The following is a 230686-nucleotide window of genomic DNA, read 5'->3' as shown; positions in this document are numbered from 1 at the left end:
TTGATTTAAACTTAGAAGATGATGTTAGCATTAACACCTTTATTGACAATTTAAATCAATACGATCTCGAAATGAGTGACATGCACTTAACAACAGCTCACCCACAAGGTGGCAATAGAATGTGTGGAAATAATTCTAATCAAAAAATAAGTAGAGTTGTAGATTCACAATTCAAACTTGAAGGGCTAGATAATGTATTTGTAAGTGATGCATCTATTTTTCCAACAGGTTTAACTGTTAACCCACAATGGACTATTTTAGCTATGAGTTCCTTGGCATCAAAAAATATTTAACTATCAACTATCATATAATAACATATTAAATACTCAAAAAATTATGGGGAAAATTTGGACTTACGAATCGCTTGGAGCAGCAAGTAGCAATGAGTTAGAGCAATTATTAAGAACTTGCCAACCACCAGATATGGAACAACTAAATGGTTTTGTTTACAATGGTTGGAACCATGAATGGATTGGCAAACTATCTGGAGAAAAATTCCAGAAAGGATTTTGTAAAAAAGATGGAAAGGTAATGGGCTTTAACCAAATGTGTGAGCAAGATGGTAAAAAATATATGGGTGATTGGGTTACAAGAAAAAAAAAGGATGGAACTCCAATTCAGTTAGCTTTTTTCAGATCTTCAACAATTAAAGCTGAACCAAAAGAAAAATTATATGAACCTTATCAACAAGCTGGGCATTTTAATTATGATGTACCTATGAATACAGGTTACAACTGGTTTTTTAAGTTTATTAGAGATATAGTTGTTACACCAAATCCTGGAGATAATTCACTAATATTATGTAAAGCTTATATTCAATTACTCATACCAGGTTTAAATGTTTTTTACTGTTATTTTATTCTAGGAAACAAAAAACAAATCGATCATTTTCCTTGGTAATCTATCCCTCAACTTTTGAATATATTACTTAATTAAATATCTGACTTATGGATACTAGAAATTCAACTCAAATTGACCGCAGATATATTGTTTTATCTGATCTTCACGCCACAACTGGCTTGAATAAATCTACTGGTCGTTGGTCAACTAATGAAGATTTTTTTTGGGATGAAATTTTTGAAGAATTTTTAATTCATTTTAATGATGGAAATACAACTTTAATTATTAATGGAGATTTTTTTGATTTCATGCAAGTAATTGTTTCGGAGTTTACTGAAAATGATTACATTAAATATCCAGGTCTTTCACCACTTGATTTAAATCCTAAATATGGATTGAAATGTACTGAACCTGCAATGACTTTGGCAATAGATTTAATTGCTGAAGGGCACGAAGTCCTTTTCAGAGCTTTAGCTGAATTTGCTTTAAACAATAAAGTTGTTATTACAAAGGGGAATCATGATGTACAGCTTTACTGGGTTAAAGTACAAATTAGGATTAAAGAGATTCTTAAAACTTATCAACCAAATCTTAATTTTGATAACATTGAATTTAGACCATGGTGTTATTATGTAAAAGATCTATTTTACATTGAGCATGGAAATCAATATGAAGATACAACTTCCTTTAGTAATTTTCTTTATCCAATGTTACCAGAAATTTCTGGTGAGAATAAACAATTAGAACTAGATCTTTCGAGTTTTTTGGTTAGGTATTTAACCAATGCAATTGAACCAATAAACCCTTTAGCAGATAATATTAGACCGATATCAATGTTTTGGAGTGAGTTGTTTAAAAAATATCCAACACTAATTATTGGAATATTTATTTATGCTTTGAAGTATGTTGTCAAAATATTTTCAATAGCAAAAAAACAGAAAAAAAATTCTGAAAGTAAAGCTTCAAAATCAATTATTGAAGAAAATAAAAGATTGATAATTCAAGAAGCTGAATTTTTTTCAATAGCCAATAAAGCAGAATTTAACAAATTATCAAAAGCATTTATAAAATTTGAGAATAACAAATTCCCTGTAACCCTAGAGCAAGGACCTTTTAAATTCATTTTCAACTTAATCAAACCTTCAATATTACCTACTTTATACCTAATTACTTTTTCTTTGTATTCATTTTTTTGCGTACCAAAAATTGTATCGATTCTCAAACAATGGTTCATTAATAACTTTAATAAGGATTCAATTTATAGAATTACTAGTTATTTATATGATAAGAATATATTCAATGTAGGTTTAACAATCCTTGGAGCTGTTTTAATGATTTTAATTATCAGAAATCTTTCAAAGAGTAAATCATCATCTGTTTTTGATGTTAGTAGAAACTTCAGAAGTATAGCAATTGATATTGCGAATACTTTAAACGTACCAATTGTAATTTTTGGTCATACACATTACTCAGATATTCACAAAACAAATAATGGAAGAACTTATTTCAATACTGGTACTTGGATGGGGATATTTGAAGAAACAGAACTTTTGTATAGAGATTCAAAACAATTCACTTTTGTTAAAATTGAAAATGGAAAATCTAAACTCTTAAGATGGAATTCAGATAATAAATCTATTGAAAAAGTAATTATTATGGATACTGAATCAGTTAACTTAGGGAGTGAAAACAGAATATTTAATTTTATATTAAAGCTTTTAAAAATAACTTAGATTATTTTATATCTTTTGCCATTTTTGTAATTACTTTAATTTAACTCATTAGAAAGAAATTTGTTTAATTTGTTCTATAGTTAATTTTTGGTGAAATCAAATAATGAATTATTGTATTAGTTATTCATAACAACCTTACTTGATTATATATTACTAATCTTTAAAAAAGTGATTACCCTAAATAATATTTTCATTTTATAAATTACAATGAATCCATTAAAAATCCTACAAACAACATTTGGGTTTGACTCTTTTAGGCACAATCAGAAAGAAATCATTAAAAATGTAATTGATGGTAATGATTCTTTTGTATTAATGCCAACTGGTGGTGGCAAATCATTATGTTATCAAATACCAGCATTAATTTTTAAAGGGCTAACAGTGGTTGTTTCACCTTTAATTGCTTTAATGAAGGATCAAGTTGATGCCCTGAAAATTAATGGTGTTCCTGCTAATTTTCTTAACTCGACACAATCCCAAAATGAACAAAATACTATAATTGAACAACTTAGGAATAATAAGTTAAAGTTAATTTATTTAGCCCCTGAAAGATTGATTGGTGAAGGAAATGGCTTTTTATCAATTTTAAAAACTTTAGATATCTCACTATTTGCAATAGATGAGGCTCATTGTATTTCTTCATGGGGTCATGATTTTCGTCCTGAATACTTACAACTTTCAACACTTAAAGTAAATTTTCCCAACGTACCAATTATTGCTCTAACTGCAACAGCAGATAAAATCACTCAAAAAGATATTCTTGATAAATTAAATTTAGATAATCCCAAAACTTTTCTTTCTAGTTTTAACAGACCTAATATCTTTTATAAAGTGGAAAAGAAGCAAAATACTTTTGCTAAAATAGTTGAGTATATAAGCAAACATAAAAATGATTCAGGTATTATATATACTCTTAGTAGAAAGAATGCTGATGAAATTTGTCAGAAACTTGAAGAATTGGGATTTCTCTGTAAGCCTTATCATGCTGGGCTTTCTAAAGATGACAGAGAGACAAATCAGAATCTTTTTTTAAGAGATGAAATTAAAATAATTGTTGCTACAATAGCATTTGGTATGGGGATTGATAAATCGAATGTTAGATTTGTGCTTCATTATAATTTACCAAAGAACATTGAAGGTTACTATCAAGAAACAGGCAGAGCAGGACGTGATGGACTTCCAAGCGAAGCTCTTCTTTTCTATAGTCGAGGTGATGTAATTACATTAAAGAAATTTATCTTTATTGAAGACAATGAAAATCAGAGTAGAATTATGCTTGACAAGTTAAATAAAATGACAAATTATGCTGAAACTAACAACTGTAGAAGAAAATTCCTTTTAAATTATTTTGATGAGTTACACTCTGGGAACTGCTGTAATTGTGATGTTTGTATAACAACTTATGATAAGTTTGATGCAACTGTTATAGCTCAAAAAGCATTATCTGCTGTTTCAAGATTGGGTGAAAGAATGGGGCTTAATTATTTAATAGAATTTTTAAGAGGTAGTAATTCTGATAAAATTAAAGAGTATCATATGTCTATAAAAACATTTGGTATTGGAGCAGATATTAACAAAGAAGATTGGTATTACTATATCAAGGAGATTATACAATTGGGATATCTTGAACAAACTCAAGACCAATATCCAATTATTAAGTTAACCAAAAAAAGTGCTGAAGTTTTATTTGGCAAAGAGCAAGTTTTTCTTGTTAAAATCATTCCAAATGACAAACCTCAAAAAATTGTTAAACAAAAAATTATTTCATATGATGAAGAATTGTTTCAAAAACTGAGATCTATTAGAAGATTAATTGCCGATGATGAAAAAGTTCCATCATTTATAATTTTTAGTGATTCAACTTTAGTTGAGTTATCATATTATTATCCTAGGGCTATTTTAGATTTAAAAAATATCTCAGGTTTTGGTGAAGTTAAGATTAGAAAATATGGTCAAATTTTTCTTGAAGCAATTCAGCAATATTGCTTGGAACATAACTTAGATTCAAGAATGAATTTAAAAGTTCAGAATATAATTTCACCAAAAAATATTGAAACCCAAAATTCATCATTAGATAAAATTCCTACCCATGAGTTAACATATAATTTGTTCAAACAAGGGTTTTCAATTAATGAGATTGCAATAAAAAGAGGGTTTACAATTCAAACAATTGAAACTCATTTATTTAAGTATATATCTAAAGGTGTTATCGATATTAAATTTTTTGTATCAGAACCAAAGGTAAGAGTTATTGAAGATGAATTAATATCTCAGGGATTAACTTCTATAAAACTTGTTAAAGAAAAGTTAGGTGAAAATTTTACATATAATGAAATTAAAGCAGTAATTGCATTTTTGGAATTTAAATTCAATTCTTAAATTATTTTTATTAATTACTTCATTTATTTTTTATAGTTCCGAAATCCCTAAATTTGTTACTTAAATTTCTGTAAAAATTTATTAAATATATCATATGGTAAACGAGCTAAAAATTAATCTTGAAGGATTTGAATATCAAGATCTATTTAAACCTGAAAAATTAAAATTGTTAACTGAGTTATTTTATTCTAAACTTAATTCAAATGACCCTGAACTTTATCATAAATTTGTCCATTATTCCCAAACTAAAGGTGAAGGAATGTCCTCTGAAAAAATTTCTGAGATTTTAATACAATCTGCTGCTCAACTCTCTTTGTTCATTACAGAAATGTTCCAAATTCAAGATTTGCATGGAAATCAAAAAAGTATTGTTGAAAGTGAGAACATCATATTTGCATTTAAAAGAGATTTTGTGCAACGAAGAGCTCTTAAAAAGTATAAATCATTAGATAATTTAAACATTGCTGAACTTCAAATAGATTTTATTAAATTACAATGTGGTTTATTTAAAGAGTATTTCAACTTATTTGATAAAGAGCTTGCTACTGCTAAAGTTGCAATGAACTTATTAAAAGATGTTTTAATTTTAGATGATGAAAAAAAGAATTTATTAGAACTTTTAGAAAAATGGGTTGCTGTAAATCATTATGCTCCAGACTCTGAAACTAAAAACTGGGTCTCCCTCAAAAACCCACATAGTATTGACTATGATAACTTAGTTAAAGTCAATATTCCAATTGGATTAACCTACACTGCTTTTACTGGGGATGAGTCAAACTTAAGACTTAGAGATGGATTTGCTTTGACAGATGAAAGATATAATGTACGTGAAGTTATGAATGAAGTTGAATATTGTATTTTTTGTCATAATAGAGATAAAGACTCATGTAGTAAGGGTTTACTCGAAAAAGATGGATTTTCAAAACGCAATCCTCTGGGAATTAAATTAGATGGTTGCCCCTTAGATGAAAAAATATCTGAAGCTCATTATTTAAAACATTGCGGAGATGGTTTAGCAGGTCTTTGTATAATCATGATTGATAATCCTATGTGCCCTGGTACAGGTCACCGTATTTGCAACGATTGTATGAAGTCTTGTATATACCAAAAACAAGAGCCTGTAAATATACCTCAGATAGAAACTTCAATGTTAACAGAAGTTTTAAATTTTACATTTGGATTTGAAATTTATTCCTTGTTAACTAGGTGGAATCCTATCAACATTAAAAGACCATATACATTACCATATAACGGAAAAAAAATTATTAGTTGTTGGATTGGGTCCTGCTGGTTATACTTTATCTCATTATTTAATAAATGAAGGTTTTGGAGTAGTTGGAATTGATGGTTTAAAAATTGAACCGCTTCCCAATAATGTATTATCTGAACCCATCAAAAATTATAAAGATATTTATGAAGGACTAGATGATCGTATTCTTCTTGGTTTTGGTGGTGTTTCTGAATATGGTATAACTGTACGATGGGATAAAAACTTCCTAAAGGTTATTTATATTGCTTTAATGCGTAGAGATTTATTCTCAATCTATGGTGGAATTAGATTTGGTGGAACAATCACAATTGATGATGCTTGGAATTTAGGATTTGATCATATTGCAATTGCTACTGGAGCTGGAAAACCTACAATTGTTCCTATGAAAAATGGTTTAATTAGAGGTATTCGTCAAGCTTCTGATTTTTTAATGGCTTTACAATTAACAGGGGCATACAAACCAAACGCTTTGGCAAATTTACAACTTAGACTTCCTGCAATTGTTATTGGCGGCGGATTAACAGGAATTGATACTACCACTGAGGCTATGGCATACTACCCTATTCAAGTTGAAAGAATACTTAACCGTAGTGAAGAGTTGATTAAAGATCTTGGTGAAGAAGCTTATTTTTCAAAATTTAATGATGAAGAAAAAGAAATTTTAAATGAGTTTATATCTCATGGTAAACAAATAAGAAACGAACGTTTGATCGCAAAAAATGAGAATAGAAAACCTGATTTTATCAAATTAATTCGTAGTTGGGGGGGGGTTTCTTTAGCTTACCGAAAAGGAATGAAAGATTCGCCTGCATATAGATTAAACCATGAAGAGATTATAAAAGCCTTAGAAGAAGGAATTTATTTCATTGAAAATATGTCACCTATTGAGGCAATTCATGACCAGTATGGAGCGGTAAAAGAATTGGTTTTTGAAAAACAGTTTTTAAATAGTGAAGGTAAATGGAGAAATAGTGGCGAACAAATTACTCTATCAGCTCGAAGCGTTATGATAGCTGCAGGTACTTCTCCAAATACTATTATTGAACGAGAAACTCCTGGTTCATTTAAATTTGAAGAATGGAGTCAATATTTTTCACCACATACTATTGTTATAAATCAATAATTTTTAACTTAATGTGCTGAAACAATACAATTTTATTTTTATTAATTTTTAATTTAAATTAAATTATTTGTTATTACATTCAACATGAATTGAAATTGAATTTGATTCAGTTGGGCAAGGTGAAATAATTTTTAAACTTCTTTTACTTACTTCATCTTTATAAAATGTTTCAGACTCAGTTATTGTATGGTTCCCTGAACTTTGGGCAATAAATGATTGTACTGCTCCAATTGGGGTATCACCATTATAAAATTGATATTGAAAAATGCATCTTTCATTAGTTGCAACATTTGCTTTATAATTAATAGTGAAAGGGCAATCTCCAAAATGGCTTACTTGATTTGCTGTTAGATAAACATTCGAAACACAACAAGCTCCTGTTGGTGTCGAGTAAGTATCAGTTTCAGGTGGTGTGTATTTGTAAGTTTCTCCTTTCGTTAAATTTGGACAGGGTATAATAAAATTTATTTTTGATGACCTATAAGTACAAGGAGCTATTACTTCTAATGTTCTATTGTTTCCAGTTGAGGGTTCTGAAAAGGTTTCAACTTCCATAACTGGATAGTTTCCAACAGAAGTAGCATTCAAATATTGAGTTGGTCCAGCAATTTCTCCATTCTTTAAGAATCTATATTGCAGATAACATGGACCTGAAACAACTATTTCACCTTTAAAAGTTATTGTTACTGGACATGGAATTTCATTTAAATTACCTGGTTCGTAACTTAGATTAATATTTACTATAGGGCATGTAACATCAACTTCTGGTTGTTCAGTTTTGATAGTTTTATTAATCGTAACTCTCTTTGAAGGAATTTTTTGAGCCTTAGCAATGCTAATAAATAAAATTGCTATTAATAAATAAGTAAAAGTTTTATTCATTCTAATTTTATAAATATTTTATTTTGTGGATATATCTAATATAAAGAACTTTGTATCATTAATCAAGTAAAAGTTAAAATACAATTTATTTTATTATGAAAATAGTTTGCCGAAGTAATTTTTTTACATTCCCGTTAATTGAAGAACTTAAAAAGTTACAAATTGATATATTAATTTCTGATAATCCTAATGAATTATTATTAAATGGCGAAGCAGATATTGCAATTGCATCACCATTAGATTTTTTAAATTCTAGAGAAACATTAAGTACTTTAATTATTAGTAGTGTTGGAGTAATTTCTAAAGGTTTTTCAAGTATTTCAAAATTAATTTTCAAATCTGGATTAAAAGAAATTTCTACCTTTTCATTTAAAGAATCAAATTTTTATGAAAGATTAATTTCTGAAATAATATTATCTGAAAAATTTGATTTTCATCCTGAATTTTTATTAATTGATTCAATCACAACTATTGATGATTATTTAAATAATTCAGATTGTACTTTAGTAATAGCAGACAGTAATTTTATTGATAATAATAGTTATTTAGATTTGAGCGACGAATGGGAAGATTTAACGGAGTCTTCTTTAGTTCATATTTTATGTTATACTATAAATGATGATAAGATGATTTTAAAATATGATTTTTTAAAATCACTTGTTTTAAAATTTAATTTACCTGAAAACTCTAAGATTAATTTTCAGTTAGATGAAGACTCACTAAAAGGCTTAGACATTTTTTTTAATTATACATTCTTAAAAGGTTTAATTGGAGACTTACCACAAACTACAGCTTTATTTTACTCAGAATAAGATTTTTACGTAAAATATTTAATTATTATTAATTTTATTTTATATTTTTATGCCTTTTTTTAACTTGTTACTTAATTTTTTTACCTTACCTTTGCTTAAATCAGTTAACTGATTAACTTTTAATTATATCCGGCACACTTCTTTTTTAGCTTTTTCTACATCTAATAAAATTACTTATTTGAGGAATTGTTGTGTGAATCGGTATTCATTCACAAAATACAATTTAATAACGTAATTTTTATGCCATTTCATTTACTTGGTTTGGCGGATTCTCTTGTTCAAGGAATTCTTGCAACAGGATATACCGCTCCAACTCAAATTCAATCTTTAGCTATTCCAGTTGCTGTTTCAGGACGAGACGTTATTGGATGTGCTCAAACAGGTACTGGTAAAACTGCTGCTTTTGTTTTACCAATATTAAACAAACTTGCTAACAATCCTGATGCCAAAAGACGTTTTCCAAGAGCTTTAATCATTACTCCAACTAGAGAATTAGCACTACAAATTGAAAATTCTGTTCAAGGTTATGGGAGATTTATGAAAATGAGAAGCTTAACTATTTATGGTGGTGTAGGTTATGAAAATCAAATGTCAGCCCTTAAAAGAGGTGTAGATGTTGTTATAGCTACTCCTGGCAGGCTATGTGATCATATGAATAGAAAAACTATTAACCTATCACATATTGAAGTTTTAGTTTTAGATGAAGCAGATAGAATGTTTGATATGGGTTTTATTAATGATGTTAAAAAGATCATAGCTGAAACTACAAATGAAAGACAAACACTTTTATTTTCAGCTACTATGTCTAAAGAAGTTAGAGGTTTGGCAGCTGGGATTTTAAAAAATCCAAAACTTATAGAAGTTGGTATAACCAAAAGTCCTGCCGAATCTATTACTCAATATTTTTATGCAGTTCATCAAAAATCTAAATTAGATTTATTAACTCACATCATTAACTCTGAGGATTTAGATTGTGTTTTAGTATTTTCAAGAACAAAACATGGTGCGGACAGGATTACTAAGTATTTAGAAAGAAATGATATTTCTTCTGCAGCTATTCATTCTGAAAGAACACAAAGGCAACGTGAAAATGCTTTAGATGGTTTCAGAAGAGGTAAATTTAAAGTTTTAGTTGCTACAGATATTGCAGCTCGTGGAATTGATGTTGATGGAATTTCACACGTTATTAATTTTGATGTTCCAACTCATGCCGAAGATTATGTTCATAGAATTGGAAGAACTGGTAGAGCTAATGCAACAGGAGAAGCAATTACTTTTGTTGATCGTGAGGAAAACATGCATCTACAGAGGATTGAGAGGTATATTTCCAAAAAAGTTAAACCTATAAAATATGCTGGGTTTCTTGAAAAACCTCATGAAAGTGCATTTAGCGAATCTAGATTTCAAGAAAATAAGTTGACAGGTAATAGAAATGATTATCCTAGCAGATCAAGTAATTCAAGAGGATCTGATTCAAGAGGTACTAATTCTAGAGGAAATGATTCTAGAAGAAGTTTTGATAGTTCTAGGAGTTCTGATTCTAGAAGAAGTACTGGAAGTCCTAAGAATTATGAATCAAGAATGAGTTCTAAAACTCCTTTTAGTCCAGATTCTATAAAAAGTTTTGATTCAAATAATTCATCCACTTTTACTAAAAGAACAACTAGACCAAGAAGTGTAAATGATAATTATAGTTCTTCAACTTCAACGGTTAGAAAAGATAGTAATTCGGCAGATGTTTATTCCTCTGCTCAGAGATTGAATACAAGTTCTGAAGAATCTTTTCCAAAAAAAGCTTTAACTAGGAAATCTTTTGGTGATTCTTCTTCTGATGACTCAAGAGAATTTAAAAAAAGAAGAACTAAAATAGATTCTACAAATGAAAGTAAAAAAAACAACACTTTCCAATGGACTAAAAAAAGTTTTGGTAGCAAAAAGAAATTTTAATAATTTGATAACGTCAGTAAACTGGATATTATTTATACTATCCAGTTTTTTTATTTTAAAAATACTCTTATAAACTATATCATGCAAAATTGTGAAGTTGTTCCAATTAAATTATGGGGTGAGCCTGAAAAGCCTATTCCTATATTATGTTTACAATTTTCATGCCTTACTCAAGATGAAGCTCAGTCAAGATTATCTAGACAAATTCCCAGATATATCTCTAGAAAACTTTCTTTATCAAATAAATTTAATTCAAGTTTTTTCTCTTTCAAGGGTGAAATAAATTCTGTTGAATGCTTTCTAAATACTTCAACAAGCCCAACTATTGATATAATAGATGAAATAGCAAACAATCATTCAACTCCTTATGTATTATATGGAAAATTTGGAATTGAAGATAAATTTAAGATTGAAATTTATTTATATGATGCTAAAATTTGTAAGATTGTTTATAAGAATGCTATAGATGTTTACCCTACATACCTTTTTGATTCATTGGATGAGTTATGTTCTAAAATAGTTAGTATTGCTGGTTTTATTTTAGAAAAAGAGGATAGGATGTCACTATTTAGTAGAGATACTTTAAACTGGGATGCATTTTTGTATTACATATTAGCAGAGGATGATAGATATGCTTATACTATAGGAATTAAAATTCCTAGTTTTGAAAATACTATTTCTTTATATTTTGAGTCATTGAAAATTGATTGTGAATTTGAGTTATCAGAAAAAGCTTGCATTGCATTTATTACAGATTTATATATTAAAGAAAAAATATCTTATCAAAGAACTTTAGAGTATTTCAATGAATGTCTTAGTTTAAATGAAAATTCTGTAAATATCAATTATGCATTAATGATATTCCATGAAAATCATAATAACAATCAGTTAAGCTCTTTTTTTGCAAATAAATTATTGACTATGAATATTTCTAATATTGAAATGTTAATTGATATTAACAAGATTCTTACTCTTAAAAACTAAAATTTCTTACAATTTATTCAACTATTTATTAGATTAGTTAACTTTCTTTTTAAATCATTTATTGCTAATGCTCTATGACTTAAGTAGTTTTTTTCTTGTATAGTCATTTCTGCATAAGTTTTTTCATTAATTTCTAACTCAAATATTTTGTCATAACCAAATCCATTCTCACCCTTTTCTTCATATGTAATTTTTCCTCTAACTTCTCCTTCACTAAAAATAGTATTAAACTCATCTACAAAACAAATAACAGTTTTAAAACTTGCATTCCTATTTTTTATACTTGTTAAATCATTAAGCAATTTAATTCTATTATTTTTTGAATTACAATCTTTACCTGCATACCGTGCTGATAATACTCCTGGTTTTTTATTTAATTCTAAAACTTCTAAACCAGTATCGTCAGCTATTACTGGTAAATTTGTAATATTATTAATAGTTTTAGCTTTAATATAGGCATTTTCTTCAAGTGTTTCTCCATCTTCAATAATGTCAATTGTAATATTAATATCATTCAAGGTAATAATACGAACACCTAATATTTCATTTAAAATAGACTTTAATTCTTCTATTTTATTTGAATTATTAGATGCCAATAAAATTGTTTTATAATTTAAGTTCAAGTCCATCATATGCTAAATATATGTTTTCTGGAAGTTCGTTTTCAGTGATTTGATGAGAAACATCATGCGATATGTGAGTTAGAAATGTTTTATTTGCATTTAATTTTTTCGCAATCTCAATAGATTCATTAATTGAAAAATGAGTTGGGTGTTTAGAATATCTTAAACCATCTAAAATCAATATATCTAAATTTTGTAGTTTTTGAATTGAATCTTCAGAAATAACATTACAATCTGTACAATATGCAAAATTTTGAATCCTATATCCGTTGACTCTCATATTTCCATGTAATAATGGAATTGGCGTTATTGTAATATCCTTAATACTAAACTCTTCTATATCAATTATTGTACAATTTACTTTTGGTGAGCTACTCAAGTTCGGCTCATTTGAAAAAGCATATTTAAATACATCTTTTAAATTATCTAATGTTTCTTGCATTAAATAAATAGGTACTGATTTATTTTTTGCAAAATTAAAAGCTCTTAAATCATCAAATCCAGCTATATGATCGAAATGATGGTGAGTATAAATAACTGCATCAATATCTAAAATCTCATTTTTTAAACACTGTTCCCTTAAATCATTTGAAGTATCAATAAGTAGCTTTAAATTATCAATATTTACTAAAATTGAGGTTCTTAGCCTTTTATCTTTAAAATTATTTGATTTACAAACATTACAATTACAACCTACTAGTGGAACTCCTGTTGAAGTACCGCTTCCTAATATTTTTATTAGAATATTTTTAGATTTCATATTATCTAAATCTTAATAAAAATTGTTTTTCATCCTTTTTTCTTAAATTTTTAACAATTTCAAGACCAGTTTCAAAATCTGTTGTATTAAAACCAAGTCTATATTGAGATTTAAAATTGATTAGACCAGAATTTAATGGTCTTTTTGCTTTTCTACCTAACTCTTGTTCTTTAATAGGTATCAAATTTGTAGAAAGTTCAAATTTTTTTATTATTAACAATGCTAATTCATATCTTGAAAATACTTTATTCCCAGTTATATTTACAATACCATTATAATTATACTCAATAATTTTCATAATTCCAATGGCGATATCATCAATAAATGTAGGAGTACCAAATTCATCATCAACTATTTTCAACTGTTTATTCAATTTTGATGATTCTAAAACCCAACAAACAAAGTCTTTTTTTCCAGATTTACTAAATCCATATAGCCACATAGTTCTGATTATAGCAAAATCAATTCCTGATTTTATACATATGTTTTCTGCAGCTAATTTTGACTTTCCATAATAATTTATTGGATTTGGTTGAGATTCTTCTAAATATGGTCCATTTTTTCCATTAAATATATAATCAGAAGATATTTGAATTAATTTTGCATCTAATTTTCTACAAATTTCTACTATTATTTCTACTATATCTACGTTATTTTTCCAGGTAATATTTTTTTCATCTTCACAGACATCAACATTAGTTTTTGCTGCACAATTAATAAAAATAGTTGGTTTTTCTTTAAAATTAGAAATTTTTAATTTCCAATCTTTTCTACTTAAAGTGTCAAATTCTTCTAAAACTCCATTATCAAATATACCTTTTGAATTAACCTCAACTATTGTCCAATTGGTTTCCCTTTTTAATATTTCTACAACCTTTTGACCTAATAACCCTTCTGATCCTATAATTAATACTTTCATAATTGTTTCACGTGGAACTTATTCTATTTTGTGTATAGCATCAATATTGATAAATCTGATCGACTTACGCCACTTATTCTTGAAGCTTGTCCAAAAGTTACAGGATTAATTTTAGTTAACTTTTCTCTACCTTCGGAAGAAAGTGACTTAATTTTTGAATAATCTAAGTAATTTGGTAAAAAAGTTGACTCCATTGTTTTAAATTTTTCGATTTCTGCATTATGTTTTAATATATAGCCTTCATATTTAGCATTTATATTTATCTGCTCAGCAACTTCTTCATTTATTAATAAGGATTTCAACAATTCTGGTGAATCATTACTATTTAAAAAATAATCAGTTGTTACTTCAGGTCTTTTTAAGTAATTCCAACCTTTGATCCTTTCACTTTCATTAATTATAGTCCAATTAAAACTTTTTAAAATACTTTCAGCTGTTTGAATATTTTGTATTTTTTCTCTTACTTTAGAAATTCTTTTTAAATCAATCAAACCCAATTCATATCCAATTTCTGATAATCTAATATCTGCATTGTCTCTTCTTAAAATTAATCTATACTCAGCTCTTGATGTGAACATTCTATAAGGTTCATCTGTACTCAAAACGCTTAAATCATCCATCAATACACCTATGTAACCTTGAGATCTATCTAAAATTATACCTTTATTCCCTTTTATCTTGGAAACACAGTTAATACCTGCCATTAAACCTTGAGCAGCTGCTTCTTCATAACCAGAAGTTCCATTAACTTGCCCTGCAAAATAAAGTCCAGAAACATATTTACTTTCAAGTGTTCGATGCAATTGATATGGGGGTATATAATCATACTCAACAGCATATCCCCATCTTAGTACTTCACATTTTTCCAAACCTGAAATGCTTTTCAAAGCTTTTATTTGAATATCCTGTGGTAAAGAAGTAGAAAACCCATTCACATAAATTGAATCAGTATTTAACCCTTCTGGTTCTAAAAAAATATGATGACTATCTTTATCAGCAAATCTAAATATTTTATCTTCTATTGATGGACAATATCTTGGACCCGTTCCCTTAATTCTTCCAGAAAACATTGGTGATCTATCAAAACCTGTTTTTAAGATTTCATGAGTTTCACTATTAGTATTGGTAACATAGCATGATATCTTGTTTTCGACTGAAATTGTAGTTTTTGAGAAAGGAATTGGATTTGAATCACCGGAATCAACTCTACAATTTGCAAAATCGATCGATTTCTTGTCAATTCTTGGAGGAGTACCTGTTTTAAGTCTTCCCAATTCAAATCCTATATTTTTAAGTGACCCACTAATATTATTAGCAGAATTTTCACCAACTCTCCCCCCCATAATTTGAGATTCGCCTGTATGCATTACTCCACATAAAAATGTACCACTACATAAAATCACACCAGAGGTTCTTAATTTAATTTTGATTCCTTTTAAATCAGAAAATACAACACCAATTATTTTTCCATTTTCAACGCAAACATCATCAACTATCCCTTCAAGTATATCCAATTTATCAATTTCAGTAAGCCTTTTTTGAGCATAAAATGGATAAAGATCCTTATCATTTTGAGATCTTGGAGACCACATAGCTGGTCCTTTTGAAGTACCTAACATTTTAAACTGAATACCAGACTTATCTGCTAATTTAGCCATTTCTCCTCCTAAAGCATCTATTTCACATACCAACTGTCCCTTTGCCATTCCACCAATTGCAGGATTACAAGATAATCTACCAATTGTATCAAATTTCATAGTAATCAATGCTGTTTCACAACCCAACCTAGCTGAAACAGAAGATGCTTCAATTCCAGCATGACCACCACCAATTACTATTACATCATATTTATTTTTAATCATCATTATGCAATTAATTGTTCCACGTGGAACTTTTTTACTTCCCTATACAGAAAGAAGAAAATATATTATTGAGAATATCTTCATTAGATGTCTCGCCAGTTAGTTCGGAAATCAACATAAGAATGTATCTTAGGTCAGCAGAAAGTAATTCAGAATTTTTTAAATCAACTGATAATCCAACTAAATGATTTTCAATACCCTTAATTATTAAAAATTGTCTTTGATTTAGTAATGCAATTTGTTCAGTGTTATTAATAGAATAATTATTGAATAAATAATTAAGCAAGCCAATAATAGATTCAGTTTTATAAATTGAACAATAAATACAATCAAATACTATATTTTGTTTTTGATTTTCTAATAATAAATCGCTTTTTGTAAAAACAATTTTAAACTTTATGACAGGATATTGAATAGTTAAAGTTGTAAAATTTAATATTTCACTCTTTAAATTTAGTTTATCGGAAGAATCAATTAAATAAATAACATGATCTGACATTGAAATCAACTCTTGAGCCAATCTAACCCCTTCTGATTCAATATGATCGGTGGTCTGACGAATACCAGCTGTATCTATAAATCTCATTGAAAGTCCACTATAAATAATCTTTTCTTCAATGTAATCTCTTGTTGTACCTGCTTGAGTACTAACCAATGATCTTGAATAACCCAGAAATGAATTGAATAAACTAGATTTACCGGCATTAGGTCTTCCCATCAATAAAATTCTAGGTCCTTGACTAATCCAATTTGAGGAATTATATGACAATAAAAGAGAAGTACAAAACAATTTTAAATCGGATAATAATTTGTCTAAAACATCAGAATTAGAAAATGAGTAACCATCTTCAACAAAGTCCAATTCAAGCTCTATATAAGAGAGTATTTGAATAATTTGTTCTCTAAAACTAATTAATTTAGTATTTAATTCACCATTATACTGTTTTTGAGAAATAATAAGAGCTTGTTGCGACTCAGATTGAATCAAAAAAGCAAGAGCTTCAACTTGAGTAAGGTCAATTTTGCCATTCAAAAAAGACTGTTTAGTAAATTCACCTGGTTTAGCAAGTCTAGCTCCATAATCAACAGCAATCTGAATTATCAAATCAACTAAAAAAGGGTTGCCATGCAGATGTAATTCAACAACATTTTCTCCTGTAAAAGAATAAGGCGCTTGAAAACGTACAACTAAACAATTATCTATTTGTTCGTTGTTGACTAATACAAAGCAATTATACAACTTTCTACTTGTAATAACGGCAATAGATTTTTTGTTACGTAATTTTATAAACTTATCGGTAATAAGATAAGAATCTTTACCACTAAGTCTAACAATAGAAACACCACCTATCCCTTTTGGTGTAGCTAAAGCAATTATAGTATCAACATTTTTGATTAAATTATATTTATTGGAAATTGAAAATAAATAAAAATATAATTAATTATAATTAAATTTTAGTAAGAGAAACTTAAAGGTAAATTTTATAAACAAAATAAATTGATAATTAATTCTAAAATATTAAAAGTCTTAATATTAATTATATTATATAATATTAAAATATCTCAAGAATAAAATATGACTTCAGTTAAGATATATTAGTATATTGTAAAAGTTCTATCGCAAAATTAAATTAAATAAATTAACAATCATTATAAATATAATTTGAAGTTAGTGTTGCAATATAAAATTGTAATACTAGTTTTATTTATTACAACATTACAGAGTATATATTGTCAAGGGATATATAAAAAAGTTAATTTTTGTATTTCAAAAAAAGATTCAGTATTGAAACTACCAAACGATTGTATTTTATTAAATAGTATAAAACTTACAAAAGAAAATGAATATGAATTATCAAATCCATTAGATTTTGATATTAATTATAAAAATGGGATTATCATTTTCTCAAAATTCTTTAGAGACATAAGAGTATTAGATGATAAAAGAAATGATGACTCATTTTGTCTGACAATAAATTACAATTATGTAAATTTTAATATTGAAAACAGCTACCAAATAATAAAACCAGTTGCTAAAACAATAACAAGGAATAATGATACGAATGGAGCTTTTAATGAAATAAAACTCTCAAATTCTAATAATTATTTTGGTAAAGATTTTAAGAGAAGTGGATCTATAATTAGAGGATTAACTATAGGAACAAATCGAGATCTTACTTTACAAAGTGGCTTAAAAATTCAGTTTAGTGGTAATATCTCTGATAATGTTGATGTATTAGGAGTTCTTAGTGATGAGCAAACTCCAATTCAGCCAGAAGGTACATCACAAACTATAAAAGAGATAGATAATATTTTTATAGAATTTAAATCACCAATAGTAAATGCGGTAATTGGGAAGTTTTCAACTGAACTAAACAATCAAGGTAAGTTAGATAAAAGACTCCAAGGAGTAAAAACATCGTTTAATTATTTGAGCGGTAGTAAATCAACAATAGTTGCAGGAATATCACCTGGTGAAAGGAATTTTCAAATTATTCAAGGAAGAGAAAGTGATCAAGGACCATATAAGTTATTTAATGCTAAAGGTGAAAACAAATTAGTTGTAATAGCAGGATCTGAAAAAATATTTTTAGATGGATTATTGTTAACTAGAGGCGTAAATAATGATTATATAATAGATTATTCCAATGGAGAAGTCTTCTTTCAACCAAAAAAATTAATTACATCAAATAATAGAATAGAGGTAGATTTTGAATATATTAATCAAAATTATTCAAAATCATATTTAGAAATAAATAATACAAACTTACTATTTGACTCGACTTTAAAATTTAATATCAACTATAAACGTGAAGCTGAAGATCAAGACTCACCAATTGATTTAGTTTTAAGTGAAGAAGACAAAAATCTTATTTCAAATTCAATTGGTAATAATTTAGGGGTTAAAAAGTCAGGCGAAAAATATATTGGAAGAAGCGATACTTTAAAAGGAAACTATTATAAAAAAGATACTTTAATAAACAATGAAAGAAAAATTATTTATGTATTTGATATATTAAACAACCAATCAATTTACGATGTAACATTTACAGACTTAGGTTATTGGAATGGTAGTTATAAAAATATTTCATTTGGAAATTTTGAATATGTTGGTTTTGGATTAGGGAATTATGAACCAATAGTTTATTTACCAATTCCAAAATTACTCCAAACTGGAAATATTGGAGTTGAGCTAAACATAAAAAAAGATTTTAATTTATCAGTTAATCTGTTGAGTTCATATTTAAATGAAAATAGATTTAACAATTCTGATTCAAATAAATATAATGGTATTGGGTATAATCTAAATTATAAACAAAGAATAAATAGAATTTTTTCAAGTGAAAGTGAATTATATCTAAATGGGAATTATAGTTTTCAAAATGATAAATACATAAACAACAATAATTTAATTGATGTAAATTCAATTCAAAAATGGGGAGGAGAAATTAATAAAAGAATTAAAATTGGAAATTTAGAAATTGGTGAAACAGAGGTATTATTGAAATTATTTAATGGATTAGATATTAAAAATATCTTAGGATTCTTAAAATTAGGAGAAACTTTTAACTCTTTTAGGCAATATTATGAGCTTAACTATGATAACAAAATGATAAATTTTAATACTAAATACAAATTTGAGAATATAGTATTTGATTCTAATTTTGTAGATACAAAAGGAGTAATGAACAAACACCAAATTTCTTTTTACAAAAACTTTTCAAATTTTAATTTTGGAGCAGAAATAACTAATGAAAACAAAATTATTACAAATTTAAAATCTGATGTTAATAAATTAGGTGGTTATAATATAATTTCAGTAGAACCATTTGTAAAGCTAAACAATAAAAACATAATTTTAGATTTAAGATTAAATGTGAAAAGTGAAGATTCTACTAGGTTGCAAAATAATAAATATGAATTAACAAATGATTCAAAAAACTTAACTTTAGTATTATCAAGTGATTATAATACAACCAATGATTTAAGAACGAAAACACAAATCGGATATAGATATAAAAAATATGATGAATCACTAAAATATATAATAGAAAGAAAAAATATTCAATCAATATTAATAAAATCAGAATCTTTCATTAATTTGTATAATAACATTACAATAAACGGATATTATGAAGCAAATACTGAACAAACTGGAAGGTTAGAAAGGCAGTTTATAAGAGTACCCTTCGGTCAAGGGAGTTATATATGGAATGATTTTAATGAGAATAAAATTCAAGAGGAATCAGAATTTATACCAACAAACAATAATGATGGAGAGTATTTAAGAATTGATTTTAGAACTGAAAAATTATATCCAATTATAGATTTAAAAGCTCAGCTAAGAATTAAAGAAGCATTTAAGAACAACGGTAAAAATGAAACATTTTTTGAAAAAATAATATCTAAATTCTCAGGTGAAACAATAATAAAACTTGAAGAAAAATCTACTGATGAAATAGTTTCAAATATATATTTACTAAAATTGTCAAAATTTCAAAATGATTCAAATACAATTTTAGGTAATTCTTACATTCAGCAAGACCTTAACATTTTGGAGAATGATGATATTTTTTCAAGTAGAATTAGATATTCTATTAGAAAAAATGTAGTTAAATTGATATATAATACTGAAAATAGTTTTAATAAGGAATGGAACTTTAAATTTAATTTTACTGCTACAACAGATATAAAAATTCAAACAATGTTAAGTTTGTATAATTCATATCTAAAATATCAAGATACTACAAATTTTAACAATAATTTAATTAGCAAATCTTTTGAAATTTCAGGATTTAAAATAGAGAATGATTTTACCTATTCTGCAATTAAAAATTTAGAATTAGGATGGAAAATTAAAAGTTCAATTGTGAATGATTTAATTACTGAAAAAAATAGAAAAGTAAATTTAATTGCAAATAATTTGAGGGGAATTTATTCATTAAGTACAAATGGAAGAATTAGATGTGAATTAGAGATTACAAGTTTAGAAAGCAATGTAAATTCAAGTGAATTATTACCATACCAATTAACTGATGGATATTACCAAGGACTAAGTTGGTTAGCTTTGATCAATTTTGATTATAGAATTGGTTCGAATCTACAATTAAATATTAATTATTCAGGTAGATCTATACCACCTACAAATAAAGTTATACATACAGGTCAGGCAGAAATAAGAGCTTTCTTTTAATGAAAATAATAGTTTTATTATCAATTTTATTAATAAATATTTGCTTTGCAATAGGGCAAGTAAATAAACAAGTTGGGTTAATAACTAACTTACCAGGAAATTCTGAAGGTTATGTATTATTTTCTCCAATGAACTTTACATCAACTTATATAATAGATAAATGCGGAAAGTTAGTTAAAGAATGGAAAAGTAAATACAAAACTGTGAATTCTACTCACTTAGATAATCAAGGAAATTTATGGAGAACAGCTCAAATGCTTTCAAAATATTTTAACGCTGGTGGAAAAGGAGGAATAATAGAAAAATTTGATTGGAATAATAAATTGTTATGGACTTTTTTATATAGTGATAGCAACAAATGTTTACATCATGATTTTGTTGTTTTGAAAAATGGAAATATATTGGCATTAACTTGGGAAAAAATAACATTAAAAGAATCAGAAATTAGTGGAAAGAAAAGTAAATTTATAAATGATTCACTTTGGAGTGAAAAAATAATTGAAGTTCAACCAATTGGTGTAGATTCGTTTAAGATAGTTTGGGAATGGAGAGTTTGGGATCATTTGATTCAAGATGGTGATAGTTTAAAAAATAATTATGGGGAAATTAAAGACCATCCAGAAAAAGTAAATATAAATTATTCAAGTACAACGAATGAGGTTAATAAATCAGATTGGATACATTTAAACTCAATTGATTATAATGATAAATTAGACCAAATAATTGTAAGTTCATTAGAGTTTTGTGAAATATGGATTATAGATCATTCAACAAGTACTTTAGAAGCTAAATCTAATAATAAAGGAAAATACAACAAAGGTGGGGATTTACTTTATCGATGGGGAAATTCAAGAACGTATAACAGAGGTAGCAATGAAAACCAAAAATTGTTTGGTCAGCATGATGCTAGATGGATTACTGAAGATGAGAATAATAATGGTAAAATTTCAATTTTCAATAATGGTAATAGAAGAACAGGGGGTGTAAATTATAGTACTGCAGAAATTATTTCGACACCAAATATAAATGGAGAATATACTTTAACAAACAACAATTACAAACCAGATTCTGCTGATTGGATTTACATGGACATTGATCCAATTAAGTTATATTCTTCTAATTTATCAGGTGTTAACGTGCTTTACAATGGAAATGTATTAATTACTGTTGGAAATTCTGGAACTATATTTGAAATAAATCAATTTGGTAAAACACTATGGAAGTATCAAAACCCTGTTGGAAGTATTGGTCCAGTTATGCAAGGGAATCCTGTACCAGGACCGTTATTATTTAAATCAAATTTTTATGCAAAAAATTATGATGGATTTGTTGGAAAACAATTAATAAGCAAAGATCCAATTGAAGTAAACCCAATTACCTATGAATGTGAAACTAGTTTAGTTGAATTTGATTTAGTAAAAAATTTGAATGAGGAAATATTATATCCAAATCCAATAAATAGTAATAATAAATTTATAACTATACTTAATAAAAACACTAGTTATGATAAAGCAATTTTGTATGATGTTACTGGTAAAATAATGATGAATTTTTCTGTAATAGGTAATTCAATTGATTTAAAGAATTTGAGTTTAACACCAGGTAAATATTTTGTAGAATTAAAAGGCTTAAAGAAAAATAAATTACTTGAATTAATCTGCAACTAATCATAATAAGTGAATAAATAAAGGTTGCAATTTCTAATAATTGAACCACTAATTTTAATTTCCAAAACAAATATATTTTCAAAAATTATGTTCAATGTATTATTTGTTAGAAAAATTCAAGGTTAGCCTTACCCATAATAAATTACAAAAAAAAACCGTCAAAACAATTGACGGTTTTTTTTAAATCTTAGAACTATTTTAATTAATCAATTTTTGGATGACTAGCTTTTTTAACTATAACACCAATTCCTTGAAGCATTAATTGTTGTTTTCCATTAGTTGAGTTACTCAATACTGATAGTTGGGCACTTTTAGCTCCAGAACTTGTTGGTAAGAATGAAATCTCTAATGGTATGCTCATTCCTGGATCAAGTATTAATCTGGCTACTTTGCCTAATGTAAATGAAGAAGCATCAATTCCGCTAACTGAAATACCAGAGATATTTAACAAAGTTGTACCAGTATTAGAAACTAAAATTGTTATTCTTTTAACTGTATTTACAGATGGACTACCGAAAACTAAAGGATCACTAACAGATACAATTTTTAAAGTTCTAGTTGCAGCTTCACCTTTAAGAGGATAATTAATTATTGATCCATCAATGGTAGTAATTTCTAGAATTGCACTTCTAAAACCCGGTAAGCTATTTTTTTCAGGAACAAAACCAATTAAAATCCCAATTTTGTCTGATGGTAATAAGTTAACTGGATACTTTGGTTTTGAAATTAAGTAAAATTCATTTGAATTTACTCCTGTTAACTTCATTGAAGCAATGCTAATTTTATTTAAAGAATTATTTATAAACTCTATATTTTGTTGAACAACTACACTTTCAATATCATTAATTATTGCAATTCCAAAATCATATTCTTTTTGATTATAGATACCTGGAAGTCCTTTTCCACTAATCTGAACTCTTGTAACTCCCTTTTCATCATATCCAGGATTAAAAGGTCTAACATCATTTGAACGGATAAACATAATTGCAGATCTAGTACCAACTTGTTTTGGTGTAAACCTAATTAAAAGAGAATCTTTTTTTCCATATTTTATAGAATTTGTACTTGGCATTTTAAGAATTACAAATTCCTTAACATCATCTACGTCTCCATTGTTTAATTCAATTTTACTAATGTTCAAGTCACAAACCGTTGACCCGGTATTATAAATATAAACCCATTGATCTGTATTTTCGTTTAATCTAGTATCATCAAATAAAATTTTATCAAACTTATCACCTTTTAAATTTTTAGATAAAATTGCACCAGTTCCAGATCCAAATAAATCGATTGAAAGTACACCTCTAGTTGTACCACAAGGTGAAGTTCCTAAAGACCCATTTTTTGTTGCTATATAGGGTGCAACACTTGATGGATTGAAATAACCATTAGTACAGAAAATTAATTTCCCATATCTTTTTCCATAGCCCTGCGGATTGAATGATAAATACAATGTAGTAGTATCACCTAACTTAGGCATAGAAAATGGATTTGCAGGAATGTTACTATTAAAAGGGAGCTTAGGATAAGTACGAGTAATCATATAATCCTTAGAAACCATTAAGCCTCCAGTGGATGGATCAATTTTAGTTAGAAAACTAGGAGAACCTTGATTGATAGAGGTGTCGTTTTCAAATAAATTAATTCCATTAATTTGAAAAGGTATTGAGCTGGTATTAGTAACTTTAATTGGAATAACATTTAAAGCATCCCCACATAATATATTACTTTTAAACAACTCAATAGTTTTCTTATCCAAATCATAATCAATTCCATTTATTTTAGCTATAAAAGTTCCACCTGGAGCTGATCCTTTCATTTCAAGCACATATTCATAACATTCACAACCAATTCTTATTCTAAATAAAGCTCTTTGCAAACCATCATAAATTGGAGTAAAAAGAAACTTCAATGTAAGATTACTATAAGCATTGATATTGCTTCCGCCTGTAGGAACAGTTGGCAATCCATTCAACAAAGAGGTGTTACTAATGCTAAACTGATTTGTTGGGTCAATTCCAGTTATTGATGTTGCTGTTGGACAAGACCCACCTAATTCCCAAGTATTAGTTGCAAAATTGAACCAACTTATAGAATAAAGTTTTAATGGAGCACCCCCTTGGTTACTAAATACCATATTAGGAATAAGTACATTTGTGCCTACCAAAACAGCAGGCATTGGTGGGTTTGGAGTTGGTAATATATTTGATGGTATATTCAGTAAAGCAACTGCTTCAGGAGCTAAATTATAATACCTATCATAACAACCTGAAGGATTTGCTCCTGGATAATCAATTGCAGAAACATGAATTTGAGCGGTTCTTACACCACCACATTTAGGTCTGAATTGAATTATCGGTTGTACACAAGTTGTACCACCCTCATATCCACCTACTTCTATAATCATAGAAGTATTAGATTGATTTCCTCCGCCACCTACTCCATTATTTGTATCAGCTAAAGTTGTTGGTAAAGCATGAATACCACTTTCTCCATTTGGTAAGGAAGGATTTGGGTCATATGGAGAACTGTAATTCCAACTTCCTCCATCCCAATAATAAACTGCATTTGCATTATTTGGATAAATAGCAAATTCAGATGAGTTTGTTCCACCAATGATATCAATTTGATAATATTTTATTCCGCATGCAGGATCAGTTACACACAAATCCATAGGAGTAAAATTTGAAGCTGTTCCAGCATTTGTTTTTGGGAGTGGGTAACCATTATCATCTTTAGACAATAGAGGTGGTGTAGCAGGTGAAGCGTTTGACCCCCCCATGTTTGTAAAACCACCTTGTCCAACACCAGTTCTTCCTTTTAAAGAAAGACATGGAGTAAATTGATAGATAGCATTTGCTCTTCCATATCCCCAATCATAACCATAATACAGTTGAGCTGAATAATATTGATTATAAGTTGTTGGCCAATCATAATTTCCATAATAATAATTACTGATTGTTTTTGCTGAGCCATCACCAGCAGTAGAAATTAAGCTTGTATAACCATATGAATTTTCAACACTTTTACCATAAACAAATTCAATTTTATTAGTACCTTCATAAAGTCTAACTTCAAAATTTTGAAGCTGACCACCGTACCATCCATATAAATAATCATAATAATATTGAGTATTCCACTGTACAATAAATACTCTATTTGGTGCTGAACCTAAAGTATTATAAACAACTGATCCACCTATTTCTTCTGGATTAATACAGTCATATTGAGTCCAGATATTCAATTGATCTGCTAATTGACCACTACCATCCCAGTTACATTTTTCAAAATCACCCATGTAAGCAGTATAATAACCATCCCCATATTCATAAGGACTAGTATTATTGCCAAAGGAGAGAACTCCATTTGCATTAACAGAAACTTCTGTGAATTCTCTGCAATCATAATTAAAATTGAATCCTATTGAAAACATTTTAGAAGCTCCGCATACTTTATGTCCAGTTCCAGCATAGTTGGAACAAGGATCCCAATTATAAAATGGTACAGAACCCCATCCATCTGTATTGGATAATTCCCCATAATCTTGGGTAAAAACATAATCAGTAACTAAGTTTGCATTTGATTTGTTTAGTAAAAATATTATTCCTATAATTATAGAGAATAATAATTTCTGTGTGGTTTTCATAAAAAGTAAAGTTTGTGGAATATAAAAATGATATTGTAAGACACTAAAAGTTGTGTAAAGTTACTGATTTACTTAATGCAAAATGAAATATTAACAAAATTTTATTGTCCAGAAATAACATTTACATCAAATATCAAGCTTGCATTTGGTGGAATTACTCCCCCCATTCCAGATTCACCATAAGCTAAATTAGGTGGTACTAATAGTCTGCGTTTTCCACCGATATTCATATTTGTGGTTAAACCTTCATCCCAACCTGCAATAACACTTCCCTTTCCAATAACTACATCAAACGGTGTAAAAGCCATGCCATGTCTATCAAAATTTTGAGATTTAGCAACTGATTCAATTGAAGTATCAAACACTTTTCCATCAGTAAAAAAACCAGCATAATCAATTTTTAAATTCATACCAACAACAACTTTTTTTCCTTTTCCTTTCTCAATATCAATATATCTTAATCCGCTTGCTGTTGTTACAGTATCTCCTTTAACAACAGTCGCTTTATCTTGATTCTTCAAGCTTGAATCATTTGAAGAACCATCTGCAATTGCTTGTGTTGCTGGTTGAGCTTCTGCTTGAGTATTTAAATTTTGTGTTGAATCTGATGCATTTAATTCAGTTTGAGAAGTTTCTTTTTTACAAGCAGTTAAACTTAATATTGCAACGCATATAAGCACTATTATATTAATCTTCATTATTGTTTATATTTAAAATTTTGAATTTAATTTGAATTTCTAAAAATATTATATTATTTAATAAAAAAAACCTTTCAAGGAACTATTCACTTGAAAGGTTTAAAATAAATCAATTTGATTATGCTTTATTTGGAATAATCAATTTCTGTCCAACTTGTATTTTATCTGGATCGCTTAAGTGCTCACTATTAGCATGGAATATTGCCATATATTGAGAAGCATCATCATAAACATCTTTAGCAATTTTTGACAATGAGTCACCAGATTTAACAGTTACGTAACCATAAACATCTGTATTTTCAAAATTGATATTTGCTTCTACTTCATTTTCCCAGTTTTCATGCTTTTTAATAGCATCCCATAAATGATCACGATCAAGTGCATATGCACAAGTACCAGTAACTTTTAATTTACCGTCCACTTCCTGAACGTCACCATTTTTAACTCCTAAAGCTTGACCAAGTTCAAGCACACTTGAATACTTTTCTTGTAACATTGTTTTTAATTTTTTTTAATTAAGGAAATTGTTTTCTAATCAATTAATTATTTATAAAAATAATTAATTCAAAGTTATGTAAAATTAAGAATTAATATATTAATTGCTTAGGTTATATTATTAACAATATTACTATTTATTGCATTAGTTAATACTTAAAAATACACAATGGATTAATAGCTCAATGACTAATTAAACTTTGATTTAGTTTAATAGTATATAAAAAAAATAAATCTACAAATTAGAATTAATTTTTAATAAAGTAACTACTTTGTCCTACCATCAATTATTTTATCATACTCAGAATCAAAAGGCTCCCAAAGTTCAATTTTATTACCTTCAACATCCAATACATGAACAAATTTTCCATAATCGAATGATTCAATTTTATCTAAAATTGTAACTCCAGAAGAAGATAATTTTGCTACTAATTCAATTAAATTATCAACTCTATAATTTATCATAAAATCTTTGGTTGAAGGATCGAAATATTTAGAATTTTCAGAAAAAGTGCTCCATTGAGTAAAACCTTTTTTGTCAGGATTAGAACTCTGTATCCATTCAAAAGTAGTTCCATACTTATCTGTATCTAAACCTAAAAAAGTTTTATACCAATCTTTCACCTTTTCAGGATTCTTACATTTAAAAAATATACCTCCAATTCCAGTTACTTTTTTTGATATAGAATCAAAAGCAACTTGTTTTGTATCGAATTTAGATAAACTTGCGAATACAATATCCCAAGCATTATCAAAATAATTAAAAACTGGGTTAAAACTATCATCTAAAGGCCAACCTAAATGAGTTAAAATCAATTCTGATTGGTTCGATGAAATAGCTTTAAATTCTATACAAACCCAAGTTTTGTAATCTAAACTTCTAATTGCCTCAAATTCTGGTGGAGCATTCCAAGAAAAAGATAAATATTTTTCAGGTAAATATGACAATATCTTACAACCTTCAGATCCTTTTTTACCAATAGGATTATTTAAAATAAAATAAATTTCAAATTCCCCATTAGGATATAAGGATATTTTATTATCAGATCCTAAAAATGTTTTTAATCCTTCGTGTGTTGTCCAACGCCACCAAAGTTTTACTAATGACTGGTTAAAAACCTTAGTTTTTACTATTTTTTTATTTGAAAGCTCCATATTTGTTTGGCAATACACTTTTATATTATTAAAAATAATATAGTTAAAATAATAATTTCATTTTAAGGAATGAAAAAAGACACCTAAAGATTTTATTGGGTGCCTTTTACAAGTGAAAATGTAAATTATAAAAAATTATTTATTACTAACATTCATTGCTGCTTCAGATTGTTGTTTTATACTATTTGCTTGATAAATTAAGACTTCACCTACAAAAGGATGAGGAACACTTAGCATTGTATAAGATAATCTCAACATAGATTTTTTCTGTTTTTTGCCAATTTGCTCTAATTTTAGTGTATAAAATGATGGAAACATACCAGAAATTGATTGATCAGCAATATCAATATCACTAACAATCATTTCTGAATTTTCCATATTTGTAATTACTTCACCTAATCTATCCAAAATTCCTCCATTTATATTTCTGTGAACAATAAATCTTGTTCCTTCTTGAGAATCCAAAGAATTAACTTCAGAAACACCAATTACAGCCGGCTGATGTGAGTAAAATTTATCTATCGTTCCAGCAGCAATCCTCCAAATTAATTCAATTGGAGCATCAATTTCAATATTAACGCTTATCTGCTTTTCTGGTCTTTCTAAAAAACTTAATAATACTGAATGAGTTTCTGCTAAGTAATCACTTGTTATTTCAACTTGACCATTATAAATAGTGTTAATTTTAGAAACTATCTCAGGGTATTTAAATTTATATATCATTTTATAATTTATAATAATTCAAAAATAAGTAATCAATTTATAATATATATTCTATTTCTTAACGACACATTAAATTAAATTTTGTTTCAAAAGTATTACATTTTTTATAACATTTAATTTTTAGATATTTAATTTATAAATATGAATATAAAAATTTAATACAAATTTTAAAAGAAATCCCATATTAAACTAGTTATACACACACTTATTAACAAACCATTTGTAATTGGTGGAAATCGACTGAATTTACAGTTAATTAACTAAAATTCTTTATTCTAAATTCAGATAAAAAATTACTTTGTGGATATATAATCAATTATCCACATACTTACAAACAATTAAATTAAGAGTAAATACTTTAATTTTTTAATAAAAATTATCAATTTAAATAAATTAAATAAAGTTCTCCACAAATCCACAGAGCATTATAATTACTATAAAAAAATATTGTTTAGATTATAAAAAAGAAATATATAAATAATGACATACAGGTATGTGACATTATTTCTAATTTTAACAAATTTATTTATATGGCATAGATTTTGTTAATCAAATTAAAATTAACAAATCTAATTATGAATAATTTCGAAAAACAAGATTGGGTAAATGAATTTGATAAATTCACTCAAAAATTAAAAAATAAATTCGATAATTTCGACATCAATATTATAAAAGATGGAGAAAGTATATTTAACACTAATCAAACTAATAAAAATGAAAATGTAAATATAAATTCATTTCCAAATACTACAGTTTTTTCAGATGCAAATAGTTTTATAATTAATGCTGATGTACCTGGAATGAATAAAGAAAATATAAAATTATCTTTGCAAGGAGAAAACTCAATTGAGATATCTGGAAATAGGATAAATAATTTTGCTAACGTTATGGAAATTAAATCCAATGAAATTAAATTTGGTGAATTTAAAAAATTAGTAACGTTACCAATTTTTAATGAAGAAATAGATTTATCAAACATTTCAGCAAAATATGAAAGTGGAGTTTTAGAAATATTAATTCCTAAAAAAATAAAAAAAGTAAGTACAATCAATATTAATTAAAAAAATATATATTATAAAAAATGAGTAAAATTATTGGAATTGATTTAGGAACAACAAATTCTTGTGTTGCCGTTATGGAAGGTACAAGTCCAGTTGTTATTCCTAATAGTGAAGGTGAAAGAACAACTCCATCAGTTGTTGGTTTTACAAAAAATGGTGACCGTTTAATTGGTCAGGCAGCAAAGCGTCAAGCAGTTCAAAATCCTATAAATACAATCTTTTCAATTAAAAGATTTATGGGAAGAACTGTAAGTGAAGTCAAAGAAGAAGAGAAAATGATACCTTACAAAATTGTTTCTGGATCAGGAAATTCTGTAAGAGTTGAAATTGATGGTAGAGATTATTCTCCACCAGAAATTTCTGCAATGGTTTTACAAAAAATGAAACAGACTGCTGAAGATTATTTAGGACAAAAAGTTACTGAAGCAGTAATTACTGTTCCAGCTTATTTTAATGATGCTCAACGTCAAGCAACAAAAGACGCAGGTGAAATAGCAGGATTAACTGTAAAGAGAATTATTAACGAACCAACTGCTGCTGCTTTGGCTTATGGGATGGATAAAGGAACTGAAAATAAAAAAATTATAGTATATGATTTAGGTGGTGGTACTTTTGATGTATCTATCTTAGATCTTGGAGATGGTGTATTTGAAGTAAAATCAACAAACGGCGACACGCATTTAGGTGGTGATAATTTTGATAAAGTTCTGTTAGACTATTTAGCAGATGAATTTAAAAAAACTGATAGTGTTGATTTAAGATCTGACCCAATGGCTTTACAAAGGCTAAGAGATGCTGCTGAAACTGCTAAGAAAGAGCTTTCTCAAATGATGCAAACAAATGTAAACTTACCATTTATTACAATGGCTGATGGTAACCCAAAGCATTTAAGTATAAATATTACGAGAACAGCATTTGAAAGTATGTGTGAAGGATTGTTTAAAAAAACTTTAGAACCTTGTCGCCAAGCATTAAATGATGCAGGAATGACACCTGCTCAAATAGATGATGTAATATTAGTTGGTGGATCTACAAGAATTCCTAAGATTCAACAATTAGTAAGAGAATTTTTTGGAAAAGAACCTAATAAAGGTGTAAATCCAGATGAAGTTGTTGCAATAGGTGCAGCTATACAAGGAGGAGTATTAATGGGTGATGTTAGGGATGTTTTATTGTTAGATGTTACCCCATTGTCATTGGGAATTGAAACTTTAGGTGGTGTAATGACCCCAATGATTCCTTCAAATACAACAATACCTACAAAGAAATCAGAAGTATTTTCAACTGCAGCCGATAGTCAGCCATCAGTAGAAATTCATATTCTTCAGGGAGAAAGGCCAATGGCAAATGATAATAAATCTTTGGGTCGTTTTCATCTAGAAGGTATTCCACAAGCACCAAGAGGTACTCCACAAATTGAAGTAACTTTCGATATAGATGCGAATGGAATATTGAATGTTTCAGCAAAAGACAAAGCAACTAACAAAGAACAATCTATAAGAATAACATCTTCAAGTGGTTTAGCTAAAGATGAAATTGAGAAAATGAAGAGGGATGCTCAGGATAATGCAGCTGCTGATAGAAAGCGTAAAGAAGAAGTTGAAATTAGAAATCAAGCTGATCAAGCTATATTTTCTACAAAGAAACAGTTAATAGAATTAGAAGCAAGTTTACCAGCTGAAGGTAAGGCATTAATTGAAGCATCTGTTGAAAAACTTGAAGAAGCTGTAAGAAATGGTGGCATTGATGCAATTACTCAGGCTAAAGATGAGTTAGACCGTAATTGGAATGAAGTTTCACAACAGATGTATGCAAAAGGAAATGAAAATCAAAGCTCAAATACCAAAAGTGGAGAATCTAAAACTGAAGATGCAGATTACACTATTGTTGATGAAGAAAGTAAATAAATTTTTAATTATTTAAATCTAAACGCCATAAAATTTAAATTATGGCGTTTTTTTTATTTAGTAAAACATTGATTTTTGATTAAAAACAAGTATTATATTTAAATTTAAATATTTTTCAAAATTATTTTTTAAATCTTGTAACTTTTCTGAAACTTTAGTGTTTAGCCGTTTTGCCTAAGGTATAATCAAATTTTTTATTCTTAGATTTTTAAATCGCTTTTCTTTTAGTGTTTTTAATATTTAACTTTTTTAATTTCAATCAAATGAAAAAAATCTTTTCTTTATTAGTTGTTTTAATTGCATTGCTCTCAATGAGTAATGTCGCTTTAAAGGCACAACTATACAACAATTATTCTAAAATTCCTGGTAAAGGAACTCCATTGGATGTGAGTGGAGGTACTGAAATTTTCCCTTCAGGAACTGGTTATTATGATCGCCAAGGAACTTGGCCAACTGTTCCTATACCTTTTAATTTTAGTTTAGATTGTAGAACTTATACAAGAGTTGGTGTTGCTCAAGGTGGTTACATGGAGTTATTAAATAGTGCAACATATTATAATTATGCTTATGGTTATTATGCTGCTTACAATTATAATGGTGGTGCAACAATAACTTCCATAACTGATTATATGTTTGTTCAAGACGGTGGTGTTGTCTATAAAACTATTGGTTCAGCTCCAAATAGAATATTTATAGTAGAATGGAATATTATGCCATACGATCAGTCTCCAAATGGAAATAGATTAGGAGGTACAGCATCTAAAACACAAATTAGACTATATGAAACTTCAAATAAAATAGAAATTTTTGCAAATACTGGTGGTTATCAATCACCTTATAATGGATATAATGATTATTTTGCAAATGTGATTAATCCTTCTGGAATATCTCCAAATACAATTGGATGTACAACTCCACTACCGAATTTTACTTTTACAACTAATTATGTATCATGGCCAGCAGGATCAGCTGGTAGTTATCCACCAGATGGAACTTTGATTACCTATGCACCACCATTACCTGTTGTTATTGGTAATATACCAACAGCACCAAGTACAACACCTACAACTGTAGATGAATTAATGTCAAGTACACCTGCAGCTGGAACAGTATTATATAATACAACATTATATTCAGGAACTACGGGTGCAACACCTTCTCCAATTACTTTAGGAAACGGTGGTTTAAGTGCAAGAACTTATACATTTAGTATTACTCGAGATGCATCAATAGCAAATGGTGAATATCAATTCGTACCAGGATGTTTCACAACTTCAGGAACCGTTTTAGGAGTTTCAGTATCAAGTGTGTATAATCCAACTTTTGGTACATTTGAAACTAACAACACTTTAACTGCAACTGTATATCCAGGTGGATCTATAACTCCATGTATAAGTTTTACACCTACTTGTGGTGGAACACGCAAAGCAATTTTTAATGCAAGTGATGGATGTTCACAAGGTTCATATTTATTGAGAGCAGTAGGTGCTGATAGAGTTACTATTTCAGATCCAGGTATTGATTTAGGAAGAGCTGTAGGACCTTTAGGTTGTGGAGCAGCTTTAATGGATGGAAGAGTAAACCCAGGTTATCAAGTTAATTTTGGATCATTTGGAACTTTTGCTCCTGTTAGATTCTTTAATTCAGCTTCATCTCCTTTAGTAATTAATTCAGCTGAAATTATGGGAGCAGGAAGAAGCCAATATCAATTCAGCACTTCAGGAACTGCTTCTGGTCCTTGGGTAACAACTCCAGCTGCAAGTGTAACAATTCCAGCGGGAGGAACATTTGTTTGGTATATTAAATTTACACCAGACAAACATGGTTGCCGTCCAGCTTCATTACAATTGAAATATGATTGTATTACATGTGAATTCAATTTATATGGTGTGGGAGCAGGAAAAGCTGCAACATTTAGTGTTGACGGTGTTGATATCAATGATGGCAGATTTGCAGGTTATGCAACAACTCCAGAACAGTGTTCACAAGAGATGGTTACAATACCAATTAATTTATCAAATTATGGAACTCAAAACGTTAATATAACAGACTTAAAAGTATATGCATTAGAAACAGGAATATCTCAAGGTAGTCCTCAATATGCATTATCTTCTCCTTTAAAAAGTGTTTCTGATTATTTCGTAACAACTAACACTCCAATAAGCCCAACAACTTCACCATTGAATTTGTTAGTACCAGGACCAACAGGAGTTTATGCAGCATTACCAAATATCCAAGCGTGTAAGAGTGACAAGATTTTATATTTAACTTTCTCTCCAACATTAGCAGGAAAGCGTTATGCAAGAATATTCTTACAAACAGACGCAACTAACTTTAGTGGTAAAGATGCAAATGGAGTGGTTGTTCCAGGAATGTTAAATTTAGATTTATATGGCAAAGGTACTGGAGCATTTATGTCAGATATAGCAGGCAAACGCCCAGGCGATGTAATGTATCCTGATACTAAAGTTGGAATGGAGAGCAAAAAAACAATTACATTCTACAATTCAGGAAAGAAATGTGATTTACAAATAACAAAAATTTGGATGACATCAGGTGATGTAGATGATGTTAAAGAATTTAATATGTTAACAGACATAAGCAAACCATTTACAGTAAAAGCAGGAGGAAGCATCACATTAGATGTATCATTCATGCCACAATCAATTGGAACAAGATATGCGATAGTAAATTTCAGAACTAACGATGCAACAGATGTAAACACAGCATTAGATGAGAAAGGAGTTGTAAGAGTAAGATTGATTGGAAAAGGATTAGGAACATTGATCCAAGCAGATGATACAGATTTTGGAACATTAGTAGAGAATGATGAGCAAGAAAAATCAAGAAAGATAGAGGTAAATTATCATAACCCAGAATTGAAACCATCAACAATAGTAGATGTAACAATAACAGGAGCAAATGCAAGTGATTTTGGATTCACAAAAGTAAGTTTACCAAAACAGATTTTACCAGGAGATGATATGAAAGTATTGGTAGAGTTTGCACCAAAGAGTGGAGTAGGAATGAAAGTTGCAGAGTTAAACATAATCATGAGTAATGGCAACACATATGTATATCCATTAAATGGAGAAGTAGGTACAAGAGTAATAAGTGTTAAAGGAGAAAGTAATCCATTAGCATTTGGCAACTTAGGGGTAAAACAAGTATCACGCAGAACAGTAATGTTAATGAACACAGGAAGTGTAGCATTAACATTAACATCAATGAAAGTAAGTGGAGCAGATGCGTCATCATTCACATTAGGAAAAGTAGCAAGATTAGTATTAGATCCTGGAATGAGTATCCCATTAGAAATAAGTATGATGGGAACAACAACAGGAGCAAAGAGTGCTAAATTTGAAGTAATGAGCGATGGAACAAACGGCACACAAGAAATAATGTTACAAGGTTTAGTATCAAATACAATTAAGAGTGATAATAGCGGTAAAGTTATTAAGTAAATTGTATTAAACAATTGTAATTAAAATTTACCTCCTATTTGTAAATGACAAATAGGAGGTTTTTTTAACTTAACTTATTTTATTAACTATAAATTACTTATATTTATTAAACTATTTAATGCAGATTATTAAAAAAAATTTAAAATAAAATATGAATAAATTTTCAAAATTACTGGGCTTATTTGTAGTATTGACAGTTGTGTTGTTATCTCAATTAAAAGCCCAAAATGTTTTTACTGACTACACTAAAGCCAAAGGTGGAACAATTATTCCATTAGGTGGTGGAGCTCAAACAATTTTTGGAGCTAATGTAGATGATGTTACATCTGGAGCTTTCCCAATAGGATTTAACTTTAGTTTTGCATGTAATACCTATTCCAATGTTTGGGTTTCTTCAAACGGAATAGTCTATTTTACTGGTGCTGGAAGTCAAAATTGTTGTAGTGGGAATGTGCCGTTTACAGGATTATATCCATGCCTATGTCCGTTTTGGGATGATCTTTATACGGGAAGTAATGGATATAATAAAATTGAAACTCAAGGTACAGCTCCGAATAGAGTATGTATAATTGAATGGTTTACTGGTCCTTGCTGTAGTGGAACAGCAACAGATAGAATACAAGCTCAATTGTTTGAAGGTACAAATAATATTGTATATGCTTATGAAGGAAGTTTTACTGTTTATGGCGGTAATGCAGGTATTGGGGTAATTGGAAATACAGGTTTTAATCAATACATTGCATGTAATCCAGGAGATGTATTTAGCACATCTGCATCTAATACTTGGGGACTTGGTCCTTCACCTTCAAATTATTTATTCACTCCTCCATCACCAATAATATCTGGAAATGTACCATCAGCATTATCACCAACTTTGTTAAGTGATGGATCTGATGAGTTTTTAGGAAATGTGCCAGCATTAGGTTCACCATTGTTGACAAATACAACATTTTCTACAACATCAGGTGCTACACCTGGTCCGTTTACTGTAAGAAATGCTGGATCTTCAACATTGACTTATACTTTTTCAATTGTAAGAGATGCAACAATAGCATCAGGGGAATACCAATTTAATGCTGGTTGTAATTCTTCTACTGGAACAACAGCTTTATCAGGTGTTTTTAATACATCTCATCCAACTTTCGGTACTTTTGAACCAAGTAGTCAGCTGAGAGTAACGGTAAACCCTGGAGCTACATATACTCCATGTATAATATTTAATCCAACATGTGGTGGAACAAGAAATGCAACAATATCAGTAAGTGATGGCTGTGCATTAAGGAATTATAAATTAAGAGCAGTAGCAGCTGATAGAATAAATATATCTGATCCAGGATTAGATCCTGGTAAGGTTGCTTTGCCAATATCATGTGGTGTTTCATTAATGGATGGAAGGATTTTTCCTACTTACCAAGTACCAATGGGAACAACAGGAACATTCAGACCTTTGAACTTTACTAATACTAATCTATCAGCTGCAACAAATGTAACTGTACAGATAGTAGGAGCTGGTGGATCTTTGTATGGTGTTTCAACTTCAGGGTTACCAGGAGGACCATTTTCAATAGGAGCATTTAATGTAGTAGTTCCAGCAGCAGGAACTTGGACGCCATATATCAATTTCACCCCAGCAAATATTGGTTGTAATGCTGATGCAAAATTAAGATTGACCTATGATTGTAAAACTTGTGAATTTGATTTACGAGGATTTGGAGCAGGAAAAGCAGTAGATGTAATAGTTGAAAACAAATTAGCAAATACTTTAAACTACTCAGTTTTTAATACTTCTCCAACATTATGTAGTACAGAATTAATTTACTTACCAATTACAATAATAAATAAAGGGAACTTACCAGTAAGTGTATCAACTGTAAAAATATATCAATTAGATGTAAGAAGTGGTCAAGGAGTTCCGCCATATCAAATATTGAATCCATTAACATCAATGAGTGATTATGGTTTATTTACAAATGTACCAATAATTGGTCAACCGATTAGTTCAAATTTAAATCTATCAATACCTACAGGTCAACCTGGAGGAGTTTACAATACAAATGCAACAACATTACAATGTACAACAACTCAAACAGTATATTTAGCTTTTCAACCTCAAACATTTGGACAGAGATTTGGAAGACTATTCATTCAAACAGATGCAACTAATTTCAGTAATCCAAACGAGTTTGGAGTAATGACACTTGGAATGTTTATTTTGGATTTGAATGGAAAAGGAGCTGGAGCATTGTTATCAGATAAAACAGGAAGTAGAATACCAGATGTAATATTTCCAGACACAAGATTAGGAAATGAGAGTAAAAAATGGTTAAAGATATATAATAGTGGAGATAAATGTGATTTAATTGTTGATAGAATTGAGATGCCAGTAGGTGATGTTGATGATGTAAAAGAATTTACATTATTAACAACTTTTCCTAAGAACAAAATCATAAGGGCATTACAAAATGACTCAATTCAAATATTGTTCACACCAAAGACATCTGGTTATAGGTATGTTGATATATTTTTCAGATCAAATGATGCCAGACCAGTAAACCAAGCAACTGATGAAAAAGGTGTTATAAAGGTAAGAGCAAGTGGCAAAGGTATAGGAGCATCGGTTATATTACAGACAACTGACTTTGGAGAATTGATTGATGGAGATGAATCTTTGAAAAACAAAGAGAGGTTAATTAAGTACTATAATAATGAATTGTCAGTTAGAAGTGTTACAGATATAAATATAAGTGGCACAAATGCAGTTGATTTTGAGTTATTAGACAAGCCACTGTTACCAAAACAAGTTTTACCAGGTGATAATTTAGGAGTAAAAGTACTTTTCAAACCAAGTTCGGGTCCAGGAATGAAAACTGCACAATTAAATATGTTATTAAGCACTGGAGATTCAATAATAATCCCATTATCAGGTGAGGTAGGAACAAGAACAATAAGTTTAGTTGCCGAAAGTAATCCTCTATCATTTGGAGCAGTAGGAGTAAATCAAGTCAGTAGAAGAACAGTAATGATTACAAATACTGGTAATAAATTATTAACAGTAAGTTCAGTAAGTATTGAAGGAGTTGATAAAACATCATATACATTGGGAACTATGTCAAGAATGAGATTAGATGGTGGGATGTCAATACCATTAGAAATTAGCTTCAAACCTGGAACAACTGGTGCAAAGAGTGGAAAATTAGTTGTTTTAAGCAATGGGACAAATGTAATACAGGAAATAGCATTACAAGGCTTATCAGCAACTACAATTAAGAGAGGTTCTTCAAAGATTAAATAATAGAAAATTATTTATAATTTTAGTAAAACAAAAGCGGATTATCTGTTAAAAGGTAATCCGCTTTATTATATATTTAAATAAAAAAAAATAAAACTATTGAGATGATTTGTCTCTAATTTCACTATGCATAATTTCACCCCCTTCAATTGCTGTAACAATTACTAAAAAAAATGAAACTAATGAAATCACCAAAACTATAAATGATGTAATAACTTTTAGTGGTTTATCCTTTCTGGAAAAATAAAAAGCAAACAAGGAGATAATACCTAAGGCTTCAATTGCAAAAAGAGCTAATTCAGCTTTTTCTTCATGTTGTTCAATAGCATCATGAGAAACGGTTGGAAAATCATAAACAACTTTTTCAGCAGGCTCACCTGTTTTAAAAGTAATAATTGTTAATAATGCTGTTATTACAAAAACCAAAAATGAAGTATTTTTAAAGAGTTCATTTCTTTTTACAAAACCGATTAATAATAAGAAAATTCCAAAAAGAACACCAAAAATAGGAATGTGGTTTAAAAGTAAATGCCAATGTGCTCCATTCATAATAAAATATTTTTAATTTTTTAATTTTTATTGATTTAACTAAAATCTAAGTTTTTTATGTGAATAAAAAGGCTTACTTTCAATTTCAATCATTTCAGAAGCAAAATTATTGAATAATTTTGAATAAATAGAATCACGTTCAATATTATACCAAAAATAGGGGCAGTTCCATATGCTAACAACATAAAGACCAAACATATAATGAGCAACTTCTTTTTTAATTAGGTTGGAATTTGTGAGTAAAGCAACCTCTTCTAGTAAACCTAATAAATCTCTTTTATCTTGAGTGGGAGTTGATGCTAAATTTGGGTCATTAGCAATAGCCATAGAACAAATTTCTTTAAAGATATGGTTTTCCTTTAAACGTCTTCTAATCAAAACAAATTGATCTACTCTTTTTTGTCTTCCCTGCCTAGTGTATTCAATTATACCATTTATAAAAGTTAATAATGCAATTACACCACTAATAAAAATTGCTATGTCTTTTAAGGAACTAATATTTAAATCATGAATCATAAATTTTATTAATATATAACTACCACGCTGATATTATTAAATAGTTACAATCAAAATATTTTAATGATAGAAGTTAGGTCAAGAGTTAACATGAAGTTTGATTCTAATTATAGTACCATTAGAATCTGATTCGAGAATTGATATTTTACCATTATGGTAATTTTCAATAATTCTTTTTGCTAATGACAAACCTAAACCCCAACCTCGTTTTTTGGTTGTAAAGCCAGGTCTAAAAATTTCACTACGGAGGCTAGAATCAATACCATGTCCATTATCACTAACATCAATAAATACAAAGTTGCCATGTAAACTTATACTTATGTTAATTAATCCTTCATTTTTTTCAATTGCATCAGCTGAGTTTCTAATTAAATTCTCAAGTACCCATTCCATTAAATCCCTGTTTATATTAGAAAATAATTTAGTTGGGTAAGGAGTAATTGTAAGTAACACTACTTTCCCTAAATGAGGTAATCTTTTTTCAAAATATTTAATTACACCTGAAACCAATTCATTTACTTCAATAGACTTTAACTCAGCATTAGAACCAATTTTTGAAAATCTTTGAGCAATAATATTAAGTCTTTCAACATCTCGTTGCATTTCATCTGTTGCTTCTAAAACTTGATTCAAATTATTTGGCTCATAACGAATTAATTCTAACCAACCAAGTAAAGAACTCAAAGGAGTTCCTAGTTGATGAGCTGTTTCTTTTGCCATACCAACCCAAACATTAGATTCTTCATTTCGCCTAACGTAACTAAACCCTATATACCCAATTAAAATAAACATAGAGACTATTATAATTTGAAAATAAGGGAGCCTCTCTAATTGGTAAATTGTTATAGAATCATCGTAAAATATGTAATTAATAATAGTAGAATCTCCGGCATGTATATCATAAATAATTAAAGGATTATATTTCAACTTCATATCCCTAATTGAAAAATTTAAAAACTTCTTTTGTAAATCTGGGCTTGTGGTTGTGTCAAGATCTAAATTTTTAATAATCTCTTTAAATGAAACAGTACCATTACCCAAAATTCTAGGTTGTGGAATTTGGTGGTTATCTGTAATAATAATTGGGAAATTAATGGCTGTTGATAAATCATGAGCTAAGGCAGCAAGCTCAGGGGAAGGTTCTTCAGCTGAATAAACTAATTGTAAAACCTTTGTATAAACTCCTAATGCTCTACGCTCTGAATCCTTTAAATTCTCGACAATTCTTTGAGTATAAAAAAGAGTACCCGCAACTATAATAAAAGCTAATACAACTAGTAATAACTTCAAATTAGCTGAAGAAGTGATTGATATTTTTCTATTATATTTTTTAATATTTAGAATAACAAATAATTATAGGAATAAAGAATTATAAAAAAACTCAATTAATAATTAATAATAGATTTAAGTAATAGATATTTCCAATTATAAATACAAAATTAAGAATTTTAATTATGCATTCTAACAATTATTAATTTCATATTCTACAACTTACCTACATTTTAAGCCAATTAAAGTTAATTAATACAATCATAAATTATCTTAAATATTTATTAATAATACTTCTCAAAAAAGTTGAAATTCTTCAAATTTATCAATAAAATCTAATTACACCTTGTTACAATTTTTACTAAAAAATTGCATAGAAATTTATATAAGTTCGTAAGATTATAATTAATGCCAAGAAATATTAGTTATCATTAAATCAATTTAAAATTAGTCGAATTTAATTGAATAGGAATTTGTAAATCTATAAAATTGAAGTAAAATTATCTAAATTATGGTTCTCAATAAAAAAAATAACATAAAAAAAAGTAGATTGAAATTGTTAATTACAACAATTAACTCAATTATGTTATTGATTCCAATTATTGTCAATTTAAAGTTTCAGAATATTAAAGAAAATATAAAAATAAGTAGCAAAAATCTACTTAAGATTGAAATAATTGAATCTAAATTCATTACAAAAAATGATGTCAAATCTTATTCAATTAAAGCACCAACTTGAATTTTTAATAAGAATTCAAATATCAAAAGATGCTAAAAAAGATAATTAGATCAATTTACAAAAGTATATAAGAAACAATAATATAATAAATCAACAAAAACTCATTTTAAAACAAAAATGAAATTAAGAAATTTACAAATTAGAGAAACAACCTTGGGGTTTGGGAAAACCTTTTGGTCATTCTTTGCAATTTGCACAATGTTTCTACTGAGTTACGGAAGTGCAGAATCTCAAATTGCATTAACAATAACTTCAAGTATGGATTTGAATGGCTATCCGGTGAATAATTTCCCGATATGTCAACAATTCGTTATGAACTTGAATTATGGTGTTGTAAGTCCAACTCTTTCTGCACTAAATGCAACAATTACTTTACCACTAAATGGTATTGAATATGTTGGGTATGTTGGTAATAGTGATATAACTAACGTATCAGTAAGTGGTGGAACCTTAACAGTGACATTTATACCAGTATTACCCGCAGGTAGTACCGGTAATGTTGCGCTTACATTGCGGTATCCATGCGGTACTACTTGTAATGGAACAATTGCTAGCTTGATGGCAACCTTTGCGGCTACCAATGCTACTAGTACTTCTACATCAGCAACGAATTTTAGTTCTAGTTCTGTTGACCCAGGTTACAATTTAAGTATTAATCAAGTTTTGTTTAATGCAGGTAGTGGAGATGCAACTTACTATTTAAGAGTTTCACCAACCACTCAACCTACAAATGCTAGATCATTAACAAATCAGAATATTTCACTTTCTTTTAATAGTGGGGCAACAGCTGTAAATTGTGGAAATCAAGGATATGGTGATAGAATTGGTGGCTTTAATACTGTTTGTACAAGTTTAGGTAATACTATTACTATTAACAGTTTACCAACAAATCCAAACTGTGGATATTATGATGTGTTTTGGGTAACAATCAGGTTTCCACCAGGTAGTTTTGCTGTTGGTGCTGCTACTAATATCACAGCACAATTAACAGGGAATCTTGGCGATATGGCTTGTAGTGATCCTGTAACTTTGAATGCAAGCTTAAATGACACAATTCCAGCACCATATACTTATCCTCAAGGAGCTGGATGTAGTGCAAGTATATCTATTAACCCAGATAACAACCCATGGGGCGCTGTATTTAAAGGTAAAAGTGGTAATATCCAAACATTAATTCAGAACGCAAACCCAGGAAATACAGATTTTTACAATTCTGAATATGAGTTCCAACTTGATACCAATGCAATGGATGCATATAGAGTAAATCTTTATGGTAATGCCGATTCTTTAAGGGCAAGAGTTTATTATAAGACTAAGAACAACCCTACTTATTCATTACTTACAACTATGAGTAATCAAGTAAATAATTATACCAATTTACCTTTATTAGGAGTGGGAGATTATTTTACTTGTATAAAATTTGTAACTGATACTTTACCTCCTGGATCTTATATCTACTATAATACAAGTTTTCATCAATTATCTCCATTAAGAGATGGAAATACAGTAAATGCAAAACCATTAAAAAGTTTTGTATGGGATAATAGTTGTGGTGCATTTACATGTATGAATGTTAAAGTAATAACAAAGGTTGAGTATCCAGCGGGAACAATCTTTAAAAGAGATACTTGCAATACTTCAAAAGTGATTGTTGAACCTTATGCAGGCATTTTTGGCTTAAGTAAATACGCAAATTTGTCAGGTCCGTATCTTCCAGATCAAATTATACCTTATCATGTACAATTTGCTGCTTATACTGAAGGTGATTCAATAGATAATTTTATCATGAGGGATACACTTCCTAATGAGTTCCAATATATACCTGGAAGTATGACAATTAATACTGGTGGTAATCCTAATCCAGTGTTTACTGTTGTTGGTCAAGTATTACAATGGAGTTGGGCTGCTAATAGTTTCCCAGATAATAAAATTTCTACCACTGCCACTTTCTATATTGATTACCAGGTAAGAGTTAAAGCTGGAACTCCTGCTGGCACTTACACAAATTGTGTATTTGCAATAGGAGATAATATTATAAGTGGTGGTTATAGCCAAAACGATACCTCTGGCACAGGAAGAGTGTGTGCAGATTTACCAGTAAGTACAGCAGCACAAATGAAAACCATTAAATGGGTTAAAGGTGCTTGTGATACTACATATTCAAGGTATCCAAATACAGCAAAAACTACACAAGGTGGAGACGCTGATTTTAGATTAGTATTAGCGAATACAGGAAACGTTATTTTAAAGGATATAGTGTTAATTGACATTCTTCCTTGGGTTGGAGATAAAGTTGTTGCAGCTGATTTTGCTAGATTATCAGAATGGAGACCAAATTTTGCAGGTGCAGTAAGGGTATTAAATAATGCTGCTGCAGATTCAAGCAACCTAACGAACACAACAATTTCAACACCATCTGGGGTTACTGTTTATTATTCAACAGAAACTAACCCATGCCGTTCAGAATTTAATCCACCATACAATCCAAGTGGATGTACAGGACCAGTATGGAGCACAACACTACCAAGCGATATTACAACTGTACAAGCAATAAAACTAACTCTTAACAGAGATTTTAATCCGCTTGATACATTAATATTTGGATGGGATATGGTTGCACCAGTAGGCGTTGCTGTAGGTAAATTTGCTTGGAATTCGTTTGCATTCCAACCAATTCGTAAAGATATTAACTTACCACTTCCAACAGCAGAACCGAATAAAGTAGGTATTGAAGTTAAAGCTTCATTACTTGCAGAATTAGGAAATTATGTTTGGAAAGATAATAATGATGGAATTCAAAATGAGACTGCTGATAGTGGTGTTAATGGTTTAAGAGTAAGACTTTGTAACTTAGGACCTAATAATCAAATAGGAGGAGGAGATGATTCATTGTTAGCAACTACATTTACAGGTAATGATGCTTTAAATAATCCTGGATATTATTTATTTCCTAATCTTCCAGCTGGTGATTATTATGTAAAATTTGATAAGTTGCCTGGTTATACAACAACAATTAAAAATGCAGGTGCTGCAACTGCTAGTACCGATAATGACGTTGATACATCTTGTCAAACTGGTAAAATTACATTAACTTCAGGACAGAAAGATTATACTTGGGATATGGGATTAATTCAAATTCCAACTTGTATAACTCCTTCTTATGGTGTTATTGATCCAAGGGCTGCAACTTGTTCTCTTGGCGTTGCACAAAAAGACGCTAGTTTCAATTTAACTTCATTAGTAAATAGTACTAAAGCGGGTATTTCAAAAGGTTCAACTTATACTGGACCAGCTTTTGCAGATCCGTTAAGTGATAGTTTGATTGCTATTAGCAGTGGTGCAGGTACACTTCAAAATCTACCAAATCCTTCTACAAATGCCGGTCAACAATATACAATTCGTATTTTCAATGGTGCAAATGATTGTTTCAAAGATACTGTTGTTACATTGCCTTATGTAAATTGTTGTGTTATATCAGTAATTTCTTCAGTTACAATAAACAGAGCAACATGTAATGGAGGAGTAGCAAACAGCGATGGCAATATAGTAGTAGTAGCAACAGGAACAGCATACAATTGCAATACTGGAGCAACATATACTGGAACATTCGCAGGAAGCACAGCAATAACAGGCGGAACATTCACAAAAGGTTCATTGCCAAATCCAACAACAAGTGGTGGACAACAATATACAATACGTATATATAATGGGCTTGATTCAACATGTTTCAAGGATACCACAGTAACATTACCACAAGTTGTATGTTGTGCATTGCCAGTATATAGTGGAATCGCAATAAACCCTGCAACATGTACAAACGGAGTAGCAAATTCAGATGGAAACTTAGTAGTAACAGTATTAGGAACTAAATATGGATGTAACACAGGCTCAGTATTTACTGGAGATTTTGCAGGAAGCACAGTAATAACAGGCGGAACATTTACAAAAGGATCACTACCAAATCCAACAACAGGAGCAGGTCAACAATATACATTCAGAGTGTATAATGGAGATAGCACATGTTACCAGGATACAACAGTAACATTGCCTCAAGTAGCATGTTGTGTTTTACCAGTATTTACTTCAATAACAATCAATCCAGCAACATGTACCAGAGGAATTGATAATGGAGATGCAAGTATAGTAGTTGTGGTAAACGGAACAAAGTATTCTTGTAATACTGGAGCAACATATACTGGTACATTTGCAGGAAGCACAGCAATAACAGGTGGAACATTCACAAAAGGTTCATTGCCAAATCCAACAACAAGTGCAGGGCTACAATATACAATACGTATATATAATGGATTAGATTCAACATGTTACAAGGATACAACAGTAACATTGCCACAAGTAAATTGCTGTGTATTGCCAACAGTTGGTCAAGTAAGTATTATACAAGTAACTTGCGATCCATTAGGAGCACCAAATAGTGATGGAATGATAGATTTAAGCGGAATCACAAATGGAGATAAAGCTGATATCAAACAAGGAATAAGCTATTTAGGAGGTCCAGTTTATGGAGCAGGAACAAACAAAACAGTAACAGGCGGAGCAGTTAGTTTCACAGGTTTATCTAATCCTGGCACTCCTGCTGGTCAATCTTATACAGTAAGAATTTGGTCATATAATGATACATGTTATAAAGACACAACAGTATTGTTACCAACAAAAACTTGTATAATACCAAAGGCAGCATTAGGAAATTTTGTTTGGAAAGATTACGATAGAAACGGAAGACAAGATGCATTAGAACCAGGAATACCAGGAGTAACAGTAACATTATGCGATAGTGCAAATAATGTACTTGGAACAGAAGTAACAGATGGATCTGGTCAGTATTTGTTTGATAGTCTAGAACCAAACAAAACATATATTGTAAAGTTCCCAACAGTATTACCAGATGGATGCAGACTAACAAGTCCAAATCAAGTTGGAGTTGCAGACAGTTTAGATAGTGATGCAGATGGAACAACAGGATCTACAACACCAGTATTTTTAGGACCAAAAGAGACAAACTTAACTTTAGATGCTGGTTATATTGTATCTTGCCCAACAAGTGCATTAATAGCAAATATCAACGGTCCAATATGTATAAATTCAGAAGTAACACTAAACGGGACAGTAACATTTGAGAATGGAGCATTACCATTTCAATATCAATTCTGTAGAGTAAATACAAATGGAAGTTATACACCAGTAGGAGCAATTGGAACAGTAACAAGTGGAACATCACCAATTAATGTGTCAGTTACATTCACAGCAACAGCACTTGATAATGGAAAAACATTCATATTGAAGGTTACAAAAGCACACTGTGAAGATTTAATTAGTGATAATACTGATCCAATTATAGTTGAAAGTTGTATACCTAATTTTATATTAGATCCATTAGAAGTAACATCAGCCTGCCCTGGAGATTATGTTACATTGAACGGACATGTTGAAGGTTCTGATAATTCATTACCATTCACATATCAATTCTTCTGTGAAAAAGGAGGAGTGTTAACACCATTAGGTGTACCAATGACAGTAACAACTGGTACATCTCCATGGGCAATTTCACAAACAATTCTGATTACATCAGCTTATCATAATAAGAATTTTGTAGCGAAGATAACAAATATCTATACTGGACAAGCGGGAGTTTTCTCAAATTATGTTGGACCATTGAATGTTCGTAACAGCTGTTGTCCAACCCCAGAGATGAAGCCAGTAGTTGGAGGATGTCCAGGAGACTTCATACATTTGAATGCTGAAATTACAAGTGGAGTTTTCCCAATCACATATCAGTTCTTCTGTGAACAAGGTGGAGTTTATACACCAATATCACTACCAAAAACTGCATTGAGTGGAACATTCCCAATAGTAATTGCAGATTCAATAATAGCAACAACTGCATATAATGGAAAGAACTTCACAATAAAAGCATGGAGTCCTTTGGCATGTCCAACAGGAGTATACGCAGTAGGTGAAGGACCAATATCAATTCGTAATAAATGTTGTCCAAGAGAAGAGGTAATAGATCCATTACCACAGTGTGTAAATGATACATTTAGAATTAGTGGCACAGTATTTACACCAGAGTTTCCATTTACATATCAATTCTTATGTTATGATGGAACAACTTATACACCAGTTGGATTAGCTAAAACAGTGTTAAGTGGTACATCACCAGTAAGTATAACAAGTGATGTAATTCAAGCAACAAATGCAATAAATGCAAAACAATATACTGTAAGAGTAACAACAGCAACTTGTCCTTATCCAGGCACATTGGCAGTAACAAGTGAGCCATTAGTAGTAACAAGTCCATGTTGTCCAAAACCAGCATTAACAATAGATCCAACAAATGTATGTTGGGGTGACAAAGTAATGTTGAATGGAACAATCAGCAGTAAAGAGTTCCCAGTTACATATCAATACTTCTGTGAAGTAGGTGGTGTTTATACAGCAGTAACTCCAGCAAGAACATTGTTATCTGGTATAACTAATACACCAATATCAGTAGTAGATTCATTTATAGCAACAACATCACATAATGGAAAGAACTTCACATTGCAAGCAAGAACATCACAATGTCCAAATGGAGTTTATGCGGTAAATGCAGGACCATTAACAGTAAGAAATAATTGTTGTCCAAATCCAAGCATAACATTAGAACCAAACAACGTGTGTTATGGAGATACAATACATTTGGCATCAACAATATTTACGCCTGAGTTTCCATTACATTATCAATTCTACTGTGAAACAGGAGGAACTTATACACCAGTAAGCCCAGCAATGACGGTATTAAGTGGTACATCCCCAGCAACAGTAAATTGGGATGTAGTAGCAACAACAGCATTTAACGGAAAGAACTTCACAGTTAAAGCATGGACAAATGGAATATGTCCAGCTGGAGTATTTGCAATAAATGCAGGACCATTAACAGTAAGAAACAATTGTTGTCCAAAAATCAATATAGATTCAATCACACCACAACCGGTATGTATAGGAGAAACATTTGAAGTAAATGCAACAATACAAACAGCATTGTATCCAGTAAGTTATCAAATATATTGTGAGCAAGGGGGCAACTATACAGCACTAGAACCACCAGTAACAATAGTTAGTGGCACAGGAACAGAGACAATAGATGAGAGTATAATTGCAACAACAAACTTAAGTGGAAAGAATATCGTAATAAAAGTATGGAACAGCACATGTCCAAATGGAGTATATTCATTAAACTACGGACCATTTAGAACAAAGTTCTGTAGATTTGATTTGGCGTTACGCAAGAAGATAGACTTCACAGCAACACCATCACCATTTGTACCAGGAAGTGATGTAACATTCCAAATAGAGGTATTTAATCAAGGAGATATAGCTGCATATAATGTAGAAGTAACAGATTATATACCATCAAACTTCACATTAAATGATGGAAGTTGGACATCAGTAGGAGGAGGAAAGGTAACGAAGACATTAGCGGGACCAATAATGCCAAATACAAGTCAAATGTTAAGTATAACATTGAAGATAGATCCGAACTTCAGAGGAGATTTACTAGTAAATACTTCGGAGGTAAGCAAAGCGGATAATGATGATAATCCAGCAACACCAAATGCGTATGTAGATATCGATTCAGATCCAGACAACGACATCAATAATGATGGAGTAGCAAAGAACGATATGATAGATGAGGATGGAAAGAACAATCCAAATGATGATGAGGATGATCATGATATTGAACCTGTAAGAGTAGATAGATTTGACTTGGCATTAACCAAGAAGATTCAACAACCATCACCAAGTTCATATAGTCCTGGGGATACAGTAAATTATGTAATAGAAGTAACAAACCAAGGAACAATACCTGCAAACTATATAGAGGTAACAGATTATATTCCAAGTGGACTTATTTTAATAGATAATCAATGGACAATCCCAGTAGGCAACACAACAACAAGACCGTTTTTTGCAACATTGCCACCAGGATCATCATATCAGATGAATATCAGATTTAGAATAGATCCAAATTATACAGGAGGAGATATAACAAATGTATCGGAGATAGATTCAACAAACACACCATACGGACCGTTTGTAGATATCGATTCATGGACAGATAACAATCCAAATAATGATGGAACAGCAAAGAATGATGTAACAAATGAGGATAGAAAACTTGATGGAACAAAGGATGAAGATGATTCAGATCCAGAAACAATCAAGGTGGTATTAGATGCACAATTAGGAGATAAGGTATGGTATGACAACAACCTAAATGGCATTCAAGATCCAAGCGAACCAGGAGTAAAAGATGTAATAGTATGTTTATATAATGGATCAACATTATTAAAACAAGATACAACAGATGCAAATGGAAATTACTTATTCGAGAAACTATCACCAGGCACATATTCAGTTAAGTTCAAAGATCTACCAAGTGGATATATATTCACAGACAAAGATCAAGGAACAAATGATAGTACAGATAGTGATGCAGATATAACAGGATCAACAGTAAGTACAGTACTAACAGCAGGTGAAAAGGATAGCACATGGGATGCGGGCATCTGGAAGCCAGCATGTATAGGAAACAGAATATGGGTTGATTTAAATAAAGATGGCATACAGGATAATGGAGAGCCAGGAGCATTTGATGTAGGAGTAACATTATACAAATCAGATGGAAGCTTGGTATCAACACAGAATTCAGTAGCAGGAGGAATGTATAAGTTTGGAGGCTTACGTCCAGGAGATTACTATGTAGTATTTAACAAACCAGCTTTCTTTGATGGATTTACAATAAAAGATCAAGGAAGCAATGAAGATAAAGATAGTGACGTAGATCCATTAGGAAAAACAGTAGTCACAAATTTAGTATCAGGTGAGTATGATTCAACATGGGATGCAGGATTGATAGTAGAAGATGTTAAACCAGCATGTATAGGAGATAGAGTATGGGTAGATCAAAACAATAATGGAATCCAAGAATATGGAGAAGCAAGTGCATCAGGAGTAGAAGTAATATTGAAGCAAGCAGACGGTACACCAGTAGATACAATGTACACAGATGCATTTGGATATTATAGTTTCTGTGACTTAATGCCAGGCGACTATTATGTATGTTTCAGATTACCAGATAACTTTGAATGGGCACCAAGCAATCAAGGAACAAATGATAGCTTAGATAATGATGTAAATCCAAATACAGGCTGTACAGAAGTAACAACATTAACATCGGGAGAAAATGATCCAACATGGGACGCAGGATTACATCCGAAACAAGTAGTACTACTAGCATCAATAGGAGATAGAATATGGGTAGATACAGATAAAGATGGAATCCAAGATTCAGGAGAACCAGGAGCAAGTGGAGTATGTGTAAAATTGTACAAATCAGACGGGTCATGGGTAGGAACAATGAATACAGATGGCACTGGACATTATGAATTCACAGGATTAATACCAGGAGATTATTATGTAGAATTCTGTTTACCAAATGAATTTACATTTACAATTAAAGACCAAGGAACAAATGACAGCTTGGATAGTGATGTAGATCCAATAACACGCAGAACGATAGTAACAACATTGGTAGGAGGAGAAAACGATCCAACATGGGATGCAGGATTGGTAACAAAAGAGATCTTAGCAAGTGTAGGAGATAGAGTATGGGTAGATACAAATAAGAATGGCATACAAGATCCAGGAGAACCAGGAGCAAGTGGAGTATGTGTAAGACTATACAAATCGAATGGAGATTTTGTAGCTCTAACATATACAGATGGAACAGGATATTACTTGTTCGATGGACTTCAAGCAGGAGATTATTATGTAACATTCTGTTTACCAGATAACTTTACATTTACAATTCAAGATCAAGGAGGGAATGAAGCAACCGATAGTGATCCAAATATCACAACAGGAACAACAGCAACATTTACATTGAATGCAGGAGATGCAAAACGCGATGTAGATGCAGGATTAGTATCAACACCAGAAGTGGCGTCAATAGGGGACAGAGTGTGGGTAGACTTAAATAAAGATGGAGTACAAGATGTAGGAGAACCAGGAGCATTTGATGTAAAAGTAGTGTTACATAATGCAGATGGTTCAATAGTATCAGTAACACATACAGTAGCAAATGGATTCTATCAATTTACAGGATTAACACCAGGAGATTACTATGTAACAGTATGCAAACCAGATGAGTTTGAATACACAGTAAGAGATCAAGGAGGAAACGATGCAAAAGATAGTGATGTGGATCCATTAACAGGAAATATGATAGTAACAACACTAGTTGCAGGAGAAAACGACATGACATGGGATGGAGGCTTGATAGTAAAAGATCAACCACTAAAAGCAGTAATAGGAGATAGATTGTGGTTAGATAAAAACAAAAACGGAGTACAAGATCCAGGCGAACCAGGAGTACCAAATGTGAAAGTATGTTTGTATAAAGCAGATGGAACAATAGTAAGATGCGATACAACAGACTCAAATGGAAATTACTTGTTCACAGAAGTAGATCCAGGATGTTATTACGTTAAGTTTGGCTTACCAACAGGATATGACTTCACATCCAAGGATCAAGGAAGTAATGATGCAATAGATAGTGATGTAGATTTAATGACAGGAATGACAAGTACATTCTGTGTAGTAGGAGGAGAAACAAAACTAGATGTAGATGCAGGGGTAGTATGCCATGCACCAACAGTAGTGCCAAGTATTACATCACGTGGAGATGCAAACGAACTTGAGATAACGCTAACAGGAATAGTAACAGGAATAGATCCAACGTTTAATTATCAATTCTGTGTAGTAGTAAATGGAGTATCAACCCCATTACAAGGAGTACAGATGATAACAAACGGAACACAACCATTTATCTTAACATACACATTCATAGGTACAAGTGCAGACTTATCTAAGAAATATGTATTGAAGGTAGGAAAAGAGGATTGTCCAATAGAGGTAGTATTACCAGTAGAGTTAGCAGAATTTACAGGAGAGTTGATAGACAATGGAATTGCAAAACTAGATTGGAGAACAGCATCAGAAACAAATAATGCAGGGTTTGACTTAGAACGCAGCATAGTAAGAAACGGAGTAGAAGGACCGTTTGAATTTGTAACATATGCAAAGAGTCAATCACAAGGAGGCACATCAGCAAGTGGATATAAATATAATCACAGCGATGATGTAAATTGGTTAATAGGAGATGCAGAGAAGTTAGTATATCGCTTGAAGATAAAAGATATAGACGGAAGATTTGAGTATGCAAAACAACGAGTAACAATCGAGTTGAAGGAAGAGGTAACAGCAGGCTTAAGATTAAATTTAAGCAATGCAACACCAAACCCAGCAAACACAAAAGCAAAGTTCACATATACAGTACCAGTAGCAACAAAAGTTACAATAAACATATATGATGGAACAGGAAAGATAGTAAAAGTAATTGAAGAAGGTCAAGTAAGTGAAGGAAGCCACGAAGTGGTAATGAACTTACAAGATTTATCAAGTGGAGTTTATCGTTACAGTTTAAACGCAATGGGAAAAAGCGTAACTAAATCAGTAACGGTTGTAAAATAAAGGATCGCAGAACATTATTATAAAAGCAGGCGTGGGGCTATCTCCATGCCTGCTTTGTTTTTATATTAATAAAATTTATTGTTGTAAAAATTTAATTAAACAAATATTTTAAATATGATGCAACTTTTTAAACTCAAATTGCAATGAGATAAGATTATATTTAAAACATAATTAATTACATAAACAATTTTAAAAAATAAAACTACAAACAAAAACTAAAAATGAAAACATTATTAAATTTAATTTTATTCATCGTAATTACATTTACATTATTTGGAAACTTACATTCTCAATCTGGTGAAATTGTTAATATAAGCCTAAATACAGTATCACCATCAGAGTTTTCAGGATCTTGTCCACATGTAATTTCAATTTAATGGTGAAATAAAAGTAGAAGGAAAAATTTCAAAGAAAACACCAGTTACAATTAAATACACCTTTTAAGAAGCGATGGGGCAATTGCTCCAACAAACACATTAACTTTCTATTCATCATGAAGCCAAAGTATTTCAACTACTTGGACTTTAGGGGCTGAAGGTGAACATTGGCAACAAGTAAAAGCTTGGTTATCAAATGAGAAATTTTCAGAAAAAGCAGTAATAAGATTAAAATGTGCAAGTAAAGTTCCTCAAATTAATAACAATGAGATAAATGGGGGTGCAACTGATAAAAATTGTGTAGATTCATCTATTGAGAAAATAACTGCTACTAGAAGCATTGATCCAACAAGAAAGGGAAAAATTGATATTACTATGTATGTTAAGAACTTATCAGCCACATAATGTATACCAACCACCAAAATGGTACTAGGGATAATGTTCAGTTAAAATGGTGGATAGGAGTTAATCCAAATTCAGTTATAGCAAGACTAGGATTTGCTATTCTTGCTGGTCAGGAAATAATTGCATTAACTTATTATAGTATGTGGGATAATATTCCTGGAAATGGAGTTGAAGGTAAAATAGTTTATTTTGAAACTAATAATAGAACAAATTTTGATTGTAATGCAAATAACAACAAAAAATTTATAACTCCAGATTCTGTAAGATAACAAACATTAAAAGCTAATTTATAATTAATGATGACTTTCTATTTTTGATTGACATCATTTCTTATTTCTATCAAAGTATAAATCAAAATATATCCACACAATTCTTGAATATCTGAATGAAATTGGAACAAATGGTATTAAAAGTATAGTTGCAAATGGCACAAGCTTATATTCTCTTATATCTGGAAAAAAAAGTGTTAATATAAAAATTAATAAGACTAATATTATTCCAGCCCATATATAACTAAAATGCATTGCTCCTAAAAAGTAACCTGTTTCTCTTTCAAATTTAAAACCACAATTAGGGCAATTATCATTCATAGTTACTGTACCTTTAAATATTTTTGCTTCGAAACATATTGGGCACTTCCCTTTTAACATCTGAAGAATAGATAATTTATAAGGATTTTCAATTAACTTTTTCATAAAAAATAAAATAAAATTGATTGAAATTGTAAAAAAGTTAAATTCAAATTGTAATTAACTAATATGCAAAAATATCGTAGTTTTGAAATTATTCAAATAAAAAAAAATGTTTAAAAAATATTTAATTGCCAGTGTTATATTCTCATTATTATCGGGGTGCTTAACTTCTGAAAAGGTATTGCTTTATGGTAGCGGAATTAGGAAAAAAAGTAAAAATTATACTATTGGAGAAACTTTAAATGCCAAAGTTGGTAGCCCATTGTTTTCAGGTAAAACCTTAGTTAATAAAATTTCTTATGAATCCAATTTGGATTATCAACCTCCAAACGCAGGTGCTTCAAATTTTCAATCAAAAATTACAAAAGGTATGAAATTTGAAGTTTGGGGTAGATTACAAAGAGATACATCCAAATTAATTATTTATAATGGAAATTTTTCAAATGGAATAATTATAGACCGGGAAGGTTACGTTCATAAAGGATGGATAAGTTTAAGCCAAACATTACCAGGTGCTGTTTTTGCAGAGGATGAATTTACAAAAGAGCAGTTGTTTAAGTTTGTTGAAAGTGTGCCAAATAAGGAGGCTTTTAAAGCAGAAATGATTTTTAACTCACTTGATGGAAATAAATTAAACGTAAGTTATAATGAATATACTAACCCATCTGGAAAACCATCAAAAACAACAGATTTAAATTTTGAAGTTTCTCCAAATAAAATTATAGATTATAAAGATATTAAAATTCAAGTTTTATCAGTTTCGGGAAATGAAATTCAATATAAAATAATCTCTGATGATGGATTAAATTGGGTTAAATAATTGATTTAAATACTATTAAATTATCATAAATTTAAATGAAGTTCGAAAATAAAAGACAATCACCAGAAGCATTATCTGAAATTTCAAAAGAGATTCGTCGTGATATTATTAAATCTTTAGTAATAGCAAAATCTGGTCATTCTGGGGGTCCCCTAGGTTCATCGGATATTTTTGCAACTCTTTATATGGGTGGGGTAATGAATTACGATCCATTAAATCCTGAATTGGAAGGTCGTGATAGATTTGTATTGAGTGCAGGGCATATGTGTCCTGTTTTGTATGCAACTTTGGCAAATGCTGGTTTTTTTCCTAAAAGTGAGCTTTTAACACTAAGGAAATTTGGAAGCAGACTTCAAGGTCATCCTGGAAGAGATATGCATTTACCAGGTATAGAAACAAGTAGCGGATCATTAGGTCAAGGGTTATCTATTGCTGTAGGTATGGCAATGAGTGATAAATTAATTAATAAAAATAATGCCAATGTATTTTCATTAACCGGTGATGGTGAATTACAAGAAGGTTCAATATGGGAAGCTGTAATGTGTGCGGCTCATTATAAGTTAGATAATTTTTGTATGATTGTTGATAATAATGATTGCCAAATTGATGGTAGAATAAAAGAAGTTATGGATGTTTACCCAATAGTTGATAAATTTAAAAGTTTCAATTTTCATGTTATAGAAGTTGATGGACATAATCCTGCACAGTTATTAGCAGCATTTGATGAATTTAAAACAATAACTGGTAAACCAACATGCATAATTGCTAAAACTTTCATGGGTAATGGAGTTTCTTTTATGCAAGATAAGTTTGAATGGCATGGAAAACCACCAACACAAGAACAAGCAGAACAAGCTTTATCAGAATTGATTTAATTAAGTTTAATAAATAAATTTAAATATTTTTAAAGTCAGTTAATTTTTTTAAAAGAATTATTTAGTTTTTAAATGAAAGTTGTATTACAAGTACTATCAATAGTTATAGTTGTTTTTAGTTTGAGTGCTTTTAGCATACTAGAACTAAGTTGGTCTAATGTCGAGAATGCATTACCAAAAGCCATTACTGAAAAAAAATTGGTTGTAATTGATGTCTATACCGATTGGTGTGGGTGGTGCAAAAGAATGGATAGGGATACTTATTCAAATGAAGAAGTTGTGAAATATTTAAATAAAAATTTCATAGCTTCAAAAATGAATCCAGAAAAAGAAGGATCACTTGAATTTAACGAAAAAAAATATACTTACTCAGAATTTAACAAAGCACTTGGAATTACTGGGTATCCTGCAACAGCATTCGTTGATAGAGAAGGGAAATTACTGACTGTTGTTTCAGGTTATTATTCCCCAAAGGATTTTTTAAAAGTAATAAAATATTTTGGTGAGGATATTTATAAATCTACTAAATGGGATGATTATACTAATAAAAAAGACTAAAATCAATACTGTTTAATCTAAATTACCTATAATAATATAAAATTTTGAATTATTCGAATTTTTTTAAAGTATCATTTTTTTATTGCGCCATTGCTAGCATTGCAATGGCGCAATCGTCTATAAACTATTCTGTTTCTTTTGATTTAAAAAGAGAAACAATAAATGTAGAAGCAATTTTAAACGGAGTAAATAATGAAAATATAAAATTTTACTTTCCTGTTTGGGCTCCTGGAGCGTATGACATTGTAAATTATGGAGCTAAAGTTGAAAACTTTAAAGTTCAAGGATTGAATTTACAAAATACTATTTTATCAACAAAATTAGATTCAAATACATTCACTTTTTCATCTTCAAAAAATAAAACTTTAAAATTAAGTTATATTGTTGATGATTTTGAGTATGATTCTAGATCAGCTTGGTTTGCTTTATCTGATGTAGAAAATAAGTTTGCTTTTGCAAATGGAACTGCTATGTTTGGTTATGTTGAAGGAAAAAAAAATATACCTTTTACAGTTAATTATACCCTCCCCCCTAATTGGGATATAGTTTATGGTTTAGATCCACAAATCGGAACCAAAAATGGATTTATAGCAAAAGATTATGATGAATTAGTGGATGCACCAATTATGTGTGGGAAATTTCAGAGAATAGATTTTAATGTGAAAAATATTCCACATACAATTGCCATAATTTCACCTAAGAGTTTAAAGCCAACTACTTTGAAGAAAATTCAAATCATGACTGAGAAAGTTGTGAATGCCGAAACAGATTTTTTCAATGATATTCCATATAAAAGATATGTTTTTCAGGTTTATTTAGAAGAATTTGGAAGAGGTGATTTTGGATATGGTGCTTTAGAGCATTCAAATAGCTCAGCTTATAGAATGCCATATACCGACGAGGATAAATTAGAAACTGATTTAATTGGGGTATTTGCTCATGAATTTTTCCATTTGTGGTCTCCAAAAAGAATCCATGTTACTGAATTAGGACCTTTTGATTATCAAAAAGGACCAAAAACAAAATCACTTTGGTTTCATGAAGGTATTACTGAATATTATGCAAGACTTCTTCCAGTTAGGTATGGTATTACAACAAAAAAGAATTTTTTAGATGATATGGAACGAGATTTGCTTCCACTGATAAAAGAGAAACAAAAAAGAACAATAACTGAACTAAGCCTTAAAATTACCGAAGCTAATATGTATCAATTGATGGGTCTATATACAAAAGGTCCAGCACTTGGGTTTTTGTTAGATGTAACTATTCGTTCACAAACAAATAACAAAAAATCGTTAGATGATGCTTTGAGATTCTTAAATGAAGAGTATGGTAAGAAAGGTATTACATTTAAAGATCAAGATATTATACCTATAATTGAAAAAAGTACTGGAACTAAATTAGATGATTTTTATTCAAGTTATATTGATGGGTTGGAAATTCCACAAGCCAAGCAATTATTACCAGCAATTGGTTTAAAATTGGGGGGGGGTAAGATTGTTAAAGAAGAAATTGGGGTTGGGTTTGATTTCATTAAAGATGGGGGGGGTTATGTTATTAAATCTTTAGTTCCAAACTCAACATTTGAAGTAATTGGTTTTAAAGTTGGAGATACAATTAAAAGTTGGACAAAAGTTAGTAATGAATCAGGCAAAAATTATGCTTCTGTAAAAAAAATGAATGGTGAGATTGTTAAAGGTGAGATTCTAAAAATTGAAAATGATACTATCAACTTAATCGTTGATGAATTAGCACCAAAAGATATTATTGAAGCCAGAAAAAAAATGTTAGGGTTCTAGTAACAATCTATATTTTTAATACAAAATTAATAAATATTTATAAATCAAACTAAACAATTATAATTTCAGTATTTGCTTAGATTTGGATAATTAAATATCCAAATTTAAATTGAAATAAATTGTTAAATAAAGTTCTAATACTCAAAGTCTGTTTTTATTTCAACCTCACATTAAAAAAAATAGGTAAATAGTTATTTATTTCCTATTATTTATCTATTAATTATAACTCATATTTAATCAGAGTCTATATATTTGTAATTGTAAAAACACAAGGTGCCTTTTTAATTAAAGGAGAATAGGGAACAACGTTTAATTCGTTGGCGGTTGCGCCGCCGTAACGGGATACAAAATTTTGTTTATAATGTTTTAAACATTAAATTTAAAACCACTGCAAATAATTTGCGGGAAGGTTAACAAAATGGAGAATGACCCCGAAGCCGGAAGACCTGCCTTAAGTGTAACTTCATCAGATTCGTTTTTAAAACGTCAATCGGTGCGCCAACACTGAAAGATGAGGAAATGTTATGTTAGTATTTTTAGGCTTCTTTTCTTAAAAATTCTAAAAAATCATTTTTCATCAAATTTTTTAACGTCTTCTTTATTTGGCAAAGAAGCAATTTAAATTTGTTACGAAATGAAACCTCCAAACAAAAATCTAAAATTTAAATTCAATAAAATTCAAATTGATTTTAAATTATTATTCACTCTACTCGTTACTTTATTATTGAGTTTTAGTTCAACTCTAATTGCTCAAGATTCTAGAAAAATTGAACTTCCAGGATCAGCTTCCCCATCTTTTATTTTCTTTAATGAGTCAAAAAATGAACTAAACATACTTACTGCTGGCTACGATAAAAATTTCGATGGTAAAATTGAAAAAGACTCAGGTGAAGTTTATCCAGAATGGTTTATTATTGATCCAGATAAAGAGATTATTAAATCCAATTACAGATTTAATTTTTTATTTGATTCTTACCCTTTAAGAGTTGGAGTAAATTATACAGACCAGTTACTTTATGCTAATATTGGTGGTGAAATTCGAGTGTTTGAATTAAGTAATCCACAAATTTCTGAAGTAATAACAAAAGGAAATTTTTCTTCAGTTTACTATAATAATTTAAACAAAACAATTTATGCATCTAAAAGAGCTTCAGATTTTATAAGTCCAGGAAAATTGATGTTATTTAATCCACTTACTTATGAATTGAAGTCTGAATTAATTACAGGAATAAATCCTGGAATGATTTCATCAATAATGCTAAATAATAAAATTATAAGTTTGGTTGTAAATGAAGGATCTTTTGGATTAAAAAATTCCTCATTAAGTATATTAACAGATTCAGATAAAAATTCTGTTGATTCAATAGGTGATGGAGCTAACCATATAGCTATAGATACAATTAAAAATCTAGCTTATGTGACACTCAATGGAAGCCAATCAATATCAGTTATTAGTTTATTTAAAGGGATAGTTTTAAAAAGCATTCAAGTTGGCACATTAGGTTTTGATGGACCTAGAGAAACGTTATTACTCCCAAATGACGAATTGATTGTGAGTACTTATTCTGGTGATATAAGATATATTAAAAGTAATGGTACTCAAAGAATTTATAAAACTAACGGAAAGGCAGAAAGTATAATTAATGTAAAAAATAAAATTTTTGTTTCTAATGCTTTTAAAACTGGAGAATATACTCCAGAATCTAGTATTACGGTCTTTGATTTTAAAACTTTAATGTCTTCAATTGAACATAAAAGTTCTGATATCAAAAAAGATGAAATTTCTCAAAATTACCCAAATCCAGTTGTTTCAAGTACTAGAATAGATTTAAATATATCAAATAGAAAATTAGTAAAACTTTCATTATTTAATATTAAAGGTGAATTAATTGAAGAATTTTTAAACAAAGAATTAGAAAATGGTATTCATTCGATATTGTTAGATTTATCATCATTATCTGAAGGAACTTATTATTATAAAATGACTTGCGGAGTTAGTGAAGAAGTGGTAAAAAAATTAACTATCATTAGATGATGAATATTTTTATAATATCTATTAAAAAAATAGCCATCATTGTTATGATTCCATGCACATTTTTGTTGAAATTTTTATATATTTATATTTGGATTTTAACCTCAATATTGTTTGTGTTTGTTATCAACATTGTTTTGGTTAAAGCTCAGATTGGAGCAGATGAAGTAAAATCATTTTCTCCAGGGATAAATGCAATTTATGGAATTGAATATTTTCCATTTAATGTGTTAGGTTATCCAGATACAAGTGCCAGAGCTGAAATCCCAACAATAAATCCGAAAGAAATTTTAAGTTTAGGGATTGATGGTGAAATTGTATTAAAATTTAATAGAGTTGAGATTATTGATAAGCCAGGAATTGACTTTATTGTTTATGAAAATGCTTTTAATTACTATTTAGGAAAAAAATTGTTAACTTATATTGAGCCAGCGGAAGTCTCTGTAAGTAAAGATGGTGTCAACTTTGTTGCCTTTGAATATAACAAGGAAAGTTTGATTGGTTGTGCTGGAATAACACCAACTTTTGGTGAGAATTTTTTTAAAAATATTTTAAGTTCAGGTGGAAATGGATTTGATTTAAGCAAAATTTCTTTGGATTCAATTAGATATATCAAAATAAAAGATGTTTCAAGTATAATAAAGGACCCTACTCATCCGTTATTTGATGCTACTGCAAACGGGTTTGATTTAGATGCAATTGTTGCTTTAAATTATACATCAGAATTTACAAATGCTTTAGAATCAGTAAAATCAGAACCAGTCAAACTTGAACTTTCTTTAAATGATAAAAAATTGTCCGAAATGTGGTTCGAATTTTAAATGTACGGCAGATGAAAGTTGTTTCTGTTGGGTTTATGAATTGAATGAAATTCAACTCAAAGCACTTCAGAAAATTTATTCAGATTGTTTGTGTGAACATTGCTTGATAAAAATAAGTGACAAATCTTGCCTCTTAATTAAAGATGAAGATTATTATATTGATAATGGAAATTATGTATTTACCGATACTTATTTATTAAGAAGAGGTAGTTGTTGTTCCTCAGGTTGTAGACATTGCCCATATATTGGTGTTAATTCAGAATCAGAATGAATTTAATAAGAAAAGTAAATATTCTAATTTTCAAAGGTCAAGCAGTTCTGCCTGACCTTTTTTATATAATTACAATATTTATTTTTTATTCTAATTTATTACAATCTCAGGTTAATACAAAAAAAGATACATCAAGTTATAAAATAATAGATTCAATTGATAATTATAAGTTAAATGGATCTATAAAGGATTCATTAAGTAATGACTCAATTAAAATTGTGAAATCAAAGGAAGTAACTATAATTGGTAATGGATTTAATTCAAACAATATAATTAATTCGCAATCAAATTATGTTATAACAAAATCAAACATAAATAATACAAATTCAAACACTTTAGGAGATGTATTGAAATTATCCTCAGGCGTTTCAATAAGAGATTATGGTGGTGCTGGTTCACTTCAGACTTTATCAATAAGAGGTTCATTATCACAACAGAACGTAATTCTTTTAGATGGGATAAAATATACATCTTCAAGTAACGATGCCTTTGATTTATCAAACTTACCAATATTTTCAATCGAAAGGATTGAAATTTATAAGGGTGCATCGGCAAGTAAATATGGTTCAAATTCAATTGGGGGAGTAGTGAACATATTAACATTATCGAAACTAGAAAAATCAATTAGTATTTTAAATAAAATTGAAGCAGGTTCTTTTGGAGAAAAATCATTATCTACAAATATATCTATAAAATTAAATAAAAAAAATAACATTCAAACGATTGGAGGTTATAGATACTCAAAAGGTGATTACCCGTTTACGTTTAATGAATTTGGGAAAACAATAGAATTTAAAAGAGAAAACTCACAATATGAAAATATTTTTGGAAGTATTATATGGAATAATATAAATGAATCCTGGAATTTTAAATCTTCAATTTATGGTTTCATTAAAAATAAAGGAGTACCAGGAGCAGTTGTACAGGGAAATAGGGAGCAGTCAGAAGCAAAATTAAATGAGCATGATATATTCTTTACATTTAGTGCAACCAATAAAAACTTATTTGGAACAAACACCAATTTATACTCAAGTTTAAAAATAAATAAATTAGATTACAAAGATCCAGAATTAAAAATAAATTTGAATGGTATAACAACTTATAGAAATGAATTAAGTATAGGAGCTAAATCTTTAATTGTAATTGATGAGGAAAAGGTTATTGAGTGGACATTTGAAAATAACTATTCTTCAATACAAGGTGTGAATTATCTAAATGATTTTGAAGGGAGAATTAAAAGAAATAATTTGGGTTTGTCAATATCAAGTGATATTAATTTTCACAAAATTAATACATATTTGGACTTTGGGATGAGATATGATTTATTCTCCGATTTCCCACCAACAATTAATCCTTCAGTCGGATTATTGATTACACCATTTAATTTTGGAATTAAATTTAAAGTAAGATTAGCTACAGCTTTCAGAGCCCCAAGTTTTAGTGAGCAATATTATTTGAATTATGGAAATAGAAACTTGTTACCAGAAAAATCTTTGAGTATTGATGTAGGAACAAGTATTGAATATGATAGTACATTCTACTCAGAGATTAATTTATTCAATATAAATACAAATAACCAAATTGTTTCTATACCAAAAAGTGCAATTGCTTGGAGTGCACAAAATATAACAAAAGTATTAAATCAAGGATTTGAATTTACTTCTCACTTAAGTTTGTTTGATAGTAAATTACTTGCTCAAGTTTCTTATACATTAATGAGAAGTTTGGACAAAACTGATGGAGCAATAACTTATAATAATCAAATTATATATTCTCCAAATGAGATATTTTCAGGAACTTTAACAACCAAAATAAATGATTTAACAATTTCATTTATATCAAATTATCAAAGTCACAGTTATTTTCTACCGATAAATTTACCAGAATATTCTTTAGATAGATTCTTTTTATTTGGTTCTAATGTGAGGTATAATTTAAAATTATTTGGAATTAACTGTGATATTAAATTAGAATGTTCAAATATTTTTGATAGTCAATATTTTGTAGTTAAGAATTATCCAATGCCAAGTAGAAGTTTCAAAGTTAGTTTGGATAATTATTGGTAAGCATTTTTGTATAAAAAAAATTCTTCAACGAAATGTCATTGAAGAATTTTTATATAATCTGAAAAAATTAAATTAATAAAGGAATTAAATTTATTTTTTGGTTTCTGGAGACTTAGTTTCAGTAGCTTTTGTATTAACTTGTTTAGTATTTTTACCGTCACTGGTTGTTGGAGCAGTTTCTTTTGCAGCAGCTGGAGCAGTTGAATTGGCAGAAGGTAGTTTTGGTTTTGGTGGTGCAGAAACAGAACCAGCAGGTACAGTAGCACCTGTTGTGATTGGGTTTGCAGCGCCAGCAGCACCTTTATGTGGAATAAAGAAAATATTTGACAATAAACATAATGAACCTAATAAAATAGCTCCATAAGTAGTTCCTTTAGATAAAAAATCTAAAGTTCTACGAGAACCGAAAGTTGATCCTAAAGAAGAATTCAATGAACCAAAAGCACCACCAACAGATCCACTTTTACTTGGTTGAAGAAGTACCATAATTATTAATGCAACCGCAATGATTACACATAGAATTGATATAACAGCTAACATATGATTTTATAAAATTTAAATAGCGAAATTTTGCGAACTGCAAAAATAAAAAACATAGTTGAGACAACAAGAATAAATTATTTTATAATATGAAATATCTGATTTAGAAGATTGCAATTCATATTATATAATTTCAAGTTCTATTACTAAAATCAAGAATAGTTTGTGTATTTTTGGTAGCACTTAATTTGTAAAATTGATAATTAGATTATGAATACTTTCAACTCAATATACTCTCATGGATTTGTAAGAACAGCAGTTTGTGTACCTAAAGTAAATGTAGCGGACATTACATTTAACACCGCACAAATACTTGCTTTAGCCAAAGAAGCAAATAATTTGAAAGTTGCATTAGCATTGTTCCCGGAATTAGGTGTAACTGCTTACACTCTTGATGATTTATTCTTACAATCAGTTATATTAGAATCAGCAAAAAACGCTATTTCTGTAATAGTTTCTGAGAGCAAAAATATCAATACAATTCTAGTTATTGGATCACCTTTAAAATTTGATGATAAGATATTTAATTGTGCTCTAGTTATTTATAAGGGAAAAATTATGGGGATTGTACCAAAAAGTTATATTCCTAATTACAGAGAATTCTATGAAAAAAGATATTTTGCAAGTGCATACGATGCTACATTTACGGAAGTTAATTTTCTTGGAAACAATATCCCTTTTGGAAATAAATTAGTGTTTGAAGTGGATACTTTCAATATTTATAAAAAGAATTTATTTTCATTTTCAGTAGAAATATGCGAAGATTTATGGGTTCCAGTTTCTCCAAGTAGCTTTGCAGCTTTAGCAGGAGCAACTGTTATTTGTAATTTATCTGCAAGCGATATAACAATTGGAAAAGCAGATTATAGAAGAAGTCTTAGCTTAAATCAGTCTGGGAAGTGCATTGCAGCTTATATGTATGCTGCAACTGGGATTGGAGAATCAACAACTGATATGGCTTGGGATGGACAAGCAATGATTTGTGAAAACAACACTTTATTGGTTGAAGGTGAAAGGTTTTCATTCGAATCACAAATAATTACAACTGATGTTCATATAGAAAAATTAGTTCAGGAAAGAATAAGGCTTAGTAGTTTTACTGATTCAATTAGGGTTCATCAAAATGAAGTTTCAAAATTTAGAAAAATAAATTTTCAATTTGAAATTCCAAGTGGAGAAGTTCCAATGATAAGAAAAATTGAACGCTTCCCTTTCGTTCTAGAAAACCATTTGAAAAGAGATGCTAATTGTTATGAAGCATATAATATTCAAATTCATGGTCTAATTAAAAGATTATTGTCATCAAAAATAAACCACATAGTTATTGGAATTTCAGGTGGATTAGATTCGACTCAGGCTTTAATAGTTGCTGTAAAAGCTATGGATATACTTGGATTACCAAGGAAAAATATTCTTGCATATACAATGCCTGGTTTTGCAACATTAGAAAAAACAAAAGATAATTCCTGGAAATTAATGAATGCTCTAGGAGTTAGTTCAGAAGAGATTGATATTAAACCTTCATGTTTGTTAATGTTAAAAGACATTTCTCATCCATTTTCAGATGGTAAACCAGTATATGATATTACATTTGAAAATGTTCAAGCTGGAGAAAGAACTTCTCATTTATTTAGATTAGCAAATAAAAATAATGCGTTAGTTTTAGGTACTGGTGATTTATCTGAAATTGCTCTTGGGTGGTGCACTTACGGAGTTGGGGATCAGATGTCTCATTATAATGTTAATTCATCTGTACCAAAAACATTAATTAAATATCTTATAAGGTGGTCAATTTTATCCAATCAATTTGATAAACAAACAGATGAAGTTTTAACATCGATATTAGAAAGTGAAATAACTCCTGAATTAATTCCTTCTTCAAAGGGAGTTGTTCAAAGCACCGAATTAGTTGTTGGTCCGTATGAGTTACAAGATTTCAATATATATTATATAACTAGATATGGAATTTTACCAAGTAATGTTGCATATATGTGTTGGGTGGCATGGAATAATAAAGTTAATGGTAATTGGGATGATGGAATTTTTGAAGTATTAAGAAAAGAATATGATTTAGTAACAATCAAAAAATGGCTTAAAGTTTTTTTATCAAAATTTTTTGGTTCAACACAATTCAAAAGAAGTGCAATGCCAAATGGTCCGAAAGTAGGTTCTGGTGGTTCACTTTCTCCACGAGGAGATTGGAGAGCACCTAGTGATTCAGTAGCAAATGTATGGTTAGATGAACTAGATAAAAATGTACCAGATACTATATAGAGTATTTTGATAATCTATAAAACAATCTGATTTTCCTGTAACTATTAGATTCATTTGTAGATTCTAGTTAATGATTTTAGAATCTAAATTTACCGACTATGATTTTTACAATAATACTTATCATCTCAATATCTCTTTACATAATTGAGTATGTTATTTTATATTATGGATCATATCTTTCTAGAATTATTCCTAGAGTTACCAATAAAATTTCCAATCCAAAAGTTTCTATTATAGTTGCTTCAAGAAATGAAGAGCTAAACATTGAATCTTGTATTAAATCTTTAATATTACAAACATACCCTAATAATAAGATTGAAATTATTTTAGTAAATGATGAATCTGAAGATCTAACATTACAAATAATGGAAAAGTATGAAAAACAGTATGAGAATATTCATATTATATCAACTTATCTAGAAGATTCAGATGTTAGAGGAAAAGCGAGAGCACTTGCTCAAGGTATTGATTCAGCAACTGGCGAAATTATATTACTTACAGATGCAGATTGTACTGCACATAAAGAATGGGTGAGTAGTATTATAAGTTATTTTAATGATGGAGTTGATATTGTGGGGGGATTTACAGTTATCAAAGGAAGCAATATATTTTCATGTGTTCAGCAATTGGATTGGATACATCTTCAAACAATGTCATCCTCAGGAATGGCTTTGGGTTATCCATTGGGTATAATTGGAAACAATTTTTCATTTAAAAAAGAATGTTATGATGCTGTTGGGGGTTACAGAGGGATACCATTTACAGTAACTGAAGATTTTGCTCTATTTGAGGAAATGAGAAAGAAAAACTATAATGGAATTTATCCATGCTTAACAGAAGCAAGTATTACTACATTGCCATGCAATAGTTTAATGTCTGTAATGAGACAAAAGCAAAGATGGAGTAGAGGAGGAAGCAAAATGGACTCACATGGTTATATTGTTCTATTTATTGCATTTATGATGATGATATCATTTACAATATCACCCTTTTTAAGTGTTTCGGATTGGGTAATGGTTTGGTCAGTTAAGTTTATTTGTGATTTAGCTGTTATGATTCCAACTTTAGGAAGATTAAAGTTATTACATCAATTAAGATACTTTTTATTATTTGAATTTTATTTTTTATTTCAAGCATTGGTTGTTCCATTTCTATTAACTCAAAAAGGTGTTATATGGAAAGGAAGAGTATATGAATCTTAATAATTCAAACCAAAAATAATAACTATATAACTTGAATATCATAAAATATATTTTATGATAAAAAAAAGCTTGTCCATAAATTAATCTGAACAAGCCTTCGTAAATTTATAATTGAGTTTTAAGATACAACCCAAGTCTCACCAAAATTGAGAAGTTTTTCAAGATCTCCATTACCAAGTTTATTTTTTGCAGCAGTTAATTGATCTTGAGCAACTACTTCATAAGTTAGTCGTTCTTTTGCAAGAAACACTCCTATTGGAGTTGGAAATCCTTCCATATCCCCCATTCTAGCAACAATACAAGCTAATTCAAAACTTGTTTCATCATATATTAGAAGATCATTCACAGAATGTGTCCCGTCAGTTAGAGATACAACATGTGGAATAAAGCCGTCTAATTTTATACCTTTATTACTATCTTTTCCGAAAATAAGTGGTTTACCATGCTCAATATTGACAACGTTATCACTTTTAACATCTTTCTCAGTATATTGAAAGAAAGCACCATCATTAAAGATATTACAGTTTTGGTAAATTTCTACAAATGAAGTTCCTTTATGATCATAAGCACGTTTATAAATTGCTTGTTGATGTTTTGGATCACGATCAATTGTACGGGCAACAAAGGTACCTTCAGTTCCAAGGGCAAACAAAAGTGGGTTTAAAGGATGATCAACAGAACCAAAAGGTGTTGATTTAGTTTTCTTTCCTTCTTCTGAAGTTGGGGAATATTGCCCTTTAGTTAAACCATAAATTCTATTATTGAAAAGTAATAACACACAATCAATATTTCTACGAATAAGATGAAGAGTATGATTACCACCAATAGATAAACCATCACCATCGCCAGTAACTATCCAAACTGAAAGTTCTGGTCTGGTAACTTTTAACCCAGAAGCAACAGCAGCAGCACGACCATGAATGCTATGAAAACCATAACTACTCATATAATAAGGAAATCTGCTGCTGCAACCGATACCAGATACAAAAGCATAATCCTCTTTCTTTCGTTGAATACCAGGTAAAGTTCTTTGAACCATAGCAAGAATAGCATAATCACCACAACCTGGGCACCAACGTACATCTGCACCACTTTCAAAATCTTTTGCAGTATATACTGGAATCTCAATATTTAATGAGTTAGTTCCATTTTGATTTTCCATCTATTTATTTTATTATTTGATTAATTTTAAGTTTTAAAACTAAATTGAAAAGTAAGAGATAATTAATTTTTATTTCCAAGTAAAGAAACTATTCTATCTTCAATTTCTTTAGCAGTAAATGGTAAACCTTGAACTTTGTTCCATCCTTTAGCATCTATCAAAAATTCTGCTCTAATAATTTTAAGTAATTGACCTAAGTTCATTTCTGGGATTACAATTTGTTTGAATTTCTTTAAAACCTCTAAAGTATTTTTAGGCATTGGATTTAGATATTTCAAGTGAGCTTGAGAAACATTAAAACCTTGTTCACGTTTGCGTTCAACAGCAGTTCTAATTGAACCATAAGTTGATCCCCATCCTAAAATTAACAAATCTCCACCATCTTTATCACCAATAATTTCCAAATCTGGAATATCATTTGCAATTCCAGCAACTTTTTGATCACGAAGTTTTATCATAAACTCATGATTTTCAGGAGTATAGTTAATATCACCAGATATATTTGCTTTTTCTAAACCACCAATTCTATGTTCCATACCAGCAGAGCCTGGCACAGCCCAAGGACGTTTCAAGTTTTCATCACGATCGTATGGTTTATAAGTTTCAGAATTAGTATGAAATGACACTTTCATGTCTAGTAAATCTTCAGTTTTTGGAATCATCCAAGGTTCAGAACCATTTGCGATGTAACCATCTGTTAACAGAAATACTGGAGTCATATACTTAGTTGCAATTCTAACAGCCTCCATAGCCATATAAAAACAATCCCCAGGTGTAGAAGCTGCAATAACTGGAACTGGACATTCCCCATTTCTTCCATACATTGCTTGTAATAAATCTGCTTGCTCAGTTTTTGTTGGCAACCCAGTTGAAGGACCTCCCCTCTGCACATTAATTATAACCAATGGAAGTTCAGTCATAACTGCAAGACCAATTGCTTCAGATTTTAGAGCAATACCAGGACCAGATGTTGTTGTAAAAGCTAAACTTCCCCCAAATGCTGCTCCTAAAGCACTACATATTCCAGCAATTTCATCTTCAGCTTGAAAAGTAATAAATCCGAAATTTTTGTGCCTAGATAAGTTATGTAAAATATCTGAAGCTGGAGTAATTGGATAGCTTCCTAAAAACCCTTGAAGTCCAGTTTTTACAGAAGCTGCAATCATGCCTAATGCAGTAGCTTCATTTCCCATTATATTCCTATATTTACCAGGTGTTAATTTTGCAGGTTTAACTGAATATCTAACGTTAAACGCTTCATAAGTCTCACCCATATTATAACCAGCAATCATAGCCCTTTTATTTGGCTCAATAAATTGAGGTTTGCTCTTAAACTTTTCTTCAAGATGCTTTAATGTTGGATCCATTGATCTGTCATACATCCAGTAAAGCAAACCTAAAGTATAGAAATTAACACAACGAGCACCCTCTTTTGTAGATAAACCAAGACCTTCAACAGAAGCTATTGTATTTTTTGATAATGGAAGAGAATATACTTCATAACCAGACAATGATCCATCTTCTAAAGGATTTTCTTGGTATCCAGCTAAAGCGATATTTTTAACATCGAAAGCATCACGATTAGCTATTATAATTCCACCTTTTTTTAAGTTGCAAAGATTAGTGATTAATCCTGCAGGATTCATAGCAACAAGTACATCTGCTTCGTCACCAGGAGTATGAATATCAAAAGAGGAAAAACTCATTTGGAAAGCCGAGACACCATAGGTTGTTCCAGCAGGAGCTCTAATTTCTGCTGGGTAATCTGGTAATGTTGCTAAATCGTTTCCAAGTAAAGCTGCAGTACTTGTAAATTGATCCCCTGTTAATTGCATTCCGTCTCCAGAGTTTCCTGCAAAGCGAATAACTACCTGACTTAATTCTTCAATCTGTTTTGACATTATTTTGTTTTATAGATATAATAAATAATATAAATTTTCTTTTGAAATAATAAATTATAGATTGCAATTCAACACTTCTTTTTAACATCTTTTTTCTGTTCTTAGATGGAAGTGAGTAGATTTTATTTTAAAAAAATAATTATTTGGTTGATAACAATTTTACATTTATAAAATAAATTTCAAATTGCGGGGCAAAATTAAGGTTTTATGCCGACGTGAAGTAAAAATGAATTTTTTTTTATATATTTCTATTAATTTAATATAAATTAACAATATTATTGAGTTAAAATTTATAAGGATTGATAGCAATATTTTAGTAAAATTGAATAAAGATAAATAATAACTAAAAAATGAATTGTAAATTTGTTTTTAATATTATTCCATTAAAAAATGTTGTAAATTAAAAATATAATTTAAATTTTACGAATATAAAATCATTAAACTTTTGCATTAAACCAAAATTTTTCTTTCAAATCAGTTATTTTTCTTAAATACAATTTATTCCAATAAAAATATAATAACTACTTAAAATGGAAACTGCAAATCAATTTATTGAAATTTATTATGGAAATTTTATTCAAAAAGAATGGGATCAATTCTCTGATAAAATACATAACGACTTTTTGTATTTTACAGATCATTGCAAAGTTCAAAATAAACATGAGTTCATTGAATACTTATCTAATGAAAACTGGTTAGGTACTTCTTTTATGATTTCAGATTTCAGTATAATTCCATCAAAAGATAAGAACTTATTAATATGTACTTATAGAATTGACTTCTATGGCTTGGTTTCTTTGTTGGAATTTAATTTAAAAGCTTTAGAAACTACAGTTTTATTGAAAGAGAATGATGATTTTAGTATTATTCATTGTCATTCTTCAAATATTAAAATTGATTAATTAAGATTATTATAACATAACTAAATGAAGGATAAATTCTATTTCTTTAAAGTAGAAAAATTTGAATAATGAATTTTTTTAAGTTAAGATTTTAAATTAATCATCAAAAGGACTTGGTTCATCTTCCTCTACTGAATCAGAATCTTCATCATCATCACTTCTTTGTTTAAAAAAATTTAAAGTTTGTCTTATTATTCCAAAAGTTAAATACACTAACATAACTGGAAAAAGAAGCAAACCCTTAGATGCTAAACATATAGCAATAGCAATTATTATACTTGCAAATTTAATAGGATGACTTCTAATATTATGCGGAGATAAGGATGGGAAAGTATCATACTTTATGGTACTAACCATTAGTAAAGAAATCCCAATTGTTAGAGTTGTTAGAATTGCAGGTTTATATGACTCAGCAATTATTTGATTATCTCTTAAATGATAGAAAACTAAATATGATATTAAAATTAAGGCTGCCGAAGGAACAGGCATACCTCTAAAATAATCTTTATTAAATCCAACAAGTTGAACGTTAAACCTAGCTAATCTTAAAGCTCCACAGATAGCTGGTAATCCTGCAATAACAATCCCTACTGTACCTAAGTTTTTAAAATAAGCTGTATATAAAATAAAAGAAGGAGCTGCACAAAAAGTTACAACATCAGCCAATGAATCAAGCTCAACACCAAACTCAGAAGCAGAATTTGTCAGTCTTGCCATTGCTCCATCAAGGGCATCAAATATGCCTCCAAGCACAATCATCCAAGCGGCTAATGTGAATTCCCCTTTTGAAGCATTCACAATAGCAACAAATCCACAAAACAAGTTCATCATTGTAAACAAACTTGGTATTATACTTCTTGTTACTCTAATCAAATAAGACTAATTGAGTTAAATTTTAAATAAAAAATAATATAAACAAAAAGTTCGTAGCTAAACTCCATTGCATAAAATGGTTTCTCCACCAATAACTAAATCATTCACTTTTACATTAATAACAGTTCCAACTGGAACAACAATATCCATTCTTGAACCAAACTTTATCATTCCAAACTTATCTCCAACTTTTGCAAAATCACCAACATTAACTGGGCAAACAATTCTTCTAGCAACTGCACCTGCAATTTGTTTGAAGAAAACTTTAATTTTATTATTACTAATTCCAAGATGAGTTCTTTCATTTACATCGCTTGCTTTATCGTCAAAAGCTACAATAAATTTTCCTTCTACATATTTAAAATAATCTACTTTTCCAGAGATCGGGAATCTGTTAACATGTACATTAAGAGGAGAAAGAAAAATGCATATTTGAATAGCCTTTCCATTATGATATTCTTTATCATCAATCTCTTGAATAATTACAACTTTACCATCAGCTGGAGAAATTACAATATTCTCATCATCAATAGCAACTTGAGGAACCGTTCTTTCTGGATCGCGAAAAAAATATAATGTAAAAGCTGCAAACAAAACTCCAAGAGTTATTAAAAGTAATTTTAATATAGTATAATTAAACCAAAGCCCTGAAAGAATCAATGCTGTAGAAATAAGCAATGAAATAATAATAACATCGTAACCGTATTTTGTTAGTTTCATTTAGTTTAGAAAAAATATTCAGTAAACAAAAATATACTTAAAATTATAAGTTAATTTTATCTTATAATTATTTAGAAAAATAATTCATTTGCAATTTAAGCAATCTCATTTGAAAAAAATAATTAAAGGTCTTTATGTAATAACTGACACGAAGATTCAGAATAGGTATACACATGCAGAACTAGCTAAGTTAGCAATTTCTGGTGGGGCAAATGTAATTCAATATAGATCTAAAAATTGCGAAATTAATACAATGATAAAAGAAGCAATTGAAGTTAAAATTGTATGTGATCTAATGAAAACCCCATTAATTATTAATGATAGTATAGATGTATGCTTAGCTGTTAAAGCAGATGGTGTGCATCTTGGAGCAAGTGATATAGAAGTTAAAAAGGCTAGAGAAATTTTAGGAGAGAATAGTATTATTGGGGAAACAATAAGAAACTCAGAACAAGCAAAGCAAGCTATTTTAGATGGAGCTGATTATTTGGGTTTAGGTCCAGTTAATTTTACAAAAACAAAAGATGTAAATTCTGATTTAGTTAGTATAGAGACAATTAATTCAGTAGTTCAAATAGCTACAATTCCAATTATATTAATATCTGGAATAAACATTGAAAATGCAAGTAGGTTCTTGTCAACTGGGGTAGATGGAATTGCAGTTGTTAGTGCTATCTGTACTAGCAACAATGTTTATGAAACAACAAAGAAATTTTCAGAACTTTTTAGAATTTAATGTAATTATATTTTCACTCATTTATTAAAATTAAATTGATAGTATTAACAAATATAAAAAAATCATTTGGTGAAAAGCAAGTTCTTCAAGGTGTCACTTTCAATATACAACTTGGAGAAACCCTAGCAATTATAGGTAAATCAGGCTCGGGTAAAAGTGTTTTGTTTAAATTGATTGTAGGTCTTTTAACACCAGACGAAGGCAGTATTTCAATTGAAGATAAAAGGATTGATGAAATGACTTCAGATGAGTTGTATGCAGTTAGAAGATCGATAGGTTACGTATTCCAGAATGCTGCATTATTAGACTCAATGAATGTATATGAAAATTTAATTCTTGGTCAGTATGAACATGGATTAAGAGATGAAGTAAAACTAAAAAATGAAGTAATAGAAAATTTATGTAATGTTGGATTATTACCAGATATAAATTCACTAAGTGATGTTGAATTTCAAAAACAGTATAGTTTAATTGCTACAAAAAAACCATCTGAATTATCTGGTGGAATGCGTAAAAGAGTTGGAGTTGCAAGAGCATTGATGGGTAGCCCTAAATTTATCTTTTATGATGAACCTACAACCGGATTAGATCCTCAAACTTCAGAACAAATAGATAATTTAATCAACGAACTTTCACACAGATTATCAGCAACATCAATTTTAATAACTCATGATATCTTCTCAGTTTATAAAGTTGCTGAAAGAGTGATAATGCTAAATGATGGACACATCCAATTTAATGGATCAGTAGCAGAATTAACAACTTCAACTGATCCAATTGTAAAAGATTTTATTGAAAGATATAATTAATATTTTTATTGAATCGTAGGTTAGAAGTTTTTTACAATTACTTTAAAACTGTTAATTTTTTTGAGATAAACTGAGCACCGCATTTAATCTGACATTCATAATTGCCATTTGGCAATGAATTCAAGTTTAACTTAAATGAATTTTCACCAATTAACTCATAAGAATTTTTTAAAACTTGAATTTCTTTGCCATTAATATCTGTTATTAAAATGGTTACATTATCATTTTTAATCAATGTATATTTTAGTAAAGTTTGATTTAATGCTGGGTTCGGTGAAATATCAAAATTACTAATGCTTCTCTCTTCCAACACAGAACTCGTCATTGAATTCAAGTAAATTACTGAATCAGAATTTTTAAACAAGCAGGTATTTGATGAAATAATTATAGAATCAAAATACATTTTTTTCTCTTTAGCCTTAAAAGTTATAGGTAGAATAAATTGTGATCCATTTTCTAAAATAATTGGTTTGTCTATTGAAGGAGAACTGAATCCATTTGCTAAGTGAAAAACATCATTTTCTTTAATTCCAAAAGGACCTCGAATTTTATATATAATTAATTCACTATTATCGTTTGATACATTCTCAAAAATCCCACCTTGGGTATAACCAACTCCAATATATTGAGCAATCCCAAAATATAAATCATGAGCTGAAATAATTGGGCATGAAGAATTTGCTAATAAATTGAATGAATATGTTTTATTGCTATTATCTGCTTCAAGTAACTCAGCTCTGATTACATATAATGATTTCTCATTATTAGCAGGTATTGAAGAATGATTTTCATCAACTGTAGGAGTTTGAGCAAACAAGATATTTAAGTTTAGATTACTTATGGTAAATAAGATCAATAACAGTAAAAATGATTTCATAATTATAAATTAGTATAAAATAGATTCAAATTAAAGAATTGTAATAACTTGGTAAGATACTATTAAAATTGTTTTTATAAGATTTACAAATCGATGACACAAATGAATTAATTAAGTTACTAATTAGAAGATATAATTTCTGATTGTTAAATTTAATTTCAAAAAAAATATTTTAACATTTTGATTACAATTTTAAAAGATTTACATTCTTTGAAACACAAAAAAATTTATTAAATTAGTTTGTGGTAATCAATTTTATGTTTGAATTTATTTCAATTATTTTTTAGTTTAATCCTTTAAAAACTATAAGTTTAAAATGATTTTAAAAAAAAGTTTAAGATTTTGTTTAAGGATAAGTGTTTTAATAATATTTGTATTTACAACAGATTTAAATGTATTTGCAAAGAATATTGAAAATGAATTTTTTATTAGATGTAATACATTTTTTCAACACAACGTTGTTTCTGGTTTAGTTGATTATTCATCAATCAAGGAAAATCCAACAGAACTTTATACAATATCAAAAATTATTGCAGAAACTAATCTATCAGAAATGAGCGATATTGAAACAAAAGCTTTTTATATTAATGCTTATAATATTCTAGTTATAAACACAATAATTAATTACTATCCTATAAAATCAGTAAATGAAATTCCAGGATTTTTTGAAAAAGAAAAGCACATTATTGCTAAAGAATTATTATCTCTAAATGAAATTGAAAAATTAAAATTACATGATAAATATAAAGATCCATTATTACATTTCGTATTAGTTTGCGGAGCAAAAGGATGCCCTATTTTACTTGATAAATGTTACATTCCAGAACTATTGGAGAATCAATTAAAATCTAAAACAAAGTTAGAGTTAAACAATTATAATTTTATATATGAAGACTTAATTGATAGAAAGAATTATCTATCTGAAATTTTTAATTGGTACAAAGAAGATTTCAAAGATATTGTTAATTTCATTAATCAATTCAGAAACGCAAAACTTTTAGAAAATTTATCAATTGAATATTATAAATATGATTGGAGTTTAAATGATTTAATTGGGAGCAATAATAAAATTAATTTAAGTACAAATAGTGTGGTTAAAGTCAATGAGAATAATAATAAAATCTATAAAACATCTTCAATGTTAAGCAATGGTGAATTAGAAATAAAATTGTTTAACAATTTGTATTCTCAAGTTGTAAATAATTATCGAAGCAATTATCATACATCTTTTGTGCAATTATATTATGGAATAAATGAAAATTTTAATATAGGATTAGATGCTAAGTTTAGAACTGTTAACAATGGCATTGAATCTAAAGTAGGTTTGTTAAATGTGTTTGATAATAATAGAGCTTTTTCACGAATGGGCTTGACAGCAATAGGACCGAAAGTAAAATTCATCCCTTTTAAAATAAATAACTTGTCAACTTCTTTACAAATGGCATTATTATTTCCAATAGGGGATAGTTTACAAGGTGGTAACAAATTAGCATATCTTGATAATAAAGGAGCTTCATTTTATTTAAATACTTACTTCGATAAAAATTTTAATAATAATTTTTCATTATTTTTTGGAATATCTTCACTGTTAGATAATATTACAAATGAGCTTAATGAAATGATTTGGCAAATTCCTTTGACTGCAATTTTAAGTTATAATAAACTTAAAAATATTTCAATCTATTGGCTTGGTGAATTAGCATTGCAGCCTATTAATTTCACCAAATCATATTATGCACAAACAGGGGCAGGAATTAAATATGCATTTAATTCTGAAACAGAAATTGAATTTTTATATACAATATTTGGCAATGATTATATAGTAGAAGAAGATGGATTTGCACAAACTTTAAATTTAGGATTTAGATTAACTCTAAATTAATTTGCTAATTAAATATCGTAAAATTGAAAATTAAATTCGTATATTTTTCTCATCAAACCCTGCAAGTACCAAGGGTTGCCAGGCAATGCATTGTTGCACTTTGTAATGCAATCTGCTTGTTTGGAATAGATACAGATCTAGTATCTTTTAGAACTTTTATTCATAAAGATGAGCAAGTATTCCCTTCATTTAACAAATTATATGGTGTAGATTCGGAATTAAAAAATAAATCATTTAAAATAATTGGTCATGATAATGGTGGTGAAATAAATGATATTCAAAGATTGATAGTATATTTCTTTTACCTAATAAAGTATTTCTTTTTATTAGAATATCGTAAATATGAGTTTACAATATTTAGTTCTAGAAATAATTCGATATTAAAATTATTAAATTTGTTTAAATTATTCTTTAATAAAAAGATGATAGTTATTGCTGATGTTCATGGTATTCCAAATAACATTTCAGTCAATAGAAAAGTAGATGGAAATATGTGTATATCGAATTCATTAGCAAATGAAATTAAAAAACGTTTTTCAATTGAAACGAGTAAAATTACTTTTGCTCATGGTGGAGTTGATGTTAAAAAGTACAAAACCCTACACACTAGTAAATATAATATTCGTAAGGAGTTAGGTTTACCAACAAATAAGAAGATTATTTGTTATGCTGGAAAAGTATATTATCGATATGATGAGGTTGGATATTTAGTTGAAGCAAGCAAATATCTAGATTCTAATTCGATAATTTTAATTATTGGTGGAAGAGCTGACCAAGTGGAAAAATGGATTAATGAATGCAAAAAACATAAAATTGAAAAAGTAATATTTAAATCATTTGTACCGCCATTGGATATTGTAAAATATCTTAAATGTGCAGATCTTTTGGTAATGTATTATTCGCCAAGTGAATTGAATGAATATAGATCGCCAGCAAAACTATTTGATTATTTAATTTCTGGTACACCGTTAATTGCAGCTAAGTTTAAATCAACAGAAGAAATAATTATTGATAATGAAAATGGGTTTCTAGTTGAACCTTATAAGCCTGAACTTCTTGGTCACAAACTAACAGAATTACTTAATAGTAAAATTGATTTTAATAATGTATCAAGTAAAGCAATTGAAACTGCTAAAAGTTATACTTGGGAACGGAGGGCTTCAGCATTTATTAGCTATGCAAATGCATTATATTCTAATAAAGTAAACAATTAAAATTCTTGTTTGAAACAAGAAATTAATCAATATTAATACTTAACTCCTTCATTCGTTCTAGTCTTGATAATTCATCTTTCTGAAGCCAAACGTCAGTACTTAACAAATTATATGCATTACCAAACCTGATTGAGGCTTCTTTCTTAAGTCCTAATGTTAATAAACATTCTGCAATCTCTTCGTGAATGTAACCGTCTTCACTTAAACTATTATCTGTTCTTTCTTTTTCAATTGTCAATTGTAAATCTAAACTTTCATGCACTCTTCCCAAATAGCGTAACATTTTTGCTTGACACCATTTTGCAATTATAGTTGGCTCTATTTTACCTAATTCATTATAAAACAATTCAGTTTTGATAAATAGTTTTAATGCCTCATCATAATTTTCTAAATTAAAGTAGCTCCACCCAGTATTGTTAAGTAATGCTCCTAACCAATTTTTTGAATTTAGATCCTTACTGTTTTCAATATGACTAATTGCAATATTAGACCATTTAATCTGATCTTTTATATCACCTATTAAAGCCAACATATGTAAGGCATCGATTGTATAATAATCTTGTGAATTTGCATTAGCAACATTGTAGGCTTTTAAAAAATAATCTACCCCTTTTTCAGGAAAACCAGAAGATCTAAAAACCCTTCCTCTTTCTAAATTATACCTAATCTGTGGAATAACCATATTTTGTGTTAACATTGATTCTGCTAAATCTAATGTTTTATGTGCTGCATCAAAATTAGTTTGCAATCCTTCAGATCTTGAAATCTGTGTAAGAATTTCTATGTATAATTCATTTTCTGAAATAGGAGTTAAATTCAATAAATCTCTGAATTTTTTTTCAGATTCTTTTGGTTCATTATAATTCCATAAAGAATTTAAATCCATATTTTTTTTGAAAAATAAATTTTTGAATTAATATTATTTGTTAAAATTAGCAAAAAAAACTCGATTGTCTTATAAGACAATCGAGTTTTATAAAATCAAATTATTTACTTTTACTTTTGTGTAACACGTACATCAACTCTGCGATTTTGTGCACGACCTTCAGGAGTATCATTTGAAGAAACAGGATGTTCAGGTCCATAACCTTCACTCATTAAATTGTCTTTTAAAGATCCAAGCTTAACAAGTTGAGATAAAACCATTTTTGCTCTTTGGCTTGAAACTTTCATATTAGTTGCAACACTTCCAGAATTGTCAGTATAACCTCCAATTTTAATTTTAGCAGATGGAAAAGATTTCAAAATTGCAGCTATATTTTCCACTTGTTTTTGAGATTCTTTTATTAAAACTGATTTTCCAGTTTCAAAATAAACTCTATCTAAAGACATCCATCCTTTAGTTTTATCTAAAGTATCAACCATCATAGATTGATCTGAAAGAAATTTATACAACTTACTCTCAAAACTATTTTCACCAACTTCAATTGTTCCACCTCCATTTGGTAAATTAATAGTTGTCATGTTTCCAACATCATATACAAAGTTGCCAGATACAGAATCAATTTTTCCACCTGAGTTTGAAACAACTGCAGTTGGAGTATTTGTTGATGAATCTGTAGCATTTGATTTTATATCAGAATTTGTTGTAGCACCATTATTTATTGCATTTGCTGCTGAATCTACCAAATTTGAAACTGTAGTTGAGTCAGTGGTAGAAACAACACCAGTTTCTTTATTACAACCTTTCCATAAAGTCCAAATTAAAAGTGCTCCAATTAATATTAAAATTAAAGGGAGTAATTTTTTTAATGCTGATCCACCACTCTGTGCAACATCACGAGTCATATCAACAGCTCCAGAAACAACTTTTTTGCTCATATCAATTGTACCACCTGCAACATCCTTTGCCATATCTGCAGTACCAGATACTACTTTTTTACCCATATCTAATGTACCTCCTGCAACATCTTTTACAACATCAGTTGTTCCAGTAACAATATTTTTAGCAGCATCTGTTGTACCAGAAACAACATTTTTCCCAATGTCTAATGTACCAGAAACAACACTTTTAGCTGCATCAGCAGTATCACCAAATGCTCCTTTGATTCCACTTGTGATTGAATCTAAGCTAACCAGACCTAAAATGCCAGTTAACCAAGATGGTAATAATCCCTTTAAAAACCCTCCTTGATCACCAAGCAAAGATGTTAAACTTGATGCATTTAAACCATTTGATGAAACTTCTTTTCCTAAAACACCCATTAAAATTGGAGATAACAATCCCAATAATTTTGATGATGATTCAGATGAAATTCCACTTGTAGAAGCAATTTGATTTGTAACATCAGATGATTTGTCACCAAAAATTCCAGTTAATAAACTTGCTCCTTTTGATAAAAGATTATCTGTTGATTCACCTTTATTTAACAATCCAGATAAGTTAGATAATGCCTCTCCATCATACCCACCAGATTTGATCATATCAATGATTGAATTTGCACCTTCAGGAGTTGAAGATTTATTTATCAATCCTCCTAGCATTGTTGGTACTGCATTTTTAACCGCTCCATCCGTGCTTTGTTGGTTTGCTCCAATTAACCCACTAATCTTTCTCATTATATCTCCGCTGTTCAATAAAGACATAATTGTTTGAAGTAGATTCATAATTTGTACTTGTTTAAAAAAATTAAAATTGAGATTTAGAAAAGAAATTTGTTTTTTTATATTTAAATTCCGTTTTAGGTCGATATTTAATACATAAAGTTTAATTAAAATTAAATTTATTTTAATTAAACTATATTCTAAAATTGAAATTAAATTTAGATTTGTGAATAATTAAAACAATGAATGAAGTTAATTCAAACTGTTTCTGAAATGCAAGCCTTTGCGTATGCAATGAAAACTGGTTATAAATCTATTGGGTTTGTTCCAACAATGGGATATTTGCATAATGGTCATTTGGCATTAATTGAAAAGTGCAAAGAGAAAGCCGATATTACAGTAGCTTCAATTTTTGTTAACCCAACTCAATTTGCTCCAAATGAAGATTTAGAACGGTATCCAAGAGATTTGGAAGGTGATAAAGAAAAACTTATTTCTGCGGGATGCGATGTTTTATTCTTACCTAATAGGAGTGAAATATATCAATCAAATTGCTCTACAATTGTAAAAGTTGAAGGTATTACAACAAGGTATGAAGGTACTTTCAGACCAGATCATTTTTCTGGAGTTACAACAATTGTAACTAAATTGTTTAATATGGTTCAACCGCAAGTGGTTGTTTTTGGACAAAAGGATGCCCAACAAGTAGCTGTTATTAAAAGAATGATAATAGATTTAAATTATGAAATAAAGTTAATTGTTCACGAAACTATTAGAGAATATGATGGTTTGGCATTGAGCTCTAGAAATATATTTTTAAATAATGAAGATAGAACTCAAGCACTAACAATTTATAAAGGTTTGCAATCTGCAAAGGATCAAATACAAAATAAATTTGGAATTGAAGCAGCAACCAAATCATTTAGAGAAATTTTATCTAATCAATTTATAGTTGATTATGCTGATATTGTTAACCCAGATACTTTTGAGTTGGCTACCGAAAATGATACAAAGTTAATGGCTCTTTTTGCAGGGAAGATTGGAACTACAAGGTTGATTGATAATTTAATTATTAGTTAATTTTAAATGTATAGAATTATTTTCTATATAATAATTTGAGAATTTAATTCAATATTATGGTGAAATTCAATATTTTTTTAAAGTTAAATTCAAGTATATTTTATGAAACAAATTATAATAATTGCAATTTTATTTTCTAACCTCATTTTAAGTTTAGAAGCACAACTTAGTTCTGCTTCTTTAAATAAATTGTCGGCAAGGCAAATAGGTCCTGCTGTTATGAGTGGTAGAATTACTGCAATTGATGGTGTAAATAGTGACCCAAGAACATTGTATGTTGGGTCAGCTGGTGGTGGTGTTTGGAAATCAACAAATGCTGGTGTATCATTCAGTTCAGTTTTTGATAAACATCCTCAAAGTATTGGAGCAATTGCAATCAACCAAATCAATCCAGAAATAGTTTGGGTTGGCACTGGTGAATGTAATATGAGAAATAGTGTTTCTATTGGAAAAGGGATTTATCAATCTATTGATGGTGGTGATAATTGGGTTTGTAAAGGTTTAGAAAAAACAGAACATATTGCTAAAATTATAATTAATCAGAAAAATCCAAATTCAATTTTAGTTGCAGCTGTTGGTCCGCTTTGGTCAGATTCTAAAGAACGTGGATTGTATCAAACAAATGACGGTGGTAAAACTTGGAATAATTTATTATCAAATTATATCTCCGAAAATACTGGCTGTGCTGATGTTGTTGTAGATCCTAAAAATCCAAATATTTTATACACTAGTTTATGGCAAGTTAGAAGAAAACCATTTGCTTTTATTTCTGGTGGTCCTAAAAGTGCTTTGTTAAAATCAAATGATGGTGGAAAAACTTGGCGAAAACTTATTAATGGGCTTCCAAGTGGAGAAATTGGTAGAGTTGCTTTAGCAGTTGCTCCAAGTGCTTCAAACAATTTAGTTGCAATTGTTGAATCAAAAAAAACTGGATTGTATATTTCAGCTGATTATGGAGAATCTTGGAACCCTCAAAGTGCCGATGATAATGTAACTGCAAGACCTTTCTATTTCTCAACAATAGCTATTGATCCAAATGACCCAAAGCGTGTTTACCGACCAGCTTTTAATTTTTCTTTTAGTAATGATGGTGGTTATTCTTGGAATAGATCTAGAGGTTCAGGTGGTTGGGTTCATAGTGATATGCATGCCTTATGGATAAACCCAAACAATACTTCTCAAATGTTTTTAGGTACGGACGGTGGAGTTTATATTAGTAATGATAAAGGTAATGATTGGGGTTTTGTAAATACTCTTCCAGTGTCTCAAGCATATCATGTTCATTTAGATAATAACCAACCATATAATGTTTATTGTGGTTTACAAGATAACGGATCTTGGAAAGCTGCATCAAGCTCTCCTGGAGGAGTTGAAAATAAAGATTGGACTAATGTTGGAGGAGGTGATGGATTTTGGGTACAAACTGACCCAAGAGATAATTCAATTGTATATAGTGAATCGCAGGGAGGGAATGTTTATAGGAATAATCTCAAAATAAATGTTGGTCAGTTTATTCAACCACAAGTTTTACCTGGTGAAGAAAAACTAAGATGGAATTGGAATACCCCAATTTATGTTTCCCAAAAAGAAATTGAAAGATTATATATTGGTTCGCAATTCCTTTATCTTTCAATAAATGGTGGAGTAAAATGGGATCGTATCTCTAAAGATTTAACAACTAATAATCCAGAGAAGAAAAAGCAAGAACAAAGTGGAGGTTTAACAGTTGATAATACTTCTGCTGAAAATCATTGTACAATATTTACAATTACTGAATCACCTTTTGATGCAAATGAAATTTGGGTTGGAACAGACGATGGAAACTTACAAGTTACAAGAGATAATGGAATTAATTGGGTGAACTTATCAACAAATTACGAGCAAGCTGCTATTCCAAAAGGTACTTGGATAAGTAGTATTGAAGTTTCTAATTTTGATAAAAATGTAATATATGTAACTTTTGATAATCATACTTATGGAGATATGTCAACTTATCTTGCAAAAAGTATTGATGGTGGAAAAACATGGATTCGTTTAAATAGTCAAATACTAAAAGGATATTCACATAAAATTAAAGAGGATATTGTTAACCCTAATATTTTATTTCTTGGAACTGAATGGGGACTGTATGTATCAGTTAATAAGGGAGTTGATTGGGTTCAAATGAAAGGTAATATTCCTGAGTATGTTGCAATTCGTGATATAACAATTGATAAAAAAAGTAATGATTTAGTATTGGCTACTCATGGAAGAGGAATTTTAATTGTTGATGATATTTCCCCTTTAAGATTTTTAAATAAGGATATAACCAACAAAGAAATTTCAATTATTCAAACAAAACCTACTCCAGTTTCAAATGGTCATTTTGATAATAGTTGGCCAACTTCTGGGTATGTTGGAGATAACTCTCCAGAAAGTGTAGTTATAACTTATTATCTTAAAGAACGATCTAATACAGAAGTCAAACTTGAATTCTTTGATGCCAATGGAAAGAAAGTTTCTGAAATGCCTGGAACTAGAAGAAAAGGATTAAATAAAGTTTATTGGGGTATGAGAGGATATCCACCAAAAGTAGCTGTTGGTGGAGCTCAAACCGATTGGACTGCAAATGTAGGACCATTACTTCAAATAGGAAAATATACATTAAAATTGTTAATTGGTGATAAAAAGGAAGAGAGTGAAATTGAACTTATTAAAGATGAAATAAATAACATTTCAACGGATGATGCAAATCTTCAAAAAAGAGTAATTGATTCTGCAATTTCTATGCACAGTGAACTTGCAGTTTTAATGGATACTTTACTATCAAGCATTTACCCAATTAAAATATTTATTAATGAGAATAAAAATCCTCCACCAATAATAAAAGAATATTTTGATAGCCTTGAATCTGTTCGATCAATTATGGTACCTGTAAAAGAAGGTACTGCAATTACAGGTGAAGAAAAAATTAGAGATAAAATTAGTGGACTTTATTCTGGTGTTGTCTTTTATGATGGAAGACCAACAGAATCTCAATTAGAATTTGTTAAAACCCTTAGGTTTGAAATTGACCAAGCAAAATTGAAGTTAATGAATACTAGAAAAGCTTATTCAAAGAGAGTAAAACAATTGTTACCAGATAATTTAAAAGGGTATGTTACTGAATAGAATAATAATCATTGAATCTAAAAAATTAAATTAAAGAATTTTACAATTTATTGTTGTTATATCAATTTTTTTTTTATTTTAAAAAAATATTAAAATAAAAAATATTAAAATGAAAAATTTCAACCAATTCTTTGTGTTTATTTTATTATCATTCTTGATTAACAATTCACTTTTATCTCAAATTAATAGTGGTGATGATAGACAAGATTTTACCGGAATGAATTTTAAAGTGGCTAAGGATACAACCTTTAACCCCAATTTAATTGATGGTAACAAAGTATCTGCTTATTATGAATTTATTATGAAGAATGACTCTACAAGTATGAAATATATGATATCTGAAGTTAGGAAAAACAACAATGTTATCAAACTTGAAAATTGGCATAAAGGACAGATAGTAAAAGACAATGATGGTAAATTATTAAATGGAATTAGCAGAACTGAAAATTTCATTTTAAATATTGGTGATACATTATCATGTTATAGACAGTTTACGTGGACTAATTATATTAATAAAACAAGAAAAAATGATAATTTTTATTCTTTAGATACCTTAGATTATTCAATAGAATTAGTAAGAGCTTCAAATGGCTCAAGAATAAAGTTGATAGACAGCTTTGGAGTAAATTCAAAAGTACCTTCTGGTTACCCTTCATTCCATGGTAATAGACCAATTTTTTCTAAAATTAAATTTATATCAGGAATTGAAAGTTCTGGAGATTCAGTTTTTTTGAGAGTTAAATTATATTCAAGAGGTAATGGTCCTTTTTACTTTGTTCGTGCCGATTTCACCTCAGTGGGTATTTCAGATTTGTTGTTATCTCCAACTTGGGTTGATTTTATAAATATTTATGGTGGATCTTTACCAAAATTAATTTTAAATGATCAAAGCATTGGTAAAGATGAAAAAAGCAACATTAAAGTTTATCAAAATTTAAATGAATTCAAAAAACTTTATATAAAATATAAAGTTGAAAATATTGATAAAGGTTTAAACATTGGTATATATAATAATTTAGGCGAACTTGTTTTTATGCCATTAATAAACTCTTTTGAAAATGAAAACATTATAAATTGTGTTGTACCAAATTCTGGGAATTATTTTGTAAATTTATTTGACGGACAAAAAATTTTATCAACAAAAAAGATTAATATTAAATGAAAAAAATTATATTCCTTTTCTTAATTACTGTTAGTGTAAATAATCTATATTCTAGAACTGCTGATACAAATAGCCTTTGGAATTTTTTTGTATGTGAAGAAGTATCCCCTGGACCTTATTGTGTATGTTATGCAAGTCTAAATATGAATACTAATCCAGATTGTCCTAATGTACAATTTTGTGCAAGAGGTTTAAATAATGATTTTGGTTATTGCTATAGGGATAATGATTGTTCGAAAGGAATTTCTATTAAAAGAAAAGAGGAGGATTCTGAAAAAAAATAATTTTATTATCGAATTTATTAATTATATATCGATCTAATATTTATAAAATCAACCCCATAGTAAGGTATAATGTACCATCACTTTTAACTGCACAATCCAAATTTATTTCATTAACAAACTCAGGTTGGTATTTGAATGAAAATCCACCACTAAAAATTGAATTTGAATTTAATCCACATCTCAGAGTTAAAGGAAAATTAATTGGGGGAGTATATTCAAGACCTGCAGTTACAAAATTTGCAAACCTTTGTTCTGGAAGTGAATTAAAAAATTCCCCTTGTATTGTGGCATATAAATAATTACTTGGTTTTATGTATTTAATTTCTGAAATGCCTGAAGCATTATTTTTCATATGAACCAAGTAATCATTTGATATTAAGTAGTAACCAGCAGTTAGGTTTAAATTTAAAGGGAAAAATTCTACTCTTTTAGAAATATTGTTTTGGAATTCAGAAGCAATATTTTTTAAATTTACTCCAAATAAAAGTCTTCCATTAAAATTCAAGTTGCCAGATAAATCTGCCGAATATCCTGTAAAATTTGTATTGCTTTTTATTGAATTTCTTGTTACATAATGAATAGTTCCTCCTAAACTTGCATTTGCAATTTTAAGAGAACCAGCAAAAGCAATATCCAAATCAGTAGGATTAATTTCACCCAAAACAACACCTCTGTCATTAGTCATTTTTGTAATTATACCATAGCTTCTAACTCCAATTCCAACATTAGTACCATCAAGTAATTCCTTAGAAAATGTACCATTAAATTGATTGGAATTTGGTAATCCATTAGAGATATTAATAGAAGAAAAACTAATCGATAAATTATTTGAATTTGAATTTGATAATAAAGATGAATTTGAGAATATTACTTGAGAAGAATTTGAATGTAAAGGGGTTATTCCACACAATCCATTTTCCTCTGCGCTTTGTTTGTTATTCATAAAAGCACCAGGATACCCACCAAGTTGTGAAAAAACTGTTTGGTAGTAATTCGATAATATTATAAAAAGAAATATATATTTTAATTTAATCATCAATAAATTTTTTTCAGTCGGTACTTATTATATCATTAATAACTTTGGAGGCAGCATATAAGCCAAACAAAGCAGGAATAAAAGAAATAGTACCATAAAAACTTTTTTTAAAATTCTGTCCATCAGTATATTTTAAACTCTCCTTATGTTGCACTTCATTTGAGAAAACAACATTTATTCCTTTTTTGATATTGAAATCATTCCTTAAATGTTTTCGAGTAAATCTTGCCAAAGGACAATTGTAAGTTTTTGAAATATCTTTTATTTGCACTTTACTTGGATCCAAATTGCCACCAGCTCCCATACTCGATATTAAAGGTATTTGTTTAGTATAAGCAGCATTAATAACTCTTAGTTTAGGTGTAAAACTATCAATTGCTTCAATTACATAATTATATTTTACATCAACAATTTCATCTGCTCTTTCAGGTTGAATAAACTCTTTTATAGCTAACAAGATTAGTTCAGGATTAATGTCAAGAAGTCTATCGGACATTAAATCAACTTTAGATAAACCGATTGTAGATTTCATTGCATGAAGCTGTCTATTTCGATTGGTATTATCAACCACATCACCATCAATAATAGTTATAGAGCCTATTCCAGCTCTAACAAGAAACTCTGCTGCATACGAACCAACTCCACCCATTCCCACAACTAAAACATTAGATTTTTGTAGTTTCTTAATACCATCTTCTTTAATTAGAAGCTCAGTTCTTTCAAGCCAGTCTAAATTCATTCCCAAAAACTGTTAAAAAATTATGATAAATTTGTTCTTTTAAATTACTCAATGAAACCCCAGTCAAAGTAGCCACAAATATATAGATTTCTTCAATTGAAAATTTTGATGAATTATCAGTTTCAAAAAATAATTTATCAAAGGGTAATTCATCTAATATTTTCTTTGTTCTAATTTTGTCTTTAAAGATAGATTCACCAAATGATATATAAAACCCAGAGGATGTTAAAGATAATGCTGTTTGTAAGCTTTTGTTAAACCCATGTATAATCCAAGGCATTTTAGGTTTAAGACTTTTTTTTAAAGCAATAATTTCATTAAAAGCTTTTACACAATGTATTGTTAATGGTTTTGATAATTTTTCCGAAATTTGAACTTGATTGATAAATACTTTTATCTGAATGTCAATATTTTTATCAATGAATTTATCTAATCCAACTTCACCTATAGATATTATATTCTTAATAATTGCAAACTCACTTAACTGATTTAATCTGTATAAAATTTTATCATCATCAATAAACCAAGGATGAATTCCTATAGAGCAGTACTTTGATAATAATTCTAAATTATCAAATGAAAGATTTAATATCTCTATAACATCTATTTTATTTGAATAATTATGGGTATGAAAATCTATAAAAGGTATCAATTAATTTATTTCGTATAAAGTTATTTATTAATTGGAGTTTCAACAATAATATTTACACATCTTTTATAAAGTCTTCCCTCTGGAAGTTCTGAATCTAATGCAGCAATTACAGAACCAAGCCCAATTGCATTCTTTTGATTTTGCCTTAGTGCTTTTGCTACAGCTATTGCTCTACGCTTAGATATAATTAAGTTATTTGCTTCATCACCAAGACTATCTGTTTGTCCAGAGATAGTTACTTTAGAATTTGAACTAATTTTACTCTTAATATAATTTAAAAATTCTATTGTTTTTAAATTCAAAATGTAATCGATGCTATCATTAAACAAAACTGAATATCTATCAGTTCTATAATCAGTTGTAGCTTGTTTTCTTTTTTGATCTAACGATATATAGTTTACATTTATAACACCTGCAGGAGTTGAAGCTGTATCACCATTGTTATCTTTTACCCTGAGTTGATAATTAATTGAAGTTTTAACTAACTGTTGAGGTTTTTTTAAAATTGAATCAGTTCTAATTTGCCAATCTATATCTTCAATGTCATCAGTTTTATTAGAGATTTTTTTAAAATCTGGGAACTGTCTAATTTCAATAAACCATTCATGTAATCCAACTTCACAATTTGATTGTGGTTTGAATCTAATTGCCAATGGGGATATTTGAATTAGAGTATCTTCAATATGTATAGGTTCTAAAATACTTGATGTTTGGCTAGATATTTCAACCCTTCTGTTTTCTGCAAATCCATTTGCAGTTTTAATTTGAGAATAAATTTCAGGTAAATTTCTTACTTCAATTTTAATTCTATTTGGGTTAATACTCCAAACATCTTCAAGATAATTTGAGACCTCTTTAGCTCTTCTTCTAGACAACGGAGTATTGTCTGCCTCATTCCTAAAGTCTTGATTACAGCCTGTAACTGTTATAGTGGCTAATGGATTTAAAATTAACCGTTTTCCAATAATATTTAAAATGTTGTGATAAACTTCAATTTGATTCATTCCGAACAAAGAATCAATAGAAAATATTTTTGTTTGATATGAAGATATCTTAGAATATCTAGGAGGGATATTTGTTGAATCTTCATCAAAGAAAATATATCCAAGTAATTGGTGAGTGGTTGAAGTTTCAAACTCTTCTAATTGAATTACAGGTTTTACAAATTCAATTAAGGAATCGTTTACGCCAACCAAATTTACACTTGCAGTTATTCCATCACGTTTTACTGCTAATGGTTCAGGAAGATTAATAGAATGTTCTGCTGATTCTTTTGAAAATAATAATGAGAACCCTAATTGAAGTGAGAAATTTTTCCAAGTTGAATTATTCACAATATCAAACACTGGTATAGAGTAATATATATCAGGAATAATAGAAATTATTTTTTTATTGTTAAGTGAGAAGGAATACGAAAAACCTGAAATTATATTTAATTGAAACTTATTAATATCTCCAATTATTCCAGCTCTAAAATTTCTTGTTTTTGTACCTTCAGGGAAAAAAGATTTATTTTCATCAATTACTAATTCTTCTTGTTCAAAGTTAGATTTTAGTAATAACTCCAATTCACTACCAACAAATATTTTAAAATTATTTACAGGTGAAAAATTTATTATTGGAGTTGCAGAAATTGATTTAAAGGAAGGCTTGAAAATTTGTTCATAAAGCCCTATTACCAAGCCAGTATCAGAGTTTAACTCTGTTTTTTTATTGCTTGAAAAACTATTCATAGAAGATTTAAAACCAAACCTTAATCCTAAACCAAAGTTTTGAAACACAGAAAGATTAGATAACAAACCAATTTGATAACCATTTCCTTGTCCGTCATTATAATTTGGGCAACAATTTGTAACGTTTGTCAATGAAGTAATTTCTGCAATATGTCGGTTAAATAAAATACCCGAAAATAATCCAAACTGCAATTTTGGTTTATCAAAATTCTCAAGTTCTTGAGCATTTAAAACTGATAAACTAATTAAGAAAATTAATGTAAAATAGAGAATTTTCAAATTAAATACAGAGAATAATTAATTAAAAAAAGGAATTTTAAAAGTAAAACTATTTTTTTTCAATGAACTTATTAACAATTAAATAAATTGGATAAGTTATAACCACAATCATTATCAACCATATTATATAAGCAGTTAAATGCATTGCCCAACCTAATATTTTTAAAAAAAATATTGCTAAAACAATTGATATTGCAAGTGATAGAAATTTTTTTGAATTCATTTTTTCATTAAAATGGGAATATAAAAATAAAAAATCCACTACAAGATAAATCTTAGTAAGTGGATCTCATAATAAAAAATAATTTCAAAATATATCAAATCAAAAATTATGATTCAAAAATCTATTTGATAATATTTAAATTAATTTGACTGATGTTTCAATTTATCTTTAAACAATTTTTTAAATTTATCAATTTTAGGATTAATTACAATTTTACAATATTGTTGCTCTTGATTATTTTTGAAATAATTAACATGATAATCTTCTGCAGGATAAAAATTATCAAGCAATATAATTTCAGTAACTATTTTATCAACAAATAATTTTTGACTTTCAATTTTAGCAATTTCAGCAATCTTTTTTTGTTCTTCGTTAGAATAAAAAACACCAGATCTATATTGCGTGCCAGAATCTGCTCCTTGTCTGTTTAAAGTGGTTGGATCATGAGTTTGAAAAAAAATATTTAGAATATCTTTAAGTGAAATTATATTATAATCATAAATAATTTGTGCAACTTCTGCATGACCAGTTGAGCCAGAGCAAACTTCTCTATAAGTTGGATTGGTAACTTTGCCATTTGAATATCCTGGCAATACAGATATAACACCATAGATATTTTGGAAAATAGCCTCTACACACCAAAAGCAACCAGCACCAAGAACAATAGTATCTTGATTTATTATACCCTTTTCATTTATCATAATTTCTGAGACAAATTGAATTATAGATTTGAAGTAACAGTTTTTTTAAATGTCGAATTGAACAAATATGAATTGTAGATAAATTAAAAGTATACAATGATTTAAATCTATAATTTTAAATTAAAATAACAATTTTATTAAATGTTAATTTACGCAATAACAATTCAAACAAATGCGTCATTAAAAAATGAATAATCAAAACAATCCAAATAGGTTAGTTAATGAGAAGTCTCCTTATCTACAACAACACTCAAATAATCCAGTTGATTGGTATCCCTGGGGAGAAGAAGCATTTCAAAAAGCAAAATCTGAGGATAAACCAATTTTTCTTTCCATTGGTTATTCAACCTGCCATTGGTGTCATGTAATGGAAAAAGAATCTTTTGAAGATTATTCTACAGCTCAATTAATGAATGAATATTTCGTAAATATCAAGGTTGATAGGGAAGAAAGACCTGACATTGACAATGTATATATGACTGCATTACAATCTTTAACTGGCTCTGGTGGATGGCCTTTATCTGCTTTTTTAACACCAGGTTTAAAGCCGTTTTATCTTGGAACATATTTCCCAAATCGTGCTGCATACAACCGTCCTTCTTTTGTTGATCTTTTAAAAGGAATTAATAAAGCGTGGATTGAAAAGAATAGTGAAATAATTGATTCATCTTCAAGAATAATTGATTCAATTTCAAAAAGCTCAATCATTTTCAAAAATGATCAAATTGATGTTTCAGAAATTGAGAAAAAATGTTTGGAACATTTTGTGAGAGCATATGATTCACTAAATTCAGGTTTTGGTAATGCTCCAAAATTCCCCAGACCATCAATTTTTGAATTTTTATTGAGGTGCAATTATTATTTATCTGATATTAAATCTTTAGAAATGACTGAGAATACTTTACTTGCAATGTCAAGGGGGGGAATGTATGATCAACTTGGTGGTGGTTTCTCTCGTTATAGTGTTGATGAATTTTGGAAAGTCCCACATTTTGAAAAAATGTTATATGATCAAGCACAGCTTTTAAGTTCTTTATCTGATACATTTTTAATAACAAGAAATAATGAAATTGAGATTAGAATTATTGAAACCATTGAATATATTAAACGAGATTTACTAGATAATTCAGGTGCTTTTTATTCTGCTGAAGATGCTGATAGTGAAGGAGTTGAAGGTAAGTTTTATGCTTGGACAATAGAAGAAGTTTCTAAAATTTTAAATGAGAAAGAATTAAGAATATTCATTTTACATTATGGTTTTACAACAGAAGGAAATTTTGAACATAATAAAAATGTGTTACATATTTTTAAAAATATTGATGAAATAGAATCTGAAACTCAAATTGATAAAAATGAAATTATTGATTTATTAAAATCTTCTAAAACTAAATTGTTTAATGAAAGATTGAATAGAATTAGACCCCACAGAGATGAGAAAATTATTAGTGCTTGGAATGGATTATTAATATCTGGTCTGGCAAAAAGTTTTAGGGCAATAAACAATTTAGAGTATTTAAAACTAGCTGAAAATTGTGCAGATGCAATTATAGAAAATATGTTTGTTAATGGAATTTTAAATCGAAGAATGAAAGATAAAGAAGTTAAAATAAATGGATTCTTAGATGATTATTCATTTATGATTGCGGGATTGATTGATTTATATGAAGTAAGTGCTAATTCTAAATACATAAAGTTAGCTGAAGATTTATTGAAAGTTACTGATATATTGTTTTATGATAGTAAGAATGGTGGTTACTTCAATACTAGCGGCTTAGATCCAAGCGTTTTGATACGAACTAAAAGCGAATATGATAGTGCTGAACCTTCTGGAAATTCAATTATGGCAATGAATCTTTTGAAATTAGGGTCTATTTTTAATGATGATAACTACATAAAAAAGTCTAATATAATTGTTGATTTATTTATATCACATACCTCAGCATACCCAAGCGCAATGCCTTATATGTTGGCAGTAAAATTAGATTCGATGAAACCATTAAGGCAAATAGTATTTTCAGGTACGAGTAAAACAATTGATAATACATTATTACAAAATCAAATTTTTAAAAACTATAATCCAAATGCAGTCATTATTTATAATGATGAATATATGTACAATAGGATTGAATTACTAAAAGATATGATGCCAATAAATGATAAACCAACAGTTTATATATGTGAAAATTTCACTTGTAAATTGCCAAGTAATGTTTATATAAAATAAAATATATTAAAAAAAATATTAAAGTAGAATTTACTATTTTAATCATGTATTTGAATTTAGCTAAATTAAATATCTAACCTAAACCAATAACCTGATGCTGGAATGGAATTTCAACATCTAAAAATCCTTTTTTAATAAGTCTAGATTTGAAATTTTCTTGAGATTCAAAATCACCATGAACCAAAAATAATTTTTTTACAATTTGAGGATTTTGGCATGCTAACCATTGGCAAAGGTCGTCGTAATCTCCATGAGCACTCATGCTTTTAATAACACCAACATCAGCTTTTACTTGGTGTTCTTCTCCATAAATTTTTACATATGGTGCACCAGCACAAAGCCTACCACCTAATGATAATGGCTCGCAATAACCAACTATTAAAATTGTATTTCTATTATTATCAATATTGTGTTCTATATGATGTTTAACTCTACCAGCTTCAGCCATACCAGATGCAGATATAATTACACATGGCTCATTACTTTGATTTAAGGCTTTTGATTCTTCTACTGTTTCAATAAAATGCAAATCTCTAAACCCGAATATATTGTTATCAGTTTTAAGTAAATGCTTTACACTTTTATTAAAACATTCTGGATGATCTTTAATAATTTGAGTAGCTTTCATAGACAAAGGGCTATCAACAAAATATTTTAAATTTGGGAGTCTTCCTTCATTTTCAAGTCTGTTTAAAGCATACAATAGTTCTTGAGTTCGACCAATGCTAAACGCAGGAATTATAAGTTTACCTTTTTTATTTAAACAAGTATTTTTAATGTAACCCAACAATTCTTCTGTTATTTGCTTGGTATCATCATGAATTCTATCCCCATACGTACTTTCCATGATAATGAAATCTGCTTGAGGGAAAACATCTGGAGATCTCAAAATAATATCTCTATATCTTCCAATATCACCACTAAAACATATTCTTGAAATTTTTCCTTTATCTTTAATTTTTAAATTTACAGCAGCACTTCCAAGTATATGACCACAATCAGAATAAGTAAGCTCTATATTTTCATCAATTTGTTTTGGAGTATTATAGTCAATGGATTGAAAAAAGGGAAAAACATTTTGAGCATCCTCGACTGAATATAAAGGGTTAACGGGAACCTTATTTTCATTTTCAAATTTCTTATTAATATGTCTAGCATCTTCTTCTTGAATTCTAGCAGAATCAATTAACATAATGTTTGCTAAATCTTCTGTAGCTTCTGTGCAAAAAATAGGACCACTAAAGCCTTCTCTAACTAACTTTGGTAATAACCCAATGTGATCTATATGTGCATGAGAAATAATTACATAATCTATTAATGATGGGTCAAAACCAAAATCTTTATTTAACCATAAAGTTTCTTTACCCATACCTTGAAATAATCCGCAGTCTAATAATATTTTTTTACCCGAACTTAGGTGAATAATATGTTTTGATCCAGTAACAGTTCTTGCAGCTCCATGGAATGAAAGTTTCATATTACAATTCTATTATATTATTTGAAAATTATTAAAAAATATTAGTGTAAAATAAACTTAAAAATTCAATAAAGAGAATCAATAATTTACCTTAGAATATAATAAAATGTTTTACCTATAAATAAATTTAATGTGAAAAATATTACTTTATTTCCCATATTCTAAAAATCAATAATATTGCTCCTATTGCTGCTATAACTCGAGAAAGTTCATTAATAAGATTATTATAAATAATTTTTGAACTTATAAATTTCCTTAATAAAAAAATTATGGGAAAAACTGCAATAATCACTAATAATTGACCAAGTTCTATTCCTATATTAAATCCCATTAGCGTGCTCCAAAGCTCACTACCATTCAACATCGTTTTTAATAAATCAGTTAGGTGTCCAGAAAAACCAGCACCATGAATTAGCCCAAACAAACCAGCAACAAGCCATCTTTTGTTTTTGTTTCCTGAAATTACATTTTCAATTCCAACATAACAAATTGATGCTGCAATTAATGATTCAGTAAGAATTGGTGGAAGTGATAAAATTCCTAATGCACTTAAAATTAAGGTTGTGGAATGTGTAATTGTAAAAGCTGAGATTATTGTTAATAAGTTCTTCCATTTATCAGCAACAATAATCAAACCAATTAAAAAAAGTAAATGATCGTAACCTTCAAGAATATGATAAAATCCGAGCTTTAAAAATAGTTGAAAATTCATTGATAAAAAATTAAAAATGGTTTGAGAATATTTATTGAATAATATTCATAAGGGGAGATTTGGTTGTACAAATAGAAGTATAATTTTTAGAACTATTTGAAACTTGCATCATATTCATTTGATCTGAATATAGATTAAACAATAATTTATTTACAATTATTAGTTTATTAATTTTGCTTACTGAAGTAAATGAAAACTCAAACCAAATAGTTGAATTGTCTTCACCACATTTAATATTCGTAAGTTCAGTATAATTCTGATTAGCAGAAATGCCAAAGAAATGTTTGAAAAATTGGATGTTATTTACTTCTGAATTGAATTTTGATTTTGACTTAATGTAATCATCTTTATACACTACTACTTTACCAATAAAGCTCTTGGAAGTAAGATTTGCATGGCAATAACTTATATGTATGTCATGAGCATAAATTGAGTTAAAGCATCCAATTAAAATTAAAAAAATGATTATAAATTTCATGAAATGAATTTATTTTTTTGATTAAGTTTGGATTGTAATAAAGACTTTATAATTAATAATTGGTTATTATTTTTACAAGTTATAAATGACTTATCAATTATAATTTTAGCCTCATCTAATCTATTATTAGAAACTAGAGCCCATGCATAAGTTGTTTGAGCGTCAACATTCTCTGGTCTAGAAAGATAGTCTTTTTTAGCTAAAGTTAAAGCTTCCACTAATTTATAATTTTGTTTTAAGCAAAAGTTAGCATATTCCCTATCTATATTCCAACCATCTTTTTGGTGAATCTCAAAAGCTACAATAGTTTTATCTAACATAAGCTTAGCTCCAAAAGTATCATTCAATTTAGAATAAACCTCGGTTAATCGCTCTGAAAAAATATGTTCTGGAGATAATTGAATTGCTTTTATTAAGAGTTCTAAAGCAGTTGAAAAATCTTTTTTATAAATTGCTACATCAGCAAGACCTAAAAAAGCAAATGCATAAGATGGTCTTTCTTCAAGAATTCCTTTAAATATAAATTGAGCAGTATCTATTTTATTTTCTTTAACATACAAATTTCCTAATTGAAAAAGAGCCCAAGCTCTATCTTCAGCACCAGAGGCACCTGCATCAGCGGCAAGTTCCATGGCTTCAATAGCTCCTTTAAAATCACAATTAATTTCTCGTAAATAAGAAGCTCTGCTATAAGAACGTAAATCTGGTTTTATCATATTCAATTTATCACAAATTTCAACAGCTTTTTTATAATCGCCAGTCTCTACTAATGCATCAACTAAAACTCCATAACCAAAGGAACTGTATCCATTTAATTTAATTGCTTCTTCTGCTAAAGTCTTTGCATCATTGAATTTATGAAGGGTCATAAGGACTGAGGCTTTAGTAATTTTGGCATTAAAGTTTGTAGAATCAAGCTCCAAAGATTTGTTTAATAATTTCATACATGATGGAATGTATTCATGATGCTTACCAGTAATTCTAGCTTCATTTATAAAAAGCTGAGCAAGTAATGTATAAGATTCAGGTTTTTCAGGATTGTTTTTGATTTTGTTAGTTAATTCTTCGTACTTTTTTTTGACAACAAGAAATTCTTTTTGTGAAAAACTAGAAGACCTGTCTAATAAAATTGGAATTTCTATTTTGTTATTTGATTTAATCGAACCATCTTTACATGATTGAAGTAAAATAATTGCAAATAAAAAAAAGAATATTAGTTTATTAATTGAGTTCATTGAAATAATTTGATGTGTAAAGATTTTTAATCGATTTTGAAGTCTAAATTATTTACCGAATAAAGGGCTACTTAGATTAAAAATAGCCCTTCATTAATTCGGTAAATCAAATTATAAGATTATAATAGTTTATTTACTTAACAACTTTAACTTTCATTGAAGAACTATTTTCTCCGTTAATTTTTAAAACTGCTATGTAATTTCCAACAGGTGTATTTGAATCTGGAGTCCATTGAATTTTATGATCTCCTCTTTCAGAAAAACCATTATAAACAAATGAAACTTCTTTTCCAAGTTCGTCAAACATTACTACTGAAACATTAGAAGAAGATGCTAAATGAAATTGTATTGTGGTTGCTTTTGTTATAGGATTTGGATAATTTTGACCTAAGAAAAATCCATTCGGTGAAGCCATTCCAATAGCATTTGCAGATCCTTTTTGATCATCATCACGAAGATTTACATCACTAGTAAGTTTCTTAGTATAATCAAATCCACGATGAGGTTCTGCCATATAAGGGAACATGTTTGAGAAAAGCATATCATTTTTTTCTGGACCAGCTTTATAACCAAGAACACCTAAAAGTTTTGGAGTAACTGGGCTTCCAGTAGAATAATCATCATACCATAATCCAATTGCTGCTAAAGCAACCCCACTTACTGCTTGAAGTTCAATTCTTGTTACGTCATCTTCAAGTCTTCTTCCATTTGGGAAGCCATCCATATTAGGAATTGCTTGAAGATCAGTATTAGCATTAAAACGTGAATCTGTCAATCCTAAAACAGCAGCTGCAATAATTCCTTCTGAGCTAAAATCTTTGCTATCTCTTGGTGTTACTGGAGTTGCCATATTTAACCTTAACTCATCACCTAATGTTGGAAGAAAATTATTAATAAATGGTTTTCCAATAGCTAAAGGATTTCCATTTTTTCCTGTTGCCAATTGATAAGGTGCAATGTTTGGAACTCCTGTATAAAATATAGGGAGTAAATCAACTGAACGAGGTGAAGATTTCTGTAAAAGAATCTTTCCAAAAGAAGCTGTATCAAGTGCTGTACCTTTACCTCCATTAGTTGCTAACAATCCGTACAATCCATCTTTCCCATTTCTAAAATCATAAGATCCCAAAGATTTTGATTGAATTCTTAGGTCTTTCATAGCTGGAACAGCACCACCAAACTGACTATCATCCATATAAAGAGCTAACTCTGGGTTAACAAAGTATTTACCAAATGTACCTTCATTTGCATCATAAGGAGTAATTGCATTCCATTTATCTTTATCACCAATAGGAATAACTGCTTCATTAGTTAATGGCATACCTAAACGAGAAACCTGAACCCAATTTCCAGATGTTGTTGGCTTGTTACCACTTCCATCCATAGATAAAGTTGTAATTTGAGGTCTAGAAGCAGAAGCCCATACACCTATAACAAAATCGCCGTCTAAGATATTTTTTGATTCAGATACATTCTTGCCGTTTTTTTGAAGCATATTTATAGGTACTTTTAAAGATATAGTATGGCAGTTAAATCCAGCAACGCCATCACGAGGTTCATTTGCACCACCAGTACCTTTAACTCGAGTTTGACCTAAATCAAAAATTCCACCTAAGTCAACAAAAAATGGATCATCTACAGGTCCACAAAAAATAGTCTCTCCAGAAGAAGCTTTTGTAATTGCGTCCTTCATTAATTGAGAATAAGGTTTATTCAAACCAGCTCCACCTTCAATTGATCGAGGTCCAATATTTGGTGGAGGAACTACACCATTAGTAATAATCGTAGAAAATGTTTTTCCACCATCAGTACTTTTTTCACACATGTATGAAGTTTTTAAATTTTGTTTACCTAATCTAATATTAAAAAAAGTAGATGGATCTTCGTTCATTTTAGAAAATGTGAATCTGTAAGTAATCTCATCACCTTTTTTTGAGGCATCGTTATCAATATGTATTTCATAACGGATATTTTCACCAAATGAAGAGTAATTAGGTCCACCTTCTGGTAATTCAAAAGGAATGTAGTTTGCAATGATTGAAACCATGTTTGGATCATCTGGAGATCTGAAGGCATAAAGGTCTGTATTGTCCGCTAAAGCATCATTGCTTATCAATGGAGCTTCTCGGTGACTACTTCCAAAAGCATTGAAAACGAACATGCATGCTGTTGTACATACAATTGCCCATAAACTTTTACTTCTTAAATTGTTTGTTTGTTTCATTTTAACAATAAAAATTGATTAAAGATTAATAATTTGAACATTTTATAATAGTAAGATAATTAAAGCTATTTTTTTAAATTTAATACTATTACAAAGTGCATTACGATAATCATTCCGCTTTGGATTTAACAATTTTATTTTTTTGATTAAATATGTTAACTCAAACAATTGCTTATACATAGAACGTTTAAAATTAAAATAATTAAATTTCCAATTTTGTTTTTTATAATAAATCCAATTGAAAAATTTATACGTTATAGTAATTATTAATATAGTTAATTTAAGTTTCTAGTTATATTTTTGCATTTATGGATGAGCATAAAAAATTGTATAACTCAGATTCAGATTTAATACAAGCTGTTGGTGAAAAGAAGCTAGGTGCTATAGAATCACTTTATAATAAATATTCTCGTTTGAGTTATGGAGTGATAACTGCAATTGTTCGTAATACGGATGAAGCTGAAGATATATTACAAGAAGTGTTTATTCTCATTTGGAAAAATGCTGAATCTTATAATGAGTTGTTAGGCTCAGCCAAAGCTTGGATAATTAGAATTTCACGTAATAAAGCAGTTGATTATCTACGTTCAAAAAGAAATAAACAAAAAAAGGAAGAAGCTTTTTCATTAGATGACTCAGATTCATTTTTGACTAATTCAAAAGAACTTTCTTATAATAATGTATCTACTGAAATAGAAAATAACGAGGCAAATCAAAATATTTATGTTGCATTGAATAAGTTACCAATTGAGCAAAGAGATTTGATTTATATGTCATTTATTATGGGTTATACTCATTATGAAATTGTTGCTATTACTGGTAACCCATTAGGAACAATAAAAACTAGGATTAGAACTGGAATTATTGCATTAAGAAATCATCTAAAAAATTATTCACAAGATTTTTAATTTTAGAAAAAAGATGTCAGACGAACTTTTTAGTAATGAAGAAATGAAAGATAGAATTAGTTTATACATTATTGGAGCAATGACTTCTGAGGAAGTATATCAATTTGAGCAAGATTTGATTGATGGAAAAATAGATATGATAGAGTTTAAAACTCAATCAGAAAATATTGCTTCTTTTGCTGAGGAAATTGCTGAATCGATGCCTTTACCAAGATTAGTATTAAAAGAAAAAATATTAAATGAAATAGGAAGAATTGAAAATGGAATTTCATTCCCTATTATAAGTTATCCTCTTCGTGGTGAGAACATTGAATGGATTGATTCTGGGTTTCCTGGAATAACGATAAGACCAATGCATTTAAATAAAGAAACTGGCTATATAACCATGATGGTTAAGTTATTGCCAGGTGCTAAAACTCCAAGGCATAAACACAATGGATATGAAACTTTTTTTGTACTTGAAGGTGATTTGCAAACAGATAATATCGAAATGTTAAAAGGTGATTATAATGTTACAGAAGATGGAGATATTCACGTTGAAACATTTACAAAAACTGGTTGTATTGGAATTATTCAAACAATGTTTCAAGACCAATATTTTTAATAATAAATATAATTATATTAAAATTTATTAATCCCATTTTTTAGAACTTTGAAATACCAATAAATTTAATAAAGTTTTTCAAGAATTGATTTTATTTGTAAAAATCAATAATAACCCTCCAATAAAAATCGCTAACATTATTAATTCCCTAATATCAAAAAAAAATTAAAATTAAAATTAAAGAGTTTATCTATTTAGTTTTTACTGCAAATTATTAATTTAAGCAAATGTAATTTTAATTAAAACTTTTCTCAAAACATTCAATTACATTCTTAACTTTGCATATAAATATATTTGTTTTAAATTTATTAAATTATGGGATTTTTAGCAACAATAGTAGTAGGTGGTCTCATTGGTTGGGTTTCAACTATAATTACAAAAACAAGTAATCAACTTGGTTGTTTATGGAATATATTCTTGGGTATTGCAGGGGCTGCATTAGGACATTGGGCAGCAGAAAAATATTTTCATTTTAATGTTGAAAAAGGATTTAATTGGGAGTATTTTGGTGTAGGTGTAGGTGGAGCAATTGCACTAATTATAGCATTGAGATTTATTGGGATTATTCGAAATAAATAAATCCAATAATTTATTTGAAATTTAATAAGAAAATGTTTTTGATATACTGTTTAATGTATGAAATATTGAATTATGGTGTTACTCGTTTATTGAGTTTTTATTAATGAATTTTAATTAGTATTTTCCATAGAATATCTTTTGATCAAATAAATTATTGATTTATGAAACGTAGATCTTTTATCAAAGCTGCTGCAGCTGCAACACCACTTATTACGCTTGGAAGAGCAACTCTTAGAGCTGGATCAACTCTAGAAATGATGGCTCAAATGCCACAAGATAATGATCGAATACTAGTTATTATCCAACTTTTTGGAGGAAATGATGGGCTTAATAATATCATTCCTGTAAATGACGATAATTATTATAAATTAAGACCAAACATTGGCGTTAAAAAAATAGATGCATATAATGGAATTGGTGATGTTTACCTTCATCCATCATTAGCAAAGGGTGATCCTGCTTTAGTCCCTAAAGGTATGGCAGGTATGCTGGAGGCTGGTTCGTTAGCAATTGTGCAGGGTGTTGGTTATGAGAAGCCAAATTTATCACATTTTAGATCTACAGATATTTGGTTAAGTGGTTTGAATATTTCAGATCCTGATGTTAGATTGGATACTGGTTGGGTTGGTAGAACACTTGAGAAAATGTATCCAGATTTTCCTGCTTCATTACCTGTACACCCGCTTGCAGTACAGTTCTCAGGATTTTCACTTGCATTAATGAGCAATAAAGGTAGAATGGGAATTGAAGTTGCTGATCCAAGTGCACAAAAAGGTGTTGGTTCTTCTATTGATTCTTTAGATGTTGAAAGCAACGGTACAAATTATAAAGTTGAATATGACTTTGTTGCAGATATTGCAAAACGTTCAAATCAATATGCTCAAGCTGTAAAAGATGCTTATGCAAAAGGAAAAGATTTGATTAAAGGATGGTCTAATTCATCATCTTTAGGTACTCAAATGCAATCTGTTGCTTCACTTATTGCTGGCGGATTAAAAACTAAAGTTTATGTTGTCTCAATGGGTGGGTTTGATAACCATTACAACCAACAACAAGATATAAAAACTGGATTACATCCTACTTTATTAGAGAGAATTTCTGACTCGGTGGCACAGTTTAATTATCAGATGACAAAGCTTGGTCATGCAGATAAAGTAGTCGGAATTACTGTTAGTGAGTTTGGTCGCAGACCTCAAGAAAATGGTAGTTATGGAACAGATCATGGAGCTGCTTCAGTACAATTTGTATTTGGTAAAAAAGTAAATGGCGGAATTTTTGGTAGCGCTCCCGATTTGAAAAATTTTGATAATAATGGAGATCTTAGGTATCAAATAGATTATCGAAGAGTTTATGCAGAAATTATTTCTGAATGGTTTGGGTTGTCATTAACAGATGCTAGAACAGTTCTAAAAGATGATTCAATAATTCCACTAGACGTGTTACAAACTCCAACTGGAGTTGATTCAAATAGTAGCAATAATCTTTCTACTTCAATTTTAGGTGCTTCTCCAAATCCATTTAAAAAGAATTCTACTATTGAGTTTTTTATGGAGCGAGCGGGTGAAGCTCAAATTGAGATAAGTTCAATTGAAGGTAGAAAAATTGCATTATTGAAAAAAGATTACTTTACATCTGGAAGCCATAAGTTAAATATGAATATGGATCTTCCCCAAGGATCATATTTATTAGTTTTAAATTCTGGTGGTAAAATGTCTTCAAAAGTTATTCATTGCATTAGATAAAGTTATTTTTAGTTTATAATATTAATTATTAAGCCCTCTCTAAGATGAATTAGAGAGGGCTTAAATGTAAATTTATGATTAAATAATAATTTTTTATTTTAAATCAATTAAATTGGATATTGTCAATACAAACAACACAAAATCTATAATTTTAATTTTTGGATTTTTTTCAAAAAGCTTTAAAGATGAAATTTTTGTTCCATAAGTAACAATATAATTGTATTTATTTATGACTAAACATTTGTAAATATTAATACCTAAAATTATTTAATATATTGAGGTTTCGGAATTGTTTTGTTGTTTAGTTAACTCTCTTTTTGTTTTATAATAATATTTGCAAATATACATTCCCTCCAGTTAAAAAACTATTTGTTAAAATAATTCTTGACATTTGAAGTTAAATTTAATGCCCAAAAGATAGTACTTATCATAGTATTGCCTGAAACTGTTTAAGAATGTGATATAAAATTGTTTATATTTAAATGGCTTAATTCAATTGTATTAAATTTAGTATTATTCTGCTTATGTATCTCCTGAATGTAAAAAAATTATTCTCTTAAATCGAATATTTATTATTTAATTTACCCAATTAGAACCAAGTATTTGTATCATTATAGAAGTCAATATAAATATTAGATCATCTTAAAAATTTAGAAAAAGCTTGAAGTAAGCTCATGATATTCAAAATATTGAAATTAAATATTTAGTTATCAATTGAAAGTTGGCAGGAATTTTATTTCTTACTTAAATTAAAATCACTATTTTTGCGCGACTAAATTTCAGGATAAGAGTATAAATTGCCCATTTATATAAAATTATGATTAAGAAAAAAGATGAGAAATCTACTTTAAAGCAAATGAGCTATTATTCTGGATTAGGTTTGCAATTAGCAGCTGCTATGTGTTTGTTTGGTGGCGTTGGATATTGGCTTGATTCAAAATATGGATTTAAACCATGGTTCATGATTATAGGGATTGTTTTAGGAGCTGTTGGGGGAATGGTAAGTGTTATTAGAGCCGTAATTGGAGTTAAAATTAAATAATGTAACTGATTAAGTGTTTGTGAGTTTAATAATATGTTTTAAGTTAAGCCCCAAATATAGTTTGAATAATAATGATTTTTAGATTCCTCCGTATACTTTTACCTGTTACTATTTTGATGGCTCTGTTATTAGTTTATCCTTTATTTGCATGGACTAATCCAGAACAAACAAAGGCAATTATAGCTTCAGGGATTATTTCTTTTGTAAATATATTTTTGGGAATGTTATCAATTGAATTTTCAATGGATAAGTCTACTCAAGTATTTATGAATTCTGTTTTTGGAGGTATGGTTCTACGAATGTTTTTGGTTTTAGGAGTTATGTTTGCTTTAATATTATTGGGTTTTGATAAATTATCACTAGCACTTTCTTTAATGGGATTTTACGTTGTATATGTAATAATGGAAATTACATATGTTGTTAAAGAGTTAGACAAACGTAATGCTGAATCTAAAAGAAAATCAACAAACCCAGTTTATAAAGCTATAAAAAAGATGGATTTCCCAATTGAGTGATTCAAATTAATTTTAAAGTATTAGAGATTTTTTATAATAGTTGTTAAATTTAAATATTATTTCAAAACTATAGTTTTATATATGAATTAGAATAATTCTTATGAAATATTTATAAAAAATTTAGCAAATAATGTAGATTTAAAATTAGGTTAATTTTTTAAACAAATTATAAATGAAAGACCCACAGTTTCAAATTAAAGAGGGTAATATAGTACAAGGTGATATAAAGAAGCATGATGAACATACTTCTACAGATCAACATATAACTAAAGCAAAACATAATACTGAACACGAACCTGTAACTGAATCTCCATTTACAACATTACTTGGAACTTTAGGTGATCATCGTGAACTTTCCTTTGGTCCTTATAAAATATTAGATTTACCAGTTTGGATATATAATGAAGGTTTTCATTTTTACCCAAGCGTTGAGAAAATGAATGAAGAGGGTGAATTTGTATTTGAACATCATCATATTTATAAAGCAGGAACGGTTGTTCATAATGAAGAGACAGGTAAAACATCTGGTACTTCTCCAATGTTTGATTTTTCACCAACAAGTTTAGTTGTTTATCAATGGATTGCAATCTTTTTGTTGGCAGCTATGTTTATTCCAATGGGATTTTCTTATAAAAAAAATGGTGTAAAACCAAAAAAAGGATTTTTCAATGTACTTGAGGCATTAGTTGTTTATGTTAGAGATGAAGTTGTTAGACCAAATTTAGGACCAAGAGGAGACACAATGTTACCTTGGTTTTTAACTATCTTCTTTTTCATAATTGCAATGAATTTTATTGGGTTGGTTCCTGGAGGCCATACTTCAACTGGCAGTATAAACACAACAGCAGGGTTAGCAATTATTGCCTTTTTCACTGTTCAATACGGTGCAATATCAAGAAATGGTTTTGGTGCTTGGCTTAAGCATTTAACTGGAGGAGTTCATTGGGCATTATGGCCTATAATGGTTCCAGTAGAAATTTTAGGTCTGTTTACAAAGCCTTTTGCGTTGTGTGTTCGTTTGTTTGCAAATATGACAGCAGGTCACATTATTCTACTTTCTCTAATAGGACTTGCATTTGTTACTAAAGCATTTATTCCTGTTACTATTGGGTTCTCATTATTTATTAATTTACTTGAACTTTTAGTAGCTTTTTTACAAGCTTATATTTTTACAACTTTAACAGCTGTGTTTACAGGAATGGGAATGGAAGAACATCATCATGAAGAGAAACATCATGATCCAAATCATCCAGACGATTTTATATAATTCTTAGGATAAATATAAATTATCTAATAATTTTTTAATAAATAAATAGAACGAATAATTATAAATCAAATTTTAAACTTAAATTTTTTAAAATGTTAGATCCAAGAGTATTAGCTTATCTTGCAGCAGGCGTAGGAGCCGGCATAACAGTTTTCGGAGCAGCAAATGGAATTGGCAGGTTGGCTTCTGCAGCTTTAGAAGCAATTGGTCGTCAGCCAGAAGCAACAGCAGATATTAGAACAACAATGATTATTGCAGCAGCTCTTATTGAGGGTGTTGCTTTATTCGCAGAGGTTATTTGTATTCTTCTTGCTACTAAGTAAAAATTGTGTAATATATTAAGGGTGGGTATAATTATCAATCCGCCCTTAAATTTTTTACTATTAAATTTAAAGTAGAATCTTAAAAATACAAGATTTTTAGAAAAATTATTAAAGGTATAATTTTAATTGAAAAGTTGAAAGACTCAATTAGGTTTACTTTACTTCATAATTAATAGTTTATAATTAATTGTTTATAATTAATTCTTTAAATCCTTAAATAGATTCTGCATAAAGCATTTATTTAAAAATATAATTTAATGTTAGACATAAATACAGGTCCAATTTTATGGACAATTCTAAATTTTTTAATTCTCGTTGCACTATTATACAAAGTTGCTTGGAAACCAATAACAACCGCTTTGAGTAACCGTGAATCGGCAATTAATGATGCCTTAAATAGGGCAGAAGCTGCTAAAGCTGAAGCTGCCAGAATTTCAGAAGATAATAAATTGACTCTAGCAAAAATGAGTGAAGAGCAACAGAAATTGATGCGTGATGCACGTGAACAAGCTGAAAGACTCCAATCTGAATCACTAATTAAGGCTCAAGAAGAATCTCAAAAAATGATTAATCAAGCAGCTAAAGAAATTGCTCAAAGTAAGCAACAAGCTTTAAATGAACTTAAAACAGAAGTTTCGAGCTTAGCAATAGGCGCTGCTGAAAAGATACTTAAAGAAACATTAGATTCGGAAAAACAGAAAAGAGTTGTTGAGCAATATTTAAAAGAAGTTAATTAATTATATTAAGTATTTTCTAATACTTGAAAATTACTTGATTAAATAGTAATGTTTAGTTGTTGAATATTTTAAATTAAAAACTTATAAAGTGGGAAGAGTAGCATTACGGTACGCAAAAGCGATTTTTGAATTGGCTCAAAGTGAGAATAATATTGATAAAGTTACAAGCGATTTCATCCTCTTAAAAGAAACGCTTGATAACTCCCATGACTTAAAGTTATTTCTTACCTCCCCAATTATAGATTTATCAAAAAAGGAAAGTATCTTAATTGAAATATTTAGTGGTAAAATTTCTATTTTAACAGAAAATTTTTTAAAATTACTTTCAAAGAAAGGTCGTTCAAATGAACTACCAAATGTTATTATCTCTTATCAATCTTTGCTTGATGATAAGAACAATACCATTAATGCAGTTATTACAACTGCTTTTGATATGAGTGATTCTCAAAAATTAGATGTTGTAAATAAATTAAATATTATAATTGGTAAAAGTATAAGAGCTACATATAAAATTGATGAAAAAATAATTGGTGGGTTTCAAGCTAAAATTGGAGATAAATTAATAGATGCTTCTATTGTAAGTCATCTAAATAAATTAAGACAAGTTTTTATAAATTAACTAAAAAGTTTCTGAGAATAACATTGTTAATCTCAAAATATAATTCATAAAGTCATTTTTGTCTTTGATAGAACTTTTAATGTTATCAGTTTGATTCAATATATTTCTGATAATTAGAAATAATAAATTGAAATTTTAAATTAAATTATATATATAAAAAATAATGGCAGAAGTTCGTCCTGATGAGGTAACCGCAATATTACGTAAGCAGTTATCCGGCTTTTCAAGTGAAGCCGAAGTTCACGATGTAGGCACCGTATTGGAAGTAGGTGACGGAGTAGCGCGAGTTTATGGATTATCAAATGTTCTAATGTCTGAGCTAGTAGAATTGCCAAATGGAGTTACAGGTATGGCTTTGAACCTAGAAGAAGATAACGTAGGTATTGTACTTTTCGGGGAGGATAAACTTATTAAGGAAGGAGATACGGTAAAGCGTACTGGTAAAGTTGCTTCTGTCCCTGTAGGTGAAGAATTATTAGGTCGTGTTGTTAATCCCTTAGGAGTTCCAATTGATGGTCGCGGTCCTATAAATGCAAAACATTCTCTTCCAATAGAAAGAAAAGGAACAGGAGTAATTACTCGTTATCCAGTAAAACAACCACTTCAAACTGGAATTAAGGCAATTGATGCCATGATACCAATTGGTCGTGGTCAACGTGAGTTAATCATTGGTGATAGGCAAACAGGAAAAACAACAGTTGCATTAGATGCTATAATAAATCAAAAATACACTCACACACCAGAAGCCAAAGCAGAAGGAGTTGAGCCAGTTTATTGTATTTATGTAGCAATTGGACAAAAGGCTGCAACTGTAGCAAATGTTGTACAAATTCTACGTGATAATGGAGCACTAGATTACACAACAATTGTAGCTGCAAATGCATCAGACCCTGCTCCTATGCAGTTCTTAGCTCCATTTTCAGGAGCAGCAATGGGTGAATACTTCCGTGATGGAGGAAGACATGCACTTTGTGTGTATGATGATTTAACTAAACAAGCAGCAGCTTATCGTCAAGTATCATTATTACTTCGTCGTCCACCAGGTAGAGAAGCTTATCCAGGTGATGTATTTTATCTTCACTCACGCTTATTAGAAAGGGCTGCAAAATTAGACGCTGAGTATGGAGGTGGATCTCTAACAGCACTTCCAATTATAGAGACTCAAGAATCGGATGTATCTGCATATATCCCTACAAATGTAATTTCAATTACTGATGGGCAAATCTATTTATTACCTAATTTGTTTAATGCTGGTGTAAGACCTGCAATTGATGTAGGTATTTCTGTTTCGCGTGTAGGTGGAAATGCTCAAACAAAGGCAATGAAAAAAATTGCTGGAACAATGAGGTTAGATTTGGCTCAATATCGTACTCTTGAAGCATTTGCAAAATTTGGATCTGATTTAGATAAATCGACTCAACAATTATTATTACGTGGATCTAGGTTAGTTGAGATATTAAAACAAGGACAATTTAATCCTGTTCCGGTTGAAGAACAAGTTGCTATTATTTATGCTGGAACAAATGGTTATTTAGATAACGTACCTGTGGAGCATATTCGTAGATTTGAGAAAGAATATATTCAACATCTAAAAACTAAGTTTCCAGATTTGTTAAAAGAAATTGCTAAGAAAAGAGAGTTAACTTCAGAAATAGTAGATTCGTTAAAAAATTCATTAGAAGATTTTCATAATTTCTTTAAAGCATAATTTTAGATATATAATAGTGAATAACTAGATATCTGAATTTAAATGAATTTTATTAAAAAATCATTTTATAAAATCCAAATAACTTAATAAATATTAAAATACAATGGCATACAAAATAAGCGACATAGAAGGAATTGGTCCAGTTTATACTGAAAAGTTAACTTTAATTGGAATTGATTCAGTTGAAAAACTTCTTGAATTTGGAGCAACAATTCAAGGAAGAAACCAGCTAAACGAAAAAACTGGAATTAGTTTAGACTTAATACTTCGTTGGGTAAATATGGCAGATTTGTTTCGTATTAAAGGTGTTGCTGAAGAGTATGCAGATTTGCTTGAAGCAGCTGGTGTTGATACAGTTAAAGAGCTCAGAAATCGTGTACCAGCTAATTTACATGCAAAAATGCTTGAAGTAAATAATGAAAAAAATCTTGTAAGAGCAATGCCATCAGTTTCATCAGTTACTGATTGGGTTGAACAAGCAAAAACACTTAATCCTATGGTTAGTCATTAAGTCAATTTTGTTTACTTTTTCAAAAATTAAATATTTAATTTTTGAAATTAGATAAGCTCGAAATAATAATACAATTCAATGGGAAAATATAGGGAACTAAGAAATAGAATTAAAGGTGTATCAAGTACTGCCCAAATAACTTCAGCAATGAAGATGGTTGCGGCATCAAAGTTAAGGCGTGCTCAAGAAGCTATAACCTTTGCTCGCCCTTATGGAATGAAGTTGCGTGATATAATTCAATCAGTTGCAAGTAACGAAGAAGGAGCTTCAGCTAATCCACTTTTTGAAGAACGTGAAATTGTACGTGTATGTTTAGTTGTAATTGCTGCAGACCGAGGGTTGTGTGGAGCTTTCAATAGTAATTTGTGTAAACAAACACTAATTCATATTAATACCCATTATTCAAAGCAATTAGCAGAAGGAAATCTAGATATAATTTGTGTTGGTAAAAGATCAGTTGAATTTTTTACAAAAAGAAAAATGAATGTAGTTCAAGCTTATCCAGGATTTTTCAGTAATCTTAACTTTTCAGAATCAACATCAATTGCTTCAAATTTAAAAACAGGTTTCTTAAATAGAGATTACGATCGTGTTGAGGTTATTTACAATATGTTTAAAAGTGCAATTAAGCAAGTTCCAACATTTGATCAATTTCTGCCAATTAAAAAATTTGTAACTGATAAAACTTTGAAGCAAAGAAAAGCAGATTATATCTTTGAGCCGTCAAAAATAGAATTGCTTGATTCTTTGTTACCAAAGCAGTTAAATACACAATTTTGGAACTCATTACTAGATTCAAATGCCGCTGAACATGCAGCACGTATGACTTCTATGGAAAATGCTACTCAAAATGCTCGTGAATTAGTTAGATCTTTAACGTTGCAATATAATAAGGCACGCCAATCTGCAATTACAACAGAAATGCTTGAAATTGTTTCAGGTGCAGAGGCTCTGAATAATTAAGAAAATTGTAATGATTAATTTTTAAATAGTCAATTTATTTTAACAGAAGTAAAACATTCAGTCTTTCAGAAATTTTTAGTGAACAGTGAGTGAAAATTTATTTCTAACTGTTCACTTTTTTATTAAACTTAACTTCAACATTGAATAAGAAATTAATTCCAATTTTTTTGACTGTCACAGCTGATGTTTTTGGCTTGACACTAGTAATTCCTATTCTTCCCTTTTATGCAAAAAAATTTGGAGCTTCACCTTTCACTGTTGGATTATTATTTGCATCTTTTGCAATTTGTCAATTGATTTCTGGTCCAATTTTAGGAAAACTTTCTGACAATTATGGAAGAAAAAAAATACTTCTAATAAGTCAAATAGGTACTTTTTTTGGTTTTTTATTTTTTGGATTAGCAAATTCTTTGTTGATGCTATTTGTTGCTAGAATGATTGATGGATCAACAGCAGGAAATTTAAGCATAGCTCAAGCATATATTAGTGACGTTACCAAGCCAGAAGAAAGAACAAAAGCATTTGCATTTATAGGAATAGCCTTTGGGCTAGGTTTTTTAGTTGGTCCTGCATTGTCTGGTTACTTATCTCAATTTGGTTATCATTACCCTCCATTTGCTGCAGCATTTCTTTCACTAACTTCAATTCTTTGCACTATATTTTTATTACCTGATGTCCCAGCAACTAGTAAATCTATAGAAAGTAGATACTCACAGATAAAAAGATTTTTCGGTAAAGTAGAATCAAGAAATTGGTTATTAAGTTTTTTTGCATTCACTTTATCATTTTCTACATTCATTGCAGGTGTTGCATTGTTCCTAAATCGTCAATTTGGATATGACGCTAAAAATGTAGGTTATATTTATGCTTTTTCTGGTTTAGTTGGTGTTATTATTCAAGGAGGTTTTATTGGAAGATTAGTGAAAATATTTGGAGATAGAAAACTTAGCATGATTGGTTTTACATTAATGGGTTTGTCATTTGTAACTTTGTGGTATGCAGATAATTTGACTTTGTTATTGATTAATGTAGTTGTTGGAAGTATTGGTTCGGCTTTTACAAGACCCTCAATAACCACATTAATTACGAAAAGTGTAAAACGTGATGAACAAGGAGCAGTACTTGGCGTTAGCCAATCAATGGCTAGTGTTGCTCAGATAATAGGAGCAGTAGTTTCTGGTTGGCTAATTGAACATGATTTAATAATATTCTATTGTTTAGCTGCTGGTGGATTTGCATTAATGGGTACTTTTATTAGTACTATAAGTAGTGAACCTCCTCATGAAATTCAAATACAAGAAGTTAATTAATTTTTATTTTTTTTCTATATGTCAAATAAAATATTAGCAATTGGAACTGTTGCTTATGATTCAGTTGAAACTCCTTTTGGAAGTGCACCAAACGCTTTAGGAGGATCAGCTACTTATATTTCTTTAGCTGCAAGTTATTTCTGTAATGCAACTTCTGTAATTGGAATTGTAGGTGGAGATTTTAATTCTTTTAATGTATTAACTGATAGAGGAATTAATACTAGTAATATTGAGGTCAAACCAGATGGAAAGACTTTCCACTGGGCTGGTAGATATCATTCTGATATGAATAATAGAGATACATTAGACACTCAATTAAATGTACTTTTAGAGTTTAATCCAATAATTAAAGATGAAGATAAAGATACTCAATTTGTATGCTTAGGAAATGTAGATCCAAAGCTGCAAGTAAAAGCTTTAAGGCAATTTAATTCTCCAAAATTTGTTATGTGTGATACAATGAATTTTTGGATAGAACTTATGTATGCCGATGTGTTGGAAATTATTAAAAACGTTGATTGCCTTGTTATAAATGATAGTGAAGCGCGAGAGTTAACTAAAGAACATAATCTTATTAAAGCATCAGAGAAAATTTTAGAAATGGGATGTAAGTTTGTTGTTATTAAAAAAGGGGAACATGGTGCATTATTATTTTCAAAAGATGGTGGTATATTTATTGCTCCAGCCTTCCCATTACTTGATATAGTTGATCCTACTGGTGCAGGGGATTCTTTTGCTGGAGGAATGATTGGTTATTTATCTCAATGTAGTGAAGTTAATGAATTAAATATCCGTAGATCCTTAATCTATGGTACTGTGATGGCAAGTTTTTGTTGTAGTGAATTTTCAGTTGGTGGTTTACTTAATTTAACAAAAAATCAAATTAAAGATAGGGCAAAAGAACTTCAATTAATTTCCAACTTTGATTTTAGTGAAGACAGTTATTAAAATTAAATTTCTTTTTAAATTATAAATAAGTAAATAAGCCCATCAAAAATATTAAATAATTTTGGTGGGCTTTTTTATTGTTGGTTTTAATATTGCTGACTCGTCCGAAATAAAGCTAACAGATTAATTAATAATTCCTAGCATTAGTTTACAATTACATTTTGTCTTAAACTTGATTTAAAAATATAGTTTTTTTTGATAATAGTTCTTTCAAAATCTATCGATCATTAAATTTGTTTTTGAATTATAATTATGAGCTTTTGTATGGTTTCCAATACTTAAATGAGTTCCTTCATTTTTACAAATAATTCGATATTTTTCTACATTTTTCTACTTAAATAAAATATTTAAAATTCTATCTACATTTGTGATTTAAATAACATTTTATCTTCAAATTTCACTACACTATAAAGCCAAAAACACTAAAGCAAATTGCAATACAAATCTGAAACAGCCAAACATATTGACGACAAATGAAATATCAAAACATAAGAGAAGAAGAGCTAAAAAACAAAGTAGCGCAAGACTACTTTTGGATATATGACTGCTCCAAAATAATTGGCAATGTTGACTTTAGTGTATGTATGCACCAAAGTCAAAAAGAATTATTTGAACAAGAATCGCTATTGTGGGCAGAAGCAAAAAAAGGTTCTTCTGATATTTATAAATCTATTGTTCAACTAATTTTAACAATTGGAAAAGCAAGAACCTTTGATAAATTTTTACCACCATCAATGTTAGGTGCATTTGATGGAGAAAAAATTGCTTTCATTCCTTACAATGATATACACGATGTTTTTTACATAAATGATTTTAATTGGAACGTAACTCCTTCAAACCACGAAACAAAGTAATTTAAACTTATTCACGAAAGAGTTAAAGCAGATATTGATAACAAAGCCTTACTCTTTAACTTTATCAATGACGACAGAGAGTTAAAGAAGTTCATCAAAAATAATTTTATTGTTGGGAAATTTGGATTGACCAAAACCAAAATTGACAAAAACAATTTTATTGTTATTTCAATAAATGCCTTAATATAGTAAAACCAACAATTGCTGTAAATTGGGAAATTGCAAAGAAAGCTAGTATTATTGATTTAGACTTTTACATTGCCGATATACTTTCCCAAGAAAACAATACGTTAAAGGAAAAAGTTGTACGTTTTATTAAAGCATGACCATTATGAACTTGACCGAAAACTTAGCGAATCTGGATTGTTTAGCCATAGTGAAACATCCTTTACTGATAATCAAGTTGCTCATACACAATTTTGGAATTAATACGACAGGCCACCAAAAGAAGAATATTGGGATTACATAGTTGAACGAAGAGACTTCTTGTTCCTCAAGACGTAAGAGAACGAAAAGGCAGTTTCTTTACACCACAAATTTGGGTTGAACTTTCCCAAAAATACCTTACAGATGTATTGGGGGAAAACTGGCAAGATGAATATTATATTTGGGATTGTACCGCTTGAACAGGAAATTTATTAAACGGATTCACAAATAAATACAACATTTGGGCTTCAACATTAGACAAACAAGATGTTGAAGTTATGCACGACCGTATTAAAAAAGGTGCAAACTTATTAGACGACCACGTTTTTCAGTTTGATTTTTTAAATGATGATTTTACCAAATTACTAAAGCCATTACAAGAAATTATTAACATCCCAAAAAAGCAAAAAAAATTAGTTATTTATATTAATCCACCTTATGCAGAAGGTGACAATGTAAGAGGAATTGGACGAAAAGATGTTCATGTTTGCAAAATACACACCAAATATCAAACACTTATGGCTAAAGCAAGTAGTGAAATGTTTGCTCAATTTTTTACAAGGATATATCAAGATAGCCCTAACATTATTCTTGCAGAATTTTCAAAGTTGAAAATTCTGCAAGCACCAAACTACTCAGATTTCAGAAGTTTCTTTCGAGCTTCGATCGAGAAATTTTTTGTTGTTCCAGCCGACTCTTTTGATAATGTCAAAGGCGATTTCCCAATCGGTTTTTTCATTTGGAATTTGAACAAAGACGAAGCATTTGAACAAACAATTGCCGATGTTTATGATACAAAAGGGAATTTTATAGGTGAAAAAACTATTTCAACATACGACAACTCAAAATACATTAGTGATTGGTTAGAAATATACTCAAAAAACATTTCTAACAACTACGTTGGTCATATGGCTTCGGTTGGTAACGACTTCCAAAACCAACGAATGATTTTTGTTGATAATGAAGAAAAAGAAAATTGGAAGAAAGGTGGAAGACACACAAGAATTACGACAGAAAATCTAATTCCTGTTTCAATCTATTTTGCAGTTCGTAAATGCATAGAAGCCACATGGCTTATCGACAGAGACCAATTTTTATTTCCAAACGAAGGATGGAAAACGGATTCAGAATTTCAAAATGATTGCTTAGCATTTACGCTTTTTAGTAATAATATTCAATCAAAGTATGGCACAAATCACTGGATACCATTTACCGAGCAAGAAGTAAATGCAAGAGAAAAGTTTGAGAGTAATTTTATGAGTAAGTTTATCAAAGGAAAAATCAAGCCTGATGATAAAGTAGATTTATTTGTAGTTAGCGAACCTAAAGCACATTACGAAGTACCTTTAAATTTTTCGGAGGAAGCTACCGCCGTTTTTGATGCCGGTCGTGAACTTTGGAAATATTATCATAAACAACCAAACTGTAACGTAAATGCCTCGCTTTACGACATTAGAGAACATTTTCAAGGAAGAAATGAAGCAGGGAAAATGAACAATAAAAGTTCTGATGAAACTTATATGCAACTAATAAGTGATTTAAGATTAAAGCTAAAAAAACTTGCCGAAAAAATAGAACCGAAAGTTTACGAATACGAATTTTTAAAACTATGATAATTATGTGTAAACCTATTTCAGTACATTGCAATTAATTTATCTTTTTAGCTTATCATTAAATGCATTTGAAAAATGAAATGCAGAATTAAACGAAATCTTGCTAAAGGACATAGATAATTTAAAACTAAAAAAATGAATAGCATGGTTGACTTATCTGGAAATACAAAAATTTATACTCCAAAAACAGAGGGTATTAAGTATGCGGGGTCAAAGCTAAAGATACTTCCCCATATTTTTAATATAATTTCTCAAATAGAAGTTGAAAATGTACTTGACGGTTTCAGTGGTTCAACAAGAGTGTCGCAAGCCTTTGCAAAAGCAGGTTTTAATACAACATCAAGTGACATTTCTGTTTGGTCAGAAACTTTGGCAAAAGCATACTTACTTAATACAAAACCCCCCAAAGATTATGAATCATTGATTGAGCATCTTAACAATTTAAATGGTTACGAAGGATGGTTTTCAGAACATTATGGTGGTTCAGATAAAAATCTTGAAAAAAGGCCCTTCCAATTGAAAAACACAATGAAACTTGATGTTATAAGAGATGAAATTGAAAAACTTAATTTGAATGAAATCGAGAAATCAATTGCTCTTACAAGTCTTATTCTAGCTTTGGATTCGGTAGATAGCACTTTAGGTCATTACGTTGCATATCTTGCAGAATGGTCTCCAAGATCTTACAACGATTTAAAATTACAAGTACCATTATTGTTTCCAAACAGTAAAATAAATACAGTTTTAAAAGGTGATATTTTTGAAACAATAAAGGGTAAAACTTATGATTTAGCTTATTTTGATCCTCCTTATGGCTCTAACAATGAACAAATGCCACCAAGTAGAGTTCGTTATAACTCATATTACCATATATGGACATCTGTTATTTTAAATGATAAACCTCAGTTATTTGGAAAGGTAAACCGAAGGGAAGATTCGCGAGATAAGGTTGCAGCTTCAATTTTTGAAGAATTTAGAAAAGATGAAAACGGGCATTTTATTGCTATCCAAGCTATTAAAAAACTAATAAATGAAACTAATTCAAAATACATATTATTGTCTTATAGTTCAGGGGGAAGGGCAAATAAAGAAGAATTATTTGATATTATAAATTCGTCAGGTAATTTATTACGAGTTATTGAAATTAATTATAAGAAAAATGTAATGGGACAGATGCGTTGGACTAATGAATGGATAAATAGTGAAGGCAAGTATTTAGAGTATTTATTTTTAATGGAAAAGTATTGAATACTTACAACAGCTGATACAAGAAATTAATTGAACAAAGCTTAGAATGTCATGTTTTTTAACAACTATATACTTTGACTTAAATAAAGTATATAGTTTAATTAGTCAATTCAAGTACTAGTTTACAATTCAATTTTTAGCCCTTAACTAGATTTCAAAACAAAGTGTATTTAAAAAAAATATTCTTACATAATCTATCGGTTTTTAAAGTTGTTTTGAAAGATGAATAAAATTTGGGGTATGGTTCCTAATATTCTAATGAGGTCTTTCATTGTAATAAATTGTCAATTTTCAGAAGGTTGTTGATGAAAATAGATTACATGTGAGTGCAAATTAATTTTAAATAGTGCCGGTGAAATAATAAATAATTCAGGTTTCAATGTGAACCATTTTTCAAGTGCGTCGAAAGGAGTTTTAACATTCAATTCGTTTTTTAATGAGCCATGCCTTCGATGAAGATTGTAGAAGATTAGAAAGTCTGATAACTCTTTTTCTAAAGCCACTCTGTTAGGATACTCATATTTTAATATCGTATTGGTTTTAATCGTTCCATTAACCCTTTCAACCATCCCATTCGTTTTTGGCGTTGAAGGTCTTGTTCATCTATGCTCAATGTTGTTTGTAGCACATTTTATATCTAATAAAGAAGGTTTTGTGCAGAGTTTATTCTTTTTACTATTGATTAGTCTATTCGTGAATTCAAGTCCATTATCAGTTAATATATGGGTGATGGCAAAGGGAAAAAATGACATACATTCACCGAAAAATAAATCTGTATTATTTGATGTTTTATTATCATAAATCTTGTAATTCATTATCCTTGTAGCCCTATCTATTGCTACATTTAAGTAAGAACCTACTTTGTTGAATTTTGGCATATATGTTACGTCAATATGTAAGTAGCCAGGCTCGTATGCTTTAAATTCTTTCGCTTTCTCTTTTTCAACTTCAGGCACTCTGTTGATATTGTTTTTTACAAAACATCTATACACCAATGCTCTACTAATACGGCTATTATGACGCAATAAGGCTTCATGAACCTCATCTAAAGGTAGCCAACTACTCATTCGCAAGCTAACAATTAAAGTCATTTCTAATTCGCTTAGGGCATACTCTATTTTAACTGGTGCAGAGAAAGAATCTGTTTGAAATTCTCTATTCCTCAATTTTGAAATAGTTTGTGTAGAAGTTCCAAACCTATTAGATAACTCTTTATTTGTTGAAAGATTATCCTTTTGGATTAGTTGTCTTATGCTTAGATTTGAAACGGCATTAGAATGATAAGATTGTTTCATATTATTTTAATTTTGGTAAATAAAAATAATCAATTTTATGAACGCAGTCCTTCGTTTTTTTAGTCTTACTAAATTACATGGACTGCCCTGATGCCATCAACAACGTTATGAAACTAAACAAATAATGATATTTTTTTTATCGCAATATTACGATAATGCCTCCTATATCATCGTAATATCACGATGATATTTTTACTTTTTTAAGATGAAAGGTAACTAATTAATTTACAACTTGTCATCAGAAAAACCCTGTGATGCGCATAAATACTTGTTTCTATGATGAAAAACTCTGCAATTTATCTCATACACTCATTATTTTAGTTTAAGCATTTTTCATCTTTCAATAATTAGTTTCTCAGTTTTACGTTTCCCATTTATTTCGGTTATCACATAATACATTCCACTTAAAAGCTCAACCGGTATATTTATTGTATAATCTCCCGGCTCTAATTTGCCTTGCTTCAATAACTCTATCTCTTTACCCAAACAATTAATTAGTTCTATTCTTACATTACTTACATTATCTAATTTAAAATTCAACCTGCTTAATGAATTACCACTTATGTAATTCGGAAACAAACTCACATCATACAATTGGACTGCTGTTTCATTTACACCCTTAAAATCTGCTTTAAGCCTAAATAGACGGTTATTAGACAAATACAATGTTTTGTTATCAATATCATATTCCATTGCATAAAAAGTTGAATCAGCGATTGGTGGTAATTTGTCTATTCTGCTCCATGTTAGCCCATAATCATTTGAAATTGCAATAGGTGGTAGTTTTGGCTTCAGTGCATACTTATTTGCCGCAATAATTCCCCCTTTATTGTTAAATGTTTTCAAATCTAACTGTGATATTTTTTCAAGGCTTGTAACTTCCCAACTTACCCCTGAATTGCCCGAACGATATAGCTTGTAGTCCCGTAAATTATATCCAAAAACGTAGTCGCCCAAAGATGTCAAAAATTGATAAGATTCCTTACTTTCAATTTTCCAAGTAATACCTTTATCAGTGGAACGAACTAAGTTTCCATTGTAATCCCTTGCTATAAAAACTCCCTTTGAATCTATTATCCTCTCTTCGGCACTCCGAATACTCAAAGGGAATTTAGATAATGTATCCCATGTTTTGCCAAAATCTGATGAACGTAAAATATAATCATATATATCATACAAATTATTTTCATAATAAATTGGTAAAGAGGGCGACCTGAACTTTACCCAACTTTTGCCTGTATCAGATGAAATATAATTTTTATAGCCATCGTCATTTATGAGCAACCTACCTTTTATAAACTGAATATTACGTATATCATTTGTCCCTTCGGGGTGAGGTATTTCACTCCATTTTTTACCATAGTCATCTGTATAAAATATCTGCCCACTACTACCAACATACAGCCTATCGCCAATAATTGTAATAAAACCTATCCAATGGTTATCATCTTGTGGAGTGGTTATCTCCTCCCAAACTCCTTGCTGTTGGGAATATGATTCGCTTAAAATTATAAACGAGAAAGCGATTAGTATGATTAGAACTGGTTTCATATTTTTTATTTTTTGGAAATTAATATTATTAAAGAACACCCATCTTCATAATTTTATTCTGAAGATGGGAGCTAATAAATTTATTTATTGTTTGTGTTAGTTACTGGCTTTGTAGATACAATATTGCTATTAGCTAAATCATCTATGCTTTTAGCTTTATTATTAATTTCACCTATTTCAATATCTTTCTTCTTTGCCTTTGGAACTTCATCATCACATACATAGAAACATGCCTCATTTTCTAAAGGTGGTCTTGTCAAATTACTTGGGAGCGTAGTATCACACTTAGAGGTAAGAATTGAAGGATTCACATTGCTAGATGAAATTATAGTAACATGTTTTGTTACAGGATCATAGCAGACGATTAATTTCTTCAAGCAACAAGCACTACCAGGGCAAGAAACCCATTTGATTTGGGTTACTCCGTGGTTATCACAATAATAATCAGCTATTTTACATGAACCACGAATTATCCGCCACCTTTCTACTCCATGCTCTGGTCTATTAGGATCGCACATAGCTTCATCTTTATCTGATTGTGAAACAGTCGTGTCATTATACCACCTATCAAATTCAACATCAAGTAGTGCCTGCTCTATGTAGTTATGCAACTGTTTTGTGTAGCTTTCCATCTGACCATTTGCTGCTGCAATTAAACCTGCAACAAATGTTAGATAAGGGGCGCAAGCACTACCCGCCATTGCAGAAACGCCAGTAATTTGAATATCTCTATGCGCAAAGGTACAAGCTGTTCTAATGGAGTAAAAAACTAGTAAATTACAACCGGGAAAGCCTGGTGCAGGTATAATTTTCGCTAAATTTGTCCATGTATTACCAGGGCAATCAGGAGTACAAGGAGTAGCCTGAGCGTTCAATTCAGTAACCGAAATAATCGTAACAACAAACATTGCCAATAAAAGGCAACAAATAATTTTTAAATTTTTCATAAGGAAAAAAATTTTTAGGATTTAGTTAATAATTAAAAATACACTGTGGGAGACTTTGCAAAGTATTTCCAACCACATAAAGTATTTTTACCCACAAAATGCGACATCACCTAAAAATATTTTTTTACTTCATCTTAAATTTTTCTCTAATCATCACTTTTCCACGCTCTAATGCTCTGTTTATTGTTGCTGTTTTTTGTCCTAACTTTATTCCTATATCTTTTGGACTATATCCTTCTATTTTCATTTTGATTACCTGTTTTATTTTTGGGCTTAACTTATTTAGAAATTTCTCTAAGTCGCATTTATCATACTCTTTCATGGTGTATGATAAATTTAAACATTACTCATTTTATCTAATTTTACTAAACTTAACCTTGACCTTACCGTATTTTCTTTGCTTATACATTGCATTGCTATTTTGAATAGATAACTGTAAGATTTCTTTGGACAACTTTTAACATCTTCATTTGCATATTTTAAATAAAGGAGTACACTTTCACTAATTGCATCGGGAATATAATCATTAAGCGCAGAGCATCTTAACATTGAACTCAACTTACGGGCTAAATAAACTGTAATTTGCTTGAACTCTTTGTCAGTTACCAAAGTTGTGCAGTTAGACTTCACAACTTTATTTCTTAATACATTTTTATTAGTAAAAACGTTACCGTGTTCCGTGTTCCGTGTTCCGTGTTCCGTGTTCCGTGTTCCGTGTTCCGCATTATTTGACATAAATTTTTATCAGACCATTTATATTTTTTCCTGGCAACGAAATTTTTATGATTTGTTCGTGATATACAATACTTGCCTTTTGATTTTGAACTTCCCTTAATGAAACAATTTTTTCTTCATGCTTATAGACATACCCATTATAGGTAAATGCCCAAATGAATCGTTTTGATGGGGAGCTAATAATGTAATTTATCCAACCTAAATATGGGGTTATTTCTGTGCTTGAAAATTTTTCTTGGCTAACAGAGACCTTTACTATTGAATGGAACCCTGCAATATAACCTACATCTTCATTTAACATTATAAGGTCATTAAAATTAGGAAAATTTTTTGCATTTAGGTTATCTTCAAATAACCTCCAATTTTTCCCGTTATTTTTTGTGTATATCATACCAACTGGGCTAATTGCAAATATAGTATTATTAACCCTCTGAATTTTGTCGTAATCAGTTCGATAGAAATCATATTTATCTTCCCAAGTTAATCCACCATCGGTTGAATGAATTATATATTCTCTTATCTCCTGCAAACTACCCAACTCACCGGCTACCCATAAATTTAAGGAGTCTGTATAAGTGATAGAATACCAATTTCCATTTGGGAGGGTAAATCTCTTCCATGACTTACCCCAGTTATCTGTTTTATACAATGATTTACTGAACAAACCAATAATGGAATTATTTACAACTATGATTGACTTTGGAATTTCAAAATTTTTCATTGTATCTTTTAATGCCTCACTCCAGTTTTTACCACCATCTTTTGAAGTATATATGCGGGCTAAATATAGGCTATCCGCTTCATCAAAACCAAAAAATATCCCTTGTGCTGTATCTATGAATTTTATCATAGTCCATGTATTATGAAAACCTATCTTTTTCTTATCTAATACAATATCCCAGTTTTTGCCACCGTTGATAGTTTTCCAGATTTTGCCCTCTTCATCAGCTACCCAACCCACATTGTCATCAGCAAATGTGATGCTAATTGGAGAGCCATCTAACTTACCTACTTGCTCCCAATCTTGAGCATAAGCGGTGGTGTGTAATATAAATAAATTTAGAATTAAATAACCAATACTAAACAAAATAATTTTCATACTACATATTAATGCTTTATAATCAATTTTTGCGTTGATATTTTTTTATCAAGAATCAACTCAACAAAATAACTACCGCTCTGAACATCTGATGTATTCACGCTGATACAATCATACGCTGACCTTGAGCGAAGGGTCTTTGAAGAGAGACTAAGAAGACAAGGATAAGGATTGAGATAGTTTTCATAAATTGGAAAAAAGAATTAATAATTTAGATGCTAAAAAATAAAGCCCTCGGGAAAGGCAAAGACAAATTAAAAAAAAAAAAAATGCTGTGCTAGTAAAAAATGAATTGTTAAAAAATTCATTTATCATTTTTTTCACTCACAAATTATCAGAGAACTATCCCCATAGCTCAAGAACCTGTAATTATTTTCTAATGCCGATTTGTATACTTCTTTCCAATACCCTACACCACCAAGAATTGATTCCACAAGCAGTAATAGTGTGCTTTGCGGCTGATGGAAATTTGTTACTAACCGCTTGCAACTTTTTATTTTATATTGTGGTAATATCATCAATGAGGTTTCACCTGTTATTTCGGAGATGTTATTTTCCTGCATAAACTTTAGCACCCTGCTGTATGCCTCATAAATATGGGCTTTAACGATATAAGGAATTTTACAAATGGCATAAAATAAAAAGCCGAATAAAGTGATAAACAGAATACTCGGCTTTTTAGATTTGAAATTATTTACTTTACTCTTTTACAACCACCAACTTTTCAGTAAAAACATTGTTACCAGTTTTTACAGTTACAAAATAAACTCCGCTACTAAAATTCTCTATTGAAATTTTGGTCTGATTGAATGATAAAACGCCACTGCATAGAAACTCCCCAAGCCCATTAACTATGCGGTATTGAGCCCCCTGACCACCGCTATTAATTGTAAAGTAATTGCTTGCCGGGTTGGGGGAGATTATGTAAAAATTGTTTTTTACAAACCCATCTTTTATACTTAAAATATCATCTTTAAATTTAGCAATATATAAATCTCTACCCCAACTTCCAGTAACTACTATATCATTATCTTTTGTAATTTCTATGTCGTTTATTATATCTTCTTCAATACTGCTTCCATAATGTTTTTCCCATATTTGATTGCCAAATTTATCAACCCTAAGCAAGTATAAATCCCTCAAATTAAAATTACTACTCCATTCATCTCCAACTTCTCCACCAATTACAAAGCCTCCTTCTTTGGTTTCAGCAATACACTTCCCCCATGTTAAATTCTTGTCTGTTGAATATAATTTATCCCAAATTTTATTACCGTTTGAATCTACTTTAACAATTTGGGTCATTACACTTTTTTGCCCTTCTTTGTTTAAAAAAACGATATAACTCAAAGTAACTATCTCATCATTTTTTGTTAAAATTAAATCTTCGGTTACTGAAGCGGAATCTTTTCTATAAATATATTTTGTCCATTTGGTATTGCCTAGCTATCAGTTCTAATTAATTTGGTAATACCTGTTGGGGAATAACCCGGAAAGACCAAGCTAACATAAACCACATAATCACCATTCTTAGCCCGCTTTATGCGTGGGTCATCGTGGTAGTATTTGGGGTCTTTAATTTTCTTCTTCCATACTTGTTTGTTGTTGCCGTCTATACGAATTAATTCTAATTCATCATAGTTTTCAGACCCACAAATAAGTCCATCATGTAGTTTGTCAAAAGAAGGGCTACCACCAAAGTATATGGGGGTAGAAAGGGTATCTGAAAAAAATTCTTGAGTTGTAATACCATTATTTGTAAATCCTTTAAAATAAAAATCACCTGTGTGGTAATCTGAAAACATCGGCAAACGAAGTGTCCCAACAGTTTTACAATTATCTTCTTTACCTATATCTAAATATGTTATAAATTTATGCCTTTCTACCTTAGTCCCATCATTATTATGATAAAGTTTAGGTTCCCATAAGTTGTCCCACAATTTAACACCATCATGATTAATTCGACAAATTCCATTTACATATTTATCAGTAAAGAAATAGGTATAGTAATTACCTAAATTATCTTCTTTGATGATTTTACCTTTGAATGTGCTATCCCTAACTTTGGGAGAAGAGAAAGTTAATCTCTTCTCCCAAATATTAGTTTGCGCAAATATAATTTTTGATGATGCTAAAATGCAAAACAAAAAGGTAAGAAAAATTTTAATAATTTTCATTTTATTTGCAATTTAAATAGAATTAATTAATAATTCTATTTCTGATTATTTGTTCTGTTTTTGTTATTTGTTGAGCCAGTTTTGATTTTAATTCTCTTAACATCAATTTGCTCTAAATCACTAATCTGCGGCGGGTTATGTGTAGGTGTAGGTTCGCACCAATTGATGCAGGGTAAAATTTTAATAGTCGGGGTCTGGTAGTATTGGGTTAATTGCACCTGTACAAGCTGGTGGTATCCAAGAACTCAAATCACCTGATTTCACAACTTTAGTAATTCTCATTGAATTAGGCGCACTTGGGTCATAACATATATCATATTCCTCTGTGCAACAAGTTACCCCGCAAGAGTTGTAGCTTACAATTGTATTCGTTGCTGAGTTCTTTGAAACAACCTGCATACATTCGCCCTGAACATTCCTATATCTTTTGAATTTTGAATACCCAGTATTACAGTCGTATAAGTCCTTCCATTGCTTAGGAGTAGTTCCTCTATTGCCTTGTAGGCCTTGTTTGAAATCTTCTGTTGATATTCCTAAGAAAGCGGCATCTCTCATGGCTTTAAAAAACTTCCAATAATTTCTTATAGCATTACTATAATTAGTGGCAGAAACACCACTCAAATGTGTAATTGAATCTGTTTCACGTATAATTCTATCTACATCATTTTTTACAACCCTGCAACTATCTGGAAAGCCAGGCAAGCTATTAACATGAACCTCAATCCATTTTACATAAATGGACATTTTATCACCGCAAATACGATACCAACAATGAGCAATTATTTCACAGCCGGGGTAACGTGGGTCATAATATTTAAAAGTAGAAGAATCGACATTGCAGCCACTTCAGCCAACACTATCGCAATTAATTGTAAGTATTGGTTCTGGTAGCCCAATGGGGTCATAGACTGAGTCTGTGGTGGGCTTGCCGCCAACCTGCATAAAGGTTCGAGTAGTTGCTGTTACTTGAGAAAATCAGCACTGTAATAGATAAAATTGCCATCAATTTTATTATAGAAGAAATGTTTTTTGCCATATTAATGGGTGGCATTCCAAATTGCGCTTTAGTGGTTATTACTACCGACATTAATAAAAGTAATGTTGTAATAAAGCTAAAAAATTTCTTTTCTTTCATTCTTTTGTTAAAATTTTGTTGTTTATTGATGTTTCTGTCTTCTTCTTGTATTCCTGCAAATCCTGAATTAAAATAATCCCATTTTGTTTTTTTTATTTTATTTCTTGTCAAGTTTCAGAAGGTTTTATCTATTTGCTGTATAAACAAGTATTTATGCGCTTTACAAGATTTATCATTAGACTACTTTATCCTTACATTTGGTATAACACGTAAAACTGTGGATATATCACTTATCCCTGAATTACGCAGTAGCCAACTATGAGATGTTTTACTTCATAATCCCGCCCCTCTATATTTATATGAATCTTGAAATTGCTTTTTACAATCTCTGCAAATATAATTCTGCTTCTTCTATCATACATTCGTTACCAAAACCCAACTATTTTATACTTGTATTTGCTATTATTCGCTATTCTGTAATATTCAAAAGAACAAAGAGGCTTTTTCTGCCCCTTTGTTCTTAATTCTTTTTACTTTGTTAACATAAACTTTCCAACGCTCCAATTACCACTTAATTCAGACCTAATACGAACTAAATACACTCCCGATGTAAACTCATTCAGATTCAATTTGAACTCCTGCTTACCCACTTTCATCTTCTCAAACCTATAACTCTTAATCCTTTCTCCAATTGAATTTGAAATTTCTATCTCCACATCTCCCGACTTTCCTAATTCAAACTCTATTCTATCATTCTTTAAATTAATACCTCCTATAGTTACCAATTTATTTTCTTCTTCAACTCCTAACCTTAACGGCTCTATTTTTGCTACATACAAATGACCTTTCTCTTTTTCTCCTGCTAACAAATAGTTCCCATCTTTAAGCTGAATAAAACTATAACCAAAATAATTACCCCGCATTGTATCTAATTCGTAATTCCACTCCTCTTTCCCTGATTGGCTTACTTTTGATATAAAATACCTGTAATTTATACTATCTTTAAATTTACAACTTACTGTATAACCACCGTTTTTATCCTCTATTACCGTGTTCGGTAATATCCGGTATTCCTTTTTAGGTCTGTATTCCTTTCGCCATTCTATTTCCCCTACCTTATTTAATTTATACAAATAATAGTTCTTAGCTACATCATTGCTTATTAAGGCTATACAGCCACCATCTTTTGTCTCTTTTATATCCCAACATACAAAATAATAGTTTGAATCATAAATGGTGGTCTTCCATAACAATTTACCTACACTATCCAACCGAACTATTACAGGTGTTCCTACAAAACTTTGATACACATCTTTGAATTTATAATTACAACTCCCGATATATCCTCCATCTTGCGTTAGGATTAATTGTTGAGTATAAAAAAGTTTATCTTTCTCTTGTAGCTCATCATGCAGAACCCTGTTTAATACTTTGCCCGTTGAATCACTTTTAGTAAACTCTGCATCGTAGCCACAAAAAAATGAAAATGTATTTGAAAACTTATTATACACACAACTTGGTCCATAAACCCCACTGACGTATTCAGAGGCGAACCTATCATGCCCGGCTGGGTAGCCTGGCAGATACCACAGATCACTTATTAACTCACCATCTCCTTTTTTCATCTTCCTGTAATAAATATATCCACTATTATCAAAACCAAATGTAGTCAGTATACCAGTTACTATCAAATTATTATCTAATGTTTCATTTATGCGCCAACCCGTTACATACATATCTACATCAATTTTTGAAGGATGATACTTTACTGGAATCTCTTTTGTGTATATCGAATCCCCATTCTTATCTAATACCAATAAGCCTTGTAAAGCACCATAGATAACTTTTAATATAGCAATCTGCCCATCTTCGGTTTCTATCATATCCCATGGCATTAGGTCTGTAGTATCTGCTATATAATGCTTCTCCCATAATAACTTCTGCCCATTACATTTATTCATAAAAAGCAGTAGAAACAAGAAAATTAATCCTACATAATTTTTCATCTCTATTTTACTTTAAGTTGTTTTGGTAATGTTGGTAAGCCTTTTATGTTTATCTGTGGCATTGTGGGTTCGGTGGCTACCTCTACTTTACTCTTCACCTCTTTTTTTGTTTCTAATTTTGGATTAATCATTTTTTATTTTATAAAATCATTTAATAGATATTTTTGATTTATAAAGTTATAATACTTTTTAAAATTGCTAAAGCCGTGATACCATGATCGTAAAACGGCTTTAGCGTGTTATTAAATCAATATTGGTTTTATTTATTGATTTGCAATTTCTTTGTTAATCCCCCTCCTTTGGTTGTTCTTACAATAATAGTATACTCTCCGCTTGGAATGTCTTGTGTGTTTAATACAAAAGCATGATTACCGTTTTGCAAAAAGTTTTCTTTTAAAACACTTAGAACTTCTCTGCCATTAATATCAACTACCGACAAACTCATCACTTCACTATTTTGTAATCCTAAATTGATTGTAGTGCTGTTGGTTGCTGGGTTTGGGAACAAATCTAATTTCATTGCCGCACCTGTTATCGCCGAAATATCATCATTATCTTTTACTGTTGAAAGTGGATTTGTAAGTTTCAATGTTCCTTCTGACAACACAACTCCGTTGCTATCAGTTGTTACAAAGCTCAAATCAAAACCTGATTCCGCACCAGAGACCGTAATGTAAATTGGTTTAACAGCCTCGTTTGGAGAAAGTCCTATTTTCTTTGAAGCCATATTTTTATCCTGTCTGCAGCATACTTCGGCTACAAAATAATTTTCAATTTTTACAGTATCATTCTTAAAATTCGCATTTGCCCCTAAGTTGATTGTATCACCAAAAGCAGAACCAAACGCTAACAGATGAACCCCTTTTGGCATACGTAATTCAACATCCGAGATAGTACCTTTTGATTTATTCAAATTTGTAAATGATAAAGAGTACGTTCTTGTTTTAACAGTTTTATCACCAGTCTCATCCATTTTATCGCCACCTTGGTCTTGTGGGCTTGATTGATAAATTGTATCTACTTTTACCACTGTTTCATTTGAGCCAGCAGCTGAATAGAACATTGTTACTACCAAACCAATTCTTTTTAGCTTACTGAAATTATCTACAAACAGAGAAATATCTTTTGTTTCTCCTGACTTCATTTCTTTATCTGAACAACCTGAAAAATCTCTTGTATTTACTCCATCAAATTGCGTTAGATGGCTTCCAAAGGTTGTTTGGGCGCATATTTGTCTTACAGTTATATTATTCTCTTGTATCTCGCTTGGCAATGCAATATTCAAATTACCAGTTTTGTCATCTTTCATTTTAAATGTTAAAATATTTGTATGAATATCTGTCGGTTCCGGACCCTTATGATCAGTAATACAAAGGTACCAAGGAATTCCGCTCCTACGTATTGTATAGCAAATTGTAGTATCACAAGTAACACACATTGAATCTGTAAAAGATATTTTTAGGCAATACTTTATCGTGTCCCAACAAGTCGTCTGATTTTTATATCCATTGCAAGGTGGTGGTGGGAATAACAGATTGAAACTGCTTAATGTAACTGGTGCTGACATCAAATTTACACCACTTGGGTTTATTCCCCAAACACCTTCGTAGCTCGTTTGTGAGTATAATGGTAACCCTGGTGTTATTGGGTTTGGTAATGGGGATTGCATAATTGCACTAACAGTTTGCCAACCCGCAGAAGTTTCGGCAGCTCCAACTTTTGGTCTACAAGAAACCTTAATGCTTGATGATACTAACTGAATTGTCAATTTAGAAATTGGTTTTGCACCTGCTTGAACTGTAATTGTGTTCGTAACTTGTCCTGCTGAATTTGTAGTTGTTGTTGGCTTAATAATTCTTTTAGTAAACTCCTTACAGCAATCTTTACATTCAGGTAATGTAAAGCAAATCCTTTTATGGCAACACCATTTATATGGGCAACATGGCATACCAATAGAATCACCAAGCAATGTAATATCAAAACATAATGCTGTGTTCGGGGTTGCGCCTGTTACTGTAAAAGTTACGTTTCCAACTTGACCAAAAGCCAAACCAGTTGGGGAATTTAGGTTGTTGATCGTTGGTGTAATTGTAACACCTGGTGTTGTAGTTGTTATCATTACTTGGTGTGCATACTGATTTGCGGGTGGCTGGCTTAATAGACTAAAATTCTATATTGACATTGTGATAGAATATGATGAACCATTTTGGCTTGAGTTAATACAAGTTGCTCTCACAATATTAGGGGCGCAACAAGAATCATTTTGAATTTGAACGGGTGCACAATCTAACCTTACTGTATCATAGCAAACACCTCCCTGTGTAGTGTAAAATGCGAACTGAACACTAAAAACTGCGCTGCCACTAGTATTCACAAAGCATGATTTTAAGCCACTTGTAGAGTCAGTTATTATTGGTCCAGATGTTGGGCTCCAAGATGCAATATTACTTACTAAATTTGTTCCCCAGCCAGCAGGTGCAGATGTAGAAGAGAAAAATACTCCAGGTGTAATTGGTGTTGCTGTTATGTGATCAAAAGTCCCAGCTGGAATTAAACCCGACACAGTAAAATCCCAACAGCAGTCCCCTCTTGTTTGAGATAGGGAATTTGCTGTTACATCTATTTTATCGCATGGGGAGGGAATAGCCCCTTTACATTCTCCTTTAAAAATATCTACATCTCCTATTTGAGTTTTGTCATTTTGTGTAAATATGCCATTTAAGTCTACAAAATGCCCTAATGAGGTTGCAGTTGCTGGTGTGTTTCCACTTGCAGGAGTACTTTGCAAACCATATACTAATGGTGAATTAACTAAAAAATTTCCTGTTGTCCAAATAATAGAATCACACTTCGCTTGCCCACATTGCCCCTGAATTGTTGGAGTATTATAGCTAACACCATAATCTACTCCACCAGAAGAGTTTAGGTGTGTGAAAGAACCTGCTACCGATAAATTTATTGTTTGGTTAAATATCCAACTCCCAGCCGCACCTCTATATTCAAATACTCTGTTACTATGTCCAGTATTTATTGGGAATATTTCGCTATAATTTTGATTGACACCGCACTCACCAACCAACATTTTTTTGCCATCTAAAGTAAATTCTATATCAGATATTGGCATCGAGTAAAAAATTGGTGGTACACTTGTTGAATTAGGCAAATAACCTGATGCAACATCTAGTAATTTAAATTCAAATTGGTCAGAGGTAGGAATAAATCCTGCAGCATTAACGCTTACAGAGCGTATTACATTATATGTAGTTGGTGAGTTACTTCCATATCCTTCTACCCAAACGCTATAATAAATTCTTTTATCAACAGGGTTATAGCCAATACCCCAAAGCCTTTCTCCAATTGGAGCAAAGCCATTTGTTCCACCATCAGCATTCATAGTGGGGTTTGTTGTGCCAAGAGGTGCTGCAATTGGTGAAGAAGCACCTGGGTCATATACGGCATCAATTTTATTTGTTGTTGGGTTAATTCTATAAATTCTCCCATCTTCCATATTTGTTACATACAATTTATCATTATCTTTATCATAACAAATATTCCCTAATCCAGGTCCATGGTTTACACCATCTCCGTTTGGTATTTTCGATGTTCCAATTGAAGATGTAGCAGATGTTGTGTAAATCGATGAAGTTAATATATTGGAAATATTCCCAGATGCGTAATCGATTTTATATACACCACCAGGTCCAGCAGGCCCAAATTCTAATGGTTCGGCAACATGATTATACACACTTGTAGAGGTTGTATAGATATTATTTTTTGAATCAATTGCAATACCATAAACTTGCCCAAGATTTGAAGCTATCCAGTTGTTTGTTGGTCCATGGTAGATAGTTGTCGTTGCAGATGTCCAATTTACCCCAAAAGGGGCAAGTCCATCGCAGTTACGTGTATTCACAAGACCTATAACTGGTGTATTTGTTAAACTACCAACCACCCAATTTCCAGATGAATGAGTAGCAACCGCCCAACCTTCTATATTAGTGGGTGGCATTCCAAATTGCGCTTTAGTGGTTATTACTACCGACATTAATAAAAGTAATGTTGTAATAAAGCTAAAAAATTTCTTTTCTTTCATTCTTTTGTTAAAATTTTGTTGTTTATTAATGTTTCTGTTCTCTACTTTTGTTACTGTAGATCCTGAATTAAAATAATCCCATTTTGTTTTTTTTATTTTATTTCTTGTCAAGTTTCAGAAGGTTGTTGATTAAATCTATTTCTAAAAAAGCTAAATTTTTTACTATACTCAACTAAATGTATTTTTGACTATATACTTCTAATCTGTTTATCAACAAAATAAAAAGAATTAGTTTGTTTAATAGTTTAAAACGCTCTGACGCTCTGACACTGCCGCTACATAAGGTTTGAGAACCGATACGCTTGGGTGTTTCTGGTTTGGTTGGCTTTTGGTAAAGCCTAGAAAAGATTTGTAAATCATTTTTCTTTTTCTGTTTAATTTTAGTAAATACGGTACTATTAACTAATCACATCAAAGGGACTAATAAGGAGCTTTCTCTAAAGTAAGTTGGATAATACAACTTACTTTTTTAGGTTCGGAATTTTCTTTCTTGGTGTGATATATTTTTACTTTAAATAATATAGGTTCTTAAAAAAGCAATTATATCCAAAGCAAACTTTTAGAAACTTTTTATAAAAACAATATCTATTTGTTAAGTTTCAGAAGGTTGTTGATTAAATCTATTTCTAGAAAAGAGAATGTGAATTTTAATTGTTCATAATTAGATTTAATATTAAAATAAAATTTTGTCTAAATTATTTTATTCATTAAATGCAATTTTACAATCTAACAAATAGCTGTAAAGCACTTCCTTTGCTGATGCATTAATAACAAAGTTATTAGTTTTGATTTCTAGTAATCCATTCACACCATAATTTTTATTAATATCTCCTTTGTTATTAAGTCTTACCACAAAGTAACCACTTTTAAAATCTTCACTCAATTCATCACCAATAAATGACTTACCTAAAACTACAATCTGTCCATTGTTTAAACATTTAATAGAAACTCCTTCAAATGAAATAGTATTTAATTCTGAATCAACTACTAATAATCCATTGTTTCCAAAAGTAGAATCAATAATTCCATTAGATTTAAATCTTGCAACTAACAAACTTTTAACGCCATCACACCAACCAGTAACAACTATATTACCATTGCTATCAATATCAAATGAGATCCCAAAAGCTCCTCTTTGATTTGTACAAATTGTTTTTGAAATACCATTATAGCCAAAATTTTCATCTAGTTTTCCTAAGGAATCAAATTTTACTAATAATAATTCATCTTCATCAAAGCTTGATCCAATCCCAATTATATCTCCATTAGTAGTTAATATTGCTTCGCGTAATTCAACTGCTCCTTTTCCAATTTTAATTTTAACATTTTGATTAAAAGAATAATCAGGTGTTCCATTTCTATGAAATCTACTTATAATCAAACTATCGAATCCATACTTACCACCAAATGTTCCTGCAGTTATTACTTTGCCATTTGTTTGAATTAATGAAATAAATTTTGAATTATAATCCTTAATATCAAATGGAAAAACAACTTTTAAATTTTGAGATATAATTGTTGTAACATTCAAAAAAACTAAAATTATATAAATTAGGATTTTCATAAATTTGGGTGTTTAATTTTTAATAATTATGTTTTAAATATATAAAACAACCGTTCCAAAATTTAATTTTTTCGTTCCTTAGTTAAGACTTTATAAAATTTTTTGTAAAGATCGAGTTTCGAATCTTATAAATTTAATTATCTTATCATTCAATAACATTATTAGAAATAAATACCTATGAAATATATTTTACTTTTATATTTAATCACTTCAGTTATTCATGCTCAAGAAAATAGATTTATTTTTCCAAAGCAAACTGATGACTTAATAGATACTGCAAGTGAGGCACATTATATATCAATAAATAATAATGTTCAAAATATACAGAATAAATTATTTGTATTTTTACCTGGAACAAGTGCAAAGCCAAGTAATTACAAGGTTATAACTGAATATGCAGCAAGTAAAGGTTTCAATTCTATATGTTTAAATTATCCGAATTATGATGCAGTAAATTCTATTTGTGCAGATAAAGATTTGGATTGTTATGAACTTATTAGAGCAGAAACTTTAGAAGGAATTGATAGAACAAATTTGGTTAATGTTAACAAACCTAACTCAATTGAAAATAGGCTTATAAAGCTGTTATTGTATTTAAATTCTAAATTCCCAAAAGAGAATTGGGGGAAATACTTAAATTCTGACAACTCAATAAAGTGGGAATGTATAATAATTTCTGGACATTCACAAGGGGGTGGATATGCGGGTTACATTTGCAAAGTTCATAAAGTTTACCGATCTATAATGTTTTCAGCAATGGATTACAACAAAAAAATTGGTAAGCCAGCAAATTGGATTAACAAGCCAGGTGAAACTGGGGCAAATGATATTTATTCGTTTAGTCATTCAAAAGATGAACTTGTTGAGTTCAATATTTTAACTACTAAAATTGTTCAAGGTTATGGAATTGATAAGTTAGGAAATCCTATAAATTTTGAAATAACTTCTGCAACAGATTTTTTTAATACCAGAATACTATACACATCATTGGATATTAATGGTACATCTCCAACTAAATATCATGGTTCAGTAGTTTCAGATGTTAGTACACCAAAGTATGATACAGGAGAATTCGTTTACAAACGGGCATGGGATTATTTGTTAACAAACAATAAGGTTAGTGAAATTTATGATGTTAAAAATGGACAGACGAATAAAATGTTACTTTCAAAATATTAGTTTTAAAGAAAAATAAATTATAAATTTAAATAATTTATTCACCTTTCCATTCTGGTTTTCTTTTCTCGATAAATGCTTTCATACCTTCTTTCATATCATCTGTTGAGAAAAGCATATAGAAGTTTTTACGTTCAAATTCTAAACCATCAACAATAGTAGTATCAAAGGATTTAAGAACAGATTCTTTTGCAAGACGAACAGCAATTGGAGGACGATTACTTATTTCTCGTGCAAGTGAAATTGCTTCTTCAAGATAAAATTCTACAGGAACAATTTTATTTATTAATCCAAATTTTAATGCTTCTTCTGCGGAAATCATTCTTCCAGTTAGAACCATTTCCATAGCAATAACTTTTCCAACTGCTCTTGTTAAGCGTTGTGTACCACCAGCACCTGGCATAACTCCTATTAATATCTCAGGTTGACCAAATCTAGCAGTTTCGGAACAAATTATAATATCACAAATCATAGTTAGCTCACAGCCTCCACCTAATGCAACACCTGACACTGCAGCAATAATTGGTTTTTTAATTTTTCTAATTTTTTCCCATTTAGAGAACTGATCTCTGTTTAACATATCAATACTAGATGCTTGTGCCATTTGAGTAATGTCTGCTCCTGCTGCAAAAGCTCTTTCATTACCATGAATTACAATGGTTCTAACATCATTATCTTTATCTAACATTTCTAAAGCTTCACAAAGTTCAGTCATTAATTCAAGACTTAAAGCATTTAATACTTTTGGTCTGTTTAATTGAACTGTTGCTACATATCCATCGAGTTTAGTAACAATTAAATTCTCGAACATATTAGTTTGAAATTAGAAGTTTTGTATTTTTTAAAATTTAAATATTATACCCCAAACTCATCATTTCTTCTAGAAATTTCTTCTTCAAGAAGCTCACCGAGTGGAATTCCAATTATTTTTTTTAAGATGCTTTCAGTCAGTTTTCGAGCCGTTTGATAATCATTCTCATTTGTGAATCTATTTTTATTTTTGTTAAATTCATCATCGAAAATATTTCTGCTAGTTAATTTAATTTTCTCAACAAATGGAATAATTGGGAGCATTTTACACCAAGCAATAAACTTTACAAGCTCTTCTGTAATTATAGCTTTAGCTTTAGGAAGTTCTGCTTTTCGTTTTTCAATATTTTTTTCTATTACATTGCTCAAATCATTAATATCTTTACAATAAACATTTGGAATATCACTTACAGATGGTTCAACATTTCTTGGAACAGAAATATCAACTATTAGCTGTTCCCTATTTCCTCTTAAATCTGAGGATATCATAACATCATTATAAGTAATCACAAAATCATCAGCACCAGTTGAAACAATTATAATATCAAATTCATGAAGTATACTTTTAAAATGATCAAATGGAATAACTTTAGAGCCTGAAATTCGATTAGATAACTCTTCAGCTTTTTCAATAGTTCTGTTAGTAATAGATATATTTTTTACACCTTGTGCAAATAAATTCTCAACAGATAGTTCACCAACATCACCAGCTCCAACAACTAATGCAGATTTATCTGAAAGTGGATAAAATATTTTTTTTGCTAATTCAACTGCAACAAAACTGACTGAAACAGCACCAGTAAAAATATCAGTTTCTGTTCTTACTCTTTTACCAGTCTTCAAAGCTTCAGTAAATAACCTTGAAAGTATTTTACCTGTTGAGCCTAACGATTGTGCTGTTAGCAAAGAATCTCTAACCTGACCAATAATCTGAATATCTCCAATAATCTGAGATGCAATTCCAGATGTAACTTCATACAAATGTTGTGAGGCATCTCTTCCTTGTTTGTAAAAAAAATAATTTTCAGGGAGTATTGTTTTTTTGAAAGAGAATAACCAGTCCTTAATTAATTTGGGATTAAAAGGTTCTTCCTTTGGAACAATAAAAATTTCAGTTCTATTACAAGTTGAAACTATTACACATTCTGAAGCAAAAGTTCCCAACAAATCAGGATAAGCAGAAGAAATTGCATTTGAATTAAGTGCAACTTTTTCTCTTATATCCAAATTTGCAGAAGTATGATTTATTCCAAAGAGATATATATTCAAAGTCTATTTTTAAACTACTTTATAAAATTTAAATAATTATTATTTAATAATTTCTAACTTATTTTGGTAAAAAAATATAATTAAACAATAAAGTCATATTTAACCAACATTGATTTAAAATTAAATTCTACTCATTGAAAAAAGAGTTATTAGAAATCCAATTAACGAAAATAAAATTGCTGTTGTTGATTTGACATTACCAAATTTTCTCATTAAAACAGAAATAAAATATACTATAAATATAATTATTGGTGTAAGCACTTTAATTTCCAAGATAGATTCAAAGCCATTTCCAAGGCTTACAAAAATTGCTAAAGACAAAAAAACTAAACCAATTACAACTGAAATACTATTCATTCTATCTAATAATTGAAGGCTTGGTAAACGATCAAAAATCAATCCAAATTTACTTGTACTAATTTGTTTATGCAGAACTAAATATAATACTGAATACAATGCTGAAACAGTGAAAGCAGTATAACAAATAATTAAAGCCGATACATACGCACCAACAAAAGGGTTAAACAATTTAGAAACTTCGGCTAAATCTAATTTTTCAAGAGGAGAGAAAACATCAGATAAAGTTTGAAATAACAATGCAAGTAAAACAAAAAACATTCCAATGCTTTTTTCTTTTGTTAGCCGTTCAATAAACATATACATCAATATAATAGTAAAAGATATAAGTGTCATTGATTCGAATAAATTATAAACTAAACATCGCCCATACATTACCGACTTTGAATAAATCAAAAATGTATGAATTACAAAAGTTGCTAACATAAATGGAGAAGCATACTTCCATAATTTTTCTTCTTTTTTGAAGTAAATAAGTACATAAAAAAATAAAGTTCCACTATAGAATAATGGAAGCAAAGTTTGAACTATGTGAGATAATTGAATCATAATAATAAACAATCAAATTAATAAGATCTAATTATTTTCAAGCCACCTTTCAGAATCAATTGCAGCCATACATCCGCTTCCTGCGGCTGTTATAGCTTGTCGGTAAATATGGTCTTGACAATCACCACAAGCAAAAACACCATCAATATTTGTGTAAGAAGATTTGCCCTTAGTTATTAAGTATCCATTTTCATCCATATCTAAAACACCTTTAAACAATTCTGTGTTTGGTTTGTGTCCAATTGCAATAAACACTCCATTAATTGATTTATTTACTTCTTCTCCATTTATAGTATTTTTTAAAACAACTGAAGTAACTTTTTTAACAGGATCTGTATCACCAATAATTTCACTAATGGTTGTATTCATTAAAATTTCAATTTTAGGATTATTTTTTGCTCTGTCTATCATAATTCTTGAGGCTCTAAATTCATCACGACGATGAATCAAAACAACTTTAGAACAAAACCTAGTTAAATAGTTTGCTTCTTCCATGGCAGTATCACCACCACCAACAACTATTACTTCTTGATTTTTAAAGAAGAATCCATCACAAGTAGCACAAGCTGACACACCATAACCCATAAACTTCATTTCACCTTCTAACCCCAGTAATTTTGCTGTTGCACCTGTTGAAACAATAATTGAATCAGAAGTGAAGGTATCACCACGTTCAGATTTAATTGTAAATGGTTTTTTTGAAAAATCAATTTCTGTAACAAGTTCATATTTACTTTCGGCACCAAAACGGTGTGCTTGTTTTCTGAAAATATCCATCATATCTGGTCCTTGAATCCCATGTTCATAACCAGGATAATTTTCTACTTCAGTTGTAATCATCAATTGTCCACCAGGTTGGTGCCCTTCAAAAATTAATGGGCTAAGATTAGCTCTTCCAGTATAAAGAGCTGCAGTCAAACCCGCGGGTCCTGAACCGATAACAATAACTTTTTTGTGATTAGACATTGTCTATTTGACTAATAATTAATTATTTATTTTTAAACAAGTTAACAAAGATAAGGATTTGATAACAGTTTTAAGTTTATTGAAATTTATTGTTTATAAAAAAGAAGTGAATGAAATTTAATAACAATTATCAAAATGTATTTCTAACTCTTTCTTATTTTAGATTTTAATCATTAACCTAAAAAATATCCTATGAATGAAACTAAATTAAAAAATATCGATGTAAAAAAAATCCTTTTTTTTGATATCGAAACGGTTCCTCAAAAATCTTCATTTTCTGAACTAGATGAAACTTGGAAAGTGCTTTGGAAAATAAAATGTAAGTCATTATTAAAAAAAGATAAATCTGAAGAAGTTACAGAAATTGAAGCCCAAGACAAATATTCTGAGGCAGGAATTTATTCTGAGTTTGGAAAAATTGCTTGCATATCAGTTGGTGTAATAACACAAATAGATAATTGTTTTGGTTTTAGATTAAAATCATTTTCAAATTTTGATGAATCAATTTTGTTAAGAGAATTTAGTAAACTGTTAAATGATAAATTTTCAGATTCAACAAATTCTATTTTATGCGGACATAATATTAAGGAATTTGATGTTCCCTATATTGCTAGAAGAATGATAATCAACCATATTGATCTTCCTAATTTACTTGAGATCTATGGAAAAAAACCTTGGGAATTATCATATTTATTAGATACTATGGAATTATGGAAATTTGGTGATTATAAAAGTTATACATCATTAAAACTATTAGCAGCAGTTTTCGGAATCCCTTCACCAAAAGATGATATTGATGGAAGCCAAGTTGGAGCAGTATTTTGGAAAGAAAAAGATTTAAGTAGGATTGTTAAATATTGTCAAAAAGACGTGCTTACAACAGCTCAGATCTTTTTAAAGTATATTAATTCTGATCCAATTAATACTAATCAAATTGAATATGTTGAATAAAAATTATAAGTATTTCAAAATGTCATTATTATTTGTATTTTCATTTTTAATTTTTAATTCGGCAAAATCTCAAAGTATAAATTATTCTAAATATAAGTATGTAACTTATAACTCATCTCATTTTATATTGCTTGCACCAAGAGGGGTTAATGTAAATGAGTTGATAAATGAATGTGAAGATTCATATAATTATGTTGTAAAATTTGGTGTAACTTTGCCAAATAGGATTAAAGGTATAACTTATTCTACAACTTCTGAATTTGTGAATATAGGTGGAGGATCGTATTATAATTTAGGTTTATCTGTTAATAATGAAATAAGATTGCAACCTTTAAGCTTGTTATTAAAAAGAGGTGGATTCTCAAAAGTACTTAGGCATGAGTTAACCCATATTGCATTGAACAAAGCTGAAGTAAATGGTCTGCCAAGATGGTTTAACGAAGGCTTAGCGATGAATGTATCGAAGGAAGAGCTAATTTGTAAAATGAAGTTTTCAACTCTTAAACAAATTCAGGATACAATTCTAAAATCTAAAAATTATGAAAATGTTCGATCAGCATATTCTATTTGTATTAATTTAATTTCCAAATTAATCAGTTTGTATGGTAAGGACAAAGTAATAAAGTTAACTGAATTAGTTTCAAATGGAAATAATTTTGAAATTGAGTTTAAAGCACTAACTAATAAGTTATCAAAATTCTGGTGTAGTGATTTTTTGAGAGAGTAACAATAATAAATTTTTACTACTTTTGTATATTGTTTAAAAGTTTTATTAAAAAATATTTATTTAAAACTTTTTAATATTTAAATTTGTTCTATTAATAATTAAAGAATAGATTTTTTATTTTTATAATTGAATAGAATCTCAAAAATTAGTTCTCTATACTAAGATATTCTATTTTATTTCTCTTGTTTAAAACACCTCTTGTTTATATATATAAATTAAATATAAATTATATGTAACAATAAGATTAGTATATGGTTCCATTATTTCTTTCGAATTAAATAATTAATTTTCAACATAAATCTTTCTCTTTAAAAACTTTTATGAAAAAGTATTTTGTCCCTTTAGTAATTCTTGGTTGTGTAATTATTGGCTTTTTAATTTTCAACATTGTATTTGGTAATGCTAGCCACTTCAATGATGCATTGAAAAAAGAACCAAAAGACTTAATGGGTACTGTATATACAGGAGGACCTCTTGTAGCTATTTTGCTTTCATTGATTCTTATGATGGTAACTTTTATAATTGAAAGAATTTTCTCATTAACAAAAGCTGCTGGTTCAAAAAGAACAGAAGTGTTTGTTCATGAAGTTGATAAATTAGTTGAAAAAGGAGATTTAAAAGGAGCAATGGCTGCTTGTGATTCGCAAAAAGGTTCTGCCGCAAGTGTTATACGTGCTGGATTAGATAGATATGAGCAATTGCAATCTTCTCCACTTGATGCTGATAAAAAACTAGCTGAAGTAAAAAGATCTATTGATGAAACAATGGGACTTGAAACTCCAATGTTAGAAAAAAATCTTATAGTACTTTCAACAGTTGCTTCAACTTCAACAATGATTGGATTATTAGGAACAACTATTGGTATGATTAGAGCGTTCCAAGCCTTAGCAACTGCTGGTCAGGCTGCAAGTGCTACCCAACTTTCAATTGGTATTTCTGAAGCACTTATTAATACAGCTGGAGGTCTTATTGCTGCAATTATTTCTATTGTTGGGTATAATTTCTTTACAACTAAAGTTGATGGAATGGTTTATGGAATAGAAGAAGGAGTTCAACAATTGATGGAAACTTTAGCCATGAAGACCAAATAATTATTTATAGATTATTATAAATAACAGCTTTTAAAATAATTTTTGTTACTACCAATTTTAATAGAAAAAAGAATAATATATAGATGGCACATAAAATGAAAAGGGTTGGTGTAGTAATGGATATGACTCCTTTAGTGGATGTAGCGTTCTTATTACTGACATTCTTTATGTTCACTGCAAAGTTTAAATCTGATGTTGAAAGTGAACAAAAATTTGATATTCAAAGACCAAAAGCCTCAGCTGACACAACTAAATTACCTGAAAAGAATACAGCAACTGTAAAAGTTGCTATCGAAGGAAATGACACTACAATTTGGTATGCTTTATCAAATGTTAGTGATCGTTCACCTGTTTATATGATTGTTCCAGGTACAGATGCAACAAAAGCAAGTTCAATGACTCAAATTCAAATTCCAGACACAAGTACTTTAGGAGCTATGATTCTTCAAACTCGAAGGCAAAATAGTAAATATAAATTTGTTGTTGATGCTGATAAAAGAGTTAATTATGGAAGGATAGAGCAAGTAATGAATACTATGAGAAATCAAGGTGCAACTATATTTAACTTTGTTACAATCAAACAGAGTTAAAGAGTATTATTATTATTTTTTGTTAAGTTATATCAGCTTTTGATGTTAAAATAAAAAAGTTAAAATGATTTTTAAGGTTTAAAATTTTAAATTTAATCTAAATAAATGTCAAGTGTAGATTTAGGTGGTGGAGGTGGCCATAAGAAAAAAGGTGGTGCGAGAAAACCTAAGAGAGTAGGATTTAGAATGGATATGACACCACTTGTAGATGTGGCGTTCCTTTTACTTACATTCTTCATGTTTGCTACAACAATGAGCCAACCTCAGATCATGGAGATGTCAATTCCTCCTGAAATTAAAGATGTTCAAGTAAGGCAAACCGAATTGTTAAATCTGTTTATTAGAGGAGATAATCAATTGATATATAATACAGGTGTTAACCCAGCCTTTAAGAAAGTTGATATGAGAGAGTTAAAAGCTCTTTCAGTAGCAGAAAATTCTAAGATGGGAAATAAGTTAATAACAAGTTTAAAAGTTGATTCAAAAGCTACTTATGATAGATTAGTTCAAGTATTGAATGAACTTAACTTAGCAGAAGGTGAGCTAGCTTTAACTTATAGTAAGGATCCTGGTATTGGTAAACGTGAACGTAGGTTCGCATTAGTTCCTTTAACAGAAAAAGAAAAAACTGAGATTGAGAAAGTTTTATAACATAAAATGGTTATAAATGTTATGTAAGATAAAACTATTCTATTGTATAAAAATAATTGTAAAATGTTTTGTTAGAAAAAAAGTGATATGTTGTCCTAAATGTGGATAATAAATAGTCATATTGGAAAAACAAATTTTTAAAAAGAAAATCAAATGAGCATACCAGAAAAACTTAAATACGGTGCTGCAGAGTTAAAAAGGGTTTATGAAAAAAATCTTTCCATGGCTTTCGGCATATCTGTAGGAATTCATTTATGTTTATTCTTGATTTATAGTTGTGGAATGAAGGTAGGTAAAGCTGGTGGCTCAAAAACAGCACCTGTTGCAAAAATGAAGTTAATGAACTTAGCTCCTCCACCGCAACAAGCAAGCACAGAACCACCTCCTCCTCCTCCAATGATTCAAGAGAATCTTATAACAAATAATGGAGGAGGTGGTGTTGCATCTTATGCAGGTACTCCGGTTGCTGTTCCTGACGCACTTATAACTCCTGATATGAAAGAGTTTGCAACAACAAAGGAAGTAAATGTTGCTACAACTACTTCTGGTGATGGAACTGGATTTAAAATTGAAGACACTGAAATAAAAGACAACATTGGGAATGGTCCTAAAGTGCAAGTGGATGAAAAAAAAGCTGATGAAGACAAACTTCCCGAACCAGATGAGTTTGTTTCAGTAGAGAAAGATGCAAATCTTGATTATGATGATTTACAAAAGAGAGTTGAGTATCCAGAAATTGCTCGCAGAAATAATGTTGAAGGTAAAGTTATAATTAGAGTATTAGTTGGAAAAGATGGTAGAGCTATGAAAACTTTAATAGATCAAAGTGATAATAAATTATTAGAATCTGCTGCAAAAAAGGCTGTACTTGAAACTTCATTTACACCTGCAATACAGAACGGTACTCCAGTAGTTCAATGGATATCTGTACCAGTAAACTTTAAGTTAAGTCAATAAAAATTTCGATTTAAGAAGTTTAGATTTAAGAAAATTAGGATAATGTATAAAGTCAGTTGATTAATTTCAACTGACTTTTTTTTGTTTCAATTTTTTTATTCATATCTCTTGTAACTAGAGCTAATTTAATGTTTATGTTGTTTAAACATCTATTTCTTATAACTAATAATCTGCAATTGAAATGAAAAACAAAGATAGAATTCAAATTGGAGCACAAGAACTTAAAAAAGTATATAACAAAAACCTAATCGTAGGTTTATTTGGAGCAGTAATTGCACATTTGATTTTAATAGGAATAGTTTTAATTAATAGTAAAATTGGAGTAGCAAAATCGCCAAAAATTGAGTTCCCATTAAGCACAACTGTTATTAGGTTACCTTTTATAGAAATTCCAAAAACTATTAAAATTACTAATAATAATAACGCAATAAAAAAACAATCCCAGGTATTTAAATCAACAAATACAAATTATTCTAACAATCGAAGAATTATTAATAAAATAAATTCAACTGGTAATCCTATAAAAAATGTAAATCAAATAATAGATCTAAATTTTATTAATAATGATTCTTTAGATAATTCATCTGTCAATTTAAACAATTCAATAGAAAGCAATATTGGTGGTAATAGCATAAATGATAATAAACCAAATCAAAATGGGAAATTGATTAATGGAAATAGTTATACAAGTTTAAATGATAATTCTGAAGACTTTATTTTTGTTGAAAAAGAAGTTGAATTTGATTACAACGAGATTTTAAAAAATATTGAATATCCACAAATTGCAATGAACAATGGAGTTCAAGGTAAGGTTACGGTTCTGGTCTATGTTAATGATGAAGGAAAAGTTACTACAACAAAAGTTATAGAATCAGAAAACAAAATACTTGAGGATGTTGCAATAAGTGCAATAAAAAAAACTAATTACAAGCCAGCTGAACAAAATGGAATAAAAGTAGGAATTTGGATTTCAATACCAATAAAATTCTCACTTAGTAGATAAATATAAAAGGGGTTAAAGAATCTTCTACTAATTAATTTTCTTATAGTTAAATAATAGAATGAGATTTATTTTAAAGAAAATACTTCAAAAAATATTGAAGTATTTTTTTTTAGAAATAATTGCAAGTAATTTCTTTAAATTAAATACCTTTTAATTTTATATAATAATTTAATACTAATTTTAGTTTATGACAGATAAAAATATTTCAAGTTTGTTAGAATTAGGTTATGGAAGTATAGCTGATGTAAAGCAAAAAAGATTGATTAGTAAAGAAGGTGGGTCAACAATACAAAGAAGAGGTCAGAGCATATTAGATAGATTTGATTTGTATCATATGTTAATAGGAATGAGTTGGATGAAATTCCATTTAGTAGTTTTAGTCCTATATGTTTCAATCAATATAATTTTTGCTTTAGCCTATTATTTAGTTGGAGTTGAACATTTAGCTGGTATTTTTCCTAAATCAAATTGGGAAGATTTTTTAGAATGTTTTTTCTTTAGTACTCAAGCATTTACAACTGTTGGTTACGGGAGGATTAGCCCTGAAGGATATGGAGCAAATATTATTGCTGCTATTGAATCTATGTCTGGTCTTCTTGGTTTTGCTTTGGCTACGGGACTTTTGTACGGAAGATTTGCAAAACCAAAGGCAAAATTAATGTATAGCAATAAAGCAGTTATAGGTAAAATTGATAATCAATTGGCATTAATGTTTAGAGTTGCAAATCAAAGATCTTCTCAGATTATTGAGGTTGAAGCGCAAACTATATTTGCATATTTAGAGATTGTAAATGAAAAACCAAAAAGACTTTTCAAAGAGTTAGAGCTTCAATTGTCAAAAATAAATGTTTTAACTTTAGGTTGGACAATTGTTCATTTTCTTAACGAATCTAGTCCTTTATATAATCTTACAACATTAGAAATAAAAAAATTATCTCCAGAGATTATGGTATTGATTAAAGGATTTGATGAACTTTATTCACAAACTCTATATAGCAGGCATTCGTATATATTTGAAGAAATTGAGTTTGATTCAAAATTTGAGTCAATAATTAAAATTGATGATGATGGGAATACAATATTGGAACTAAATAAAATGAATAATATTATTAAGTTATAAACATTATTTGTTAATTAAGTTTTAAGTAGTTTTAATTATTAGATTTAGATTTTTAAATTTGTTATGTATGGTTTTACTTTATAGTATTGTATATATAATAAATATTAATTTGAAAATTCCGAAAACTTAGTAACTTACTAAAAAATTTAACTGTAGTCTTAATCTAAAATATTAATATTCTGCTTGAATAAAGTTTCTTATTTTCCCAAAGCATACTGATTTAAATTTTGAGAACTGAATAATTTTAATTCAATTAAACTTTAAACTTATAAATAATCTTAAGATAATATGAGTTGAAGTAAATGAATCCATAAACTTAATTGTTACAATTTGATGATGAAAAAGAATTTTACACTGTTATCAATTACATTGCTATTGATAATAGCAATACTTACCAATATAACAAGAGCTCAAGATAATGAAAAAGAAAATCGACATAACTTGTTAGGTTCAAATGCTGAAGGAAAACATTTCTGGTTAGTGTTTATGCAGAACGAACTTTTCAGGTATAATAATAATGTTGATATGCGGATACAAGTTGGATCAAGGTATGGTGATACAGTTACAGTTATAGTGCCAAGTTTAAGTATCTTTGAACCAGCAGTTACTTTTATTAAATACGTTCCACCTTATTCGGTTGTAACCTTTCCAATTAATGAAAATTTTGAATGCATAGGTGAAGGAGTGTTTAATCTTGGAATTGAAGTTTATTCAATGAATCATCCAATTTCAGTTTATGGTTATAATAGTAAACTACAAACATCTGATGGTTATTTAGCACTCCCAGATAACTCATGGGGAACAAGATATATCAGTGCAAATTACTCTGTTGATTCATATCCAACTGATTCTATTATACAAAATGTTGATCCATTATCTGGTAATGTTCGAGATATTATTAGAGGATCAGAGTCGGCTGTTGTGGCAAAAGAAGATTCAACATATGTTACAATTTATCCAACAGTACCAACTAAAACGATAACAACAGCTGGTAAAAGAATATTGTTAATGAGAGGCCAAGTATTTCAATTTCAGGATAGTTCAAGGAGTAGAAATGGAAATGACTTAACTGGATCGTATGTTTTATCTGATAAACCTGTTGGATTTTTTTCTGGTCATATTCGAGCAGGTATAGGTAGAACCAAACCTGATTTATTTAATGCAGAAGTTTCTAAGGATCATATCGTTGAAATGATTCCCCCAACTAATGAATTAGGGCGGAAGTATTTAGTTACTCCAATGCAACATAGGAATAGTGGTGGAGATTTGTTAAGAATTATTGCTGGAGTTCAGAACTTTGGTCCAATTGATGTTACATTATCTACTAATAATGGTGATTATAGAAATTTTTCATTAAATCCATTAGTTAGGTATTATGACTTTGATCTCAAAGATGTGGCTTATATTGAGGCTTCAGCACCTATACTTGTTGCTCAGTATTCAAGATCTATGTGGACTGATCCTGATAATGTAAATGCTGCTGTAGTAGATCAATTACCCCCACATCCATTTGATCCTGACTTGGTTTTGGCAACTCCAAATGAACAATTTGTAAATGCTGCAGTATTCCAGACTCTTCCTAATAAAAGGAATTATACAGATACAAAAACTCAATTTGACCACCATTATGTTAATATTGTAGGTGAAACGAATGGTTTTAATACCTTAAGATTAAACGGTAAGCTAATCAAAGACTACCCTCAATTTTCAACTGGGTTGGTTGGTCCACTAAACTTTGCTTATAGTTATGCTTATTTTGAAGTGCCAGATAATTCTGTACTTGCTCTTCAAGGGGATTGTTTGTTTGGTGGAATTGTATATGGTGTTGGACTTGTTGATTCTTATGCTTGGCAGATTGGTGCTGGACTGAGAAAGTTAGATGTCATTGATAGAAATAAGCCTATCATCAAAGCTAAAAAGGATTGTGCCGGATGGGCATTAATTGTAACAGATAGTTCTAAAAATGACCATGGATTGCGAGATATTTATTTAGATTCTGCTTATTCAATAAATGTTGAACTTAAGAGGGATTTTTTAATTTCTGGGGATGATGAAGTTGCTGCTACAGTTACTACTAAAGATCCTACTAAATCTGGAAGGGCTAGAGTTATTGCAAAAGACTATTTTGTTCCAGCAAATTACGATACAATTGATTTGGATTTGGAAATATATAAACCAGAAATATCTTTCAATGGATCTGTTTTAAGCTCTTTAGATTCTGCTGAGATTAAATTTTTTGATCTATTTATTGAAAACAAAACTCAAGATTTAATGTCTTTAGATACTATATTTTTGAAGTTTGGGTTGGACTCCTTAAATCAAGGATTCTCTATCTTTTCTATTGATGGAGTTAAGCCTTTTCTAATAAAAAGGAGTTTACCAAAAGGTAGCTCAATGAAAGTTACTATAAGATTCCAAGGATTTGAAAGAAAGAATTATGCAGATATTTTAACAGTTATTGCGAATTGTAGACCGTTTTATACTGATTTTGGAACAGCAATTGGTAAGCCATTAATAAGGGTTGATAGTCTTGATTTTAAAAGTTTAAGGATTGGTTTGGATAGGTGTATGAAGATTCATATTAAAAATCCTGGTGCTGCAAGATTAAAGATTGAACGAATCATTATTGATACAAATGTATTTACTTCTAATTTTTACTTGCCAATTTTTTTAGAAAAAGGAAAAGATACAACTCTTACAATTTGCTTCAAACCAAAAGTAGTTGCAAATTATACTGGAACAATTAAATTCACTGGTAATGCAGATTCAGCAGCTGTTGGACAATTAAAAGGAAGTGGGATTTATCCAAAACTATTTATAAGTGGTTATGATTTTGGAAAACATCAAGTTGGTGACACATCTTGTTCTAAAATATATATCACTAATATAGGTTCTGATACAGCAACGCTTACAGGTGTGTTTGGTTTGGTTCCTGAGGGGTTTTATATAGATCAAACTATATTTCCCTTAAAATTACCTCAAGGCGATACAGTATGGGTTAATGTTTGTTATACAGCAGTTAAGGATGGTCAAAATATTACCGATATTACAGCTTTAAATAATGACAATCTAACAGCAATAAACAATTTAAAAGGGAATGGCTTTATTTTAAGAGCTAAGTTGAGTGGTTATGATTGGTTGAAAAGATTTATAAATACAGTTCACGATACAGTAGTTTATGTAACTAATACATCTAATGAAAAAATTACTATTGAAAAGCCATATATTAGTTCTGGAGATGTAAGTGAATTTATAATTTTACCAAATCAATTTCCACTTGTACTAAATTCCGGAGAAACAGCTACTTTACCTGTTAGATTTACACCAAAATCAAGAGGACAAAAAAAATGTATTATTCAAGCACAAACAAGTTCAAGAAATTACCGTATAATTGATTCTGTTTTAGCTGGATATTGCTTAGAAGCTGAACAAAAAGATAATATTAGTTTTGATCCAACAGTTTCTCATTCATGTGATTCTAGGGGAGGAGAAGTTAACCTTATAAACACAGGTAATACTCCTTTAACTTTATCAAAACTTAGTTTAGAGTCTACTCCAAATATTGCTAAATTGATTAACCAACCTTTACCAAATCAAATAATAGATGAAAATGGCAAACTTACTGTAAAATTTTATGTCTTCTTAGATGGCTATGTTGGAAATGTAATTGGTAAATTAACTTGGACTTATGTTGAGCTTCCAGGTCAAGTATTTAGCAAATCATTCAGTTGGAAAAGTGAATCTCAAGAACATTCAATTATTTCATCAGCTCCTGAAAAAGTAAAACCATTAGCAATTCTGAACTTGAAAGTTAATGTCTCAAAAGTACATTGGAACAACCTTCCTCGACAGAGAGTATATTTAGATGTGAAATTTGATCCATTAATGGCGCTATTTAGTCCTGAAGCATGGACAAAGATATTAGATTCGACTAAGTCTGATTGGTTGCCATATGGCCAACCAAAGGTTAATAATAATATTTTTACAATTGAATTAAGACCTAGAAGTGGGATTTCACTTCCTTTAGATAATGCAATATTCCCAGAAATTCCTTTTGTGATGTTTTTTAGTGATACAAATAAAGGTGTTTTTAATATAACAATGAGAATTGATGATTCTTTATGTGCACCTGCAACTCAAACAATTCAGCCATTTAAAATTGATAGTATTTGTGGATTAAACAATAGGTTGATGGAGTTTACAGGAGTTAATTATTCCTTATCACCTATTGAACCAAACCCTGCAAGTTCATCAATAAATGTAAAATTCGATTTAGGTTTTGCAGGTATAACAACTTTTAAAATATTCTCAACCGATGGTCAATTAATTAGGACATTTATAGAAAGTTATTTAAGAGATGGTCACCATGAATTTAATTTTAATATTGGTGAAATTCCAAGTGGAAAATATATTTGTGAATTAAAATCTGGTCAATATAGTGAAAGTATAAATTTAGTTATTATAAAATAAGAAAGTTACTTAACTTGAATATTTACATTGAAGATTACAACTTAGTAGCATTTGATTACCAAATTTAAATTTATTTTAAAAAAAATGTTACATACTTTGCGACTATTCACGATATTTGTGTGTCTTAAACTTTGAAGAATTATTTATCTCAATCTATAAAATTAGTTTTATTCTATTTTTAAAGTTGATTTGTATTTAAATTGTTCTATCTTAACTCAAAAAATTATATTATAATCTTTCACAATAAAATCTTTTAAAGGTTAAACTGAATTATGAAATTACGTTTACTCTCTCTTCTGTGTATTTTAAGTGCAATAAGTATGTTCAGCACTGCTCAAGCCCAAGATGAATCTTCTAACCCACTTGATCCTATTGTAAAAAAATCAAAACTTTTAATGGGTCCAGTTTTCGGTGTTAATAGAAATTATCATACTGGTGGTTTTGGAGTATTTGATGAACCATTATGCCCAACATTCGAAAATGGAACTGGCTGGGGATTTGCTGCAGGTTTCACTGTAGAATTTCTTGCTGGTGAAACATGGAGCATTGTACCTAGAATAATGTATGAAACTCGTCCAGGTTTGTTTACAAATCAAATGCCTGATGTTGATGTATTAGTTCAGTCTGGGAACACAACCCAAAGAGTGAAACAAACAGTTGCTCTTGAATCTAGCATCAAATATAATCTTGCAACACTTGATGTTCTTTACAAACAAGAAATACTTCCTATAACTAATAACTTACGTTTATCAGCTGTAGCTGGTCCGGCTATAAGTTTAGCAATTGGTGACAACAATCGCCAAGTACAAAATCTTGATTTACCAGAAAATGCTAGATTTAAAAATCCACGTAATTTACCTTCTGAAAACAATGGAAGAACTTTAGTTTTAAAAGATAGTGAGATTGAACAAAAAAGTGGTACTCGTTTTGCTTTAAGAGCAGGTATACTAGCGGAAGTAGGTTTGTTTAACAACGCTATTATTATGACTCCTGGAGCTTATTATGATTTAGGGCTTACAAAAGTTACAAGTGCTCAAAATTGGAGCTTAAATTCATTCTTAATTCTTGTTGATTTCCGTAGAGCTTTCTAATTATATTTTTAAATTTCGAAACCGTATCAATTTTAATTGATACGGTTTTTTTTTACAGATAACCCTTATTAATTAACCATGTATTGTTGGATCGGATCCTAATTCTAAAATAATCTTAGCTTCCCTATTACACATCCAATCAAATCTGCATTTAACTTCATTTTCATTGAAATATTCACAAGCCATATCATAAAAAGTTAAATAATGACCAGCTTCTGATGCTAATAATGATTTATAAAATAATTTCAATTCATTATCTTCAACAGCTTTACTTAAAATTGAAAATCTTTCACAAGATCGAGCTTCAATTAATGCAGCAACAAGTAATGAATCTAACAATCTGAATGGTTCTAATTTTCGTATCAATCCATGTAACTTTTGTGCATACAAATCGCCATCATCTCTAACTAATGTAAACCCAAACTTCTTAATATAATACATAACTGATGAAAAATGTACAAGCTCTTCTTGAGCTAAAGCAAGCATTTTTTCAACCATATTATTTCTTTCAGGATAACGATTTAATAATGTAATTGCATTCATTGCTGCTTTTTTTTCAGAATGTGCATGATCAATCAAAACTTGCTTTAAGTTATTCTTTGCTTCATTTATCCATTGAGGTTGAGAAGTTACTTTTAAACAAAGCATAATTATTATAGGTGAGATTGATTTATAAGATTGATAAATAACAATACAATGAAAATTATAATAATGAGTTCTTCCATAATGGCAAACCAGTTTCTAAATCAAATTCTCTTGATAATGTAGCCCCAATAAATTCTGTTACTACAGATTCACAAGAATATACAATAGTTCCTATAGAAATTGTACCACCAATAAATTCACCTAAATAATTCTTAAATGTTCCAGATAATTTTATATTAGATCTTCCTTTAAATTGAGATATTACACCAGTTAAACTACATATTTCAAGCAATGTTTCTTTACTGATAATTTCAACTTGATTTGTAAATTTTGAAACAAATTCAAAATTTGTTAGAACAATTTTCTCCAAATAACCATAGACGTTAATTGTTCCACATCTGATATTTTCTTCATTAACAAATTTAGTTAAATATGAAACAAGATCTGCTTTGTATGGTATTCTACCAATGAAAATTCTATTTTGTTTGTAAGGAATTCTATTCATAAAATAAGTAAAAGTAAAAGAACAATATTAATTGTAAATTAATTTAATGGTTTATTATGATAATTAGATAATAGATTTAATTCCATTTTATTTCTTCAACAATTTTATATCCATATTTAAAGTAAAAAAATATTGTTAATGATTTTTTAATATAGAAAATACCTATTTAAAAAATAATATTTACTTTTAGGAAAAAAAATGTTTGAGCAATAAAATACCATTAGCAAAGAAGCAACTTGAATTGCACTTAATCCAAAAATAAAAATATGATTGGGCTTAATAAATTCAATTGAAAATCTGAAAATAAAATATGACATCATAAAAATTCTGAAAAGTGTTCCGTTAGGTAAGCCAGTTTGATAAATTTTCTTTAGGAGTAAATAAATTAAAAGCAAATATAAAATCTCATATAATTGTGTTGGGTGCCTGTTTATTCCATCACCAAAATTTACACCAAAAATAGACTTTGTTTTAATGCCATATGTACCATCTTCAAGACCTTGAAGAAAACAACCAATTCTTCCAATACAAGTACCAATTATTGTTGGAAACACAAATAAATCTCCAGTTGAAAATTTAATTTGATTAAAATATTTGGCAACTTCTACACCAGCCCATCCTCCAATAAATCCACCAACTATTGTTTTGCCTCCAAGAAAAAAGTTTAAGAAATTAAGTTTTGTAAACTCTTGGGCATCAAGTATATTTAAGAGTTTTGAGCCTAAAGCAGCTCCAAAAATACAACCTGTAATTAACCATAAGTTTTTATCAATTGAAATCTCATTTTGAGCAAAATTTGACCGAAGATATTTATAATATCTAAAACCGATAATGTAACCAAGCGATTCAAAAATAAAATGAGCTGAAATATTAAAACTTGAAATATGAAATTCAATTGGAAAATTCATGAAAAAACTAATTTTATGAATTAAGGATATTAATTAACTAAACCCAATTCCATAAGTACTGTTTTTAAAATATCTCTATTTGTTTTAGATAGTTGTACTAAAGGTAAACGAAAATTTGCTTCCTCAAAAATACCCATCATACTAAGAGCTTCTTTTACAGGTACGGGATTTGTTTCAATAAAATTTGTTCTCATTAAATCAAAGAGTTTATGGTGTAGGAACTTGGCATGATTAAAATCATTTGCTAAAGCACATCTTACCATATCACCAAAATCTTTGGGAGCTTCATTACTAATAACTGCAATAACTCCAATACCACCAAGAGAAATTAATGGTACTGTAAGGCTATCTTCTCCACTCAATAACCCAAACCCATTTGGAGCATCGCGAATAATTTTTGAACATTGTTCTATATCAGCCGATGCTTCTTTAATTGCAACTATATTTTTAAATTTTGAAGCAAGTTCTAAAGTTGTTTCTGCTGTAATATTCCCTCCAGTTCTTCCTGGAACATTATAAAGTATAATTGGTAAATCTGAACAAGCATTCGCAATAGCACTAAAGTGAGCAATTAATCCATTCTGATTCGGTTTGTTGTAATAAGGAGAAACAAGTAAAACCCCATCAACTCCTAATTCTTGAGCTTCAAGGGAAAATTCAATTGTTTGGCTAGTAATATTAGACCCAGTCCCTGCAATTACTTTAGGTTTGTGAGAAGCATAATTTCTTGCTTTTTCAAGAGTAAATTTAATTACTTCAATCCTTTCATTATGGTTCATTGTTGCACTTTCTCCAGTAGAACCGCATGGAACAAGACATTCAATCCCATTGTCAATTTGATAATCAATAAGCTTACCTAAAGATGAAAAATTAATTGAACCATCTAAATTAAATGGTGTAGAGAGTGCTGTTCCTGTACCTTTGAATATATATTCCATTTTCTTTTATAAAAAAATAAAGTTAGTAAAATTAATTTATTGAATTATTAATCTAGAATTGTAAATTGTTGGAGAGAAGACCTAAGTAATTCTGGAATTTTTACTTTCTGTTTGTCTTCAATGGAAACACAAACAAGCCTACAATAACCTTTTGCCAAAATGATTTTAGTACCTTTTTTTTCAAAACTAAAAGAGATTGTAAATGATGTCGTTCCCCAATGAGAAATCCAAATTGATATTTCCATTTCATCGTCTAATTTAGCAGGATGCAAATAACTATTGTAGTATTCAGCACGAATAGGAAAACAGTTTAATTTCTGAAATGCTTCAGAATAAGGTAAACCCATTGACCGATACATTTCTGTTTCAGCAATTTCAAAAAATCTTATGTACGAACCATAATATATAATTTGTGCTGGATCACAGTCAATCCAACGAACGCGTTCAATAATCTTAAATGGTTTCAATGATGTTTAATGTGAAATTATAAACTAACTTAATTGATTTGAATTGAAAAAAAAATCTAATTAACAACAGCCACCTCCGTTATAAAAATATGTAGAATCTGAAATAAAAATATCTTCTTTATTCAGTGCATTTAAGTTATTAGCGGTTTTATCACAAATAGACAAAGGCATATTAACAATTAAGTGATGTCCTTTTTTGTCATCAAAAGAATCATCTTTCCCGAAATAAATTGCTGTTTTACCAGTAAAAACACAAGGTCCATCTTCAGGTACAGGCTGCTTAATTGCACATACTTCAACACTTTCAATAAAAAGTAATTCTTGAGTATTAAAATGATTTGGAGATAAAACTCTGTATGGTCTTTTAGCTCTTACTTCAATTGTTCCAAAACCAATATCTGAAATTAATTTTATATAATCATCCAAAGGTATAGCACCACTCAAACATAAGGCTCTAAGCCGTTCATCATTTCGTAAATTATCTGGTATGAGTTGGTTGCAAATAGGGTCAGAAAGAACAAGTTTACCATTTGGTTTTAATACTCTATACATTTCAGATAATGCTTTTTTTAAATCATTTAACTCAAAGATATTAAACAAACAATTTTGAGCAGCAATATCAATGGAATTATCTTCAACAGGTAAATTTAAAGCATCTCCTTTTCGAATATCTACAAAATTACTATTGAACCAAGAATTGCATTCTTCTGCAATTAACAAATTATTTTTGCAAGCAATAATCATATCATCAACTACATCTACACCTACAACAGAACCTGAGTTACGGCTAAAATATGAAAACTGAAGAACTTCCATGCCACCACCAACTCCAACATAAAGAATTTTAGGATTATTTATTAAGTCGCTCGGATTAACTGTACTACCACATCCATAGTTCATATCGAGCATAATTTGTGGTATCATCAAGTCTGGGAATTGCCAAACTGGAGAAGTTGTACAACACAAACCAATATCAGGTTTAAGAGCTGCTTGAGAATAAACATCTTTAGTAGTTTCTAAATAACTCAAAATTTATAAAGGTAATAAATGAAAAAAAAGTTGAACTTAAATGAAGTGAATAAATAAAAAATGTTGTTAAAATTCTTTGTCAATAATAAGAATTGTAGTTTGTTGAGTATAATATTTTTTTTTATTGTTTAAAATTAATTCTTAATCAACATTTTATAAAAATTATGTTAATACAAATGTTTTGAAATTCAAAGGAATTATATTAATAAAACTTTATCAGATTTCAAAAAAATATATTCAGGTGCTTTTATTAAAATATAAAATTTTTAAATTAAAAACATCACAACCATTTTGTACCTTTTTCATTTCTCTAAATTCTTGTACAATAACCAATTCTATTGTGTTTCCATTAGATAAAGCAATTGATTATATTAATAATTAAGTTATCAATAACTATTTTTTTATAAGATTTTCAGAATGATAAATACAAACTAATATACAAAGGAAAAAACATTTTTTTGATTAAAAAATAAGAACATACTAAATTAAGGAAAAGAAATTTTTCATGGTAAAAATGAAAGTTTATCAAATAAAAAAAGTCATTATAAAATAAAAATATTGTAATATAAAAATCATAATAAATTATTTTCTTATTTTTGCAAGCAAAATTTCATATTTCGAAATTAATATAATAAAACAATAAATTTTTAAAACTAGTTTTTTAAATCACAATGGCTAAAGAGAAATTTGACAGAAGTAAACCCCACGTTAATGTGGGTACCGTAGGTCACGTTGATCATGGTAAAACAACTTTAACAGCTGCTATTACAATGGCATTGGCTATTAAAAATGGTGGTGAAAGAAGATCATTCGATTCGATTGATAACGCTCCAGAAGAACGTGCACGTGGTATAACAATTGCAACAGCACACGTAGAGTATCAAACAGATGCTCGTCATTATGCACACGTTGACTGTCCGGGCCACGCCGATTATGTAAAAAACATGATTACTGGTGCTGCTCAAATGGATGGAGCAATTTTAGTTTGTGCTGCAACTGACGGACCAATGCCTCAAACACGTGAGCATATTTTGTTATGCCGTCAAGTAGGTGTTCCTAAAATGGTTGTATTCATGAACAAAGTTGATATTGCTGATCCTGATTTGATTGAGTTAGTAGAAATGGAACTTCGTGAACTTCTTACTAAATATGAATTCCCTGGTGATGACATTCCAATTATAAAAGGTTCAGCTCTTCAAGCTTTAGAAGCTGGAACTGAAGGTGCACCTCCAGAAGATCCACGTTATCAGTGTATTTGGGATTTAATGGATGCTGTTGATACTTACATTCCTACTCCAATTCGTGATACAGAAAAACCTTTCCTTATGCCAGTTGAGGACGTATTCTCAATTACAGGTCGTGGTACTGTAGGTACTGGTCGTATTGAACGTGGTATTATTAATGTAAACGAGGAAGTTGAAATTGTTGGTTTTGGTTTAAATAAAAAATCAGTTGTTACCGGAGTTGAAATGTTTCGTAAACTTTTAGATAACGGTCGTGCTGGTGATAACGTAGGCTTGTTACTTCGTGGAGTTGACAAAGAAGAGTTAGAGCGTGGAATGGTTATATGTAAGCCAGGTTCTATTACTCCTCATACAATTTTCACAGCTCAGGTTTATGTACTTTCTAAAGAGGAAGGCGGACGTCATACACCATTTTTTAATGGCTACAGACCACAATTCTATTTTAGAACAACAGATGTAACTGGAGTTGCTTCACTTCCTGCTGGAACTGAGATGGTTATGCCAGGTGATAATATTGATAACATGCAAATAGAGTTAATTATGCCAGTTGCTATGGAAGAAGGTCTTCGCTTCGCGATTCGTGAAGGAGGGCGTACTGTAGGTGCGGGTGTTGTTACTAAAATTATCAAATAATATACTCATTAGATTAACAAAAATTAAACCCTGCAATGTTTTAAAAACAGTGCAGGGTTTATTCTTATAAATAAACGACCTAAAACAAAAGTTATTGAACAATAATTTTTTTAAATGAAACTCCTAAATTAGTATTGATTACAGCATTATAACAACCAACAGTTAACTCACTCAAATCGAGAGTTAAATATTTTTCATTGTTAAAATAAATTCTTTTTACTAACTCACCATTAATATTAAATAATTGAACATTGCCAGAACAAAGATTTTGATCTAAAGTTAATAAAGTACGAGAATGGCTTGGATTGGGAAAAATACTAACATTTATTGCTCGTCCAAATTCTACGATGTTAGAAGGAGTGTATTCACCAAAGTCCTTCATAATTTTATCTCCATTTACAAACATATAAATGTTAGGAGCATTAGGTCTAGTTTTAATAAAATATTTCTTAAAAAATACATATTCAGTAGTAGAGTCAATAGTCCAAATGCCTTTCTCATCTAATCTACTTGAAAAAGGAGTAGCTACTTGAATTTTAGAATCTTCGTTTTTATAAAAACCAGTATATAAACTATTTCTATTTCTATTAACAGTATCAGGATCTATAGGCATATTAATAACTTCAACAAACTTCCAATTTGCACCACCATCAGTAGTTTTAGATAAATACCCACGAGTAGTATCTTTATAAACTAATTCAGGATAAATGTGACCCAAGCACCAACCAGTTAAAGAATCTTTAAATACAAAAGTGCGAGCACTAATTGAATCTCTTGGAATAAAGGAATTAACAGGGTCTTCAATAATTTTCCAATTTTCACCTCCATCAATTGTTTTACCTAAGAATTCATTTTTAGAAGTTTTTAAATCTAAAATTTTACATAAAAATATATTTGGACCTAGGCATTTAATAAAGCCATTATATCTTGAAGTTGCAGCTTGTGCAACATAAAAGCCAGTTGGAATTTTTACTTCCTTAACAGTTTTCCAACCATCAGTAGTAGAAAATAAATGAGTGTTTACACCAAAAGCTTCACTATCTACTAAAGCAATCCCAACATTTTTATCATGCATACTCAGTAAGGAAACATAAGGAATTGCTGGAAACATTGATAAATTAGGAATTATCAATTGTTTAGATTCCCAATTTTTCCCACCATCATTTGTATATACCACATAATTTGGTTCGCAACCTAAATATATATCATTTTTTGAAACATACTCAATTACTTTTGGCCAAAAAAAGTTCTTCGTTCCAGGAATTTGATAATTTTGTAAAATATGTTCCCAAGTTAAACCTCCATTAGTAGAATTAACCACTCCTCTTACAAATTCGTTTGTATTATTTAGATTTTTCATAAAATATGGCATTACAATATGATCTGAATCTAAAACTGACCCAACATAAAAGTTCGTATAGAAATTTTCTTTTGGATAATAAAGTACCTCCTTCCAAATATGAGGTTGGCAAATAGATACAAATAAACTTGATCCAAAAATAAATATGTAAAAAAATATTTTATTCATTATTTTAATCAATTTGAATTAGAAATAATTTTCTTAAATAGCTTTGTTGATGGTAGAAAGGCTTCACATGGCACTGTATAGCAAACATTATTTTGTCTAGTTCCAGATATTAGAGTTATACAATTATCTATACCATTGCCTTTTACAGAAGTTGATATATGAGTTGGTGGATTAGTTGTTAAATCAAATAAATTTTCACAACAATTTTCACCACAAGGTAAAATAGCTTGCATATAATTTGCAGGTTGACCATACGGAGCAATATTAAATGGTGCGGTAGTTAACCAACAATTTGATGTATAAACATGGAGAACTGTAGTACATACACCTGGAATATTCTTGACAGCATCCAACGCTGATTTAACTGCCGTTTGAAATATAATGTTATAATCCATATTACCAAACATGAACAATCTGTAGGTTCTGTAATTTTATCCAGCCATAATTCACAAGTACCACAACCTAATGAAATTTTATACTCAACTATAATTGGACAATATACTGAATCTGGTCAAGGATGGCGAAAAGCTACAACATCCCAATACCATTTATTTTCTTGGCAATCAACACAGGCATTAGGTGGTGGGTATGTAGGGTTATCAATCTTTGCAAATGTATTATTTTTCAGAATAGTATGAAAAATAATAATTAATAGGATAAATTTGAAAAAAACTAAAACATTGATTTTTTTAAGATTTAATAATTTCATTGATATGAAAGTTAGAGCTTAAATATTTTTAAAAAAAAATATGAAACATTATATCCTTCAACTTTTAAATGTACAAAATAATTTGAAATAGTTGAGAATTATTTATTTATGAAAATAATTAAAGAATTGAGTAACATTTAAACTAACTTATCATACTCCAACAATCTTCAAAAGATCTGTAATATCTTCAAGTACATAATCTGAGTTTACATTTTGATTTCCAAAAGAATCGCCATATTTCGCGAAGGCGGTAATCATTCCAACTTGTCTGGCACCCACCATATCACGGTCTGCCCAATCACCAATCATAATAGCTTCATGAGGCTCAACTCCAAGTTTTGAAAGAGCTAATAGAAATGGTTCTGGTTCAGGTTTCCTTTTTCCTGTATCATCGAAAGTAACAACAGCATCAAATAAATGATGAAAATTTATATAGCACAATCTTAACCAAGCTTCACGAGTTGGAGCATCAGATAAAATGGCTAATTTAATTCCACGTTTAACAAGTTCCATTATAGTAGCTGAAACATGAGGATATGGCTTTAATGCTGCTTCACGAGCTCTTCGGTAAGCAACAATACCAGCTGATAAAACTTTAAAATCTACTTTACCTAATACTTTAATTAACAGCTCATCAAATACTTTTTGATATTCAATTCCTTGTTCTAAATATATTTCATCAATATGTGATTTAACTTTTTCGACAGACATATTTAAGCCAGCATCTATCATAGAATCAATAGCAGCATTTATGGCTTGGCGTTTCATTGCCATAAAGTCAACTAAAGTATTATCTAAATCGAAAACAACTGCACGAATCATTATTTTTTATTGTTTAGAATTAATTAAAAAACCACTATTTTAACACTAACCAAATTAATGAATTGAAACTAATATTAACCAAACCATTTTTAACAAATTAAAATGAAAAAACATTATTATTTAATTGTAGCTATGACTTTTTGTTTTGCTAATATTTTAACTGCACAACAATTACCATTACTAACAAATCCAGTTGTTTCTGATTTGAATTATATGATGGAAATAACTCCAATTCAACAAGCATTACCTAATTTATTAAAACTTCGTGGAGTTAGATATTTTTGGAATCCAAATGCTAATTCTAAAATGAAGTTTTCTCAAGTAACACAAATTGGTTTAGTTGCACAAGAGCTTGAACAAGAGTTCTCAGAAATAGTTTTTGAAGATAAAGCAACTGGAGCAAAAACAATTGATTACGGAAGGTTAACTCCTGTAATTGTTGAGGCTATAAAAGAACTAAGTAGTAAAAACGAAAAATTAGAAATTGAAAATAAATCACAAGCTGAGAAATTAAAGGACTTGCAATCTCAGTTAGATGAAATAAAAAGGAAATTAGAAGGCTCTTTAGTTATTCCACAGAAATAAGTTTATTAAAAAAAATGGAGAGTTTTTTTAACTCTCCATTTAGATTACAGTTTAAAATTATAATTAATTTACTAAATGGTTTTCTTAGTTTTAATTGAGTTGGGTTTTAATTGGCTAATAAAATTTTCAAAATCTCATTTTCATATTTTCAATTGTTTTCACCTTTTTTTCACCAGCTGGCTTTGAGTTTCCAACATCATCTGGCTTTGACTTTGGTGGTGGAGTTATTGTCATCCCACCGTCTGATATCATTATTTCTTTAAATGTACTTTTTTCCATGTTTATTTTATTTTTGATTGTTTAATTAATTACATTCCTAAGTTAACAAATTTATATTCTACTATTACTAATCCATTTGAATCTATTGGTACATCTTTCATTTGATTATCTTGGAAAATACACCCATTTATAAAAATTCCTACCATTCAAAAAAATTAAAAACAAAAAAATTAAATTTGATATACTTCATTTAATAGATTGATAAATATCATTTAAAATTTAGTTGAAAATATCAAATTATGAATTGAACAAAATTGATTTTCATATATTTGTTAATTATAACAACATAAAATTCTCTTATAAATGTCAGAAGAAAAAGTAACTCCTCGTGGTGAAGATTATTCTCAATGGTACTTAGATGTTATCCAAAAAGCGAAACTTGTTGACTATGGTCCTGTTAAAGGGACAATGGTTATTAGACCTTATGGTTATGCAATATGGGAGTTAATTCAACAAGCATTAGATAAAAGTTTTAAAGAGACTGGTCATGAAAATGCATACTTCCCAATGTTTATTCCCTATTCATTTATAATGAAGGAGGCTCAACATGTTGAGGGATTTTCACCTGAGTTGGCATTAGTTACTCATGCTGGTGGGAAAGAATTAGAGGAGGCTTTAGTAGTTCGCCCAACTAGCGAAACAATTATCAATCATATGTATTCAAATTGGATTAAGTCATATCGAGATTTACCTGTTTTAATAAATCAATGGGCTAATGTAGTTAGATGGGAAATGAAAACCAAACCATTCCTAAGGACAACTGAATTTTTGTGGCAAGAAGGTCACACAGCCCATTCAACACCAGAAGAAGCAGAGGAAGAAACCTTGAAAATGCTAAAGGTATATTCAGATTTTGCTTATAACGAAGCTGCAATACCAGTCATTTATGGACGGAAATCCGAAAATGAAAAATTTGCTGGAGCTGAAAGAACCTATACAATTGAGGCAATGATGGGAGATGGAAAGGCATTACAATCTGGAACATCTCACAATTTAGGGCAAAATTTTGCAAAGGCTTTTAATACTAGATTCCTTACACAAAATGGAGAGTTAGAGTATCCTTGGCAAACTTCTTGGGGAGTTTCAACAAGAATGGTTGGGGGAATTATAATGGCTCATGGAGATGATAAGGGCTTAGTACTACCACCCAGATTAGCCCCTTTTCAAGCAATAATTGTGCCTATTTGGCAGAAAGAAGAAGATAAACAAGCAGTGTTTGAAATGTGCAGTAATGTAGAAAAATTGTTGAAATTATCAGGAATTCGTGTTAAATCAGATATGTCAGAACAAGAAACTCCTGGATGGAAATATAATGAATGGGAAATGAAAGGTGTTCCATTAAGAATTGAAATTGGACCTAAAGATGTAGCAAAAAATGCAGTAGTTTTTGCAAGAAGAGATAAACCAGGAAAAGAGGGCAAGCAATTTGGAATACCTGTTGATGAAGTTGGAACAACAGCTGTAAATTGGCTTGAAGATATTCAAAACTCAATTCTACAAAAAGCAATTTTATTTAGAGATTCAAATATAATTGATGTTACTAATCTTGAAGAATTTAAATTAGTTATAGAGTCTGGGAAATGGGTAAGAGCTGCTTGGGCAGGAACTAGTGAAATGGAAAAAATATTAAAAGATCAAACTGGAGCAACCTTAAGATGTTTCCCATTAGATCAACCAAGTGAAATTGGCAATTGCTTTTATACTGGGGTTAAAGCAAATGAGATTGCACTTTTTGCAAAGTCTTATTAACAATAAATTTGATTATAAATTAAAAAAAGACTACCAAAATAAATTTATTTCATCATAGGGATAATAATATTATGTTTTTTAGCATTGTCAATTGCTCTCTGGTAACCAGCATCTGAATGCCTTATTATACCCATTCCTGGATCATAAGTTAAAACTCTTGAAAGCTTGGAAGAAGCTTCATCAGTCCCATCTGCCACAATAACCATACCTGCGTGTTGGCTGTAGCCCATACCGACTCCACCACCATGATGAAGAGAAACCCAAGTAGCACCACCAATAGCGTTTAGTGCAAAATTTAGCATAACCCAATCACTTATTGCATCGCTTCCATCTAACATTGCTTCAGTTTCACGGTTAGGGCTTGCTACTGAGCCGCAATCAAGATGATCCCGACCAATAACAATTGGTGCAGAAACTCTACCATCTTTTACCATTTCATTAAATAATAAACCAGCTTTTTCACGTTCACCATATCCAAGCCAACAAATTCTAGCTGGCAAACCCTGCCAATGAACTTTTTTTTGTGCCATATTAATCCATCTATGCAAACCAATATCATCTGGGAATAACTCAAGTATTGCTTTATCAGTAGCAAAAATATCTTGCTCATCTCCTGATAATGCTACCCATCTGAACGGACCTTTACCATCACAAAAAAGTGGTCTAATATATTCTGGAACAAATCCCTTAAAAGAATAAGCTCTATTAAAACCTGCTTTCAGAGCCTCTGCTCTGATATTATTTCCATAATCAAAAACAATAGAACCTTTATCTTGCATAGCAACCATAGTTTCAACATGTTTGCGAATAGATTCTGATGCGAGTTCGAGATATTCTTCTTTATTATTTTTCCTTAATAATTTTGCTTCTTCAATTGTTATTCCAGCAGGATAGTAACCGTTAAGTGGATCATGAGCAGAAGTTTGATCTGTTAATACATCTGGAATTATGTTCCTATTTAACATTTGAGGTAAAATCTCTGCTGCATTTCCTAATAACCCTATTGATAACCCTTCTCCTTTTTCTTGAGCAATTTTTAAGTATGAAAGAGCTTCATCTAAAGTTGTTGCTTTTTTATCACAATAACCATCATGTAATCTTTTATCAATTCTCCATTCTTCTGCTTCTATACATAATGCTGCTCCTTTGTTCATTGTTATTGCAAGTGGCTGAGCACCACCCATTCCTCCCAAGCCAGCTGTTACACATAATTTCCCTGACAAGCTACCTCCAAAATGTTGGTTGGCACATTCTAAAAAAGTTTCATACGTTCCTTGTAAAATTCCTTGTGTACCAATATAAATCCAGCTTCCTGCAGTCATCTGACCGTACATAATTAATCCCATAGCATCTAACCTTCGGAATTCGTCCCAGTTAGCCCAATTAGGAACCAAGTTTGAATTAGCTATTATAACGCGAGGAGCATTTTCATATGTTTTGAAAACACCAACCGGTTTACCAGATTGGATAAGTAAAGTTTCATCTGGCTTGAGCTTTAATAATGATTCTAAAATTGCTTCAAGCGATTGATGATTTCTAGCTGCTTTACCTAATCCACCATATACTATAAGCTCATCTGGTAGCTCTGCTACTTCAGGATCAAGATTGTTTTGAATCATTCTATAAGCAGCCTCAATTTGCCAGTTGGCACATGACAACTTTGAACCTCTTGGGGATCTATATATTTTTTTTGAATTTATTTCTGACATTTTTAAATTAATTGATAAATAATATTGTAAAAATAAATAATAATCAATTAGAAAACTTGTAAACTGTTAAATATAAAACATTGTAAAAATGTAATCTAATTATTGTTGCAAATTTTAAATTCAAGAAATATTTAATATTGAGTTTGTGTTTTACTTTCTAATTTTGCTTACATAAGTTTTAGAAAATATAAGTTATATCCTTGATTTATAAATTGTTTAAAAATTTATGATTTTGTCTAATTAAACCAACATTCATTAAATTAAAATTTATCTGTGCCTTCTAAGTTTAAACGTCTTGCTGCTATAGATGTGGGCTCAAATAGTTTGCATTTGGTTATTGCTAAAGTTTCACCAGATGGGAAATTTAGTGTTCTAGATAAAATGAAAGCCCCAGTTAGATTAGGGGAAGGAGGAGGCAAATTTTTACATCTTTCTGATGATGCAATTTCTGAAGGAGTTAAAGCATTAAAAAGCTTTGCAAAGATTGCTAAAGAAAATAATGTTGATGCAATTAGAGCAGTTGCAACAAGTGCTGTTCGAGAAGCAGAAAACAAAGATGTATTTGTCGAAAAAGTTTTTAACGAATCTGGTATTAATATTGAAGTTGTTTCCGGTTACGAAGAATCAAGATTGATTTTTCTTGGTGCTTCTAAATCACTGGAACTTGAAAAAAGTAAAATTGGTTTGTGTGATATTGGTGGTGGTAGTGCGGAATTATTATCAGCAAACAATGGTGAATTAGCATTTGCTACAAGTTTTAAAATTGGAGCAATCAGAATGAGCGAAAAGTACTTTCCAAACGAAGATGTAAATCAACTTCAAGTTGAAGATTGCAAAGAGTTTATTCGTAATGAAATTTTTTTAGCTGCTGAAACTATAAAAAATAATGGCTTTAAAAAGTTTGTTGGAACAAGTGGTACTATTCAAACTCTTGCTTCAATGGTGCTTGCAATGCGTGGTGAAAAAATTCCAGATAATCTTAACGGAGTTACTATTAAGAGAAAAGAGATTGATGAAATAACTGAAAATATAATACAAGCAAAAAATTTTAGTAAAAGAGCTAAACTCCCAGGAATGGATCCAAAGCGAGCTGATATAATTGTTGCAGGTGCTATTACTTTTCAAACAATACTTTATTCATTAGATGTAAAAGAGTTTGTTGTCAGCAATTATGCTCTTCGTGAGGGAATTTTAATTGATTGGATTGATAAGCAGATTAGTGAATCTTCAGATGAAATTGCTGGTTATCATTTAGGAAATGAAAGGTTAGAAAGTATTTTAATTACTGGAAATAAATATCAATTCTCCGAAATTCATGGAACTCATGTTTGCAAAATGGCATTGAAAATATATGATGATTTATTTGAATTGCACAATTTACCACAGGAAGCTCGTGCTTACTTAGAAGCCGCTTCATTGCTACATGACATTGGTTATTTTATCTCAAAATCATCTCACCACAAACATTCACTCTACTTAATTCGGCATAGCGAAATGTATGGTTTTACAGAAAATGAATTAGGAATGATTGGTAACACAACTCGTTATCATAGAAAATCTCATCCTAAAATTACTCATAACGATTATCAAGGTTTATCAATTAAAGAAAAAGAAATAGTTAATAAATTAGCTTCTATTTTAAGAATAGCTGAAGGGCTAGACCGTTCGCACAAACAAATTGTAAATGATATTACAACAAAATTTGATAAAGATTCAATTACTTTTAATTTGAAAATTAATAATGATGAAGATCCTCAACTTGAGGTATGGAGTGCAGAAAGGAAGAAAGGACTAATGGAGGAAGTATATGAAAGAAATATTAAATTTGAGTTTTAAATTAATTTTTGTAATCATTAAAATATTAATATAATATTAAATCTGTTTAATACAACTAGTTGTTTTAGAAAATATTTATTTCAACCTAAATGTTATATCATTATGATTACAAGAATTAGAATAATTATCATGCTCTCTTCCTCTTTATTTATTTGCAGTTTTACTAATTTATTATATTCTCATTCAAATGAAGATGATTAGCCATGTAAAGATTTTCAGGATCAGAATTTAATGCTCAGACCTTTGGTAAAAACTAACACAGGAGATACTAAATTAGGGCCAATACTTCGCCCAATTGCCTCATACAAATATATAAAGTATTACGATTCTTGTACCATCACTTGTTTGTTTACTACATTTAAATTGAATCAGAGTAGAATTAGATTATTAAATTTTTGTCAGATGAAAAGAAGGCTTGAGGGGAATACAGATTCATTAAGAATAGCAAATAGTAAAACAGATTTTTTTACTTTAAGAAAAGGGGATTCCTTGAGTTTTTTTAGAAGATTTAATTGGATAAGTTCTATTAATCAAAATAGAGATTATTCTTCAGAAGATACTTTGAGTTTTTCAGTATAACTAATTTCTTACTCTGAAAATAAAAGATTGAAATTACTTGATAGTATAATGATTCCAACAAAAATTGAAGATGAAAAACCTGTGATATATTCTATTAATCCTATTATCTTTTCAATCAAATATAAAGTACCAGATAGTTTAAATAATAAATTATGTTACTTGAGAATCAACTCATATCAAAGAGGAAAAGACCCATTTTATATTTTGCGAAAAGATGAAATAAATGTTGAAGATTTATATAAGGATTACCAAACCCCATATTTTAATGCATTATTAAAATCAAATGATGATTTTATTAGAATTTCTAATTGATTTCATAAGATTTAATTATTAATTTGTTAAAGAAAAAAAATAAATCAAAATAAAAAACTATCTAAAAATATTTGATTTAATATTAAAATTAATTTATTAAGTTTGTGATAGATTGTTAAGATATTAGGATTATTTTTTATAATTTTAAATTTATATTAGAATGAATAACAAAATTTCAGCACAGCACAGCACAGCACAGCACAGCACAGTTAAAAAAGATTCAAACCTTTATTTAACTATGTTATGTTTATTTACAATTTCATTGAGTTTAGTTAGCGTAAAAAATGCCTTTGCTCAAATACAATATTGTGGACCTGATACTACTGGTTGTACGCCTTGGGTTCAATCCTCATTAAACATAGTTCCACCTTGTTGCCCTTCTTGTACCGTAAAAGTTTTTTATGCATATCGTTGGTGTGGGGCTAATAATTGCGAAGTTTCTCCTACTAGTTGGTCTTTAACTCCAAGTGCAGCTTGCCTTTCATTCTTGCAATTATTTGAGCCAAATTACCCAAGTCATTTACCTTTTAATAGTGTAGCTTATACTGATTGGATGAATTATTCTTTTGGCCAGATTAGTACTGATTTATTTACAAAAAGATATAATGCATTAAAAATTATTAATCAAGAATCATCATTAGAATGCCCTAACATAGCTACACATTTTCGTTACTATGAGACTTCATGTACAGCATGTTGTGTTTATGATGATTATAGAAATTATCCATATGCAATTGATAGATTTGTAGTGAAAGTTAACTGTAATAATAATTCATGCTGTTTTATAAGTAGGGATTATTGTTGGGACACTAGTGCTACTCCACCAGGACCAAAATACACTCAAACTGTCTCATCAAATCCACCAGAACCTGTCTGCCCAAATGAATTACCTACTTGCAGTTATATTTTTGGAGGAGGTGTAGTTCCAAATTATTTAACTTACTTATATACTACAGATTGTATTTCTCCTTGTGCAAATCCTCCTACCTCAATTATTTTAAAAGATACTTTAATACCAAGAATTTCAAAAACATATTGATAATTGATTATGAAAAAAATTATAATTCTCGTATATTTTATTACTAGTTTTAACTTGATTAGTCAAGTATCAATATCACCAAAAATCCTTTGGGAAAGAACATATTTAACTGGTAAAACCAACCCAAATGACCAAGAGATTTTACCACTAACAGTACAAGAAACATTTGATAAAAGCCTACTTATTAAAGCATATAGATATGATATAAATTCTGCAATTTTGAAAACTAATTCAAATGGAGAGAAAATATGGTTGAGTACAATTGGTGATAGCTCTATGACACCTATATACCCAATTTCAATTAATTTTAATAGAACTGATAATATCATTAAGTTTAGAGGGCTTTGGACAGGATTTGGATCTGGTGGAGTTTTTTCAATAGGAAGTATAAATTATCTAAATGGTGATACATCAAATTTCTATTTAAAAAAAGGGAAAGATGATTTTAATAAAACTTTGCCATTAGTTTGCAATACTAACGAAAATGGTTTATTCTTAAGTTTTAATTCAGGTGGTTATAAAAGTCCATCAGATAGTGGAAAAAAATTTTATTACTTCAGAAAATTAGACGAAAAGGATAGTTTAGTATGGAGGGATTCACTAAGCTTCCCAGATTCGGTTCAAAGCGGTAGTGGAATTGTAATCAGAACAAATGATGATGGATACCTTTTTACAAGTGTATTACTGTATCCAACAATTAGTAGAAGATTAATAATGGTAAAATACAATTCTAGCTTAAAATTAGATTGGGTTAAATATTATGATAATTATGAAAATGTAAAAGGTTTAGTTCAAACCCCAGATGGAGGTTATGTTATTTGTGTGGTAAATTCAGAAGGTGCAATCATGCCAAAACAACCAGTAAGTTATTTATTAAAGTTTGATTCGAAAGGTGAGAAAAGTTGGCAAAAATCATTTTCACTAGATGATTTTACAGATTTGAGATCACTACATTTTCTAAACAATAAATTAGGTTTTGTGATTAGTGGAACATTAGCAAAAAAGGGAGTTTGGAACAATGGACCACCAAATTTAGGAAGATATTATTTATATGGATCAAAGAAATTTTTGTTAATGACAACAGATTTGTTGGGTAATATAACAAGTACTAATATTTGGCAACCAGATACATTAGATTGTAATCCAAGTGATGCAATTCAAACCTCAGATGGTAATTTTGTAGTAGTTGGAGAAAAGGTAAAAAGTACATATACAACAACCCAAGATAACTTGCCATTTGGTTATGTAGCCAAAATTGAGAATCAAATAAGTGAAGTCCAAAATGAAAATAAACAAAATAATATAAAAAGTGAAATCAGTGGAAATAAACTAAAAATAATTTTCACTAGTTTAGAAAAGCCTATCAAAATTAATTTATATGATTTGAATGGTAAGAGTTTGTTTGAAAGAACTTTAAGCAACAATCAAAAGAAAATGGATATAGATTTATCAAACTTTGTTACAGGTTATTATTTTATAAATTTAATTTATGAGAATCATAAGATAGAAACAAAAAAGATAATCTATGAAAAGTAAAGTCTTCTAAATAAAGTAAATCAAGACTTGGACTATAAAAGTTCAGGTCTTTTTTTTTATGAAACTTAATCATAAGTGCGTTATGCTTATTTTTGAAAAATCAAAATCTAAGGACTTGATTGGTTAATAATAATTATACGAATTATGAAAAAGGGAATTTCAATTTTATTGTTGTTACTATTAAATTTATCAATAATAGTTAAAAGCCAACAAGGTGGCGGAACTGCTGGTTTTAGTTCAAACACTTGCAAGCAATTGCCAGAATTTGCCCGTAAGCTCGGCTTCAATGTTAGTTTGGCAGCATTTAGTACTACTGAGAAGAAAACTAAGGGAATAGTCTTTATGGAATATACTAACAGCCCTAATAGAAGAGTATATCAACATCCAACTTGGAAATTAGTTGGTACATTAGGTCCTATTGTTACAACTGAAGAAGGAGTAGTATTTACAGCTCCATTGCCAAGCGTAAACATATTAGAAAACTTGCCAATGAAACAAAATATAATTTATCGTATTAACCCAAACACTGGAGAAATGGGTTCGTTTTTAGACCTCCCAAAAGCAAAAAACCCAGGTCCAACTAATTCATTTGGAATTTTAGGAATGGATTATTCATGTGATAAAAAAGTAATGTATGTTTCTTCAGTTTCAGGTTCAGATTTAAAAACAGAATATGGTAGAATTTTTGCTATTTCACTAAACCAAGGTAAACCAGAGGTTATAAATCAATTAAATAACATTGATGGTTTTGCAGTCTGTTATGGTACTTTAAATTCAGAAAAAAGATTGTTTTTTGGTAGGGCTAGAACATCAGATGTATATTCAATTGCAGTTGATGAAAAAGGTAAATTTATAGGCAAACCAAGGTTCGAATTAACTCTAGTCCAGTTAGGACCAAGGGGTGATGACCGAGCAAGAAAAATTAGATTTGTAAATGGAGATTTAGTTATTAGTGGTGTTGAATTTTTCTTTAATCTAATTGCACCAAGTGAGAAACAAGAGACTCAATATACATTTAGGTATTCCGAATATTATAATCAATGGCAATTAGTAGGGCTTAAATAAAATATCTAATTTTTATTTTTAGATGAAAATGTAATTGTCTTAATACAATTTAGGATTTGAGATTACAAATTTGAATAGTTTTTTATTAAGTAAGATTTTAACTAAAGCAATTACAAATGAATAAATTATTTTGATAAAAAATATATATCACCAACAGAAAAAGAAGAATAATGAAATAGCTTCAAAGTATCCTAATTTTAAACATAATTATTTAATTGGTGTTATTAATGGTGTAATTTTCAATTTTGGTTTAAGTTTTTTTAGCCGTGATACTATAATACCTGTTTACCTCGCATCATTAGGAGCACCAAGCTTAGTTATATCATTTGTGGCTTTGTTTGATTCGTTAGGTTGGTACTTCCCTCAACTATTTGTTGCTAAGTATTTACTTCATCTTGAAGAGAAATTGCCAATTTATAAAAGAGCAGTTTTCTTAAGAATATTCGGAATTTTATTGGCTGTATTTTCAGCCAATTTAGCTTTTAATATAGAAAGTAAAAGCTATGCACTTATTACTTTTGTTTTGGGTTTTGGGATATTCTGTTTTTCTGGAGGAATATCTGGAGTCGTGTTTACAGATATTGTATATAAGACGGTACCAAAAGAAAAAAGAGGAACCTATTTTGCATGGAGGGCAATTGGGAGCGGTATAATTGGCATATATGCTGGGGTTGGAATAATCAAACCTATTATTAAAAATTACGAATATCCACTAAATTATCTGATTTTATTTTCGAGTGGCGCAGTACTAATGTTGGTTGCTTTCATATTATTTTTTTATACAAAAGAACCCAAGGATAAAAATGTATTGTTAGAAGAAAGGACTTTCAAAAAGCAAATCAAAACTGCTGTAACTATTCTAAAGCAAAATAAAACTTATAGAAATTTTGTATTGCTTCAATGTTTAATGAATTTGTGGTTCGCTGGGGTTCCATTTGTAATGCTATATGCAAAGGAAAACCTAGGAGCAATTGATATTCAAATTGGTGAATTTATAACTTGGGGTTTTGCTGGAACCATAATTTCTAATTTACTTTTAGGTTATATTTCAAATCAAATTGGGAATAAATCTTTAATGGTAACTGGTACTATTTCAGCTCTATTTGTTTCTATATCATTATTAGTTTTTCCTTATTTATCAATTCCATTTTGGACATTTGGTTTTATATTTTTTGCTTCTGCAACTGCTGAAACTGGAATTAGCACTGGTAGCATGAATTATATGCTGGAAACAGTGCCCGAAGAAGATAGAACAACTTATATTGGTTTGAAAAATACTCTTAGTGCATTTGCATATTGCATAGCCGCATTAATAGGGTCTTTAAGAGATATTTATGGGGCTAGAAGTATTTTTTATGTAACAGGAGTTATTGCAATTGCAGCATTATTTTTACTTTATTTTTTACCAGAACCTAGAGCAAAGCTAATGATAAAAGTTTATGAATAAGTAATTTAAAAGTTAATTTACAAATTAAGTTATTAGTTAATCTTTCATCCATTTACAATACCACAATTCAAACATTAGTAACATCCAAAGTTTTGCCCATCGGTTTTCGCTATAATTATTAAGCATAGATTTAATGCCCTTAACAGAAAGAATCCCATCTTTAACAGCAGAGCCATTAAAAAGTTTTTTTTCAATTAATATATTTAAATCATTCTTCAACCAATGCCTAATTGGAGCACCAAAACCCTTCTTACTTCTTTGAATTGTTTGAGCTGGAAGAAGAGTTGATAAAGCTTTTTTTAAAAGATATTTCTTGTCATTATTTTTGTAAATAAATTCGTCTTCAATACTCATAATGTATTCAGCAAGAGTATGCTCAAGCAATGGAGTTCTTGCTTCTAGGGAAACTGACATAGTTGCTCTGTCAACTTTTGTGAGAATATCATCAACTAAATAAGTATTTATATCTAGCAATCGAAGTGATGTTGTTGGAGGTAATTTTGGGTCATAAAATTTATCAAACAACCATAAATGATTTTGATCAAAGTTCTTATATTCATTACATAAAATTTTGTTTCTCTCATCAGTATCAAAAAATCCAACCAACCTAAAGTAGCTCTGCATATCATTTTCAAGTGAGTATTTATCATAATAAGATAATCTCTCGCCATAAGGTAAAAAACTTAAATTTGAGAATAAACCTTTTACTTTAGATTTCAGGGAATTTTTACTTTGATGTAAATTAATAAAGGAATCATACCGATGATAACCAAAAAATAATTCATCTCCTCCATCTCCAGCTAAAGCAACTTTTACATTTTGTGCTGTAAACTTCGAAAGATAATATGTAGGGATTGAAGATGAATCAACAAAAGGTTCATCATAAATATTTGCAATAATATCCAACAAATTTTCTGCATCAATTACATCAACAATTTTTTCATAATGATTAGCATGGAATTTTTCTGCAATTTCTTTTGCAAACTGAAGTTCATTATTTTTTTGATAATCAAATCCAATTGTAAATGTTTGTACATCAGATGAATCAATGCTTGCAAGCCCACATACAGCACTTGAATCTAGTCCGCCACTTAAAAAAATACCAACTGGGACATCACTAACTGACCATAATTTTACTGAACTTTTTAGTTTGTCATAAATTGTTGAAACGATTTCATCTTCAGTTTGGTGCTTAGGATTATACCGAAGTTCCCAATATTTATTTAGTGAGATTGTTCCGTTTGAATAGATTAATTTATACCCTGCTTCAAGTTTATTTACTCCTTTAAATATAGATTTATTATTTGGAACGTATCCGTAAGCAAAGTAGTCGTTTAAAGCATCTTTACAAATTTCTTTTTTAAAATTTGTAAATTGAATAATTGATTTTAATTCAGATCCAAATACAAAATTATTATAATCATGAAAATAATAGAGTGGCTTAATACCTAAACGATCACGAGCAATAAACAAATTATTTTTCTGCAAATCATAAATTGCAAAAGCAAACATACCTTGAAATTTCTGCAAACAATCAGCTCCCCATTGTTTGTAAGAATATAAAACAACTTCAGAATCACTTTGTGAATTGAAAGAATAGCCTAAACTTAAGAGTTCTTGTTTGATTGATGAGTAATTGTAAACTTCGCCATTAAACACAATTGTCAAATCACCATCTATGGTTGACATTGGCTGAGAGCCAGCTTCTGTAAGGTCTATAATTGAAAGTCTACGAAAACCTAAACCAACTCGATGATTTGGCGAGATGTAAACTCCACAAGAATCAGGACCTCTATGGGTTAAAGTATCTCTCATAGCCAATAAGTTCTTATCATCAATTATGTTTTTACTAACAATACCAACAAATCCGCACAAATTATTTAAAAAGAATTAAGTTGAAATTTAGAAGAATCAAATTTAAAGCATATATTATTTAAAAAAAAAAATAGTTATTAAATTGATGTAAATAAATATTTCTAAATTTGTTTATATTAATTGATTAACAAAAAAAAACTTCAAGTAATTTATTTACTTGAAGTTTTTGAATTAAAAAATCAATTTAAATTTTTTATTTGGATAAATCTACTACTTGATAAATAGTATTACATTCTGTAAATGAAACAGCAATTTTATTCATTTGAAAACCATCTTTCGAAAAAGTGGCAACATAAGTCATTGGTGCAATTAGATTTTCTAATTTAAAGTAACCTTCACCATTTGTGTTCCCTTTTGCAATTTGATTCATTCCATTTTGATAAACAATTACTTCAACTCCTTCAAGCCAACCACCATCTTTTGTATTTGCATCTTTAACTCTTAGAGCAAGTTTAGCAGTATTGCAACTGTCTGGTTTATCTGTAATATTTTTTTGAATTTTCATTGAATTCTCATAAACTTTATTACATTCTAATGCAAATTCAGTTTCAATAGTTTTATAACCTTCAATATTAAAACTAACACCATATTTGCCAGGACAAAGCTTTTCGAAAACCAATTTACCAGCATTAATTGGGGTAGTAGCAATTACTTTCCCACCCAGATACAATATACCTTTTCCATTCAAACCAATTTTAGATCCATTAGCATCAAGAATACTGAAATAGGCTTTGCCATTACAACATGAATCATTATTCGGAGGGTTAATATTTTGTGATGCCTTAACTTCTATAACAAAAGTTGCATTACATTCTAGAACAAACTTACCTTCAAGACCTTTATATAATTCTGAAGCAAATCCATATGAATAAACACCACTACATAATTTTTCAAAACCAATTTTACCATTTACTAAAGTCCCAAAAGTTAATAGTTTTCCATCTTTATATAGGCTAACTTTTCCACTAACAATTTTACTACTAGAAAGTGCTTCATCTTTAAAGCTAAAATTAACTTGACCATTACAACAACTATCAGTTCCAGTTATTACTTTTGTTAAATTATATTTCATATCAATTGTGGCATTGCACTCCAAAGAAAATCTACCTTCTATATTTTTATAGCCATCTTTTCCAGTCCAGAATAAATATGCACCAGCACATAATTTGCTAAAAGTAGCAACTCCAATATCATTAGAATTTGCAACAATTGTTGAGCCATTTGGTCTTTGCAATTTGATTGCAGCACCAACAACAGGCTTTCCATCTTGGTTATTCAAATACAAATTAACTTTCCCGTTACAACAAGAATCGTCTGTAGTAATTTTCTTTCCTAATGAAATACGAATTAGCTTAGTCTCATTACATTTTTGGTCAAAAACTTGTTCAACAACATCAAACCCTTCTCTTGCAATTCTAATTCCATGTTTTCCAGGGCAAAGGTTTGAGAAGCTAGCGCCACCTGCATCGGAAGTTTTTGAGACATCAACCTTACCGTTTGGTCTTGTTAATTTAACTTCAACTCCAACAATCATTTTATCAGTTGGATCTATGACAGTAACTAACAGAGCACCTTTACAACAACTATCATTATTTACATCATCAGATTTTTTCTTCATCATAGGAGTTTCTTTCATTTCACCATTACACTTCATTTCAAATGCAAATTCAATTACTCCATATCCTTCTTTCGAAATCATAACAATATCTTTACCTTCGCATAGACCAGTATATTTTACTCCTTCAAGTGTAGTCTTTAATGATTTCATTTTACGAGATGCTAAAGAAACATCAGCATCAACAATTGGCATATTAAATTCGTCAACTGGAATAACAATTAAAACTCCATTACAGCAGCCTGAATCTTTTTTCTCACCCCCTTTATCATCAGAAACTTTCAGCCTTGAATCAATTATTGTTGAATCACAAAAATTTACAATTAGAGGTCTTTCATCAACCTTATATCCTTCTTTTGAGATTCTAATTGAATATATACCTTTGCAGATATTCTCAAAAATGACTTTTCCAGATGCATCAGTTTTAACAGTAGTAACAGGACGGTCACCTTTCCCCTTATTGAACAATCTTACTTCTGCTCCCTCAATCATATTCTTAGTAACTTCATCACTTACAGAAACTCGAACATAAGCACAACAACTATCAACGTGAGTTAAAGATAATAAAATCCCATTTCTTTTTTCACCAGCTGAAGACACTAATTCTTTTGCAGAAAATGTTGCAGGCAAAAATTCATCATGTAATATGTCAATGCTTATTGTAGATAAATCAGATGGAATATTCTTTAAAAGAAACTCTCCAACATCATTCGCAGTATCAATTGCGACAATATTCTTTGCACCATCCTTAGCTGATACAATTGCTAATGGTACAATGTGCCCTTGTTCATCGTTTATTATCCCAGAAAAATCTGAAATATTTGAATTAGTTGTACTTGTTACAGGATCTTTTTGGCAAGCTGATATTAAAAATAATATCGGGATGATAATTAAAAAAAGGCTTTTGAAATTTTTCATAAATAGTTAAACTTATATGTGATAAAATAAAATAATACAAATTGAAAGTTAACAAAGGATACTCTACTAATTTTTATTAAGTATATTGAAGACCCCAAAGTTAACTATAAACTTACATAAAGATTTATTTTATAAAGTTAAAATTGTACTCAAATCATATTGAGTATTTTTGTTTTTAAAAAAAAATCAATATAATGATTTAAATTCGATAGAATTACTAATCTTGTCTTTGAATAAAAAATAAAGTATGTTCAGATCTTAATATTTAAAAATGAAAAAAGTACTTATAGTAGCATATTATTTTCCCCCTTCAGGAGGACCAGGAGTTCAGAGAGTTTTGAAATACACACGGTATTTGAGGGAGTTTGGGTGGGAACCAATTATATTGACAGTAAAAAATGGCAATTTCCCAGCAATTGATGAAAGTCTTATTAAAGAAATTCCAGAAGGTGTAAATGTTGTAAGAACAGAAATTTTTGAACCTTACGATTTGTATAGAAAGTTAACAGGTAAATCAAAAAATACAGCAATTGATGTTAATACATTAAGGAAAGATGGAGCTAAAATCTCCTTTACTGAAAGAATTTCTGAGTTTATAAGGGCAACATTTTTTATTCCAGATGCAAGAATTGGTTGGCATAAAGCAGCAGTTGATGCAGGATTAAAATTAATAAAAAATGAGGGTATTTCAGCAATATATAGTTCTTCACCTCCTTATACTTGTTCTGTAATTGCAAGAACTTTAAAGCGAAAAAGTGGTTTACCATGGATAGCTGGTTTTAGGGATCCATGGACAGGGTTTTTGACTACTCCAAAAAGATGGTGGCTACCTGCTAAAATTGATAGTAAATTGGAAAAAGCAGTTTTTGAAGAATCAGATGCAATTGAAGTGGCTTGGCTTGGAATTATGAAGGATGCAATCACAAAATATCCAGAATTAAACAAAGACAAATTTCATCATTTGCCAAATGGATTCGATAGTAATGATTATCCAAATGTAAATGAATCTGAAAGAACAGACTTTAGATTTACTATTACATATGCAGGATCTATGTATGGAAGAAGAAATCCAGCTGCATTTTTTAAGGCATTGGAAAAGTTGCATTATAGAAAAGAAATTGATATTACGAAAATTAGACTTAGGTTTATTGGTCGCTTTGGTGATGAAGTTTTGGAAATGTTTAAATCTACAGATATTCGAAATTGTATTGAAGTTATAGGTTATATGCAACATAATGAACTAACTAAACAGTTATTACTTAGCGATGCATTGCTTTTAATTGTTGATGAAAGTGATGATAGCAATGAAATTGTCCCAGGCAAAGTATATGAATATATTGGAAGTGGAAAAGGAGTTTTAGCTATAGCACCGGAAAAAAGTGCAATTGCAGATTTGATAAAAGAGACAAATAGTGGTTATGTTGCGCATCAATCGAATTTAGATGGAATTGCAGATTCATTTCTAATATTTTATAATGCTCATCAAAATGGTGGAAGTATAATAAATCCAAAAATGGAAATTATTAATAAATATGAAAGAAGAACTACAACAGGAATTCTTGCAGATTTATTAAATAGAGTAACTAAAAAATAAAACTCTACATTAAGGTTAATAAATTGAAGATATCAGGAATTAAAACCTGTTTTATCCTTATATGATTAATATTAAAGAACTATCAGAAATATATTTTAATGGCAAAATTAATGAATCAGAAAGTGAATTACTAACTGAGTTGTTAGAACTTGCTTCGAAATTAAAGTATGAAGACCCTACAAAATCGTTAGAAATTGCAGAGGTATGTTTAGAGCTTTCAGAAGAATTGTTAAATGACTCAGCAAAAGCATTGTCGAATAGGTTAATTGGAGTTGCTCATTTTAATTTGGGGAATTATGATCTTTCAAAAATTCATTTTGAAAATGCACATTTATTGTTTGAATTTTTAGAAGATAAGAATGGAATTGCTGAAGTTGTCGGAAATATTGGAAATTTATATGATGTACTAGGAGACTATACTAATGCTCTAAAAAATTATCAATTATCTAGCTCAATGTGGATTGAACTAGAGTCTCATAATGATGTTGCGAAGGTTACCTATAATATTGGTGGAGTTTATTTGAGTTTGGGTGATAACAACAAAGCTTTAGAAACTTACATTCTAGTTAAAGATATATATGAAAAGTTGTCAAATAAAAAGCAATTAACAATTGCATTTGGAAGCATTGGAAGCGTTTATTTGATTTTAGGAGAGTATTCAAAAGCATTGGAGCATTTTAAACAAGCCCATTCCTTAGCTAAAGAACTTGAGAATCAGATTGAAATTGCTCAGACACATGAAAATATAGGTAGTGTATATTGGAGTTTAGGAGAATACAACTTGGGAATTAATGAGTTTAAAGAGGCATTAATTATTAGGGAAAAATTTCAAAATGATATTGATGTTGCCAGAATTTCTGCAAATATCGGTGTGTTATATTGGAGTATTGGTGATTTTATTAAATCTTTTAAATATTATCAAGCAGCTTTAAAATTAGAAGTTTCATTAGTTAACATTGAAGGAATAGCTAGGTTGAATTGCAACATTGGGAACATCTTAACATCTGTAGGTGAAGTTGATAAAGGGCTTGAATGCTATGAAATTTCTTTAAGCGAATCAATTAAACTTAACAATAAAAATTATATTGCCGATTTATATTCTTGTATTGGCAAATCACATTATTTAAAAGATAACTTTTTAGTTGCTTTAAATTATTATGAAAAAGGATTAACTCTAGGGAAAGAAATTAATGATCGGCTACTTATTGGTAAATGTTATTTATATATTGGTGAAACTTTACACAAATTAAAAAGAGATAAGGATTCATTAAAGAATTTGGAAATAGCTTTGGAAATTTTAAGAGATGAATTAAAAACAAACCAAGGCATACCAGAAATTTTGATAGCGTTAGGTTCTATTTCAATTGAAAAAAAAGAGTTTGAAATAGGTATAAAAACTCTATTGGAAGGTTGTAATATTTCTTATGAATTAAGTTTAAAACCAATTCAGTATGAAGCTCATAGAGAGCTTTCAATTGCATACTCCAAAGTAAATGATTTTAAACAAGCATATGAACATCATATTAAATTCCATGATTTAAAAGAAGAAGTTATAAATGATAAATCCTCCAAACAAGCTCAACTATTAGAGTATAATCGAAAAGTTGAAGAAGCTGAAAGAGATAGAATTGTTAAGATTGTAAGGTTTCAAGAACAAGAGAAAATACTTAATAATATTTTGCCATTAACAATTACTGAACGATTAATTAATGGAGAAAACCCAATTGCTGATAACATAGAAATTGCTTCGGTGATGTTTATGGATATAGTGAATTTTACCAATTTATCTACTTTAGTAAATGCAGATCAATTAGTATTTATCTTAAATTCTATTTTTACAAAATGTGATTCAATAATGGAAGAATATGGAATAGAAAAAGTGAAAACGATTGGGGATGCATATATGGCAGTTGCTGGGGCACCAGAATTTCAAGCAGATCATGCTTATAGGATTTCTTGTGCAGCATTATCAATAATTGATTCTATAAAAAATCTTGAAATCAAAGTTCCTGAAAATTTAGGTAATAATGAATGGATAAAAAAAATAGGTCAAATTCAAGTTAGAATTGGTTTGCATTGTGGAGGTATGATTGCAGGAGTTATTGGAGAGAAAAAATTCTTATATGATTTATGGGGTGATTCTGTTAACACTGCAAGTAGAATGGAAAGCCATGGTGAGATTGGCAAAGTACATATAAGTGAGGATTTTTATAATGAATTATTGAATTCAGATAAATTTAATGTAACTAATTTTGAATCTAGAGGAGAAATCGATATTAAGGGTAAAGGTTTGATGAGAACATATTTTTTAATTGATAAAACTAATTCTTAGTTTTGTAAAAGTACTTCCGTTTACCAAAAGTGTGAAAAAAACTATTTCCATATTTCTTTTATTAACCATATTGTTTCAAACAATTGGATACTCACTTGTGTTTATAATCTCAAGGGATTTAATAAGGAAAGATGTAAAAATAATAATTTCCAAAATGGAAGGGAAACATTTAGTCAAAATCGATTTAAATTCAGTTTCAATTAATGAAATATCATACAAAGAAAAAGACGAAATTAGTTACAAAGGAAATTTGTATGATATAGTTAAAGTTGAAAACAATAATGGTAAAGTATGTTTGGTTTGTTACTTAGATAAAAAAGAAACAATTTTAAACACTACTTTTAAAAATTCAAATGACGAAAATACTGGTAATGGTAAGTCATGCAATCAAAAAAAAAACAATTTATTTGTATTAGTTAATATAGATTCATTACCTCTTGAAAGCCTTTGTATCAAAATTTCTCTAAGAACATTGATTGAATATCTTTCATCTTACAAAGGAATTTTTCCCTCCAAAATTTATAATGATATATTAATTCCTCCGCCAAAATTAATTGCTTGATATTTAGCAGACGTTAATAAAAACGCCAATTCAATGAGATAAACATTTAGCTAAATTATTCTCTATTTATATGTATAAAGATTGGTGATGTCAGTAAATTCAAAATTAATTTTAAAATACAAATAAACACAATGAATAAAATATCTTCAATAATCCTTTTTATATCAGTTCACACATTTTTGATTGCTCAAGATTCTAGTAAAATTATTGACAACTCTGAAAAAACTTTGAGTTCAAGTAAATATTTAGAATCAAAAGATCTGTACCCAAATTCAAATAATAACCAAAATGAAATTACAAAAAATAAAGAAGTTGGACTGGTTAGTTCTACCAAACCTGAAGAATACAAAAATAGAATCGAAACAACTAATAAAAATAGTTCAATTGAAAATTTATTAAGTTCAAAAAAACTTAATCCAAATGATGTTAAAAATTTTAAAGATTCTAGTAAAGTTATAGAAGGAAAAGAAGTAATAATAAGTGCAAGTAAATTTGAAGAACCTAAATCTCAGATAACAAACCAAGTAATATCAGTCAATTCGATTGAGTTAGAACAAAGTAATTCACAAACCACTGCTGATGCATTGTCAAATTTGGGGAATGTATTTATTCAAAAAAGTCAAGGGGGGGGAGGAAGCACCATTTTACGCGGATTTGAAGCAAACAAAACTTTATTAGTTGTTGATGATGTTAGAATGAATAACGCAATTTTTAGGGGTGGTCATTTGCAAAATGTTCTAAGAGTTGATAACTCATCTTTAAATAAATTGGAAGTAGTGTTTGGTCCTGGCTCTACAGTTTATGGAAGTGATGCATTAGGTGGGGTTATGCACTTCAGAACTATATCCCCTTTGACTGGATTTAGTGAAAATTATAATTTATTTGGGGATGCTTTTCTTAGGTTTTCAAGTGCAAATAATGAATTGACAGGGCACGCAGATTTGAATATTGGGTTTGAGAAATTTGCTTCAATAACATCTTTTACTTACTCTGAATTTGGGGATACCAAACAAGGTCAGAATGATAAAGTAATGATAAATGTAAAAGATAGCACAGGTAAAATAACCAAATCTTATGCAGCCTTCGACAGAAATTTTTATGTTGAAAGAATTAATAATATCGATTCTATAATCACAAACCCAAGCCCTGAAATTCAAGTTGGAACAAAGTTCAATCAGTATAACTTATTGCAAAAATTTAAATATATTCAATGTGATAATATTGAACATACTTTGAGTTTCCATTTAACAAATACATCAGATGTTCCTCGTTATGATAGATTAACAGATCTTAGCAATAGCAAACTAAAATTTGCTGAATGGTATTATGGTCCTGAAAAATGGATGATGTTAAATTATAGGTTAGATGTTTCAGATAAAACATTTTTGTACGATAATATTAATACAATTATTGCATATCAGAATTTTGAAGAAAGCAGGCAAAGTAGAAGACTTAATAATAAATTACTAAAAAGTCAAATAGAAAAAGTAAATGTATATTCTGGGAATGTTGATGCAATTAAAAAGTATGAAAATCACATAATAAAATATGGGTTGGAAGTAGTTTACAATGATGTAAAGTCATCTGCTACAAATACGGACATTGTTAGTAATGCTGTTACAGCTGCTAATACTAGATATCCTGATGGTGGTAGTAATACGAGTTCTTATGCAGTTTATTTTACAGATAAATTATCATTAAATGATTATATTTTTTTAGAAGCAGGAGCAAGGCTTAATAGCAATTCTTTAACTGCAAAATTTATTGATAAAACATTCTTTCCATTCCCTTATAATGAAGCAGTGCAAAACAATATTTCATTTAGTGGTAATCTTGGAGTTATCTATTCACCTAACAATAATTTGCGTTTTTCTTTACTTGGATCATCTGGCTACAGAACTCCAAATGTTGATGATATAGCAAAAGTATTTGAATCTGGTTCTGGTTCACTTATAATTCCAAATCCAGATTTAAAATCTGAAAAAGTATATAACGGTGAATTTTCAATTGATGCTAATTTCTCAATATTTAAGTTAAATACTACAGCTTATTATACCACTTTGAATGATGCTATAACTGTTGAGCCAATAAAATTGAATGGTCAAGATTCAGTTAGTTATGATGGAACAATGAGTAAAGTTGTTACTAGCGTAAATAAACTTAAAGCAAACATTAAAGGATTTTCAATTGGACTAAACGCTAACTTTTATGATGGATTTAATTTTTATGGGAATGTAAATTTAACACAAGGAAGAATTGAATCTGGCGATTCAACAACACCTCTAGATCATGTACCACCAGTGTATGGAAATATAGGAATTAGCTATAATGCAAACTCTTTTAATGCTGAATTTTATTATATGTTTAATGGTGAAAAAAAACTTGAAGATTATAAACTTGATGGTGAAGATAATATCGAGTATGCAACTCCTGAAGGAATGCCTGCATGGAGTACATTAAATTTTAAAAGTTCTTATATGCTATTTAAAAATATTAGAATTCAAGCTGGTATAGAAAATATTTTAGATAAAAATTATAGAACATTTGGTTCTGGATTTAGTTCACCAGGAAGAAATATATTTGTAACATTAAGAACAAAATTTTAGTAAATTTATTTTTAAGTGGTTCTTACTAAAAGGACCACTTAAATATTTTATAAATATGAAATCTATAACAATATTAAGTTTTAATAATTAACTTGTTCAACTTTATTAAGTTATATTGCACGTCCATATGATAACATCACTATTCTTACCAGATCCTGAAGGATTCTCCTTACAACACGCTAAAATCCTTTGTACTTTAGGTCCGGCAACTGCTACACCTGAGAAAATAAGAGATTTAATTGAAGTTGGGGCAGACGCAATCAGATTGAATTTCTCACATGCTGCCTATGAAACTCATAAAGCACTTTTTGATATTACTCGAAAAGTTTCATCAGAAATGAACAAGCATATCCCAATTATTCAAGATTTGCAAGGTCCTAAAATTAGAGTTGGTGCTTTGCCAAACGGACCAATAACTTTGGTAACAAATGAAGTTGTAACAATAACTGTTGAAAAAGTTCTTCCTGGCGATAACCGCATTCCATCTGGTTATAAGAACCTAATAAATGATGTAAAAGTTGGTGATTCAATTTTAATTGATGATGGATTGCTTGCTTTAAAAGTTGAGTCAAAAGATAATTCTAATGTTTATTGTAGAGTAATTAATGGTGGTTTGTTGAAAGAAAAAAAAGGTATGAATTTACCTGGAGTAAAAATTAGTGAACCATCAATGACAGAAAAGGATTTAGAAGATTTAGATTTTGGATTAAAATTAGGAGTTGATTATGTTGCACTATCATTTGTTAGGTCAGCAAAAGATATTACATCAATTAAAGAATTAATACAAAAAAAAGGATATTCAACGCCAGTTATTGCTAAGATTGAAAAAGTAGAAGCACTTATGGAACTTGATTCAATAATTTTAGCGTCAGATGCAATAATGATTGCAAGAGGTGATTTAGGTGTTGAAATTCCAAGTCATGAAGTTCCTTTATGGCAAAAAAGAATCATAAAAAAATGTAATCAAGCCGGAAGATGTGTCATAACAGCAACTCAAATGCTTGAATCTATGGTAATGAATCCTAGACCTACAAGGGCTGAATCATCTGATGTTGCAAATGCTGTTCTTGATGGTACTGATGTTGTTATGCTTAGTGCTGAAACTTCAGTTGGTGCTTACCCTATTGAATCTGTTAGAACAATGAATGATATAATTGAAAGTGCTGAAAGCATTATGCTTTATGGACAAAGTATTAAACATCCACCATCTATTCAAAATGAAGATGAAAGATCAGAATATGCTATTGCTTCTGCTGCTTGTGAACTTTCAGAACAAGTTGGTGCAAAAGCAATTCTGTGTTTTACTTATAGAGGTGTAACTGCTAAAATGATGTCAAGGCAAAGACCAGACATTCCAATAATTGCTATTACTCAAAATGAAAAAATTTGTAGAATGTTAATGTTGTATAATGGTGTTGAAGCTCTTGCACTAAAAGAACAACCTGTTTCAACTGATGATGCAATTGTATTAATGAAGAAAACTGCATTTGAAAACGGTTATGTTAAAAAAGGTGATAGAGTTATTCTTACTGCTGGATACCCAGTTGTTACAAAAGCACGAACTAACATGATGGTTATTGATGTTATCTAATTCCCAAAATTTTAATTGAATTATTTTTATATGTAATTAAATTTTAGAAATGTTTTTATAAGGTGTAAAAAGCTAAAAAAAATGTTAATGCTAAACAGAACAAATTACCCCTATCGCAAGTACTTTTGAACAAATCAACACTAATATTGATAAAAAAACATCGGCACATTAAAAATGAATTTTTTATGTGCCGATGACTTTAATAGCAAAATCGAAAAACTTAAATTACCAAAACTTCATTTTCCTCTTTACTGTTAAGTTGATGTCGTCTATAACGCTTTTAATTGGGATTGGTCCTGAATCATGCCAAACTCCATTAAAAAATATTGAACTTCTCCCACCTTTTTTATTATGGATAAGGTTAAAAATTATTTCTGGCATATTTAATATGCTGTCTCTTACAAATGTTTTACCACCATCTTCAGTTCGGTAAATAAAATTTGTAATGAATGTTAATTTACCATTCCCCATATAAACAAAATCATTCAAAGGTAATTGGTTTTTATCTATATTAAAAATAGCAAAAGGTTGCCAAGTTAAACCTCCATCTTTAGTAAGTTGAAAATCCAAACTCTTATTTTTTGTTATAGAATCTTGATCAGGACCTACCATTACACCCTCTTTTTCGTTTATAAATGAATACCTAAACACCTGAACACTAGTACCTCTATTTGGTTTTGTTGGGTCAGGAATCAGTTCCCAAGTTTCTCCAGCATCAGTTGTTCTATAAAACATATTTTTGTATTTATAAGAATAAATGCCAACCAAATAGACTTTAGGAGCAATGCAAACAACTCTATGAAAGCTAATGTTATCACTATCCCCCCAATTTTTGGGTTTAGGAACATGTAACTCCCTACTTGTCAACCAACCATCTTCTGTTATCAATAAATGAGTGGTTGGTGTCTTTGCAAAAGTTACAATAACTAATCCACCATTATTTTCATCAAACATAGAAAGCCTTGAATCATTAATACTATCTTTAAAGATTTTTTTCTTTTTCCAAGTCTCACCATCATCTGTTGAAAGTGCAATTCCTTCTTTAATAGCCACAAAAGCATAATTCTTTTTAGGATAAGAAACCTCAGAAACAAAACAATCTAATCCGTTATTTTGAAATCTTCGCTCCCAGTTAAGCCCTCCATCAGTTGTACGATATATGTAAAATGCATTAACTAAAAGACCATTCATTGGATCAGCATATTCACCACCATAAACAAATGTTCCAACAGTACCATCTAAAATACCTGGAACCCATAAATGCCTTTGTTGACTAAAGCATAAATTACAAACAAGAAGATAAAAAGTTAATATAGATATTACTCTCATTGAAATTAATTTTTAGTTAAAATGGAATTTGGAAATTTTAAAGTTATTGATGGGAAAGGTCCATCAGGAAACCAATCGCAAATAGGCTCACATTTACTATATGCGTAAACAGTGTTAGGATCCCTAATCTCGACAGGGCAATTTCCAATAGTCTGTTTGTTAATGAGTGCTAAATTGCCAGTACTATCAGTTGCATATTCCGCTCTACAACAAGAACCACTATCGCAAGGATAATAACGGCGACCATTACCACTAATCGGAGTACCATTAGGAGCAACTCCAGGTTGGAAAATGCCAATTGTTTCGGCATAATCATGCCTCCAACATCCACCTGCAATTAGCCTAACTATGTTACCATTACAAGGTACTCTAGTCACAATTTTCTGCATTATTTCCTTAATAATTTGACTATCAGGACAAGAGCAACCAGATTGCATATAGAAAGCAAGTAACTGAACTTCACAAACTCCATTGCATTGATGAAATTGAACATGTGCATAGAACCGACAATGAATACTATCACCACATACACTTTCACTAACTACTATAATTGGTTCATTACCAGAAAATAAACAATCAGTACAATTTTCAGAATAAACCAAATTTGGAATAGAGAAAAAGGAGATAATAAATGTTGTTAAAATGATAAAATGTTTAAGAAATTTAAATCGATTTTTCGGAAGCCGAGCGGAAGCCGAGCGGATTTACATTATTAATAAAATAACTTGAGTTCAACTCAGTTGAGCAAGATTTGGGTGCCACACAAATAGAGTTAATGGCGGAAATACTTTTTTTCATTTTGTTAATTGTTAAAAAAATATAATTGATAATTTAGCCCTGTAAACACAATTAAAATCTAAAACTATTTAACGGCATGAAAAGCCTTTACAGATATGCCCTTTGGTGACTTAAGAGAATGCTTTGATGTCGTTAGAAATATGTTACTTATTTGTTAGGATATTTAAGAAAAATAAAGTACATAACAAACTTAACTAATTGAATTTAATTAACAACATTTTATAGGAATAAAAATGAACTATAGTTATAATGAGAAAATGTTATCATAAAAACAGAACAAATTGCCACAATAGCAATTACTATTTCATAATTCAATATGATGGAATAACAGAAACAATTTCATTTGTAATTCAAAAATGAGAAAATTGAAAATCTAAAAATAAATTATATTTTATAATAGTATTAAGCTAAAAATTATAACTCATCCCAATTCCATTGAATTTTGGGTAAACTTGCAATTGGCTAATTCCCAATGGTTTGGGAATATCATTTAAATAATATACTCCATAACCAAAAGCAGAACCAATAACAGCTCCAAAAAATGTATCACTAAACCAATGCATATTACTATAAATTCTAGAACCCATTGTTAATGTTGCAGCTGAGTAAAGTAAAATTGTAGCAAATGTATTGTCTATTTCACAAGAAAGTGAAGATGCCAGAGCAAATGCCATTGTAGAGTGACCAGATGGGTGAGAGTTGAATTTATTATCTGAAGAAAATGGTTGAAAAATAAAAGGACCTTCACCACCATAAGGTCTTTCCCTTCCAATTACACCTTTAAGAATAATATTCAATAAACCAGAATACAAAGATGCTTGAAATACGTGAAGTCCTGAGGTTCTAAGTTTATAAGAATTAAAAATCAAACCACTTAAATATACTCCACCAGAAACTATTAAATTTGGAATAGTGCTTCCAAAATAATTGCCAAACTCATTAATTTTGTCCTTTGTTCCATTATGACCTTCAAGAAATTTTTTACTCATTATTTCATCTAACAGATACATTGATGAAACATCAGTTATTATAACACCTCCAGTTATCAACCAATCTGAAGAAGTGAATCTTAATGGAGAAGAGTACATTAAAAGGAAATCACTACCAATAGATTTTATATCTTTTAAAATAGTATCAGAGATAGAAATCTTGTTAGAAACATTTGTTGAATCAAATGCATGCACAGTTAACTTTTGAAATAAGTTATTATTGTTAATTGAATTTGAACAGTAAATTGATCCAAAAACTGTATAAAAAGTAATAATAAAAACTTTAAAGAATTGCATTTTGGGGGGGAATAAAAAATTTAAAATTAGCAATAAAAAAATAAGGCAGTCAAAATATATTTTGACTGCCTTAAAAAAATCGAATATAAATACTACTTCTGTCCTTGGTGTTGCCAGCAGAAGCCATTAGTATTAGTAGTCATTCTTTCACAACGTTTGTTCTCTTTAGTCATTCCTTTACATTGTGTTGATGTAGAAGAAGTTGTTGACGCTTTATCTTTAGCTTTTTCCTTAGCTTTATCTTTCATTTTTTCTTTTACATCAGCTTTTGTAACACCTGCATCTTTAGCTTTATCTTTGGCTTTATCTTTCATTTTGTCTTTTACTTCATCTTTAGTCATGCCTTTTTCTTTGGCTTTATCTTTCATTTTGTCTTTCACTTCATTTTTAGTCATACCTTTTTCCTTAGCTTTGTCTTTCATTTTGTCTTTCATTTCATCCTTCATCTTGTCTTTAGCTTTGTCCTTTGTTTTGTCTTTCATTTTGTCTTTCATTTCAGAGGCATCTGCTTTTTTAACTTTACCACCATCTTGAGAGAAAACAGGTGATAAGACTAGAATTAGGGAGAAGCACGCGATAATTGCAATTTTGAATAATTTCATTTTTAAGATCTTTTAATTAAATTGTTAATTTTTAACTACTAAAATATAAATTTACTTTTAAAATATATATATATATCTTATGATAAATAGTAATACTAATAAAAAAAGTCATCATATACTTGGAATACCAGCATCGTCAGGTATTGAAGTTGCAAATGTTTTGAGAATAGATAAAAAAATACATACTTCAAAATTAGACAATAAGAATATTGAAATCATTCCAACTGATGAAGTAAATAAATTTCACATTGCTATTAGCCGTTTGAAATTAGATTTGGTTTCAACAAAAAATAATTTTTCTGAATCTGGAAATGAATCAGATATTTTTTTAGCTATGATTATGATATTAGAAGATTCATCATTTATACCTAAAATAATTTCTGAAATCGAAACAAATAATATTAATGCTAATAATTCAGTAATAAACAATTGTAATAATTTAGCTTCTTTGTTTGAAAATTTAAAAGATGTAACTATGCGTTCAAAGGCTGAAGATATTCATTTTTTAAAAGATAAACTTTGCTTTTATATAAACAATGAGCTCCAACAAATGCTAGATTGTAAAGGGAAGATAGTTGTAGCTGAACAAATATCTCCACTAGATTCGGCTAAATTTGCAAGTGAAGGGGCTGTGGGTTTTATCACAAAATTTGGTGGAATTAATTCTCATACTGCCATTATTGCTCGTTCTTTCGGTATCCCTATGTTATGTGGGTTACAAGAATTTAGTTTGATTGAAAATGATATGCTAATAGCTTTAGATGGTTTTAAGGGAGAGTTAATTACTTATCCCGATAAAGAAGTACTTGATGAATATACTCAAAGAAAAAATATTATTGATGAACATAAAAAAATTGCTTACCAAATGCGTGAGCTACCAACTCAAACCCTCGACGGAGTTAAAATAACTTTATGTGCCAATATTGATACTCTTGAAGATATCGATTTTGCAATTGCAAATGGAGCTGAAGAGGTAGGTTTGTTAAGGACAGAATATTTATTATTAGGAAAAGGAGAACCAGTTAGTGCGGTTGAACAATATGAGTATTACTCTAAAGTTGCTGAAAGAGCTTATCCTATGCCAGTTACATTAAGAGTTTTTGATATTGGAGGAGATAAAATTCCAGCAAAAAATTTTGGTGCAGACGATTCCCCACTTGGTATGAGGGGGATAAGATTATTATTTAATAAAAAAGAACTTTTGCATGATCAGCTTGAAGCAATTCTTAGAGCTTCGTCTATAAAAAATTTGAGGGTTATGATTCCAATGGTTACAAGTGATGAACAAATTTGGAAAGTTAAAGAGATGATAAAGAGCATAAGGGCAGAGTTAATTGAAAAAGGCATATCAGTGGATAGGTTTCTGCCTGGTGGAGCAATGATTGAAACTCCTTCTGCTGCATTGGTTGCTGATTCATTAGCAGTTGAAAGCGATTTTTTATCTATAGGTACAAATGATTTAACTCAATATACCTTAGCTGTTGATAGAAATGATATTGAACTTGCAGAATATTATGATGAATTTCATCCTGCAGTTTTAAAGTTAATTAAAATGTCAGTTGAAGCAGGAAAGAAAGCAAATATTCCAGTAACTTTATGCGGTGAACTTGCTGGTAATTTGCAAGCAACTAAGATTTTAATAGGACTAGGGATTAATAAATTTTCAGTATCTCCTACAATAATTCCACAATTAAAAATGAGGATAAGGGAGATTGATTTTAAATTCGCAGAAGAAGTTGCATTAAGGGCTATTTCTTCATCAGATGGTATTACAGTTAGAAAATTAATTGCATCAACTCATTAATTAGAATCAATAAAAGAATTAATCAAAGCTAAAAATTATTAGGTAATTTATTTGTTAAGTATGACTAAAAAAATATTGTTATTGGGTTCAGGTGAACTTGGAAAAGAATTTACAATTGCTGCAAAAAGACTAGGGCAATATGTTATTGCTGTAGATTCTTATAGCAATGCGCCTGCTCAGCAAGTTGCAGATGAAAGTGAAGTTATTGATATGTTGGACGGTGAATCATTAAAAAAAATAGTCGAGAAACATAAGCCAGATATTATTGTACCTGAAATTGAGGCTATTAGAACAGAAACATTTTATGAATTTGAAAATTCTGGAATTCAAGTTGTACCAAGTGCTCGGGCTGCAAATTTCACAATGAACAGGAGAGCAATTAGAGACTTAGCATCTAACGAGCTTGGGGTTAGAACTGCAAGATATAAATACGCAACAACTTTAGAAGAATTCAAAAAAGCAGTTTATGAAATTGGAATTCCTTGTGTTGTAAAACCTTTAATGTCATCTTCTGGGAAAGGTCAATCAACATTGAAAAATGAATCTGAAATAGAAAAATGTTTTGATTATGGAATGAATAATTCAAGAGGCGATGTAAAAGAAATGATTGTAGAAGAGTTTATAAAATTCCATACAGAGATAACACTTCTTACAGTAACTCAAAAAAATGGTGAAACTTTATATTGTCCTCCTATTGGTCACCGTCAAGAGCGAGGGGATTATCAAGAGAGTTGGCAACCAGTATATCTCTCTCAAAAAGATTTGTTGATGGCACAAGAAATGGCGAATAAAGTTACAAAGTCATTAACTGGTTTTGGTTTATGGGGAGTAGAATTTTTTATAACTGATAGTGATGTTGTATTTAGTGAACTTTCTCCAAGACCCCATGATACAGGTATGGTAACACTAGCAGGGACTCAGAATCTAAATGAATTCGAATTACACTTAAGGGCAATATTGGGATTACCAATCAATGAAATAAAATTAGAACGCTCTGGTTCTAGCTCAGTAATTTTATATACTGGTGATGGAATTGGTAAGCCAATCTATAATGGACTTGAAGAAGCATTATCTGAAAAAGAGACAGATGTTAAGTTGTTTGGCAAACCAGAAACAAGGAAATATAGACGCATGGGTGTTGCCCTTGCTTATGGTAAAGTTGATTCTGATATTGAAGAATTAAGAGTTAAATCTAAAAATGTTGCTGACAAAATTTTCATAAAAACTTGTTAACACTAAAACTAATATACATTAAAACACAATAGTCAAATAATATTTAAATGTGTTTGCTACTGTTGCTAATAATTAATTACTTTATCAATTATTTTTTTTATACTATTTACTGTTGGAGTAACTGCTTGCATCAATTCAGGATTATATGGAATTGGGCAATCAAATGTTGTTAATCTTTCAATTGGTGAATCTAAAAATTTAAAACATTCCTTCATTAATTCAGCAACTATTTCAGCTCCAAATCCACATGTCATATTATCTTCATGTATAACAATACATCTATTTGTTTTTTTGACAGATTCAATTACAGTTTCTTTATCCCAAGGCGAAATTGTTCTTAAATCTATAAGCTCAACATTTATTGATAAACCTTCAATTGCTTCAATAGTTCTATGAACCATTTCACCCCAAGTTACAATTGTCAAGTCAGTCCCTTTTTTAATTATATTAGCCCTACCGAAAGGAATAATATAATTATCTCCAGGGTAAGATCTTCTTGCTTCTCGAGAATCAAGCATTGCTCTATGTTCCATAAATATTACAGGGTCATTTCCTCTTAAAGCATATCTTAGAAGGCCTACAGCATCTTCAGCATTCGATGGAATTACAATTTTCCAACCAATCAAATGTGCATAAACAGATTCACCAGTTACAGAATGCCATGGGTCACCTGACTTTTTCCCAAAGCCAACTGGAATTCTTACAACCATTGGAGATGCGAATTTGTTTGCAGTTCTCCAACGCATTGTGCCACAATCTGTAATTTGTTCATGTGCGGGATCTGCATATTTTCTAAATTGAATTTCTGGAACTGGCATCAAACCAGCTACTGCCATGCCAACTGCTCTGCCAATAATTCCTTCTTCATTTAATGAAGTATCAAAAACTCGTTCTATTCCAAACTGATGCTGTAAGTCAATTGTTGCTCCATGTACACCTCCTTTAGCACCAACATCTTCTCCAAATACAAGTATTTTTTCATTAAGGTTCATTTCACAAATCAGAGTTTTTCTTACTGCTTCCAAAAAATTTATTCTTGGTCCTTCAGGATTTGTTGTAGTGCTTGAAGAGTACAATTTTAAAAAATTATCTTCTCCTATAATTGGCATACAACCCCCTACAATTTGTGGGTAATTCTTCTCATAAAAAACAAACCTATGAGCATTTTTTGGATTTGATAATTTACTATCAATAGAAACGTATGCTGCATTTTGAACTTCTATTAATGAAGATTTTTGCATTTCGTCCCAATCATTTTCAGATAATATTTTATTATATACAAGAAAATCTTTTAACTTAAAAAGAGGATCATTTTTGATTTCTATCTCTAATAATTCTGCTGATTTATAAGTTTGAGTATCAACAAACGAATGTCCACAGAGCCTTGGAACTTTAAGCTTTAAAAGCGTAGGGTTACCTTCTCTAGTGTTTTGAACTGCCTTTGAGATTAAATTATATGCTTCAATTGGATCAGTACCAGATCCACTAAAAATTGTCAAACCTTTAAATGATTGTAGGTTTGCAGAGATATCAGAACCAGGTGTTTGATAGTCTCCAGTAACTGAAATTCCATAACCATTATCTTCAATAAAAAAAAGATATGGCAAAGATTGAGTTGTTGCAATTGTCAAAGCAGACCAAAAACCATTTGTTGCGCAAGAACCATCGCCACCTAATGCTACACCAATTGCACCATGCCATTCTGGATTTCCTAAAACATTTGCATAATATTCAACTGATTGAGCCCAACCAATAGCCTGAGTATATTGAGCCCCCACATCTCCACTAGCTGGTATTACTGTTCCAAATTTACGAGGTGGTAAATTGTGAACTACTCCTATATCTCTTCCATCACTAGCTCCACCACTACGTCCCATAGTTGAACGAATAGCTTCTTCAGCAGTTAATCCTTGCATCAATAGAAAAGGCCTAGAACGATAATAAACTGTTGCTCCATCATGTTTATGATTAATCAACTCGCCTAAAATACTTTGGGCTAAATCATGACCTCTTGCTGAAAATTGATATGTTATCAATCCTTTAGGAACAAGTTGTTTTTCTTCTATATCATCGAGTGCTCTAGAAAGAAGTATATTTTGAGCTACTCTTTTCCAATTGAATTTAGTTGATTCTAATATCTCAATTTCTGTTGTTAACTTATTTTCAGAAGACATTGATTTTGTTTGTATAATTTGAAAGCAAGATAATAATTAATAATAAAATAATTTTGGGTATTTTTTTTTGATTAAGATTTTTCGATGATAATTATCAAAAAATAAAATTTTAAAAATATTTATGAAAATTAGAAATTGAATGCAAAAAAATTAATGCTATTTATAAAGAATTAAAATACCAAAAAAAAAGGTTGAATCGTAAAATTCAACCTTTTTTTTATAAAATAGAATTATCTTAAATTTCTATTATCTTCAATCTTTGCATTCTCACGTACTTTTTGCATCCAAGTTTGGAAGACAGAACCTTTACGTTGCATATAATTATCTTTAATTAATTTAACTTTATTAGTGTTAAATTCAGCTTCAGAAGCATCTTTCCTGTCACTAACTAAGATTACGTAATAACCTCTTTCACCACGAATTGGTTGAGAAATTTTACCTATTTCAGAATTGAAAATTGCATTGCTAGCAATTGGATCTGATCCACCACCAGGTAGAGGAGCATTCTTAGCAAGATCTTTGAAATTTTTAACTTCAATTGTTGAATCATTGAACTTCAACCTTACTGTATCTCCAACTGTTACATTTCCTCCTAATTTAGATGCTCTATCTTTGAGCATATCTAATTTTTTAGAAAGGCGAAGTTTGTTAAGTATTACTTCTTTAACATCTTCATATTGAGCCAAACCTTCAGTCTTTATTTTAGTAACTATTGAAATTAATACACTTCCATCTTTCATATCTATAACATCACTAACTTCACCAACTTTGTGAGTCATTATGAAATTAGTTAATCGCATAGATCCAGCAGTTGGTTGTAATTTGTTAACAGGTCCTGTTTCAAGAGCTTGAATCTTTTCCTTACTAGAAATAGAATCAATATTTTCTCCTTTTTCAAGTCTAGCTTGTATATCTTGAGCTTTTCTTCTTAAGTTGTTTTTAGTAAATCCAGAAATTAAAGGAGTAAATTTTAACGAACGGAACTTAAAACTTTTAGAAGATTTATCCATTACCTTTATAATATGATATCCAAATTGTGATTTAACAAGACCAGAAAGACTACCAACAGGTAATGAGAATGCAGCTTCATCGAAAGGCTTTACCATTTGACCTTTTTTGAAATAACCTAAATCACCTCCCTTTGCACCAGAACCAGGGTCTTCACTTCTTGCTTTTGCAAGTTCATCAAAATTTTTCCCTGATTTAATTTCAGAAAGAATTTTAGATGCCACTTGTTTGCAACTATCATCATTTCTACCCTCAGTTTTTATAAGAATATGTTTCGCTCTAACAAAAGATTCACCTGTATCTTTTATATCAACTACCAAAAGAATCTGACTTCCTTCTGGCAAAGAAACTGGTCCTATTACATCGCCAATTTTAGCAGAATCTAATTTAGGTTGAACTTCCTGTGGCACTTCTTGCATTGGTGTATAAGAAGTTCCATCAAATTTTCCAACATTAGAGTATTCATTAAATAAACTATCTTTAGCTTTAGGAGTTGTAGCTAATTTTAATGCATCATTAAATGCTTTTTCTTTTCTTTGAATAGCTAGTGTATCTTGAGCAGAGGGTTGTACATTCCAAAGAATATACTTTCCTTCTCTTGAAGCTTTTTGTTTGTATTGAGCTCTATTTTCTTCAAAATATTTTTTACCATCATCATCTCGAACATTTGTTTGAGCATCAGAAATTAAAGCAGCATCTAGAAAAGCATAATTCCCAGAAGCTTTAGAATTTTTTTCTACAAACTCTGCATGAGCAGCAGTTGCTGAAGGTACTACAGAACTAGAAATTGCTGATTCTACAGCAGCACGTAAACGATCTTTTCTAATAAATTCCTGAGCTTGTAAAACTTGCTTTTTAATTTTTGCTACTTCGTTAGCAGGATACTTTCTTTCATTTAAAAATTTGTCCATTCCAGTCATAAACTGACGGTACATACCTTCATTAAAATAACCTGTTGAATCAGTAAATCCTTTTTTAAGAAAATCTGGTGGCTCAAATAAAAGAGTCTTTGTTAATTCATCATCACTAACAGAAATTCCAAGTTTGTCAGCTTCTTGTGAAATAATCTCTTCAGAAACAAGTTGATCCCAAACTTGAGTTCTAATTTGCTCTTCGTCAATTTCACCTGTTGGGTTGGATTCACGTTGTTGATCAATCATTTCTTTAACTCGAGTTTCATACTCTACTGAAGATATAGGTTGCCCATTGATTGACCCTATTGATTTACCGCTAACGTCGCGGTTGTTGCCAGTGCGACCTTGAGTTCCCCATTCAAAAATGATTAGAAGAACAAACATCACAATCAGGAAGATAACTACTGCGGGCATAGACCTACGCAGTTTATTCATTACACCCATTGAAGGAAATACAGTTTTATTGATATTGAAAATTAATTTCTAAAAATAAGAACCGCAAATATACGGTCTTACTATATTTCAACGAAAAGTCTTTTTTTAAAATTCTAAGTTTTCGTATTATATTAAATTAATCAAAACAAAATGCTTTTACTCTAAAATTGGTAGAATTCAATAAATAGATTTAATTGCCATAAGCAGTTATTAAATTTAAATCTCTAATAATTGAATTGATTAACTCATTTAAAACTACCTGACATGATTCGTTCTTTAATACTTCAGCACTTTTTAAGTAAGGTATATTAAACTTTTGAATAAAGGAATCAGATGGTATAATTTCAGTTGAAGTAGGAAATATTTTATATTGGATTAATTCTCCAAGACTTATGTTCTTACATTCCAAATAATTTATTGATGATGATTTTTCTGATGAAAAATTCCCAGATTTGCTGTATCTACCTCGAATTGTATACAAAACATTACATGTAACTTTAATCGTCTTAGTTACATCATAATACTTAATAGGATAAGTAGCCTCGTATTTTGAAATAGAAATATTCCTATTTGGTTTGTAATTAGTATCTAAATAAGTTTCATTCCATACTCTAATTCTATAACCAGTTTTTGGAGATTTTTTTTCCTCCGGCTGATGTTCAATAAAATCATTAGAAACAACAATAACATAATCTGCTTGATTTATTGCACCAACAAATTTTATAGCATCATTATTATTGTTCGCAATTAACTTAGAATAAATTTGATTTGATAAATTATTGTTCCCATCAAAGAATATTTTAACTGTACTTTTTTCATAACACTCATTAACTAAATTATCTAATTCTGGAAAAAGGATATTGACTTTTTCACGAATTTTAATTGGATTTAAAATTTTATAAGCTTCACGATAATTTTTTAAATTGTAATAATCCAATCCTTTTGCAAATAATTGCTTTGTAATGCTATCATAACATACTTGCCTTTTTACAATTGTTTCCTTATAATTTAATTTTCTCTTATTTACTTTATCAAATTCAACAATTGCCCTATTTAAATCACCTGATTTGAAATAAGTTAAAGCATTAATATACGTACTTTCTGTTATTTCAATATTGCAATCTTCTTTTAATTTTATAATGTCTTTATAATTCTTATCAAATAAATAAATTTTATCATATACCATTTCAGCATTTTCAAAATCTTTTTGTGAAAATAGCACAAATGCATCTTGATACAACTCCTCTTTAAGTTTTAATATGATTTGGTTTTCAAGTTGTTGGTAAGCAGGTTCCCATTTAACTATATTTGAATGAAACTTAAAATTTATATCCGAAACTTTTTGTTTGGCTAAGTTAATTTTGTTGAGAACATTCTCGAAGTCATTTGATGTAACTGAGTTGTTTAAAATTTGTTTTGCTTCATTAATTGAAGACAAAATGCATTTATTACCAATTCGTAATATTAATTCATCTCTTTTTAAAGATGGATCATCTTCAAGCCTTGTAAGCTCATTCCAAACTGCTTCACAATACATTCCTTTTGATTCAAGATTAGTTGCGTTTTGTAAGATGCCATTAGTTGTAACACAACCTTGAATAACAAATAAACAAAATAAAAATATAATTAATTTTCCAGTTAAAAAGCCAATTAGTTTCATAACAAATATTTTGAGTTGTTAGAATATATAAAATTGATTATTAAATAATTTGCAATTAAAATTTTTCGTAATTGAGAATGTATTCATTAATAATTATTAATCAAATTCTTTAGTGTTATTCATTTTTTAGAAGTTTAATAATAAATAATTATTTATAGTAATTCTTAATCGATGTTGATTGCAAATAAAAATAAAGGATTAAAATCAAAATTGAATTTGTTAGAATATTTTTAAAAATAAAAAACCACATAAAGCAAGAAATAAGCCAATGTGGTTTAGAATATAAATATGTTATTAAAGGTTATCCCATTTTTACTTGTACATTACAATTATCTGTTGTTATTTTAATAACTGGTATTGATCTATCAACAACCATGTTTTTAATATTAGTTGGATATAATTCTGTTGTTTCTGGATTCTCAATAAAATCCATTAATACCAACCAATCTTGCTCAGATAAAACAACAATAGATTCATTCCCATCTTGCATAATAGGATAAAAACTCAATACTCTTTCTAACAAACTAACTCCTTGTTTAACGTGCAGTGTTACGTCCATTTTTATTTTTAATATATTATTTTAACTTTTCTTTTTAACTGATTTAAATTCTTTAGAAAAACGAAATTCATTTAACTTAATTGCTTCAAAAATTATCTGACTTAATAAATCCTCATCTACATCAGTTTTATGTTCAAATGCAATAGATCTAACTTGTTTTCTTCCTTTTGATTCTAATATGTTTTCTGGAAAAGAATGTTTATTACCAAATACAAAACTAAATTCACATTTCCCTTTTTTTGACTGAATGACAAATCATCCATCTATTATTAACATAATAAAATGGGATTTTAAATCTAATTTTAGGTACAATATTATATGAACACGACATAATGATATTATGCAAGAATATCAAAATATCTTTATTTTTTTCCTCTTGCGAATATATGTAATCTAGAAATTGATCCAAAAAGTATATTCAGATTATAGTAGATATTTTTCAATAATTTTAACAATTTTTACTGAAGCTCCACTTTTCCCAAACGGGAAAGATTTTTTAGTCATCTTTTTATACAAGACTTTATTTTCAATTAATTGAGATGTCAAATTTGTAATATCCTCTTGTTGAGTTCCAGAAATTAAGCCACCTCCAGAGGATATAAGCTCACCTCTTTCACTTGATGATCTAAGAATAATTACAGGAACCCCAAATGCAGGTGCTTCTTCTTGTATACCACCAGAGTCAGTCATTACAAGGAATGACTGACTTAAAAGATTTATAAACTCGATGTAATTCATAGGTTCTTTTAATATAATTCTTTCATATGGTTTTAAGTATTTTTTAATTGCTTGCTTAACTTTTGGGTTTGGATGAACTGGAAAAATTATTTTAAAGTCTTCATATTTATTTACAATTTCATTGATACTATTGAGGATATTCTTCATTGGAATTCCAAAGTTCTCATTCCTATGAACTGTTATTAGAATAATTTTTTTATCGTTAACTATATCCAACTTATAATTATTTTTCTTTGAACTTAAATGATTAGAAATAAATTTTAATGAATCAAGAACAGTATTTCCTGTTATAAAAATTTTATTATTTGGAATACCTTCCTTTAATAAATTATTTTTATTAAATTTTGTTGGGGCAAAATTAAGTGTAGCTATTTGAGATATTATTCTTCTATTCATTTCTTCTGGGAAAGGAGAATAGATATCATTTGTTCTTAATCCTGATTCAATATGTGCAACTGGAATTTTTGAATAAAAAGCAGCTAAAGCACCACTACAAGCAGTAGTTGTATCACCTTGAACAATTACCAACTGTGGTTTTTCTTTCTTCAGAATTTCTTCCAATTGAATTAATACGTTCCCAGCAATATGATGTGATGATTGTGAACTAAGCATCACGTTTAAATCATACTTCGGTTTAATTTTGAAAATAGAAAATACAGATAAAAGTAATTCTTTATGCTGTGATGAAGAAACAACAACAACATTATGTAATTGTTGTTTTAAAAGAGAAATTACTGGAGCAAGTTTAATTGCCTCTGGTCTTGTTCCTATAACTACTATTATTTTAAGTTTGTTCAAAAATTTAACTATAATTTAGTTTGCAATTATATTCAAAGTTATACATATATTTTTTTTTATTGAAAAAAAATTAGGGTTACACAAAACTTTATATTTGTCATGAAGTTAATCAAATTTAACAAACAATTCAATTAATTAATGAAAAGAATAATAACATTTTGCCTATTTATTTTTATATGTTTTATATCAATCAAGTATATAGGTATAGCCCAAGATAAGAATGATACAACTAGAAAATCTAAAGTTGAAGTATTAACACCATCTCCATTAAATAGAATTGAATTAAGGGCAGGAGGCATAAATCCTAAAGCAGTTAGCGGTGTTGGGGCAATTCAAACATTAATTTCTTCTTCGGCTTCACCAACAACATTAGGAGCAACAATAGGAGGTTCAAAAGATATAGGGTACATAAGGAATCAAATCAACGAAGGATACGTACCTAAATTTGTAGATTTTTCTGCAGAAGGTTTGTATAGTGAACATGATATTTTAACTCCACAAATTGATTGTTCAGAAAAGCTTTGTCTTTCTTTGGGATATGGTTATGCCCCAACTGCTGATAATAATTCAAATGCATTATTTGTTCACTTAGGGCTATCATCTGGTGTAAAAATAGATGAATTTAAACGTCCACCATTGCAACTATGTTTAGTTATTGATAGAAGTGGATCTATGTCTGAACAAACAGATGGATCAAGCAAGGTTACAAAAATTCAAGCTATTAAAACTGCAATTGTAAAATTATTAGATAAATTAAACTCAGATGATTTGCTTTCAGTTGTAACATTTGAAAATTCAGCAGAGGTAATAATTCCTCAAACAAAAATAAATTCGAGCAACAAGGATGATTTAATAAAAGCTATAAACTCAATCAATGCAGACGGAGGAACTAACATTGAGCAAGGACTATTTATGGGTTATGAATTGCTTGAGCAACTACCAGAAGTAAATGGAACTAACAAAAGAATAATGCTTTTCACAGATGCTCAACCAAATTCTGGGGCAACAGATTCAGTAAGTTTTACTAGCATAATAAAAAAATATTCAGATAAAAAAATTGGATTCAGTGCTTTTGGAGTTGGCTTAGATTTTGGACAAGAACTTATATATAATATTTCAAAGCTTAGAGGTGCTAATTATTTTTACTTAGAAAATAGTGATAAAATTTCAAAAGTTTTTGATAAAGAATTTGACTTTTTAGTTACCCCAATTGTATTTGATCTTAATGTAAAAATTACAACTCCACAAGGATTAAAGCTCAAGGCAGTTTATGGGTTACCAAATTGGAAGGAGGGAGATAAAGATGCAAATCTAGAAATACCAACTGTTTTTTTCTCATCAAATAAAGGAGCTATTATTTTAAGATATGAAAAAGATGATAGTTCACCACTTATAATCAAAAAGAATGATGAATTAGTATCGGGAAGTATTTCTTATTCAGATCCATTAGGAAAAAATTATAACTCATCTATTGAAGTAAGAAATCAAGCAAAAGCAACATTGATACCCGGAACACAATATTACACTCATGATGGAATGAAAAAAGCTGTAGCACTTACAAACATATTCTTTGGATTAAGAGACGGTTGTATGCTAAACACTGAGGGTAAAACTAAAGAAGCATTAGCAGCAATTTCAAGAGCAAAAACTTTAGCAATGGTTGAAAATTTATATATGAATGATAGTGGCTTAAAAACTGAAATAAAATTACTTGAAAAGTTATCCGAAAATATTTCAAAAGGTGGCAAACCTTCTGCTTTAGGAAATACAAAAAAGAATTATTAGAATAGTATTAGATTAGTATTAGTTTAAAAAATATTAAGTAAAATAAAAAAGTACCTCTAATAGCTATACATTTAGAGGTACTCTAGTTTACAAAAAAAACTTAAATTTAATCCTTAAAATTTTCTGTTGATAATTCTAGTTTTAATGGAATAAGATTTTTATTATTTATGTCTGTGGTTCCTTTTGGTTTTATCTCGATGATTTTATCATCACCTTGTTTTGCTGTTCCTCTACCATCAAGGTTACTAGTACCAATGAAAATTCTACCATCAGGTGATACACATAAATCCCTTAATCTACCAAAAGAAGTGCCTCCAGTATAATATGTTCTTTCAGATTCAATTTGTTTGCCATCGGGGCTAAGCTTTAAAACAACTAGTTTACTTGCTTTTAATGTTGTCAAAATTAGACACCCATTCCATTCAGGAATCAAATTTAAATTATAATAATCCATACCACAAACAGCTAATGTTGGAGTCCAAACTTTAAGGGGTTCAACAACATTAGAATCTTTACAAAAAGTAGTTTCCAACGCATTATCACAGAAACCCATTACTGTAGGCCAACCATAATTTCTTCCTTTAATAATCAAATTAATTTCGTCATCATTATCAGGACCATGTTCAGATTGATACATTAAACCATTTGGAGTTAAAACAATACCTTGAGCATTCCTATGACCTTTACTCCAAACTGCATTTGAAAAAGGATTATCCAAAGGAATACTTCCATCTAGATTTAGTCTCAAAGTTTTACCATTTAGACTTAAAGAATTTTGAGCAGAAGGTTGATCTTGAGCATCACCGGTAGTAATAAATAATTTCCTATCATTTGAAATAAGTAATCTACATCCATCATGAGTTGAATATCCTTTGATACCATCAATTATTTTTATTGGCTGTAAAAGTGAATCATTCCTATAAGTATATCTTTCAATTTTCACTCCAAGAGTACTTCCAGATAATAAGTATGTATAAGCTATATAAACCCAAGAAGTATCTTTGAAATTTGGATGTAAAGCCATTCCCATTAATCCAGATTCTGAAATTTCAGTAACTCCACCTAATTTGGATACGATGATTTTTTGTTCTCCAGTTTCGGGATTAATTCTGCTTATTTTACCTAATCTTTCTGTTAACCAAATCCAATTGTCAGGTCCCCAAATTATCTCCCATGGTGTATCAAGTCCAGTTTTAACATTTCTAGTTACTAATGATGTTTGCTGAGAAAATAATATTGAAAAAGAAAAAAACAGTATCGTAATTGAAAGTATTGAAAATTTCATTTGTAATTAATATATAGTTTGAAGTTCAAAATTATAAAATTTAGTAAAGAATAAAAAATTATTAAAATAATTATTATAAGTAATTTTACAAAAATAAATCAAATAGAAAAATGCAAATATTGAAATTGTATTTTAAAAAATAATTTAATCCTTTTGGATTTAAAATATCATATTTGTATTGTTGAAGAAATTAAATTTTTAAATGAATAAATTATTAGTAGTCTTGATAATTTTTGGCTCAATTTTAGTACCAACTAATGCTCAAATTGAGAAGTATATTATTGCGGCAGTTACTCATTCAAATTCCTCATCAAATTATGGAAAGCCTCAAATTTTGTTAACGAGCATTTTTTCTGATGGAATTTATGATTGGGGAAAGGATAAAACATTAAAGCTAAATTCAGAGGGATCTAATATTCAAGATGTAACTTTATTAGATGATAAGGAGGGTGGCGTGTATATTTTATATACAAATGAGTTGTTTGGGGGGGATATGAATATAGCAATACGGAGAATTTCTCCAAAAGGAATTGAATTGTTTGGTGATTCAAAAAATCCAGTTGTTTACATATCGAAATCAAAAAATATTGAAAAGAATCCAAAAGCAATAGTACTTGAAGATGGATCTTTAATAATTGCATACGAAGTACATTATTTAAGTAATAGGGACATTGATATAGCAGCAGCACGAATTTCAAAAACTGGAACCAAAATATGGAATAGTAATATTTGGGTTTCAAATTCATCAAATAAAAAAGAGAAGTTGAGCAGTTTAACTTCAGATGGAAGAGGTGGGGCTGTTTTAGTTGTTGAAACTTCAAGTGTTGAGTTAGGTCAAGTTGATGGAGATATTATTGCAAACCATATTGATATAGCAGGCAAATTAGGTTGGGATGGAAATTCAACTCTACCTATTAATGTTGCTGCAAGTAAGCATATAGAACGCAATGCAACTGTTGCAAGTAATGGTAATGGAGGGGTTGTAGTTGCTTTTGAGGTTGAATATACTTCTGGAAATAAAGTTTCAGATGTAGATATCTTTGCACAAAGTATATCTGCTATAGGGAAGAAGCTTTGGGGTGAATCACCAATAGTTGTAAGTTCTGCAACCTCTGTACGTGAGTATGAGCCTGTTTTAGCTGCAGATAAGGAAGGAATTACAGTTGCTTTTGAAATGTTGGTTCCTGTTAACAATATCTTCACTCAAATGATTGGAGTTCAAAGAATTGATTTGAATGGAAAGTCTGTTTGGAATGAAGGAAAAAAAGCAAAATATATATCATTATCAAAAAAAATATGTGAGAAACCTAGTGTTTTCCCTGATGGTGTTGGAGGAGCTTTCTTTTTATTTGAAGTATATGACTCATCAACTCAAGATAGAGATATTTATGCACAAAGGCTAAACTTAGATGGTAGCGATATGTGGGGAGATGCTTTACCCGAACCAATTATTTCTAGCAATTCATCTATTGAACAAAATTTAAATGCTATTGTAGTTAAAAATAATGCGCTTGTAGTAGCTGCAATAAGAACAGTGAATTTAAATTTACCAAACAAACAAGAACCAAACAGATCTGTAGTAATTCAAAAAATTACTTTAGATGGAACTTACCCTTGGAAAGAAATTGATGCTCCAATAACATTAGTTTTTGATAAAGATATGGATAAAAAAATATCAATAATCAATCTTAAAAATTGATTTAAATGTTAATTAAAATTTTAAGCAGGTTTGTATTTTTCTTAAATACTTACATTTCAGCGAAGATATCGTAATCTGTGGCATCAACAATTTTAACGTCTACAAAATCACCAACTTTAATAACTTTATCAGTTTTAATATAAACCTGTCCATCAACTTCAGGGGCATCACGGTAACTCCTAGCAGTGTATTCGCCTTCAGTTTCAGCTTCAACGAAAACTCTTTCATAAGTTCCAATTAGTTTGTCATTTTTATCTGAGGATATTCTTTGTTGTAATTGCATAATTCTTTCCATCCTTTCTTGTTTTAGCTCTTCAGGAATTGGATCTTCTAAATCAAATGCAGTAGTATTATCTTCTTTCGAATAAGCAAAAACTCCAAGTCTATCAAATTTAACCTCTTCAACAAATTCCATCAACTCTTGGAATTCATTTTCACCCTCATTTGGATAACCAATAATAAGGGTAGTTCTTAATGAAATATTAGGAATAGTTTCTCGAATTTTATTTATTAAATCCAAAGTTGCTCTTTTTGTGATACCTCTTCTCATTGATTTTAAAACTTTATCGGCAATATGTTGAATTGGCATATCAATATATTTACAAATTGTGTCATGTTGGGCTATAATTGGAAGGATATCTAAAGGAAATTTTGCTGGATACGCATACATTAATCTAACCCATTCAATCCCACGGACTTGAGCAACTTTATCTAAAAGATTTGCAAGCTTCCTTTCACCATACAAATCTAGACCATAGTACGTGCTATCTTGTGCAACTAATATAATTTCTTTAACGCCTTGTTGAGCTAAATGATTTGCTTCAATAAGAATATCTTCATAGCTTCTTGAAGAATGCCCTCCTCTCATAATTGGAATAGCACAAAAAGAACAAGGGTTATCGCATCCTTCAGAAATCTTTAAATATGATGAATATGTGCCTTCAGGGACATATCTCATTCCAGTTAAGTTTGAAGGTTGTAATGGGTTTATACTTTCAATAATACCTTTAAAATCTGTTACTCCAAAAAAATTATCAACTTCTGGAAGCTCAAGTTTCATGTCCTCAGTATACCTTTCAGATAAACATCCAGCAACATAAATCTCTTTAATTTTACCAAGCTTTTTTAACTCACCAGCTTCTAAAATTGCATTGATTGATTCTTCTTTTGCAACATCAATAAATCCACAAGTGTTTATAATTAAAATGTCTGAGCCCTCAGCTTGATCTGTTAGTTCAATGTTATTATATTTTAGCATTCCTTGCAATGTCTCAGTATCAACAGTATTTTTTGAACATCCAAGTGTAACAACGTTAACTTTTTTTTTAGTTAATATATTTGATGTTAAATCTATTTGTATTGGATTCATTTTATGATGATTTGAAATTTAAGATAAATAAATTGTTAAATTCTTGACTTCCAAGAAATAATAATTTGTTGCAAAGTTAAATATAAATTGAATGAAGTAACAAGACTTAATAATACCATAACATGAAAAAACTTTACATGGAAGTCAAAACAAATTAAATTATGAAAGTTGCAACAACTATTTTTTTAGTAAAGTCTAATGAACTACGTTAGATTTGTAGATATTAATATTAAGATTAGATAATCAAACCTAAAAATCAATTGTTCCAATTCTTAGAAGCAATTAGAATGGCATTAATGTCATTACTATCAAATAAGCTTAGGGCTTCTTTGGCTATGCTTGGTGTTGTTATTGGTATAACATTTGTTTTGCTAATGGGATGGTTGCTTGGTGGTCTAGATAAAGTGTTTGAAGTTACTTTGTCAACTTTTGGAGAAGATGTTTTGTATATAGATAAATGGGATTGGGCAGGGGGTGATAATTGGGTAGAACTTAGGAATAGAAAAGATATAACATTTGAACAATATAAAAAAGTAAAAGAGAGACTTTCAAATAGAGGTTTTGAACTTGTAATGCCCTCAGTTGCTAGTATGAATGGTAGAATTAAATACGATGATATAGTTGCAACAAATGTAATGATTCAATCTACTACTCACCAATATCCACAAACCGTTGGAAACAAAATTTCTGATGGCAGATTTTTTAATGAACAGGAAAATGAAACTGGTTCAAGAGTTTGCATTATTGGTAACACAGTTAAAGAAAATGTTTTCCCGAAAATTGATCCTATAAATAAAGATTTAAAAATAAATGGGATTACTTATAGAATAATTGGAGTAATGAAAAAAAATGGTGGATTTGGTCCAGATTTTTTAGATAATCAAGTAATTATTCCTATAAAAAGATTTTTCTCTCAATTTGGAAATAAACGGAGTGTTGAAATTGATGTAAAGATTGGAAGTAAAGATCCTCAAGTAATTGAAGACGCAAAGTTTGAGATTAGGAGTATAATGAGGCAGGTAAGATCCATAGAACCTGGTGGGAAAGATGATTTTACTGTTAACTCTCAAGAACAATTTAAAAAACAATTTGATCAGTTACGTTTAGTTGTTTGGGGGGTTGGCTTATTCATGACTGGACTTTCTTTCTTAGTTGGCTCAATAGGTATTATGAATATAATGTTTGTTTCAGTAACAGAAAGAACTAAAGAAATCGGTTTAAGAAAAGCATTAGGTGCTACTAAAAAAAGCATTCTAACTCAGTTTATTATTGAATCAGTTTTCCTATGTTTTTTAGGAGCGATTTTAGGATTAATTTTAACTTCAATTGTTGCTTACATTGCATCAAATAAATTAGATATTGAATATTTAAGTTCATCTCTAAAGCCTTTACAAGTTGCAATTGCAATAATTGTTGGTGTATTGGTTGGAGTTATTGCAGGTGCTGTGCCAGCTTTTAGGGCAGCCAGACTAGACCCTATTGAGGCATTAAGAGCAGATTGATATAATATTTTGCCAAAAATTGTTTTGCTAATAGATACTAATTAATTTAAAAACATTTCAATTCAATTACAATTTATTACTATTTATCATTTGAATCAATCTTCGTGATCTATTACTTTTGTGATGTATTGTTTTACTAAATCACTAAATTAATTAATCAAATGAAGAACAGGATTCTTTATGAAGTGCTAATTGCATTGTCATCTTTTATCGCACCAATTATTACATTAACAATTTGTAGAAGTTTACCTGAAACTACTTTTACAATGTCGAATTCTAATTTATCAAACCAAGAATCAAGAGCTAATTTTATTACTCAAATTCCCAAATCAATTCATACAATTGGAAATAACAAATCGATTAAGTGAGTAAGGTATATTTTATAAAATTGATTAGTTTTAAAGTTATATAATTCTTAGAATACTTTATAAGACATAATAATTATAAAAAAAGGACATGTTGCCTAAGTAAATTTGGCTCATGTTTTTTTATATGTTATTTGATATTGTATAATTTTGAATACCTATCGACTAACCCAGAAAGTGAGTACTTTTGATGGACTCTTTCCTTACCAGATTCAGCAATTTTAACTCTTAATTCAGCATCATCAATTAAATTTTTAATGCAATCAATAAGGTTGTTTAAATCCTTTGCAACATATCCACTAACACCATTTTCTATATGCTCTAACATGCCCCCTCCATCTTCCATAATTATGCTTGCAATCCCAAACCCCATAGCTTCAACAACAGAATTTCCGAATGACTCCTCTGGTCCAGAAGGCTGAACAAATATGTCTAGAAGCTGCAAGTAATTGCCTACGCAATCAGTTCTTCCTGTAAAAGTTATAATATCATTTAAGCCCAAAGTATCACAAAGTTTTTGTAGTTCATTCTTATTTTCTCCATCACCAATAATTAAACAATGAATATTTTTAGATTTAAGTTTTTCACAAGATTTAATCAATAAATCAATTCTTTTCCAATCACGTAAATTAGCACTTGTACCAATTATTACCTTGTTTGAATTATCTAACTTTAATTCATTTAACATGACATCAAAATTAAGCTTTGGTTTTAATAATGAAAAGTCAATTCCATTATAGGTAGTTATCACTTTATCTTTAGCAAAGTTAAAAAGTTTTTCTGCTGACTCAGCTCCCTGCCTAGTATTTCCCGAAATACCATTGAAGTATTTTCTTAAAAAATAACCTATAGTCTTATATCTAAATAATTTTTTTAAGGGGTAATTGAACCATCCACTTCTATGAGTATAATACCTTTTAATATGTTTAGATTTTGTAGATAAATAGATTAAGCCAAGTTCGGCACTATGAAAATGTACAGAAGAATAATTTTCAAGAATTTCTAGAAATTTTATCCTAACACTTAAGTCCAAATTATTTCTTTGGTGTAATTCAAAAACAACTGCACCAGTTTCTTTAGATTTTTCTGCATAATATCCGCCTGAGTGAGCAAGTAGAATATCTGCATTAATACCCTTTGATCTTTGCTCTCGAACTAGTTGATACAAAGCTCTTTCAGCCCCACCACCTAATTCCATATTCCACATAATATGAAGTATTCTATTTTCCATAAATTTTTTTGAATAGCTAAAATAGTATTAAACCTCAAAATTAATAAAGTCTTTTTTGTATTGATTTATTTCTATAAATAATCGAATCAAATTTGTAATTTTAAGAAAAAATAAATAAGATTAAATATTTGATAACAACTTTACTTTAAAAAATATGCTTGGGCTTCATTTAATAGATTGGGTTGTAATTTTCATCTATTTTATAATAGTAATTTTAATTGGTTTATGGGGGAGAAAAAAAATCTCAAACACTCAAGATTTCTATCAAGGTGGCAGATCATTCGGTAAGTTTATATCAATTTTTTTAAATCTTGGTACCATAACAGATGCTGGTCAAGCAACGGCTGTAACATCAGAGATATTTAGACAAGGATTGTCTGGAGTTTGGTTTCAGAATCTTGTTTTATTTCATACACCATTCCAATGGTTCACTTCAGCATTACAACGAAGAGCCCGTTATTTAGCACCAGCGGACATATTTTTACACAGATTTGAAAGTAAAACTTTAGCAGGAATTTATGCTTCTGTTCTAATTGCTGTTGCAATTTATTCTAATTCTTTCGGATTTTTATTAACTGGAAAAACTTTACAAGCAATAATGTCAAAGCCAGAATCAGAATATACTTTAAATGAAAAAAATTGTGTAAAAGAATTTGAAGAGTTGAAGTCAATTAAAACGAAAGACTTTTTAACATTGAATAAAGTTGAAAAATTAAGGTTAGATGTTCTGAGTGAAAAAGAAAAGAAAAATGAAATTTATTCATTTGCATCTTACTTAAATTTAAACAGCTTTTATATCTTTTATGCTATAATAATTGCTCTTTATACTGTAATTGGAGGGTTGTTTGCTGTGGCTATAATAGATGTAATTCAAGGGCTTCTGATTTTGTTTTTATCCATAGCTTTAATACCAGCTGCATTTCTAAAATTAGGAGGATTTGCTGTGTTGGCTGGTAAAATTTCACTCGATAAATTCAATCTTTTTGGAAGTTCACCGTTGAGTGATTATACATGGTATTTTGTAGCAAGTTTTGCTTTTTTAAATTTAATTGTAAACGCACCTAAAAATTTTGGTTTAGGAGGAGCTGCAAAAGATGACATTTCAGCAAGAATTGGATTTGTTGGTGGAGCAATGATTAAAAGAGTAATGATGGTAGGCTGGGCTATAACTGGTTTGTTTGCGTTAGCATTATATTCAGATAAAGTTTCTGATCCAACAAATGTTTGGGGATATATGGCTCATGATCTTTTAGGAGCAGGAGCGTTGGGACTAATGATTGCAGCTATATTCTCGGCTAATATGGATGGGAATGCTACAGTTTCTTTAGATGCTTCAGCTGCTTTTGTAAAGAATATTTTTCTTCCGATTAAAAAAAATGCAACTGAAAAAGAACAAATGATTTTGGGCAGATTTATTGTACTCATAGTATTAATTCCTGCTATATTTTTCGCCTCATATTTAAATGATATACTTGTAGTATTTAAATATATTTTATCTATAGGAACGATAACTTCACCTGCTATTTGGTTAGCATATTTTTGGAGGAAATTAAATACTAAAGCTGTAATTATTCAAATGATAATATCAATTGTCTTAATTGTTTTAATACCAAATTTAATTTCTAAAATTGATTCACTATCAACTAATAAATTCTTAATATCACAAACTGAAGTACAATTTGTTGACTTAAAATTAAAGGCTTCAAATGAGGATGTCAACTTAGGTTTAGCAAAAACAGTGGGTCAAGTAATTACAAAGAAAGAATTGATACCACCAACCCCAATATTTTTTGAAAGAATAGTTAGAGATAATCCAAATGATACAAATTCGTTAAAACATGGAGAGGGTTTATTCAAACCTCAAATATGGATTCTATCTAAATTAGGTTTTGATTTTAGTAAAATGAGAAAATCACATATTTCAACTGCAGGTTTTATGTTTGATGCTATTTTCCCATTTATAGTTTTAATTTTAATTTCTCTTTTCACAAGAAAAAACAACGTATATGTGCTAAATGATTTTTATGCAAGAATAAACACTCCAGCTCATTCAGATAAGGTTTTAGATGCAAAGTTAGTACAGTTAAAAATAGATAATCCAAGCTTGGTAGAAGCTAATAAGTTGTTCTCAAATACAGATATTGAAATATGGAAACCAACAAAGGAGGATATAATAGGTTTTATTTTATGTATATTATTTGTACTTATGATTATTGGAGCATACTCATTAATAGCAAGTTTTGGAGGGAGCTAAAGCATCTATATTAAATTTAAATTTCGAATATCAATTTTTGAAAATCGAGCAATATTATTCTTTTTTTCTAGCCGCAATTAGCATTAGAATCAATCCAAAAGAAAGGGTATAAATTGTTGATCCTAGAAGTGATGTTAAAAGATATACAATATCTTTTGAATCAGTTGGTGAAATATGAAATACTTGATAAATAACACTTCGAATTATTGATGAAATACCTAATGCAATTAAAAATCGTGGAATACCAATACTCTCTTGAAATGATTTTTCTTCAACAAAAAAATATCCAGCCACAAAACCTGATAGCATAAGAGTTAAAGCGTTTGTGCCAGTTATCTCGTTACCTAAAAAATCAAAAAGTATTCCAACAAGAAATCCAGTAAGTAGGGCTGTAAACTGACCTTCAATTAAAGCTATTACTACTACAAAAACTACTAGAAAATCGGGAGAAATACCATTTATTTCTATATAAATTGTATTAATCTGTAGTAACAATAATAAAATTGCAACACCTATATTAATGAGATATTTTTTTGAAGGTAGCAAGTATTATTAATCTTAAATAAAAGTATATTTGGAAAAAAATTGACTATTTTTTAATAAAGTACAACTGTGTTGCCACCAGAAGTGCTAGCTTTGTTCAGAGCTTGAGAAGCTCCACTTATAATAGAATCAGTAGTTATACCTTTTTGAAAATCATTAATACCAATAGAAACTGTTATTGAAATCTTTTTTTCCTTAAAAGTAATTAAATTCCCAACTATTTGTTTCCTAATTTTTTCACTCCATAAGTATGCATCTTGATCTTTTTTACCAATTAATACAACTCCAAAAGTAGTTTCGTTATATCTACCAATAAATTCGAAACTTAAAATATTTTCAGCAATTAAGTTCCCTATAACTTTAAAAACATATTCTTCAAATTCCTCCATTGTTAATGAATCAAATGTAGAATTTGTATCTACTGTAACTAACAAAAAAGATAAGTCATTTGAAAAATTATTACTTCTTTCAATCTCATTTGTTAATTCATTCAATAAATGCTTCCGGTTATAAAATCCAGTTGTTTCATCATAAATTACAGATGTAGTTATTGCTCTACTTGAATGAGAAACCTCTATTGCCATTGCAGAATACCTAGCTATAGATCTAATAATAGATATGTCTCTTGGGATAAATGCAGATTTCAGTTGACTTTCAATAACTACAGCTCCATAACACTTCATTGAACCAATTAAAGGAATTGCTAAAAATGAACCTTGGTTATCAAGTTGTTCAGACTTGCAAAATCTAACTTCATTTGTTAAACATTCAATATAAATTTCTTGAGCATATTTTGTTGAACGACCTATTAAACTTGAATTAATATCTGGCAATAAATTTTTGATTCTAATCTGAGAATTACTTTGGTAATAAGCTGAAATTTTCCAAATAAATTTAAGTTCATCGAATAAAACAACAGCGATATAATCCGAGGGAATCAAATCTGTAATTGAAGTAACTAAAGCTTCAGAAACTGAATCTGGGCTTGCGCTAGAACCTATTAAGCTTTTTTGTATATTATCAAAAGAGTTGAATGCCTTAATTGGTAGTTCTGAATCATAACTATTCGTGTAACCTAAAATTAAATTTCCAATCAACCTCAAATAATCCGTTAGAGAAATCAATGTTCTTTCATCATAACATGAGTATTCCTTAGAATCACAAGCAAGAATACCAATTACTTCACCATGTAGTAAAATTGGAAGACCAATAAAAGATTTTATGTCTGTTCTTTTATTGTAATATCTTATCATCTCAGTTTCTGAAGCTTCACTCAATTCTGTAATTATTTCTGGAGCAATATTTTGAGCAATTTTTGAAATAACATCTCTAGAATAATTTATAGAGACCCCAGTTTTAAAATTAAATTTATCACGACCAACGCATACTTCTGGAATTATATTAGATAATGAATTATTAATCCAAAAAAACATTACACTGTTTGAGGGTATTGCACGGTAAATAATTTCAAGTACTAGATTTAAGTTTGATATGAATTCTTTTCTAGGAGAATTTTCACTACTATTGGCATTATCATTTTCTGATATTATAGTTAAAAAATTCTTTAATAGTAAATTCTTACTTCCAATTAAGTTAACTTGTTGATTAGAGTTTACAATTTCATCAATAGATTGATTTCGTTTAGTTGATGCAAAAATCTTAGCACGTTTTCTTCTTGGTTTAATTTCAGTAATGACAATTTTATTAGGCATTTTAGTTATTCTAAAATCCTCATCAATTGGATAATTATTAACTGGAAATTCAGATTTTTGGTAATCATTTTCAGAATAATCATTCCCATCATTTACTTCATTTAAATCATATTGTTCATCTTCATTACTATACTGTTTTGATGGGTTGATTTTATTTCTATCAAAAATGGAATTTTTAGAATAAACTTCCTTTTCAATTTTTTCCCTACTTATTAATATGGTTGTTAAAGAGAAGATTCCTATTAAAGCAGCAATTCCACAAATAACTTTTATTAAAATTACATCAAGCAAAATAGCTAAAGTTATACCTACAATGATTACAACTATAGTTAACCAGTCATTTTTTTTTATTATTGAAAAAAAATTCATTTACAGATTGAAAAACATATTAAGTTTCTATAAAATAAATTACAAAGTAAAAATACAAAAGTTTATATCCAATTTATCTTCTTTCAAAACTTAATAACTCAACTATTGTATTATTTGAAATCTTCTGAGATATTTGTTGTTTCTTACCTTTTGATTCACCAACTTTTCCTTCCCCAGTCATGATTAGCAACGATGTTAATTTTGTCTTTTTTGAAATTGGGAAACCAGTTTCAATATCTATATAATTTTCACCACCACCTTCCATTTTAGCATCATCTAAAATGGCATTGAGTTCTTTATTTGAAAACTTTTTTTGAGGGAAAGTTGAGGATAGTGAAACAATAATTCTAGCACATTTACGATCTTTTACTTCATTAATATCAGCAAGTTTATAACTGTAAAGTCCAATTGAAGGAACACCTAATGCAGTAGCAGTATCCTTCCTAGTCCATTCCTTGCCAGCTATTATTGGGTCTTCTGGTAACGATTGCATAAACAATTGTTGAACAACAGATTGAAATCCTTCTAACTTTAAAGCTAATTTTATCTGCTCTAATGTTTGAGGTTTAATGCTATCTTTCTTATTACCAAGAATCGCATTAACAATTGGATCAATATTTGCAACTTCACGAAGTTCTCCTTTTTTAGAAAAAGTTAATATTACTTTATTACCAATCAATGCTTCAAATTGATCAGCTCCAGCTACTTTTTTTGTTGTTTTATCTTGAGAATTATATCTAATCTTTTTTCCTAAAGAATCCATTTTATTAGGTGGCATCTCCTGCATTGCTCTTATGCTGTCGTAAACCATGTCCATAGTATAAGATCCATCTTTGTTTACACCTGTAACTTTCATTGAGAAACAATAAACTTTATCTTCAATTCCTCTAATTCCAGACATTTCTGTAGTACTCTTTTGAGTTACACGATAAGAGAAATTATCCCCTTCCTTTGGTTGAGGTAATATATTATATGTTTCTGTTGGTTCAGATACTATAGGTTTTGGATCAACATTAGTTTTAGTCTCAATTTCAGTAGATCCATCATTTTCAGATTTTATAGTCTCATTAGCTCCTTCTTTATTTGAGTCGGAGACTACTTTATTCCCTAATGTTTGATTTGTTTTTGAATCATTTGTTTTTGGAGAATCTTTCCCACAAGCAGATAATATAATAGTTGTAGATAATATTACAAATAAACTTTTCAATAACTTACAATTTTGATTAGGAAACATTATTATATTTAAAATTTAGTGACAAAATAGCTTTCAAGATTTAACAGTTTGCAAAGATAATAAAAAATGAGTAAGGACTTAGTGGTATAATAATGTTCACTTCAATAATCTAAAAAAGAAGAATAATAGATTGAAAAAACCTTTCAAATTTACTTTTTAAATAAATTAAATTAATCATTGGTTAAAAAATTTAAAATATAGGTTCAAATTATTTAAGATTATTAAAAAAAATATATGTCTCTAATTTGAGATACTTACCCCAAATTTAATTCCAGAAATATTAGTATTAGTTCTAGATATTGTGTAAGCTGGAAACCAAATCATTAACTTTATATCATTTGGAGAATTTATTGCGTCCTCAATAACATTTGGAAGTAGAAGTAGTGGTTTTAAATATGCAGTAGCTCCAATTTCGAAGTTAATATCATTTATAGATACACTCTTAAAATTATTAAAAACAACTCCTAAGCCACTATATAAGCCAAAATCAAACCATTTTATTTTAGTAATTGCATTGCTCTTAAGCAAATCATTCAAAGTAATTTTACAGCCAATTATATTATCGGCGAAATTGTTACCAGTAGAATCACTACCCAAAGAAGGCATAAAACCTTGTTGTGGAAGAATTAATCCAATTGATTGCATAAATTTTGGATTTATGTTTTTTACTAAGTTATGAACTACATTATCTTGAATCTCTAATTCTCTTGAACCAGCTAAATTAAATTTAAAAAGATTTGGTAAATCACCTGTGGAAACCCCAGTAAAGAAATTACCTTCAAGTTGAAACTTATTAATTAAAAAATTTAACTTTACATCAATTGTCCATTGTAAAAATGAATTCTGACTCAAAAAACTAGAGAAGAACTTTGATGTTGTTTTTATACTTAATTTATTAGAAGAATTTGAAAATTTATGATACAGAGTTATATAATTTACATTATCATTTTCTAAAATTAAATTATAATTTCGAGTTGCTTTAATACCAATTGTGTTTATAGATTTTGAATTTAATTCTTCTCTAATAATTTTATCAAAACCAATATCCCAAATTTGATTGCCAAAATAATTCGTCAATCCTAAGTTCAATTTAGCATCACGTCCTAATTCATTTACTCTTGTTGAGTATTGCAAATCATAATCAATTCTATTTGATTTGAAATTGTAATACAATCCAATTTTCGAGTTGTATTTATTGAACACATAACCCCCATCTGCAATAAAGCCTATTTGAACACCATCAAAATCTGAATACCATAATGAAGGTCTAAATCTTATAGAGTAAGATGAAAGTGGTCTTTTCAAATCCCATCTTTTATAGATAGCTGTTTGAACATTTGGTAATAAATTTGAAATTAAATCGGTTGTTGCAACATTGTTAGTTCTGTCTAAATCAGCTAACATTAATGAATGATCAATTTCAGCTTTTACAACTTCTTTAGGTGTTATAAATTTAGTTTGATATTCTTTTGAAACACTCCTCCAAGGTGGTAATCTAAAATAAATATTATCTTTATAATAATTCTCTAATGGTACTAATGCTGATGAAGTTGAGCCATCACTATAAGTTAAAAGTATATCTAATGGCATACTAATTTCTCCATTTTTTGAGATTTCAATTGATGTTAGAAACCCTCCAATAGTTTTATTTGATTGTAAATTATTTAAAGAATAATCACATTTTTTAGTTGTACCAATCCAATTATTAAAAAAATCATCTAATTTTACACCACTTGCATTTTCCATGCATAGTTCAAAATCTCTTAAAGTTGGATGATGAAATTTCCAACTCGTAACATATAATTTCATTCCAGTCCAAAAAACATTATCTCCTAAAAAATATCTTAACTGACGGAGTACAGTTTCACCCTTTGAATATACAATTTCAGAATTGGAATTATTTTTAAATTTATCATGATATGTGCTCAATGGCTCATCAAATCCAAACTCAGACAAATTATAATATCCTTGTAAATCTCTCCACGGTTCATTATCCCAATTGTAAACAATTTTATCAAATCCAGTATATGGGTTTGTTGTATCAGTTAACATTAAAGATTTACTTTTTACCTCAGTAGAAATAAAATTTGTAAACCCCTCATCTAACCATGCTTCCTGAGTTTCATTGTTTCCAACCATACCGTAAAACCATTGATGACCAATTTCATGAGCCAAAACACCTGCTAATGATTTTTCAGGCCGAAATCCAGTAATCATAACTAATTGAGGATACTCCATACCCCTATCCCCTGCCATGGAAATTGTTATTTGATTGTATTCATACTTTCCTAAAAGATTATTGTAAAAACTCAAAATCTTTTTTGTCCAATCAGATACTTTAAACCAAAAATCTCTTGCATTTTTTTTATAGAGTAAATGAATTACAACATTGTTTAAATGAGATATTTGATGAATATATTCTCTATCTGCTACCCAAGCAAAATCATGAACATTCTCTGCCTTAAAATGCCAAGTTTTAAAACCCTTACCTTTATCTTTAGGAATTAAAATCGTATCTTTATTGCTAAACTCATAACCACATTTAACTTCTTCTGGATTTTGAATTGCACCAGTTGAACCAACAATAAAATCTGAAGGTAATTTAATTGTTACATCAAAATCTCCCCATACTCCATAAAACTCACCTCTAATGTACTCTTCATTATGCCAACCACTATAATCATATTCAGCGAGTTTTGGGTACCACTGAGCCATTGAAAATTCAACACCTTCGCTATTCATCCATCCTGCTCTTCGTTTAAATTTTGGAATTATAGTTATCCATTCCATCTCAAGAAATGTTGAATCTCCTGGTAATAAAGGAGTATTTAGCTTAGCTTCTAAAATAGTTCCTACAATTGTGAATGAAATTAATTTACCGTTTTGCTTGAGTGAATCAACTGATACTAATCCTGCTTCGTCTTTAGGTATATTCTCAAAGTCTGAAATAGATTTATTGTTATCTTCTAATAAATGTTCTTTATTATAAATACTCATCATACTTCCTTTTTGAAAAGCATTGTAATAAAGATGATAAAATACTTTGTTTAAAGTATCAGAGGAATTATTTGTATAAGTTAGTTTTTGAGTACCTTTGTACTGATGTTCAAGTGCATCTAATGTAATATCCATTTTATAAGTCACTCTCTGTTGCCAAGCAATTATAAAATGATAATTAGCAATAAATAAAATAATAATCAAGAACTTTTTCATTTACAGTAAGAATAATTTATGAAAGTAATTTCTCCAAACTTATCATTATACAATTTAGCACAATCTAAATCTGTTTTTGTAAAACATAACAGAGGGTTAATTCTTGGAACAGGGAATGATAGGCTAGATCTATTACATCGGTTATCAACTAATTCAACAAGGGATTTAAAACAAGGTGATGAAGTAGAAAATATTTTAACAACAGATAAAGGAAGAATTTTTTCCATACTTCGGATATTAGCATTTAAAGATCAAATTATTATGGTAACTCCAGATTCCATTACAGCTGAAAACACGATTTCATGGTTAGAAAAGTATACTATAATGGATGATTTTAAGACTAAAAATATATCAAAAGACTATAAAGTAATTTCAATTTTTGGAGATGACACTAGTGAAATAGTTACTTCACTTTTTGGAGTTACTCCTCCAGACAAAGGTAAATATGCTACAATTTTTATTGCTGAAAAAGAAGCATTTATTATTCGTTCAAACAGATTTACTGGAGCAACCTCTTTTTCAATTATATTACCTATCGAAATTTATGATTTTTTAACAAATATTATTTCAGAAGTAATCCCTGAAATAGATAATGAAACTTACTTAACCTTTAGAATTGAAGCAGGTTTGCCTACATTTGGTTCTGAACTAAACGAGAATTATAATCCACTTGAAGCCGGAATAACTAATTTAATTTCGTGGACAAAAGGATGTTATATTGGGCAAGAAGTGATTGCTCGATTAGACACTTATGATAAAGTTCAAAGACATCTTTGTGGATTAGTTCTAAATCAAAATGTAAAGGATCATGAATATGATTTATTGACTATAAACTCAATAGATGATGATGCAAGAATAGGAACTATAACTTCAATCTGCTTCTCCCCTAAGCTTAATAAAACAATTTGTTTAGGTTATATTAAAACAAAATATGCCATCCCTGAATTGAATGTAAATGTTAATCATGAAAATCTAAAAATATCAGATGCTCTAATAACAAAAATCCCATTTATTTAATTGGAAATAAAAACATCACTATTTACAATATAATTATTGGATTTAATAAAAATAGTTAATAGATACCCAAATTGTTTTTCCTAACTCAACATTATTTAGGTTCAAAGGATTAGTTAGTGTCAACATTTTATAAATAATATTAAAGAATGTTGTAAAAGTTATAATTGAAATATTGATAATTCAAATCCAAGATAAATGAAAGTACTTCTAACTAAATCAAAAAAAGATTATGTGCTATTAAAAAATGAATACTTAAAAGCAGGTATTGATTTGATAAGTTGCGAATCTATAGAGTTAAAGCCATTTACAATAGATCCATGTGGTACTAGAAGTATTAGAAGAATAGCTAATAATTGCCCTGTTCTAATAACAAGTTCATTTGCATGTGAGCTATGGTTAGATTTAAGAGAGACATATTTTGTAAACTCAAGACCAAAATATTATATAGTTGTTGGGAATAAAACTGCAGAAATGTTAAAAGAATCTGACCCAGATATTCCAATTGAAACAATAGTAAACTCCGCTAAGGAATTAAAGGATTACAATTTTACAAACATTGAAAAAATCTTGTATCCATGTAGTAAATCTAGGAGAGATGAGGTATTTGAAATTATGTTAATGAAGAAAATATCAATTATAGATTTCCCAATTTACTCGATTGAAAAACCAGATAATCTAAGCCAAAAAATTGAAAATTGTGTTTTAGAAAATGAAATTAATTTTATAGTATTCTATTCACCATCAGCAGTCATAAATTTTTTTGAGTCGATTTCCAACCATTCTCTTAATCAACTTAAAGATAATTTAACAACTTATGTAGCAATAGGAGAAACTACAAAAAATGAAATTAATAAGTATATTAGTTCAAATGTTATAGTTGCTGAAAACCCAAGTAATAAAGCTATTATAGAGCAAATCCAAATCTTTAAAAAGTGAGTTGTAATTGAAATTATAAATAACAAGAATTATAAAAATTATTTAAATGAAACTTAAATTAGATTTACATGAAATATTTAATAAAGGTGATAAAATAGAATCTGCTCTTAATAATATTATTTTAGAAGCAATCAAAAAAAAAGCACCATTGATTGAAATAATTCCAGGAAAAGGATCAGGTCAACTTAAGAAAAAAGTGATTAGATTTTTAGATCAAAAAGAAATAAAGTTATTGTACCACAGAGTTGAAAAAGATAGTAAAAACTTTGGAAGACTTTTCGTACATTTTAGACATAAATAATTTAGTGATACTCTTAGAAACCATATAAAACATGGCTTGGTAGAGATTCTTAAATATTTTATATATATTACAATTAACATTAAGAAAAAAAATATATCAATCAAATTCTAGACTACAATAAAAATTTAATTAAATTTTTATTGTAGTTTTTTTTAGATGAAAAAGCTAATTTTTATTCTAAATATTTTGAAATAATATTTAACTTAAAAAATTAAATATTGTTATCACAAAAAAATTATGAATTTTAAAAATGAGAAAATAAAAATAAAAAAATGCTTGTACATATTGTAATTAAGCGGTTCCATTGAAATATTAAATCTAATATAAATTATATAAAAAAAATATTATAAAAAATAAATTAGTTTAAAAATTAATTAATAAAAAAATAATGTTGAAAATACATTGATTCTAAGCGGACTGTAGAGGAAACTATAAATAGTTAAAATTTATATTTTGAAATATAATTAATTAATGAATAAAATAAAATTTCAAGATTTAATATTTAAGGGTGAAATTTTTTTGAAAATCAAAAATAAATATAAAGTATTATTTGTGTTATAAATGTTAGAATAATATTTAAATATTAATATATCGATTCTCTGCAATGGTAGTGTTTAAGAGTAATACAAGGTATAGTATAAGAGCAAAAGATAAGTATAAAAGTTAGAAGAAGTTAAAATAATGAAAATATTTATTTATTAGTTTTTAACATTTTTATGATTTATGTTTTAATAATGTTATTATTTTTGTAATGATAATAGTACATATAAATTGAACTATGAATAATCTTTTTGAAAAAAAAATAATTGTAGGAGTTACTGGAAGTATAGCAGCTTATAAGAGTGTACTTTTAGTTAGAGAATTAACTAAACTTGGAGCTGAAGTTAAAGTAATAATGACTCCATCAGCAACTAATTTTATTACACCATTAACTTTTGCAACTATATCAAAACATCAGGTAGCTATTTCAATGTATCCAGTTTCTGGTCAAGAGCCTTCAAGTGGTTCATGGCATATTGACTTGGCATTATGGGCAGATATAATGATTATTGCTCCTGCAACTGCATCAACTATTTCTAAGCTAGCAACAGGGAATACTGATAATGCATTAACTATAGTTGCTTCAGCATTGAGAGCGAAAATATTTGTTGCACCTGCTATGGATTCTGATATGTATGAATATCCAGCATTCAAAACAAATATTGATTTGTTAAAGAATTATGGAATGATAGTGTTGCCTTCTCCAAAAGGTGAATTAGCAAGTGGCATTTTTGGTGAAGGTAGAATGTGTGAACCTTTAGATATTGTTAAATATTTAAATGATTATTTTATTTATAAAAGTTCTTTGAAAGGATATAAAATACTAGTGACAGCTGGGCCAACTTATGAACCAATTGATACTGTGAGATACATAGGAAATTATTCTTCAGGGAAAATGGGTTATGAAATTACTCAAGAGGCATTAAATAGAGGTGCAGAAGTAAGATTAGTTACTGGACCAACAAGTTTAAAAGCACCAAATGGATCAGAGGTATTATTTGTAACTACAGCAATGGAAATGTATGAAGCAGTAATTACAACAACTGAAAAATATGATGTGATTATTTGCTCTGCTGCTGTATCCGATTATAAACCTAAAAATTTTATTAATAAAAAAATTAAAAGAAGAGATTATGAAACATCTAATTTTAATTTAGAGTTGGTGGAAACCCAAGACATATTAAAATATATTGGTGGAGATAAAAAAAATAATCAGTTGCTAGTTGGGTTTGCTTTAGAAACAGAAAATATGATTGAAAATGCTAAGAAGAAATTGATTGAAAAAAATTGTGATTTAATTGTTGCAAATCCTGCTAAAACTGAAGGAGCTGGTTTTGATGTAGATACTAATATTATAACATTAATTACTGAGGATAAAGTTATTGAATTACCAATTATGAGCAAAAAAGATTGTGCTATGGAAATATTAAATGAAATAGAATTTCTTTTAAAAAAATCTAATAAAATAAACAGGGAATCAATTGAAGTTTAAATTATGTTAAATAATAAATTTGATGAATAAAAGTTCTTTGAAAGATGAAATAAAAAAATATCTTATCCAACAAGTTGAAGTATATGGAGATATTGTTTTAAAGAATGATCAAAATTTTGGTAAACAAAAAATCTCTTTAATAAATTCTGAAGTTCAAAAAATTTTGATAAATAATGAAGAAAATAAAATAGTTAACAAGAATTCATCAGTTATAGAAAATGAGTCTGAAAAAAATGGAAATGTATTGGATTATAGTAGTATAAATTCTGTTTGGTTAGAAGCAGAATCTTTAATGTTGCTTAATGATAAAATTTGTAACTGTCAACGTTGTTCATTAGCTAATTCAAGAGATAAATTCGTTTTCGGCAGTGGAAATGAGAATGCAGATATTGTAATTATAGGAGAAGCTCCTGGAGCAGAAGAGGATAAACAAGGGTTACCTTTTGTAGGCGCTGCTGGTCAGCTTTTAACAAAAATTCTTGAAGCAGTAAATTTTAAAAGGGATGAAGTTTATATATGTAATATTTTAAAATGTAGACCACCAGAAAACAGAACTCCAGAATTGTCAGAAGTGGAAAAATGTGAGCCATATTTGATAAAGCAATTGAATTTAATAAAACCAAAATTTATTCTTGCTTTAGGGTTAACAGCTGCAAATACATTACTGAAAAAAAAATCTAAAATGATGGATTTGAGAGGTGAAGTTCATTACTATAATGAGATACCACTAATAATAACATATCATCCTGCTGCATTGCTTAGGAATCCAAGTTGGAAAAGAGCTACATGGGAAGATGTGCAAATGTTACGAAACTTATATGATGAAGCTATTAAAAATTAAAATTGTAAAAAGGTAAGATTATTTTATTTATATTTTTTTCAAAAGAATTTTAAAGATAACAATAGAGAAATTTAGCGAAAGCTAAGTAAACACAAATAAAAAGACCGACGGTTTCCTACGGTACGGAAAACTGATCGGAGATTGATTAACTTAAATTAAAAAGGTAAAAATCTATGGCAGCAGCAAAAAAAGCAGCACCAGCAAAGAAAGCAGCTCCAGCTAAAAAAGCAGCAGCTCCAGCAAAGAAAGCAGCTCCGGCAAAAAAAGTAGCAGCTCCAGCTAAAAAAGCAGCAGCTCCAGCAAAAAAAGCAGCAGCTCCAGCAAAGAAAGCAGCTCCAGCAAAAAAAGCAGCAGCTCCAGCAAAGAAAGCAGCTCCAGCAAAAAAAGCAGCAGCTCCAGCAAAGAAAGCAGCTCCAGCAAAAAAAGCAGCAGCTCCAGCAAAGAAAGCAGCTCCAGCAAAAAAAGCTGCAGGTAAGAAATAGTATAATTAAAACTTTTTTTTATAAAAGTAAAAATTGCAATTGTGTAGCTATTAAAAACAGTGTATCTTTGTAATTATTAATTTAGTTTTAGTGGGCTGTAAATACAGCCCACTTTTTTTTAAACAAAGTCTTAAAAAATAAATATCTTTTTAAATTAAACTGAAACTAAACCAAAATATAATTGTTGGTATTAATAACTTAGCAAAATCATTATCTTTAATCATTTTTGAAATTAAAATTGAAGAAAGTGGTAATAATAAGATATTAACAATTTTAGTAGATTCCGAAAATGGTATTAGTTTAAATGAAGTTGCAGATTTAAGCAGAAAGATAAATGAATATATCGATAGTGAGGAAACAGGAATTGAAGGTAGTTTTAGATTAGATGTATCTTCACCTGGGGTTGATTTCCCATTGAAATTTGATTGGCAATATGTTAGAAATATTGGTAGATTGTTAATGTTGAGGTATAAAGATGATAATGGAGAAACGAAAAATGAGTTGTTCAGATTATTAGATTTTAAAAATAATAATTTAATACTTGTTAAGCATAATCCTATAGTTAAAGGAAAAGCAAGTACTAAAGTATCTGAAACGATTGTTATCTCAAAAGATAAAATTTTAAAGGCAGTTACGGAAGTAGAATTTTAATTCAAAAATTAATATATTCATAAATATGAATATATTAATTCTGAAAATTGTAATATAAAACCAGATTGTATAATGGCAAAACGTAAATCCGCTGGAATCAACAAAGGGTTGATTATAGAAGCTTTTCAAGAGATGGCTCGACAAAAAAATATCGACAAAGATCTTTTGCAGGGAATCATTGAAGAGACTTTCTCTCAACTTGTTAGAAAAAAATATGGTCCAGAATCTAATTTTGACATAATTGTTAATATGGATAAAGGAGATATTGAAATATATCTAATTCGTGAGGTTGTTGAAAAAGTTGAAGATCCAGGATTACAAATACTATTTACCGAAGCAAACACTAGTAAAGATGTTAGTTATGAACTTGGTGACGAACATTTAACAGAATTAAATTTAGAGAATATTGGTGAAAATTTTGGTAGAAGGATGATTACAACCGCAGCTCAGCTACTTAGCCAACGAGTAAGAGAAGTTGAAAAAGATAATGTGATGGCTGAATACTCAGACAAAATTGGAGAAATTATAGTTGGTGAAGTTTATCAAGTTCGTAGAGATGATGTTTATATAATGCAAGGTAAAATTGAATTAAGAATGCCTAAAAGGGAGCAAATATGGAGGGAAAAATACAAGAAAGGTGAAAACATCAAAGCAGTTTTGAAAGAAGTACGTCCTGGAGAAGGTGGAAATCAACCTGAACTAATAATCTCTAGAAGTGATCCAAAATTTTTACAAAAATTATTAGAAGTTGAAATACCAGAGGTCTATGATGGTATTATAGAGATCAAAGGATTGGCACGTGAAGCTGGAGAAAGAGCAAAAATTGCAGTTGCTTCACATGATGAAAGGGTTGACCCTGTTGGTGCGTGTGTAGGAATGAAAGGTGTAAGAATTCATTCTATAGTTAGGGAACTTTCCAACGAAAATATAGACGTTATTCATTATTCTCCAGATCCAAAAGTATTTATACAAAGGGCATTAGCACCAGCAAAAGTTAAAGAAATTTCGGTTGATGAAGAAACAAGGACCGCAACTGTTTTGGTATCAGATGATCAGGTTTCTCTTGCAATTGGGAAAAGCGGACAAAACATTAGATTGGCTATGAGGCTTACAGGATTCACAATTGATTTGGTAAAAGAAGGGGGAGAAGATATTGAACTTGTTGAATTTAAAGATGAATTGGGCGAAGATTTATATATGGCATTATTGGATTCTGGCATTGAGACAGCTAAAGAATTTTTAAGGGCTTCAGATGAAATACTTTTAAAAATACCTGGAATGGAAATAGATAAAGCAACTGAATTAAGAGAAATTATTATTGCAGAATTCGATGAGGAAGAGTTGAAAGATATATTGAAACCTAAAAGTGAACCAATCCCTACTTCTGAAAGAGAGACATATGAAGATGATAGAAAAGTAAATGAAATTGTAACGCAAGGTCAAGATACAGCAGTAACAAAAGTATACAATAGTATAGTTACAAAAATAGTTTCTGAAAAAGAAGATAATATTGGCAACGAAGCAATAAAAAAAGAAGATTATTTACCAAATGAATTGAATGATAACGTTGGTAACAAATAATAAAGTTATGAAAACACAGATTAATAACAAATATACAATATTAAGCATTATGTAAACTTTTGGGAACATATTGCCTGAATAGAAGTATGGTTGATATTGTTTTAGAAATAAGTTCGATAATTAAAACAACTATAGTCACAGATTTTTTAGAACATGACAGATTCAAATTCAAAAGGCACATCGTATCGGCTATTTAAAGTAGCAGCTGAACTC

176 protein-coding genes, 3 pseudogenes and 1 riboswitch (2 of these 180 only partly in view) are annotated in these 230686 nt (G+C 29.5%); of the genes and pseudogenes, 97 read left to right on the top strand and 82 right to left on the bottom strand.

Translation table 11 applies throughout. The features are described from left to right. The 5 genes and pseudogenes from IPP08_12580 to IPP08_12560 form a co-directional block, all read left to right on the top strand. On the top strand, window positions 1-293 hold the 3' end of the coding sequence (locus IPP08_12580; protein QQS66571.1) for a GMC family oxidoreductase. The gene continues 3229 nt to the left of window position 1, outside the view; 293 of the gene's 3522 nt are visible here — the last part of the coding sequence; the start codon falls outside the window, past its left edge; its stop codon occupies window positions 291-293. 43 nt (window positions 294-336) lie between these two features. Further along, a complete protein-coding gene (locus IPP08_12575; protein ID QQS66570.1) occupies window positions 337-900 on the top strand; it encodes a hypothetical protein in 564 nt (187 codons plus the stop codon). Window positions 901-947: 47 nt separating this feature from the next. Then, window positions 948-2573 carry a metallophosphoesterase gene (locus tag IPP08_12570; GenBank protein ID QQS66569.1) on the top strand — a complete coding sequence of 542 codons (1626 nt, stop codon included), beginning with the start codon at window positions 948-950 and terminating at the stop codon, window positions 2571-2573. A 207-nt stretch (window positions 2574-2780) separates the two neighbouring features. Next, window positions 2781-4952 (top strand): DNA helicase RecQ, encoded by a 2172-nt coding sequence (gene recQ / locus IPP08_12565; GenBank protein QQS66568.1) that lies wholly within the window; start codon window positions 2781-2783, stop codon window positions 4950-4952. A 94-nt stretch (window positions 4953-5046) separates the two neighbouring features. Further along, window positions 5047-7345 (top strand): annotated as a pseudogene (locus IPP08_12560) (FAD-dependent oxidoreductase). 63 nt (window positions 7346-7408) lie between these two features. Here the strand turns inward: IPP08_12560 and IPP08_12555 are convergent. Then, on the bottom strand, window positions 7409-8227 hold the full coding sequence (locus tag IPP08_12555) for a hypothetical protein (GenBank protein ID QQS66567.1): 819 nt from the start codon (window positions 8225-8227) through the stop codon (window positions 7409-7411). A gap of 95 nt (window positions 8228-8322) precedes the next feature. Here IPP08_12555 and IPP08_12550 point away from each other — a divergent pair, with 95 nt between their 5' ends. From IPP08_12550 to IPP08_12540, 3 genes are all read left to right on the top strand, one after another. Beyond that, window positions 8323-9039, top strand: a complete 717-nt coding sequence (locus IPP08_12550) for a hypothetical protein (GenBank protein QQS66566.1) — start codon at window positions 8323-8325, stop codon at window positions 9037-9039. 240 nt (window positions 9040-9279) lie between these two features. After that, window positions 9280-10986, top strand: coding sequence for a DEAD/DEAH box helicase (locus tag IPP08_12545; GenBank protein QQS66565.1), 1707 nt, complete (start codon window positions 9280-9282; stop codon window positions 10984-10986). An 81-nt stretch (window positions 10987-11067) separates the two neighbouring features. Next, on the top strand, window positions 11068-11970 hold the full coding sequence (locus IPP08_12540; protein QQS66564.1) for a hypothetical protein: 903 nt from the start codon (window positions 11068-11070) through the stop codon (window positions 11968-11970). 17 nt (window positions 11971-11987) lie between these two features. Here IPP08_12540 and rdgB read toward each other — a convergent pair whose 3' ends face one another. The 5 genes from rdgB to mnmE are packed head-to-tail and all read right to left on the bottom strand — an operon-like array spanning window position 11988 to window position 17551. Continuing rightward, window positions 11988-12566 carry an RdgB/HAM1 family non-canonical purine NTP pyrophosphatase gene (gene rdgB, locus IPP08_12535; GenBank protein ID QQS66563.1) on the bottom strand — a complete coding sequence of 193 codons (579 nt, stop codon included), beginning with the start codon at window positions 12564-12566 and terminating at the stop codon, window positions 11988-11990. A gap of 10 nt (window positions 12567-12576) precedes the next feature. Then, on the bottom strand, window positions 12577-13353 hold the full coding sequence (locus IPP08_12530; protein ID QQS66562.1) for an MBL fold metallo-hydrolase: 777 nt from the start codon (window positions 13351-13353) through the stop codon (window positions 12577-12579). Between the two features lies 1 nt (window position 13354). After that, window positions 13355-14272, bottom strand: a complete 918-nt coding sequence (locus IPP08_12525; GenBank protein QQS66561.1) for an SDR family oxidoreductase — start codon at window positions 14270-14272, stop codon at window positions 13355-13357. Window positions 14273-14295: 23 nt separating this feature from the next. After that, on the bottom strand, window positions 14296-16134 hold the full coding sequence (gene mnmG, locus IPP08_12520) for a tRNA uridine-5-carboxymethylaminomethyl(34) synthesis enzyme MnmG (protein QQS67896.1): 1839 nt from the start codon (window positions 16132-16134) through the stop codon (window positions 14296-14298). Between the two features lie 34 nt (window positions 16135-16168). Further along, the gene (mnmE, locus tag IPP08_12515) at window positions 16169-17551 is read right to left on the bottom strand and encodes a tRNA uridine-5-carboxymethylaminomethyl(34) synthesis GTPase MnmE (GenBank protein QQS67895.1); all 1383 of its coding nucleotides are present in this window, start codon (window positions 17549-17551) and stop codon (window positions 16169-16171) included. A gap of 369 nt (window positions 17552-17920) precedes the next feature. Here mnmE and IPP08_12510 point away from each other — a divergent pair, with 369 nt between their 5' ends. After that, entirely contained in the window at window positions 17921-21328 is a 3408-nt protein-coding gene (locus tag IPP08_12510) for a hypothetical protein (GenBank protein ID QQS66560.1), read from the top strand. Continuing rightward, window positions 21328-22995: an aryl-sulfate sulfotransferase gene (locus IPP08_12505; GenBank protein ID QQS66559.1), complete on the top strand. Its 1668-nt coding sequence runs from the start codon at window positions 21328-21330 to the stop codon at window positions 22993-22995. The genes IPP08_12510 and IPP08_12505 overlap by 1 nt, the downstream gene beginning before the upstream one ends. Before the next feature lie 202 nt (window positions 22996-23197). On the opposite strand, the gene IPP08_12500 is transcribed toward IPP08_12505, so the two are convergent. The 5 genes from IPP08_12500 to IPP08_12480 form a co-directional block, all read right to left on the bottom strand. Next, window positions 23198-26641 carry a choice-of-anchor D domain-containing protein gene (locus IPP08_12500; GenBank protein QQS66558.1) on the bottom strand — a complete coding sequence of 1148 codons (3444 nt, stop codon included), beginning with the start codon at window positions 26639-26641 and terminating at the stop codon, window positions 23198-23200. A 101-nt stretch (window positions 26642-26742) separates the two neighbouring features. Beyond that, window positions 26743-27339, bottom strand: coding sequence for an FKBP-type peptidyl-prolyl cis-trans isomerase (locus IPP08_12495; protein QQS66557.1), 597 nt, complete (start codon window positions 27337-27339; stop codon window positions 26743-26745). A gap of 118 nt (window positions 27340-27457) precedes the next feature. Continuing rightward, window positions 27458-27835, bottom strand: coding sequence for a LysM peptidoglycan-binding domain-containing protein (locus tag IPP08_12490; GenBank protein QQS66556.1), 378 nt, complete (start codon window positions 27833-27835; stop codon window positions 27458-27460). Window positions 27836-28101: 266 nt separating this feature from the next. Further along, window positions 28102-28518 (bottom strand): VOC family protein, encoded by a 417-nt coding sequence (locus IPP08_12485; GenBank protein ID QQS67894.1) that lies wholly within the window; start codon window positions 28516-28518, stop codon window positions 28102-28104. A gap of 606 nt (window positions 28519-29124) precedes the next feature. Next, entirely contained in the window at window positions 29125-29712 is a 588-nt protein-coding gene (locus IPP08_12480) for a hypothetical protein (protein ID QQS66555.1), read from the bottom strand. A 575-nt stretch (window positions 29713-30287) separates the two neighbouring features. Here IPP08_12480 and IPP08_12475 point away from each other — a divergent pair. The 4 genes from IPP08_12475 to IPP08_12460 all read left to right on the top strand — a co-directional run bounded on the left by IPP08_12475 (window position 30288) and on the right by IPP08_12460 (window position 39436). Beyond that, window positions 30288-30773 carry an Hsp20/alpha crystallin family protein gene (locus IPP08_12475; protein ID QQS66554.1) on the top strand — a complete coding sequence of 162 codons (486 nt, stop codon included), beginning with the start codon at window positions 30288-30290 and terminating at the stop codon, window positions 30771-30773. 20 nt (window positions 30774-30793) lie between these two features. Further along, the gene (dnaK, locus tag IPP08_12470) at window positions 30794-32680 is read left to right on the top strand and encodes a molecular chaperone DnaK (GenBank protein ID QQS66553.1); all 1887 of its coding nucleotides are present in this window, start codon (window positions 30794-30796) and stop codon (window positions 32678-32680) included. A 263-nt stretch (window positions 32681-32943) separates the two neighbouring features. Next, window positions 32944-36144 (top strand): choice-of-anchor D domain-containing protein, encoded by a 3201-nt coding sequence (locus IPP08_12465; GenBank protein QQS66552.1) that lies wholly within the window; start codon window positions 32944-32946, stop codon window positions 36142-36144. A gap of 151 nt (window positions 36145-36295) precedes the next feature. Beyond that, on the top strand, window positions 36296-39436 hold the full coding sequence (locus IPP08_12460) for a choice-of-anchor D domain-containing protein (protein ID QQS66551.1): 3141 nt from the start codon (window positions 36296-36298) through the stop codon (window positions 39434-39436). 93 nt (window positions 39437-39529) lie between these two features. Here IPP08_12460 and IPP08_12455 read toward each other — a convergent pair whose 3' ends face one another. The 3 genes from IPP08_12455 to IPP08_12445 all read right to left on the bottom strand — a co-directional run bounded on the left by IPP08_12455 (window position 39530) and on the right by IPP08_12445 (window position 41788). Then, window positions 39530-39982, bottom strand: a complete 453-nt coding sequence (locus IPP08_12455; protein ID QQS66550.1) for a hypothetical protein — start codon at window positions 39980-39982, stop codon at window positions 39530-39532. Window positions 39983-40021: 39 nt separating this feature from the next. Next, complete coding sequence (locus IPP08_12450) at window positions 40022-40498, bottom strand: hypothetical protein (protein ID QQS66549.1); 477 nt, start codon at window positions 40496-40498, stop codon at window positions 40022-40024. 78 nt (window positions 40499-40576) lie between these two features. Continuing rightward, on the bottom strand, window positions 40577-41788 hold the full coding sequence (locus IPP08_12445; protein QQS66548.1) for a HAMP domain-containing histidine kinase: 1212 nt from the start codon (window positions 41786-41788) through the stop codon (window positions 40577-40579). A gap of 835 nt (window positions 41789-42623) precedes the next feature. Here IPP08_12445 and IPP08_12440 point away from each other — a divergent pair. After that, window positions 42624-54098, top strand: coding sequence for a DUF11 domain-containing protein (locus IPP08_12440; protein ID QQS66547.1), 11475 nt, complete (start codon window positions 42624-42626; stop codon window positions 54096-54098). Between the two features lie 221 nt (window positions 54099-54319). After that, entirely contained in the window at window positions 54320-54475 is a 156-nt protein-coding gene (locus IPP08_12435; GenBank protein QQS66546.1) for a hypothetical protein, read from the top strand. A gap of 251 nt (window positions 54476-54726) precedes the next feature. On the opposite strand, the gene IPP08_12430 is transcribed toward IPP08_12435, so the two are convergent. Next, window positions 54727-54876, bottom strand: a complete 150-nt coding sequence (locus tag IPP08_12430; protein ID QQS66545.1) for a hypothetical protein — start codon at window positions 54874-54876, stop codon at window positions 54727-54729. A gap of 3 nt (window positions 54877-54879) precedes the next feature. On the opposite strand from IPP08_12430, the gene IPP08_12425 reads away from it, so the two are divergent. Further along, complete coding sequence (locus IPP08_12425; protein QQS66544.1) at window positions 54880-55149, top strand: hypothetical protein; 270 nt, start codon at window positions 54880-54882, stop codon at window positions 55147-55149. Between the two features lie 54 nt (window positions 55150-55203). Here IPP08_12425 and IPP08_12420 read toward each other — a convergent pair whose 3' ends face one another. Then, window positions 55204-55575, bottom strand: coding sequence for a DUF983 domain-containing protein (locus IPP08_12420; protein ID QQS66543.1), 372 nt, complete (start codon window positions 55573-55575; stop codon window positions 55204-55206). Between the two features lie 106 nt (window positions 55576-55681). Here IPP08_12420 and IPP08_12415 point away from each other — a divergent pair, with 106 nt between their 5' ends. From IPP08_12415 to IPP08_12380, 8 genes are all read left to right on the top strand, one after another. Next, window positions 55682-56392: a hypothetical protein gene (locus IPP08_12415; protein ID QQS66542.1), complete on the top strand. Its 711-nt coding sequence runs from the start codon at window positions 55682-55684 to the stop codon at window positions 56390-56392. A 35-nt stretch (window positions 56393-56427) separates the two neighbouring features. Further along, complete coding sequence (locus tag IPP08_12410; GenBank protein ID QQS66541.1) at window positions 56428-57267, top strand: transketolase; 840 nt, start codon at window positions 56428-56430, stop codon at window positions 57265-57267. Window positions 57268-57339: 72 nt separating this feature from the next. After that, window positions 57340-57825, top strand: coding sequence for a thioredoxin fold domain-containing protein (locus IPP08_12405; protein QQS66540.1), 486 nt, complete (start codon window positions 57340-57342; stop codon window positions 57823-57825). 104 nt (window positions 57826-57929) lie between these two features. Next, window positions 57930-59624: a M61 family metallopeptidase gene (locus tag IPP08_12400; protein ID QQS66539.1), complete on the top strand. Its 1695-nt coding sequence runs from the start codon at window positions 57930-57932 to the stop codon at window positions 59622-59624. A 254-nt stretch (window positions 59625-59878) separates the two neighbouring features. Next, window positions 59879-60093, top strand: a riboswitch (cobalamin riboswitch). A 165-nt stretch (window positions 60094-60258) separates the two neighbouring features. After that, the gene (locus IPP08_12395; protein ID QQS66538.1) at window positions 60259-61659 is read left to right on the top strand and encodes a T9SS type A sorting domain-containing protein; all 1401 of its coding nucleotides are present in this window, start codon (window positions 60259-60261) and stop codon (window positions 61657-61659) included. Next, window positions 61656-62477 carry a hypothetical protein gene (locus IPP08_12390; protein ID QQS66537.1) on the top strand — a complete coding sequence of 274 codons (822 nt, stop codon included), beginning with the start codon at window positions 61656-61658 and terminating at the stop codon, window positions 62475-62477. Before IPP08_12395 ends, IPP08_12390 begins: the two co-directional genes overlap by 4 nt. Further along, entirely contained in the window at window positions 62440-62748 is a 309-nt protein-coding gene (locus IPP08_12385; protein QQS66536.1) for a cysteine-rich CWC family protein, read from the top strand. The genes IPP08_12390 and IPP08_12385 overlap by 38 nt, the downstream gene beginning before the upstream one ends. Next, entirely contained in the window at window positions 62745-64814 is a 2070-nt protein-coding gene (locus IPP08_12380) for a TonB-dependent receptor plug domain-containing protein (GenBank protein ID QQS66535.1), read from the top strand. The genes IPP08_12385 and IPP08_12380 overlap by 4 nt, the downstream gene beginning before the upstream one ends. Window positions 64815-64904: 90 nt before the next feature. On the opposite strand, the gene secG is transcribed toward IPP08_12380, so the two are convergent. Beyond that, window positions 64905-65354 (bottom strand): preprotein translocase subunit SecG, encoded by a 450-nt coding sequence (gene secG / locus IPP08_12375; protein ID QQS66534.1) that lies wholly within the window; start codon window positions 65352-65354, stop codon window positions 64905-64907. A gap of 210 nt (window positions 65355-65564) precedes the next feature. Here secG and IPP08_12370 point away from each other — a divergent pair, with 210 nt between their 5' ends. Further along, window positions 65565-67628, top strand: coding sequence for an NAD(+) synthase (locus IPP08_12370; protein QQS66533.1), 2064 nt, complete (start codon window positions 65565-65567; stop codon window positions 67626-67628). 98 nt (window positions 67629-67726) lie between these two features. After that, complete coding sequence (locus IPP08_12365; GenBank protein QQS66532.1) at window positions 67727-68830, top strand: glycosyltransferase; 1104 nt, start codon at window positions 67727-67729, stop codon at window positions 68828-68830. Window positions 68831-68948: 118 nt separating this feature from the next. Here IPP08_12365 and IPP08_12360 read toward each other — a convergent pair whose 3' ends face one another. Then, window positions 68949-69992: a 2-oxoacid:ferredoxin oxidoreductase subunit beta gene (locus IPP08_12360; GenBank protein ID QQS66531.1), complete on the bottom strand. Its 1044-nt coding sequence runs from the start codon at window positions 69990-69992 to the stop codon at window positions 68949-68951. A gap of 62 nt (window positions 69993-70054) precedes the next feature. Continuing rightward, complete coding sequence (locus IPP08_12355) at window positions 70055-71893, bottom strand: 2-oxoacid:acceptor oxidoreductase subunit alpha (GenBank protein ID QQS66530.1); 1839 nt, start codon at window positions 71891-71893, stop codon at window positions 70055-70057. 530 nt (window positions 71894-72423) lie between these two features. Between IPP08_12355 and IPP08_12350 the strand changes: the two genes are divergently transcribed. Continuing rightward, window positions 72424-72795, top strand: a complete 372-nt coding sequence (locus tag IPP08_12350) for a nuclear transport factor 2 family protein (protein ID QQS66529.1) — start codon at window positions 72424-72426, stop codon at window positions 72793-72795. Window positions 72796-72891: 96 nt separating this feature from the next. On the opposite strand, the gene pssA is transcribed toward IPP08_12350, so the two are convergent. After that, window positions 72892-73668, bottom strand: a complete 777-nt coding sequence (pssA, locus tag IPP08_12345) for a CDP-diacylglycerol--serine O-phosphatidyltransferase (GenBank protein ID QQS66528.1) — start codon at window positions 73666-73668, stop codon at window positions 72892-72894. 57 nt (window positions 73669-73725) lie between these two features. Next, window positions 73726-74388, bottom strand: coding sequence for a phosphatidylserine decarboxylase family protein (locus IPP08_12340; protein ID QQS66527.1), 663 nt, complete (start codon window positions 74386-74388; stop codon window positions 73726-73728). 109 nt (window positions 74389-74497) lie between these two features. Between IPP08_12340 and thiE the strand changes: the two genes are divergently transcribed. After that, complete coding sequence (gene thiE, locus IPP08_12335) at window positions 74498-75124, top strand: thiamine phosphate synthase (GenBank protein ID QQS66526.1); 627 nt, start codon at window positions 74498-74500, stop codon at window positions 75122-75124. 35 nt (window positions 75125-75159) lie between these two features. Next, complete coding sequence (locus IPP08_12330) at window positions 75160-75933, top strand: ATP-binding cassette domain-containing protein (GenBank protein QQS66525.1); 774 nt, start codon at window positions 75160-75162, stop codon at window positions 75931-75933. A 37-nt stretch (window positions 75934-75970) separates the two neighbouring features. On the opposite strand, the gene IPP08_12325 is transcribed toward IPP08_12330, so the two are convergent. Further along, complete coding sequence (locus IPP08_12325; GenBank protein ID QQS66524.1) at window positions 75971-76810, bottom strand: T9SS type A sorting domain-containing protein; 840 nt, start codon at window positions 76808-76810, stop codon at window positions 75971-75973. Window positions 76811-77126: 316 nt separating this feature from the next. On the opposite strand from IPP08_12325, the gene IPP08_12320 reads away from it, so the two are divergent. Both IPP08_12320 and IPP08_12315 read left to right on the top strand, forming a co-directional pair. Then, window positions 77127-78692, top strand: a complete 1566-nt coding sequence (locus IPP08_12320; protein QQS66523.1) for a DUF547 domain-containing protein — start codon at window positions 77127-77129, stop codon at window positions 78690-78692. Window positions 78693-78715: 23 nt separating this feature from the next. Beyond that, entirely contained in the window at window positions 78716-79906 is a 1191-nt protein-coding gene (locus IPP08_12315; GenBank protein ID QQS66522.1) for a glycosyltransferase, read from the top strand. Window positions 79907-79928: 22 nt separating this feature from the next. Here the strand turns inward: IPP08_12315 and IPP08_12310 are convergent, their stop codons facing one another. Next, window positions 79929-80792, bottom strand: coding sequence for a hypothetical protein (locus tag IPP08_12310; GenBank protein ID QQS66521.1), 864 nt, complete (start codon window positions 80790-80792; stop codon window positions 79929-79931). Between the two features lie 110 nt (window positions 80793-80902). Further along, entirely contained in the window at window positions 80903-82513 is a 1611-nt protein-coding gene (locus IPP08_12305; protein ID QQS66520.1) for a DUF937 domain-containing protein, read from the bottom strand. Window positions 82514-82696: 183 nt separating this feature from the next. Between IPP08_12305 and IPP08_12300 the strand changes: the two genes are divergently transcribed. The 4 genes from IPP08_12300 to IPP08_12285 all read left to right on the top strand — a co-directional run bounded on the left by IPP08_12300 (window position 82697) and on the right by IPP08_12285 (window position 88126). Next, a complete protein-coding gene (locus tag IPP08_12300; GenBank protein QQS66519.1) occupies window positions 82697-83530 on the top strand; it encodes a pantoate--beta-alanine ligase in 834 nt (277 codons plus the stop codon). 102 nt (window positions 83531-83632) lie between these two features. Further along, window positions 83633-86680 carry a glycosyl hydrolase gene (locus IPP08_12295; protein QQS66518.1) on the top strand — a complete coding sequence of 1016 codons (3048 nt, stop codon included), beginning with the start codon at window positions 83633-83635 and terminating at the stop codon, window positions 86678-86680. A 109-nt stretch (window positions 86681-86789) separates the two neighbouring features. Next, window positions 86790-87842 (top strand): hypothetical protein, encoded by a 1053-nt coding sequence (locus IPP08_12290; protein QQS66517.1) that lies wholly within the window; start codon window positions 86790-86792, stop codon window positions 87840-87842. After that, window positions 87839-88126, top strand: coding sequence for a hypothetical protein (locus tag IPP08_12285; protein QQS66516.1), 288 nt, complete (start codon window positions 87839-87841; stop codon window positions 88124-88126). The genes IPP08_12290 and IPP08_12285 overlap by 4 nt, the downstream gene beginning before the upstream one ends. A gap of 40 nt (window positions 88127-88166) precedes the next feature. Here IPP08_12285 and IPP08_12280 read toward each other — a convergent pair whose 3' ends face one another. The 5 genes from IPP08_12280 to msrA all read right to left on the bottom strand — a co-directional run bounded on the left by IPP08_12280 (window position 88167) and on the right by msrA (window position 93489). Beyond that, window positions 88167-89162 carry a hypothetical protein gene (locus IPP08_12280; protein QQS66515.1) on the bottom strand — a complete coding sequence of 332 codons (996 nt, stop codon included), beginning with the start codon at window positions 89160-89162 and terminating at the stop codon, window positions 88167-88169. Window positions 89163-89175: 13 nt separating this feature from the next. After that, window positions 89176-89901 (bottom strand): tRNA threonylcarbamoyladenosine dehydratase, encoded by a 726-nt coding sequence (locus IPP08_12275; protein ID QQS66514.1) that lies wholly within the window; start codon window positions 89899-89901, stop codon window positions 89176-89178. Next, complete coding sequence (locus IPP08_12270) at window positions 89882-90553, bottom strand: TatD family hydrolase (protein QQS66513.1); 672 nt, start codon at window positions 90551-90553, stop codon at window positions 89882-89884. Before IPP08_12270 ends, IPP08_12275 begins: the two co-directional genes overlap by 20 nt. 20 nt (window positions 90554-90573) lie before the next feature. After that, window positions 90574-92565, bottom strand: coding sequence for an OmpA family protein (locus tag IPP08_12265; protein ID QQS66512.1), 1992 nt, complete (start codon window positions 92563-92565; stop codon window positions 90574-90576). A gap of 363 nt (window positions 92566-92928) precedes the next feature. Then, a complete protein-coding gene (gene msrA, locus IPP08_12260; protein ID QQS66511.1) occupies window positions 92929-93489 on the bottom strand; it encodes a peptide-methionine (S)-S-oxide reductase MsrA in 561 nt (186 codons plus the stop codon). A 187-nt stretch (window positions 93490-93676) separates the two neighbouring features. Between msrA and IPP08_12255 the strand changes: the two genes are divergently transcribed. Beyond that, window positions 93677-95713: a thioredoxin domain-containing protein gene (locus IPP08_12255; GenBank protein ID QQS66510.1), complete on the top strand. Its 2037-nt coding sequence runs from the start codon at window positions 93677-93679 to the stop codon at window positions 95711-95713. A gap of 73 nt (window positions 95714-95786) precedes the next feature. On the opposite strand, the gene IPP08_12250 is transcribed toward IPP08_12255, so the two are convergent. From IPP08_12250 to IPP08_12230, 5 genes are all read right to left on the bottom strand, one after another. Further along, window positions 95787-97190, bottom strand: a complete 1404-nt coding sequence (locus tag IPP08_12250) for an MBL fold metallo-hydrolase (GenBank protein QQS66509.1) — start codon at window positions 97188-97190, stop codon at window positions 95787-95789. A 142-nt stretch (window positions 97191-97332) separates the two neighbouring features. Further along, a complete protein-coding gene (locus IPP08_12245; protein QQS66508.1) occupies window positions 97333-97902 on the bottom strand; it encodes a HupE/UreJ family protein in 570 nt (189 codons plus the stop codon). 31 nt (window positions 97903-97933) lie between these two features. Beyond that, window positions 97934-98380 carry a hypothetical protein gene (locus IPP08_12240; protein ID QQS66507.1) on the bottom strand — a complete coding sequence of 149 codons (447 nt, stop codon included), beginning with the start codon at window positions 98378-98380 and terminating at the stop codon, window positions 97934-97936. Next, window positions 98377-99615 carry a hypothetical protein gene (locus tag IPP08_12235; GenBank protein QQS66506.1) on the bottom strand — a complete coding sequence of 413 codons (1239 nt, stop codon included), beginning with the start codon at window positions 99613-99615 and terminating at the stop codon, window positions 98377-98379. Before IPP08_12235 ends, IPP08_12240 begins: the two co-directional genes overlap by 4 nt. A gap of 133 nt (window positions 99616-99748) precedes the next feature. Beyond that, window positions 99749-101776 carry a DUF4331 family protein gene (locus IPP08_12230; protein ID QQS67893.1) on the bottom strand — a complete coding sequence of 676 codons (2028 nt, stop codon included), beginning with the start codon at window positions 101774-101776 and terminating at the stop codon, window positions 99749-99751. A gap of 371 nt (window positions 101777-102147) precedes the next feature. On the opposite strand from IPP08_12230, the gene IPP08_12225 reads away from it, so the two are divergent. The 17 genes and pseudogenes from IPP08_12225 to IPP08_12145 all read left to right on the top strand — a co-directional run bounded on the left by IPP08_12225 (window position 102148) and on the right by IPP08_12145 (window position 119756). Then, window positions 102148-102747: a sigma-70 family RNA polymerase sigma factor gene (locus tag IPP08_12225; GenBank protein QQS66505.1), complete on the top strand. Its 600-nt coding sequence runs from the start codon at window positions 102148-102150 to the stop codon at window positions 102745-102747. A gap of 13 nt (window positions 102748-102760) precedes the next feature. Continuing rightward, the gene (locus tag IPP08_12220; GenBank protein ID QQS66504.1) at window positions 102761-103351 is read left to right on the top strand and encodes a cupin domain-containing protein; all 591 of its coding nucleotides are present in this window, start codon (window positions 102761-102763) and stop codon (window positions 103349-103351) included. Between the two features lie 315 nt (window positions 103352-103666). Next, window positions 103667-103930, top strand: a complete 264-nt coding sequence (locus tag IPP08_12215; protein ID QQS66503.1) for a GlsB/YeaQ/YmgE family stress response membrane protein — start codon at window positions 103667-103669, stop codon at window positions 103928-103930. Window positions 103931-104091: 161 nt separating this feature from the next. Further along, window positions 104092-105672, top strand: coding sequence for a DUF1501 domain-containing protein (locus tag IPP08_12210; GenBank protein QQS66502.1), 1581 nt, complete (start codon window positions 104092-104094; stop codon window positions 105670-105672). A gap of 817 nt (window positions 105673-106489) precedes the next feature. Then, window positions 106490-106714, top strand: coding sequence for an AtpZ/AtpI family protein (locus tag IPP08_12205; protein QQS66501.1), 225 nt, complete (start codon window positions 106490-106492; stop codon window positions 106712-106714). Window positions 106715-106785: 71 nt separating this feature from the next. Beyond that, window positions 106786-107229, top strand: coding sequence for a hypothetical protein (locus tag IPP08_12200; protein ID QQS66500.1), 444 nt, complete (start codon window positions 106786-106788; stop codon window positions 107227-107229). Window positions 107230-107401: 172 nt separating this feature from the next. Then, window positions 107402-108496 (top strand): F0F1 ATP synthase subunit A, encoded by a 1095-nt coding sequence (gene atpB, locus IPP08_12195; GenBank protein QQS66499.1) that lies wholly within the window; start codon window positions 107402-107404, stop codon window positions 108494-108496. A gap of 92 nt (window positions 108497-108588) precedes the next feature. Next, window positions 108589-108819, top strand: coding sequence for an ATP synthase F0 subunit C (atpE, locus tag IPP08_12190; protein QQS66498.1), 231 nt, complete (start codon window positions 108589-108591; stop codon window positions 108817-108819). Window positions 108820-109076: 257 nt separating this feature from the next. Further along, window positions 109077-109556, top strand: coding sequence for a F0F1 ATP synthase subunit B (gene atpF / locus IPP08_12185; protein QQS66497.1), 480 nt, complete (start codon window positions 109077-109079; stop codon window positions 109554-109556). An 88-nt stretch (window positions 109557-109644) separates the two neighbouring features. Continuing rightward, window positions 109645-110175: an ATP synthase F1 subunit delta gene (atpH, locus tag IPP08_12180; GenBank protein QQS66496.1), complete on the top strand. Its 531-nt coding sequence runs from the start codon at window positions 109645-109647 to the stop codon at window positions 110173-110175. A 160-nt stretch (window positions 110176-110335) separates the two neighbouring features. Continuing rightward, window positions 110336-111883: a F0F1 ATP synthase subunit alpha gene (locus IPP08_12175; GenBank protein ID QQS67892.1), complete on the top strand. Its 1548-nt coding sequence runs from the start codon at window positions 110336-110338 to the stop codon at window positions 111881-111883. Between the two features lie 103 nt (window positions 111884-111986). Beyond that, the gene (locus IPP08_12170) at window positions 111987-112394 is read left to right on the top strand and encodes a DUF4332 domain-containing protein (GenBank protein QQS66495.1); all 408 of its coding nucleotides are present in this window, start codon (window positions 111987-111989) and stop codon (window positions 112392-112394) included. Window positions 112395-112472: 78 nt separating this feature from the next. Beyond that, window positions 112473-113357, top strand: a complete 885-nt coding sequence (gene atpG, locus IPP08_12165) for an ATP synthase F1 subunit gamma (protein QQS66494.1) — start codon at window positions 112473-112475, stop codon at window positions 113355-113357. Between the two features lie 140 nt (window positions 113358-113497). Next, the gene (locus IPP08_12160) at window positions 113498-114667 is read left to right on the top strand and encodes an MFS transporter (GenBank protein ID QQS66493.1); all 1170 of its coding nucleotides are present in this window, start codon (window positions 113498-113500) and stop codon (window positions 114665-114667) included. Window positions 114668-114685: 18 nt separating this feature from the next. Continuing rightward, window positions 114686-115615 carry a sugar kinase gene (locus IPP08_12155; GenBank protein QQS66492.1) on the top strand — a complete coding sequence of 310 codons (930 nt, stop codon included), beginning with the start codon at window positions 114686-114688 and terminating at the stop codon, window positions 115613-115615. Window positions 115616-116088: 473 nt separating this feature from the next. Next, a pseudogene (locus IPP08_12150) lies at window positions 116089-118508 on the top strand (hypothetical protein). Between the two features lie 135 nt (window positions 118509-118643). After that, on the top strand, window positions 118644-119756 hold the full coding sequence (locus IPP08_12145; GenBank protein QQS66491.1) for a DNA adenine methylase: 1113 nt from the start codon (window positions 118644-118646) through the stop codon (window positions 119754-119756). 284 nt (window positions 119757-120040) lie between these two features. Here IPP08_12145 and IPP08_12140 read toward each other — a convergent pair. The 15 genes and pseudogenes from IPP08_12140 to IPP08_12070 all read right to left on the bottom strand — a co-directional run bounded on the left by IPP08_12140 (window position 120041) and on the right by IPP08_12070 (window position 136298). Beyond that, window positions 120041-121051 (bottom strand): annotated as a pseudogene (locus IPP08_12140) (transposase). 333 nt (window positions 121052-121384) lie between these two features. Beyond that, window positions 121385-122602: a T9SS type A sorting domain-containing protein gene (locus IPP08_12135; protein QQS66490.1), complete on the bottom strand. Its 1218-nt coding sequence runs from the start codon at window positions 122600-122602 to the stop codon at window positions 121385-121387. A gap of 80 nt (window positions 122603-122682) precedes the next feature. Further along, window positions 122683-123549 (bottom strand): hypothetical protein, encoded by an 867-nt coding sequence (locus IPP08_12130; protein QQS66489.1) that lies wholly within the window; start codon window positions 123547-123549, stop codon window positions 122683-122685. Between the two features lie 124 nt (window positions 123550-123673). Then, complete coding sequence (locus IPP08_12125; protein QQS66488.1) at window positions 123674-123871, bottom strand: hypothetical protein; 198 nt, start codon at window positions 123869-123871, stop codon at window positions 123674-123676. 14 nt (window positions 123872-123885) lie between these two features. Beyond that, window positions 123886-124179 carry a hypothetical protein gene (locus IPP08_12120; protein QQS66487.1) on the bottom strand — a complete coding sequence of 98 codons (294 nt, stop codon included), beginning with the start codon at window positions 124177-124179 and terminating at the stop codon, window positions 123886-123888. Between the two features lie 94 nt (window positions 124180-124273). After that, window positions 124274-125383: a hypothetical protein gene (locus IPP08_12115; GenBank protein QQS66486.1), complete on the bottom strand. Its 1110-nt coding sequence runs from the start codon at window positions 125381-125383 to the stop codon at window positions 124274-124276. A 320-nt stretch (window positions 125384-125703) separates the two neighbouring features. Then, complete coding sequence (locus IPP08_12110; protein ID QQS66485.1) at window positions 125704-125946, bottom strand: S-adenosylmethionine:tRNA ribosyltransferase-isomerase; 243 nt, start codon at window positions 125944-125946, stop codon at window positions 125704-125706. A 136-nt stretch (window positions 125947-126082) separates the two neighbouring features. Further along, window positions 126083-126733, bottom strand: a complete 651-nt coding sequence (locus tag IPP08_12105) for a T9SS type A sorting domain-containing protein (protein ID QQS66484.1) — start codon at window positions 126731-126733, stop codon at window positions 126083-126085. Window positions 126734-126825: 92 nt separating this feature from the next. After that, a complete protein-coding gene (locus IPP08_12100) occupies window positions 126826-127323 on the bottom strand; it encodes a hypothetical protein (GenBank protein ID QQS66483.1) in 498 nt (165 codons plus the stop codon). 417 nt (window positions 127324-127740) lie between these two features. Continuing rightward, window positions 127741-128304 carry a hypothetical protein gene (locus IPP08_12095; GenBank protein QQS66482.1) on the bottom strand — a complete coding sequence of 188 codons (564 nt, stop codon included), beginning with the start codon at window positions 128302-128304 and terminating at the stop codon, window positions 127741-127743. Between the two features lie 157 nt (window positions 128305-128461). Further along, window positions 128462-128806, bottom strand: coding sequence for a hypothetical protein (locus IPP08_12090; protein QQS66481.1), 345 nt, complete (start codon window positions 128804-128806; stop codon window positions 128462-128464). Window positions 128807-129165: 359 nt separating this feature from the next. Beyond that, on the bottom strand, window positions 129166-130596 hold the full coding sequence (locus IPP08_12085) for a hypothetical protein (GenBank protein ID QQS66480.1): 1431 nt from the start codon (window positions 130594-130596) through the stop codon (window positions 129166-129168). Between the two features lie 304 nt (window positions 130597-130900). Continuing rightward, complete coding sequence (locus tag IPP08_12080; protein ID QQS66479.1) at window positions 130901-132760, bottom strand: T9SS type A sorting domain-containing protein; 1860 nt, start codon at window positions 132758-132760, stop codon at window positions 130901-130903. 51 nt (window positions 132761-132811) lie between these two features. Further along, window positions 132812-134845: a hypothetical protein gene (locus IPP08_12075; GenBank protein QQS66478.1), complete on the bottom strand. Its 2034-nt coding sequence runs from the start codon at window positions 134843-134845 to the stop codon at window positions 132812-132814. Between the two features lie 589 nt (window positions 134846-135434). Next, entirely contained in the window at window positions 135435-136298 is an 864-nt protein-coding gene (locus tag IPP08_12070; GenBank protein QQS66477.1) for a hypothetical protein, read from the bottom strand. Between the two features lie 177 nt (window positions 136299-136475). Here IPP08_12070 and IPP08_12065 point away from each other — a divergent pair, with 177 nt between their 5' ends. Then, window positions 136476-137477 (top strand): hypothetical protein, encoded by a 1002-nt coding sequence (locus tag IPP08_12065; GenBank protein ID QQS66476.1) that lies wholly within the window; start codon window positions 136476-136478, stop codon window positions 137475-137477. A 34-nt stretch (window positions 137478-137511) separates the two neighbouring features. Here the strand turns inward: IPP08_12065 and IPP08_12060 are convergent, their stop codons facing one another. The 4 genes from IPP08_12060 to trxB all read right to left on the bottom strand — a co-directional run bounded on the left by IPP08_12060 (window position 137512) and on the right by trxB (window position 141425). After that, window positions 137512-138285, bottom strand: a complete 774-nt coding sequence (locus IPP08_12060) for an enoyl-CoA hydratase/isomerase family protein (GenBank protein ID QQS66475.1) — start codon at window positions 138283-138285, stop codon at window positions 137512-137514. A gap of 44 nt (window positions 138286-138329) precedes the next feature. Next, window positions 138330-139553, bottom strand: a complete 1224-nt coding sequence (locus IPP08_12055; GenBank protein ID QQS66474.1) for a glutamyl-tRNA reductase — start codon at window positions 139551-139553, stop codon at window positions 138330-138332. A gap of 120 nt (window positions 139554-139673) precedes the next feature. Continuing rightward, on the bottom strand, window positions 139674-140459 hold the full coding sequence (ccsA, locus tag IPP08_12050) for a cytochrome c biogenesis protein CcsA (GenBank protein QQS66473.1): 786 nt from the start codon (window positions 140457-140459) through the stop codon (window positions 139674-139676). Window positions 140460-140486: 27 nt separating this feature from the next. Then, window positions 140487-141425, bottom strand: a complete 939-nt coding sequence (gene trxB, locus IPP08_12045) for a thioredoxin-disulfide reductase (GenBank protein QQS66472.1) — start codon at window positions 141423-141425, stop codon at window positions 140487-140489. Window positions 141426-141617: 192 nt separating this feature from the next. On the opposite strand from trxB, the gene IPP08_12040 reads away from it, so the two are divergent. The 10 genes from IPP08_12040 to IPP08_11995 all read left to right on the top strand — a co-directional run bounded on the left by IPP08_12040 (window position 141618) and on the right by IPP08_11995 (window position 154076). Further along, window positions 141618-142376, top strand: a complete 759-nt coding sequence (locus tag IPP08_12040; GenBank protein ID QQS66471.1) for a 3'-5' exonuclease — start codon at window positions 141618-141620, stop codon at window positions 142374-142376. Between the two features lie 19 nt (window positions 142377-142395). Beyond that, window positions 142396-143103 carry a hypothetical protein gene (locus tag IPP08_12035; protein ID QQS66470.1) on the top strand — a complete coding sequence of 236 codons (708 nt, stop codon included), beginning with the start codon at window positions 142396-142398 and terminating at the stop codon, window positions 143101-143103. Window positions 143104-143423: 320 nt separating this feature from the next. Further along, window positions 143424-144194: a MotA/TolQ/ExbB proton channel family protein gene (locus IPP08_12030; GenBank protein ID QQS66469.1), complete on the top strand. Its 771-nt coding sequence runs from the start codon at window positions 143424-143426 to the stop codon at window positions 144192-144194. Between the two features lie 83 nt (window positions 144195-144277). Continuing rightward, window positions 144278-144784, top strand: a complete 507-nt coding sequence (locus IPP08_12025; protein ID QQS66468.1) for a biopolymer transporter ExbD — start codon at window positions 144278-144280, stop codon at window positions 144782-144784. Between the two features lie 105 nt (window positions 144785-144889). Beyond that, complete coding sequence (locus tag IPP08_12020) at window positions 144890-145435, top strand: biopolymer transporter ExbD (protein ID QQS66467.1); 546 nt, start codon at window positions 144890-144892, stop codon at window positions 145433-145435. Between the two features lie 153 nt (window positions 145436-145588). Beyond that, a complete protein-coding gene (locus IPP08_12015; GenBank protein QQS66466.1) occupies window positions 145589-146392 on the top strand; it encodes an energy transducer TonB in 804 nt (267 codons plus the stop codon). A gap of 181 nt (window positions 146393-146573) precedes the next feature. Then, window positions 146574-147395 carry an energy transducer TonB gene (locus IPP08_12010; GenBank protein QQS66465.1) on the top strand — a complete coding sequence of 274 codons (822 nt, stop codon included), beginning with the start codon at window positions 146574-146576 and terminating at the stop codon, window positions 147393-147395. Window positions 147396-147582: 187 nt separating this feature from the next. Continuing rightward, window positions 147583-148515, top strand: coding sequence for a hypothetical protein (locus tag IPP08_12005; protein QQS66464.1), 933 nt, complete (start codon window positions 147583-147585; stop codon window positions 148513-148515). Window positions 148516-148851: 336 nt separating this feature from the next. Further along, complete coding sequence (locus IPP08_12000; GenBank protein ID QQS66463.1) at window positions 148852-152985, top strand: hypothetical protein; 4134 nt, start codon at window positions 148852-148854, stop codon at window positions 152983-152985. 272 nt (window positions 152986-153257) lie between these two features. Then, entirely contained in the window at window positions 153258-154076 is an 819-nt protein-coding gene (locus IPP08_11995) for an outer membrane beta-barrel protein (protein ID QQS66462.1), read from the top strand. 72 nt (window positions 154077-154148) lie between these two features. On the opposite strand, the gene IPP08_11990 is transcribed toward IPP08_11995, so the two are convergent. From IPP08_11990 to arsM, 6 genes are all read right to left on the bottom strand, one after another. Further along, window positions 154149-154724, bottom strand: a complete 576-nt coding sequence (locus tag IPP08_11990; protein ID QQS66461.1) for a tRNA-(ms[2]io[6]A)-hydroxylase — start codon at window positions 154722-154724, stop codon at window positions 154149-154151. A gap of 55 nt (window positions 154725-154779) precedes the next feature. Continuing rightward, a complete protein-coding gene (locus IPP08_11985) occupies window positions 154780-155226 on the bottom strand; it encodes a DNA-binding protein (GenBank protein ID QQS66460.1) in 447 nt (148 codons plus the stop codon). 146 nt (window positions 155227-155372) lie between these two features. Next, the gene (locus IPP08_11980; GenBank protein QQS66459.1) at window positions 155373-156134 is read right to left on the bottom strand and encodes a prolipoprotein diacylglyceryl transferase; all 762 of its coding nucleotides are present in this window, start codon (window positions 156132-156134) and stop codon (window positions 155373-155375) included. A 29-nt stretch (window positions 156135-156163) separates the two neighbouring features. After that, window positions 156164-157063, bottom strand: coding sequence for a 4-hydroxy-tetrahydrodipicolinate synthase (locus tag IPP08_11975; GenBank protein ID QQS67891.1), 900 nt, complete (start codon window positions 157061-157063; stop codon window positions 156164-156166). Window positions 157064-157119: 56 nt separating this feature from the next. Next, window positions 157120-157539 (bottom strand): acyl-CoA thioesterase, encoded by a 420-nt coding sequence (locus tag IPP08_11970; GenBank protein ID QQS66458.1) that lies wholly within the window; start codon window positions 157537-157539, stop codon window positions 157120-157122. Window positions 157540-157599: 60 nt separating this feature from the next. Beyond that, window positions 157600-158568, bottom strand: coding sequence for an arsenosugar biosynthesis arsenite methyltransferase ArsM (arsM, locus tag IPP08_11965; GenBank protein QQS66457.1), 969 nt, complete (start codon window positions 158566-158568; stop codon window positions 157600-157602). Between the two features lie 671 nt (window positions 158569-159239). Between arsM and tuf the strand changes: the two genes are divergently transcribed. After that, the gene (tuf, locus tag IPP08_11960) at window positions 159240-160445 is read left to right on the top strand and encodes an elongation factor Tu (GenBank protein ID QQS66456.1); all 1206 of its coding nucleotides are present in this window, start codon (window positions 159240-159242) and stop codon (window positions 160443-160445) included. 91 nt (window positions 160446-160536) lie between these two features. On the opposite strand, the gene IPP08_11955 is transcribed toward tuf, so the two are convergent. Beyond that, a complete protein-coding gene (locus IPP08_11955) occupies window positions 160537-161973 on the bottom strand; it encodes a T9SS type A sorting domain-containing protein (protein ID QQS66455.1) in 1437 nt (478 codons plus the stop codon). 8 nt (window positions 161974-161981) lie between these two features. After that, the gene (locus IPP08_11950; GenBank protein QQS66454.1) at window positions 161982-162368 is read right to left on the bottom strand and encodes a hypothetical protein; all 387 of its coding nucleotides are present in this window, start codon (window positions 162366-162368) and stop codon (window positions 161982-161984) included. Between IPP08_11950 and IPP08_11945 the strand changes: the two genes are divergently transcribed. After that, window positions 162345-162611 carry a hypothetical protein gene (locus tag IPP08_11945; GenBank protein QQS66453.1) on the top strand — a complete coding sequence of 89 codons (267 nt, stop codon included), beginning with the start codon at window positions 162345-162347 and terminating at the stop codon, window positions 162609-162611. The genes IPP08_11950 and IPP08_11945 overlap by 24 nt on opposite strands. A gap of 221 nt (window positions 162612-162832) precedes the next feature. Here IPP08_11945 and IPP08_11940 read toward each other — a convergent pair whose 3' ends face one another. Then, on the bottom strand, window positions 162833-163504 hold the full coding sequence (locus IPP08_11940; GenBank protein QQS66452.1) for a TIGR02253 family HAD-type hydrolase: 672 nt from the start codon (window positions 163502-163504) through the stop codon (window positions 162833-162835). 102 nt (window positions 163505-163606) lie between these two features. On the opposite strand from IPP08_11940, the gene IPP08_11935 reads away from it, so the two are divergent. Beyond that, entirely contained in the window at window positions 163607-164089 is a 483-nt protein-coding gene (locus IPP08_11935; GenBank protein QQS66451.1) for a tail fiber domain-containing protein, read from the top strand. 126 nt (window positions 164090-164215) lie between these two features. Here the strand turns inward: IPP08_11935 and IPP08_11930 are convergent, their stop codons facing one another. Further along, window positions 164216-164368 carry a hypothetical protein gene (locus IPP08_11930; GenBank protein QQS66450.1) on the bottom strand — a complete coding sequence of 51 codons (153 nt, stop codon included), beginning with the start codon at window positions 164366-164368 and terminating at the stop codon, window positions 164216-164218. A 303-nt stretch (window positions 164369-164671) separates the two neighbouring features. Between IPP08_11930 and IPP08_11925 the strand changes: the two genes are divergently transcribed. Then, window positions 164672-166117: a proline--tRNA ligase gene (locus IPP08_11925; GenBank protein QQS66449.1), complete on the top strand. Its 1446-nt coding sequence runs from the start codon at window positions 164672-164674 to the stop codon at window positions 166115-166117. Between the two features lie 44 nt (window positions 166118-166161). On the opposite strand, the gene hutU is transcribed toward IPP08_11925, so the two are convergent. After that, a complete protein-coding gene (hutU, locus tag IPP08_11920) occupies window positions 166162-167826 on the bottom strand; it encodes a urocanate hydratase (GenBank protein QQS66448.1) in 1665 nt (554 codons plus the stop codon). 273 nt (window positions 167827-168099) lie between these two features. Between hutU and IPP08_11915 the strand changes: the two genes are divergently transcribed. The 7 genes from IPP08_11915 (at window position 168100) to IPP08_11885 (ending at window position 175640) form a co-directional block, all read left to right on the top strand. Beyond that, a complete protein-coding gene (locus IPP08_11915) occupies window positions 168100-169662 on the top strand; it encodes a Ppx/GppA family phosphatase (GenBank protein QQS66447.1) in 1563 nt (520 codons plus the stop codon). Between the two features lie 231 nt (window positions 169663-169893). After that, window positions 169894-170241, top strand: coding sequence for a hypothetical protein (locus tag IPP08_11910; protein ID QQS66446.1), 348 nt, complete (start codon window positions 169894-169896; stop codon window positions 170239-170241). 27 nt (window positions 170242-170268) lie between these two features. Continuing rightward, window positions 170269-170553 (top strand): hypothetical protein, encoded by a 285-nt coding sequence (locus IPP08_11905; protein ID QQS66445.1) that lies wholly within the window; start codon window positions 170269-170271, stop codon window positions 170551-170553. Window positions 170554-170713: 160 nt separating this feature from the next. Then, the gene (locus IPP08_11900; GenBank protein ID QQS66444.1) at window positions 170714-171592 is read left to right on the top strand and encodes a hypothetical protein; all 879 of its coding nucleotides are present in this window, start codon (window positions 170714-170716) and stop codon (window positions 171590-171592) included. Window positions 171593-171601: 9 nt separating this feature from the next. After that, complete coding sequence (locus tag IPP08_11895) at window positions 171602-173128, top strand: T9SS type A sorting domain-containing protein (protein ID QQS66443.1); 1527 nt, start codon at window positions 171602-171604, stop codon at window positions 173126-173128. A gap of 144 nt (window positions 173129-173272) precedes the next feature. Beyond that, entirely contained in the window at window positions 173273-174193 is a 921-nt protein-coding gene (locus IPP08_11890) for a hypothetical protein (protein ID QQS66442.1), read from the top strand. A 130-nt stretch (window positions 174194-174323) separates the two neighbouring features. Further along, on the top strand, window positions 174324-175640 hold the full coding sequence (locus tag IPP08_11885) for an MFS transporter (protein QQS66441.1): 1317 nt from the start codon (window positions 174324-174326) through the stop codon (window positions 175638-175640). Between the two features lie 36 nt (window positions 175641-175676). On the opposite strand, the gene asnB is transcribed toward IPP08_11885, so the two are convergent. Beyond that, window positions 175677-177515: an asparagine synthase (glutamine-hydrolyzing) gene (gene asnB / locus IPP08_11880; GenBank protein QQS66440.1), complete on the bottom strand. Its 1839-nt coding sequence runs from the start codon at window positions 177513-177515 to the stop codon at window positions 175677-175679. A 193-nt stretch (window positions 177516-177708) separates the two neighbouring features. Next, window positions 177709-180048, bottom strand: coding sequence for a carboxypeptidase regulatory-like domain-containing protein (locus IPP08_11875; protein QQS66439.1), 2340 nt, complete (start codon window positions 180046-180048; stop codon window positions 177709-177711). A gap of 271 nt (window positions 180049-180319) precedes the next feature. Here IPP08_11875 and IPP08_11870 point away from each other — a divergent pair, with 271 nt between their 5' ends. The 5 genes from IPP08_11870 to pyk all read left to right on the top strand — a co-directional run bounded on the left by IPP08_11870 (window position 180320) and on the right by pyk (window position 188733). Further along, entirely contained in the window at window positions 180320-181642 is a 1323-nt protein-coding gene (locus IPP08_11870) for a hypothetical protein (GenBank protein QQS66438.1), read from the top strand. 61 nt (window positions 181643-181703) lie between these two features. Continuing rightward, complete coding sequence (locus IPP08_11865) at window positions 181704-183974, top strand: tetratricopeptide repeat protein (protein QQS66437.1); 2271 nt, start codon at window positions 181704-181706, stop codon at window positions 183972-183974. 154 nt (window positions 183975-184128) lie between these two features. Then, window positions 184129-184536: a hypothetical protein gene (locus tag IPP08_11860; protein ID QQS66436.1), complete on the top strand. Its 408-nt coding sequence runs from the start codon at window positions 184129-184131 to the stop codon at window positions 184534-184536. A gap of 131 nt (window positions 184537-184667) precedes the next feature. Next, window positions 184668-187142, top strand: coding sequence for a TonB-dependent receptor (locus IPP08_11855; GenBank protein ID QQS66435.1), 2475 nt, complete (start codon window positions 184668-184670; stop codon window positions 187140-187142). A 127-nt stretch (window positions 187143-187269) separates the two neighbouring features. Then, on the top strand, window positions 187270-188733 hold the full coding sequence (pyk, locus tag IPP08_11850) for a pyruvate kinase (GenBank protein QQS66434.1): 1464 nt from the start codon (window positions 187270-187272) through the stop codon (window positions 188731-188733). Between the two features lie 225 nt (window positions 188734-188958). Here pyk and IPP08_11845 read toward each other — a convergent pair whose 3' ends face one another. The 4 genes from IPP08_11845 to IPP08_11830 all read right to left on the bottom strand — a co-directional run bounded on the left by IPP08_11845 (window position 188959) and on the right by IPP08_11830 (window position 192748). Next, the gene (locus IPP08_11845) at window positions 188959-190062 is read right to left on the bottom strand and encodes a hypothetical protein (protein ID QQS66433.1); all 1104 of its coding nucleotides are present in this window, start codon (window positions 190060-190062) and stop codon (window positions 188959-188961) included. 5 nt (window positions 190063-190067) lie between these two features. Beyond that, window positions 190068-190664, bottom strand: coding sequence for a hypothetical protein (locus tag IPP08_11840; protein QQS66432.1), 597 nt, complete (start codon window positions 190662-190664; stop codon window positions 190068-190070). 603 nt (window positions 190665-191267) lie between these two features. Beyond that, entirely contained in the window at window positions 191268-192146 is an 879-nt protein-coding gene (locus IPP08_11835; protein QQS66431.1) for a phosphatase PAP2 family protein, read from the bottom strand. A 92-nt stretch (window positions 192147-192238) separates the two neighbouring features. Then, entirely contained in the window at window positions 192239-192748 is a 510-nt protein-coding gene (locus IPP08_11830; GenBank protein QQS66430.1) for a hypothetical protein, read from the bottom strand. A 79-nt stretch (window positions 192749-192827) separates the two neighbouring features. On the opposite strand from IPP08_11830, the gene ptsP reads away from it, so the two are divergent. Together ptsP and purT are read left to right on the top strand one after the other, a co-directional pair. After that, entirely contained in the window at window positions 192828-194552 is a 1725-nt protein-coding gene (gene ptsP, locus IPP08_11825; protein ID QQS66429.1) for a phosphoenolpyruvate--protein phosphotransferase, read from the top strand. A gap of 60 nt (window positions 194553-194612) precedes the next feature. Beyond that, entirely contained in the window at window positions 194613-195785 is a 1173-nt protein-coding gene (gene purT / locus IPP08_11820) for a formate-dependent phosphoribosylglycinamide formyltransferase (GenBank protein ID QQS66428.1), read from the top strand. 65 nt (window positions 195786-195850) lie between these two features. Here purT and IPP08_11815 read toward each other — a convergent pair whose 3' ends face one another. The 5 genes from IPP08_11815 to wecB form a co-directional block, all read right to left on the bottom strand. Next, the gene (locus IPP08_11815) at window positions 195851-197959 is read right to left on the bottom strand and encodes a pyruvate dehydrogenase (protein QQS66427.1); all 2109 of its coding nucleotides are present in this window, start codon (window positions 197957-197959) and stop codon (window positions 195851-195853) included. Window positions 197960-198189: 230 nt separating this feature from the next. Continuing rightward, window positions 198190-200325, bottom strand: a complete 2136-nt coding sequence (locus IPP08_11810; protein QQS66426.1) for a peptidylprolyl isomerase — start codon at window positions 200323-200325, stop codon at window positions 198190-198192. Between the two features lie 181 nt (window positions 200326-200506). After that, complete coding sequence (locus IPP08_11805) at window positions 200507-201976, bottom strand: hypothetical protein (protein ID QQS66425.1); 1470 nt, start codon at window positions 201974-201976, stop codon at window positions 200507-200509. A 301-nt stretch (window positions 201977-202277) separates the two neighbouring features. Beyond that, window positions 202278-202535, bottom strand: a complete 258-nt coding sequence (locus IPP08_11800) for a hypothetical protein (protein ID QQS66424.1) — start codon at window positions 202533-202535, stop codon at window positions 202278-202280. Between the two features lie 423 nt (window positions 202536-202958). Then, the gene (gene wecB / locus IPP08_11795; protein QQS66423.1) at window positions 202959-204071 is read right to left on the bottom strand and encodes a UDP-N-acetylglucosamine 2-epimerase (non-hydrolyzing); all 1113 of its coding nucleotides are present in this window, start codon (window positions 204069-204071) and stop codon (window positions 202959-202961) included. A 138-nt stretch (window positions 204072-204209) separates the two neighbouring features. On the opposite strand from wecB, the gene IPP08_11790 reads away from it, so the two are divergent. Further along, a complete protein-coding gene (locus IPP08_11790) occupies window positions 204210-205856 on the top strand; it encodes a VWA domain-containing protein (protein QQS66422.1) in 1647 nt (548 codons plus the stop codon). A 106-nt stretch (window positions 205857-205962) separates the two neighbouring features. Here IPP08_11790 and IPP08_11785 read toward each other — a convergent pair whose 3' ends face one another. Beyond that, window positions 205963-207141 (bottom strand): PQQ-dependent sugar dehydrogenase, encoded by a 1179-nt coding sequence (locus IPP08_11785; protein QQS66421.1) that lies wholly within the window; start codon window positions 207139-207141, stop codon window positions 205963-205965. A 202-nt stretch (window positions 207142-207343) separates the two neighbouring features. On the opposite strand from IPP08_11785, the gene IPP08_11780 reads away from it, so the two are divergent. Next, the gene (locus IPP08_11780; GenBank protein QQS66420.1) at window positions 207344-208840 is read left to right on the top strand and encodes a hypothetical protein; all 1497 of its coding nucleotides are present in this window, start codon (window positions 207344-207346) and stop codon (window positions 208838-208840) included. Window positions 208841-208889: 49 nt separating this feature from the next. On the opposite strand, the gene rimO is transcribed toward IPP08_11780, so the two are convergent. Then, window positions 208890-210209, bottom strand: a complete 1320-nt coding sequence (gene rimO, locus IPP08_11775) for a 30S ribosomal protein S12 methylthiotransferase RimO (protein ID QQS66419.1) — start codon at window positions 210207-210209, stop codon at window positions 208890-208892. Between the two features lie 260 nt (window positions 210210-210469). On the opposite strand from rimO, the gene IPP08_11770 reads away from it, so the two are divergent. Beyond that, window positions 210470-211711, top strand: a complete 1242-nt coding sequence (locus tag IPP08_11770; GenBank protein QQS66418.1) for an ABC transporter permease — start codon at window positions 210470-210472, stop codon at window positions 211709-211711. Between the two features lie 161 nt (window positions 211712-211872). Further along, the gene (locus IPP08_11765) at window positions 211873-212079 is read left to right on the top strand and encodes a hypothetical protein (protein ID QQS66417.1); all 207 of its coding nucleotides are present in this window, start codon (window positions 211873-211875) and stop codon (window positions 212077-212079) included. Window positions 212080-212206: 127 nt separating this feature from the next. On the opposite strand, the gene IPP08_11760 is transcribed toward IPP08_11765, so the two are convergent. Further along, complete coding sequence (locus IPP08_11760; protein ID QQS66416.1) at window positions 212207-213307, bottom strand: glycosyltransferase family 4 protein; 1101 nt, start codon at window positions 213305-213307, stop codon at window positions 212207-212209. A 154-nt stretch (window positions 213308-213461) separates the two neighbouring features. On the opposite strand from IPP08_11760, the gene IPP08_11755 reads away from it, so the two are divergent. Then, the gene (locus tag IPP08_11755) at window positions 213462-215561 is read left to right on the top strand and encodes a sodium:solute symporter family protein (protein ID QQS66415.1); all 2100 of its coding nucleotides are present in this window, start codon (window positions 213462-213464) and stop codon (window positions 215559-215561) included. Between the two features lie 54 nt (window positions 215562-215615). Here IPP08_11755 and mreD read toward each other — a convergent pair whose 3' ends face one another. From mreD to IPP08_11735, 4 genes are all read right to left on the bottom strand, one after another. Continuing rightward, entirely contained in the window at window positions 215616-216107 is a 492-nt protein-coding gene (mreD, locus tag IPP08_11750; protein QQS66414.1) for a rod shape-determining protein MreD, read from the bottom strand. Between the two features lie 50 nt (window positions 216108-216157). Then, on the bottom strand, window positions 216158-218185 hold the full coding sequence (locus IPP08_11745) for a diguanylate cyclase (GenBank protein ID QQS66413.1): 2028 nt from the start codon (window positions 218183-218185) through the stop codon (window positions 216158-216160). Window positions 218186-218258: 73 nt separating this feature from the next. Further along, entirely contained in the window at window positions 218259-219392 is a 1134-nt protein-coding gene (locus IPP08_11740; GenBank protein ID QQS66412.1) for a hypothetical protein, read from the bottom strand. Between the two features lie 267 nt (window positions 219393-219659). Continuing rightward, a complete protein-coding gene (locus IPP08_11735) occupies window positions 219660-222632 on the bottom strand; it encodes a M1 family metallopeptidase (protein QQS66411.1) in 2973 nt (990 codons plus the stop codon). 18 nt (window positions 222633-222650) lie between these two features. Here IPP08_11735 and IPP08_11730 point away from each other — a divergent pair, with 18 nt between their 5' ends. The 9 genes from IPP08_11730 to infB all read left to right on the top strand — a co-directional run. Then, the gene (locus IPP08_11730) at window positions 222651-223649 is read left to right on the top strand and encodes an aminomethyl transferase family protein (protein QQS66410.1); all 999 of its coding nucleotides are present in this window, start codon (window positions 222651-222653) and stop codon (window positions 223647-223649) included. Between the two features lie 195 nt (window positions 223650-223844). Beyond that, a complete protein-coding gene (locus IPP08_11725; GenBank protein ID QQS66409.1) occupies window positions 223845-224585 on the top strand; it encodes a uroporphyrinogen-III synthase in 741 nt (246 codons plus the stop codon). Between the two features lie 46 nt (window positions 224586-224631). Continuing rightward, complete coding sequence (locus IPP08_11720) at window positions 224632-224886, top strand: Smr/MutS family protein (GenBank protein ID QQS66408.1); 255 nt, start codon at window positions 224632-224634, stop codon at window positions 224884-224886. A gap of 778 nt (window positions 224887-225664) precedes the next feature. Next, window positions 225665-226918, top strand: coding sequence for a bifunctional phosphopantothenoylcysteine decarboxylase/phosphopantothenate--cysteine ligase CoaBC (gene coaBC / locus IPP08_11715; GenBank protein ID QQS66407.1), 1254 nt, complete (start codon window positions 225665-225667; stop codon window positions 226916-226918). 292 nt (window positions 226919-227210) lie between these two features. Continuing rightward, window positions 227211-227759, top strand: a complete 549-nt coding sequence (locus IPP08_11710; protein QQS67890.1) for a uracil-DNA glycosylase — start codon at window positions 227211-227213, stop codon at window positions 227757-227759. Window positions 227760-227932: 173 nt separating this feature from the next. Then, a complete protein-coding gene (locus tag IPP08_11705) occupies window positions 227933-228241 on the top strand; it encodes a hypothetical protein (GenBank protein ID QQS66406.1) in 309 nt (102 codons plus the stop codon). Window positions 228242-228394: 153 nt separating this feature from the next. Next, window positions 228395-228892 carry a hypothetical protein gene (locus IPP08_11700; GenBank protein QQS67889.1) on the top strand — a complete coding sequence of 166 codons (498 nt, stop codon included), beginning with the start codon at window positions 228395-228397 and terminating at the stop codon, window positions 228890-228892. A 72-nt stretch (window positions 228893-228964) separates the two neighbouring features. Beyond that, the gene (gene nusA, locus IPP08_11695) at window positions 228965-230473 is read left to right on the top strand and encodes a transcription termination factor NusA (GenBank protein ID QQS66405.1); all 1509 of its coding nucleotides are present in this window, start codon (window positions 228965-228967) and stop codon (window positions 230471-230473) included. A 153-nt stretch (window positions 230474-230626) separates the two neighbouring features. After that, on the top strand, window positions 230627-230686 hold the beginning of the coding sequence (gene infB / locus IPP08_11690; protein QQS66404.1) for a translation initiation factor IF-2. Its footprint extends 3561 nt past the window's final position; the window shows 60 of its 3621 coding nt (coding positions 1-60); the start codon lies at window positions 230627-230629; the stop codon falls past the right edge of the window.

Source organism: Chlorobiota bacterium (assembly GCA_016700335.1).
Lineage (GTDB): Bacteria > Bacteroidota > Ignavibacteria > OLB7 > OLB7.
The sequence above is the reverse complement of the archived record's forward strand: the minus strand, read 5'-3'. Positions and strand labels throughout refer to the sequence as shown.

What these genes read in the sequence shown, in the direction of transcription:
- IPP08_12040 (QQS66471.1), top strand. Translation starts at nt 141,618, where the DNA reads ATGAATGAAACTAAATTAAAAAATATCGATGTAAAAAAAATCCTTTTT.
- IPP08_12350 (QQS66529.1), top strand. Translation starts at nt 72,424, where the DNA reads ATGGAAACTGCAAATCAATTTATTGAAATTTATTATGGAAATTTTATT.
- IPP08_12440 (QQS66547.1), top strand. Translation starts at nt 42,624, where the DNA reads ATGAAATTAAGAAATTTACAAATTAGAGAAACAACCTTGGGGTTTGGG.
- IPP08_11845 (QQS66433.1), bottom strand. Translation starts at nt 190,062, where the DNA reads ATGAGAGTAATATCTATATTAACTTTTTATCTTCTTGTTTGTAATTTA.
- IPP08_11730 (QQS66410.1), top strand. Translation starts at nt 222,651, where the DNA reads ATGAAAGTAATTTCTCCAAACTTATCATTATACAATTTAGCACAATCT.
- IPP08_11875 (QQS66439.1), bottom strand. Translation starts at nt 180,048, where the DNA reads ATGAAAAATTTCAAAAGCCTTTTTTTAATTATCATCCCGATATTATTT.
- ccsA (QQS66473.1), bottom strand. Translation starts at nt 140,459, where the DNA reads ATGATTCAATTATCTCACATAGTTCAAACTTTGCTTCCATTATTCTAT.
- IPP08_11710 (QQS67890.1), top strand. Translation starts at nt 227,211, where the DNA reads ATGTTGCTTAATGATAAAATTTGTAACTGTCAACGTTGTTCATTAGCT.
- IPP08_11925 (QQS66449.1), top strand. Translation starts at nt 164,672, where the DNA reads ATGTCAGAAGAAAAAGTAACTCCTCGTGGTGAAGATTATTCTCAATGG.
- IPP08_12210 (QQS66502.1), top strand. Translation starts at nt 104,092, where the DNA reads ATGAAACGTAGATCTTTTATCAAAGCTGCTGCAGCTGCAACACCACTT.
- IPP08_12310 (QQS66521.1), bottom strand. Translation starts at nt 80,792, where the DNA reads ATGGATTTAAATTCTTTATGGAATTATAATGAACCAAAAGAATCTGAA.
- IPP08_11745 (QQS66413.1), bottom strand. Translation starts at nt 218,185, where the DNA reads ATGAATTTTTTTTCAATAATAAAAAAAAATGACTGGTTAACTATAGTT.
- IPP08_11830 (QQS66430.1), bottom strand. Translation starts at nt 192,748, where the DNA reads ATGAAATTATTCAAAATTGCAATTATCGCGTGCTTCTCCCTAATTCTA.
- IPP08_11980 (QQS66459.1), bottom strand. Translation starts at nt 156,134, where the DNA reads ATGAATTTTCCAATTGAATTTCATATTTCAAGTTTTAATATTTCAGCT.
- IPP08_12115 (QQS66486.1), bottom strand. Translation starts at nt 125,383, where the DNA reads ATGAAAATTATTTTGTTTAGTATTGGTTATTTAATTCTAAATTTATTT.
- IPP08_11870 (QQS66438.1), top strand. Translation starts at nt 180,320, where the DNA reads ATGAAAAAAGTACTTATAGTAGCATATTATTTTCCCCCTTCAGGAGGA.
- IPP08_12530 (QQS66562.1), bottom strand. Translation starts at nt 13,353, where the DNA reads ATGAAATCTAAAAATATTCTAATAAAAATATTAGGAAGCGGTACTTCA.
- IPP08_11725 (QQS66409.1), top strand. Translation starts at nt 223,845, where the DNA reads ATGAAAGTACTTCTAACTAAATCAAAAAAAGATTATGTGCTATTAAAA.
- IPP08_11790 (QQS66422.1), top strand. Translation starts at nt 204,210, where the DNA reads ATGAAAAGAATAATAACATTTTGCCTATTTATTTTTATATGTTTTATA.
- IPP08_12065 (QQS66476.1), top strand. Translation starts at nt 136,476, where the DNA reads ATGAAATATATTTTACTTTTATATTTAATCACTTCAGTTATTCATGCT.
- IPP08_11720 (QQS66408.1), top strand. Translation starts at nt 224,632, where the DNA reads ATGAAACTTAAATTAGATTTACATGAAATATTTAATAAAGGTGATAAA.
- IPP08_12170 (QQS66495.1), top strand. Translation starts at nt 111,987, where the DNA reads ATGGCATACAAAATAAGCGACATAGAAGGAATTGGTCCAGTTTATACT.
- atpF (QQS66497.1), top strand. Translation starts at nt 109,077, where the DNA reads ATGTTAGACATAAATACAGGTCCAATTTTATGGACAATTCTAAATTTT.
- IPP08_11910 (QQS66446.1), top strand. Translation starts at nt 169,894, where the DNA reads ATGCTCAGACCTTTGGTAAAAACTAACACAGGAGATACTAAATTAGGG.
- IPP08_11985 (QQS66460.1), bottom strand. Translation starts at nt 155,226, where the DNA reads ATGAATAGAATTCCTTACAAACAAAATAGAATTTTCATTGGTAGAATA.
- IPP08_12505 (QQS66559.1), top strand. Translation starts at nt 21,328, where the DNA reads ATGAAAATAATAGTTTTATTATCAATTTTATTAATAAATATTTGCTTT.
- IPP08_12285 (QQS66516.1), top strand. Translation starts at nt 87,839, where the DNA reads ATGAAAAAAATTATATTCCTTTTCTTAATTACTGTTAGTGTAAATAAT.
- IPP08_11835 (QQS66431.1), bottom strand. Translation starts at nt 192,146, where the DNA reads ATGCAATTCTTTAAAGTTTTTATTATTACTTTTTATACAGTTTTTGGA.
- IPP08_12245 (QQS66508.1), bottom strand. Translation starts at nt 97,902, where the DNA reads ATGAATTTTCAACTATTTTTAAAGCTCGGATTTTATCATATTCTTGAA.
- IPP08_12035 (QQS66470.1), top strand. Translation starts at nt 142,396, where the DNA reads ATGTCATTATTATTTGTATTTTCATTTTTAATTTTTAATTCGGCAAAA.
- IPP08_11800 (QQS66424.1), bottom strand. Translation starts at nt 202,535, where the DNA reads ATGGACGTAACACTGCACGTTAAACAAGGAGTTAGTTTGTTAGAAAGA.
- nusA (QQS66405.1), top strand. Translation starts at nt 228,965, where the DNA reads ATGGCAAAACGTAAATCCGCTGGAATCAACAAAGGGTTGATTATAGAA.
- IPP08_11780 (QQS66420.1), top strand. Translation starts at nt 207,344, where the DNA reads ATGAATAAATTATTAGTAGTCTTGATAATTTTTGGCTCAATTTTAGTA.
- IPP08_12455 (QQS66550.1), bottom strand. Translation starts at nt 39,982, where the DNA reads ATGAATGGAGCACATTGGCATTTACTTTTAAACCACATTCCTATTTTT.
- IPP08_12460 (QQS66551.1), top strand. Translation starts at nt 36,296, where the DNA reads ATGAATAAATTTTCAAAATTACTGGGCTTATTTGTAGTATTGACAGTT.
- IPP08_12540 (QQS66564.1), top strand. Translation starts at nt 11,068, where the DNA reads ATGCAAAATTGTGAAGTTGTTCCAATTAAATTATGGGGTGAGCCTGAA.
- IPP08_11950 (QQS66454.1), bottom strand. Translation starts at nt 162,368, where the DNA reads ATGGATTATAACATTATATTTCAAACGGCAGTTAAATCAGCGTTGGAT.
- IPP08_12545 (QQS66565.1), top strand. Translation starts at nt 9,280, where the DNA reads ATGCCATTTCATTTACTTGGTTTGGCGGATTCTCTTGTTCAAGGAATT.
- IPP08_12420 (QQS66543.1), bottom strand. Translation starts at nt 55,575, where the DNA reads ATGAAAAAGTTAATTGAAAATCCTTATAAATTATCTATTCTTCAGATG.
- IPP08_11705 (QQS66406.1), top strand. Translation starts at nt 227,933, where the DNA reads ATGGCAGCAGCAAAAAAAGCAGCACCAGCAAAGAAAGCAGCTCCAGCT.
- IPP08_12155 (QQS66492.1), top strand. Translation starts at nt 114,686, where the DNA reads ATGTCAAATAAAATATTAGCAATTGGAACTGTTGCTTATGATTCAGTT.
- IPP08_12030 (QQS66469.1), top strand. Translation starts at nt 143,424, where the DNA reads ATGAAAAAGTATTTTGTCCCTTTAGTAATTCTTGGTTGTGTAATTATT.
- IPP08_12475 (QQS66554.1), top strand. Translation starts at nt 30,288, where the DNA reads ATGAATAATTTCGAAAAACAAGATTGGGTAAATGAATTTGATAAATTC.
- IPP08_12080 (QQS66479.1), bottom strand. Translation starts at nt 132,760, where the DNA reads ATGATAACAACTACAACACCAGGTGTTACAATTACACCAACGATCAAC.
- IPP08_12280 (QQS66515.1), bottom strand. Translation starts at nt 89,162, where the DNA reads ATGATTAAATTAAAATATATATTTCTTTTTATAATATTATCGAATTAC.
- IPP08_12325 (QQS66524.1), bottom strand. Translation starts at nt 76,810, where the DNA reads ATGAAATCATTTTTACTGTTATTGATCTTATTTACCATAAGTAATCTA.
- IPP08_12370 (QQS66533.1), top strand. Translation starts at nt 65,565, where the DNA reads ATGAATACTTTCAACTCAATATACTCTCATGGATTTGTAAGAACAGCA.
- IPP08_12320 (QQS66523.1), top strand. Translation starts at nt 77,127, where the DNA reads ATGATTTTAAAAAAAAGTTTAAGATTTTGTTTAAGGATAAGTGTTTTA.
- IPP08_11865 (QQS66437.1), top strand. Translation starts at nt 181,704, where the DNA reads ATGATTAATATTAAAGAACTATCAGAAATATATTTTAATGGCAAAATT.
- atpE (QQS66498.1), top strand. Translation starts at nt 108,589, where the DNA reads ATGTTAGATCCAAGAGTATTAGCTTATCTTGCAGCAGGCGTAGGAGCC.
- ptsP (QQS66429.1), top strand. Translation starts at nt 192,828, where the DNA reads ATGATAAATAGTAATACTAATAAAAAAAGTCATCATATACTTGGAATA.
- IPP08_11815 (QQS66427.1), bottom strand. Translation starts at nt 197,959, where the DNA reads ATGTCTTCTGAAAATAAGTTAACAACAGAAATTGAGATATTAGAATCA.
- IPP08_12005 (QQS66464.1), top strand. Translation starts at nt 147,583, where the DNA reads ATGACAGATAAAAATATTTCAAGTTTGTTAGAATTAGGTTATGGAAGT.
- IPP08_12130 (QQS66489.1), bottom strand. Translation starts at nt 123,549, where the DNA reads ATGAAAAATTTAAAAATTATTTGTTGCCTTTTATTGGCAATGTTTGTT.
- IPP08_11895 (QQS66443.1), top strand. Translation starts at nt 171,602, where the DNA reads ATGAAAAAAATTATAATTCTCGTATATTTTATTACTAGTTTTAACTTG.
- IPP08_12480 (QQS66555.1), bottom strand. Translation starts at nt 29,712, where the DNA reads ATGATATATAAATTTAAATACCCTGAGATAGTTTCTAAAATTAACACT.
- IPP08_12205 (QQS66501.1), top strand. Translation starts at nt 106,490, where the DNA reads ATGATTAAGAAAAAAGATGAGAAATCTACTTTAAAGCAAATGAGCTAT.
- IPP08_12200 (QQS66500.1), top strand. Translation starts at nt 106,786, where the DNA reads ATGATTTTTAGATTCCTCCGTATACTTTTACCTGTTACTATTTTGATG.
- IPP08_11785 (QQS66421.1), bottom strand. Translation starts at nt 207,141, where the DNA reads ATGAAATTTTCAATACTTTCAATTACGATACTGTTTTTTTCTTTTTCA.
- IPP08_12340 (QQS66527.1), bottom strand. Translation starts at nt 74,388, where the DNA reads ATGAAACTAACAAAATACGGTTACGATGTTATTATTATTTCATTGCTT.
- IPP08_12300 (QQS66519.1), top strand. Translation starts at nt 82,697, where the DNA reads ATGAAGTTAATTCAAACTGTTTCTGAAATGCAAGCCTTTGCGTATGCA.
- IPP08_11735 (QQS66411.1), bottom strand. Translation starts at nt 222,632, where the DNA reads ATGAAAAAGTTCTTGATTATTATTTTATTTATTGCTAATTATCATTTT.
- tuf (QQS66456.1), top strand. Translation starts at nt 159,240, where the DNA reads ATGGCTAAAGAGAAATTTGACAGAAGTAAACCCCACGTTAATGTGGGT.
- IPP08_12525 (QQS66561.1), bottom strand. Translation starts at nt 14,272, where the DNA reads ATGAAAGTATTAATTATAGGATCAGAAGGGTTATTAGGTCAAAAGGTT.
- IPP08_11755 (QQS66415.1), top strand. Translation starts at nt 213,462, where the DNA reads ATGCTTGGGCTTCATTTAATAGATTGGGTTGTAATTTTCATCTATTTT.
- secG (QQS66534.1), bottom strand. Translation starts at nt 65,354, where the DNA reads ATGTTAGCTGTTATATCAATTCTATGTGTAATCATTGCGGTTGCATTA.
- IPP08_12085 (QQS66480.1), bottom strand. Translation starts at nt 130,596, where the DNA reads ATGAATAAATGTAATGGGCAGAAGTTATTATGGGAGAAGCATTATATA.
- IPP08_12575 (QQS66570.1), top strand. Translation starts at nt 337, where the DNA reads ATGGGGAAAATTTGGACTTACGAATCGCTTGGAGCAGCAAGTAGCAAT.
- IPP08_11955 (QQS66455.1), bottom strand. Translation starts at nt 161,973, where the DNA reads ATGAATAAAATATTTTTTTACATATTTATTTTTGGATCAAGTTTATTT.
- IPP08_12215 (QQS66503.1), top strand. Translation starts at nt 103,667, where the DNA reads ATGGGATTTTTAGCAACAATAGTAGTAGGTGGTCTCATTGGTTGGGTT.
- recQ (QQS66568.1), top strand. Translation starts at nt 2,781, where the DNA reads ATGAATCCATTAAAAATCCTACAAACAACATTTGGGTTTGACTCTTTT.
- IPP08_12295 (QQS66518.1), top strand. Translation starts at nt 83,633, where the DNA reads ATGAAACAAATTATAATAATTGCAATTTTATTTTCTAACCTCATTTTA.
- IPP08_12415 (QQS66542.1), top strand. Translation starts at nt 55,682, where the DNA reads ATGTTTAAAAAATATTTAATTGCCAGTGTTATATTCTCATTATTATCG.
- IPP08_12380 (QQS66535.1), top strand. Translation starts at nt 62,745, where the DNA reads ATGAATTTAATAAGAAAAGTAAATATTCTAATTTTCAAAGGTCAAGCA.
- IPP08_12225 (QQS66505.1), top strand. Translation starts at nt 102,148, where the DNA reads ATGGATGAGCATAAAAAATTGTATAACTCAGATTCAGATTTAATACAA.
- IPP08_12395 (QQS66538.1), top strand. Translation starts at nt 60,259, where the DNA reads ATGAAACCTCCAAACAAAAATCTAAAATTTAAATTCAATAAAATTCAA.
- IPP08_12010 (QQS66465.1), top strand. Translation starts at nt 146,574, where the DNA reads ATGAAAAACAAAGATAGAATTCAAATTGGAGCACAAGAACTTAAAAAA.
- IPP08_12015 (QQS66466.1), top strand. Translation starts at nt 145,589, where the DNA reads ATGAGCATACCAGAAAAACTTAAATACGGTGCTGCAGAGTTAAAAAGG.
- IPP08_12555 (QQS66567.1), bottom strand. Translation starts at nt 8,227, where the DNA reads ATGAATAAAACTTTTACTTATTTATTAATAGCAATTTTATTTATTAGC.
- IPP08_12390 (QQS66537.1), top strand. Translation starts at nt 61,656, where the DNA reads ATGATGAATATTTTTATAATATCTATTAAAAAAATAGCCATCATTGTT.
- IPP08_11860 (QQS66436.1), top strand. Translation starts at nt 184,129, where the DNA reads ATGGAAGGGAAACATTTAGTCAAAATCGATTTAAATTCAGTTTCAATT.
- hutU (QQS66448.1), bottom strand. Translation starts at nt 167,826, where the DNA reads ATGTCAGAAATAAATTCAAAAAAAATATATAGATCCCCAAGAGGTTCA.
- IPP08_11930 (QQS66450.1), bottom strand. Translation starts at nt 164,368, where the DNA reads ATGGAAAAAAGTACATTTAAAGAAATAATGATATCAGACGGTGGGATG.
- IPP08_11935 (QQS66451.1), top strand. Translation starts at nt 163,607, where the DNA reads ATGAAAAAACATTATTATTTAATTGTAGCTATGACTTTTTGTTTTGCT.
- IPP08_12250 (QQS66509.1), bottom strand. Translation starts at nt 97,190, where the DNA reads ATGAAACTTTCATTCCATGGAGCTGCAAGAACTGTTACTGGATCAAAA.
- pyk (QQS66434.1), top strand. Translation starts at nt 187,270, where the DNA reads ATGATAACATCACTATTCTTACCAGATCCTGAAGGATTCTCCTTACAA.
- IPP08_12230 (QQS67893.1), bottom strand. Translation starts at nt 101,776, where the DNA reads ATGTTCGTTTTCAATGCTTTTGGAAGTAGTCACCGAGAAGCTCCATTG.
- rimO (QQS66419.1), bottom strand. Translation starts at nt 210,209, where the DNA reads ATGAATCCAATACAAATAGATTTAACATCAAATATATTAACTAAAAAA.
- IPP08_11995 (QQS66462.1), top strand. Translation starts at nt 153,258, where the DNA reads ATGAAATTACGTTTACTCTCTCTTCTGTGTATTTTAAGTGCAATAAGT.
- msrA (QQS66511.1), bottom strand. Translation starts at nt 93,489, where the DNA reads ATGATAAATGAAAAGGGTATAATAAATCAAGATACTATTGTTCTTGGT.
- IPP08_11940 (QQS66452.1), bottom strand. Translation starts at nt 163,504, where the DNA reads ATGATTCGTGCAGTTGTTTTCGATTTAGATAATACTTTAGTTGACTTT.
- IPP08_12405 (QQS66540.1), top strand. Translation starts at nt 57,340, where the DNA reads ATGAAAGTTGTATTACAAGTACTATCAATAGTTATAGTTGTTTTTAGT.
- atpB (QQS66499.1), top strand. Translation starts at nt 107,402, where the DNA reads ATGAAAGACCCACAGTTTCAAATTAAAGAGGGTAATATAGTACAAGGT.
- IPP08_12435 (QQS66546.1), top strand. Translation starts at nt 54,320, where the DNA reads ATGAAAACATTATTAAATTTAATTTTATTCATCGTAATTACATTTACA.
- IPP08_12500 (QQS66558.1), bottom strand. Translation starts at nt 26,641, where the DNA reads ATGAAAACCACACAGAAATTATTATTCTCTATAATTATAGGAATAATA.
- IPP08_12360 (QQS66531.1), bottom strand. Translation starts at nt 69,992, where the DNA reads ATGGAAAATCAAAATGGAACTAACTCATTAAATATTGAGATTCCAGTA.
- mnmG (QQS67896.1), bottom strand. Translation starts at nt 16,134, where the DNA reads ATGATTAAAAATAAATATGATGTAATAGTAATTGGTGGTGGTCATGCT.
- IPP08_12145 (QQS66491.1), top strand. Translation starts at nt 118,644, where the DNA reads ATGAATAGCATGGTTGACTTATCTGGAAATACAAAAATTTATACTCCA.
- IPP08_12125 (QQS66488.1), bottom strand. Translation starts at nt 123,871, where the DNA reads ATGAAAGAGTATGATAAATGCGACTTAGAGAAATTTCTAAATAAGTTA.
- IPP08_11855 (QQS66435.1), top strand. Translation starts at nt 184,668, where the DNA reads ATGAATAAAATATCTTCAATAATCCTTTTTATATCAGTTCACACATTT.
- trxB (QQS66472.1), bottom strand. Translation starts at nt 141,425, where the DNA reads ATGTCTAATCACAAAAAAGTTATTGTTATCGGTTCAGGACCCGCGGGT.
- IPP08_12060 (QQS66475.1), bottom strand. Translation starts at nt 138,285, where the DNA reads ATGTTCGAGAATTTAATTGTTACTAAACTCGATGGATATGTAGCAACA.
- IPP08_11990 (QQS66461.1), bottom strand. Translation starts at nt 154,724, where the DNA reads ATGCTTTGTTTAAAAGTAACTTCTCAACCTCAATGGATAAATGAAGCA.
- IPP08_11765 (QQS66417.1), top strand. Translation starts at nt 211,873, where the DNA reads ATGAAGAACAGGATTCTTTATGAAGTGCTAATTGCATTGTCATCTTTT.
- IPP08_11760 (QQS66416.1), bottom strand. Translation starts at nt 213,307, where the DNA reads ATGGAAAATAGAATACTTCATATTATGTGGAATATGGAATTAGGTGGT.
- dnaK (QQS66553.1), top strand. Translation starts at nt 30,794, where the DNA reads ATGAGTAAAATTATTGGAATTGATTTAGGAACAACAAATTCTTGTGTT.
- IPP08_12255 (QQS66510.1), top strand. Translation starts at nt 93,677, where the DNA reads ATGAATAATCAAAACAATCCAAATAGGTTAGTTAATGAGAAGTCTCCT.
- IPP08_11900 (QQS66444.1), top strand. Translation starts at nt 170,714, where the DNA reads ATGAATAACAAAATTTCAGCACAGCACAGCACAGCACAGCACAGCACA.
- IPP08_12355 (QQS66530.1), bottom strand. Translation starts at nt 71,893, where the DNA reads ATGTCAAAACAGATTGAAGAATTAAGTCAGGTAGTTATTCGCTTTGCA.
- IPP08_12365 (QQS66532.1), top strand. Translation starts at nt 67,727, where the DNA reads ATGATTTTTACAATAATACTTATCATCTCAATATCTCTTTACATAATT.
- IPP08_11810 (QQS66426.1), bottom strand. Translation starts at nt 200,325, where the DNA reads ATGGGTGTAATGAATAAACTGCGTAGGTCTATGCCCGCAGTAGTTATC.
- IPP08_12110 (QQS66485.1), bottom strand. Translation starts at nt 125,946, where the DNA reads ATGCAGGAAAATAACATCTCCGAAATAACAGGTGAAACCTCATTGATG.
- IPP08_12020 (QQS66467.1), top strand. Translation starts at nt 144,890, where the DNA reads ATGTCAAGTGTAGATTTAGGTGGTGGAGGTGGCCATAAGAAAAAAGGT.
- IPP08_12550 (QQS66566.1), top strand. Translation starts at nt 8,323, where the DNA reads ATGAAAATAGTTTGCCGAAGTAATTTTTTTACATTCCCGTTAATTGAA.
- IPP08_12425 (QQS66544.1), top strand. Translation starts at nt 54,880, where the DNA reads ATGTATACCAACCACCAAAATGGTACTAGGGATAATGTTCAGTTAAAA.
- IPP08_11805 (QQS66425.1), bottom strand. Translation starts at nt 201,976, where the DNA reads ATGAAACTAATTGGCTTTTTAACTGGAAAATTAATTATATTTTTATTT.
- IPP08_12410 (QQS66541.1), top strand. Translation starts at nt 56,428, where the DNA reads ATGAAGTTCGAAAATAAAAGACAATCACCAGAAGCATTATCTGAAATT.
- IPP08_12290 (QQS66517.1), top strand. Translation starts at nt 86,790, where the DNA reads ATGAAAAATTTCAACCAATTCTTTGTGTTTATTTTATTATCATTCTTG.
- coaBC (QQS66407.1), top strand. Translation starts at nt 225,665, where the DNA reads ATGAATAATCTTTTTGAAAAAAAAATAATTGTAGGAGTTACTGGAAGT.
- purT (QQS66428.1), top strand. Translation starts at nt 194,613, where the DNA reads ATGACTAAAAAAATATTGTTATTGGGTTCAGGTGAACTTGGAAAAGAA.
- IPP08_12240 (QQS66507.1), bottom strand. Translation starts at nt 98,380, where the DNA reads ATGAAATTTATAATCATTTTTTTAATTTTAATTGGATGCTTTAACTCA.
- IPP08_12275 (QQS66514.1), bottom strand. Translation starts at nt 89,901, where the DNA reads ATGAATTTAGACTGGCTTGAAAGAACTGAGCTTCTAATTAAAGAAGAT.
- IPP08_12570 (QQS66569.1), top strand. Translation starts at nt 948, where the DNA reads ATGGATACTAGAAATTCAACTCAAATTGACCGCAGATATATTGTTTTA.
- IPP08_12490 (QQS66556.1), bottom strand. Translation starts at nt 27,835, where the DNA reads ATGTTACAAGAAAAGTATTCAAGTGTGCTTGAACTTGGTCAAGCTTTA.
- IPP08_12135 (QQS66490.1), bottom strand. Translation starts at nt 122,602, where the DNA reads ATGAAACCAGTTCTAATCATACTAATCGCTTTCTCGTTTATAATTTTA.
- IPP08_12465 (QQS66552.1), top strand. Translation starts at nt 32,944, where the DNA reads ATGAAAAAAATCTTTTCTTTATTAGTTGTTTTAATTGCATTGCTCTCA.
- IPP08_12025 (QQS66468.1), top strand. Translation starts at nt 144,278, where the DNA reads ATGGCACATAAAATGAAAAGGGTTGGTGTAGTAATGGATATGACTCCT.
- IPP08_12385 (QQS66536.1), top strand. Translation starts at nt 62,440, where the DNA reads ATGATAAAAAATTGTCCGAAATGTGGTTCGAATTTTAAATGTACGGCA.
- IPP08_11890 (QQS66442.1), top strand. Translation starts at nt 173,273, where the DNA reads ATGAAAAAGGGAATTTCAATTTTATTGTTGTTACTATTAAATTTATCA.
- IPP08_12305 (QQS66520.1), bottom strand. Translation starts at nt 82,513, where the DNA reads ATGAATCTACTTCAAACAATTATGTCTTTATTGAACAGCGGAGATATA.
- IPP08_12400 (QQS66539.1), top strand. Translation starts at nt 57,930, where the DNA reads ATGGCGCAATCGTCTATAAACTATTCTGTTTCTTTTGATTTAAAAAGA.
- IPP08_12070 (QQS66477.1), bottom strand. Translation starts at nt 136,298, where the DNA reads ATGAAAATCCTAATTTATATAATTTTAGTTTTTTTGAATGTTACAACA.
- IPP08_12450 (QQS66549.1), bottom strand. Translation starts at nt 40,498, where the DNA reads ATGATTCATGATTTAAATATTAGTTCCTTAAAAGACATAGCAATTTTT.
- IPP08_12000 (QQS66463.1), top strand. Translation starts at nt 148,852, where the DNA reads ATGAAAAAGAATTTTACACTGTTATCAATTACATTGCTATTGATAATA.
- IPP08_12220 (QQS66504.1), top strand. Translation starts at nt 102,761, where the DNA reads ATGTCAGACGAACTTTTTAGTAATGAAGAAATGAAAGATAGAATTAGT.
- IPP08_12495 (QQS66557.1), bottom strand. Translation starts at nt 27,339, where the DNA reads ATGAAGATTAATATAATAGTGCTTATATGCGTTGCAATATTAAGTTTA.
- IPP08_12095 (QQS66482.1), bottom strand. Translation starts at nt 128,304, where the DNA reads ATGTCCATTTATGTAAAATGGATTGAGGTTCATGTTAATAGCTTGCCT.
- atpG (QQS66494.1), top strand. Translation starts at nt 112,473, where the DNA reads ATGGGAAAATATAGGGAACTAAGAAATAGAATTAAAGGTGTATCAAGT.
- IPP08_12235 (QQS66506.1), bottom strand. Translation starts at nt 99,615, where the DNA reads ATGAACTCAATTAATAAACTAATATTCTTTTTTTTATTTGCAATTATT.